This window comes from Methylomicrobium agile, assembly GCF_000733855.1.
GTDB classification, from domain to species: domain Bacteria; phylum Pseudomonadota; class Gammaproteobacteria; order Methylococcales; family Methylomonadaceae; genus Methylomicrobium; species Methylomicrobium agile.
Genome location: NZ_JPOJ01000001.1, coordinates 743,523 through 969,705, shown reverse-complemented (window position 1 = coordinate 969,705; position 226,183 = coordinate 743,523). Strand labels below are relative to the sequence as shown.

Sequence of the window (226,183 nt, the reverse complement as noted above, 5' to 3'; positions counted from 1 at the left end):
ACCACATACCAAGTATGACGTTCTCCGATTGTCCGGAGCTTGTCCGCGATTCCGTCGAACAGCGGATTCATCCGGATCCAGTGTTCCCGATCCTCCGCGATCCAAAGATCGCGGGTTTCGCCGAATAACCGCTTCAGTTCGCCGGGGCCGATTCGGGTTTCTTCCATCAGGGCTTTGCTTTTGGCTTCATAATTCGAATAAATACCGGCAACGGTCTCGCCGAGAAAGAGAAGGCGCATTGCCAGAATTGCCTCGAAACCGGTCTCGATCAACGGGCGGACCGCCCGAAAGCGGTCGACCATGACCGGCGGGACTTCCCGGGGCATGTCGTTCCAGAGGCGGCCCGCCGCTTTCCAGCCGGTCATTGCGGTTTCCACCGCGCTGTCGCAGATCACGCCGTCGAAATCGAGCGCGTAAACAAGAGAATCTTTCATGAGGTGCTTCATTTAATCAAAAGAGGAAACAGGTCTGCCATTGAGGCGGCGGTGAAAATGCGCGGCCTGGCTGCAGAGGATAAAATGGATTGGCTGCGTACAGTTTCGATCGGGCGGACCCGGTTTGGATGACGGATTCGGTCGTCAATGGGCCGGAAATGGCGCTTGTTCAGGGCGACTTATCCGGTTCTGCGCGAAGCGCGACGGTTTTTTCGGTATATTCGCACAGGTCTTGGATTACGCAAGCGGGACAGTTCGGCCGGCGCGCCGTACAGGTGTAGCGGCCGTGCAAAATCAAGAGATGGTGTGCATACCGTTTGTGTTTTTTGGGTGTCCATTTGTCGAGTTTCTGCTCGACTTCGCGTACGTTTTTTCCAGGCGCGAGGCCGGTCCGGTTGGCGACCCGGAACACATGCGTGTCGACCGCAATGAGTTCATGTCCGAAGGCGGTATTCAGAATCACATTGGCGGTTTTCCGTCCCACGCCGGGAAGCGCCTCCAGGTCTTCCCGCGAGTCCGGCACTTCGCCGTGATGCTTTTCGAGCAATTGGCCGCACAGCGCGATGATATTGGCGGCCTTGCCGTTATAGAGGTTGATCGTTTTGATGTATTCTTTCAGGCCGTCTACGCCGAGGGCCCGAATGTCCCGTGGCGTATTGGCGACCGGAAAGAGTTTGGCGGTCGCTTTATTGACGCCTTTGTCGGTCGCCTGGGCGGACAGGACGACGGCGATCAACAATTCGAACGGGGTCGTATAGCGCAGTTCCGTAGTGGGTTCGGGGATCGCTTCGGCCAGACGATCAAAAATCGCCAGTCGTTTGTTTGCATTCATTCGGTCGCGTCAGCTTAGTTCTTGCATCTTGCGGTTTTTGGTACCCTCCGATGCGTGAGCATCCCTTTTTATAGGCATACGGCAGGTCAAAAATGCGGTCATTCTACACCATATCCCGTGGTCTTTGCGGCATCGTTTTAAGGCCCTTGCCCTTGCAGGTACAAAGGGATCGATGTATGGCGAATAGCCGCCGTTTGTGGTGTAACGCGCGCCGGAGCTTTGGATAAAGGTTGAAAGAGCTGCCTTGCGGCAGCCAATTCCGATCGGGCGTTACGGGCTCCAAAAAAGCAGCAAACCGTTTTTCAGGGCGGATCGCGGTCGGCGGAATGTTGTTTGGGAGGGCAATGTTGTTCCAACGGCAAACAGAAGCTGCCCCGGCCGCGCTCACATTCGCCGGGTGAAGCCGCCCGCGGCTCCGCGCGATGTGTCCGGCAAAGGAAAATCCCTGGCTTGGCGTTGCCTGCGGGTGGAATAACCTGATGGCCTTGCCTTAGCCGTGATCCTTTAAGACGGGAGGATGTGGATGCGCAAAAAAACGCACGGCATCGGCGAAGCTGCGGATGCCGCAGGGGCTAAGGACTTTGCGACCTAAAGGGACGTAAGCAATCAAACCACAATAAAAAACCCGCGTAGAAAGAAGATCCTATGCGGGTTTGATCTGGTTTAGACCGCCGTTACATTCTCGGCTTGCGGCCCTTTTTGACCTTGAGTCACCTTCATCGTGACTTTTTGGCCTTCGCGTAACGTTTTTCTGCCGGTGCCGTTAATTGCGCTGTGATGCACAAAAACATCTTTACCACCTTCCTGGGCGATGAAGCCAAAGCCCTTCTCATCATTGAACCATTTAACGGTGCCTGTAACCAGATCTGACATAAAATACTCTTCTGAAAAAACCGCCAATCGTCTTGGCGCAACACATCCGGGCGGGTAATCCGTCCGGCTCACTCTCTTGCGGAACGGTCATAGTAGCACTAAATCCGGGAATTGGGCAGAACTATTTCGTTAACGGTATCTGCCAGGCCGCTTGTCCGCAGGCCGGCGGCAGCTGTCGCGGATTTCGGCCGCCGCATAGCGTGCCTTGACGGAGCTGCGGGTTGCCCGGTTGCCCGTAAATTCGTGAAGAAACAGGGCCGCCAATATCGCCAGCGCGCCGGCCAGTACATCGGCCGTTATCGGTTCCCGATTGGCTGCATGACCGAGCAGCAGCGCCAGCACCGGCGAAATCAGGGTGATCAGGGCGACCCGTGCCGCCGGAAGCTGAATCAGCAAGTAATAATACAGGACGAAGCCCGCTGTCGTCGCGATCATTCCCAAGTAAACGATCGACGCGATACTCGCCGGCGTGAAGCGATCCGGCCATTCGCCGTCGAGGATGCCCCAGGTCAGTAAATAAGCGGGCAGGGCGATCAGCAGACCGCCGGCGACCTGGGTCAATGCCGGGAGGTTGGCCCCGATGCGTTTGATCGACAGGGCGCTGAACGAATGCAGAAAGGCGCCTAAAATCACCGCCGCGATACCCAGGGCGGCGTTGCGTCCCATTGTCAGCGCCGACCCGAACATCAGGCTCAGTCCGCCGATGCCAAGCAGATAGCTGAGCAATTTGCTAAAGTTCAGTTCGCGCTGCCCCAGCCAGAACCTTGTCAGCAGCGCCGTAATCAGCGGCGTCAGGCCGAACAGCACCGAAATCCAGCCGGACGGAATGAACTGGGCGGCCCAGTATACCGCGATCATCGAACAGTAGATCTGCAGCGCGACCGCGAGATAAGTCAGCCGGGCCTTGCTGTGCCAGGGCAAAGGCTGCTTCGTGATCAACAGAACGGGGCCGATACAGACGACGCCGATCGCCATGCGTCCGGTCACCCCGAACAGGAAGCCGGGGCCTTCGCCGCTCCACTTGATGGCCAAAGGTGTGGTGGCCCACAGCAAGACCACGCAGAGATAGGCGATCGCAATACGCATGAATGAAGATGACGGCGGTTGAGTGTTATGATGAATTCGAAACTTTGTACCGGCATTTTACGCCTAATTCAATGTCGAGGGCACTTTGCCTAAAGCGGCGTGCCGTGACATTACCCGAAAGACTCAATTACTGACGCAGGAGTTCACCATGAGCGAGTCACCGCAATCACATGATGCTGAAAAAATGGCTTCCCTGAAAACGCTGACCGGGATTGTCTATTTATGTCAGGTATTGGCATTCGGCTTCGGCGGACTGACCTTGCTGATAGGGGTCGCGATCAATTTCATGAAGCGGAATGAGGTTCAGGGTACCTGGCTCGAATCGCACTTCAATTGGCAGATCAATACGGTCTGGATCACGCTGGCCGGGTTTGCGATAGCCGCACTTTTGATGTTTACGGGGATCGGCTACTTTATCCTGTTGCCGGTGGTTCTGTTGCTGGTTTACCGGATCGTGATCGGCTGGGTCGCCTGGACAGCCGAAAAGCCGGTCAAGCAAATCATTCAATAACGGGATCGGGCGCGTCTCCGGCCGGCCTTTTCAGCAATTCCGGCCATCCAGCAATTGCCGCAATTTTTCCCAATCGAATACCGCGCCGGGATCGGTCTTGCGTCCCGGCGCAATTTCGCTGTGCCCTGCGATACGTTGTTTGGACAGCCTCGGATAGGTTCTCAACAAGGTCTCGATGACTACCGCCAGTTGCCGGTATTGCGCTTCCGTATAAGGGATATCGTCGGTGCCTTCCAGTTCGATTCCGATCGAAAACTCATTGCAGCGCTCGCGTCCCAGGTACGACGAAACCCCGGCGTGCCAGGCGCGCTTGTCGAACGGTACATATTGGGTGATCTCGCCGCCGCGCTTGATCAACAGATGCGCCGAAACCTTCAGTCGGTGAATCGCTTCGAAATACGGGTGTGCCGCCGGGTCCAGCCGGTTACAGAATAACCGGTCGATATAAGAATGGCCGAACTCGCCCGGCGGCAGGCTGATGCAGTGGATCACGATCAGCGAAATGTCCTCGGCGTCAGGCCGGTCGTCAAAATTGGGGGAGGGGATTCGGTCGGCTCCGGTCAGCCAGTGTCGATCAATCAGCATGAGAAATAATAGAGAGCCGTTAGGCGCAGTTATTGCCAGCAATTTTTTATTATTTCCCGAAAGCGCCGTTAAATCCAGCGAAGTCTTTAAATGTTAAGGCTTTAGTGGGATAATCTTTCGAAACATAAGCTCATCCGTTCCGGTCGGACTTTCGCTGAGAAGCGAGCGGATCGTTCCGTCCTTTCATCCCGATATCCGACTTGATTCCCAGACCGGCGGCGCGCAGCTCGGGCGCAATCCGAAGTATTGGCACCCGCGCGCTCCCGCAGTGCCGGTGCGTAATGGAATTCCGTGATAGAGAGACGGGCGCGGATTTATGCCCGAGCCGTATCGTTTTGGCCGAACCGGCAATCGATGAACGGACCGGCCGCGGATGAGTCTAAGTTAGCGCAAAACAGAAGCGGCTTGAAAAAAATCGGTGATCGAGCCATTCAATCGTCCGCCGAAAAATTACAAGAATTGAGGATCATCGTGCCCCCCCGAATTTTAATACATCTCCCGATGGCGGCTTTGGCCGCGTTTATCGCCGGTTGCGCGACCGATGCGCCCGAACTGCATGACAACTATGCCTATCAAAACCCTCCGCAAGCGCAACCGAAGCCCGCGGCGATACAGCCTCCTGCCGCCCCCTATCCGCCGGCTTCCGTTCGGCCGGAGTTATCCGCGGGCTCTGCGGCCGGCGTTCTGGCCGGCGCTTATTCGGATTATCCCTCCGTGCGGCGCTTCATCGGCGACATGGTGAGCAAGCACGGATTCTCGGAGAGCTACCTGAACGGGCTTTTTTCTCGAGCCCATCGCCTGGAGTCCGTGATTCGCCTGGAAAATCCGCCACCTTCGCCGGGAACTTCCAAGCCCAGCGTCGGCAGTTGGACCCGCTACCGGAACAAGTTTCTGACCGAGCAGCATATTCAGAACGGCACCAACTTCTGGCTCGATAATGCGGAGGTGATTCGCAAAGCGAGCGTAACCTATGGGGTCGATCCCGAATATATCGTCGCGATCATCGGCGTCGAGACCTATTTCGGGCGCAACTTCGGCAAAACGAGTATCTTCGATTCGCTGACGACGCTGTCTTTCGACACCTACCGGCGCTCGAAATTCTTCATGTCCGAACTCGAAAGCTTCTTGCTGATGGCGCGCGAAGAAGATTTCGATCCGTTGGAACCGAAAGGCTCCTGGGCCGGCGCAATGGGCTACGGCCAGTTCATGCCGAGCAGCTTCCGCCGGCTGGCGATCGACTTCAACAGCGACGGCCGGCGCGACCTCTGGCATCCGCACGACGCGATCGGCAGTGTCGCGCACTATTTTTCCAAGAACGGCTGGCACTATAACAACCCGGTCGCCAGACCGAGCAACGGCTCCCGGGCGGAAGGTCCGGTGATCGAGCTGAGCACTTACGACGGCCCGGAGCACTGGCGCACCTATCCCAATTTCAAGGTGATCAAACGCTATAACAACAGCGATAAATATGCGATGGCTGTGCATCAGCTGGCGCAGGCGATCCGGCAGCGCATGGAAACTTCGGGCGCCGTGATTCGGTCGTCCAGTGCAAAATAGCGTATTTCCACCCATTCGGCAGGCTTCATGACATCTCCGACAACGCCCGATATACGGCCTTTCCTTGAAGAAGACATCGGTTCCGGCGACCTCACCGCCGCGATCGTGCCGAGTACCGTCACCGCCGAAGCGGAGGTTGTGACGCGCGAGCCGATGGTCGTGTGCGGGCAGGCCTGGTTCGGCGCGGTCTTCAAGGAACTGGACCCTGCCGTCCGTATCGACTGGCTGTGCGCGGAAGGCGAGGCGGTCAAAGCCGGCGCCGTGTTGTGCCGGTTGGCCGGTCCGGCCCGTGCCCTGCTGACCGGCGAGCGTACCGCGCTCAACCTGCTGCAGACGTTGTCCGCGACCGCGACCGCCGCCAGCCAATACGCCGAGGCCGTTGCCGGAACCGGCTGCAAGGTGCTCGACACCCGCAAAACCATTCCGGGGCTCAGGCAGGCGCAGAAATATGCGGTTACCGTCGGCGGCTGTCACAATCACCGCCTCGGCCTGTACGACGGCGTTCTGATCAAGGAAAACCACATCGCGGCGGCCGGCTCGATCACCGGGGCGGTGCGGTTGGCGCGCGAGCTGACTACGGCGCCGGTCGAAGTCGAGGTCGAAACGCTGGAACAATTGCGCGAAGCGCTCGCCGCCGCGCCCGACCGGATCATGTTGGACAATTTCAGTCTCGACGACCTCCGCGCTGCGGTCCGGATAACCGGCGGCCGCGTCGAACTCGAAGCGTCCGGCAATATCGGGCTGGGCAATATCCGGACGATCGCGGAAACCGGAGTGGATTATATTTCGATCGGCGCTCTGACGAAGCATGTCAAAGCGGCCGATTTGTCGATGCGCATCAAGCTGGCGCAGGGATGATCGAGAATCCGTCCGGGCTTTCAAGCCTGATCACGCACGGCGTCTATGTGATCGGCGTTCGCGACGGCGAACGCCGCAATGCCTTCACCGCCGCCTGGGTCATGCAGGTTTCGTTCGATCCTCTGTTGCTGGCGATCAGCATCAATCCCGAGCATTACTCTTACCAATTGCTCAAAGCGGGCGGCGTTTGCTCGGTCAATGTGCTCGGCCGGGATCAACAGGCGGTTGCAGCGCATTTCGGCCGTTCCGGCTCGGACAAAATGGCCGGTTTCGACTGGCACGAAGCGCCCACCGGCGCGCCCATCCTACGTTGCAGCCTGGCTTATTTCGACTGCCGGGTCAGCCATTATGCCGATGCCGGCGATCATCAAATTGCGGTTTGCGAAGTCGTGGCCGGCGCAACGCTCCATCCCGGCCCGCCTTTGCTTTATTGCCAGACCGGCGACATGGACGGCAGCAGTCAGCTCTATCAAAGCCCAAACTCTTCGTGGCCACTGGAGTAGGCCGGCATTGCCGGCTATCGGCCACGAGTTTCGCAGAACTTTGCGCCAGCCCGTTTTGTCGCAAGAGACGAGCTTTTCTCAAGGGTAAGGGGCCACATGTTTATCCAGGACCATGACGCATTCCGTGCCGGCGGCGAGGTTGGCGGGCACGGCACATGAAAACCGAACGCATTACCGCGGGCGACGCCCTGCTCGTCGTCGACGTGCAAAACGATTTTTTACCCGGCGGCAGTCTGGCCGTCTCCGGGAGTGAGCGTATTCTTCCGGTTATCAATCGTTATATCGAAAAGTTCCGTGCTCTTGGCTGTCCCGTTTACCTGACGCGCGACTGGCATCCTTTCGATCATGCCTCGTTCAGGAATCAAGGCGGGCCCTGGCCGGTGCATTGCGTGGCGGATACGCCGGGCGCCGGGTTTTCGGCGGCTCTGGCATTGCCGGAGACGGCGCAAGTCATTTCCAAAGGCGTGTGGCGCGAAAGCGAAGGCTATTCGGGATTCGACAGTACCGACTTGCAGGCAAGGCTGGAGTGCGCCGGCATCCGGCGGCTGTTCGTGGCCGGTCTGGCGACCGATTATTGCGTGCTGAACACCGTGCTCGACGCCTTGAAGCGGGGCTATGCGGTGTTTTTACTGCAAGACGCGGTGCGGGCGGTCGATGTCGCTCCCGGTGACGGCGACAAGGCTTTGCAGACGATGCGGAGGCTCGGCGCCTTCCTGATCGATGAGGGCCATCTGGCATGACCGGGAACGAGGCCTTGTCGGCCGATCTTTACCAGTTGACGATGCTGCAGGGCTATCACCAACAGCGCATGAACGATATCGCCGTGTTCGAGCTGTTCGTCCGCAAGCTGCCGGCATGCCGCGGGTTTCTGGTCGCCGCGGGGCTCGAACAGGCCGTCGATTATCTCCGGAATTTGCGGTTTACGCCCGCCGACCTGGACTGGCTGAGCGGCACCGGCTTTTTCAAGGCGGAGTTTTTGCAGCGGCTCCGGCATTTCCGTTTTACCGGCGACGTGCATGCGATGCCGGAGGGCACCGTGTTTTTTCCGGGCGAGCCGATCCTGCGGGTGACCGCGCCGATGCCCGAAGCGCAGTTTGTCGAAAGCCGGCTGATCAATATCGTGCACTTTCAGACGCTGATCGCATCGAAAGCGGCCCGTTCGGTTTTGACGGCGCCGGGCAAGACGCTGGTCGAATTCGGCTTCCGCCGCGCGCACGGCGGCGAGGCCGGGATTTTTGCGGCCAGGGCGGCGTATCTGGCCGGTTTCAGCGGCACCGCCACCCTCGGCGCCGGCCGCCGGTTCGGCATTCCGGTATTCGGCACGATGGCGCATTCCTTTGTGCAGGCGCATCCGAGCGAGAGCGAGGCTTTCGAGCATTTCGCCAGGGCCAATCCGGGCAATGTGGTGTTGCTGATCGATACCTACGATACCGAAGGCGGCGCGCAAAAGGCCGTCGAGTTGGCTTCCCGGCTCAAATCCTCGAATATCCCGATCAAAGGCGTGCGGCTCGACAGCGGCGATTTGGCGGACCACGCTCATAAGGTGCGGCGGATACTCGATGCGGGCGGCCTGACCGGTACGACCCTCTTTGCCAGCGGCAATATCGATGAATATACGCTCGCCCGCCTGCAGTTGGCCGAGGCGCCGATCGACGGGTACGGCATCGGCACCCGGCTGGATACTTCCGAAGATGCGCCTTATCTGGATTGCGCTTACAAGCTGCAGGCGTACGCCGGTATTCCACGCCGGAAGCGTTCCGAAGGCAAGGCGACCTGGCCCGGCGCAAAACAGGTGTACCGCCGGTTCGATGCCGACGGGTTGCTGGCCGGCGATACGGTCACTCTCGTGGACGCGCCCTGCGCAGGCCGGGCATTGCTCCAGCCGGTGATGCGGGACGGCGAACTGGTCGAACCGCTGCCGTCGCTCGACCGGATACGCGCGCATGCGAAAAATCAGCTGGAGCAATTGCCGGACTATCTGCGGGTATTGAAAGACGCGCGCGGCTATCCGGTGGTTATATCCTCCGAGCTTCACGCCCTGGCCGAAACGATAGACAGGGAACAGGGGCTGATTCCCGGACCGAAGAGCGCCCCGGCTCGGCCGCTGTCTTGAATCGGTTGCTGTTTCTCGGCGAAAGATGCGCTTGCAGGCCGATTTGTATCGGTAAAAGTGTCGGCGGCACAATCCCGAAAAAAACCAAAAGCGGTTAAAATGATCAATTTCTTCTCGGCGAATGGAGGTCGAATATGAGTTTCAAGGCCGGTCTGCTCAAGATAGCGATCAAGCTGACACCGGATATTGTTGTGAGATGGGTCGCCAACTTTATTCTGAAAGGCATTGCCGAACTGTCCGAGTTTCATTTCGATCTCGACGCCCGCACGGCCTACCTCCAGGGTACCCTTTGCGGCGAAGCGGAGCCGATCGAGGTCTGGCTGGAGGATTTCGCGATCGAAAGCGACAAGGAGTCCCATCGATTGATCATTCACCAAGCCCGGTCGAACCGGCCGTGGCTGAACAACCTGTTCTCCCGAATCGCTGGAAAATCCTGGAATATTCCCGCGATTCCCCAATTTCACGACCAGATCGAACTTGCCGCCGAGGTATTCAAAACTGAAAATCCGGTAGAGGAAGAAATCGGTGAGGCTGACTGAATCAACCTTTTGTTCAGACTGAGACGGTAACGGGCGGCCGCGATAAGCGGAATCAAATCGAGGATAAACAAAGCCCGTAAATCCTCACTTCGTTGTACTTCATTGAAGTGAACTGCTCCTTCCCGGAGGCCCCATCCTTTGAAAGAATGGCGCTATGAAAGAGAGAAGCACAAAATCCGTAAGGCGGAACGCGCCAGCGGTTCCGCCATAGGCTGGCGGATCGCCTGACGGCCTCCGTCCTAAGGTAATCGATAAAGACGAAGCCTTGGCCAACATACAAGAAGCTATGCAGCTTTGGCTCGATACGGCTCGGGAATTTGGAGGTTCGATACCAACGCCGAGAGAGCCTCGGCTTTTCTATGCGTCAAGTAGCTCCGATTAGCGATAGCGTAATCGGATGAATATTGGCATCTCACATGCGTGCGATTACGCTGCGCTAATCGCATCTACAGCCCTGCAAAGACAATCAGCGAGAGAGCTGTAGGGTGTTTTCGCGATAGGGCCGTAGGATGCGGTGACGATAGGAACCGCATCAATCGTGAACGATGCGGTTCGTTCCTCACCACATCCTACGGCCCTTGGCTTTCGCTTTATTCCTGCTTCTGCTGCTGTTGCAAGCGTTTCTGCATTGCCAGTAATTCTTGCAAGTATTCGTTTTCTTTTTCTTTCTGAGCTAGTAATGTTTGCAGATGTTCAATAATCAGTTGCTGCTTTTGTAACTCGAACGATGTTTCTGTTTCCGACTTAATAATATGGGTGCTGTCCTGATGATTTTGATTATTATCGCCAATTAAACACGCGACATTCTTCTCGCCAAACGTCAATAATTCCATCATATCGATTTCCAAAGCCTCGGCAATCTGTTCCAATTTAGGAATAGTAGCTTTGGTTTCGCCGCGTTCGATTTTGGCATAGCCATAGGTGGACATGCCCAGTTTCTCCGCCAACTCCTCTTGGGAACAATTTTTCAGCTCGCGCATAAAACGGATTTTTTCTTGGATTTTCATGTTATGTCAACAAATCAGGCAGAATTAGCAACAGTCTGTTGATTGTAGCAAACGCGAACCGAAACATATAATTTCTCCTCGTGTTAATTTTAATTTCAGGAAACAGGAGATATTGAATATGAGTGCCGCAACAGTTCAAATTTCACCGATGCAATGGGCGCACCTCCCTGATATCGCAGACGTACCGAGACTTGCCGACGCTGATTACGAATGCCTTGATGCTATTCGCGAGGTGCTAGTACGGTACAACGCCGTTGGCCGTTTCGGTGTCCATCTCGTTCATAAACATTTCAACGTCGCGCCAGATGAAGTGCTGGTTGAATACACTGACGTCGAAGCGCGTACGCTTCACTGCCAAGTCGAAAAACGAATGACGGAAGGCGCTGATAGCGTTAACCGAATCGAGACAATGTGGTCCTTCGTCGGAGAAGGGGCTACGCGCGTTTGCGATCAACAGTGCGTCTATAACAACGGGCATGCCAACAGACACTATCGGCGCTCGGGCATTAAGGCATAACATAGCGAGTAGGGCTGTAGGATGCGGTGACGATAGGAACCGCTCAATCGCTAACGAAGCTTCGTTTCTCAGCACATCCTACGGCCCTAGCATACACGACGCGTGACAAGTTATTGCGACGCCTCAAGGTTTAACTGCGCGCCGTGATGCTCAATTTAAAACGTTAGACATATCGAGAAGCTCGTAGTTCGTAGGCTGGGTTGGAGCTATGCGGAAACCCAGCGTAGCCTGTGTCCGAACTTGCTGGGTTTCGTTCCTCAACCCAGCCTACCCGCTTTCATTCTTCTCTCTATGGCGTATCAACCCATTCATAAAGCTCGATCGACGCCGGATCGCACTTACAGCAGCTGCCGCCGCAGGTGGTGCCGGAGGGCAGTTTGCGGAGGTTGCCCTTGCTGATCCATTTGCCGAGCATGCCGCGCAGGGCGTCGGGATCGACATTGAAATGGTTGGCCAAGTCGATCAGCGCGACGCGGCGCTGGGCCTTGAGGTAATTGCGCAGGTCAGACAGAATCAAAGGCGGCTCCTTTGTCGAGGGATGGGCCGGGCTGTCTGCCGTATCGCCATAATCCCCCAATCACGCCGGCGAAGACGGCCATCAGGCCCAGGATCCAGGCCAGCGAGTTGGCCGGATGATGGCCGAAGGTCATCGCCTGATAAAAAACCGTCGCGGTCATGTAGGCGAGGCCGGTGGTCCAGAGCACAACAAAAACAGTCCAGCCCCGGTTCGTTTCGCGGTAGATCGCGGCGGTGGCGGCGACGCAGGGCGCGTAGAGCAGGATGAACAGCAGGTAGGCGAAGGCGCCGGTTTGGCCGTCGAAGCTTTGCCGCATCGCCGCATAGGCGGCGGTTTTGACTTCCAATTCGCTGTTTGCGGTTTCGATGTTCAGGCCCAGGGGGTCGAGCACGTTTTTGGCGACGCCGGCCAGGTTTTCGGGAATGGTTTGCAGCGCGGCAACCAGGGCGTCTTTCAGGTCGAATGCCTCGGCTTCGGCCGCTGCAGAGCCTGCATTCATCTGGCTGTACAAGGCATTCAGAGTGCCGACGACCGCTTCTTTGGCCAGTACGCCGGTAAAGATGCCGACTGTCGCCGGCCAGTTGTCGTTCCTGATGCCCATCGGCGAAAAGGCGGGCGTCAGGCCGCGGCCGATTTCGCTCAGGACCGACTTGTCGCTGTTTTCGCGGCCGAAGCTGCCGTCGGTGCCCAGTGCGTTCAAAAAGTTCAGCACCAGCACCATCGGCACGATGACCTTGCCCGCGTTGAACAGGAACGACTTGAGCCGGTCCCAGGTGCGGATCAAAACGCCGTGCAGGGTAGGGAGGTGGTAGACCGGCAGTTCCATGATGAACGGCGAGGATTCGCCCTTGAAGAGGGTATGACGCATGATCAGGCCGGTCAGTACGGCGACGCCGATGCCGAACAGGTACAGGCCGAAGACCAGGTTCTGGCCGTTGACCGGGAAAAACGCGGCTGCGAACAGCGCATAGACCGGCAATCTAGCACCGCAGGACATGAACGGGTTCATCAGGTTGGTCAGAATCCGGTCGCGCGGGTTTTCGAGCGTCCGTGTCGCCATGATCGCCGGTACGTTGCAGCCGAAGCCGACGATCATCGGCACGAACGATTTGCCGGGCAGGCCGATCATGCGCATGAAACGGTCCATCACGAACGCGGCGCGCGCCATGTAGCCCGAATCTTCCAGCGCGGACAAAAACAGGAACAGGAAGCCGACGATCGGGATGAAGGTCGCGACGACCTGCATGCCGCCGCCGATGCCTTGGGTAACCAGCACGGTCAGCCATTCGGGCAGGCCCCAATCGGACAAGACCCGTCCCAGGCCGTCGACGAGCAGCGCCGCGGCGGCCTGATCGAAAAAGTCGACGAACGCGCTGCCGATGTTGATCGTGAACATGAACATCGCGTACATCACCAGCAGAAAGATCGGAATCCCCAGGAAGCGGTTCAACACGATGGTGTCGATTTTTTCGGAGGTATGGCGGCTGACTTCGTGCTGTTTGCAGACCGCGGCCTGCGTGAGGTCGTTCACGAAGCCGTAGCGCGCGTCGGCGGCCAGGATGTCGATTTCGTCGTCGGTTTCCCATTCGATGCGGCGCTGCAAGGTTTTGACCGTTTCAACAATCGAAGGCCCGGCGATTTTCCGCGCCAGCGTGTCGTCTTCGAGCAGGCGCATGCTCAGCCAGCGCAAATCGCAATGCTGCCGCGCCGCGGCATCGGCAAGCTGCGGCGCGAGTTCGGCGATAGCCTGTTCCAGCGCGGGCGCGTAATCGATATTCAAATGGGGGGTCGGCTTGGCGAGAGCGGCCTGATTGATCGCTTTCTTGAGCGCGCCGATGCCTTGTTTGGTCGAGGCCACGATCGGCACGACCGGACAGCCAAGTTGTTCTGCAAGGTAAGGAATGTCGACCTTGATGCCCCGCTGCTTGACCGCATCCATCATGTTCAACACCAGGATCATCGGCGTGCGCATTTCGATCAGCTGCGAAGTCAGATACAGCTGGCGCTCGATGCTGGAGGCATCGACGATGTTTACGATCAGGTCGGCTTCGCGGGCCGCAACGAAATCGCGCGCAACCTTTTCGTCGAGGGAAACCTGGTCGTCGGAGGCTTCGAGGGAATAAGTGCCGGGCAGATCGACCAGCTCGATCGTTTTGCCTTCAAAAGAATACTCGCCGGTCTTTTTTTCGACCGTGACGCCGGGCCAGTTGCCGACGTGCTGTTTCGCGCCGGTCAGCGCATTGAAGAGGGTGGTCTTGCCGCAATTGGGATTGCCGACCACGCCGACCGTGAAATCGGCGGCCATCAGAGCTTCTCGATTTGCAGCACCGCGGCTTCGTCTTTACGCAAGGTGAGAGAAAAACCGCGCAGGCGGATCTCGACGGGATCGCCCATCGGCGCGAAGCGGGTCACGCTGAATTCGGTGCCGGGCGTCAGTCCCATCGCCAAGAGGCGCTTGCGGTAGGCTTTGCCCGCTTTGTCGAAGCCGACGATTTTCGCCAGATCGCCGACGGCCAGTTTTTTTAAGTCAATCAACATAAAATAGCCTTTGAATTGAATCGTTTACTGAATTGACTCAGTTATCAATAATCATTCTCATTTATGGTAAATATAACATAAAATCCGCGTTTGCGAAACCGGCGCGACAATTTGCCGGCCAGCCGCCGCAGCTCGGGAATTCGGGCACATCGATGCGGACCAAACAGGTATAATTGGCAGGTAAGAAACGAACTACAACGGAGATCCGACAATTCATGGCCAACAAAGTCACGATGACCCAATTCCTGATCGAACAGCAGCGCGAGTATCCCGGTACCTCGGGAACGTTCACGATGTTGCTGAACGACATCGTTACCGCCTGTAAACAGATTTCGCACAAGGTCAATCGCGGCAACCTGATCGGTGTGCTCGGCAGTGCCGAATCCGAAAACGTGCAGGGCGAGGTGCAGAAGAAACTCGATATCATTACCCACGAGATCATGGTCGAGGCGCTGGATTGGACGGGGCATCTGGCCGGCATGCTGTCCGAAGAAGTCGACGAGCCGATCAAGATTCCCCCGCAATATCCGAAAGGCAAATATGTGGTCTTGTTCGACCCGTTGGACGGCTCGTCGAATATCGACATCAACCTGACCGTCGGCACGATCTTTTCGATTCTGCGCTGCCGCGAAGGCGTGGATGCCGAGCCCGAGGATTTCCTTCGCAAAGGCGCGGAACAGGTCTGCGCCGGCTTCGTCCTGTACGGGCCTTCGACGATGATGGTGCTGACCACGGGCCACGGCGTGAACGGTTTTACGCTGGATCAGGACATTGGCGAATTCATCCTGACCCACCGCAACATGACGATTCCGGAAGATACTCGCGAATTTGCGATCAATATGTCCAATCAGCGTTTTTGGGAAGAACCGGTTCGCCGCTATATCGACGAATGCGTGCAAGGCACGGACGGTCCGCGCGGCAAGAATTTTAATATGCGCTGGATCGCTTCGCTGGTTGCCGAGGTGTACCGGATTCTGACCCGCGGCGGCGTTTTTCTGTATCCCTACGACAGCCGCGATCCGAAAAAACCGTATAAGCTTCGCTTGCTGTACGAAGCCAACCCGGTCGCTTTCATCGTCGAACAAGCCGGCGGCGCCTGCTCGACCGGTCGCGAACGGATGCTCGACGTGAAGCCGCAGAGCCTGCATCAGCGCGTGCCGGTGATCCTGGGCTCCAAAGACGAAGTCGAGCGGATCGTGAAATACCATTTGGAAGGCTGAAGTTGGATTTCATTTCCCGTTTCGCTGGATGCAAATGTTACTGTCTTAAATCTCAGGCAGAGTAATAAACGCGTCTTCAACCTTATTTTAGGATTTGGGCGGAAATAATTTCCCGGTTTTAACCGATTCGCATTGCATCGCTTTTTAGCGACGTACGCGTTCAGTCCTCCTCTTTGAAAAAGACGACTGCATGGATGCAGGAGGTAGGGTAATGCAGGAGCGATTGCCGAGGGGTTTAGGGGAGATTTTTTAATCAATCCCCCTTGATCCCCTTTTTCAAAGGAGGAAACTCCGTAGGTTGGGTTAGGCGCTAGCCGTAACCCAACACTCGAAGCCGAATTCTGTTGGGTTACGCTTCGCTAACCCAACCTACGGGACTCTTTGAAAAAGACGACTGCATGGATGCAGGAGGTAGGGTAATGCAGGAGCGATTGCCGAGGGGTTTAGGGGAGATTTTTTAATCAATCCCCCTTGATCCCCTTTTTCAAAGGAGGAAACTCCGTAGGTTGGGTTAGGCGCTAGCCGTAACCCAACACTCGAAGCCGAATTCTGTTGGGTTACGCTTCGCTAACCCAACCTACGGGACTCTTTGAAAAAGACGACTGCATGGATGCAGGAGGTAGGGTAATGCAGGAGCGATTGCCGAGGGGTTTAGGGGAGATTTTTTAATCAATCCCCCTTGATCCCCTTTTTCAAAGGAGGAAACTCCGTAGGTTGGGTTAGGCGCTAGCCGTAACCCAACACTCGAAGCCGAATTCTGTTGGGTTACGCTTCGCTAACCCAACCTACGGCACTCTTTGAAAAAGACGACTGCATGGATGCAGGAGGTAGGGCAATGCAGGAGCGATTGCCGAGGATTTAGGGGAGATTTTTCAAATAAATCCCCCTCGATCCCCCTTTTTCAAAGGGGGAAGCGAACGTTTATTTCAGCTTATCCGTAGCCTGAAAGCATATCAGATTGATTCCTTGCTTTAGGCGCATTTTCCCGATACTTTACTGTTTCTTGAACAGGCGGTTTTTTCAGTTTCCATTGTCTTTAAATCTCAGGATCATAGTGTGAAGCCCAACGATTGGCATACGACCTATGCGGCCATTTGGCGGCAGAATAAAGAATATTTACGGCCTGTCGCCCGTCTGGATACGATCCGGCTAAAGGATCTGGTCGGCATCGACGAACAGAAACGGCAATTGCTCGACAATACCGAACGTTTCCTGGCCGGCATGCCGGCCAACAATGCCTTGCTCTGGGGGGCAAGGGGTACCGGCAAGTCATCGCTGATCAAGGCGCTTTTGAACGAATTCCGGGAGCAGGGGCTCAGGATCATTGAAGTGGATAAACAGGATCTGGTTTACTTGCCCGAGATTGTCGACGAAATCCGCGAACTGCCGCAGCGCTTCATCGTTTACTGCGACGATCTCTCGTTTGAAGCGCGCGACCGCCGTTACAAGTCGCTGAAAAGCGTGCTCGAAGGCTCGATCGAGTTGCCGCCCGAGAACGTACTGGTGTATGCGACGTCGAATCGCCGGCATTTGCTTCCGGAACGGATGAGCGATAACCTCGACACTCGTCTGGTGGATGGCGAGGTGCATTATTCCGATGCGGTCGAAGAACAGATTTCGCTGTCGGACCGTTTCGGTTTATGGCTGGCGTTCTATCCGCATTCGGCCCAGACTTACCTGAACATCGTCGACAGTTATTTTCCCGCCTATAGCGGCGATCGGGATCGATTGCACCGGGAGGCGCTGGAGTTTGCGCATAGGCGGGCTGCAAAAAGCGGCAGGACGGCGAAACAATTTTTCAACCTGTTTTCCGAGCGGCATCGGCAAGAAAATCAGTAAGGCGCATTTTTTTGATCACACAGCTTAATTGATCTATAATCAAATAGCGATTCGAAACTATTATCCATGGCAAAAAATAAACAAGGGGAGACTCATGTTGAGATTTAATCGTATGTTGTTGGCTACCGCTTTGATGGTCAGTGTGTATGCTCCGCCCAGCCAGGCGGAAGGCTATGTTTCCGATGTGTCCGCGAAATTTACGCGAGGGTTTGCAAACCTATTTACCGGCATTGGCGAAGTGCCGAAAAATATCGCTTATGTTAGCGATAAAACCAATCCGATTGCCGGCGGACCGGGCGGCTTGGTTCTGGGCACGCTCCATACGCTCGGCAGAACCGCGACAGGGATATTCGACGTGATCACCAGTCCGCTTCCGACCGACAGCCTAGTGCAATCGGAGTATGTTTGGGAGGACTTCGACCAGCCCACGACCTATTTCAATTTCGATCAATAACATCAGATCGACTTTTCTCTCCGTTTCAAGGCGGGGAGAAAAGCCGCTCTCCGAAAGTCCTGTTTTTCGCGGCGGCTCGCCCGGTTTTTTCGGAGCACGGGCTTCGCTTATCCGGCTGGCTTGGCTTCCGACGATTTTGCCCGGATTCGCCGTCCAAACGAGGCGTCTGCCGACAACCTCATTTCAATGGGCGCTTGTTGAGGTCGCGGGTCTCTCTCATTTTTTTCCATACAATTCGCGCAGCGCCCGTTTGGCTTGTTCAAGGATTTGCTTCTGTTCGGGATCCAGATTCTTGCCGGCGCGGTTGACATAAAATACCAGCATCGACATTGCCGAGCGGAACGGCTCGGCCTTGCGGCGCGTGCTTGCTTCGGCCGAATCCCTCAGCGATTCGGCAATCCGCTGCGGATCTTTCCAGGTAAAGACCCCCTGTTCCAGGCTAAGGGCATTGCTTTCGCGCGTGACTTTGGCCGACCATTTGTATGGAGCGGCCCCGCGTGAATCGTTTGTTTGCTGGTTTCGAGTCATCGAGATATTCGAGAGACGATTGTTCGAGCGGATTCACCCGTTTTTTCCGCCAGTCAGGAAGTCTGCCCACCCCCGGAGGCAGCTGGCCTCTCCTGTTAAATTCTGATATTGAACAACATTTGGCTGCCATTGCGGGCAAATCCACCTCGCTGATGCCCGCATTGGATCAATAAAATCTGCCTTATGGTGAAAATTACTTGCCCATCAGGGCGACGACTTCTTCCCGGTTCACGACTTCTTTTTCCTGCAGCAGATTAGCCAGTTTATCGAGCAGCGTGCGTTTTGTGGTCAGAATTTCGCGCGCCCGGCTTTCGCCTTCCTCGATCAGCATCTTGATTTCGGCATCGATCAGGCTGGCCGTGATGTCGCTGTAATTGCGGTATTCGGAGACTTCGGTTTCCAGAAACTGCAAATGCTGGCGCCTGCCGTAGACCGGCGGCCCGAGCTTCTTGCTCATGCCGAGGCTGCAAACCATACTGCGCGCGATTTCGGTCGCTTTTTCGAGGTCGTTTTGCGCGCCGGTCGAAACAGTGCCGAAAACGGTTTCCTCGGCCATCCGTCCACCCATCAGAATCGCGATCTGGTCTTTCAGCTCGTCTTCGGTCGCCAGGAATTTTTCTTCGACCGGCAGCTGCAAGGTATGCCCCAGCCCCGCCACACCACGAGGAATGATCGAGATCTTATGCACGGGCTGGCCGGTCGGCACGGTTTCCGCGACCAGCGCGTGTCCCGCCTCGTGAAAAGCGACCCGGCGTTTTTCTTCAGGATTCAACACCCGGCTCTTCTTTTCCGGACCGGCCAGAATGCGGTCGATCGCGGCTTCGAAATCCTGCATTTCCACCTGCGTATGGCCGTTGCGAATCGCCAGAATCGCGGCTTCATTCGCAATATTCGCAAGATCGGCCCCGACCAGGCCGGGCGTGCGCCGGGCGATCACTGCAAGGTCGATGTTCTTGGCCAGGATCATTCTCTGCGTATGCAGTTTCAGGATTTCGATGCGGTCCTGCAGGTCGGGCTTGTCGACGATGATCTGGCGGTCGAAGCGGCCGGCGCGGAGCAGCGCCTTGTCGAGCACCTCGGGCCGGTTACTGGCCGCCATCACGACGACCCCGACGGAGGTGTCGAAGCCGTCCATTTCGGTCAGCAGCTGATTCAGGGTTTGCTCGCGTTCGTCATGGCCGCCCATGACTATCGGGCCGCCGCGCGAGCGGCCGATCGCATCGAGTTCGTCGATGAAGATGATGCAGGGCGCCTTGTTGCGCGCCTGTTCGAATAAGTCGCGGACGCGCGCGGCGCCTACGCCCACGAACAATTCGATGAATTCCGAACCGCTGATGTTGAAAAACGGCACTTGCGCTTCGCCCGAAACCGCGCGGGCGAGCAAGGTCTTGCCGGTGCCGGGCGGGCCGACCAGCAGTACGCCTTTGGGCATGCGGCCGCCGAGTTTCTGGATTTTTTCCGGATTTTTCAGAAAATCGATGGACTCGCCGAGTTCCTGTTTGGCGCTGTCGGCGCCGGCGACATCCTTGAAGGTGATTTTCGGCTGCGTATCCTGGTGAATCCGGGCCTTGTTGCCGATATTCAGAAATGCCTGCGGGCCGGCGGCGGCGCTGCGGCGAAGCAGCCAGGACCAGATGAACACGAAAATGAAGATCGGAATGATCCAGTTGAAAATCAGATTGGACAGCCAGTTGTCGCCGCTTCTGACCACGAAATCCACTTTGTTCTTGGCGAGCATTTCGGCCAGCTCGGAGTGCCAGAGCGGCACCGTCGTGAAAGGTCTGCCTATGCTTTCGCCCGCCTCGGGTTTAATGACGCCGCTGAGGTAATGTTCCGAGACGACCACTTTGTCGATTTTCCCTTCCTGCATCAATGTCATGAACTGGCTGAACGGGATTTCGCTCTGGCGGATCTCCTGCAGGTTATTGAAGGCGAGCAGCAGCAGGATGAAGCCAAGCGTAAAAATGATGATCCTTTTTTGCTTCGGATCCATGTCCGGCGCTTTATTCAGATCGACCGGCCGTTCCTTGCCGCTCAAAAGATTCATCGCGCGTCCCGGCAGGTTTTTCAAAAAGTCAATAAACTGGCTTAAAGATGCGATCACTAATTTCACAATATCGTTTTCACGCTTTTCCATGAGGTTTTCCCGGAGGTTGGTTTTTTATCCCGATGGGAGAGTCTGCGAGGCGTTTTTTATCGATCCGAATTAAAGATCGATACCCATGCTGCGGCGATGAAATCGCCTGCGTTCGACGCATTAAAAAAGCCTGTGCAGGAGGTTTTACTCTCCCAAGATTGTCGCGACTTCTTCGGAGCAAATCGTATCCTTATCGGCCGCAAGTATAAATTCCGCAAGCTTGGAGATGGCGCGCCAGTTATGATAATCATTTATGAAATTGAATGCTACCTGGTGTAATTGGTTCAATTTCTGATCCCGTGTCTGTTGATCGGGCGAGTAGCGCTGCAAGTAGTCCTCGATTAGCGCCAGATCGAAGGAACCGCCGTAATTTTCCAGTGCAGGCGGGTCGACCAGCCGGTAGGTAAAGATTTCGTCATCCATTTCCGCGACAAATTTGGCTTCCGCCAGGGAGCCTGCGAGCAGGTTGATCATGTCCGCGTCGAAGGCGTTCAATAAATTTTCCCGGGTGCGAATCCAATCCTGCCCGTTTTCTACCGATATATACCGGAAATCGTCCAGCGTATCGGGTAAAGTGTGCAGCAGGCGTCCGCCTTCAATGCAGGCGATATAGTTTTCGTAAGCGGTCTGAAAATCGGTAACGGTATCGGAGTGAATGACGCTGAATCTCAGATTGAATAAGAGCGGAGGAATGTTGCGTATCCGGTTGAGCAGATAGATGGCGGCGGCATGACCGGCTTCATGATAGGCGACGCAGCGTCTGCTTATTTCCGGCGTATACGCGACGGCATTATTGACACGGATATTGCGTCTCATGGTATACCTCGTTTTTTTCAGATAGGGTTCAAAAAATGCCCTGAGGTTAGGAGGGGTCGTTATCCAAATACCAATAGCGACACTGGTTGCTGATTTCCTGTTCGGCCTCCAGCCAGTCGTCCAGCTCATGTCCGTTTGCAAATCCTCGCCTTTCGGCTTTAAAGTAAGCCCGTTCCTCAACCATCAGTCGGAATTTGTCGGGGTCCGTATTTCCATATGCATCAGTATTCAGGGATTTATCGGGTATATTCATTGGATCTCCTGAAATAATCGATAGCTTAATGACTTTGGAATGCTAGCAACAACAATCGACATTCGGCAATTCGTACAAATACCTATGCGAAATTGAGCTTTTTGATGAAGACCGAAGTCTCAGTATTCACCGAGCGCAAGCGTTTACCGAGGCTTTTATCATGAAATTGTCAAGATAATATAATTTCCGCGGGTTCTCGATGCTGTAGAATCTCCGCTCGAGTTAAAGATCGCGGCGTTCCCCTTTATTTCTAACGGATATACAATAGCGGCGCCTGGCCATTGCCGGTGTATCGATTTATGACTTCTGAATCCAATTCATCAGCCGTCCCCGGATTTTGCGATAAGGCGCCGGCGGAAGTCGCCGAATTGCGAAAATGCCTGTCTATCGCCCAACAAAGCCTGCTGGCGTCTGAAGAAAGGATCGGAACGCTGGAGCGAAGACTGGCTGAGCAGACGCGCGAGCTGACCGAGAGTAATCAGGCGTTGAGAAGGAATATTGCGGCGCTTGAGGAGTCGAAGCAGCGCCTGCGGGAGCGGGAAGCCAAGCTCAACTCGATTTTCAATGCGGCGGTCGAAGGCATCATCACGATAGACCGGAACGGCTGTGTAGTCACCGCGAATGCCGCAGTCAAGGCGATACTCGGCTATGCCGAGGAGGAACTGGTGGGCAGGAGCATCAATCTGCTGATGCCGCCCGAGCAAGCCGTACAGCATGGCCGATATATAAAGGACTATATCGATCACGGCCATTCCAAAATCATCGGCAGCATACGGGAGGTCGAAGCCCGGCACAAAGGCGGGTGGAGCGTGCCGCTGGATTTGTCGTTGGCCGAATTTTGCATCGACGGCGAGATTTATTTTACCGGCATCCTGCGCGATACCACCCAGCGCAAGCTGCAGGAGCAGGAAAACCGGGAGCACCTGGAAGAGTTGGCGCATGTCACCCGCCTCGGCTTGATGGGCGAGATGGCCTCGGGCATCGCGCATGAAGTGAATCAGCCGCTGACCGCCATCGTCGCCTATACGGAAGTCAGCTTGAACCTGCTTAAAATGCCTCAGTTAGATACCGAAAAACTGGCCGGGATTCTCGCCAAAACGCATCAGCAGGCGCTGCGCGCCGGCCAGATCATTCACCGCATGCGCGATTTTATCCGTTCGAAAACCGCTACACGGACACTGGTCTGCATCAATCAACTGATCAGGGATTGCATTGGGCTGTGTGCGGACGATATCAAGCTGCAAGATATCAAGCTCGGCCTGGATCTGGCGGATGATTTGCCGCCGGTCTATGTCAATGAGGTCCAAATCGAGCAGGTGTTGCTGAATTTGCTCAGAAACGCGATCGAAGCGATGAAAGATCTTGCTCACGATCATCCGCGCCGGCTTGCGATACATACCCGTCTGGATGGCCGCCGGTTCATCGAAATCGGAGTCGAAGACAACGGGCCCGGCATTGCCACCGCCGAACTTGCGAAAATCATGACCCCTTTTTATACGACCAAAAAAAACGGCATGGGCATGGGGCTGTCGATCAGCCGCTCGCTAATCGAGGCGCATCACGGCACGTTGCGTTTCACGAGCCTGCCCGGCAGCGGTTGTACTTTTTATATCACTTTACCTTCAAAGGAGCAGGCGAATGGTTTTTGAACGGAACGACGCGATGGTTTATCTGGTAGACGATGAGTTTGCGGTCCGCGATTCGTTGACCTTGCTGATCGAAACGGCCGGGTTCGATGTACAAAGCTTTGCTTCCGCTCTGGAATTTCTGGACTGTTACGACCCCGAACGGCCGGGCTGCCTGTTGCTGGACGTCAGAATGCCGGAAATGAGCGGCCTCGAATTGCAGAAGGCATTGAATGAACGGAGCCTCGATATTCCGATCATTTTCATCAGCGGCCATGCCGAAGTGGCCGATTCCGCGAAAGCGTTTCGTGCGGGCGCCATCGATTTCCTGGAAAAGCCTTTCGAAAACAGCGTGCTGCTGGAGCGCATCGCCGAGGGCATCCATAAGGATATCTATGCCCGATTCCAGCAGTCCCTGAAGCGCGAGATTCTGCAGCGGTTGGCGCAACTGACGCCGCGCGAAATGGAGGTCCTGCGCTTGGTCATCAGCAGCCATTCCAACAAGGAGTCGGCCAAAATCCTGAAGGTCAGCAATCGTACCGTCGATGCGCACAGGGCGCGCATCATGGAAAAATTGCAGGCGGACAGTCTCGCGGAGCTGATGAAGATAGCGATGCAGTGCGATTTGCTATAATGTCCGCTAATGGCAGCGTTTCAGGCCCGTAAGGCAAGCGTACGCATCATTTTTTACCCGCCCGGAATACGCCGGTCACGGCTGTTTGATTTAACGATTTCAGCGCTGCCCGGCCTTGTTTTCTTGCGTCCTTTTTTCTTCAATATCTTCCGTGTTTTCTCCCAAAGATTTCATCGAAACGGCCGAAGGTCTCTTGTTCGCAGTTGTCGATCCGCATCTCGAACAAGGCAAGGCTCTGTGCTTTTTACGCTACATAAACGCCGAAGGCCATTGGCATAAGCAGGCGACCGACGAGGCGAACGCCTTCCTGTACCGAAATCATCCTCATTATCTGCATTATTCGCCGATTCTGGATGCGCGCCTGCATGCGGTGGAGGTCGAACGGATCGTCAGGCACCATCGGCCGAAGGACCGTTTTCGGCATATCATGCGGCAGTTTCGCCACGATCCGGTCGAGCGCGACGTTTTTGAACTCGGCGAATTGCTGAGGCAGCAAGGGGTGGACTTGAACCGGATCGGCATCACGGGGTCGGTGCTGGTCGGCGTGCAAAAAGAAAGTTCCGATATCGATTTGGTTTGCTACGGGAGCGAGGTTTTTCATCGCTGCCGCGCCGGCGTGGGCGCGTTGATCGAACAGGATCGCCTGCAGGATCTGAGCGACAGCGATTGGCAAGCATCGTACCGCCGCCGTAATTGTTCGTTGAGTTTCGAGGAGTACGTCTGGCATGAAAAACGGAAATTCAACAAGGCCTTGGTGAACGGGCGCAAATTCGATTTGAGCTGGGTCGAGCCGAACGAATCGGACAGGCCACAGCATTATCAAAAGCTCGAGCCTGTTACATTGACCTGTCGGATTACGGATGACGAGCAGGCGTTCGGCTATCCGTCCGTTTACCGGATCGAGCACGATTCGATCGCGGCGATCGTCTGTTTTACCGCGACTTATGCCGGGCAGGCGCGCAAGGGCGAAACGGTGGAGGTGGCCGGCATGCTCGAACGGAACGCCGAAGGCGTCCGGCATATCGTGGTCGGTTCCAGCCGCGAGGCGCACGGCGAACATATCCGGGTCATCCATGATTAAGCGGGCCGATATTTCGGCGGTCATCTTCGACATGGACGGGCTGGTGCTCGATACCGAAAAGACCTACCGCGCGGCCTGGCGCGAAGCGGGACGGGCCATGCTTTACGATTTTCCGGACGTTTTTCTCGAAGGACTGGCGGGTCTGGCGGGCGATGCGGTGCTCCGACGGATCGTAAGCTTTTGCGGCCCCGGATTCGATCACGGCGAATTCAACCGGCTGACGGCAGACTGCTGGCGGGAGCATGTGGCGGTGCACGGGATCGAGGTCAAGACCGGTTTTCACTCGCTTCGGGATTATCTGAACCGGGAAGCGATTCCGTTTTGCCTGGCAACGAACAGCGCTTTGGTTAATGCGGAGGCCTGTTTGGCGCTGGCGGGGCTTTCCGGTGTTTTCCCGGTCGTCGTTGCACGCGATCACGTCCGGCGTCCCAAGCCGTCGCCCGATATTTTTCTGCGGGCGGCATCCGCGCTGAAGGTTGAGGCCGGCCGCTGCCTGGTTTTGGAAGACTCGCCCGCCGGCATCGAAGCCGCTTTCGAAGCGAAGGCGTTGCCGGTGATGGTGCCGTCCATGTTTCCGGTAGATGCGGCCACGTTGGCCCGTTGCCGGTTCGTGCTGAACGATCTGGCGGAACTGCCGGGGAAGCTGGGCTAGTTCGCCGCCGCCGGCCGGTTTGTGTATAATATCCTGTTTTTCAATGCAACTTTCGATCTGATCCTTTGCAATTTCGACATCAGAAAGTATCGGTGACCGCGCCGGCCCGGCTGCATATGGGGTTTATCGATTTGAGCGGCGCCCTGGGAAGGCATTTCGGCAGCATCGGCGTGGCGCTGAATGAGCAGGCGACGCGCCTGACGGTAACCGGCTCGGACCGGCGCAGTGTTGCGGGGCCTTCGGCTGCGCGCGCGGAGAAATGCCTGACGCGGCTGTGCGAAGCATTGGGTGTTTCGGATGCGCTCGAAATCCGGATCGAAAGCGCGATACCGGAGCATGTTGGTTTGGGATCGGGCACCCAGATGTCGCTTGCGATCGGGGCGGCGTTGAGCGCTTTTTACGGTTTGGGACTGAATGTTCGCGACATCGCCCAGGTGACGGTTCGGGGGCAGCGCTCCGGCATCGGCATCGGCGTGTTCGAGCAAGGCGGGCTGGTCGTCGACGGGGGACGCGGCGAGCACACGGCTACGCCGCCGCTGCTGGTCCGGATGGCGATTCCGGAGGCCTGGCGGTTTATCCTGGTCTTCGACAGGCGCGGACAGGGCCTGCACGGTTTGCAGGAAATTCAGGCATTCCATGCACTGCCCTTGTTCCCTCGGCGCGAGGCCGAGCAGTTGTGCTACCTGTTATTGATGCAGGCGCTGCCTGCGATCGCCGAGAACGATATCGCCAGGTTCGGCGAGGTGATCACGCGTCTGCAGCGGTCGGTCGGGGAGCATTTTGCGGCGGTCCAGGGCGGCATTTACACCAGTCCCGAAGTGGCCTCGGCTATGCAGTGGCTGGCCGAGCAGGGCGCGGTCGCGGTTGGGCAGACCTCCTGGGGGCCGACCGGTTTTTGCATGGTGAACGGCGCCGATCGCGCGGCTGCCCTGATCGAAATGGCGGAACGGAAATTCGCGGCCGGCGGTACCTTGGCTTTCTCCAGCGCGAGCGCCCGCAACAGCGGCGGTCTGGTTGTCGTGGAGTAGGCCCCAAACGGATCGTTTTTTGACGCGAGCTTGGGTCCTGCGCAGCATTTGAATTCCTCCGATTTTTTGCTGATCATTGCCGGTTCCGGCCGTATGCTGGCAGAGGCGGCTTTCAAGGCCGGCCTGAAAGCGCTGGTGATCGATCTTTATGCCGATCTGGACACCCGTGAATACGCGCTCGAGGTCTGCCGTCTGCCGTCGTTGGCGGTCGAAGAGGTTGCCCCGGTTCTGGATGGCCTTGTCAGGCGTTACGGGGTTGGTCGAGCCGTTTACGGCAGCGGCGTGGAGCCTTATCCGGAAACCCTGGATTATCTGGATCGGCGAATGACGCTGCTGGGGAATGCGCCCGCCGTCTTCCGCCGCCTCCAGGACAAGGCCGTTTTTTTTGCACGGCTGGCCGATCTGCGGATTCCCTTCCCGGCGGTGTCGTTTGTCGCGCCCGACGCCAATGGCGGTTGGCTGGTCAAGCCGATGCAGGGGCAGGGCAGCCTGGGTATTCGCCGTTATTCTTCCGGTTTAGCCGATCGCGGCGTTTACTGGCAAAAATTCCAGGCCGGAACGCCGGGCTCCGTTTTGTTTTTGGCCGATACGCACAAGGCATGCGTAGTCGGCTTCCATACCCAATTTCATGCCGATTTAGGCGCCGGCCTTGAATTTGCGTTTTCCGGCCTCATTAATCATGCAATTTTATCCGCGGGTCAGAAAGTCCAGTTGGTCGGCTGGCTGTCTCAGTGTGTCCGGGCCTTTGGGTTGAAAGGTCTGAACACGCTCGATTTCATTCAGGACGGCGAGCGGATCTATGGGCTGGAGATCAATCCGCGCCCGTCCGCGAGCATGCAGTGTTATGGCGAATTGCTGACTTGCCATATCGCAGCCTGCCAGGGCGCCCTTCCGGAGGCGTTGCCGGCGCAGAAGGGATTTGCCGGTTTCCGGATTGTTTATGCCGATAGAGACCTCAGGATTCCCGAAGGGCTCGTCTGGCCCGAATGGGTGATGGACAGGCCCGAGGCCGGCGCCTTGTGTCATGCCGGGCAACCCGTGTGCAGCGTGATTTCCCGCCGAAGCGATCCGGAGCGGGTGGAGGCGGAGTTGGCGGCCAGGCAGCAACAAATTTTCAATCGATTAATCAAGGTTTAATTATGGAATATCAAGCGAGTGTGAATAAATTGACCCAACCCCTGGTGCAGCATTTGATTGCCAATGCGGACAAGCTGCGGGTGGCGGTCGAAACTCTCGACAACGGCTGCACGGTCATCGACGCGGGTATCAAGGTGCCGGGCGGCCTCGAAGCGGGACGGATCATCGCCGAAATCTGCCTCGGCGGGATGGGAACGGTCACGCTGAGCCACAGTCCTTATACCGCCCACTGGCCGTTGACGGTCAATGTGCATACCGGCAATCCGGTATTGGGATGCCTTGGCAGCCAATATGCGGGCTGGAGTTTGTCGCACGAAAAATATTATGCGTTGGGTTCGGGGCCGGCCCGGGCGATGGCGACCAAGGTCAAGGAAGGCAACGAAGAACCGGTCGAGGAGCTTTACAAGGAACTCGGTTACCGCGACAGTTTCGATTCGACCGTGCTGGTGATCGAGAACGATGCGGTTCCGCCGCCGGCAATCGTCGAAAAAGTCGCCGCCGCCTGCAAGGTCGACCCCGGCAAGCTGACCGTGATCGTGACGCCGACCAGTTCGCTGGCCGGCGGCCTGCAGGTCGTCGCGCGCGTGCTCGAAGTCGCGATGCACAAGGCCCATGCCTTGCATTTCCCGCTCGAAAACATCGTCGACGGCTTCGGCAGCGCGCCGGCTTGCCCGCCGCATCCGAATTTCGTGAAGGCGATGGGACGCACGAACGATGCGATCCTGTTTGCAGGCCAAGTCCATCTGTTCGTGAAAGGCAGCGACGAAGCGGCCGAAAAACTTGCTAATGAATTGCCGAGCTCGACTTCGAAGGACTACGGCAAGCCGTTTGCGGAGATTTTCAAGCATTACCAATACGATTTCTTCAAGATCGATCCGATGCTGTTCAGTCCGGCCAGCGTAATCGTGACCGCGGTCGAGTCGGGCAAGAGCTTCCGCGCCGGCAAGCTCGACAATGCATTGCTTGACCAGTCTTTCGGCGCCTAAAGGACATTCGTGCGCCGCATTGCGATTTTTACCGATGATCCGGGCTGGCACGGCAGGCGGTTGACGCAAGCGTTTGCCGAATATGGCTATCGCGCGGAATACGTCTCGCTGGCCGAATGCCGATTGACGCCGGCGCCCGGGCAATTGCCGCTCTGGATTCCCGGGTTCGAGCACGCGCTTCCGGAGGCGGCCTTCGTGCGCGGGGTGCCGGGCGGTTCGCTCGAAGAAGTGGTGCTGTATCTGGATGTTTTGCATGCGTTGAAGCTCCTCGGCGTTCCGGTCTATAACGACGGCCGGGCGATCGAGCGCAGCGTCGACAAGGGCATGACCAGTTTTCTGCTGCAGCGCGCCGGCCTGCCGACGCCGCCGACCTGGGTATTGCGCGATCCGGAGGAAGCGCGGCGGATCGCCGAGAACGAACTGCGAAACGGTCATTTATTGATCAGCAAGCCGCTGTTCGGTTCGCAGGGCGAAGGCATCCGCCGGATCGAAAAAATGACCGACCTGTTCTGGCTGACGCCGAGCCGCGGCGTCTACTACCTGCAGCGGTTCGTGCATGCCGCCGGCGAGGGGTATCACGATCATCGCGTGTTTGTGATTAACGGCCGGGCGGTCGCGGCAATGCGGCGGCGCGGCAAGTCGTGGCTGAATAATGTCGCGCAGGGCGCGGAGTGCGAATGGATCGAGGCAAGCGCCGAGCTGGCCGAGCTGGCGGTCCGGGCGACTCTGGCGCTCGACATGGATTATGCGGGGGTCGACATCATGCTCGACCGGGGCGGCCGCTATACCGTGATCGAAGTGAACAGCGTGCCGGCCTGGAAAGGGCTGGAAAGCGTCTGTGATGTCAATGTCGCGGCCTTGCTGGTCGAAGACTTGCTAGGCCGCTACTTGGGGTTGAGTTGCGTTCGGCCGGCGATTGAAATCCGGTGATCGCTCCCGACCGGCTCGAAGCCCTGTACCGCGAAGCCTGCGAAATCGAGCTGCAGGCGTTCAAGCCGGGCAACGTCAGCGTTTATGCGGACGGTCACGACATGACGGTGGCCGATTTCAGGCGCAGCGCCGAGGCGAGTTCCGGGCCGTTGTGCAATCCCGCCTATTCGCTCGGCGAAAAAATCTATTATGCGGTAAAAGCCACGCGGGAGGCGGTCGGCTGCAACACCAATCTGGGCATCGTGCTGCTGTGCGCGCCGCTGGTACGGGCGGCGGCCGATAAACCCGATCACGTCACTTTAAGGCAGGCTTTGGAGCAGGTGTTGGCTTCCACGACGATCGAAGACGCCGACTGGGTTTTCAGGGCGATCACGCTGGCTGCGCCGGGCGGTCTCGGCAGTGCCGGCGAGCAGGATGTGCACCAAAAAGCGACGGTGGATCTGCTCGAAGCGATGAAATTGGCGGCTTCGAGGGATCGTATAGCTTTTCAATATAGTTCAGGGTATCAAGATATATTCGATTTCTCCACAAAAGTATACTACAATGTTATACGTGGAAGGATTGGTCGTAATTGGGCTGCTCTGGCTGTTTATGTTGGATTGCTGCGCCGGTTTCCCGATAGTCACATTGAAAGGAAATATGGTAATCAATACACCGGGATGGTTGTCGCCAGGATGGCTGCGCTCGAGGACGCTCTGCAGCAAGCGGAAAATCCCGAGCAAACATTACCGTTGCTCTATCAGATAGATCAGGAATTCAAGTCGCAGGGCATCAATCCCGGCACGACGGCTGATCTGACCGTAGCAACTTTATTTACCGTATGGTTGGAAGATATATCAAGCGCTTGATTCCGCTAGGCCTAGCCGTGTCAATCGCAAACGTCGGCCGACCGCGGTGATTATATTTGTCTAATTTTTATTTTTCTTCACAGGGGAAAACAAGCATGGCTAAAATCAATAAATTGTTAGTGGGTGAATCTTTAGTGGGCGAAGGCAACGAAGTTGCGCACATCGACCTGATCATTGGTCCAAGAGGCTCAGCTGCTGAAAGCGCATTTGCAATCGCCTTGACAAACAACAAGGACGGTTTCTCCACTTTGCTGGCCGTTGTGGCTCCCAACCTGATGGTTAAACCGGCAACAATTTTGTTCAACAAGGTTACGATCAAAGGCGCAAAACAAGCCGTGCAAATGTTTGGCCCAGCGCAACGCGGCGTAGCAATGGCGGTTGCCGACAGCGTTGAAGACGGCACCATTCCTGCCGATGAAGCTGACGATCTGTTCATCAGCGTCGGTGTTTTCATTCACTGGGCGGCTGAAGACGACGCGAAAATCCAGGAATACAACTATAAAGCCACCAAGGAAGCGATCGCGCGTGCGGTTGCAGGCTCTCCGACTGCGGCTGAAGTGGTTGCCGGCAAAGCGACTGCGAAGCACCCGTTCGCTGCCGGTTGATCGGCATTCAAGCTTAGATAAGCCTGATAAAAATACCCCACTCGTTGGGGTATTTTTTTGCCTATAAGGCGGCAAGGTCGGCGCGTCCGATGGCGCCTGAATGCAGTGCACTCGCCACTAGGGCTTGTTGTATGCCGATTTTTTGCAGGGCTGCCAAATCTTCCCGGTTTCTGATGCCGCCTGCGGCGATGAAATTTTTACCGGGATAAGCCTTGCGGAAGGCGGCCAGTTTCTCGATGTCGGGGCCGGAGTCGCTGCCGACCCGCTCCAGCGTCATGATAATGATATCGTTCGGCCAATACTCGGGGTTTGTAAACAGGCTCTCCGCACCCAGCCGCATGCCTCTGAAATCCAGCGATAAAACGAAATCTTTTGCGTAGGTGTCCAGCAGGCTTAGTGTCTCGGTCCGAAACGATTCGCTTCCCAGCACCGTTTTGAGATTTGACGGCCGCCGCGAAGCCGGGGCTGAAAGGGGCAAGCCGCGATCGAGCCAGAAATTTCGGTTCGGGAAGCGTTCGGCTGCGGCATGGATCAATGCCTCATGGCTGCCTTTTCCCTCCAGTGCATCCAGGTCGGCAATATAAAAAGTCCGGAAATCGTATAACTCCAGATAAGCTTCGGCCACGTCGAAAATGTCCGCCGAAGGGCACAGTGCGGTATGGATCGGCAGGTAGGCGTCGCGCCTGCCTTGTTTGGCGTGAACGGCGACTCCGCCTTTCAGGTCGATGACCGGAATGACTTGCATGAATTCAAAGGCTCCATCCGAATAAGGTATATGGCGGCAATGATACAATATTCCGTTTTGGACATCGGGATCTCCTTCGATGCTGCGGGCTGATACAAGGATGTCGGTGGAGGTAAGGACATGAAGATTCTGGTATTCGAATACATCAGCGGCGGCGGTTGTAATCGGGAAGAACTGCCCGATTCGCTGGCGCGCGAAGGCCTGTTGATGCTGAAGGCTTTGCTCGAAGGTCTGGGCGAAATTCCGGATTTGGAGATTACCGTCATGCTGGATGCGCGCCTGTCGGGCGGCAGGGTACCGCCAAATGTCCGGACGGTCTTGATTGGCCGCCAAGACGACTGTTTTATCCGCTTCGAGCAGTTGGTTGAGCGGCAGGATGCGGTCTGGCCGATTGCGCCGGAGTTCGAAGGGATCTTGTTCTCGCTGTCTGGCACGGTTGAAAGACTCGGCAGGACCCTCCTGGGGTCCGGCTCCGAGGCCGTGCGGCTGGCGGGGGATAAATACGAGACTTATCGGTGTTTGCGGTACCGGCAAATTCAGACCGTCCACACCCGCCGGTTGGAAGAGGTTTCCGCTTTTCAGGGAGAATCGATTATCAAGCCGGTCGACGGAGCGGGCGGCGGCAGTTGCCTGATCCGCGATGCCGGGACGTTCGCGCGGACCGTCGAGCGCTTGCGAGGAACAGGAAGCTACATTATTCAGCCTCATCTGTACGGCGAGAAGACCAGCCTGTCCTGCTTGTTCAAGAGCGGGCGGGCCTGGCTGCTGTCGGTCAATCGGCAGGAGTTCGATATGGTGGACGATCAGTACCGGTTGGCCGCCATTCAGGTCAATTACAGAGAAGATCCGGGCCCCTATCGGGAGCTGGTCGGCCGCCTGGCCAAAGCGATGCCCGGACTGTGGGGTTATGCCGGCATCGACCTGATCGAAACGGCCGAACAAGTGCGGGTCCTGGAAGTCAATCCGCGGCTGACCTCTTCTTTCGCGGGCTTGAACGAGGCTTTGGGTGTCAACGTTGCCGCACTGGTGTTGCAGTTATTGCAGGGCGATCCTGTGATCCGGCGCAGAGCGGATAAAACGGTAACCGTTCAAATTAACCAGAAAACAGATGACGAATGAAATGATCGGCTGGGATATCGGCGGGGCGCATGTCAAGGCTGCCGCAATGAACGGTCGCGGCGAATTGACCGCGGTTTTTCAAAAGCCGTGCCCGTTATGGCAGGGAATGGACAAACTCCGTTCCGCGGTCGAGGCGATTCTAAGTGAATTGCCCACGGTTTCTTATCGCCACGCAATCACGATGACCGGCGAATTGGTTGATTTGTTTGCAGGCCGCGACGACGGGGTCAAAACGATCCTCGCTACCATGGTCGAGCTATTGCCAGAGGGCGAGCTTCTGGTTTATGCCGGCAGGCTGGGTTTTCTGGATGCTTCAAAGGTCAATCATAACCATTATGCAGCGATAGCCTCCGCCAACTGGCTGGCCAGCGCAAGCTATGCGGCGCGAAAAGTCGGCAGCGGCCTGTTGGTCGACATCGGCAGCACTACTACCGATATTCTGCTGCTCGATCGCGGGCGGGTAGCTGCGGAAGGCTATAGCGATTATGAGCGTTTGGCGACGCAAGAACTGGTCTATACCGGCATTGTCAGAACCGCGGTGATGGCGTTCGCCGAAAGCGTAGAGGACCAGGGCAGAGAGGTGGGTCTGATGGCCGAATATTTTGCGACGGCGGCCGATGTGTACCGGCTGACCGGCGAGCTGGACGAAGTGCACGATCAGTCGGATACGGCGGACGGTGCGGAGAAGTCGGTACTCGCCAGCGCCAGGCGTTTGTCGCGGATGATCGGCTGCGATTTCGATCTTGCCGAATTGCCTCGGTGGCAAAGGCTGGCCCACCATCTGCGCGAGAAACAATTATCAAGAATCCGGCAGGGCTGCGAAAGGCAGTTAGCGCGAAGCGCTCTTTCCGGTTCCGGCCCTTTCGTCGGTGCGGGCATCGGGCGTTTTCTGGTGAGGCAGTTGGCCGAGTCGATGGGAAAGCCTTATCTCGATTTCTCGGCTTTATTCCCGGCATCATCAAACGAAAACGGGATGTCCGCGGCCGATTGTGCGCCGGCAGCCGCGGTTGCGTGTCTGTCCGGAAAGAATTAGCGGTTTTACCGGGCTTCGGCAGAATGCGGAACAGTCGTTACTGCGTCCTAAGTCGCTGTAAAATAAAATTAAAAATATAAAGGCTCTATCCGAGGCGATGCGGTTTTTTTGCTAAACTCGATGCAGCCAAAAATACTTCTGGTTAGGATCATTCGTGGGGAGCATTTCGTGGGAAGCATTATGTTAAAAAACACGCCAGCAACCAATCAGGAAGCCCTGAACGCATTCCTGCATTTATGCCATAGAAAAAAATATCCGGCCAAAGCGACCGTGATCAGGCCTGGCGATGTCGGCGACCGGCTCTATTTCATCATCGAAGGTTCGGTCAGTATTTTTGCCGAAGACGAGGAGGGAAATCAGGAGATTATTCTAGCCTATCTAAATAAGAATGAATTCATCGGCGAGGTCGGGGTGTTCAAAGGAATGGAAGTACGCAAGGTGAGCGTAAAAACGCGCAGTCCCTGCGAATTGGCCGAGATCGGTTACGACCGTTTCAGGCAGGCATTGAAAAAGGAATTGCTGGCCTATGCGTCCGATTTGCTCTATATGCTCGGCGATCAATTGGCGTCGCGGTTGTTGATGACCAGCCGCAGGTTCTGTGATTTAGCTTTCATGGATGTGGAAGGCCGCATCGCCAGAACGCTGCTCGATTTGAGCAAGCAACCCGATGCGCTCACCCATCCGGACGGGATGCAGTTGCATATCACCCGCCAGGAGATCGGTCGGCTGGTCGGCTGTTCCCGGGAAATGGCCGGACGCGTTCTGAAGGAGCTGGAGGAAAAAAATTGATCACTGCCCACGGAAAGACGATCGTGGTGTTCGGAACCCGGTAATCCGGCCGAATCAGCCGCCGAAGATCTGGTAGTCGATCAGGTCGCACAAGCAGTGCGTAATCATCAGGTGCGTTTCCAGGACGTGGGCGGCCGAATTTGACGGTACGCGGAGTTCCAGATCGTTTTCATGCAATAACGGGGCGATGCTGCCGCCTTCCTGTCCGGTCAACGCGATTACCGAAATGTTTTTGTCGTGGGCGCTGTTGACCGCTTTCAATATGTTTGCGGAATGCCCGCCGATCGTATACACAACCAGAATGTCTCCGCTCTGTCCGAGCGCCCGGAGCGGTTTCGCGAAAATATCGTCGTATTGCATGTCGTTCGCGATCGCGGTTAGCATGGTCATGCCGGTGCCCAGCGCAATCGCGGGCAGCGAGGGGCGGTCGCGCTCATAGCGATTGATCAGCGACGCGACCAGCAACTGCGCGTTGTTTGCCGAGCCGCCGTTGCCGCAGGCGATGATTTTCTTGTCGTTGAGCAGGGCATGAACGAGGCGCTGTGAAGCGAAGCCGATCAGTTCGGACAGATTGACCACGGCTTCCTGTTGGGTCTGGATGCTGTTCGTGAAATGATCGATGACGCGTTCTTGTAAACTCATGTCCGTTAGTTTTACGCTGAAAAAGCATGGGGTATCCAGTCGATGCCGCCGTTTCCCGTGATCGCCACCACATCGAAGCGGACCGGGCAATCAAGTTTTTGCCGGATTAAATAAACCCGGGTTGCGGCTATTATACGCGATTGCTTGGTGCGGGTAATGCTTTCCGCGGCGCTTCCGTAACGGCCGGATTTGCGGAATCTGACTTCTACGATCACCAAAATTTTCCCGTCCCGCATGATCAGGTCGAGTTCGCCCTGCTTGCAGCGAAAATTCCGGGATACCGGCGTCAGCCCTTTGCCGATCAGAAATTGCCGGGCTTTTTCTTCCGCCGCATCGCCGCGCAAAAGGTGAGGCGCCTTTGCTGGGAGTTTGGCTAGCAGGTTTAGCAGGTTGAATGGATCGCTCTTCATAGAGAAAAAAGATTGCTGACGGTTGGCCGGGTTATAATCGCCCGCTTTGGCGGTTAACAAGTGCTTGCTCGATGGCCGGAGGATTTTGGCATAGTTTTTCGTAACTGTCTTGCGAACGCTTTTTGAGGCGGACGGATAATGAGCGAATGCGGCAAATTGTATGTGGTGGCGACCCCGATAGGGAACCTCGGCGATATCAGTTACCGGGCGGTGGAAACGCTCAAGCAGGTCGATCTGATTGCCGCCGAGGATACGCGGCATATCAAAGCCTTGCTGCAGCATTACGGCATCAACCGGAAAGTCGTCTCGCTGCATCAGCATAATGAAGAGCGCGCCGCGGCCGATCTGCTCGAAAAACTTCGGGCGGGTCTGTCGATTGCGCTGGTTTCCGATGCCGGGACGCCGCTGGTCAGCGATCCCGGTATGCCGTTGGTGCAGGCGACCCGGGACGCCGGGATCGAGGTGTCGCCGCTGCCGGGCGCCTGTGCGTTGATTGCGGCTTTGTCCGCGGCCGGATTGCCCACCTCCCGGTTTTCTTTCGAAGGTTTCGCGCCGAGGACGTCATCGGAAAGAAAGTCTTTTTTCAAGGCAAAAGCCGATTCACCGGACACCTGGATTTTTTACGAGTCCTGCCATCGGGTGCTGGCATCCTTGCAGGATATGAAAGAGGTATTGCCGCCGGAGCGCCGGCTCGTCATCGCCCGGGAGCTGACCAAATTGCACGAAACGATCGTCAAAACGACGCTGTCCGAAGCGGCGGCGCTGGTCGAATCCGATCGGAACATGCAGAAAGGGGAGTTCGTGATCCTCGTCGAAGGTGCGCCGAAATCGGATCAACCGGTGGAACTGACGTCCGAGCAGGAAAGAGTGCTTGGGAGTTTACTGAAAGAATGCCCGATCAAAACCGCTGTCGCACTGGCAGTCGAGATTACCGGGGCTCGCAAGAAAACACTCTATCAGGCGGCGCTGAGGCTTCGGCATGGGGAAGGGCATGATGAGTAAGCGGGCAATTTCCGTTCGGCGCTCGGCGAAATTATGATAGACTATGCGGATTGAAAGAGTCGGCCGAACAGTCGCTGTTTTATCGTAACGATAAAATGGAGGAAAGTCCGGGCTCCACAGGGCAGGGCGCCAGGTAACGCCTGGGAGGCGCGAGTCTACGGAAAGTGCCACAGAAAATATACCGCCCAGCCCCTAAATTTTTGTTAATTCCGCAAGTGGAGTTTTCAAGGAATTTAGAGGCTGGGTAAGGGTGAAAAGGTGCGGTAAGAGCGCACCGCGTCTCTGGTAACAGAGGCGGCAGGGAAAACCCCGCCCGGAGCAAGATCAAATAGAGAAACAAACGCGCGGCCCGCGCGGTTTCTGGGTAGATTGCTTGAGTTGCAGGGTAACTTGCAACCTAGATGAATGGCTGTTCAAGACAGAACCCGGCTTACAGGCCGGCTCTTTCAATCTTCTTTTATTTACCGTTTGTGATCCGTCGATCCAAACGTCAAAAATTTATCTTTCCGCTTTATCGTTTTTACCTCGGCGTTTCTTTTTTCCTCCTCGGATTCTTCTCCTGGCAAGGCGCGAGCTTTGTGTATTTTTAAAGTAGTTTCTCATTATTGCCAGATAAATGCCTGATACAATAAATTTTTTGTAAAGAGGTGCTTGGGGCTTTTACCCGACGAATTCGGCAAGCGTAAGTCATTGTCAAAAAAGAAAGAAATTTGTTATGAAGGCTCTTGACTCTGGTTCGCTAGAATCTTATAGTGGAGCCTTAGTGGGAAAAAGTGGAAAATTTTGGTTTTTTCTAGTTTCGGAGGGAGTTTTTGTTTCGGGGCATCAGTTCGCTCAATCTTGACGACAAAGGCCGTCTGGCGATTCCGACTCGCTACCGGGATGAACTGCAGGATTGTTGCGAGCGTCAGTTGGTCGTCACCGTTGCGGTCAACGAGTTATGCGTCGGCGAAGCCGGTTGCCTTTGGCTTTATCCGCTGCCCGAATGGGGAAAACTCGAACAAACCATCAGTAAATTACCGACCCTGAACAAAATGGCCGGCAAATTGCGCCGCTTTCTGATCGGTAACGCTTCGGAATGTGAAATGGATGCACAGGGCCGGTTGTTGTTGCCGGAAAAACTCAGACGTTTCGCCAATATGGAAAAAAAAATCGTTCTCGTCGGACAGTTGAACAAATTCGAGATCTGGAACGAAGACGCCTGGACGGCGAAAGAAGCGGAGTGGCTGGCCGGCGAAGATAACGACGGACTGGAAGAGCTCGGTACGTTGTCGTTTTAATAGAGAATAGCGGTGTCGCACTTACCGGTCATGCTGGAAGAGGCGCTTGAGCAATTGGCAATCAAGCGTCAGGGGATATATCTGGATTGTACGTTCGGGCGCGGCGGGCACAGCCGGGCGATATTGCAGCGCCTGGATACGGATGGACGTTTGCTGGCGATCGACCGGGACCCGGACGCGATAAAGTCCGAAGCCGCGCAGCACCTGCTGCGGGATAATCGTTTCCAGTTGTTTCACGGTTGTTTTTCGGAGCTGGCCGAGATCGTCGGGCGCGAAGGCTTGAACGGACGGATCGACGGCATCTTGCTCGATCTTGGCGTTTCTTCCCCCCAACTGGACGATCCGGAGCGAGGCTTCAGCTTTATGAAGAATGGTCCGCTGGACATGCGGATGAACAGTGCAGCGGGGCTTTCGGCAGCGGATTGGCTGGCGTCGGTTTCCGAAAAAGAATTGGTCCGGGTGTTATTTGAATACGGCGAAGAGCGTTATGCGCGCCGTATTGCGAAAGCCATCGTGACCCGCCGGACTGTCGGGCCGATCGGAACGACCCGGCATCTGGCCGAATTGATCGCCGAGGCGGCACCGGCTACGGAGAAGCACAAGCACCCTGCAACACGCACGTTCCAGGCGATACGGATCGAAATCAATCACGAACTGGACGAATTACAAAAGGCTCTGCAACAGGCTGTAGAGGTTTTGAAACCGGGTGGCCGTCTGGCCGTAATTTCGTTTCATTCGCTGGAAGACCGGATTGTAAAGCGGTTTATTCGCAGCGAGTCGGGAAGCAAGCACGATCCCGGCAAATTGCCGATCAGGGAGAGCGAGATCGAAAAAGGCCTATTGAAAAAAATCGGCTCTTCGATCAAGGCCGGCAAGCAAGAGATTGAGCGGAATCCGCGCGCGCGCAGCGCGGTTTTACGAACGGCAGAGAGAATTTAGCACGTGGCGGCATTCAAAAATTTGGCAATGGGCGCGTTGTTCGCGCTGCTGCTCGCGTCCGCATTGGCCGCGATCTACAGCAAATACCATTCGCGTCAGGTTTTTATCGAAATCCAGAAGCAGGAAAAAATTCTGGACCAATACGACGTCGAGTGGGGACAGTTGCAACTGGAATTGACGACGCAGGCCGACCAGAGCAAGATCGAACTGAGCGCGCGCGAACAGCTGAAATTGATCATGCCCGAGCGTGACAAGATTATTTATCTGAAACCATGAGAGATTTTCGCGGCAGGGCCAAATCGGGGGAAGCACCGGTCGATTGCGGACGAAGGCGGAATTTGCTCGTGCTGGCGGTGATGCTGTGCATGGCCGCGTTGGTCGTGCGTGCGATCGATCTGCAAGTATTCGACAGGCATTTTCTCCAGCAGCAAGGCAGTAAAACCTATGTGACCGATGTCGTCGTGCCGGCCTACCGAGGGATGATCCGGGACAGAAACGGCGAACCTTTGGCGGTCAGCACGCCGATGCAGTCGGTCTGGGTCAATGCGAAGGACCATCATCAGGCCGAGCAGGATTTCGAGGACGATCTGAAGAAACGCAAAAAAAGTCCGGAAGAAATCGCGATTCTGCTTGAAGACTACCGCCACAAAACCCGCGAGGCGATCCGCGAGATGGAACGCCTGCTCGATTTGCCGGCCGGCAGAGTCGCCGGCTTGCTGAACGACAATCCCAAGCGGCAATTTGCTTATGTGACTCGCCGGATCGAGCCGCCGTTGGCCGAACGGGTGAAGAATTTAAAGATTGTCGGCGTCAATTTCGAGCGCGAGTTCAAACGGTTTTACCCGACCGGCGCGGTTTCCGCCCATGTCGTCGGTTTTACCGATCTGAACGATGCGGGCCAGGAGGGCATCGAAAAAGGCTACGAAGACATCCTGAAAGGTGTGCCGGGACGTAAGCGGGTGATTCGCGACGGCAAGCAGCATATCATCGAGGATGTCGAAAACATCAGCGATCCGGCGCCGGGCCGCGATCTTGAGCTGAGCATCGACCAGCGCATTCAATACATCGCATATAAAGAGTTGCAGCGCGCGGTGGCTGAAAATAACGCCAAGTCGGCCTCGCTTGTGGTGCTCGATGCAAAAAACGGCGAGATTTTGGCGGCGGTCAGTCTGCCGCCTTTCAATCCGAATGCGCGTGAAGACTTGAAGGAAAGCCTTTACCGAAACCGGGCGATGACCGAGATTTTCGAGCCCGGTTCGACCGTAAAGCCGTTCGTGGTGGCTGCCGCCCTGGACGGCGGCTATGTGCGGCCGAACGAGTTGTTCGTGACTCATGGCACCTTGCAGGTGGGCAGGCATACGGTCAGGGACGTGCATAACTACGGTACGATGGATCTGACCCATGTGATCAAGAAATCCAGCAATGTCGCGGTTTCGCAGATGGCGTTGAAAATGCCGCCAAAATATTTGTGGGGCATTTACAGCCAGCTCGGTTTCGGATCTTCGGCGAAGGCCGGTTTTCCGGGCGAGGCGTCCGGACGGCTCCTGCATTATTCGAAGATGAAGGATTTCGACAGGGCGACGCTGTCGTTCGGCTATGGCCTCAGCGCTTCGGTCGTGCAGCTGGCGAGAGCCTATACCGCGCTGGCCGACGACGGCGTTTTGCATACGGTGAGCCTGTTGAAACGGGATGAAGACCCGAGTTCGGTACGCGTGTTTTCGGCCAAAACCGTCAAAAGCGTGCGTAAGATGATGGAAAGCGTGATCATGAAAGACGGCACGGCTTACGAGGCGAGGGTCGACGGCTACACGGTCGCGGGCAAGACCGGGACGGTCAAAAAATCCGACGGCCGGCACGGTTATGCCGGAGGTAAATATTTCGCGGTGTTCGCGGGGATTGCCCCCGCCAGCGATCCGAAACTGATCATCACGGTCATGATCGACGAACCTTCGGCCGGCAAATATTACGGCGGACTGGTCTCGGCGCCGGTGTTTTCCCGGGTCATGAGCGGCGCGTTGCGCGTGCTCGATGTCGCGCCCGACATGGAAGACACGATGCCAATCGTATTATCCCGAAAAGACGCCCCGGCAGACGGCCATGAGACTGACTGAGTTATTCGCCGGTCCGATCGGAGCTGTGCCGGACAGCGATATCGCCGGCTTATCCCTGGATAGCCGGACGCTTGCGCCGGGCGAAGCGTTTATCGCTTTATCGGGCGCGAATCGGCACGGGCTGAAATATGCGCCACAGGCGCTCGAACGCGGCGCGGCGGTCGTTCTGTACGATCCGGCGGGCGGAGGTTCCGAGCTGGCGGCAGAGCTGAAGGGGACGCCGCTGATGGCGGTCGAGAATTTGGGCCGGAAGCTGGGTGAGTTGGCCGCGCGCTTTTATGGCGACCCGTCCCGGAAAATGGAGGTGATCGGCATTACCGGCACCAACGGCAAGACTTCCTGCTCCCAGTTTTTGAGCCAACTGTTGCCCGACTGCGGCGTGATAGGGACCTTGGGCTGGGGCGAATGGGGAAATCTGAACGCTACGCTGAACACCACGCCCGATGCGCTTGCGGTGCAGCGAATGCTGGCGGAACTGCTTAAACGAGGCAAAAAATCCGTGGCGATGGAAGTTTCCTCGCACGGCCTCGAACAGGGACGGGTCAATGGTGTGCGCTTCCTGGGCGCGGTATTCACCAATATCAGCCGCGACCACCTGGATTATCACGGCACGATGGAAGCGTATGCCGAGGCGAAATTGTCCCTGCTCAAACAGCCGGGCCTGACGTTTGCGGTGGTGAATCTCGATGATGGCTACAGCGGACAAATGCTGGCGGCAGTGCCGGCCGGCGTCGAGGTGTGGGGACATAGCCGCCGGGGAAAGTCGACCGCAAAAGGCGAAAGCCTGCAGGCCGTCAATGTGCGTCATGAGCCGGACGGCATCGCGTTCGATGTGTGCTGGCGGACGCAGCGGGTGGCCGTGCGTACCTCGCTGATCGGGGATTTCAATATCGACAATTGTCTGAGCGTCATGGCGGCAATGTTGGCGGCCGGCGAGCCGGTCGGGCAGGCAGCCAGGAATCTGCAAAGGCTGGTTCCGGTTCAGGGACGCATGGAGCGGTTCGGCGGTCATCGTCAGCCGCGGGTGTTCGTCGATTACGCGCATACCTCCGACGCACTCGACAAGGTGTTGTCCAGCGCCCGGGAGCATTGCCGGGATAATTTGTGGGTCGTGTTCGGCTGTGGCGGCAACCGGGACAAGGGCAAGCGTGCCGAGATGGGCGCTATCGCTTCGCGCTGGGCCGATCATGTGATCGTGACCGACGACAATCCGCGCGACGAAGACGGCCGTGACATCGTGAACGACATTCTGGCCGGCTGCCGAAAGGAACGGGTACGGGTGGTCAGAGACAGAAAACAGGCGATTGAAAACGCCATTTGCGAGGCGGACGCAAACGATTGGGTGATCATTGCCGGCAAAGGGCATGAAGATTATCAGGAAATAGCCGGCAGGCGCTATCCGTTCAGCGATGCCGAAACGGTGCAAAGAGCATTGGAAATGAGAGTAAACGGTGAACATGCGGTTGAGTGAATGCGCACAGCGGCTGAATGGCGAATTGACGGGTGACGATCGGGCCTTCGGCTCGGCCAGCATCGATACCCGCACTCTGCAGCCGGGCGATCTGTATATCGCGATCGCGGGCGAACGCTTCGACGGCAACGAATTCGTCGCTCGGGCGGCGCAGAGCGGAGCGGTAGCCGCTATCGTGCGCCAAGGCGTCAAGGCGGATATTCCGACGATCGAGGTCGCGGATACCCGTTTGGCCCTGGCCGAGCTGGGAGGCGTCTGGCGCAGTCGGGCCAACGCCAAGGTCGTCGGCGTAACCGGCAGCAACGGCAAGACCACCGTAAAAGAAATGGTCGCGGCGGTGCTCGGTACCGGCGGCGAGGTGCTCCATACGAAGGGCAATTTGAACAATGACATCGGCGTACCGTTGACGCTCCTGCGTCTTGCCGAACGGCATCGTTACGCAGTGGTCGAGATGGGGGCCAACCATCCGGGCGAGATCGCCTATACCGCGGCCTATGCCAGACCTGACGTGGCGATCATCACGAATGCGGGACCTGCGCATATCGAAGGCTTCGGCAGCGTCGAAGGCGTGGCCCGGGCGAAAGGCGAGCTGCTCGCGGCGCTGAAGCCGGACGGGGTGGCGATCATCAACCGGGACGATGCGTTTTTCGGTTATTGGCAATCCGTGGCAAGCTCCCGCCGAATCCTGTCTTTCGGTTTGAGCGACGGCAGCGAGGTGACCGCTTCGGACATTGAAACCGAAATTATCGGCGATCGATTCGCGACCGGTTTTACATTATCCTCGCCGGCCGGCCGAATCCGCTGCCGCTTGCAATTGGCCGGCAAGCACAATGTGCTGAATGCGCTGGCTGCCGCGGCAGCTGGACTGGCGCTCGGGCTGAATCCGGAACAGATCGCGCAGGGCCTGCAGTCGGTCAAGCCGGTTACCGGCAGGCTTCAGCCTTGGGTCGGCCGCAAAGGCAATATCGTGATCGACGATACCTATAACGCGAATACCGGCTCGCTGAAGGCCGGGCTTGATGTGCTGGCCGGTATTGGGAAAAAGTCCTGGCTGGTGCTGGGCGCGTTTGCCGAGCTGGGGCCCGAAAGCCTGAACATGCACCGGGACATGGGCGCGCTGATCAAGTCGAGCGGCGTGGTGCGCCTGTTGGCCACGGGCTCCGATGCCAGGGCAGCGGTCGAAGCCTTCGGCAAAGGAGCCTCTTTTTATGAGACTCAGGAGTCGCTGATTGCGGCGCTGGAGAGCGAATTGACGGGAGACGAAACGGTCCTGATCAAGGGATCGAGAACGCGCCGGATGGAAAATGTCGCGGCGGCGCTGGTCGAAAATTTTAGAGCGTAAAAAACCAAGAATGCTACTGTATTTTGCAGATTTTTTAATGTCGTTTGATAGTGCCTTTCGGGTCTTTCATTACCTGACTTTCCGGGCGATTTTGGGAGTCTTGACCTCTCTGGCCATTTCTTTGCTGTTCGGGCCGGCGATGATCCGGAAGCTGACCCACAAGAATATCGGCCAAAGCATTCGCGAACTGGGTCCCCAGTCGCATTACGAAAAAAAAGGCACGCCGACGATGGGCGGCACGATGATTCTGGTGGCGGTCGCGGTTAGCACGCTGTTGTGGGCCGATCTCAAAAACCATTATGTCTGGACGATCCTATTGGTCACGCTCGGTTACGGGATTATCGGATTTATCGATGATTACCGGAAAGTGATTAGGCGGAACAGCGACGGCCTGTCCGCCAAAGCCAAATATTTCTGGCAATCGGTGATCGGTCTCGTTGCCGCCGTGTTTTTATACAAAACCGCGGCTTTACCTGCCGAAACCCAGTTTTTCGTGCCGTTTTTCAAGGATGTCGTGTTTAACATGGGCTGGCTGTATGTCGTGCTGGCCTATTTCGTGATCGTCGGCAGCAGCAATGCGGTGAATCTGACCGACGGGCTGGACGGCCTGGCGATCATGCCGACCGTGATGGTGGCCGGGGGACTGGGCATTTTCGCCTACCTCTCCGGGCATAACGAATTTGCCAATTATCTGGCGATTCCGTTTTTGCCTCATTCCGGCGAACTGATCGTATTCTGTTCGGCGCTGATCGGGGCCGGGCTCGGCTTTCTCTGGTTCAATACTTACCCTGCGATGGTGTTCATGGGCGATGTCGGCGCGCTCGCGCTCGGCGCGGCGCTCGGCCTTCTGGCGGTACTGGTGCGCCAGGAAGTCGTTCTGGTGATCATGGGCGGCGTTTTCGTGATGGAAACCCTGTCGGTGATCATTCAGGTGGCCTCGTTCAAGATGACCGGCAAGCGAGTGTTCAGAATGGCGCCGATTCATCATCACTTCGAATTGAAAGGCTGGCCCGAACCGCGCGTGATCGTGCGTTTCTGGATCATTACGGTGGTTCTGGTGCTGATCGGTCTTGCGACCCTGAAGCTGCGTTGAAGCATGTAAATAGCGAGGTGAAACATGGAAAACGCTGCCATGATAAAAAAGCTGATTTCCCGTTTCGCGCTGGATCCCCGGCGCGCCAAGGTGCTGGTTGTCGGTCTGGGCGTGACCGGCTTGGCGGTCGCGAAATATTTGTCGAAGCTGGGTTTCAATTTTGCCGCGGTCGATAGCCGGGACAATCCGCCGTCATTGAAAGAATTTACCGGGCAGCTGCCGGATGTGCCGGTCTTTACCGGCAAATTCAGCGAAGAAGCTTTCCAGGTTGCGACGCATCTGGTGGTCAGCCCCGGCGTGGCGCTGACCGAACCGGCAATCGCCCAGGCGATCGCGAACGGGTCGGTGCTCGTGAGCGACATCGATCTGTTCGCCTGCTCGACCAACGCGCCGATTGTCGCGATCACCGGTTCGAACGGCAAGAGCACGGTTACCACGATGCTCGGCGAGATGGCCAAGACTTCGGGCAAACTGGTCGGCGTCGGCGGCAATTTGGGCACGGCGGCGCTGGAGCTGCTCGACACGCCGGCGGATTTGTTCGTGCTGGAACTGTCCAGCTTCCAGCTGGAAAGAACGACCGTTCTGAATGCGGCCGTTGCGACCGTGCTGAATATTTCGGCCGATCACCTGGACCGGCACCGTGATGTGGAAGAGTATGCGGCGGTGAAACAGCGTATATTCGACGGTAACGGGGTCATGGTGATCAACGCCGATGATCCGCGGGTCAATGCGATGCGGCGCAAAGGTCGGCGGACTTATGCGTATTCGATTAAGGAAGCCGCCGATTTCGCCCTCGCAAAAATCAAAGGCGTCGAATGCCTGGTCTACGGCGGCAAGAAACTGATGGCGCTGTCCGAATTGCCGCTGGAAGGCCGCCATAATGCCGCCAATGCCCTGGCCGCACTCGCGTTGGGGACTGCCGTCGGGCTGAACCCCGAAGCGATGTGCGATGCGCTCAGACGTTTCAGAGGGCTGCCGCACCGGATGCAGAAAGTCGCGAAAATCGACGAAGTGACCTGGATCAACGATTCGAAGGCGACCAATATCGGTGCCTGTGTCGCGGCGCTGCAGGGCTATGAGCGCAAGGTGATCCTGCTGGCAGGCGGCGATGCGAAAGGCGCCGACATGCGCGAGTTGCTTCCGGCCGTGCAGGAAAAAGTCAAAAGCATCGTGCTGATGGGCAAGGATGCGGATCTGATCGAACAGGCGCTGGACGGCTGTGTGCCGGTCCTGCGCGCAGAGCACATGCGCGAAGCGGTGCGGCTTGCCGCCGGCCAGGCCCGGCGGGGCGATACCGTACTGTTGTCGCCGGCCTGTGCGAGTCTCGATCAATACAAAAATTACCAGGAACGCGGAGAGGTATTCGCCAAAGCCGTCCTGGAGCTGAAGGCTTGAACATGGAGAGCCGATCTACCCGGGTCAAGCGCTGGCATTTCGATTCGGTGCTGTTGATCGCATCGGCCAGCCTGCTGCTGATCGGCTTTGTGATGGTGGCGTCGTCTTCTTTGCACCTGGGCGTCAAACAGGGCGAAACTTCGCTGCATTACCCGCTCCGCCAGTTGGTGCACATTCTGCTGGGATTCGGGGTGGGCTGGGTGATTATGAAAGTGCCGGTCGCCAGTTGGGAAAAAATCGGCCCGGCCCTTTTGGGTGTCGGGATGATCCTGTTGACGATCGTGCTGATTCCGGGGCTGGGCGTGAAAGTCAAGGGCAGTACCCGCTGGTTGACGATTGCCGGACTTAGAATCCAGGTCTCAGAAGCGGTCAAGTTTTTCTCGGTCATCTACATGGCCGGCTACGTGAACCGCCGCCAGGCAAAACTTCGATCGTCGGCGATGGGGCTAGTCGCTCCGCTTGGCTTGTTCGCCGTCGTTGCGTTATTGCTTCTGATGGAGCCCGATCTCGGTTCGGCGGTGGTCATTCTGCTGATCGTGATCGGCATGTTGTTTCTGGCCGGCGCTCGCCTGTCGATTCTGTTTCCGTTGGGTCTCGTCGGCGTGGTGGCGTTCGCGTTGCTGGTCTATTTCGAACCTTACCGAATGAAGCGGATCACCGGTTTTCTCGACCCGTGGGCCGATCCGCTCGGCACTGGTTTCCAGCTGGTGCAGGCGCTGATTTCGTTCGGGCGCGGCGAGTGGCTCGGCGTCGGCCTGGGCAGCGGCATCCAGAAACTTTTTTATCTGCCCGAGGCGCATACCGATTTCCTGTTTTCGGTGATCGCGGAAGAACTCGGTCTGGTCGGCGTGGTGACTGTGATCGCACTGTTCGCGCTGTTCTTTTGGCGTACATTCGAAATTGCGGCCGCGGCCGAAAAAGAGGGGCAGTTGTTTGCGGCGTTTATCGCCTATGGGCTGGGATTATGGTTCGGCTTCCAGGCCTTCGTGAACATGGGGGTGAACATGGGCATCCTGCCGACGAAAGGTTTAACGTTACCGCTGATGAGTTACGGCGGCGGCAGTATGATCGTGATGTGTGCGGCGGTCGCGTTATTGTTTCGAGTCCATACCGAGATCGCGGAACTTCACGCCAGCACGCCAAAAGGAAAATCGAAATGGCAAAACGCATAGTCATCATGGCCGGCGGCACCGGCGGTCATGTGTTCCCGGCCCTCGCGGTTGCGGAATCGTTATTGGAAAAAGGCTGGGAAGTCAGCTGGCTCGGAACGCGGAACGGCCTGGAAGCGCGGGTGGTGCCCGAACACGGCATCGCGATCGACTGGCTGTCGGTCGCCGGCGTTCGGGGCAAGGGCATGCTGTCGAAAGTGACTGCGGTGTTCAAACTGTTGAAGGCCTGCCTGCAGGCGGCCTCCCTACTCAGAAAGCGAAAACCGGATGTCGTGCTGGGGATGGGCGGTTTTGTGGCCGGCCCCGGCGGGCTGATGGCCAGAATGTTGGGAATACCGCTGATCGTTCACGAGCAGAACCGGGTGCCCGGCACCACCAACCGCTGGCTGGCGCGACTGGCGAGCCGGGTGCTGGAGGCGTTCCCGGACAGTTTCGACAAAAAACGGCAGGCGGTATATACCGGCAATCCGCTGCGAAAAAAATTTTTGCTGGCCTCTGCAGCGCCGCAGGCCCGCGCTGAACAGAATTTGAAAATCTTGATCGTCGGTGGCAGCCAGGGGGCGCAACGGCTGAACGAGATTGTGCCGGAGGCGATGGCGCGCTTGAGCGGCATTCATGTGATTCACCAAACCGGTTCGGCGATGCAGGAGCAGGTGGCGGCGCGCTACCGGGAGTTCGGCGTCAACGCGGAGGCAAAGGCATTTATCCGGGACATGGCCGAGGCATATGAATGGGCGGATCTGGCGATTTGCCGGGCCGGCGCAATGACGGTCAGCGAACTGGCCGCAACCGGGTGTCCCGCAATCTTAGTGCCGCTGCCCTGGGCGATCGACGACCACCAGGTCGCGAATGCGCACTATCTGGCCGATGCCGGTGCGGGTGTCATTTTATTGCAGCAAGATCTGACGCCGGAATCCTTGGCGGAAGCTATGGCAGATGTACGCGATCGCCTGCCGGCGATGGCGGCGGCGGCAAAACGGTGCGCCAGGCTCGATGCGACCGAAGTCGTCGCCGATTACTGTATGGCCGAGGCAGACCGATGAACCTACCGAATATCAATGGGCCGGCGGCGGTACTCTGCAATATCAAGCGGATTCACTTCGTCGGGATCGGCGGCACCGGCATGAGCGGCATCGCCGAAGTTCTGTTGAACCTGGGCTACGAGGTCTCCGGCTCGGACATCAAGGAAAGTTCGGTCACCCAGCGGCTTATCGCCCTGGGAGTGGAGGTGGCCCTCGGGCACCGCCGGGAGAATGTTGCCGAAGCCGATGTCGTGGTCGTTTCGAGTGCGGTCGACCGGACGAACGAGGAAGTCGATCAGGCGTATCTGGAGCGGATTCCGGTGATTCCGCGCGCGGAGATGCTGGCCGAGCTGATGCGCTTCCGCTTCGGGATCGCGGTGGCCGGCACGCACGGCAAGACGACCACGACCAGTCTGGTCGCGAGCATGCTGGCCGAGGGCGGACTCGATCCGACTTTCGTGATCGGCGGCCGCTTGAACAGCGCCGGCACGAATGCGAAATTGGGACTGGGCAATTACCTGGTCGCCGAGGCCGACGAAAGCGATGCCTCTTTCCTGTACTTGCAGCCGATGATGGCGATCGTGACCAATATCGATCAGGACCATATGGCAACCTATCAGGGCAGCTATCAGCGGCTGAAGGATACTTTCATCGAATTCCTGCACCACCTGCCGTTTTACGGGATGGCGGTGTTGTGCATGGATGACGAAGGCGTGTGTGAAATTCTGCCGTCGATTTCGAAGCCGGTCACGACTTACGGCGTGCATGAAGAAGCGGACGTGCGCGCGGTGAACATCATGCAGCAGGGTATGCATACGGCCTTTACCGTACTTCGGCGCGGGGATTTTCCGCCGCTCGAAGTCACTTTGAATCTGCCCGGCTGGCATAACATGCTCAATTCGCTGGCCGCCATCGGCATCGCAACCCGCCTGGGCGTGGACGATCAGGCGATCGTCTCCAGCTTGCGCGCGTTCAAGGGCGTCGGCCGGCGCTTCCAGATGATGGGCGATATCGAATTGCCGGAGGGCAGGCTGACCCTGGTCGACGATTACGGACACCATCCGCGCGAAATCGCCGCGACGCTCGAAGCGCTGCGTCAGGCTTGGCCGGAACGCCGTTCGGTGCTGGTCTTCCAGCCGCACCGCTATACCCGGACGCGGGATCTGTTCGAAGATTTCGTGCATGTGCTGTCGACGGTCGACGTGCTGGTCCTGCTGGACGTGTATGCGGCCGGCGAAGCCCCCATTCGCGGCGCGGACGGCCGGGCGCTGAGCCGGGCGATACGGAACCGGGGCAAGGTCGATCCGATATTTGTCGAGAACTGGGAAGAATTGCCGGAGGTGCTTTCGAGTGTCGTGAAGCCGGACGATGTGATCATGACGATGGGCGCAGGCAATGTCGGCCAGATCGCGACGCAGCTGCCGGCCATGTTGCAGGATGCCTTGGCCGCATGCTGAATCCGGACATCGAGAGCATGAAAGGCCGTCTGCTCGAAAACGAGCCGCTCGCGAAACATACGAGCTGGCGCGTGGGCGGTCCCGCCGAACGGATGTACGTCCCTTTCGACCGGCAGGACCTGATCGACTTCATCCGGCATTTGCCGCCCGAAGAGCCGGTGTTCTGGATCGGTCTCGGCAGTAACCTGCTGGTCCGGGACGGCGGTATCCGGGGCACCGTGATCAATACCAAGGGCCGCTTGAAGGCAATGGAGCGCCTGGCCGACGGAAGGGTGTATGTCGAAGCCGGCGTGCCGTGCGCGCACGTGGCGCGCTTTTGCGGGGAGCGGGGGCTGTGCGGCGCCGAGTTTTTGGCCGGCATTCCGGGAACGATGGGCGGCGCGTTGAGAATGAATGCGGGGGCCTTCGGCGGCGAAACCTGGGAGATCGTGCAAAGCGTCGAGATGCTGTCCGCGGACGGGGAAATTTCCGTGCGGGGAAAAGAGGAATTCCGGATCGGTTACCGGTCGGTGAAGGGATTCGATGCCGGGAAGGAATGGTTTATCTCGGCACTTTTGCGATTACCCGAGGGCGATACCGAAGCCAGCCAGCAAAAGATCAGGGAACTGCTGGACCGGCGCGGCAAGACGCAGCCGACCAGCCAGCCGAGTTGCGGTTCGGTGTTCAAAAATCCGCCGGGCGACCATGCGGCGAGACTGATCGAGCGGTCCGGTTTGAAAGGCCATGCGATCGGCGGCGCCTGTGTTTCCGAAAAACATGCGAATTTTATCGTGAACCGGGGCCATGCGAGGGCGGCCGATATCGAGGCGCTGATCGCCCATGTCCGGCAAACCGTCAAGAACAATTATGGTATCGACCTGCAGACCGAGGTCTGCACGGTCGGCGAAACGAGTGAGGCATTGAGTGCATAACAATCCGGAACAATTTGGGCGGGTCGCCGTGTTGATGGGCGGAACCGCCGCGGAACGGCCGGTTTCACTGAGAAGCGGCGCGGCAGTTTATGAAGCATTGAAACGCCGGGGCGTCGACGCGGTCGCGATCGATGTGACCGGGAGTCCGATCGAAGCTTTGCAGGGCGTCGCGGTCGACCGGGTCTTCAACATCATTCACGGCCGCGGCGGCGAGGACGGCGTGCTGCAGGGCATTCTCGAAGCGATGCGGATCCCTTATACGGGCAGCGGCGTGCTGGCGTCGGCGCTGAGCATGGACAAGCTGCGCACGAAGCTGTGCTGGCGCGGCTACGGTTTACCCACGCCGCCCTGGACCTTGCTGAAGGACGAAAGCGATATCGATTGCTGCATCGAACAACTGGGTTTCCCGGTGATCGTAAAGCCGGCGCAGGAGGGCTCCAGCATCGGCATGAGCAAGGCGCGCAACCGTGAAGAGTTGATTGCGGCTTACCGGCTGGCCGCTTCGTATCAATGCGATGTCTATGCGGAAGCTTGGGTAACAGGACAGGAATACACGGTCGGTATTCTGAACGGCGAAGCGCTGCCGGTGATTCGCCTGGAAACGCCGCACACGTTCTACGATTACGATGCCAAATACCACGCGAACACGACCCAATACCATTGTCCTTGCGGCCTCAACGAAGCCGAGGAAAACGCGTTGCAGGCGCTCGCGGTCAGCGCCGGCCAAGTGCTGGGCGTAAAAGGATGGGCGCGGGCCGATGTGTTTATCGACCATGCCGGGCAGGCGCAACTGATCGAGATCAATACGGTGCCGGGCATGACCGATCACAGCCTGGTGCCGATGGCCGCGCGACAGGCCGGCATGGATTTTGACGAACTGGTGTGGCGAATTTTGGCGACCAGTTACGGTAACGAATGAGTGCAAGCTGGAAAATCCTCGCCGCGCTGGGAGTGATCGGCGTCCTGTTCTGGCGATTGGGTTACGGCATCAAGGCCTACGGCTCGCAGATGACGCCGGTCAAATACGTTAGAACCGGCGGCGTTTTCCAGTACCTGACCAAGGACGAAATCAAAAATACCCTGTTGCCGTTGGTGCAAGGGGGGGTTTTGGCGGCCGACATGCAGGCGGTGCATGATGCGGTCGCGAAACTGCCCTGGGTGGACAACGTGGAAGTCAATCGGGTCTGGCCGGATGCGATCGACATCCGGATCGGCGAGAAAACCGCTTTTGCGCGCTGGGGCGAAAACAGTCTGATTACCGGGCAAGGGGGGATTTTTTCGCCGCGCAATGTCGACCAGTTTCTGATGTTGCCGAAAGTATCGGGACCGCAGCGCCAGGAACAAAAAGTGCTGGAAATCATGAAAGGCGTTACGACCGCGCTGGAAGACCAGGCGCTGATATTGACCGAATTTGCGATCAATGACCGGGGGGCATGGCGGATCAAGCTGGCGACCGGGATGGAAATTCTGCTGGGGCGGGAAGATCAGTTGAAGAAATTGCAGCGCTTTCTAAGAACGTTGCCGATTCTGGGGCCGGAACAAGCGGATGCCATCGCGATCGCGGATCTGCGCTATCCGAACGGTTATGCGGTGACGTGGCGACCCGATGCGCCCGAGATCGACTGGAGCAAACTGGCTGATCCGAAGCCGGCCGGCGATAGGGCTACGGGTGGTAAAACTACGAATAAAGCGACACAGAACAGGAAAAATGGCAAAAAAAACAGAGCGTAATTTAATCGTGGGTCTGGACATCGGCACTACCAAAGTCGCTGCCATTGTCGGAGAGATCACCAGCGAAGGCAATATCGAGGTGATCGGCGTCGGCCAGACCGCCTCGCGGGGGTTGAAAAAAGGCGTCGTGGTAAACCTGGAGTCGACCGTCAATTCGATTCAGCGCGCGATCGAAGAAGCGGAACTGATGGCCGGCTGCCAGATCAAGTCGGTGTTTGCGGGAATCGCCGGCAGTCATATCAAAAGCCTGAATTCGCATGGGATCGTCGCGATCCGGGACAAGGAGGTCACCCAGTACGACATCGACCGGGTCATCGATTCGGCGCGCGCGGTCGCGATTCCTGCCGACCAGAAAATCCTGCACATTTTGCCGCAGGAGTTCCTGATCGACCAGCAGGAAGGCATCAAGGAAGCGATCGGGATGTCCGGGATCCGCCTGGAAGCGAAAGTGCACATGGTCACCAGTAGCGTCAGCGCGCAGCAGAACATCATCAAATGTATTCGCCGTTGCGGGCTCGAGGTCGACGATATCGTGCTCGAACAGCTGGCTTCGTGCAATGCGGTGCTGACCGAGGACGAAAAGGAGCTGGGCGTCTGCCTGATCGATATCGGCGGCGGAACCACCGACATTGCGGTATTCGTCGACGGCGCGATCAAGCATACCGCGGTGATACCGATTGCCGGGGACCAGGTGACGAACGACATCGCCGTCGCGCTCAGGACGCCCACCGTAAACGCGGAAGAGATCAAGCGCAAATACGCCTGCGCCTTGACCCAGCTCGCCAATGTGGAAGGCACGATCGACGTGCCCAGCATCGGTGACCGCGCGCCGCGCAAGATTTCGATGCAAAACCTCGCGGAAATCATCGAGCCGCGTTACGAAGAATTGCTGATGCTGGTGCAGTCGGAACTCCGGCGCAGCGGATACGAAGAATTGATTGCGGCCGGCATCGTGTTGACCGGCGGCAGTTCGAAGGTTACTGGCTTGATCGAACTGGCGGAGGAGATCTTTCACATGCCGGTGAGGATGGGCATTCCGCAAAACGTCATGGGCTTGCCGGAAGTGGTTAGAAATCCGATTTATTCGACCGGCATTGGGTTGTTGATTTACGGGAAGGAACACCAGAGTTACGGAAGGCACATCGAAAATGAGGGAACGAGCTGGTGGGCGAAAATAAAGAATTGGTTTCAAGGTAATTTTTAACTTAATGAAGACGAATTGTAGGGGTGGTTTATGAAGTACGAGTTAATCGATACATGCACCGAGTCGGCAGTGATCAAGGTCATCGGAGTGGGGGGCGGCGGCGGCAATGCGGTCAGCCAAATGGTGAGCAGCCATATCGAGGGTGTCGAATTTATTTGCGCGAATACCGACGCGCAGGCGCTCAGAAAGTTGAATATGGGCACGATCATCCAATTGGGCGTTGAACTGACCAAAGGACTGGGCGCCGGCACAAATCCCGAAGTCGGCCGCCTGGCCGCCGAAGAAAACCGCGACCGCATCAAGGAAGTGCTGGAAGGGGCCGATATGGTGTTTTTGACCGCCGGGATGGGCGGCGGCACCGGCACCGGCGCGATTCCGGTCATTGCTTCCCTGGCGCGCGAGATGGGCATTCTGACCGTCGCGGTGGTCACCAAGCCTTTCCTGTTCGAAGGCAAAAAGAAACAGGCGATTGCGGAGCAAGGGATCGCGGAGCTTGAAAAATATGTCGATTCCCTGATCACGATCCCGAATCAGAAATTGCTGCCGGTACTGGGCCATAACGTTTCTCTGATCGATGCGTTCAAGGCGGCGAACCAGGTATTGCTCGATGCGGTGCAAGGCATCACCGAACTGATCGTCCATCCGGGCATGATCAATGTCGACTTTGCCGACGTACGCACCGTGATGAAGGGGATGGGGGCGGCCATCATGGGCACCGGCTCCGCGACCGGTGACCAGCGCGCCCGCGAAGCGGCCGAAAAAGCGATTGCCTGCCCGTTGCTCGAAGATATCAATCTCCAGGGCGCGAAAGGGATTCTGGTCAATATTACCGCAGCCGACATGGGCATTGCCGAATTTAACGAAGTCGGGCAAATTGTGCATGAATTCGCTTCCGAAGAGGCGATTATCAAGATCGGCACCGCGATCGATCCGAGTCTTGGGGACGAGCTGAAGGTGACGGTCGTCGCAACCGGCATGGGATCGCGGCAGCCGGCCAAGGCGCCGGTCAAACTGATGCAGCGGGCGGCCGTCGGCGAAGCCAATTACAACGAATTCGACAAACCGACCGTGATGCGCAACAAACCGGAGGGCCGCGAGTCTCGTTTCAGCAAGGAAACCAATCTGGAGCATCTGGATATTCCGGCATTCCTGCGGCGCCAGGCCGACTGATCGGCTACAATCGCGTAGGCCGGGCGAGTCGAACGGCCCGGCGCTACGGCGTTTTATCGGGTTATGCTTAGCGCTAGCCCAGGGCGGGGCTCTGCGGTTTCTGATTTTGCGGACCGAACATGATAAAATGGACCGTTCCCTGCTTTAAATTCTACAGATCATTTATGATTAAACAGCGCACTTTGAAAAATTCGATCAGAGCCACCGGCGTCGGTCTTCATACCGGAGCGAAGGTCTATTTGACCCTGCATCCGGCCGAGCCGGACACCGGCATCCGCTTTCGCCGGGTGGATCTGGATCAGCCGGTCACGATTCAGGCTTCACCGAGCAATGTCGGAGAAACCGTGCTGTCGACTACGCTGGTGGCCGGCACCGTTAAAATATCGACGATCGAACACCTGTTGTCGGCTTTCGCGGGGCTCGGCATCGATAACGCGCTGATCGATGTCAGCGCGTCCGAAGTGCCGATCATGGACGGCAGCGCCGGGCCGTTCGTGTTTCTGCTGCAGTCGGCGGGCATTCAGGAACAGGACGTGCCGAAGCAATATATCCGGATCAAAAAGAGCGTCCGGGTCGAAGACGGCGATAAATGGGCCGCTTTCGATCCGTTCGACGGCTTCAAGGTGACTTTTACAATCGATTTCGAACATCCGGCCTTTGCGGAACATCTCCGGACCGCGACGATGGACTTTTCTTCGACTACCTTCGTCAAGGAAGTCAGCCGCGCCAGAACCTTCGGTTTCATGAAAGACATCGACATGCTGCGGCGCAACAATCTGGCGCTGGGCGGCAGTCTGGACAATGCGATCGTCGTCGACGATGCGAAAATTTTGAATGAAGACGGTCTCCGCTATGCGGACGAATTCGTCAAGCACAAGATCCTTGATGCCATCGGGGACTTGTATCTGCTCGGACACAGCCTGATCGGAACGTTCACCGGCTATAAATCCGGCCACGGCCTGAACAACCAGCTCCTCCGGACTTTGCTGGAAGACAGGGATGGCTGGGAAATGGTCACGTTCGAAAACGAAAGCGAGGCACCGATTTCCTTCATGCGCTCCGCCGAAGCGCCTCGTCCGGCAGCCTGATTTTTCCCTGTTTATTCGTCTGCCAGTTTCGCAAGCGTTGCGCCGAGCCGCTGCAGCGCTTGCCTTAATTGGCTGTCTCCCATGGTTTTCGCCTGATCACTGATTATTGCGATTTTCTCGGAGGAAGGCAGATTCGCTTTTCTGCGGGGTTGCGGATGTTCGCTGATTTGATCGGCTAAAATGCGAATTTGCAGCTTATCGATCGCCCCCTCGTGCGCATTGCGGGCGGATTGTAAAATTTCCTGCTTCAGAAAGCGCAGTTGCGAAGCCCAAGCGGCCGAATCGGTATAAAGCAGCAGCTTTTTCTCATTAACCACGCAATGCAGAACATGATCGGCCAAGGGGCTCGGAAGTCCGCTGCGGATTGCCTGCAGCAGAGACTGCTGCCTGGCCAGCCGGATCCGGAATACGTCCAGCGCGCGGTTTTGGAAAGAGTATGCTAATTTAAAAGCCATCGGTCGGGAGTGTGGGGGAGGCGAGGGCCAATTTTTGTTGGCGAGTGCGGACCGTCCATGATAAAAGAACGGCTGGGTTCGGGTCAATCGCGGGGAAGTTCGAGCACGGCCGTTGAGGAACCCGGTCCCGCTGTATTTATCTAATTACACAGTTTATCCCGACATGGAAACCGATAGTCCTAATGGGGGGAGACATTTCAATGAATAGAATCAGATCGATCTCTTTGCCGGTGCTATCAGTGCTGGCGTTAGCCGGTTGCGCGACTTTGCCGACGGGACCCAGCGTGCTGGTGCTGCCGGGCGTAAACAAGACATTCGAACAGTTTCGCGCCGACGACATGCAATGCCGGCAATATGCTTATGCGCAAACCGGCGGCGTAACGCCGGGGCAGACCGCAACGCGCAGCGGCGTCGGAACCGCGGTGGCCGGTTCGGCGGTCGGTGCCGCGGCAGGCGCGGCGCTGGGCGGGGGCGAAGGCGCGGCGATCGGCGCAGGAACGGGTTTGCTGGCCGGTTCGATCGCGGGTTCAGGAACAGCTGGCGCGGCCGGCTATGAGGCTCAGCAACGGTACGACATGAGCTATATCCAGTGCATGTATGCTTACGGCAACCGGGTGCCGGTCAGCGGCAGCTTTATCGATGAATACCCCGATGACCGGCCGGCGGAGAGCGGTGCGCTTTATCCGCCGCCACCGCCCGGAACCCAGGCGCCGGCCTCGCCGCCCCGATGAAATCCGGCCGCACGGGCCCATCCCAGGCAGGCGACGAGTCGTCCATCGGATTAGATTGAGGAAAAGTTGAAATGAAACGATATCTCAGATTGATCGGGCTGTCAGGGATGCTCCTGTTGCAAGGCTGCTATTATTACGGGCCGGCCGGTGCTTACTACGATTCTTACTATCCTTCCTTCGGCGTGAGCTATTACGGCAGCTACGGTTATTGGCCTTATTCCTATTACAGCTATCGGCCTTACTATTATTCCTATCCTTACCAGCCGTACCGCCACTACTATGACTGGCGAACCCGCCGATATTGGAATTGGGACGGAGGCAGGCGCTGGGATGGCGCTAACCGTTGGAGTACGCCTGGACGCTGGGACGGCGGCGGCCGTCGGTGGGGAGGAGCCGGAGGCATGGGCGGCGGAGGGATTCTGTCAAGACCGCAGAGTCCGTTCAGAGGCGGCGGGGGACGAAGCCGACGCTGATCTCCAAGCCGGTATGAGCGAATCAGGAGAGGCCGATGAAATTAAGCAGGTTCTTTACAACAAGCGTATTCATCCTTTTATCGGTAAATAGCAGCGAAATGTTCGCCTACGGACGCGTTTATCGGGGTGTCTGGGGGCGGCCGCCGGGCTTCAGTCTCTATTTCGGTTTTCCGTATGGATATCCGCCGTATTACCGGCCTTATTTTTATCCGCCTTATTATTCTCCCCCGGTCTATCAGGTTCCGCCGCCGCCTCCCGTCTATATCCAACCGCCCGCAAGAAATCCGGCTGACGGTGCCCGGTATTGGTCCTACTGTTCCAGTTCCGGGAGTTATTATCCGCAAGCGACCGTTTGCCCGGAGGGTTGGCAGACTGTCAGGCCTTATCCTGATGGGCAGATGCCGGGCTACTGGTATTATTGTGACGAGCCGGCAGGCTATTATCCTTATGTCGGCCAATGCAGCCGGCCGTGGCGGCAGATAATCCCTTGAAATTCGTACATTTGAGTTTTTTTGATTTAAATCGAATGATTCCCGCCCAATTCAAACCGAATAAAAACGATAAATCGGGAAACATGAATCCGTATCGCCACCTCTCTCAAGCCGTCATGGCCGCGCGGCTGCAAAAGCCATCGGATAGCCGCGAGTTAAAAACTATACTGTCAGCAAAATTAGGCTAAACTTAAACGGAGATTGCGCCGGTGCCGGTCATATATTGGTCCGATTCTGTCCGTGGAGTGCGAAATCCCTGCCGTTGATGCTGTGCCGGCACGTCTCCCGCTCCCGCTTCGCCATAGCCATTCGCTGAGGAGAATGGAGGCAATAATGCTTCTGCGGAGCCCCTGAAACTGGCCGTGTATCAATGCCCGAATCCGGGGGGAAATTATTTTCAGGGAATTAATAAGGGCGTCATCATCGAGAGATACTTTTGCGCGCTTATTTCCGAAACGGAATTGTAATTTGATTCGGGACCAGAAAAAAATGTCCTTTTTTCTGGCCCTGTTGCCTTCGATTACGAAATTTTGAGTTCCGCATTATTGAAATGAGAATTCCTTCCTTGCGCATACCCCTATGGCTTCACGGCAAGATGGGGTAGGTCGAATATCGATACTGGATTAACTCGGGTGGCGTAAAAAATATGGACAATGCCGTACTGTCAATTTTATCCAAGGTTGACCTCAATAATTTGCCGGTCGTTCCTAAAGTATTGCTTGACCTGATCAAGGCTACCCAAAACAGTAAGGTAAATATTGGCGAACTGGCGGGCATTATAGGCCAGGATGCCAGCCTGAGTTCAAAGGTGCTTGCCGCCGCCAATTCCTCCTTTTACCGCCGTTGGGGGGAAATTACGGATTTGAATAGAGTCGTTGTCGTGTTAGGCATCTCTACGGTAAAAACGATTGCGATTACGTGCTCGGTTCAGCAGTATTTTTCCGAAATCTCACATATAAATCAAGACTTTCTTGAGCTTATCTGGTATCGTTCCTTAACCTGCGCGCATGTGGGGCACAGATTGGCGCAATTGACTTCTTACCCTTTCCCGGACGAATCTTATTTAACGGGGCTGCTGCACAGAATTGGCCAGTTGATTCTCCTGGAATGCTTTTCGAAGGACTATTCGAATTTTCTGAAGCAGCATTTGGACGGTCAGGAAGGCGAACTGGAAAAACAATTGTTCGGCGCCAGCCACAATGAAGTGGGAGGGGCTTTGATTGAAAGCTGGAATCTTCAGTCTTTTATATCCGATGCGGTATGGCATCAATATCAGCCGTTCGAAGCCATTGCCGATAGCGGCCAATTGGTGAAAATCGTCAATCTTGCCGGGCGTATCGCCAGCATGGACTCCGCCAATAGGCTCGAAGTCCTGGATTTGGCCGAAAAGCTTTTCGGAATCCATCGACCGCTGATCGACGACATGGTCGAAGAGGTCGGCGGCTTGGTCCGGCAGTCGGCAGACGATATCGGGATAAAGGTGGACGCTCCCGAAGGCAAGGGGATAGAATGCCGGACTTCCGTACATCAAAGGGAATCCGCCCGAAAAAGTCTGGGCGAGCGGATCAAATCGCTGATGCTGTCATCCTTTGTCCGGCAGCAGTTGGAGGCAAACTCCGAACTGACCCAGCTTGTCGGCATCGTGCACAAGGATTTGTGCGCATTGTTCGGTTTTCGGGTTGCCGCTTTTTTTCTGTTCCGTGCCGAAACGAACGATTTGATCGGCGTAACCGGCTTTCCGGAAGAGGATTTTCTATGGCCATCGGTCACGATCAACCTTTCTCCGGATCACAGCCTGCTGGCCAAATGCCTGCTGCAAAGACGCATCCTGCATTCGTTCGATGCGTGTTCCCGGAATCTTAAATCCCTCGTCGATCGCCAGATATGCCGGTTGCTGGGGGCCGACGGCCTGATGCTGATTCCGCTGTTTGCTGGAGAGCGGCATGTCGGTGTCATTGCGGCAGGGATCGGCAAATCCGCTACGCAGGCGCTCGCATCAAAAGCCGATTTCATTACGCTCTTTTCGAGGGAGGCGGCGTACGCGCTGCTGAATGTCGTCGCGAACGAAAGGGTCGACCGGCAAAAAGCCGAAGAAATCCGGAAAAATTACCAACTGCATGCCAGAAAGCTGGTGCATGAAGTCAGCAACCCGCTCAGCATCATTCAAAATTATCTGTATTTGCTCTCGGAACGGTTAAGCGGCGAAAACGCGCATGAAATCAGGATCATCCAGGACGAGATAGACAGAGTCGGTAAATTGCTTCTGCATTTACCCCAAAGTCTCGAAAACGCCCCGGAGGACGATCCCGGTATGACCGATATCAACTTGCTGGTGACGGATTTGGAAGGTCTTTTTCAAGCCGGCATGTTTTCAGTCCGTGAAATAAAGGTTGAAGTTAAATTGGATCACGCCATTCCTCCGTTATCGATCAACAAAAACAAACTGAAACAAATATTGATCAATTTATTGAAAAACGCGACAGAAGCCTCTTCTTCGGACGGTAAAATAACGGTATCCACCAAAGACAGCATTTATTTCGGGTCCGGGGAGTTTGTCGAGATCAAGATCGAGGATAAAGGTCCGGGTTTGCCCGAAGATATTTTGCAATGTTTATACTCGCCGGTGACGAGCACAAAAGGAAAAGACCATTCCGGTCTCGGCCTGACAATCTGCAAAAGTCTGGTCGATGAATTGAAAGGAATGATACGCTGCGACGCTTCGGCAGCGACGGGCACGGCTTTTTACGTTTATATTCCTCGAATCATTCTGAAACAAGCCCGATAATTGTAACGGTGAACGCCATGCTTTTTGATTCAACGCTAATATCTCATACGGCCGATTCGGAGAGCGCAAAGGGAGAATGGATCGAATTATTGATCGTTGATGACGAAAAGCTCGTTCGGGACAGTTTGCGCAAGATTTTCGAGTTTGAGGGCTGCAAAGTCATCGTGGCGCAAAGCGGCCGGGAGGCCATCGACATATTGGGCAAATACCGGGTGGAGCTGATCTTGCTGGACCTGCACATGCCCGATTGCCACGGCTACGATGTGTTGAAGCATGTCGACGGTATGAAGTTGAGCGCCCAGGTGATCGTGATCAGCGGCGAAGCGGGCTTTATGGAAGCGAGACGAACCCTGCTCTACAGTTTCGTTCACGACTTCATTAAAAAACCCTATGAAGTCAAGGCTTTGAAAAATACCGTCGCGAAAGCGCAAAAAATCATCCGTCTGCAAAATCAAAATCAGCAGATTCTGAAGCGGTTGCACCATTCGGAGCAAATGCACCGGTTCTTTGTAGAAAATTCTCCGGACATCATTTTTCTGATGAACGAGGCCGGAAGTTTTTCTTATCTGAATAAAGCCGTGGAAACGATTCTGGGATGGCCTCTGGCCGAAATGACGGGACAGCATTATTCGAAGTTCGTCTGCAAGGAAGACTCGAAAAAAGCTGACGCCCTTTTCAAGGGCGTCGGCCTCGACCGAAGCCCGATGACGGTCCAGTTACGCTTGCGGTGCCGGAATGCATCCGAATTCAGGCATGTAGAAATTACCGCGATGGGCATCGATCCCTATTCGATCGACTTATTCCACACGTCCGGGAGCCACGTCCGAGAACTGCCGAGAATTTTCGGCGTAATCAGAAATATTCATGAAAGGAAACTGGTCGAGAACGATCTTTGCAAGCTGTACCATGCGATGGACAACAGTCCGAATTTTATCTTCATTACCGACCGGAACGGCGTTATCGAATACACGAACCGCAAAATTACCGAAACGACAGGCTATTCCACTTCGGAAGTGGTCGGCAAGACGTCGAAAATATTCAGTTCGGGATTGTCGGCAGACAGTCAAAAAGCCTTATGGGATACCGTTTCTGCCGGGCAAGTCTGGCGCGGCGTATTGCGAAACCAGAAAAAATCCGGAGAGCTTTACTGGGCGCGGGAATCCATTGCGCCGGTCATCAATTCGGAAGACGAAATTACGCACTTTGTCGCGATTCAGGAAGACGTCACCGAAGCGCTGCAATTGACCGAGAAACTGGCCCATCAGGCGAGCCACGATGCCCTGACGCAATTGATCAACCGGCAGGAATTCGATCGCCGGCTCGAACGCGTGATGGCATTGACGCGCAATTCCAATGCCGAATATGCGCTGTGCTATATCGATCTCGATCAATTCAAGATTGTGAACGATACCTGCAGCCACGCCGCCGGAGACGAACTGCTCCGGCAGATCAGCGGCCTGTTCTCGCAGGTGATCCGCCGCAACGATACATTGGCCCGGCTGGGCGGCGACGAATTCGCGATACTGATGGAAAGTTGCCCGCTGGAATCGGCGGTTGCGGTGACCGACAACATTCATCGAGCGGTCGAGCAATTCCAGTTCTTCTGGCAGGACAAAAGTTTCCGGATCGGCGTCAGCATCGGGCTGGTGATGGTCGATATTCGCAACGGCGGCTCCGATATTCACATGAAACAGGCGGACATGGCCTGTTTCGCGGCGAAGGAGGCCGGCAGAAACCGTACGCATATTTATCGGGCGGACGACAAGGCGTTGGTGCAGCATCACGGCGAAATGAACTGGGCGGTTCGGATCAATAATGCGCTCGAACAGGATCTTTTTTGCCTTTATGCGCAGGATATCGTGCCGCTCGGGATGGGAGAGGGCGAACATTGCGAAATTCTGCTGCGGATGAAAGATAGAAACTGCAACTTGGTTTCGGCCAACGCGTTTTTACCGGCCGCGGAGCGTTACCAATTAGCCACCAAGATCGACCGGTGGGTGATCCGCAACGTATTCGACTATTTTACGGAAAACCACAAACGGCTGGAAGATTTGTCGCTGTGCTCGATCAACCTTTCGGGATCGAGCCTGAGCGATCCTCATCTGCTCGGATTTATCGAAAGCGAGTTCGTCAGAACCGCGATGCCGCCGGCCAAGGTCTGCTTTGAAATTACCGAAACCGCGGCAATCGCGAATCTGACGCTGGCGACCGACTTCATGCGACGCCTGAAGGAATACGGCTGTAAGTTTTCGCTCGACGATTTCGGCAGCGGCCTGTCATCGTTTGCTTATCTCAAGCACCTGCCGGTCGATTTTTTGAAGATCGACGGTTTTTTCGTGAAAGATATCGAACACGACTCGGTCGATCTGGCGATGGTGAAATCGATCAACGATATCGGCCATATGCTCGGCAAGAAAACGATCGCCGAATTTGTCGAAAACCAGGTGATTCTGCAAACCCTGAACGGTCTGCAGGTCGATTATGCGCAAGGTTATTTCACCGGCAAGCCCAAGCCGCTTTACGAAAATGACACCTTGTGCCAAGTTCCGCCGGAGTTAATGCTTTCGGATGTTCCGGCTTTGTAGACAACCATGTCATTTCTGGCAACAGCCTGTGTCCGCTCCCTGCACTTCAATGATTTGGGGTTTTCTCGCTTTACTGCATTTCTCAAATCAAGTAGCATAAATGATTCATTGCATTCTTTTTATCGGCGCTTTCTTACACGGCGCAACCGAAGCTAAAATCCTAAATCCAATCGTTCATGTCCATTAATGAAAATCCGTCGCCGGCGAACTTTATTCGCCATATCATCAACCACGATTTAAAGACCAACAAGCACAACGGCAAAGTCGCCACCCGCTTTCCGCCCGAGCCGAACGGTTATCTGCATATCGGCCACGCCAAATCGATCTGCCTCAATTTCGGGCTGGCGCTCGAATATCACGGCACCTGCAATCTCCGTTTCGACGATACCAATCCCGAAAAGGAAAGCGAGGAATATGTCGAATCGATCAAGCGCGACGTGCGCTGGCTGGGCTTCGAGTGGTCCGAGTTGCGCCATGCGTCCGATTATTTCGGGCAGCTTTACGATTATGCGGTGCAGCTGATCAAGGACGGCAATGCCTATGTCGACAGTTCGACGCCCGAACAAATCCGGACCAACCGCGGCACCTTGACCGAGCCGGGCAAAAACAGCCCGGACCGAGACCGTTCGATCGAGGAAAATCTGGCCCTGTTCCAGGGCATGCGCGACGGCCTGTATGCGGACGGGCAATATGTGCTGCGCGCGAAGATCGACATGGCCTCGCCGAACATCAACATGCGCGACCCGACGATTTACCGGATTCGCCGCGTGCATCACCAGCGCACCGGCCACGACTGGTGCCTGTATCCGATGTACGATTACACGCACTGCATTTCGGACGCGATCGAAGGGATTACGCATTCCTTGTGTACGCTCGAATTCGAAGACCATCGTCCCTTGTACGACTGGGTGCTTGAGCAGTTGAATACGCCGTGGCGGCCGCAGCAAATCGAGTTCGCCCGTTTGCAGCTCGAATATACGATCGTCAGCAAACGCAAGCTGAATCAGCTGGTCACCGAAAAGCATGTCTCGGGTTGGGACGATCCGCGCATGCCGACAATCGCGGGGCTGCGCCGGGCCGGGGTCACGCCGGCCGCAATCCGCGATTTTTGCGAGCGGATCGGCCTGACCAAAAAAGATTCCTGGATCGAGATGAGCGTGCTCGAACACTGCATCCGCGAGGATCTGAACCAAAACTCGCTGCGGGTGATGGCGGTGGCCGAACCGCTTCGCGTCGTGATCGCCAATTATCCGGAAGGACAGGTTGAAAATCTGACGCTGAGCAATCATCCGCAGCGGCCGGAGCTCGGCTCGCGAACCGTCCCGTTTGCGAGAACGGTGCTGATCGAACGCGACGATTTTTCCGAGAATCCGCCGCCGAAATACAAGCGCTTGGTGTCGGGCGGCGAGGTGCGCCTGCGCGGCTCCTACGTGATCCGCTGCGACGAGGTGGTCAAGGACGCGGAGGGCAACCTCGTCGAACTGCGCTGCAGCTACGACCCCGATACGCTCGGCAAGAACCCGGAAGGCCGCAAGGTTAAGGGCGTGATCCACTGGGTCTCCGAAGCCCATTCGCTGCCGGCCGAAATACGCCTGTACGACCGCCTGTTCACCGTGCCGCAGCCGGACAACGAAGAAAACTTCCTGAATGTGCTGAATCCGGATTCGTTGCAAGTCGTGACCGGCTGCCGGGTCGAGGCGAGCCTGGCATCGGCGGTGCCCGAAAGCCGCTTCCAGTTCGAGCGGATCGGCTATTTCTGCATGGACAAGGACAGCAAGGACGGCAACCTGGTGTTCAACCGGACCGTCACCTTGCGGGAAGGCTGGGTAAAGGATTGAGCAAGGAGCTCGTCAAAAATAGCTTCCCCCTTTGAAAAAAGGGGATCGAGGGGGATTTATTTCAAAAAATCTCCCCCGACTCCTCGGTAATCGCTCCTGCATTGCCCTCGATCGCCCGTTCCCGCCGCGATCTACCTCGCCCTTCCTTGGGCTCGTACCTCCTGCATCCGTGCAGTCGTACCCCTCCACGCTCCTGGTCAATTTCGGCTGCCATCCGAAGGCTATCATTCGCTACGGCAACGAGATGCTGGATGGGGCGCCGCATTTTCGGAGGGTCTGGATGCGCAAAGGCGGGAACTGGCGGCTATCCGTTGAGCGCGTAAAAAGCGGCGCGGACGAATCGGAAACCGGTGCCGATCGCTGGTGAGCGGCACGAACCTTCCGGCCGGAAGCGAGTCAGAGTATGAACTGTTTTCGAAGCCCGTCCGGTGCGGGCGGGGCTGCCGCATCGGCTTGTCCGGAAACAGAGTCACCCTTTGAAATTTAACGATTAAATTTAACGCTTACCGGCGAGTTCTTCCCCATGATGATTGGCCCGCGCTTGCTTTATTTGATCGGCATGCTGTTTTCTACGGCGCTCCCTGCCCATGCCGTCGCTCAGTCCTCCCATATCCATGTGATCGTGTCCCTGGTCGACAATGTCTTGCAGGGGATCGTACCGGTGCCCGCGAAAATCGGCAACGGCAACGACACCCGCCACAATCTCTATTGGGGCGCGGCATACGGCGTGAAGACCTTTTTGAGCAGGGCGCCGGGCTGGCGGCAATTGGGATGTGAAAACGCGGTCAGCGATACGATTCTGGAGCGCTGCCGGTTCGCTTGGGAAGACAGGCTGACCGTGACCGCCGACGCTTACCGGGGCAGCCGGATCGACCGGGCGATGCTGGACTTCATGCGGGAGGCCGCGACGCCGCCGAGTTCCGCGCAGAGGGAAATGATCGTATTCATCGGCCATGACGGCCTGATGGACGAAGCAAGCCGGCCCGTCGCCGAACATTTTCCGAAACATTCGAAGCACGACAAACAGGCCGTGGTGCTGGCCTGCCTGAGCGACGAGTATTTTTCGGCGCATGTGCAGGCCGCAGGTTCGCAGCCTGTCGTCACCACATTCAGCTTCATGGCGCCGGAAGCCTATGTGCTCGAAGCGGTCGCGCGCGGTTTTGCGGGCCGGGCGAGCGAAGCGGAACTGCGCAGCGCCGCCGCGCGCGCTTACGCCAAATACCAGCATATTTCGGCCAGGGCCGGAAACTCGGTTTTCGGAGCGAAGACCTCATCCCGCGCCATTAAGCTGAGCCTGCGCTAGGAAACTTGTAGAGTCATGCTGGTGTTGTAGGGTACGCCGTGCGTACCACGAGGGAAACGGTACGCACGGCGTACCCTACAACTGCTACTCCGTTGTCGACACTAGGACGCACGCAACGCGGGGGAACGATCGGGCAGCCTTTTGGGAAGGATTTTTTGCTGCCATCTTAAGCCGTAACCCAACGGAGTTATAGGACCGAACCGCTGCGTCCGGCATCGACGAAGCGTTCGCTCGCATCGTCGAGCTGCCGGCTGCGGCGCCCCAGCGGCTGGTGAATGTAAATCGATTTGGCGTCGACGCGCTGCCGGGACGGCGGGGGCGGCGCCATCCGATATTGGACCGGCAGGCGGTGATCGGCCAGCTGCAGCTGGGGATTGAAGACGCTGTCGAACTTGAACATGCTGCGCACGAAATTGGTCTGTCCGCGCACCAGCTGGCCGGCGACGGTCGACAAGGCATCGCGCACCGCGGTCCAGCCCATGTGTTTGGTGAACAGCACTTTCTGCGTTTTCACCAGTTCCGCGTAAAATTCTTCCAGCGGCATTTGGGTCGGCAATACCGCATGCTGAATGTCGAACAAGCGGTAGTCGCGGGTATTCAGCCGGCGCGATTCGGTCAGCCAGCTTTCGGTGCCGGGGTAGGGCGTATTGATGCTGATGTTGACGATTTCGGGAATTTCCATGCACCATTCGCGGATCGTTTGAAAGCGGCGGTGATCCCAGTCCGGATCGGCGATGATGTTGATCGCGACCATGATGTCCAGCGAGCGGGCGAATTCGAGCGCTTCGAAATTCTTGCTTAGCGAGATGCGCTTCCGGTATTTTTCCAGCCCCTCTTCGTCGATCGCCTCGACGCCGAGAAACATGTATTTCATCCCCAACTGCTTCCAGAACCTGAACACGTCCTTGTTGCGGAGCAGCACGTCGCCGCGGGTTTCCAGGTAATACTCTTTCTTGATGCCTTTGCGCGCGATCGCTTCGCCGATTTCCAGGCCGAGTTTTTCCTGAATGAACGCCACGTCGTCGACGATGAACACGCCGGGCTCCCGGACTTTCTGCAGTTCTTCGACGACCTTGTCCGGATGCATCACCCGGTAGCTGCGGCCGTAAAAGGTCCAGGCGCTGCAGAAAGAACAATCCCAGGGGCAGCCGCGGGAAAACTCGATCGAGGCGCAGGGGTCGAGCATGCCGAGAAAATATTTCCGGCGTTGGCGAAGCAGGTCGCGCGCCGGGCTCAGGTCGTTCAGGCCGGGGACGAAGGAAGGCTGCGGACCCGTCCCGTCGAGCGTCGTGACGCCCGGCACCGTATGGAGGTTTTGCCGGTCTTCCGCGAGCGCCTGCAATAACAAAGGTACGCCGGACTCGCCTTCGCCCCGGAGCACCGCATCGATTTTACCTTCGCCGTGTTCCAGGAGTTCGTCGGCGGTAAACGAAGCGCTGTGGCCGCCGATAAAAACGAAGCTTTCCGGCAAGCGGTCTTTCGCGGCTTTCGCCAGATCGATCACTTCCGGGACGTTCGCCAAATAATTCAGCGAGAACGCGACAACGTCGGGTCGCCAGGTGTCCAATACCCGCACAAAATCGCGATGCGTCTCGACCTGCAGATCGATCAGATAAACCTCGTGGCCCAGGCGCCTGACCGTATCGGCGACCAGTTCCAGCCCCAACGGTTCGAGGCGCAAAAATACCCGCGTGTACATCAGGGGACTGGGATGAACGGCAAGGAACTTCATGGTTTATCTCCTCACTTTGATCGTTACGGTGCATAAAGTATACTCGAATCTTCGTTGCGCATTCCTTGTACAGGCCTGCGATCATTCCCGGTTTCGTTCCTTGATCAGATAGGTCGTCAACATCCCCGCCGCAATGTGATCGTCCACGTGGCAGTGATACAGCCATTCGCCCGGATTATCGGCTTCCATGTCGGCGGTCACCATGCCGCCGGGAAGCAATTGCACGAGGTCGGTGCGCTGTTCGGCACCGCCTCGCCCGGTTTTGAGCGTTTTGCCGTGCCAGTGCGGCGTATGAAGATCGACCTCATTGCCCATCCCCAGCACATGCCAGCGTACCTTTTGCCCATTCTCCATCACCAGTCCTTTGAGGTTTCCGAAGATATAGCCGTTGATGCTGTGCATCAGTCCCGGTTCCTCGCCGCCGAGCTTGTCGAATACGAAGAAAGCGGTCACGAATTCACGATCCACGTCTATCGGGCTGCCGTCGCGGCGGGCCATTCCCTTGCGGGTGACGATGATCGGGCCCAACAGCCCTTTATTCGTCTCGGCGGATTCATGGATGTGCGAGTGATACCACCATACCTTGGAACTTGGTTCACCCTCCGCCGGGCCGCTGTCCTGGTCGGCAACCCAATTGTAATCGAAACATTGGCCGGGCATGACCTCCGACCCGGCGCCGGGCAAACTTCCGGAGTTGGCTCCGAAAAAATGCGCCCCTTCATTCTCCTTGGTATAGCGAAGACCATGAGGATGCATGCCGTAGATGCCCTCCGCCTTATTGCAGAAATGGACTATGACGGTGTCGCCGACTTCGGCCCGAATGACCGGGCCCAGGATGCCCAGCCATTCGGGCTGAGGCATCGGGGTTGCGAAGGTGCCGTCGGTGTACCGGATGTAGCGCGTTGCCGGAAATCGATGACTGTCGGCCCAAGGTTCAGGGATCGCGCAAGGCGCGGCCTCGTGGCAATGCACCAGATTCTGGCCGGAAGGCGCGAAATCCCAGACACTGTCCTCGGCGGCAATATAATAATGCCGTATTTGAGACTTTACGGGCAAGTCTCCCATACTGGCCACGGCGAGAGAAAGCAGTGGAATTTTCCATATTTTATTGATTTTCATTTTTTTCCTCCATTGAAAGTCGAGCTCCAGCATGAAATTTTTTTGCCGGCGCGGGCACCGCGATAAAGCGCAATTCATGGCGTAGCAGGGAACAGCGGAGTGTCGCTGCCTGTTTTGCCTTTGGGTATCCGGTGACTTGCGTGGCGCTAGAGCATTTTCGTTTTGGGTGTACGGTCATAAGCAATGCCACAAAGTGAGGGGAAACGCGTCATTCCGGCAGGGATTGCCGGACGACTGCATGGATGCAGGAGATAGAGCAACGCAGGGAGCGGTTGCCGAATCCAGAAGCCAGGGATGGCAAGCTTTAATGCATCCCTGCAGTCTGGATCTCGGCAATCCCTGCCGAGATGACGGTTTGACTTAATCTCCCTATAGGCGATATGAAAATGCTCTAGCCGCAGGCGGTGTAATAAAACAGCCGGTCGCCGGGAGCGATGCCGTCATTCCGCAGCGCTTGGGCGGCCTCGATCTTTGAGAAATCCCAGAACAAATCCCGAAAGGCTTCGGGGTGGTCGATGGACCCTCGGTAAAGCGAAGAATAATCGTCCGCTTCGGCGCGATATCCGTTCCGCACCGCTTCGATGAAACGGGCGATATTCGCGTTCTTCCGCCTTTCCGCCGAAGGCTGCCGAAGCACGGGATTCAGGTCATTCTCCGAGGGCCGATTCCATAATTCTCAGAGTGAGGCTGGAGCAGGGAAGTTCAGGTTGGGAAAGCCGCTGTCGGGAGGGCTTTTGAGCGCCGGCGGCGCGGCGGGCATTTTTTACGGGGCATTCAGGAGGGTGTGCAGGGCGGAAAGGCGCTCGAGTACGGCCGCCCGGATTCGGCCGGCGGCTTCGGCCGGGGCGGCGGTAAAGGGCGGGCGGACATAGGGTGGAAAATCGGCGATCTGCGCGCCCATCGCGGCCTTGACCAGGGGGATTTCCGCCAGCGCGCTTGCCGAACGGAATGCGTTCCAGGCATCGAGTGCGGCCTGCAGGGCCCGTGATTTATCGCTCCGGCTGATCCAGGCCGCCTGAATCGCGAGCAAATAGTCGGGCAGCGGATTCGCTGCCCCGGTGACCGAACCGTGCAGGCCGTTTTGCAGGGCCGCCAGACATCCCGTTTGCTCCGGGGCTTGAAGCCGGTCTAGATATCCACCGTCTTGTTCAAATCGAACCCATCCGCCGCTTTGTAACCCGTATAACCGCGCGGATTGCAAAGGATTCGGGTTCCCGCAATTCGATAATCGACCTGGCTATGGGTATGGCCGTGAAACCAGGCGGCGATCTCGTATTGGTGCATCAGCGCTTTCAGGTCGTTGCAATAGGCCAACTTTTTGACCGCGTTCGGCGCTTCGTTCCAGCTCCATTCCGACGGCGCGTGATGCGTGACCACGACCGTCTTGCCCGCGAACGGCTGCGCCAGTTCGTTTTCGAGCCATGCTCTCGATTGTTGATGGAGCCGGGTAAACGTTTCCGCATCCAGCCTTTTTCCGCCGAAGCGGATTTTCTTGAAATCGTTCAGCGATTCCCTGAGGCTTTCGGTTTTTTCCTCGCCTTCGGCATATAAATCGGCCCATAGCGTGCATCCCAAAAAACGTACCTGCCGGAAAATAAAGCTTCGGTTTTCGAGAAATTGCACATTCGATCCCTGGCATTGCTCGCGAATCAGCAACAGCGCCTCGCGATATTCATGCGTATAAAATTCATGGTTGCCCGCCACATAAATGACCGGTTTGCCCAAATTCTTCAGCCAAGCCACGCCCTGCTCGCAAATGCCGATATCGCCGGCGGCGATGATCAGGTCGGCGTCGTTGTCCGGGCCTGCCAGCTCGCCGAATTCCAGATGGATGTCAGAAAAATAATTGATCCTCACGATTTCACTCTGCCCTTGACACGCTCTAGGCGTATAATATAGATCACTATTTTGAATTAGCCATCCCTTATAACGAAAGTTTAATTTATGTCCATCAGTCTCAGAAAAATCACCCATCAGGTGTCGGTCGGCAATGTCAAAGTGGGCGGCGGCGCGCCGATCGTCGTGCAGTCGATGACCAATACCGATACGGCCGACGTGACCGCGACAGTCAACCAAATCATCGAGCTGGCGCAGGCGGGTTCCGAAATGGTCAGGGTGACCGTCAACACCGAAGAAGCGGCGAAGGCGGTTCCGGAGATTCGCGACCGGCTGGACAGAAAAGGGCATACGGTGCCGATCGTCGGGGATTTCCATTTCAACGGCCATCGCCTGCTCGAAAAATATCCGGATTGTGCGGCCGCGCTCGACAAATACCGGATCAATCCAGGCAACGTGGGGCGGGGCAAGGCCCGCGATCCGCAGTTTCAGCAGATGATCGAATTTGCCTGCCAGTACAACAAACCGGTCCGTATCGGTGTGAACGGCGGCAGCCTGGACCCGGCGGTGCTGGCCCGCCTGCTCGACGAGAACCGGGCATTGCCCAATCCCGAGCCGCTGGCCGCGGTCACCCGCAAGGCGATCGTGATGTCCGCGCTCGAAAGCGCCGCGAAGGCCGAGGAAATCGGCCTGGGCAAGGACAAGATCATCCTGTCGTGCAAGATCAGCAACGTACAGGACCTGATCAGCATTTACCAGGATCTGTCGAGCCGCTGCGATTACGCCTTGCACCTGGGCCTGACCGAAGCGGGCATGGGCTCGAAAGGGATCGTCTCGTCATCGGCCGCGCTGTCGGTGCTGATGCAGCAGGGCATCGGCGATACGATCCGGATTTCCTTGACGCCGGAACCCGGTTCGTCGAGAACGCAGGAAGTGATCGTCGCGCAGGAGATCCTGCAGACGATGGGTTTCCGCTCGTTCACCCCGATGGTGATTTCCTGTCCGGGGTGCGGCCGCACCACCAGCGATTATTTCCAGAAGCTGGCGCAGCAGATTCAGACTTACCTGCGCGACCAGATGCCGGTCTGGCGCACCCAATATCCGGGCGTCGAGGAAATGGAAGTCGCGGTGATGGGCTGCGTGGTGAACGGCCCCGGCGAGAGCAAAAACGCGAACATCGGCATCAGCCTGCCCGGCACCGGCGAGTCTCCGGTCGCGCCGGTCTATGAAGACGGCGAGAAAACGGTCACGCTGAAAGGCGACCGGATTGCCGAGGAGTTCCAGGCGATCGTCGAACGTTATATCGAATCGCACTACGGCGAAAAGGCCGAGGCTTAAAATGTGCTTCCGTCGTTTCCCTCTATGCGGGAAACGGCAATAAACTGCCGGAATCGCCCGATTTCGGCCGCTTTCTTCTCCGATGCCGCTCTGGCTCAGAGCGGCATATCTCGTATGTCCAAACTGTCAGACCTGTTTTCCAAATGGAAGTCCCGCAATAAACGGAATCCCGAATCGAACGAACCGTTTGCCGAGCGCCGGGATTACACGGCAAAAATCCTGAATCCCGGCGTTGACGCGGCGGTCGAGCAGGCGATCAAAGCGATCCATGCCAGCCTGCCGACGCCGGTATTCTGGCTGCTGGGCAAAACCCAGAGCGGCAAAAGCGCGATCGTCCGGACGCTGACCCATTCGACCGCCGCGGAGATCGGCAGCGGTTTCAAGCCCTGCACGAAGACCGCGATGTTCTTCGACTATCCGGACAGCGAATCGGCGCTGCTGCGTTTTCTGGATACGCGCGGCCTGTCCGAAGCCGGCTACGATCCCAGTGAAGACATGGCCTGGTGCGAGCGCCAAGCGCATCTGCTGATCGTGGTCGTGAAGGCGATGGATCATCAGCTGGAAACTTTGGTTTCCGCGCTCAGGAAGATTCGCAAGGCGCATCCGGACTGGCCGCTGATCGTCGCGCAAACATCCCTGCACGAAGGTTATCCGGGCCGGGCAGCGAATCATCCGCAGCCTTATCCTTTCGCAAGCGAAGCGGTCGGCCCCGCCGTGCCAGCCGGCCTGCGCATTTCGCTGCTCAAGCAGCGGCAGGTTTTGGCCGGCCTGAACGCCCGCTTCGTGCCGATCGATTTTACGTTCCCCGAGGACGGCTATGAACCGGCCGATTACGGAATCGACGCATTCTGGACCGCGATCGAGGCGGCGTTGCCGATTGGCCTCCGCGCCATGTTGGACATCGGCCGGATCAACGATGTGTATTCGAAAGCGGCGCATCCGCATATCGTCAGCTATGCGATTCTGACCGGCTGCGCGGCGGCGATTCCGCTGCCGGCGGCCGGCTTGAGCGCCGTCGTCATTCTGCAGGGCAAGATGTTCCACAGCATCGCCAGCATTTACGGCCTGCCCTTGACCCGGCAGAGCGTCAGCGAAATTATCGGTGCGATCGGCCTCGGCGTGTTGTCGGGCATGGGCGGACGCGAGCTGTTGAAACTGGTGCCCTATTACGGTCAGACGGTCGTTGCCGGCATGGCGGGGCTGTATACCGCGGCGGTCAGCTATGCGTTGGGTAAAACTTTGTGCTTTTACTTCAGTCACACGAAGCAAGGCGAAGCGCTGAGTCCCGAAGCGTTGAATGCGATGTTCAAACGGGAGTTCATGCGCGGAGGCGAATTGCTGCGTGATGCGGTCAAGCGCCGGCAGGCGCCCGAATGAAAATGATGAAAACGCCGATACTCTTGCTCATTCTGTTCCTGATGATGGTTTTGCCCTGGCTGGCGCTGGCGGTTCTCGGCGTGGTCTGGCTATGGCAACAGCATTATCTGCTGCAGGCGGCGCCGGTGCTGGTGTCGCTCTACGGCATCGCCTGGCTGCTGAGCCGGAAATTGCAGCAGGACGAGCCTATGCCGCCGGCGTTGCCCGGCGTCGATCCGGACGACCGCTGGTCGCCAGCCGCGAAAGAAATCTGGGACAAAATCGACGCTTTGGCCAAGGAATTGAATCCTGCCGACTATCCCTTGACCGATACGGCCCGGCTTGCCGGTCTGGCGAGGCGGGTCATCACCGAAACGGCGGCACATTTCCGTCCCGAAGCCGGGCATGCCGAGCTCGACGTGCCGCTACGCAATATTCTGTACATCGTCGAGCAGGTCTGCCGGGATATGCGGGAGCTTCTGGACGAAAAGGTGCCGTTCAGCCACCTGATCACGGTTCGCGAAGGATTACAGCTTTGGAAATGGCGGCAAAGATTTCGGCAGATCGACTTTCTGCGCCGCACGCTGGCGATGGGCGCTTCGCCTTTTACCGCGATCCCTGCCGAGTTGAGCCGTTTTTTTACCGGCAAGATTGCGGATTACCCGAAAGGCCTGCTGGAGCGCTGGCTGTTGCAGACGATCGTCAAAAAGATCGGCTATTATGCGATCGGGCTTTACAGCGGCCATCTGCTGCCGCCTTCGCCGACGGCGCCCGGCCCGGAACCGGAAGAAAGCGCCTTGCCTCAACGCCCCTTGCGGGTATTGGTTGCCGGCCAGGTCAATGCCGGCAAATCCAGCCTGATCAACACGTTGCTCGGCGAATTCAGGACTACCGTCGACGTGCTGCCGGTCGCCGACGAATTGCGGGTTTACAAACTCCGGCATCCGGACATTGACGAGGTATTGCTTTACGACAGTCCGGGCTACGGCGAAGAAAGTTTCCGGCTTCGCAAGAGCGGCTGGCAGCTCGGCGATTTCGATCTGGTGCTTGTGGTCTGTTCGGCCGTGCAGGCCGGACGCGAGGCCGACGGCCGTTTCTTGAGCGAATTGCGCAGCTGGTACGGCGCTCATCTGGAACGGCGGATGCCGCCGGTACTGGCCGTCGTCACGCATGTCGATCAATTGCGGCCTTTTCGGGAATGGCAGCCGCCGTATGACGTCGACAATCCGGACAACGTCAAGGCCCGAAGCATTCGGGAGGCGGTGGATTCGGTGGCGCAATCGCTGCAGGTGGAACCCGAGGATTGCCTGCCGGTTTCTCTGGCGGCCTCGACGGAGGCTTACAACATCGAAGCGGTGCTGGCCGGCATGGTGAAAAAACTGCCGGAGAGCCTGCGTACGCAATACCTGCGCACCTTGTCCGAAGGACAGCGTAAGGAAAAAATCATGCGGCTGCTGGGGCAGTTGGGCATACGGTAAGGGAAGGCGTCCGTCTTTTTTTCACATACATTCGATCATTTCCATGACCCGATCATTTTATCTCCATCCGATCAGAAAACTGGCTTGCGCGCTTTGCGTTGCCGTCGCGCTGAACGCCAAAGCGCAGGAAGCCGACTCTGGCCAAGACTTGTACGGCCAACTCGAATCGCTGCAAAATCAAATGCATATTCAGATCGTCGGCCTGGACAACATCGGCGACGAACCGAAGGCGCGGGCGCGCGGCAGCCTCGAACAGCGGCTCGAAAAGGCCCTGTCCTCCTACAATCACGCGATCACGAGGGATACCCAAGGAAAGATCGAAAAAGTCGTGATCATCAATAAAAAACAGAAAACCGACAGCGGCCGGATCGTGCTGCCGGCTCGCTTCGAAGGCGGGCACTTTATCGTTTCGCTTGCCGTTTCGGGCCGCGGCGACTATTGGGAGCCTCTCGAGATGATCGTCGATACCGGCGCGGACCTGATGGTGCTGCCGGCTTCGATGATCGCGAAGCTGGGCATGGATGAAACTGCGTTGGCGCCCAGAATCATGCAGACCGCTAACGGCAACGTGGACGCAAAGGTCGGCAAATTGCGGGGCGTCAGGATAGAAGGGGAGCATCTCGAAAACGTGGAAGCCGCTTTCGTGGACGACGAACTGCTGAACCATCAAAGTCTGTTGGGGATGAGCGCGCTCGGACGCTATAAATTGATGATCGACAACGAATCCCGGCTGGTGACGCTGATCAGGAAATAATCGTCCGTGCTCCGTTAAGTCATGAGGCCGGCTTCGGGTAGGAAGGCGGCAGGCGGCGTGATACGATAACGCCCTCGAAACTGAAAATCGCCGCGGATTGCATGTCTTACCGTTTACCGTTCGTGCCGTTGAATACGGAGGTTTTTCCCGAAAGCTATGCCGCGGCCAGAGCGCGCTGGCTGGCGCTGCTGTCCGGATTGCCGGATGCCGGGCATCGGGCTTTTCCATGTGCCGGCGCCGGTCCCGAGGGCGAGCCCTTGTTTACCGACAGCGTCTGGATCGGGCCGCCGCAAGCCGACAGAGTCATCGTGCTGCTCGGCGGCACGCACGGTATCGAAGGTTATGCGGGCAGTGCGATTCAGATCGACCATTTGCAGATGCTGGCCGCAGGCGATATCGCGCTGCCGGCGCGCACCGCGTTATTGGCCGTGCATGCGCTGACTCCGTGGGGCTATGCCTGGCGGCGGCGCTGCGATGCGGACGGGATCGATCTGAACCGCAACTTCGTCGATTTTTCGGAGCCTTTGCCCGTAAACGACGGCTACAGAGAATTGCGCGAGGCGCTGTTTCTGGACGATCCCGAACAAAGGCGAAAATGGCTGGCCGATTTTGAAAGGCGCCACGGCCGAATCGCGCTCGAAAAGGCCGTTAGCGCCGGCCAGTATCACGATCCGAAAGGCCCTTTTTACGGTGGCGGCAGACTCAGCCACGGGCGGCAGGTGATCGAGCGATTGTTCGACATCCATGCGCTTCCGGAGCGGGATCTGAGCGTGATCGATCTGCATACCGGCCTCGGCGCGTACGGCTACGGCGAGATCATCTGCGACCACGAACCGGGCAGCGCCGGCACCGCGGAGGCGGTGCGCCTGTACGGCGATTCGGTCACCCTGCCTTTGCTCGGCACGTCCAGTTCGGTGCCGAAATCCGGTCTGCTCGATTATGCCTGGCACAAGATCATGAATGCGCAGAGCTGCTATGTTACGCTCGAGTTCGGCAGTTACAGCACCGACCGGCTGTTCGAGGTGCTCCTGCGCGATCATCAATTATGGGGCGAGCCGGCGCCGATCGATGTGCGCGGGCGGCACAGCGCCGCGATGCTGCGGCATTTTTGTCCCGCCGACCGGGCCTGGCGCGAAATGGTGCTGTTTCGTGCCCGTCAGGTAATCGCACAGGCTTTGGCGGGATGGCAGGCGGATGAATAGCGAAGCGATCCTGATCCGGCCGGCCAATCTCGACGACCTCGACGGCCTCGTCAAGCTCGAAAACGACAGTTTCGAAACCGACCGCTTGAGCCGGCGCAGTTTCCGGCACTGGATACTGGCCGAGCATCGGGCGCTTTTGATTGCCGAGGTCGAGCGCCGGGTTGCGGGCTATATCCTGGTCATCTACCATCCCGGCACTTGGCTGGCGCGGGTCTATTCGCTGGCGGTCAACCGCCGGCTTCGAGGTACCGGGATCGCCAAAATGCTGATGGCGGCCGGCGAGCAGGCCGCGCTCGACAGCGGCAGGCTGTACCTCAGGCTCGAAGTCAGCGTCGACAATACGCCCGCGATCCGCCTCTACGAAAGGCTGGGCTTCCAGCAGTTCGGCCTGTACCGGGACTATTACGAAGATCACAGGGACGCGCTCCGCTTCCAGAAAACGATCCGCCATTATCACGATACCCTCCAGCATAAGCCCGTGCCCTGGCTCCGGCAAACGACCCCGTTTACCTGCGGCCCCGCCTCCCTGATGATGGCGATGCACGGGCTGAACGACGCGTATCAGCCTTCGCGCGAGGAAGAAATCAATCTGTGGCGCGAGGCGACGACGATCTTCATGACCTCCGGCCACGGCGGCTGTCATCCTATCGGCCTGGCGCTGGCGGCGAAGCGGCGCGGCTTCCGGGTCGAAGTCTGGATCAGCCGGCGGCTGGAGACGCTGTTCATCGACGGCGTGCGCAGCGAAGAGAAGAAACAGATACTGGAGCTGGTCGACAATTCGTTCAAGCGCGATGCCGAAGTGCAGGGCATTCCGATCCATTATGCGAACGTCACTCAGAACGATTTAATCGCGGCGTTCAATAGCGGCGCGATTCCGGTGATCCTGATCAGCACCTATCAGCTGGACCGGAAAAAAGCGCCGCACTGGGTAGTGATGAGCGGCTATGACGAGACCTGCCTGTACATGCACGATCCCGATCCCGATGAGGATCACCGGAGCGAGCTGGACTGCCAGTTCGTGCCGGTCGCGCGCAACGATTTCGACCGGATGTCCTGCTTCGGCAAGAACCGGCTGCGGACTGCGGTGATTCTCTGGCCGGAGTGAGTAAACGCTGTTTTGGCGAGTAAAAAGATGAAGACGCTATTGATTACAGGCAGCACGTCGGCCATCGGGCTGGCTGTCTGCCAAGCGCTGGCCGAGCGCGGAGCGCAGCTGGTGCTGCATTATCACGCTAACCGGCAAAAGGCCGACGTGCTGGCCGCCTGGCTGGATGCCCGGGGCGGCGAGTACAGTTTCTGTCAAACCGACCTGACCCGGCCCGGTAACGCGAAGGCGCTGATCGCTCATGCGCTGGAGCGCTTCGGCCGGCTCGACGGACTGGTCAACGGGGTCGGGCCCTACGTTTACAAAAACATTCTGGAAGTTACTCCCGAGGACTGGCTGGCCGACATCGACCTGAATCTGAACTCGTGTTTCCATACCTGCCATTACGCGCTGGACGCCTTGCGGCTTAGCCGGGGGCAGATCGTCAATTTCGCGTTTTCCGGCGTGGACAACATCAAGCCCTGGCCGATGTCGGCCGGTTACTCGTCCGCCAAAACCGGCGTCGCGGCCTTGACCAAAAGCCTGGCGGCGGCGCTGGCGCCGGACAAGGTGCGGGTCAACGCGATCTGCCCCGGCCTGACCGAAGACCAGGACATCGGCGCCGAGGAACGGCAGGCGATGGCCGCGCAGATTCCTTACGGCCGGCCGGTGATGCCCGAGGAAATCGGCAAAACGGTCGCCTGGCTGATTTACGACAGCCCCGAAATCATCACCGGCTCGCTGCTTTCGGTGTCGGGTGGGTGGGAGTATTGATTTTCATCTCGTCCCCACACCCCGCGTAGTACGGTAGGATGGGCTGACGCAGGAAGTCCATCGGTCGCGATGTCCCACAAGGCGGACTGCTGGTGCGAATCCGCTCTACAGGCTAAGGAGTTGCAAGGCTGGCTTTGCGAATCTAAGGATTGGATGGCGTATCCGCCGGCAAAAAAATGCTTTTCAACTCTTCCGGCACCAGCGCGTAATTCCGCCAGATCCGCTCCACATCTTCCTGATTGTGAGGCCCGAAGCGGTCCGGAAACTTTTTCAGCATCGCGATGCCGTCGGCGACCTGCGCGCGGTGCAGCGAGGCGACCGCTTGAATGACCAATAACAGGTTATCTTCGGCGATCGGCGCTTCCCGTTCGAGATAAGTGTTGATCATATTGGCAAATTCGAGGGACGGCATCTGAACCGGAAGAAAAAGGATCCATTTTTCTATTTCGTGATCCGTGGTGGCGCGCATGATTTCCCCGAGAAGCTTATAGATCGGCTTCTCGCAACGCGAATAAGCCCAGATGTAGTTCAGCACCCATCCCCGATTGTCGTCCGTCAGATCGCCCGCATGCAGGATCGGTTCGGCCTGCCGTCGAAGTTCCTCGGCAATTTCGGAAAGCTGATATTTGCCGATGAAATCGCTGGCAAGATACTTCAAGTTCTTGTGGCTTTTCGGTTCTATCCAGGTGCCGAGTATCTTCACAGTTTCCTTCGGGCGCATTTTGACGAGCGTATCGAAAAACTCGAGGCTCTCGGTAAACGTATATTCATTTCCCTCCGGGCGGGCCGGATAAAAAAGCGTGGGTGTTTGATTAATCTGGCTGGCGATTTCCTTTAACAAATGAAAAACTTCATCCGGAGTCAGTACGCTGTAGGCCTTCAATGCCTGGTAAACCTGTTCCTGGCTCTCGTGCAGAAGATTTTTCAGAATCTCTTCCCGGAACAGATGCGAAGTATATTCATACGTCAATCCTATGATCACCGCAACGATCAGCGCGATCGACATATGCTCCGCCCATTTCTGCAAAACTTCCGGCAAGCGGGGTTCGAAGTATTTCAAAAAGAGCGCAGTGATCAGAATAATGCCGAAAATAACGAAAGGGATGGCCGAGTATGAATTTTTGTTTAGGGATGGCATTGATTCTCTCCAAAAAACCCCATCCTTGTTTGAAAAACGGCCGCAGGAAAGGTTCAGCTCTTTAGGATGGGGTCAATCATAACGTTCCCCATAGTTCCCACGTCCCGCGTCCACGAACCGCGGAGTGGGGCAACTGTAGATAAAAGGTACGCACAGCGTACCCTACGGAGCTGCTTTTGCCGTTTCATGCCGGGGGCTGTGCAGAAATTAATCGCGTATGTGCGGAACCGCACCGATTTCCTGTAACGCTAACGCTACTTTATCCCTCAAGGATTCAGGAATGCGTTGCAAAAATGATTCTTTTTTGTTCCGTTTGTTTATACAGGCGCGCGGAACTTCAATATAAAGGAATGCTATGAATCGATATAGAAATATCCCCGGGCGCGTGCATGGCGGCTACCAACTGGTCTGGGTCCCGAAAAGAAGAATGAAAGTAGTATTCATCGGGGGGAATTTGAGAAGATATTTGGGGCATTTTTTAAATGAGTCTGCTAAGCAAAAAAGTATTTTTATTGTAGAAGGCAACGTGTTTAACGACCCTAATAAAAGGTATTGTAGCGGATCTGAAAAACACGCCCATCCTAGAATGGTGGGCTATCTGAAAGGCCACGGCACGTTGGAGATAAGTCAGAATTTTAAAAGAACCCAAAAGCCTGGCCATGAAAAAAGTTATTCAATAGATCGATATTCCGTTATCGGTTCGGCCAATCGTCTTTCCGATAAAGAATATTTCGATGATTATGAAGCGGAAGAATTTTATTTCGCAAAATCGGGTTGGATGTGATTATGTGCGTTAGCGTACCGATTACATTGAAATAAATAATTAGTCTATAAAAAAGAGAATAAGATACTTAATCTATCGCATTGCAGTAAAAGCTTGCTGTAGGAAAACTCCCGTCATTCGATTTACCGTCATACTTGCATAGGCACAGGGCACAAGGGGAATTTTTAGGAATCTGTAGGGATGCGGAAGTTAGGGCAATTGAGGGGTGGATCCGGATCCAGTTCATAGGGATATGATCGGACTTGCCAGCGAGGCGGCTGGTTTCGGCATTTCTTTTGTGTCCTGTGCCTATGCCGGAATGGCGGTATTTTTTAACGAATCGCGGGTACGGCGGAAACCGGCAATCGTCCGGAAAATCACAGGTACCGACAGGTAACCTGTTGTCGAATCAGCTTATTCGTTTATGCAAATCATGTAATATTCAGCACAGGTTTCCGGGATACGGGCCGGCAATGCCGTTAAACATAAGATGAGAAATTCGCAGGGTGCCAGGTAAGAGGGACCGATAGGCAAAAGTAGATGCCGGCAGGCGACCTGCCGGTGAGTCGTCGTTCTCCGGCGGAACCGCTGGCGCGTTCCGCCTTACTACGCGGCTTCCAAAGTAGGGCGGATGCCGATAGGCGATCCGCCTATGCACCAGAAAGGAGGGTACGGATGTGTGGAATTGTAGGCGGTGTAGTTAAAAGTAATTTAGTCCCCATTTTAATGGACGGACTAAAAAAGCTGGAATACCGGGGTTATGATTCGGCCGGTTTGGCCGTTATCGGCGAGCAGGGGATATGCTGTAAGCGCATGCAGGGTAAAGTCAAGAATCTTCAGGATCTCCTGGATGAAGATCCGATTTCCGGTTGTACCGGCATCGCGCATACCCGCTGGGCCACCCACGGCAAACCGAGTTCCGAGAATGCGCATCCGCATATTTGCCGGAACAAGATCGCCGTCGTGCATAACGGCATTATCGAAAATTACCGGCAACTGCAGGAGCAGCAGCTGAAAAACGGCTATGTGTTCGCTTCGGAAACCGATACTGAAGTGATCGTGAACGAGATTTTCGACGCCTTGCGCCATACGGACGGGCTCTTGAATGCCGTCAAGCGGTCCATCCCCAAATTCGAGGGAACTTATGCCCTGGGCATCATGAGCAACGACGAGCCGGGTCTTCTGGTCGCCTGTCGGCAAGGCAGCCCCCTGGTTATCGGGGTCGGGGCCGGCGAATATTTCATCGCCTCCGATGTGGCCGCTTTGCTCCCGGTCACGCAACGCTTCATCTTTCTGGAAAACGGCGATATTGCGGCGATTCGTCAGAGCGGCGTAACGGTTTTCGACAGGAATGGCCGGAAAGCGGTACGTCCGGTAAAGGAAAGCCTGTTAACGGCCGACTCGATCGAAAAAGGCGAATACCGCCATTTCATGCTGAAGGAGATTTTCGAGCAGTCTTTTGCCGTCGCGCGTACGCTGCAAGGTCGATTCGTGGATAACCGGCTGCAGGAAAGCGCTTTCGGACGCCGTGCCGCCGAAATCTTCGATGCCGTCAGGGCCGTGCAGATCGTGGCCTGCGGCACCAGTTACCATGCCGGCCTGATTGCCCGCTACTGGCTTGAAAGACTGGCCCGGATCCCCTGCAGCGTCGAAATCGCCAGCGAGTTTCGTTACCGGGAGCCGATACTGGGCCCGGACACCCTGGCCGTCGCCATTTCGCAATCCGGCGAAACTGCGGACACGCTGGCAGCGCTCCAGGAAGCCAAAAAACGGGGGGCGAAATATTCGCTGGCGATCTGCAATGTGCCCGAAAGCTCGCTGGTCAGAGAGGCCGACGCGGTATTGATGACCCGGGCGGGTCCCGAAATCGGGGTAGCCTCGACCAAAGCCTTTACTTCGCAGCTGACCGTATCGATGTTGCTGGTCATCGCGCTTGGAAGGCGGTTCGGACTGTCCGAGGCGCTCGAACGCCAAATTACCGCCGAATTGTTCAATCTGCCGGCCGAAATCGAAAAAGTTCTGCAGCTGAATGACGAAATCAAAAATTTGGCGAGACAGTTCACCGAGAAACATCATGCGTTGTTTTTAGGCCGGGGAAGCCATTACCCGATCGCGCTGGAGGGAGCGCTGAAGCTGAAGGAAATCTCCTATATCCATGCCGAGGCCTATCCGGCGGGCGAGCTGAAACATGGCCCCCTGGCGCTGATCGATGCGGGGATGCCGGTCGTTACGGTCGCGCCGAACGACCACATGCTCGAAAAACTGAAAGCCAATATGGAGGAGGTGAGCGCCCGGGACGGGCAACTGATCGTGTTCATCGATGAACGGCTCGCATCGGCGGTTGAGGCCGGCAACTTCAAGATTATCAAGGTGCCGCAGGTCGAAAACCATCTCTCGCCCGCCGTTTACAATATCCCTTTGCAGCTGTTGTCTTATCATGTCGCGGCTTTGAAAGGCACCGATATCGATCAGCCGAGAAATCTTGCGAAATCGGTCACCGTGGAATAGCCCATTCAAAGGAGCAGGCCGTTGCGGTCATTTATTTATGAATATAACGGGCCGGCATGACTTTATGGAGGGTGCGGGGAGGCGAGATAAAATCGGAGGAAACTTGCGGGTAATAGTGAGTCAATAAGCGCTTGAATTCCTGTTTCACTATTTTGTAGCATTCGCAGGCCTGGTTCTCCAGCCCTGGCCTGTCGATGATGGTGATATGGCCGCGGCTGTAGTTGATCAGGCCTTTTTTCTGAAGTTTGCCGGCGGCTTCGGTAATCCCTTCGCGCCTGACGCCGAGCATGTTCGCGATCAGTTCCTGGGTCATCGCCAGTTCTTTCGACGGGAGCCGGTCGAGAGTCGAGAGCAGATAGCGGCACAGTTGCTGTTCTATCGAATGATGCCGGTTGCAGACCGCAGTCTGCGCGGTCTGGGTAAACAGAGCCTGGGTATAGTGCAGCAATAATTTTTGCAGCATGCCGTCGCGGCGGCCGCCCGAACGGTTGAGCTCCTGCCGGAGGATGCTGCCTTTCAGGCGATAGGCATGGCCGGCGCTTTGCACGACCGCCAGGTTATGCATCGATTCGCCGCTCATGAACAGGGATACGCCCAGCATGCCTTCGTTGCCGACGCCGGCAATTTCGGCGGAAGTGCCGTTCTCCAGCAGATTCAGCAGGGAAATAACGGAAGTGGTGGGAAAATACACATAAAAGAGCGGATGGTTCAACTCGTAAAGCACCTGGCCCTGTTTGATCTGGATCAGTTCCAGCATCGGCGACAGCCGCTCCTGGGTATGCCGGGGCAGCGCATTGAGCAGGGAATTCTGTTGTGGATTGGAGTCATATGCAAGCATAATAAAATAGCCTCTCTGCCAGCCAGCGGCGGCGAAGTGGAATATGGATTTAAGGCGCTTAATCGACAGTTCGTCATTAAGATGACCGAGTTTGTTGTATTCGAAAAATCTTTAATACCGTTAAGCTAACGCAGCCTTTCTTATTTCCGTACTGCCGGAAAGACGAGATTTATATTAATTTAACGGTATTGTTTCATTCGAGAGGTAATTCGAATGCAATGAATGGCGCTTGAGTCTTTTTAATAAAATAGTAAATCGTGATGAAAGATAAGGATGTCATATTTCTATTCATTCTGATGTCACTAATTTTGGTGATAAAATAATCATTGTTCGCAGATTAATTATTTTACTTGAAGGCGAGTTTTTTATTTTATTCCGATATTGATCGGCTATCCTTGCGGAATATTAATTTCCCGTTCTGCAGAGTACCAGTCTTCCAATTCATGCCCCGGCTCGAATCCTCTTTGTTCCGCTTTGTAATAAGCCAGCTGGGCAATTCTGGCTTCGCGGTCGAAGTTCATTTCCGGATCTTCTTGATAGACGGACAGGACCCGCTCTTGCTCAAACCCTTCTTGACCCGGAGTTGGTTCTAGCTCTACCGAAGCGTCGTCCTTGGTGACTTTGGGATTTCTGGAAGCCATTTTTTCTACCTCGCATAGGGTTGAAATTATTGAATATAAGTACGTTTAAAACAGCAGAGAATGAGTCTGCATCATTTTTTCTTGAATAAAGCGGTTTAAAAACGATATGAAAATCTTTGTTTTAATTTGAGAAATTTAGTTAATATATTCGTTAATTATCAGTGTATCTTACTTTACAGTAAAAAAAATAATTGTAAACGCGTAAAAAAGAAGGATTAATGATAAGGAATGGATAGAATAACTATCCGTATGGGAAGGAAAAAATCGTTCCGTATGGGAAGGCGGAATCGTTAAAGTCGTGCTGCCGAGTAAGCTTTATTCGATAAAGTTTTTTATTCGGTATTCGAGCGAGTAATCGAATGACAGGGATCAGTTTCAGTATTTATTGTTTCGGTATCGCGCGCGAAGCGGCGCGTGAACGGGATGTCTTCTCCCTTGACGAAAGCGGCTTTAGTTCCCGCTCCTGTTGGGCTTTATGCTGGGCAGGCCAGGACGAAACTTTGCGTCTCCCGGCCGATGTGCCCGGTCGAACGAACGTCATCGGCTTCCTAAACCGGGATAATGAAATACGAGCGGTTACCTTGGGTTGCCTACCCCTTCGAGAAACACAATGGGATAATACAACGGTTGGAAGCTTAACTGGCGGGAATGAAGCGGAAGCCATATTTAACATGGCTTCCGGAACCGAAACGGCCGTTTAGATTTGTTTTTTGATGAGGGTCTTGCCGTCGATGACCAGTTCGGAAATGCCGCCCAGCGAACCGTGCAGAGTGCAGGAGGCTTCCTTGAATTTCTTTTCGCCCTTCCATTTCAGGGTGATATAGGTTTCCTTGTCGGTTTGAGGATCTTCGGCGGGAAAGAACACTTCTTCGCCGGTTTCTTTCAGAATCGCGGCCGGACATTTCTGGTTGGCCATTTGCTGGATCGCGACATAGTTTCTGAGCATCGACTGCGCTTCGACTTGCTGCGGCGATTCCTGCTTGCTGACCGCAACGACGACAAAACCGATGACAAAGACGCCGATCACGGCCCACATCAGCTTGGTAGCGTCGCTCATTTTTTCTTCGGTCTCTTCACTCATTTGGCACCTCTGATTTGTTATTGATGAATTATCCCTGTTAGGCTTGGCCCGGTCGCCCGGTTAACTTCCCTACGAATTCTAAGCGAATTGCGCTTTTCCGGCAATGCAAAGTGCCGGATCCCGAAAAACAAGGCCTAGAATTCTATTCCTTGTTCCGCCTTGATCCCTTTTTCAAAGGCGTGTTTGACCTGGGTCATTTCGGTGACCGTGTCCGCGATCGCAATCACTTCGGGCGGCGCGTTGCGGCCGGTCAAAATCAGGTGCATCCAGCGCGGCCGGTGCCGTTCGATGAATTCGGCGATTTCCCGGCCGCTGATCCAGCCATAGCCGCAGCAGTAATTGATCTCGTCCAGAACGACCACATCGAACGCTTCGGACAGGATTTTCCGTTTGCCCAACTCCCAGATTTCGCGGCTGGTCTTGATGTCCTGTTCGGGATTTTTGGTGTCCCAGGTAAAGCCGTCGCCGAGTGCATGCCATTCGATATTGTCGAAACGCCGGGCGGCTTTTTGCTCGCCGGTTTGCCACTGGCCTTTGATGAACTGGATCACGCAGACTTTCATGCCCCAGCCGGCGGCGCGGAACGCCATTCCAAACGCGCTGGACGATTTGCCTTTGCCCTCGCCGGTATTGACGACGATCAGGCCCTGACGTCTGTCTCTTGTTTTCATGATGTAGTGGGTTTTCTGATGATGAAGAGAATTGAATGGTAAAAACGGTTAGGTGTCGTAGGGTACGCTACGCGTACCTGAATTCAAAGCAACAACCAATATTCTTGCTTCAAAAAAGGTACGCACAGCGTACCCTACGCCGGGTCAGTGTGTTGAGCGAGCAGGCGGCTATGCTCGGCCCGTGTCGGCAGGCCGGGGCGGGCGCCCATCTTCGTACAGCACAGCGCGCCGGCCGCGCTGGCGTAACGCAGCACATCTTCCCAATCCATCCGTTGCGCGACGGCCGCCGCGAAGGCGCCGTGAAACGCATCGCCGGCCCCTGTCGAATCGACATCGGCGACTTTGAAGGCGGGCATGAAGCCCTGCGCGGCGCCGCGGCGCCAGGAGAGGCCTTTTTCGCCGAGCGTGATTACGACGTTCGGAGCGATATCAGCCAATCGGCCCAGCGCAAGTTCGACCGATCCTACGGCCTGTAGGGCGAATTTTTCCGAACAGACCAGGTAATCGACCAGGGTCATCAGTGCCTGCGTGCCTTCGTGCAGAGAGCCTGCATCGAGTACGGTCGGAATTTGCAGGCCGCGCAGTTCCCGGCAATAGGGGACGGAAACGCGGGGCTCGTGGCCGTCGAACAGTACCACTTGCGGCCGGATGCCGCTGAAATCCAGCGCATCGGCGGGTAGGGGATGGGTACCGATTTTATAGTTGATCAGCGCGCGCTTGCCGTCCGGTTTGACGAGCACCGTCGAGATCGGCGTGGGGACGGCGCCGCGCACGACCAGGCGGGTATCGACGCCGTGGTCGTGCAGTTCCTGCAGGTGCTTGTCGCCGTAGACATCCGCGCCGAGGTAGCCGGCGAAAGCGGCTTTCAAGCCCAGGTTTGCGACCATCACCGCCGCGTTCGCGGCCGGCCCTCCGCCGCAGTCGATAAAGCCGTCCGCAAAGGTTTTTTCGTCCGCGGCCGGGTGGTGGTCGACCGAGAATACCAGGTCGTAGGAGGCATGGCCGATACAGAGGACATCGACGTCAATCAGCGGTTTTTTCATCGGTGCTTGGAGTGGACAGCGCAACAAAATGAGCGTTATTCTAATCGAAAACCGTAGCCGTCCCCCTGCCGATTTCGAGCCGTTGCGCAACCGAAGTCGTTTTGCAAGCGCAGCATAGGGACGGTAGCACGAGAAAATCTTGTTTCATGGAGGTTAGAATGAATGTCAGTCCCGAAATTTTGCCCCGTCTGATCCAGGCGGTCGCCGATACGATCGAAAAAAATGCCGAGGAAGTGACCCAACTCGACCAAGCGATCGGCGACGGCGATCATGTGGTCAATTTGCAGCGCGGCATCCATGCGCTGCAGGCGCAGAGCGCGGAAATCGCGCAGACGGATTGGGTAGGGGCATTGCAGAAAATCGGGATGACCCTGATGTCGACGGTTGGCGGGGCTTCCGGTTCGCTGTACGGGACCTTGTTCGTGGCGATGAGCAAATCGCTGCGGGACAAACCGGTCGACCGGCAGCGCTTTGCAGACGCATTCGCGCAGGGCGTCGAGTCGGTCAAGCTGCGGGGCAGGGCGGATGCGGGCGAAAAAACGATGCTCGATGTACTGATTCCGGCCGCGCAAAGCCTGCAAAAATCGGCCGCTGCCTCCGAAGGATTGAAGGAGTCGCTGGCCGAGATCGTCAGGACCGCCGAAGCTGGCGTCGAGGCGACCCGCAACATGCTCGCGACCAAAGGCCGGGCTTCTTTTCTCGGCGAGCGTACGCTCGGCCATCTCGACGCGGGCGCGAAAACCGCGCAGTTGATGATTTCGGCGATTGCGGAAGCGCTTGCGTCTTCAGCAGCCCCAACGTAACGCGGCGGTATTGACCGGCGCGTCCCAGAGTCGGATCAGTTCCTCGTCCAGCATTGTCAACGTCAGCGAAGCGCCGGCCATGTCCAGCGAGGTGGTAAAATTGCCGACCAGGGAGCGGGCGATCTTCAGGCCGCGTTTCTCCCAGTGCTGGGCGGCCAGTTGATAAAGCAGATGCAGTTCGATCAGGGGCGTGCCGCCGAAGCCGTTCACATGCAGCAGCACGGACTGGCCGGGTTGCGGATTCAGTTCCTCGTCGATCGCGTGCGCCAACTGTTCGACGATTTCGCTGGCGCTTTGTAACGGAACCGTCTCGCGTCCGCGCTCGCCGTGGATGCCTACGCCCATTTCCATTTCGTTCTCGCCAAGCTCGAAAGTCGGCTTGCCGAGCGCGGGCACCGTGCAGCTGGTCAGTGCGACGCCGATCGAGGCGGTGGCCTCATTGACCCGGTCGCCCAGCGCTTTGCAGGCGGCCAGATCGGCGCCCGCTTCGGCGGCGGCGCCGACCATTTTTTCGACGATCAGCGTGCCAGCCACTCCGCGCCGTCCGATGCTGTGCGTCTTGGGCAGGGACACGTCGTCGTTGACCAATACGGTGGCGTTCGGCGCTTCGAACATTTCGGCCGCGATTTCGAAATTCATCACGTCGCCGGCATAATTCTTCACGATGAAGAGCACGCCGGCGCCTTGGTCGACCGCCTGCGCTGCGGCCAGCATCTGATCCGGCGTCGGCGAGGTGAAGATTTGTCCGGGGCAGACCGCATCGAGCATGCCGAGGCCGACAAAGCCGCTATGCAGCGGTTCGTGGCCGGAGCCGCCGCCGGAAATCAGTACGACTTTACCGGGCTTGGCCGGCTGCAGGCGTTTGATGAAGTGCGGCTGGAGGTTCAGTTCGACGATATCCGCATGGGCTTTCGCAAAGCCTTTCAGGCTGTCTTCGAGCAGGCTGTCGGGGACGTTGATGAATTTTTTCATGAGTGTGGCTCCGGCTGTAGAGTGGCTTGGCGGCGCAAGGCTTCGGTGGCGGCGATGATGTCGGGCATCAGCCAAGTCGGCCGATAATCGGAAGCGCGAAGGTCTTCTTCGCTCGAAATGCCGCTCAGCACCATCAGGCTGCGGATGCCGGTGCGCACCGCACCGAGGATGTCGGTTTCCAGGCGGTCGCCGATCGCAATCGTTTCGGCCGGATCGGAACCCAAAAGTTTCATCGCCTGGCGGTACATGATCGGTTCGGGTTTGCCGATGATCGTCGGCGAGACGCCGGTCGCGGCGGTCAGTGCGGCCAGAATCGCGCCGTTGCCGTGCGTGGTTCCGTACTCGGTCGGCAGCGTCGTGTCGCCGTTGGTGCCGACGAATTTGGCGCCGGCCCGTATGTTTAGCGTCGCAGTCGCCAGCTTGGCCCAGGTCAGGGTCGAGTCCTTGCCGCAGACGACGATGTCCGCGCCTTGCGCATCAGGGGTCTTGGGCGTGGGCAGCTCGTAAAGGCCGGTCAGGGTAAATCCCTGCTCGCGCAACGGCTCCAGGGCGCCGTCTTCGCCGACCACGAACACGCGGGTCGAAGCCGGGTCATGGAGTTCGGCGAGGTGCAGGGCGGTCGCCATGCCGGAGGTGAGTACTTGATTCTTCGAAACGGCGACGCCCATGCCGGCAAGTTTCGTGACATATTGATCCTGCGTCTGGCTGGCGTTGTTGGTCGCCAGGATGAAGCGGATGTCGAGATCGCGCAGAGTTTCGAAAAACGCGCACAATCCGGGCTGGGGAACGGAGCCGTGCCAGAGCACGCCGTCCATGTCGATGATCATCGCGCGGATGTTATTAAAAGGTTCCATTGTTATTTCTCTTCATGAATAACTCGCAGGTGTTCGCGGTGTTGACGATCTGCTGCGCTGCTCCCCTTATGCTGGGGTGTGCCGGAGTAATGGTTAGAATCAAGGATCGTCCGCTCGCCCTATTTTATAATTTTAAGGTGGAGATAGGGTATTCAAGCCGAGCGCAACAGCTTGGCATAAACTTCAGGCGCTTGTCCAGTCCGTTTGCTGGAAGCAAGCCAAGCAGAATGCGGCCATCGTCAACCGGGCCTGGGCAAAACGTTACGAGGCGTTGAAAGATGCTTGCCCGAGGAAAAAAGAAACAAAAGAACTGGTTAGAGATCGTGCAACAGAGCAATCGCACTATGCCGGTTTGGTGCGTGAAATCCCTCTTTCTCCGGGAGAGGGTGGAGTGAGAAGGGAGGGGATTAAAAGGACTTTTTCCTTCTAAAAAATCCTGTTTTTCCTATTTTGTTAGAGGGAAAAGGATGGCGGAATGTAGATAAGCCATTTGAATCCCCTCACTCTAACCCTCTCTCGAAGGGAAAAGAGGGCGAAAAGCCGCTGTTTTTGACATAGCGCGATCGCCCTGGATCGTGCCGGGATTGAGAAGACAACTACAGCAAAGTCGAGTAAAATTGCCAAATTTTAAGGACAAATGATCCACGTACAGGCTGGTTTTCAAACCAGCCCAAAAGGCCGCGGCTGTATTCGGCAAGGATCATTGACATGACTCCCCTTTCTAATTTACAGTAGCGTTCGCATTAACAGGTAACCCACCTATTACAATAACAAACCATTGGAGCAATAACATGGCAAAACCATTAATTCAAATCGCTTTGGACTCTCTGGACTACAACGCAACCATCCAGTTGGCGGAAACCGTCGCGCCTCATGTCGACATTTTCGAAATCGGCACGCCTTGCATCAAACACAACGGTGTCAATCTGGTTAAGGACCTGCGCGCCAGATTCCCGGATAAACTGTTGCTGGTCGACCTGAAAACGATGGACGCCGGCGAATACGAAGCGACCCCTTTCTATGCGGCCGGCGCCGACATCTGCACCGTGCTGGGCGTATCCGGTCTGGCTACCTGCAAAGGCGTTATCAAAGCGGCCAACGCACACGGCGCCGAAGCACAAATCGACCTGATCAACGTTGAAGACAAAGTGGCTTGCGCACGCGCTTGCGCGGAAGCCGGCGCTCACATCATGGGTGTACACACCGGTCTGGACGCACAAGCGGCCGGCCACACTCCGTTCGGCGACCTGAACGACATCGCCAGATTGGGTTTGAACGTTAGAATTTCCGTCGCAGGCGGCATCAAGGCTTCGACCGTTCAAGACGTTGTCAGAGCCGGTGCGAACATCATCGTTGTTGGCGCTGCCATCTACGGCGCTCCATCCCCAGCTGACGCAGCGCGCGAAATCCGCGAATTGGTTGAAGCTGTATAACGATGCATCAGCAACTCATCATAGACAAAATTTCGGGCATTCTGTCGGCGACCGATTCTTCCCACGATCAGCGCCTGACCCGGATGCTTGATAATGCCAAGCGTATATTTGTTTCAGGCGCCGGTCGTTCCAAGCTCGTCGGCAATTTTTTTGCGATGCGGCTGGTGCACGCCGGTTACGATGTCAGTGTTGTGGGCGAGATTGTCACGCCCAGCATCAAAAGCGGCGACCTGTTGATTATCATTTCAGGCTCGGGCGAAACCGAGCAGTTGATAGCCTTCACGAAAAGCGCGAAAAAAGTCGGCGCGGACATTGTGTTGATTTCGGCAAAGAGCAGCTCGACGATAGGCGACATGGCCGATGCGGTTTTCCAAATCGGCCAGGCTGAACAATACGGCAAAGTGGTCGGCATGCCGATGGGTACCGTTTTCGAACTGTCCACCCTGTTTTTTCTGGAAGCCACCATTTCTCATATCATCCATGAGAAGGGTATCCCGGAAGAAGTCATGAGAGAAAGGCACGCTAACCTGGAATAGCGAAAACCAAGAACGGGCGGCCCAGGCTGCCCGTTCTTTTCTCATGCGTTTGGCGACCCAATCAAGTGACGCTGAATAGGCTGATTAACTCAACATCATTATACCAACGAAGGAGAAGACTATGGCTTCGCGCCGTGTTTTAGCTAACGCCATTCGCGCTTTGAGCATGGATGCGGTTCAAAAAGCAAATTCGGGTCATCCCGGCGCCCCGATGGGTATGGCGGATATTGCCGAGGTTTTGTGGAACGATCATATGCGCCACAACCCGGCCAATCCGAAATGGCCAAACCGCGACCGTTTCGTGTTGTCGAACGGCCACGGCTCCATGCTGATTTATTCCCTGCTGCACCTGACCGGTTACGATTTGTCGATCGAAGATCTGAAACAGTTCCGTCAATTGCACTCGAGAACACCAGGCCACCCGGAATACGGCTATGCGCCTGGCGTTGAAACGACGACCGGTCCTTTGGGACAAGGCATCACCAATGCGGTGGGCATGGCGATTGCCGAAAAAGCTCTGGCCGCGCATTTCAATAAGGACGATCATAAAATCGTCGACCACAAGACTTATGTGTTTCTGGGCGACGGCTGCTTGATGGAAGGCATCTCGCATGAAGCTTGCTCGCTGGCGGGCACGCTGGGCCTTGGCAACCTGATCGCGTTCTGGGATGACAACGGCATCTCGATCGACGGCCACGTCGAAGGCTGGTTCACCGACAACACTCCGAAACGTTTCGAAGCCTACGGCTGGCATGTCATTCCGGATGTCGACGGCCATGACGCGGAATCGATCAATAAAGCGATCGAGTTTGCGAAAGCGATGACCGACAAGCCGACGCTGATCTGCTGCAAGACCACGATTGGTTTCGGAGCGCCGAACAAGGCCGGCACTCATGCCTGCCACGGCGCGCCATTGGGTCAGGAAGAAATCAATCTGACCAAAGCGGCTCTGGGCTGGGATCACGACGCGTTCGAAGTGCCTGCGGATGTTTATGCAGGCTGGGATGCAAAGGCGAAAGGCGGTGCTGCGGAGATAGCCTGGCATGAGGCGTTTGCGGCTTACAAAGCGGCGCATCCTGAACTGGCGGTCGATTTCGAACGCCGGATGAACGGCGATCTGCCTGCCAATTGGCAAGCGGATGCGGACAGCTTTGTCGCTGCCGTCAACGCCGAAGCGAAAACTACCGCGACCCGTCTGTCGTCTCTGGCATCGATCGAAGGCTATGCCAAATTGCTGCCGGAAATTTTCGGCGGTTCGGCCGACCTCGGTTGCTCGAACATGACCGAATGGAAGGGTCATAAACCGATGCGCGCGAGCAAGCCGGATGCGAACTATGTGAACTACGGTGTACGCGAATTCGGGATGGCCGCGATCATGAACGGCATTACCCTGCACGGCGGTCTGATCCCGTTTGGCGCAACCTTCCTGATGTTCTCCGAATATGCGCGTAATGCATTGCGGATGGCGGCGTTGATGAAGATCCGTTCGATCTTCGTTTTCACTCATGACTCTATCGGTCTGGGCGAAGACGGTCCGACGCACCAACCGATCGAGCAAACCGCAACTTTGCGGATGATTCCGAGAATGCACGTTTGGCGGCCTTGCGACGCAGTCGAAACAGCCGTTTGCTGGCGTGCAGCGATCGAGCGTAAAGAAGGCCCCTCGACGCTGGTGTTCTCGCGGCAGAACCTGCCGCATATTCCGCGCAGCGAAGAGCAGATCAAATTGATTGCCCGCGGCGGTTATGTGTTGAAAGACTGCGAAGGGCTGCCGGACGCGATCATCATCGCGACGGGTTCCGAGATCGAATTGGCAGTGAAAGCGGCGGAAGAACTCGGCGCGAAAGATAAGAAGATCCGTGTCGTTTCGATGCCGTCCACCAACGTTTTCGATGCGCAGGATGCGGAATACCGTGAATCGGTATTGCCGTCGGCCGTTACCAAGCGGGTTGCCGTCGAAGCCGGCGTAACCGAGTTCTGGTGGAAATATGTCGGCTGCAACGGCAAGATCGTCGGTATCGATCACTTCGGTGAATCGGCGCCGGCCGGACAACTTTTCAAGGAGTTTGGCTTCACTGTTGAAAACGTAGTCAAAAACGTGGAAGCTGTACTTTGATTGAAAAAAGACGGGATGGCCCTGTCATCCCGTCGGTTGACGAGATCTTGGGCGCGGGCGGAGGCATAATCCCTGCGTTCAGGATCCCGATCCACATACTACGACTTATTAGGGTGAACAACGTGAAAATTATAAATATAACGAACGGTGCTTTTGCGGCTTTACTGTTGGCCAGCTCTGTTGCCGGAGCGGATTCTCAATATCCTGCTTCCGATTTTCAGCCGAAGGTGATTTATCAGGATCCCGAATACAAGCATCAGGCGGCATCCGCTCCGGCGGTGTCCAAAGCGGCGGACTCACAATATCCGGCATCTGACTTCCAGCCGAAGGTCGTCTATTCGGACTCTGACTACAAACCTGCTGCAGCCGATGCCGCGCCTGCCGGCAGACCGAGGAATGTAGCTGTCGAAGAAAGCGCGCCTGCTGCGGTAAGCCAGCCGGCAGCTCCGGCAATCGCTGCGGCGGAAGAAGCCAAACCTGCGGTCGAAGCGAAGCCTGCGGCCGAAGCCAAAAAAGAAGAGTCCAACTTCATTTATTTGATCGGTTTGGCAGTACTGGCGTTCGTCGGAGTGGTCTTTTTCAAGAAGCAAGCGCAGCCTGAAGGCCATGCGCCGAATGGTTCGGCGCGTCCGGCTGCAGGCGGTGCGACCGGCGTAGCGAAATATCTGAACCGCAAAGCCGGAACCGGCGTCTCCAGATACCTGGAAAAACAAGTCAAATCCGCTGCCGCAGCCGCTCCATCGACGGGGGTTGAAAGTCAGAAGGCTTCCGAAAGTACGCCATCAAAGCCGGTTTCCCGTGTCGAAAAATATCTGCGCGACCGGGGGTAATGGATGGATCAGGCTTACTTGATCAGCTTGGTCGAGGGATTGTATCCCTTCGGTAAGCGATCCAAAACAGAAACAAGAAAACAGCAATCATTGGCTCACTCCGGTGATGTTTACGAACAATCTTCCGGAGCGGCCGAGAACATGCCGGTCGTTGCGGCCAGTACCGGTGTCGCTCGCTATCTGAGCGCCCGGCCTCCGGAGTCCGGTGTAGCGCGGTATGTGAAAAAAAATAAATCACAGCCGGCTACCGGTGTCGGCAAATACTTGGTGGTGCAGGCGATCAAAGGGCGGGAAGAGGTGCGCGTCACCGGCGTCAGCAAATATCTGGCGCGTTTCGACAGCCATATGCCCGCCAGCGGTGTTGCGAAATATGTCGCGAAACAAATCATCCAGACCCAATATCTGCCGAAGCGTACTACGGTCGGCCGGTACATCACCCGTCAGGAAATTGCCGAAGCGAAACTTGCCGCATTGACCGGCGTTGCGAAATACCAAGCCGAACAGGATTTGCTGCAAAGAAGGCTCGATGCGCAGAAGCTGATCGAGCGCTATCGGGAAGAGGAAGCGCGTATTGCGGCCGAAAAAGCCGCGGCAACGGCGGCTCAACCGGAAGCCGTTGTGGAAGACCCGCAACCTGTAGAGGCTCCGGAAGTACCTACGGAAACCGGCGTCGGACGGTATTTTCAGCAACAGGCCGAAATTGAGAGCCAAAAACCGCCGGTCAGCAAAGTTGCCAAGTACATCGCTCAGCAAGTCGTTCGGGATAGCCTGAAGCCACGCCAGAGCGGCGTCGCCAAATATCTGGCAAAAAGCCGGGTCTATTATAAGCCGAAGCCGGCTGTCAGCGGCGTTGCCAAATATCTGGAAGCGCAGGCGCAGCTTGCAAAAACCAAACCTGTGTTTTCAGGCGTTGCCAAATATCTGATCAGGCAGAGAATATCGATTCCAAGCGCATCGGCTAAAACCAGCGGTGTGACAAGATACCTTTCCAGACAGGCGCCGATCGTCAATGGCAATACCGTCGTATCGCAGCAATCCGTTCCTCAAGAATTTGTGTTGACGGGAGTCGCTAAATACCTGAGCCGTCAGAACACGGCGGACCATGAGGGTCCTGATCCTGTCTTCGTACCGGCCGAGAGATGCTTGGAAGGCGAGTTCATTCCTGCGGCGGAAGCGGTCGAAGATGATGCCGTCACAACTAAAAAAGCGAAGGCTACCCGGGTTTCGAAATATATCAGCGAGCATCAGGCTCCGGCGAAAAAAGCAGGTAAAAAGCCCACGGGCGTTGAAAAGTACCTTCAGCAAACCGCCTGATTCGGCAAGCGGATATTTGAGCTTGTGTTCGTTTGGACCACAGGCTCATGCTTCCGGTCCGCTGGTCACCATGGTCGAAGTTTGGTTCGGGCAAGTGGGAAGCTAGAACTAACTTTTTCAGAGTTTGTCTTTAAAACATATCATCGGGCTTTTACGGCGCGATAAGTCGATAGGGCTATTGCGGTGCATGTCGCTTGGGCTATTCATTATTCCGCCTTCCCGTCAATCGATCTCTGCCATGGAGTCGACTGGTAAAGCGCCGCAACCCCCCTAGATCCTTTCAATATATTGCGTTTGTCTATCTTGTAGATGAATTGGCGCCAAAAACCGCCTTCAGAATTGAATCATTCAGTAGTTTCGTACAAATACGAGTTGTGATAATATTGGGAAGGCATTTGTTTTTTAATTATAATTATTCATTTAAGGTGCACATTATGGCTAAGAACTTATTGGAACAACTCAGGGAAATGACCGTAGTCGTCGCCGACACCGGGGACATTCAGGCGATCGAAACCTTCAAGCCGCGCGATGCGACGACCAATCCTTCGCTGATCACCGCGGCGGCCCAAATGCCTCAATATCAAAGTATCGTCGACGATACTTTGAAAGGTGCGCGCAATACGCTGGGGCGCGGCGCGACCCCGGCTGAAGTGGCTAACTTGGCGTTTGACCGCCTGGCGGTTTCATTCGGATTGAAAATTCTCGAAATCATTCCGGGCCGGGTTTCAACCGAAGTCGATGCGCGTCTGTCCTACGACACTGAAGCGACTATCGCAAAAGGCCGAGAAATCATTGCTCAGTATGAGGCGGCCGGCGTTTCCAAAGAACGCGTACTGATCAAGATCGCTTCAACCTGGGAAGGCATTCAGGCGGCGGCAGTCCTGGAAAAAGAAGGCATTCACTGCAACTTGACGTTGCTGTTCGGCCTGCATCAGGCGATTGCCTGTGCCGAAAACGGCATCACGCTGATTTCTCCGTTCGTCGGACGCATCCTCGACTGGTATAAGAAAGATACCGGCCGCGATTCTTATGCGCCGGCAGAAGACCCGGGTGTCGTTTCCGTGACCTCGGTCTATAATTATTACAAGAAATTCGGCTACAAGACCGAAGTTATGGGCGCGAGCTTCCGTAACATTGGTGAGATTACCGAACTGGCGGGTTGTGATCTGTTGACCATCGCGCCGTCTTTATTGGCCGAGCTGCAATCGACCGAAGGCGAGCTGCCGCGCAAGCTGGATCCTGCGAAATCCGTCGGCATGGCGATCGAAAAAATTACGATGGACCGCGCGACATTCGACCGCATGCATGAAGAAAACCGCATGGCGACAGACAAGCTGTCCGAAGGCATCATCGGTTTTGAAAAAGCTCTGGAATCTCTGGAAGAGCTGTTGGCCAAGCGTCTGGCCGAGTTGGAAAATCAACCGGAAGCCGTCGAAGCGTAAGTCGCTGAAGTTCCCGGCATCGGCAAGTCCGGTGCCGGTTTCTTTTGTCCGATAAAAATGTGGCAGGATGCTTTTGCACCTCAGCTTAACCATTGTTAACAATTCATTATGTCGAAAAAAATTTTAGATGTAGTTAAACCCGGCGTTGTGACCGGAGAAGATGTGCAGAGAGTGTTTGCGATCTGCAAAGAAAATAACATGGCGCTGCCGGCAGTCAATGTGATCAATACCGATTCGATCAATGCCGTGCTGGAAGGCGCGGCGAAAGCCAAATCAGTGGTAATCATCCAGTTCTCGAACGGCGGCGCATCTTTCGTGGCCGGCAAAGGTCTGAAGCTGGAAGGCCAGAAAACCGCGATTCTGGGCGCCATTTCCGGTGCCCAGCACGTGCATCTGATGGCCGAATATTACGGTGTGCCGGTTATTCTGCACACCGACCATGCGGCAAAAAAACTGCTGCCGTGGATTGACGGACTGCTGGATGCCGGCGAGAAACGTTTCGCGGAAACCGGAAAGCCTCTGTTCAGCTCGCACATGCTGGACCTTTCCGAAGAAAGCCTGAAAGAAAACATCGAGATTTGCGGCGAATACCTGAAGCGCATGTCCAAAATGGATATGACGCTGGAAATCGAGCTGGGCGTAACCGGCGGCGAGGAAGATGGCGTGGATAATTCCGACGTGGATCATTCCCAGCTTTATACGCAGCCCGAAGACGTGGCTTATGCCTATGAGCATCTGAGCAAGATCAGTCCCCGCTTCACTATCGCGGCTTCGTTCGGCAACGTACACGGCGTTTACAAGCCGGGTAACGTCAAACTGACTCCGAAAATTTTGGACAATTCGCAAAAATATGTGTCGGAGAAATTCGGCTTGCCGGCCAAAACCCTGAATTTCGTTTTCCACGGCGGTTCGGGCTCTACTCCGGAAGAAATTGCGGAATCGATCAGCTACGGCGTCGTGAAGATGAACATCGATACCGACACCCAATGGGCAACATGGGAGGCCATCATGAATTTCTACAAGAAAAATGAAGGTTACCTGCAAGGCCAGATCGGCAACCCCGAAGGCGACGACAAGCCAAACAAGAAATACTACGATCCGCGTGTGTGGCAGCGGGAAGGCGAGCTCGGCATGGTCAGTCGCCTGCAGCAGGCCTTCATGGATCTGAATTCGGTTAACTCGCTGTAACGGGTTCCGGAAGTTACAGGCTTGCGGCGCGCCGCAAGCCTGTAGCGTATCCTTCCAAAAAGCGCGGCTCGCGCCGATCAGTCGTATTTAATGTATTTGAAGCGGGGATCGTCCGGTGTTCCTTCCAAAGCGCCGCCTTCCTTGCCCGGCTGCCACATCACCACTTCTTCTATCTTGTGTGCCAGCTCAAAGTCTTTATTCGTAATGCCTTTGGCGGCATGATTCATCAACTTGACGATCACGAAAGCATAGGAAACGGTCAAATCAGGGTGATGAAAAGCGGCTTCCGCCAGATGGCCGACCGTGTTGACTACCATCAGCGTGCCTTTCCAGCCGCTGGTTTTGTATTTGCGGCGTATCCAGCCATTTTCGAGATACCAATGCGGCAATTCTTCCTTCAGCCGCTCTTCCACTTCGTTATCTGAATAAGTTTCTTCGTGTTTGCGTTCGCGCCAGCCCATGATCAACCTCCTGCCTACTGGATGACAGGAGGATTGTAAACCATTTGCCATCTCTACCGGAGAATTATATTGGACGCTGGTGGTCGGGAATGTCGGGGGAGTTCGGCAAAGATGCGTTATCGGTAGGCAAACGATTGATTCATATGAAATATGAATTGCCGACGGTGAAAAAGAAGAATTACGTGAAACTTTTCACAAAAATCATTGTTTAGTAAATACAAGAGACTTAGAGCTTGTCGCCACAGAAATTTACAGCGTACAACGCAAAACATTATGTTGAAATTATCCGATAGAAGGACATGGTCATGTTCAAGAAATCAATGGTAGTCATCAATTTGTTAGGCAGCCTCAGCGTATTTACCGTAATGTGTATATCGAAAGGCTTGCACAAATCGAAAAAAATGCAGAGGGAGCCGTCCGTCGGGAATCGCTCGGTGAGACAGTAGCGGATTAATGACCCGTGTCGCGTTAACGTTCCGCAGTAAATGGCCGAAAAAGTCGACGGATTGGTTTTTCGGCAGTGTTCACTGAGTGAAACGGCTCATATCGCAGCCTTTCTGATAAAAAGTGAGCGAAGGAGGAAAGGGCGTAACCTCGATCGTTAACGTCGTCTCGCGAATAAAAGCCGAGAGGGGACCGGCTGCAGCTTTATGGAAGTTTTTTGTTAATTGTTCGGTCAGTTTTTCCTGCATCACGTCATCGTCCAGGGAAAACGGGTCGTCCGTCAAATTGGTCTGATCGATCGCCTGTTGCAAAATGTCGGTAGAGAGATTTTGTATTTTGGTTTCAAAATCTTGGAAAATTTCTTTCGGCTTTTCCTGCTTAATGCGGTCGATGTCGTGCGGGTCCGCATAAACCAAGAATGAACCACTGGCTCCCTGCAGCTCGTTTTTGCAGATCCCGCCGTCCATGATTCTGACTAAATTCAGCGATTTACCGTCTTTGATAATCGTCAATGGAGGGTCGATGTAAGGATTATAATCGGGCGGCAGTTCCTCTTGCCGAACCTGCGGTTTAGGTTCGGTTGCTTTGGCGGCGGTATCCGGCTGCGGGGTAGGTTGGGTCGCGCATGCGCTCAACAGCGAAACAACGATAGCGGTAAAGAGTTTTGCCGGGGTATTCATATTGGCTGAAAAAGTAAAATGGATGGCGAAACTTTGACAAAGCCGCCGCGAAGATTTGCGTATTATAATATGAATCTGTTACGGATAAAGTTCGGTTGAGGCGTATTGAAACCGTCTCGAATGCCGAAACACCCTATACAAATCGAATGAGATCGGATTCGGACGTTCGGCCGGGCTTGTTTTTCGGTTTTTCCCGAAACAAGACCGGTAAAGAATCATTCTGTAAACGAGCGGTTAAAGGATATGCTTCGTCAAGCTCGGTCTATGAGGCGAATACGCGAAGGCCATTTTCGGTGCACGATAGATAATGTCAGTCCTCCGGCCTCCCAGCAAAAAACGAACGAATTGATGGCGCATAGCTAACCTGTTGGGTAATGAGACGGGCATTGTGTGCGCTGGTACCTGAATTGTTACGGATATGACGAGAACCGTGAAAAACGGCTGGCCGGAGGGGCGCAAGGAAGATGCGAGAGCGGGCATCCAGCCCGCCGATACTTGGCAGGAGCCGGTTCGAAGAGATGTAACGCGGCGGAATCAATCAGTAAGCGTTCGATCAGAGATTGGACGGAGAGCCAGAATTCGGGCATGAAGCTCCTATCTGCTCGGAAGAAGCCTTCCGCCTGCGGCTCCTTCGGGGTTGGATAAGGGGTTGCGATGGTAGCCGACCGGAAGTTTGGGCGGCGAAATTGATCCGGCGCAACCCGCTGGGAGATCGGCTTTAGGCTACAACGCGCAGCGATTCTTCCTCGTAGAGTCGTTTTTTCTTCCAGCCCGCAAATTTGCTTTCGTCGAATTCCAGATCGTTATCAATCGCGTATTCGTAGCAGCTTCTGAATAGGCGGGCGGTACGGAAAGCGTGCAGTTCGTCGTCCGCGGTAATTTTCGCAATATTGCCGACCTGGAAGGTCTTATTTTTCGATTTGCCGTTGTGAACCCAGAATACGGTATAGCACAGGTAGCTTTTATCCTTACGATGATCGTATTTGATCGTCTTCGAGACGCCGGTGACACCGGTTGTGGTTTTATTCTTCGGCGGCTTTAAAAAACGGGTCTTGCTGCCTTTCAGCACGACCAACATCTGATCGCGCCAGAGAATGGCGGCCTGCAAGGACTTGGCTTTGTTTCCCCATAATTTATGGGAAAAATACCGGCTGCTTTCTTTGCCGCGGCGGACAATACGTACTTGATAACCGAATACGTCCGGTTCGGTAATGTGTTTATTTTTTGCCATGGAAGTGACCCCTCACAAAAACGACATCAGTCTAATAGCGGTAAAGCTAGGTTGCCTATAAACGTAGCGGCTTCAGTTTTAATAATTGAAAGAGTACAGCCGCTATATTTGTAATCCAATGATTACAAATTATGCCTAAAGTTCTGACAAATGCAAGAAAAAAATGACAAATTTATGAAGGCCTTAAGATTCGAAAAAATAATTAATTCCGACCGTTTTGGTGTAGAATGCAGGGATTCCACGCTAGCGTGGCTGAACTTGATATGGTAACTCTTTGCTTTTCATAACTATTTGGAGAAAAAACGATGAGCGTTCTAGTTGGTAAACAAGCACCGGATTTCACCGTTCCCGCCGTGTTAGGCGATGGTCAAATCGTTGATTCCTTCAACTTTTCCGAAGCTACTCGCGGCAAGTATGCCGTTATCGTCTTCTATCCCCTGGATTTTACGTTCGTTTGCCCCAGCGAATTGATCGCGCTAGATCACCGCATCGACGAATTCAAAAGCCGTAATGTGGAAGTGATTGCCGTTTCCATCGACTCGCATTTTACTCATAATGCCTGGCGCAATACGCCGGTCGGCAAAGGCGGCATCGGTCCGGTCCGTTACACGATGGCGGCCGATATCGCTCACAATATCTGCAAAGATTATGATGTCGAAGCGGAAGGAGTTGGTGTGGCTTACCGCGGTTCCTTCCTGATCGACAAAAACGGCGTCGTGCGTCATCAAGTGGTCAACGATTTGCCGCTGGGCCGCAACATGGACGAATTGATCCGTATGGTCGATGCGCTGCAATTCCACGAAGAGCATGGCGAAGTTTGCCCGGCCGGCTGGAACAAAGGCGATACCGGTATGAATGCAAGCCCTGCAGGGGTTGCGGAATATCTGGAAAAAAATTCCGAAAAGTTATAATAACTTTTGAAGGGCTGTCATAAAGGCAGTTGTTTTCGGGCGCATTGCATCGCTGTAATGCGCCCTTGGCGGACGGGCCGCAGGATCAGTTATCGTTGCCCTGCGCCGATTCTTTCGAGGCATTCGCGATCAGCTTCTTGCGAACGAAAATGCTTACGATGATGCCGGCGATGGCCGGAATCTGAGTTACCAGAAAAAGTGAGGTCGGGCTTTTGGTCAGCATGTCGCCGAGCGGGTGCAGCACCGACAGTTTGACCAGCCACCAAGTCAGCCAGTAGCCGACCAATCCTATTACAGCCCATTGCACCGTCGGCTGCCCTCTTTCTTTCGCGGTTAAATAAAACCAGACCAGAATTGCCACGCCGGCGAATTTTGCGAGGTATAACATCGTCTCACCTTTTTGAGTTGTTATTTTGCTAGGCTGCGGCCGGTCGGTCCGGAACGCAGCGATCAGGCGCTAATCATATTCCATATTCGGCCTTTACGGCATCATTTTATCGCAAGGTGAGAATTATGAGGGAAACGCAGAAAGTGTTTGCCGTGATTTTGGGCATATTGGCGTTATTGCTCGCGATCGCGGTCCTGCCGTTTATTGTCGATTCGAATCAGTTCAAGCCTCTGATAGCCGAGGCGGTGAGGGAAAAAACCGGACGCGAAGTCGAATTTGGCGGCGATTTACAGTTGTCGGTTTTTCCTTCGCCGGGGTTGTCGATCGAGGGAGTCCGGATCAAAAACGGTCAGGCGTTTCCGGAAACGGATTTTCTGAGCATCGAGCGGGGAGAAGCTCGGGTCAAATTGTTGCCGCTGCTATTGCAAAAGCGGGTTGAAATCGACCGTGTCGGCCTGCAAGGTTTACGGCTGCATCTGATCCGTACCGAGGCGGGCCTCAATAATTGGAGTCTTGAAGAGCCCAAAAACGGCGCGAATGCAGCCGTTCCTTCTCCCGGCATGGCTCCTCCGGCGGCGACAGCGCCGTCTCAAAAGGACGCGGGGCTGCGGCTCTTTACGATCGGCGGCGCCTCGATGAAAGATTCGAAAATTGTCTGGGACGATCGGCAGGCCGGCAGACGGATGGAGATCGACGGGATCAATCTGGATGTCGGGGCTTTCAACTGGGATCAATTTACCGAGGTGGCGCTGAATTTCTCGATCTTGGAACCGGAATCCGGCTATCGGAACCGGATCGCTTTGCACAGCCGCGCGATGCTCAGGCAGAATCCGGCTGCCGTGAATCTCGCCGGCGCCGAGTTGATCTTGACTCGGGAGGCGAAGGCTCGGCCGGGTAAAACGCTGGCGGCCAGGTTGACCGCGCCGGAAATTATTTTCGAAAAAGACGCGCAAAAACTCCAGGCTCCCAAACTGCATGTCGAGTCGAATGGCGTGTCCGTCGAATCCAGCCTGAGCGGCGCCAATCTATGGAGCGATCCCGACATCCAGGCCGGCATAGAAGTGGCGGAGTTCAACCCGCGCGAAGTGTTGCGGCGCTTCGACATCGCGGTGCCGAAATTTCAGGATGCGCGTGCGTTTACGCGCTTGCAGGCCGGCTTCAACCTGCGCGCAGCGAAAGATACGCTGGCTATCGATGCGTTTCGCGGCCGCCTGGACGATACGCTGCTGCAAGGCGAGGCGCATCTCGAAGGCTGGAAGGCGCCGTCGATCCGTTTTAATTTGACCGGCGATACGCTCGATGTCGGGCGCTATCTGCCGCCGGATGCGAAAAAAACAAGCTGGTCAGCCCGTCCGCGGCGATTGCAGCGGCGCTTGCGAAGCTGCCGGCGGAGCGGCTGAGGAAACTCAATGCGCAAGGCGAGCTGCATTTGCAGCACCTGAAAGTGAACGATATTGTCGCCGACGACCTGCATTTGCAGTTGAATGCGCGGGAAGGGAGCGTCCAAACCCGGCAAGGCATCGGCCGATTTTATGGGGGCCGCTATTCGGGCGGCGTCGATCTCGATGCAAAAGGCGGCGATACGGCGGTGGCCTTGACTGAAAAGATCGATCAAGCCGATATTGAAGCCATTCTTAAGCTTATCGGGAGTAAAATCGGCATGAGCGGTGTGCTGACCGGTTCGGCGGCTTTGCAGGGGCGAGGAAAGGATTTGAAACAGATCAGACAGGGACTGAAAGGGAAGCTGGCCTTCGGGCTCAAGGATGGCGCGATCAGCGATGTGAAATTCCTGAAAATCATCAATCAGGGCATCGGTTTGCTCAATCAGGCGCCGCTGCCGGCAGGCTACGGCGGTGGATTGAAGTTTTCCGAGATATCGGGCTCGGACTCGCTGGCCGGCAGCATCCTGCGGAGCGACGATCTGCTGGTCAAGGCGCCCTTGTTCCGGATGACCGGCAGCGGTTTTACGAATGTCGATACCGGGCTGGCGGATTACCGTTTCGTCACGCACCTCGTCAAGGCGCAGGCGACGACGGCGACGGAACCGGAAAAATTCCACAGCACGCCGATCGTGGTGAATATGTCCGGAACGCTGGAAGACCCCCGCTATCGGCTGGATATGAAAGCCTTGCTCACCGAGAAGAACAAGGCCAAAATCGAGAAATTCCTCGACAAAAACACGGATAAGATAGACAAATTGAAAGATAAACTGGATAAGAAGCTAGGCCCCGGTGTCGGTGATTTACTGGACCGATTGTTCTAGTTGCAGATGATCCGCGTGAACGATTCGACGTTTAACGAGCGCGTGCTTGCCTGGTTCGATCGGCATGGCCGCAAAGATCTGCCCTGGCAGCAGGACAAATCGCCCTATCGGGTGTGGATTTCCGAGACGATGCTCCAGCAGACTCAGGTGGCTACCGTCATTCCCTATTTCAATGCGTTCGTGGACCGATTCCCGAGCGTCGAAGCGCTGGCGAATGCGAGCATTGACGAGGTATTACGCCATTGGTCCGGCTTGGGCTACTATGCGCGGGCCCGCAATCTGCATAAGGCGGCGCTGATTATCGCCGGGCAGGGGAGCTTTCCCGATACGCTGGAAGAACTTCAGCAATTGCCCGGAATCGGCCTGTCGACCGCCGGCGCGATCATGAGCATCGCCTACGGCCGCAGCCATCCGATTCTGGACGGCAATGTCCGGCGGGTGCTGGCCCGTTACCGGGCCGTACCGGGCTGGCCCGGCGAAGCGAAAGTGAACCGGCGCTTATGGGAGCTCAGCCGGGCATTGACTCCCGAACAGCGGGCGGCGGATTATACGCAAGCGATCATGGATCTGGGTGCGACGGTCTGTACGCGCAGCCGCCCTTCCTGCGGCGCGTGTCCTGTCAATGCAGACTGTCTGGCGTTCGGGACAGGACGGGTGAACGATTTTCCAGCGCCCAAACCGGCCAAGGCTTTGCCGGTCAAACAGCGGACTTTTTTGTTGCTCACCGATAGGCACCGGCAGGTTTTTCTCGAAAAACGCCCGCCGGCCGGAATTTGGGGCGGGTTGTGGTGTCTACCCGAGTTCGAGAATCCCGATCAGGCCCTAGGCTGGTGCCTGGATCGCCATATACCGGTCGTCGGGCGGTATGCGATGGACAGGCGGCGTCATACCTTTTCGCATTTTCACCTGGATTTTACGCCGCTGGTGATTCTGACCGACGGCATCACCGGCGGTGTCGGCGAAACCGGATCGCCGATCTGGCATCCGCTTGAAGCGATTGCCAGGCTGGGTCTGCCCACACCGATCAACCTATTGTTGAAACAATATCAAAACCACGAGGACAAACATGGCAAGACTGATTAAATGCGCAAAATTGGGAATGGAACTGGAGGGCTTCGACGAGCCGCCGTTTCCGGGTCCCAAAGGGCAGGAGATCTATGAAAATATATCGAAACAGGCGTGGCAGCAATGGATCGCCAAGCAGACGATGCTGATCAACGAATACCGTCTGGCGAGCTACGACCCGAAAGCCAAGGCTTTTTTGGCGCAGGAGCGGGACAAGTTTTTGTTCGAAGGCAACAACGAGATGCCGGAAGGTTATGTGCCGCCGCAGCCGTAAGCCGGCGGGTTGGCGAGCCAGCAATTAAGATGGCGCGCTTTATATACAATGAGATAGAGAAATTGCATGAGACTTTTGTTAGTTGAGGATGACGAGATCCTCGGAGAAGGACTGGCGACCGGCCTGAAAATGGAAGGCTATGCGGTCGACTGGTTCACTACCGGCAAGCTTGCCGAAGAAGCGCTGAAAAATAACCTTTACGAGTTGATCGTGCTGGATTTGGGGTTGCCGGACATGGACGGCATGGACCTGCTGCGCGATCTGCGCAGCCGCAAGGACGAGACGCCGGTGATGGTATTGACCGCCCGCGACACGATTCCCGATAGAGTGTCGGGACTCGACAGCGGCGCGGACGACTTCGTGATCAAACCGTTCGACCTGACCGAAGTCTGCGCCCGTTTGCGTGCCCTGGCCAGACGGCACGAAGGGCGCAGTACGCCGACCATCGAGCATAAAGGGCTGGTGCTGGATCCGGCCGGCCACATCGTGACTTATAACAATGAAAGAGTCGACCTTTCGCAAAAAAAATTCGAAATCCTGAGTTTTCTGATGGGCAACATCGGCCGCGTCGTTTCCCGGGCGCGCCTCGAAGAAAGTTTGTATTCATGGGATTCCGACATCGAAAGCAATACGGTCGAAGTGCATATTCATTATCTCCGGAAGAAACTCGATCCCTCCTTGATTCGGACGGTCAGGGGGGTTGGCTACATTATCGACGCCGAAGAAGGCTGATGAACTATTCCCTACGGCAACTCCTGCTGGTATCGTTGCTGTCGGCGACGATGGTAGTCTGGGGCGTTACCGCCTACTCGAGCTATAAAGCGACCCGCGACGAGGTTGCCAAACTGTTCGATGCGGAGCTGGTCCAGTCGGGTAAAGTCCTGCTGGCTTTTGTGGACAGCCTGCTGCTGGACGGTTCATTGCCCGATTACTGGAAGCAGGGACGGCTGGAGCGGGGAGGGGAAAAGAGCCCTTTTACCGAAACGTATAAAAGAAAACTGGCCTATCAGCTCTGGTCCGAAGAAAAGGGCGTGCTGTTGGGCTCCGGTAAAAAGCCGGACTTGCTGGAAGACGGCCTGAAAGAAGCCGAACAGGATGAAATGGTATGGCATGTTTTCAACGATTCTCTGAAAGACGGTGCGCTTCGCCTGAAATACGAAAGAAAAGTCGCCTTTCAGTTGTGGTCCAAAGATAAGGGGCTCCTGCTGCGCTCCGAGAGCGCGCCCCAGATTCCGCTTACCGTCGCCAAACAGGGGTTCAGCGAAGTGCAAAGCGAGGGTAGCCTGTGGCATGTCTTCAGCGTGTCGAACAAGACGGGCGATTATGTGATCCATGTCGGCCAGCAGGAGGCGATCCGCCAGCAATTGACCGACGAAATCTCCGAACAGTTGGTTATCCAGTTTCTGGTCGGAATGCCCGTGCTGGCGCTGGTGGTATGGTTTATCATCGGCAATGCGCTGGCGCCGATGAACCAATTGCAAAAAGCGCTGGCGCAGCGCGAAATCAGCTACCTCAAGCCCTTGTCGGTCGACAACCTGCCGAACGAACTGGTGCCGATGGTGAATGCGCTGAATAGTCTCTTCGCTCAGCTTGAGCGAGCCTTCGAGCATGAGCGCCGCTTTACCGCCGACGCTTCGCACGAACTGAGAACGCCGCTGGCGGGGCTCCTGACGCAGGTGCAGGTGGCGCTGAAAACGCAGGACGAGCAGATCCAGCGCCAGGCTTTGAAAAGGATAGAGCAGGCGGTCAACCGGATGAGCTATATGGTCAAGCAGTTGCTGACCTTCTCGCGGATCGATTCCGGTCCCGAATTCCTCGAAAAAACCGGCGTGAAACTGGCTTCGGAGGTTATCCAGGTGATCACGGACCTGGAACACGACGCCTACAGAAAATCGATCGACGTCGAGTTCATCGAGAAATCTTCCGCCGAAATCATCGGCAATCCGCCCTTGATCAATATCCTGATCCGCAATATCGTCGACAATGCGATCAAATATACGCCCGAATACGGCAGCATCCGGATCTATCTGACCGATAAGGAAAAGCATGTGGAATTGCGCGTCGAGGATTCGGGGCCGGGTATCAAGCCGGACGCCTACGAAAAGTCGCTCAAGCGTTTCCACCGCTTGGCCGAGACCGCCAGCGTCGCGCAGGGTACCGGGCTCGGCTTCTCGATCGCGCAGCGGATTGTCGCGATTCACGGCGCCGAATTCAGCCTCGGCGTGTCGGAACTGGACGGTTTGAAGGTGACGGTACTGTTCCCTTATCCGCGAAGAAAAGCCGATAAATCGGCAGCCCACAAACCGGGCGGCTCGGCGCCGGCGGGCGCGCCGTCCAACAAGAAAAGAAACTTCACGGCTCCATCACGACCGGGTTGACCAGCGTCCCGATCCCTTCGATTTCGATTCTGACCGTTTGCCCCGGCTTCAAATAACCGCGCGGGTACATTTTGACGCCGACGCCGGCCGGCGTGCCGGTACTGATCACATCGCCCGGCTCCAGCGTCATCGCCTCGGACAGATAGGCGACCATCTCATAACAGTTGAACAGCATCTCGCCGGTATTCGCGTTTTGCCGCAACTCTTCGTCGACCCGGGTTTTCAGCTCCAGGTTGTGGGGGTCGGGGATTTCGTCCGCAGTGACGATCCACGGACCCAAAGGCCCCGCCGTATCGAACGACTTGCCGATCATCATCGTCGGCGAGCGCGCCTGCCAATCGCGCACCGACACGTCGTTCGCGATCGTGAATCCCGCAATCACTTCGCGGGCTTTTTCGACCGGCACATGGTGGCAGCGCCGGCCGATCACGAACGCCAGCTCGCCTTCGTAATCGAGCTTGTCCGATACTCGCGGGCGCTGAATCGCCGCTCCGGTTCCAATCACGCAGGTGCTTTGCTTGGTGAAGAAGCTCGGATATTCGGGCCGGTCCTTGCCGGTTTCGGCGATATGGTCCGCATAATTCAGGCTGATCGCGAGATATTTGCCGGGCCTTGGCACCGGCGCTTCGAGCTTGACATCCCGGAGCGGGATACGGTGGCTGCCGCTGTCGATCAGCGCCTGCATTGCCGCGAGTGCTTCGCTGCCCGAGGCCAGAAAATCGATCATCCGCGGCGGAATGGCGGGACTGCCGAGGCTGTCGACGACGGTATCGTCAACGACGGCGCCGACGCGGGTGGATTGAGCGTGCGTAAAGGTAACCAGTTTCATCGTGGAAATTTTTCATCACATTGCAAACGGTCATTGTATATCGAAGCCTAGCCGTAAAAAAAAAGTTATAATGGATCGTTTTAACGAGATTAACCGCGAGGAGACGATAATGAACGAAAACTGGATCGCGCCTTCCATTCTGTCCGCCAATTTCGCCAAATTGGGCGAGGAAGTGGATAACGTTCTGGCCGCCGGGGCCGACATTGTGCATTTTGACGTGATGGACAACCATTTCGTCCCGAACCTGACCATCGGTCCTCTGGTTTGCGAGGCGCTCAGAAAACACGGCGTGACCGCCCCGATCGACGTGCACCTGATGATCGAGCCGGTCGACCGGATCATTCCCGATTTCGCGAAAGCCGGCGCCAGCATCATCACCTTCCATCCGGAAGCTTCCGTACACATCGACCGCACCCTGCAACTGATCAAGGACAGCGGCTGCAAGGCGGGTCTGGTATTCAATCCGGGTACGCCGCTGCATTATCTGGACTACGTAATGGACAAGTTGGACATGATCCTGTTGATGTCGGTCAATCCGGGTTTCGGCGGCCAGTCGTTCATTCCGTCCGCGCTGCCCAAGCTGCGCGAAGTGCGCAAGAAGATCGACGACAGCGGCTTGAACATCCGCCTCGAAATCGATGGCGGCGTCAACGGCGCCAACATCCGCGCCATCAAGGAAGCGGGCGCCGACACTTTTGTCGCGGGTTCCGCGATTTTCGGCAAGCCGGATTACAAGAAGATCATCGACGACATGCGTGCCGAGCTCGCGAAAGCCGGTAAATAATTGTTAGTTTCCGTAGGTTGGGTTAGCGAAGCGTAACCCAACATGATGTGTTGCCAATGTCGGGTTACGCTTCGCTAACCCGACCTACGGGTTTACTCATTGCGCAAGGCGCAGTTTGAAGAAACAGAATGACCCCGGAACAATTCAATCAATACGCCCGCCAGGGCTATAACCGCATCCCGGTCGGCCGGGAAGTGCTGGCCGATCTGGATACGCCACTCAGCGCGTACCTGAAGTTGGCCGACGGCGCTTATTCCTATCTATTCGAATCGGTGCATGGCGGCGAACAGTGGGGACGCTATTCGATCATCGGGCTGCCCTGCAAAACGATCGTGAAGGTGATCGGCAACCGGATCAACCTGGAAAAAAACGGCGAGATCGTCGAAACGGCCGTGCTCGACAATCCGCTGCTCTGGATCGAACAATTCAAGGCGCGCTTCAAGGTGCCCGACATCGACGAGCTGCCGCGTTTCAACGGCGGCCTGGTCGGCTATTTCGGCTACGAGACGATTTCGTATATCGAACCGCGGCTCGCCGGCCACGGCAAGCCCGATCCACTCGGCAATCCGGACATCGTGCTGATGGTGTCTGAGGAAATGCTGGTGTTCGATAACCTGTCCGGCAAACTGCTGCTGTTGACGCATGCGGACCCGGCCGAAGACCGGGCTTACGAGCGGGCGCAGCAGCGCCTGCATGAATGGTCGATCAAGCTGCGCGAAGTGCAGGCCAAGCCGGCACGGCATACGGCACCTCGCAAGGTCAACGAATCCGATTTCGTCTCCGGTTTCACCCAGCACGGTTTCGAGGAGGCGGTCTGCAAGGCGAAGGAATACATCACCGATGGCGACATCATGCAGGTGGTGCTGTCGCAGCGGCTGTCGATCCCGTATGCCGCCGCGCCGTTGAACCTGTACCGGGCCTTGCGCTGCCTGAACCCGTCGCCGTACATGTTCTTCCTGAACCTCGGCGACTTCCATATCGTCGGCTCGTCGCCGGAAATCCTGGTCCGCCTCGAAGACAACATCGTGACGGTCCGTCCGATCGCGGGTACTCGCCGCCGCGGCGCTACCCAGGAACTGGATCTGGCGCTCGAAAAGGAACTGCTGGCCGATCCGAAAGAAATCGCCGAACATCTGATGCTGATCGACCTCGGCCGCAACGATACCGGCCGCGTCGCCGAAATAGGCAGCGTGCAGTTGACCGACAAGATGATCGTCGAACGTTATTCGCACGTGATGCATATCGTCTCGAACGTGATCGGCCGGCTGAAACCGGGCAAGAATGCGTTCGACGTACTTGCCGCGACCTTTCCGGCCGGTACCGTCAGCGGCGCGCCGAAAATCCGCGCGATGGAAATCATCGACGAACTGGAACCGGTCAAGCGCGGGGTTTACTCGGGCGCGGTCGGCTATATCGCCTGGTCCGGCAACCTCGACACCGCGATCGCAATCCGCACGGCGGTGATCAAGGACAACACGCTGCACATCCAGGTCGGTGCCGGGATCGTCTACGACTCGATCCCGCGCAACGAATGGGACGAAACGATGAACAAGGGCCGTGCGATCTTCCGTGCGGTCGGCATGGCCGAAGCCGGACTCGAAGGAGAAGGAGCATGAGCGCAATCAAATTGGTGATGATCGACAATTACGATTCGTTCACCTACAACCTGGTGCAATATTTCGGCGAGCTGGGCGCGGACGTAACGGTCGTGCGCAACGACCAGGTCACGGTCGATGACATCGAGCGCCTGTCGCCCGATAAGATCGTCATTTCACCGGGCCCCTGCACCCCGCGGGAAGCCGGCGTTTCGGTCGAAGCGATCATGAAATTCGCCGGCCGCTATCCGATCCTCGGCGTTTGCCTCGGCCATCAAAGCATTGGCTACGCGTTCGGCGGCAACATCATCCACGCCAAAGCGATCATGCACGGCAAGACCTCCGAGGTCTACCACCACAACGTCGGCGTGTTCAAAGGGCTGAAAAACCCCTTCACCGCGACCCGTTACCATTCGCTGGTGATCGAACAAGCAACCTTGCCCGATTGCCTCGAAGTCACCGCCTGGACCCGGGGCGAAGCCGGCAAACTCGACGAAATCATGGGCGTCCGCCACAAAACGCTCGATATCGAAGGCGTGCAGTTCCATCCCGAGTCGATCCTGACCGAGCACGGGCATGACCTGTTGCGGAATTTCCTGGAACGATAAAATGTAGGGTACGCTGCGCGTACCATTCCGAATGCCTTGACGGTACGCCGGATAACATCGAAAACGGTATGCACAGCATACCCTACAAGCCTGGCTCATTAAGCAAACCCGCTGATGCAAATCCAACAAGCCCTGCAAAAACTGCTCGATAAACAGAATCTGACGCACGACGAGATGCGCCGGGTGATGCTCCGGATCATGGGCGGCCAGGCGACCGACGCGCAGATCGGCGGCTTTTTGATCGCGCTGCGCTGCAAAGGCGAGACGATCGACGAAATCGCCGCGGCGGCCGAAGTGATGCGCGAACTGGCGAGCCAGGTGCCGGTTACCGGCGAGCACCTGATCGATACCTGCGGCACCGGCGGCGACGGCGCGAACACGTTCAATATCTCGACCACCTGTGCGTTCGTGGTCGCGGCGGCGGGCGCGAAAGTCGCCAAGCACGGCAACCGTTCGGTGTCGAGCCGTTCCGGCAGTGCGGACGTGCTGGAGGCCGCCGGCGTGAATCTGGATCTGAGCCCCGAGCAGGTTGCCGATTGCGTCGATCAGCTCGGCGTCGGCTTTTTATTCGCGCAAAAACTGCACGGCGCGATGAAGCATACCCGCAACGCTCGCCGCGAAATGGGCGTCAGGACTTTGTTCAATCTGCTCGGTCCGTTGTCCAACCCGGCCGGCGCGCCGCACCAATTGATCGGCGTGTTTGCGAAGGAATGGGTCGAGCCCTTGGCGAAAGTATCGAGAAAACTCGGCAGCCGACACGTACTGGTCGTGAACGCGGACGACGGACTCGATGAAATCAGCATCGCCGCACCCACGAACGTGGCCGAACTGAAAGACGGCGCTATCGCGACCTATACGGTCACGCCCGAGCAATTCGGCCTGCAGCGCGCAAGTTTGGCGGAACTGGCGATCGACGACGCCGAATCGAGCCTTGCAATGATGAAAGCCGTGCTCGATAACCGGCCCGGCCCCGCGCGCGACATCGTGGTGCTGAACGCCGGCGCCGCGATCTATGCGGCGAATCTTACCTCTTCGCTCGAAGCCGGCATTGCCAGAGCCGATGCGCTGATCGCCAGCGGCGCCGCGCGCGCGAAGCTGGATGCCCTGATTGCTTATTCAAACTCTATGAACACTCCATTGACGCTATGACCGATACGCCCGACATCCTGAAAAAAATCCTCGATACCAAAGCCGAAGAAGTCAGCCGCCGCAAGGTGCGCACGCCGATCGTCGACCTTGAAAGTTTCGCCGAGAGCGTCGAAAAACCGCGCGGATTCTATCAGGCGCTGCTGGGCCGGGTCCTGATGAAAAAACCGGCGATCATCGCCGAAATCAAGAAGGCTTCGCCGAGCAAGGGCGTGATCCGGGAAGACTTCCAGCCGGTCATGATCGGTCAGGATTACGCGATGAACGGCGCGACCTGCCTGTCCGTGCTGACCGACAAGGAGTATTTCCAGGGCTCCGAGGTGTACCTGCAACTGGTCCGCGAGCGTTGCCCGTTGCCGGTCTTGCGCAAGGACTTCATGATCGACCCGTACCAGGTCTATGAAGCGCGCGCTTTAGGCGCGGACTGCATCCTGCTGATCGCCGCCGCGCTCGAAGACGGCCAAATGCGCGAGCTGGCCGAACTGGCCGCCAGGCTGGGCATGGACGTGCTGGTCGAAGTGCATAACGAGGAGGAACTGCACCGCGCGCTGCAGCTCGACACCAAACTGATCGGGATCAACAACCGGAACCTGCGCACCTTCGAAACGACGCTGCAGACGACGCTGGATTTGAAGGCGCAAATTCCCGAAGACCGCCTAGTGATTACCGAAAGCGGCATCCATATGCCCGACGACGTGAAGCTGATGCTCGATAACGGCATTTATGCGTTTCTGGTCGGCGAAGCGTTCATGCGCGCGGACAGCCCGGGCCAGAAAATGCGCGAATTGTTCGGTTTATAGGATCTTGGCGGTTTTGCGTTCGAATGCCGATCCGGTCGGCGTCTTCGATTCCGGCGTCGGCGGGCTGTCGGTGCTGAGCGAGATCCGGCGTCAATTACTCGCCGAAAACCTGATTTATGTCGCCGATTCCGGCCATGCGCCGTACGGCGACAAGCCCCAGGCGTTCATCGAAAAGCGGTCGTTCGCGATCAGCCGGTTTTTGCTCGACCGCGGCGCGAAAGCGATCGTGGTCGCCTGCAATACCGCGACCGGGGCGGCGGTGGCCTCGCTGAGGACTCGTTTCACGCTGCCGATCGTGGCGATGGAACCGGCGATCAAGCCGGCCGCCGCGCAAACCCGAACCGGCGTGGTCGGCGTGCTCGCCACCAGCCGGACGCTGGCCAGCCACAATTTCGTCAAGCTGTTCGAGCGTTACGGTGCCGAAGCCGAAATCCTGCCGCAAGCCTGCCCGGGTCTCGTCGAGCAGGTCGAGGCGGGCGATCTGGCCGGTGAAAAGACGCGTAGCCTGCTCGAACGCTATCTGGCGCCGCTATTGGCCAGAGGCGCCGATACGCTGGTGCTCGGCTGCACCCATTATCCTTTCCTCCGCGCCTTGATTCAGGAAATTGCCGGACCGGATGTCGCAGTGATCGATTCGTCCGAAGCGGTCGCCCGCCAGCTTTGCCGGCGTCTCGAAGCGCATGGTTTGCTGAATGAGGCGAATGAGCCCGGCTCCGACCGGTTTTGGACCAGCGCCGATCCGGCGATGAGCGGGCCGGTGATTACGCAGTTATGGTGCCGGGATGTGAGCGTTGATCGTTTGCCTGAAGCCAAGGTTCATAAGGCTCCCGAGCATTGACCACTTGCCGCGCCGTCAGTCCGGCCAAGACGCTCGGATAATCGCGCCGGGGTGAAGCGCCGGTGTCGTAGGTCAGGCTGTCGCCGAAAGCGAGAATGATCCCCTGATTCGGCAACTTGCTCAGCGAGGCGGAGGACTTGCCGCAGGCGGTCAGCGCAATCAGCAACGGAAGAAAAAGTGGAAGGATTTTCATGGCGGAGTAGGATCGATGCAAAAAAACGTACTGATAACCGGCGCGGCCAAACGGATCGGCGCCGCCTGCGCGCGGCGGCTACACCGGGAAGGCTGTCATGTGATCGTGCATTATAAGTCGTCGGAACGGGAAGCGCTTGAACTGTGCGGCGAATTGAACCGGCTGCGGCCGGCTTCGGCCAGCGCGCTGCAGGCCGATCTGCTGGACAAGGATCAGCGGGAACGGCTTGCCGGAACTGCGCTGGAAATCGGCGGAGGCATCGACGTTCTGATCAATAATGCCTCGGCATTTTATGCGACGCCTTTCGGCGAGGTTTCCGAAGCGCAATGGGACGACCTTCTCGGCAGCAACCTGAAAGCGCCGTTTTTTTTAGCTCAGGCTTTGCGGGATACCCTGAAGGCCAGGCAGGGATGCGTCGTGAATATCGTCGACATTCATGCCGAACGCGGCTTGCCCGATTTCTCGGTGTACAGCCTCGCAAAGGCGGGGCTCGCGGCGATGACCCGTGTTCTGGCCAAGGAAATGGGGCCGGAGGTCCGCGTCAACGGCGTGGCGCCCGGCGCCATCATCTGGCCTGAGCACGATCTGTCAGACCCGCACAAGCAGGAGATTCTGCAGCGCGTGGCCCTGAAACGAAGCGGCGAGCCGGACGATATCGCGAAAGCGGTTTCGTTTCTGGTCCGGGATGCCGATTACATGACCGGCCAGATACTGACCATCGATGGCGGGCGCACCTTATTCTATTGACGACCAGCCCCGTTTGACCCGTTTTTGCGCGAAACCGTCCTTGTCGAAGCGCTCCCATAGATCGCGGTAACGGATGCCGCTGACCGGATGCCGCAAATCGCCGGCGATTTCGGCAAGCGGTTCCAGAACGAACGCATAGCGTTCGATTTCGTCGCGCGGAATCTGCAGGCCGTCGTCGTTGAGGATCAGGTCGCCGAACAGGATCAGATCCAAATCGAGGGTTCGCGATGAAAATTTTTTGCATCCGCGCGTGCGGCCGTGATCCAGCTCTATCTGCCGGAGCTGTTTCGCGATCGTTTTGACGTTCAGGTCGGAGTCGAAGCCGACGACCAGGTTGTGGAAGGTAGCTCCGTCGAAGCCGACGGGTTCGGTTTCGTATGTGCTCGAAACCACCAATCCGCCAAAAAGCAGGGACAGCTCGCGCAATGCGCTGTGGATATTTCTTTCCTTTTCGATGTTGCTGCCGATGCTGATATAGCCTCTGGTCACTGCCTGCGATCCCCTCGTTCGATTATGATGCCGACATCGCTGGCGCCGCTGATCGCGCCTTTCTTGTTCAACGTCAGTTTGACCCAAGGTACCTGAAATTCGTTCTGGATGATTTTGACGATTTCCACCGCGAGCTTCTCGACCAGAAAAAACTGGCTCTCCTCGACGAAGCCGATGATCCGCTTGGAGACTTTTTTGTAGTCGAGCGCGTACTGGATGTCGTCGGTTTCGGCGGCTTTTCCGATGTCGAAGCCCATTTCGATATCGAGCACCACGCTTTGTTTCGTTTCCCGTTCCCAGTCGTAAATGCCGATGATCGTTTTGATCTCCAGCCCGCCTAAAAAAATGATGTCCATGGTAATTTTCCGGTTATGATGAGCGCTTTTTTAAAAGCGCTAAGTATCGGGGAATTGCCCCCGGCTTACAAGTTTTGATTGACGAAAGGTGTATATGATTGAGTGGTTGTTTGTTCCTGCGGCCTATCTGATAGGCTCGGTCTCCAGTGCGATTATCATTTGCCGGCTGATGGGCCTGCCCGATCCGCGCGAGCAGGGCTCCGGCAATCCGGGAGCGACCAACGTGATGCGGATCGGCGGCAAAAAGGCGGCGGCCGCTACCTTGTCGGGCGATTTGCTGAAAGGATTGATTCCGGTTTACGCCGCCCATCTGCTCGGCGTGCCGGCCGGACTGCTCGCCGCAACCGGCCTTGCGGCTTTCATAGGACATCTTTACCCGATCTTTTTCGGGTTTAAAGGCGGCAAGGGCGTTGCGACCACGATCGGCGTGCTGTTCGGCTTTTCCTGGGTGTTGGGCCTCGCTTTCGTCGCGACGTGGCTGCTGATGTACAAGGTCGGCAAAATTTCGTCCCTGTCCGCGCTGACCGCGGCGGTACTGGCGCCGGCCTATGCCTGGTTCATCGTCGGCAATCCGATGCTGGTCGTAGCGGTGGCGCTGATGACAGTAGTGCTGCTGTGGCGGCATAAAAGCAATATTCAGCGGCTGTTGGCCGGCGAGGAAAAGACGATCAAGTCTTGAAGGTCTATCGATGCGATAGTTCCCGCAACTGTAGCCAGACCTGCGCATCGAAGGGAATTCGGCCGGCGAGCCGTGTCGGTGCGGAGCCGGGCAGGTCGGAAGCGTGGCCGACCAGCACTTTTTCGACCGAGACGCCGGTGATGCGGTAGCCGTGTTTGGCGAGTCCGGTCTCAATCGGCTTCAGCAGGTCCCGGTTATCGAGCAGGCGGGCCGTATAAGCGTTGATTTCCGCCTTGACCGGCCGGCCTGTTTTCCGGTTCCAGCGCGGGTCCCGGTAGGCGGTTTCGGCCAGATACTGCGACAGCCAGGGATAATCGATCAACCGGCCGAGAGACAAGGACGCGTATCCGCCTTGCAGCGCGGGCGGTTCGGTTTTGGCGAATGCTGCGTCGAGAAGTGCGAGGACCGTTTGCCGGTCGACAGTGCAGGGCCGATAACGCGGATGGTGCGTGCGCAGACGCAGGGTGCGCCATTCCTCGTCCGCTTCGAGGCTGAGCGTGCATTCTCCCGCCGGTATGGACACGACCGTCGCCTCTCTGCATGATCCTCCGGCAGGAAGCCACGCCAACAACCAGCAGGCGATCGCAGGGAGGCATTTATGCATGGTTCCGCAACTCCTTTTCCCAAAAATGGATTGTATGTCCTTTTCCGATGCGGAGAAAGATGAAAACGCCATGCCGATTAAATCTGTAAGGCGGAACCGGCTTGCCGGGTTCCGCCTGATGTTAAATTTGCTATGTCTTCCGATTTTTGGGGGGACGCCTGTCGGCATCCGCTCTACAGGTCACGGCGGTTTTATGCTTTAAATCAAGTCAATCGAATAACGATAGCAAGTGACAGATAGATGGGAGCGAAGCTTGTCTATCCAGGGGAAATTTTATTCGGACTCATTTTTTGCAGTTATCGATCAAGTCCTAATTTTTGCAGATTATGGCGTTTGACACCCGGCAAGCATACCGCGGCACAGACCTCGGCCTCAGTGACGCGTTCATGCCGGAAGTGCACCACGGCGAAGCGTCCATCGAAATACGGCAGCGAAGGCTCGGTTCTGACTCGATGCTCTCATGCAGGCGATCACGCGCGAGCGGTCCGCGATTCGCATTCCGGTTATCCTCGGCCGATGGGCAATTCATCGCATCACGCCGGGTAAGCGATCGTAGTCATTAGGGCCAGCGCCGGCTGCCGGGAATCGAGGCGCGTATGCTGGACGATGACCGGCGCGCCCGCTTCGATGACGCTGGCGTAATCGGTATTGTGCGGTACGGGCTCGGGATCGGCGAAGTCGTTGAAGCGCAGATGCCGGGTACGCTCCGCCTCGACCGTAAAGCGGTACGGGCCGGCGGGCTTGCGGTCCGAAAAGTAAAGCTTGATCTCGATTCGCGCGTCCCGGTGGCCGCAGTTCAGAATGCACAGCGCATCGTGGCTGACCAACTCCCGTCCTCTGCCGGTGCTGCCCGCCGGAATGTAACCGTCGGCGACGATCCAGCGCTTGTGGCCGATATTCATGGCGATGACCTCCTTTGATTGTGGATGGATTTTAGTGCCGGTACGGACGAGCCTCGATACACAACTTCTCGCCTTGCCAAACATGGAAGTAGGATGGGTAGAGCGAAGCGAAACCCATCAACCGGTGTACGGTATGGTTATTGCGATGGGCTTCGATCGATGGGTTTCGGCTGGCGCCTCTACCCCTCCTACGCTCCCGGTAATCGCTCTTGCATTGCTCTGTGCCAAGTACGTTCAACGGGTACTTATGCCCAAAGGGGAGGGAGATAATTGGATTTATTCAAAGTTCCCTCAAGGCGGATTTATCGCGCCTGTCCCGCCACCGCCAGCAAGCCTGCGGCAAGCGGGCCGCGGTAAAGGCTTGCCCACAGTTGCAGGGTGCCGTCTTCGGCTCGCCCGCTGAAGCGGCCGCGGGCCGCAAAGTTGCCTGCCACGGGCTGCCACAGGTTGTCGGGATCCGTGGCTTCGGCCGGCTGTCGGCTTTGCTGGGCGGCATAGCCGGTACGCACCAGATAGCGGTCGGCCAGACCGGGAACGAACTTGTTCGTCCAGATGGCTTTGATGGTCGGTAAACCGACATAGACTTCGCGTCGGTAGTGGCGGCTGGCCCAGCAGATGGCCCTGGCCGCCATTTCCGGCTGGAAAATGGGCGGCACCGGCTGCGGCCGCATCGGCAGACGGTTTTTACCCCAGTCGAATTGCGGCGTATTGAGCGCGGGCAAATGCACCATCGTCACTCTGACCCGGCTGCGGTCGTGCCGCAGTTCGCAGCGCAGGGCGTCGGTAAAGCCGCGGATCGCGAATTTGGCGCCGCAGTAAGGCGCCTGCAGCGGAATCGCCCGGTAAGCCAGCGCCGAACCGACCTGCAGGATCAATCCTTCGTTCCGGGGCCGCATGCGCCGAAGCGCCGCCATCGTGCCGTAGACGGCGCCCAGATAGGTCACCTCGGTGGCCCGCTTGTAATCCTCCGGGGAAATCTCGTGGAACGGCGAATAGATCGTGGCCATTGCATTGTTGATCCAGACGTCGATACGCCCGAATGCCGCTTCCACGCCGGCCGCCGCCGCTTCGACCAGCGCCGCGTCGGCGACGTCGGCCGGACACACCGCCGCCGTTCCGCCCAGGCGCCGCACTTCTTCGGCTGCCTGTTCGAGACGGTCCGGATCGCGTCCGATCAGCCCGATGCAGGCGCCTTCCTCGGCAAAAGCGTGTCCGGTTCGGCCTGGCGCACCGCCGGCAACAGCACCAGCTCGCCGATTTGCGCCGCCACGCCGGCTTTGTCCCGTTCGAAGCCGAACGAGCCGGCCATGCCGCAGCATCCCGAGTCGAGCACCCGCACGTCCAGCCCGAGCTTGTCGAGCAGGGCCTTTTCGGCGGCGATGTCCGCAAGTGCTTTCTGATGGCAATGCCCGTGCAAAAGGGCTTTTTTCTCCAGCTTCGGAAAAGTGAATTCCGGCGCCTTCTGCATCTAGAATTCGCTGAAGAAATAGGTTTGCCGGCTCAACCGTCGCGCCAGCTCATCGTCGGGAAAGAAATTCACCAGTTCGTCGCGGAAAACCGCTACGCAGGCGGGTTCCAGACCGACCAGCGGAATACCGTCTTCGATGGCGGGACGCAGCTCGGCAAGAATCTGCCGCAGCCGGTGCCTGGCCTGGTCCAGCATCCCGAAATCGTACAAAGGCCGTCCGCAGCAAAGACGCCGCCCGGGGATGCGCACCCGAAAACCCGCCGCTTCCAGCGCCGCGACAGCGGCCTTGGCGGTTTCGGGATGAAAATGATTGTTGAACGTATCCGGCCAGAGCATCACGTCCGGCTGGCCGGGATGGCCGGACGCGCGCGCGTTGAACCAGTGCCGGAAAGTTTCCGGCGCAAAACGCGGCAGGCGGCGCTGCGGCGATATCCCGGCCGCGACGAAACCACCGGCGCGTTGTAACGGCGGCAGGCAGCGACGGTGGCGACGATGTCGTCGACCGATGTAGGTATGACGACTCCGATCGGCACTTGGCAGTAATTCGAGGTGTCGGTGGCGTAAAGCGCGCGGCTGCCGTCGTTGAAGCGCACTTCGCCCTGGAGTGTTCGGCGCAGCTTCGTGGCAAGGGCCTGTGCATCCGGCTTGGCGATCGTCATGGCTTAAATCGCATAAGGCATGGCATCGGCATGCTTGAACCCCAGTCCCGAACCCGGCCGGGACAGGTCGGGCCTCAACTCCCCGTTCACCGGTTCGAGCGCGCCGTCGAACAGCATTTTTTCGATGCGCACATGGTCGTAAAAAAATTCCAGATGCCGTACCGGCGCCTCCGCGCAGCAGGCATGGGCATGCATCGACGGCGCACAATGGCTGGAAAGCGGAAGATTGAAAGCGCGGCACAGAACAGCCGCCTGCCGGAAACCGGTCATGCCCGCGCAGCGGGTCGCGTCGGCCTGCAGCACATCGACGGCGCCGGCTTCCAGCATGCGGCGGAAATACGCGCAGTCGTAGCCGTATTCCCCGGCGCTGATGTCCATGTCCGGCGGCGCCCGGTCGCGGAGCATCCGCAACCCTTCCAGATCGTCGCTCGGAACGGGTTCTTCGAACCAGGACACGCCCGCTTCGGCAAAGGCCTGCGCCATCGCCAGAGCCTGTTTGCGCGAATAGGCGCCGTTGGCGTCGACGAAAAGCTCCGCGTCCGGCCCGATCGCCTCGCGTGCGGCGGCGACGCGGTACACGTCCTCTTTCGGTTCGCGGCCGATTTTCATTTTGACGCGCCGGATGCCTTGTTCGACCCAGCCGGATAACTGGGCCTGCAGTGCCTCGATCGAATAGGAGGTAAAGCCGCCGCTGCCGTACACGGGGATGCCCGTTCTCACCTGTCCCCATCGAAACCAAGGGCAAATCGAGAAGCCGCGCCTTCAAGTCCCACAGTGCGTTATCGGGCGGCAATCGCCATCGCACAGATGCCCGGCCGGCCCAGATTGCGGATGGCTGCCGTCATGGCGTTCCGGCAATACTCGACCGCCAGCGCATCGCAGCCGACCACCCGGCCGGCCAGCGTGTCGTTGATCAGTTTGGCCGTCGACGTATCGGCATAACTGAAACCGATGCCGGTCTTGCCGGCTGCACGGGCTTCGACCAGCACCAGCGTGGTCGCTTCCCAGGCGAACGTGCCGTCGGATTCCGGCGAAGCGGTCGGAATCAGGAAGGCCGACCCCCGCAGGCCGGCGATGGGTGGGCCATTGAAGTTGGGGCGGCTTGCCGCGTGCATTATCTTCGCTCAAAAGATCTGCTTCATCGAAGCCTTGATCACATCGACGGAATCCGGGTCGCCCTGCAGGATCGCCGAAGCGTAGGCTTTCGCCTGCTTGAAGGTGATGTGCGGCGGCAAAGGCGGCACGTCGGGATCGACAGTGGCCTCCAGCACGACCGGCCGTTCGGCGCCGAGCGCGCGCTCCCAGGCGTCGGCCAGCTGGTCCGGCCGGTCGACGCGAATTCCCTGCAGGCCGGCCAGTTCGGCAAAGCGCGCATAAGGGAAATCGGGCACATCTTGCGAGGCTTCGAATTTCGGATCGCCGGCCATGGCGCGCTGCTCCCAGGTCACCTGGTTCAGGTCGCGGTTGTTGAGAACCAGTACGATTAAACGGGGATCGCTCCAGCGCTGCCAGTATTTGCCGATCGTGATCAGTTCGTTCATGCCCAGCATCTGCATCGCGCCGTCGCCGACCAGCGCGATGACGGCGCGGTCGGGATGGGCGAACTTGGCCGCGATCGCATACGGCACGCCGCAGCCCATCGTCGCCAGGCCGCCTGACAGCGACGCCATCATGCCGGTGCGGATTTTTAGGTCGCGCGCATACCAATTGGCCGCCGAACCCGAATCGCAAGTCAGTATGCAGTGATCGGGGAGGCGCGGCGACAGCTCCCAGAACACCCGCTGCGGATTGATCGGATCGGCCGATTCCATGGCGCGGTCCGCCAGGGTTTCCCACCAGTTTGCGACGTTCTTTTCGATCCTTTCGCGCCAGCTGCGGTCATCTTTGCGTTTGAGGAGCGGAATCAGCAAGCGCAGGGTTTCCGCGCTGTCGCCGATCAGGTTCACCTCCATCGGGTAGCGCAGGCTGGTCATCCGGCCGTTGATATCGATCTGCACGCCGCGCGCCTGGTCTTCTTCGGGCAGGAATTCGGAATAGGGGAAGCTCGAACCGACCATCAGCAGCGTGTCGCAATCGGTCATCATCTCGTAGCTGGGCCGGGTGCCCAACAGCCCGATGGAGCCGGTTACGAAGGGAAGATCGTCGGGTACGGCGGCCTTGCCTAGGAGTGCCTTGGCAATGCCCGCGCCCAGCAGGTCGGCCGCTTCCAAAACCTCAGGCGCTGCCCGCAGCGCGCCGGCCCCGATCAGCATCGCGACTTTTTCGCCGGCATTCAAAATGTCGGCCGCACGCTGGAGTTCTTCGGCTTGCGGCACGGTGCGCGGCAGTTGGTAACCGACGCCGGAAAACACGCTGCCGTGTTCGCGCGGCGGCTTTTCGGCATCCATTTCCTGAACGTCGTTGGGAATAATGATGCAGCAGACGTTGCGTTCGACTTGCGCGATGCGCATGGCGCGATCGACGATATGGCGCATTTGCGACGGCGTGGTGACCATGTGAACATATTCATGGGCGACATCTTTGAACAGCGAAATCAGATCGACTTCCTGCTGGTAGTTGCCGCCCAGCGATTCGCGTTTCTGTTGCCCCACGATCGCGACTACGGGCTGATGATCGAGTTTGGCGTCGTACAAGCCGTTCAACAAATGGATCGCGCCGGGCCCCGAGGTGGCGATGCAGACGCCGACTTCGCCGGTGAATTTGGCGTGCGCGCAGGCCATGAAGGCGGCCATTTCCTCGTGCCGCACCTGGATATAATCGATCAGGCCGGAGGCCCGGTTCAGCGCACCGAATACGCCGTTGATGCCGTCGCCCGGATAACCGTAAATGCGTTTGACGCCCCATTCGGACAAGCGCCGCACGAGAAAATCGCTGACGTTGCCTTTCATCGCTCCTGCTCCGTGTAAGCTTCGCATTCGAGATGGCCGCAGTCGCAGCTATCCATGGTAGCCATGCCGGCGCACTGCTCGCTGCAGTATTTCCGGTCGGGAGAGACGTTGCAACTGCAGGCAGGGTTGGCGCATTTCGAGGGAGTATCATGGGTTTTCCGGGTCTCTTCTGATATGGCCATACAGTACCTCCTGAATATTATTCTCGTTCCTTATTCTATTAGTAATCATTTCCCCGTATGTACGTCAGCGAGCTTAGGTCGATCTTTTTAACGGCCTGCCCTTTATTAACGCCAGTTTATATATTGGCGTCAGGTGTAATTCTTAATAAGAAAGGTTTTGAATATAGAGTAAGTGTCCCCCTCTTCCTTTGAAAAAGGAGGGTTTCGCCAAAAACACCTCCCCCTTTGAAAAAGGGGGATCGAGGGGGATTTATCTAAAAAATCTCCCCTAACCCCTCTTTTTCAAAGAGGGGATTGAACACTTGCGTATATGATGGGCTGGGCAAAAATGTGGAATTACGCCGAAGTAGCTTTGCCTGGGCCTGTTTTATTTCCGCCGTAAAAAAAACAGCACCTTAGACCGAAGCTGAGCTCGATCTAAAATGCTGTATATCAATGAGTACCAATGGCTCAAAAAGTTATTGAATTTGACCGATAGCCCGGCTCACGTCGGCAGCGGTCCTGTAATCTTGTTCCGGCAACCGTTGGAGTGCCTGCATCACATCCTCATTCGCGCCCTGATCTTTGGCATGGTTGATAATCTCTTCTTTATCGGCAGGGTAATCCATGCCGGATAAGCACTCTTGCACTTGAATAGGATTTGCTCTTGCCATAACGCCTCCCTTATTTACTGTATAAATTCACATAGCGCTCTTCTTATAAATCTATAAGAATCGTTTTATTAGGGACCCGGCTGCAATATGAAGTTCCTTAGGATTTGGCTCCAAATAACTTATCGGCCCAAGACCTGCCAGGTTTTAAAAACCTGGCAGGTCTGTCCCTCATACTAGGAAGTTAATATCGGCCAAATTCTTAGATAATGGCTCACCCTAATCCGCGAACAGTCATTGCCGTATATAATCCTATGATCCAAGTCGTTTCCATTTTTTGTGCAATCATTCATTCCGGGCCGAATCTTCAGGAGTTCAGTCGTGCCTTACCCTCATGCCCTTCATCCCGCCCGGTTTGCGGTCGGGCCGTCCCGCCGGTTGCAGTATGCCTTATCGGCCGGGCATGGCCTGGCGATGATCGCCTGCCTGATCAGCGCCTTGCCCTGGCCCGGAAAACTCTTGCTGAGCCTCGTGCTTCCCGTGCATTTTTACTTTGCGGCGAGAGAGGCAGGAAGCCGTCAAGTCGCGATCGGCTATCTGGAGGGTTCGGGTTGGGCCATCGATGACGAACCGGTGGCGATACTTCCGTCATCCGTCCTGACGCCGTTTGCGATCTGGCTGCACTACGAGCCGCGCTCGACCCGCAAGAAAGCGCTGCTGATCGTAAAGGATGCGATGCCCGATGCCGAATTCCGCCGCTTGACCGTGAAGCTGAAAATCTCGGCCGCCTGAATAACCGTTTGCTGTATAATTGCCGCCCTTAAATACCCTCTCCGATTCGAAAAATAGCAACCTATGGCATTGTATTGTGGAATCGTCGGGCTGCCGAACGTCGGCAAATCGACTCTGTTTAACGCGTTGACCCGGGCCAAGATCGCGGCCGAAAACTACCCTTTCTGTACGATCGACCCGAACGTCGGCGTCGTGCCGGTGCCGGACGGACGGATGGACAAACTGGCGGAGATCGTGAAGCCCGAACGCGTGCTGCCGACCACGATCGAATTCGTCGATATCGCGGGCCTGGTCGCCGGCGCCTCGAAAGGGGAGGGGCTCGGCAACCAGTTTCTCGGCAATATCCGCGAAACCGATGCGATCGCGCATGTCGTGCGCTGCTTCCACGATGAGAACGTCGTGCACGTTGCAGGCAAGGTCGATCCGGTTTCCGACATCGAAGTGATCAATACCGAACTGGCGCTGGCCGACATGGCGACCGTCGAGAAAGCGCTGACGCGGGCTGCCAAAGCCTCCAAGTCAGGCAACAAGGACGAACTGGCCAAGAAAGAGGTGCTCGAAAAAATCTATCAGCATCTGGATGCAGGACAGCCTGCGCGCGCGATGGGGTTGTCAGACGACGAAAAAGCCTGGGTCAAGGAACTGTGCCTGTTGACGATCAAGCCGACCATGTACATCGCGAACGTGCAGGACGATGGCTTCGAGAACAATCCGCTGCTCGATGCGGTGCAGGCGTTTGCCGCGAAGGAAGGCGCGACGGTCGTGCCGATCTGCGCGGCGATCGAAGCCGAAATCGCCCAGCTCGAAGACGAAGAAAAGCAGGAGTTTCTGGACGATCTGGGGCTCGAAGAGCCGGGCCTGAACCGGGTGGTCCGCGCCGGCTACAAATTATTGAACCTAGCGACCTATTTTACCGCCGGCGTGAAGGAAGTCCGCGCCTGGACCATCCCGATCGGTGCGACCGCCCCGCAAGCGGCCGGCGTGATTCACACCGATTTCGAGCGCGGCTTCATCCGCGCCGAAGTGATCGCCTACGAAGATTTTATTGCCTACAAGGGCGAGCAGGGGGCGAAAGACGCCGGCAAATGGCGACTCGAAGGTAAGGACTACATCGTCAAGGATGGCGACGTGATGCATTTTCGATTCAACGTTTGACAAAGGACTATACCCTATTTATAATTCCGCTTCTATTGAAGCTAGCAAGAAGGCGATGTAGCTCAGCCGGTTAGAGCGTGGGATTCATAACCCCAAGGCCGGTGGTTCGATCCCACCCATCGCCACCACGAATTCAAGGGCTCAGGTGAAAACCTGAGCCCTTTTTTATTGCCTTTCGGACGAAGCATCGTTCGAGGGAAGAATATTGCATGCTTCGATGCATCGAAAATGCGTCGGCAGCGGATCTCCTGGCCCCAAAACAGCAATATCCTCCGGTATCGTCTATAGTGTCTGATAAGTTCGGCGACAATACCGTACGCCGCAGCAGACAGATTCGATCGGGGGCGTTGTGCGCAAACCAATTATCCAGTTTTTCGTCGGTGTGTTTTTGACGGCATTGGCCATGCAGCCATCCTTTGCCGCGCAGATTTATAAATGCAAAAACCCGGAAGGCCGTCTGCTGTATCAAAAAACGCCTTGCGCAGCGAAGACCGAAGCCCTCTCTTCCTTTCAGACCGGCAAAATCCCTCCTTCAAAAGCGCCTGAAACGCCTGCCCCGTTGCTATTGACGCAGCACGGCAGCGGGCATTATTTTGTCGACGGCGCGATCAACGGTAAACCGCTGGTTTTTGTGATCGATACCGGCGCTTCGGTCGTGTCGCTGCCCCGCGACGAGGCCTCGGCGGCCGGCATCGTCTGCAAAGCAAAGGCTGTGATGGACACGGCGAACGGCAGGGCCGAGGTTTGCACGGCGGTGATCCCGGAACTCCGGTTCGGACATTTTCTGGTCAAGGATGCGGAAGGCATGATCGTTCCGAACCTGAGCCAGCCGCTGCTCGGGATGAACATTCTCCGGAATTTCAAAATCGCCCAGGATCAGGGCGAAATGCGTATTTCCGAGCCTTAGCCGGAAGGCGGCCCAGCGGGCCGCCGGTTTTGTCTTATTAGTGCAGTTTCGTCAGCCAGGCCGGATCGATTCTGCAGCCGCCGACTTCGGGGCGGTCGGCAATGTCCTGTTCAAAGTCGCGGAAGGTCGGTAGCTGAAAAGCGATCCGGCTGATTTTGCCGTCCGCGAATTCGAATTCCAGCGCGCCGCCTTTGGCTCTCGGACTGCCTTCGCGGGTCGTGAAGAGCAGAATGCCGATGCCTTTGCCTTGTAGCCCCGGCGCCGGACGCGCACAGCTCAATTCGCCGATTTTCAGGCTTTGAAATACTTGGGTCAGTTGTGCCGCGCTGACCTGAATCCCCTCGCCGGGAATCGGCGAAACGGGAAGTGCGGCCTGGGGTGCGGGAGGCGCCGGCGGAAGGGAGGTATCGATCGGCGCAGGCGCGGCGGGAACGGCCGTCGCCGGCGGATTCAACAGTCTTTCCAGTCCGAAATCGCCCAGATGGTTTTGCAGCAAGACCTTGCCGTTCACCTTGTCGCCGGTCATCAATAGCGGATACAGTTGCCGTTCCATTTCGGCGGCCGACGTATTCCGCAGCACCGCCAGCAATTGCCGCTCGATCGATTGTAGGGGCGAGAACAGCCGTTCCTGCTGGAGGCTCGTGGCATCGAGCTGATCCCAGTCGGCCCGCGTATTGACCGCCAGGCCCATCGTTTTCATGACCGCATAATCGTCTTCAGCCAGACAGACGCCGAAATTCTTTGTGCGGTACTCGGCGATCGCTCTCGGGCGGAGCTCGCTGTCCGTCGCCCGGCGCCGGTCGGTGTTGTAGTTTTTCCAGTCGCCGCTGTTGGCGAGGAAATAATACAGCAGCGCGTTGCGGTCGAACTTGTTGAAGCCCAGCGCCTTCATGGTCAGTTTCAGCTTTCGGCAGTTGTTTTCCGCCTCCGTGTAATTTTTCCAGTCCGGCTTCAGGTTGGGTTTGTCGAGCGGCTGCGACTGGTCGAGCAATTGTGCCAAGCTGATGTCGCCCGATGCGGATTTGATCGTCGACCGGCTCAGTTCTTCGAAGGACATGTCGCGGGCATCGGGCACGCCACCGGACCCGGCGCGCAGGAGCAGCGTCGGCGCGATTTCGGGATAAACCTTCAGTTTGCCCAGCGTTCTGGTTTCGACTTTGAACGGGTTAAGCCCGCCTTCGTCGATCTCGAAAATGTCGAATACGGCCTGATTCAGTTTGCCGGTTTTACCGGCGTAGGCGGTCAGTGCCGGCAGCGAGTGCGATTCCGAACTCTGCTTCGCGGAAGATTGATCCTGTACGGGGGCAGCCTGTTGATTGGCTTGTACCCATTGCCCGGCCATCTGTCCCATGATCGCGACGCCGAGCCCCGCGCCGGTCAAGGCCAGAATGCCGCTTGCCGCATTCACGTCGCCGACCAGGCTCGACACGTCCAGGTCGCTGTTCGCATTGGTATAGAAGTCGTAATCCAGTTGTGTCTGGTTGCCGGTATCCAGGCGCAGCCAGGGCGTCAGATAAAGTTTTTTGGCGTCGAACCTGAAGTTGCACTTGCCGGTCGTGGCCTGGTACAGAAAGCCGGAGGCTTCACCCTGAAATTTGATCGTATCGTTCCGGACACGGTAAACCAGGGCGGCCGACAGATCGCCTTTTTGGTAGGGCGCGAGGTCGGAACAGCCGCCTTTCAGAAAATTGTCGCCCTGACCGGAGAATTCGGAAACCAGCCGAACGTAGTAATCGTCGCCGTCGATCGCTTGAAATCCGGCCAGCGGCTCCAAAGGCTGAGTGGTCATTTCGGGCCCGCCTACCGCAATCTGGCGGGTTTCCGCGCAGGCAGTCAGTAACAGGGCGGCCAGTGTCGATAAATGTCGTGATGAACGGTGTGGAAAAGACATGATGTAATGTTGGATGCGCCGCGGTTGCGCGGCAATCGATAGGGGAACGATAGGAATTCGGGATTTTATCATCTTTCGCTTTGACGGTTAAAGCCGATATGTACGCAGTTCCGAAATGCCGGGCAAGCCTCTGCCGATTGGTAAATCCCTGCCGGGGCTATTAAAATAGCCCTTTTTATTTGCTCGGTCTGACTACCTTCATGCAGTTTTTTAAAATCCGGGAAAACGCTCCGGGCGAGAGCCCCAGCGAATCGGCGCGTCTATCCCCGGATGGCGGTTCGGTAAACGGCGATTCTCTGCATCGGCAATTGATCTTTATATTTCTGGGGGTGCTGCTGGCGCATGGGGTGTTGATCGCTTACCTGCAGTGCGCGCCGGTGCCGGAAACGCCGGCCGAGCCGTTGGTGATGGCGGTGGAACTGCTGACCGCCCCGGCGCCGCAAGCGGCACGGCCCGCACCGCCGGTCGTCCAGCCTAAACCCGAGCCCGAACCGGTCAAGCCGAAGAAAGCGCCCGCACCGCCGAAGAAGCCGCCCACAGTACGCAAACCGGCCGTTCCCGCACCGGCGCCCAGACCGGTGCCGGCCGCGCCGCCCGAACCCACGTCGGCCGCGAAAGCGGAAACCGCGGCCTCCGCCCCGGCCTCGACGGAGGCGCGGCCTCAGCTCCCGGTTCCGGCCGCGTCTCCGGCACAGCCGAAGGCGGAACCCTTTACCGAAGCGAACTATCGGGCCAATTACAAATCCAATCCGAAGCCCGAGTATCCGCGCCTGGCCAAAAGCCGCGGCTGGCAGGGCAAAGTGCTGCTGCGCGTCCAGGTCACCGCCGACGGCCACAGCGCCGCCGTTGCGGTGCAGCAGAGCAGCGGCCACGAATTGCTCGATGAGGCGGCGGTCGAGGCGGTCCGGCAGTGGACCTTCATTCCGGCCAAACGCGGCGATGCGCCGATTGCCAGCGCGGTGACCGTGCCGATCCAATTCAAATTGAACGACTAACTCTGGAGAAGTTGATGCCCCCGCAAATTGCCCCGTCGCTGATCGTTGACGGCACACTCTACACTTTACTGCTGTTCTCGGTGATCACCTGGACGATCATCGTATTCAAGGCTTGGCAGTTCAGCCGGAACAGCCGCGATAACCGGCGCTACCTGGACGCCTTCTGGGAAGCGTCGAATCTGGAGGCGGCCGAAAACCTGCCGGCCCCACTCATCCGCGGCCCCAAGGCGAACATCGCACAACGGGGCTTCGTCTGGCTGACCGACTTGAAAGAGACCGGCGGAGCGGCATTGAAATACCGCGGCGAGCCGGAAGCCTTGCTTGAACAGGCCCTGCGCATCCAGACCCAGCATGAACTGCGGACGATGGAAAGCGGCCTCACCATGCTCGCCAGCATCGGCAGCACCGCGCCGTTCGTGGGTCTGTTCGGGACCGTGCTCGGGATCATGAATGCGTTGCAGGACATCAGCAAGAGCGGTTCGGCGAGTCTCGACGTGGTGGCCGGCCCGATCGGCGACGCGCTGATTGCGACCGCGATCGGGATTGCGGTCGCGGTGCCGGCGGTGCTGGCCTATAACTATTTCGTGAAGCGCGCGAAGCAACACCGGGTCGGCCTGGAAAACTTCGCCGACGGCTTTCTGCACATTGCGTTCAATTCGGACGCGCACGCGAGGCAATGACATGGCTTTTAAAGCGCAATCGGACGATCAGGACGCGGTTAGCGAGATCAACGTAACGCCGCTGGTGGATGTGATGCTGGTGCTGGTGATTATCTTGTTGGTCACCGCTCCGCTGTTGACTCAGTCGGTCAAGGTGAACCTGCCGAAAACCGCGCAGACCACCGCGGATGTGAAGGATCAGCCGCTGCAGCTCGGCATCGACGCGCACGGGGTGCTGACGCTGAATAAAAAACCGCTCGCCGATACGGCAGCGCTCGAAGCGGCGTTGAAAGAAGAACTGGCCCGCGATCCGGAAATCGCCGTCCACCTCTATGCGGACCAGGCCGTCAATTACGGCAAAGTTGCCGAAGCGATGGCCGCGGTGCAGCATGCAGGCATCGCGAAAATGGGCTTCGTGACGGTCGAACAGTAATTCTGTTCGATTCGCCATTCCAGCTTGGCTAGAGGCCCCGTTCCGGAAGGAATAGAATATCAACCCGACAAATTATAATGTTATGTTCATGAACAAACTGAATCACATCTTTTTGGGTGCGCTGTTGTCGATTTCCAGTGCCGGCAGCGCGGGCGATCAAGTTCCGATCCGTATCGGCGTCCAAGCTGCCGGTACGTCAGGCTGGGAGTTGTCGGTGCTGGAACATGACCCGCAAAAAGCCGCGCGCGGTTTTACGGTAGCGACGCAGCCGCTCGCGAACGCCGAGGCCGGCAAAATCGCCCTGCAGTCCGGCGCGGTCGACATGATCGTTTCGGACTGGATTTGGGTGTCCAGAATGCGCGCCTCGGGCGCCGATTTGACGTTCTATCCGTATTCGACCACCTCCGGCGCGCTGATCGTTCCCGGCGACAGCCCGATCAAGTCGATCGCCGACCTGAAAGGCAAACGCCTCGGCATCGCGGGCGGCGAGTTGGATAAAAACTGGCTGCTGCTGAAGGCGCTGGCGAAAAAAGAAGGGGTCGACCTGGAGGCGAGCGTCGAAAAAATCTTCGGCGCGCCGCCTTTGATCAACGAGCAACTGAAACTCGGGCGTATCGACGCGGCGCTGAATTATTGGCATTTTGCGGCGCGGCTGGAAGCCCGGGGTTACCGGCAAATCATCGACGGCAAGGGGATCCTGCAAGGGCTCGGTATTACGGAGCCGGTGGCCAACATCGGCTATGTGTTCAAACAGGGATGGGCTAACGCTCATAAGCAGGCCGTGAACGATTTTCTGCACGCGGCGGAAAACGCTAAAAAACAGTTATGCACGGAGGACGAAGCCTGGCGGAACGTGATCCCCATGCTGAAAGCGAATGACCAGGCCACCCAGGACAAGCTCAGGCAGCGCTATTGCAGCGGCATCGTGCAGGCGGGCGGAAAAGCCGGACAACAGACGGCGGAACGGATCTATTTGCTGTTGCGCGAGCTGAGCGGCAACCGGTTGACCGGCGAGGCCGCCGCGTTGCAGCCCGGCACGTTTTGGACCCTCGACTGATCCGGCGCATCTTGAACAGATTGCAGAAATTTTTTCCGGTCCTGTCACTGGCGGCTTTCCTCGCGATATGGCAGGGCCTCGCATTCTCGCTGGACAGTACGCTGTTGCCTTCGCCGCTGATGGTGCTGGGTGTGTTCTGGCTGGAATTGATTTCCGGACAACTGACTTATCATTTGGGCGCTACGCTGGTCCGACTGATCGTCAGCTTTACGATCGCCATGCTGCTGGGTTCCGCGATCGGGCTCGCGCTCGGGCGCCTCAAAAAACTGGACGCCTTCTTCGACAACTGGCTGGTGATCTTCCTGAACATTCCTGCGCTGGTCACGATCATTCTGTGCTACGTCTGGTTCGGGCTGAACGAAGCCTCGGCGATATTGGCGGTCGTGATCAACAAGCTGCCGAATGTAGTCGTGACGGTCCGCGAAGGCGCCCGTGCGCTCGATCAGGACTTGCTGGACATGGCGCGCTGCTACCGTATGAGCCGGCTGAACACGCTGCAGCATGTGATCTGGCCGCAGTTGCATCCGTTCCTGATGAGCGCGACCCGCTCCGGCCTGGCCCTGATTTGGAAAATCATATTGATCGTCGAGCTGCTGGGCCGCAACAACGGCGTCGGCTTTCAACTGCATCTGTATTTTCAGTTGTTCGATGTGGCGAGCATCCTGGCTTACTCGATCGCATTCGTGATCGTGATTCAGGGGATCGAATATACGATTCTGAAGCCGCTGGATAAAAAATCGCAAAGGTGGCGGCGGTGACCGATATTCGGATCGACATCCGGGAGAAAGTTTTTCCTGCGGTAGGGCAGGCGGCGGCGCATGCGGCGATCCAAGATTTCCATCTGACGCTACATTCGGGCGAATTCGTTTGTCTGGTCGGACCGTCCGGCTGCGGCAAGACAACCCTGCTGAACATCGTCGCCGGCCTTGATCGGGATTACCGGGGCGAGATCCGGATCGGCCGCCAGCAGGCGCTGCCGAAGATCGGTTATATCTTTCAGAATCCGCGCCTGTTGCCCTGGCGCACGGTCAGGCAGAATATCGAGCTGGTCCTGCAGGAATCATCCGCCGGCAATACGGTCGATTTTCTGCTCGAAGCGATGCGGTTGACCCGCTTCCAGCACGTCTATCCGGAACGCCTGTCGCTGGGGATGAGCCGGCGGGTCGCGATCATCCGCGCATTCGCGATCGATCCCGAGCTGCTCTTGATGGACGAACCGTTCGTGTCGCTCGATCCGCCGACTGCGCGGCAGGTCCGGGAATTGCTGCTGGATCTTTGGCGGAAGCGTCCGCATACGGTGCTGTTCGTTACCCATGATTTGCGCGAGGCGATTGCGCTGGCCGACCGGCTGATTTTTCTGTCGCCTTCGCCGATGTCGGTGATAGGGGATATTCGGGTGCCGATCGAGCGGCATTTGAGGCAGGATGAAAACGAAATCGAAGCGTTCCGGCGCCGGCTTCTGGACGGCGCGCCCCATATAAAACAACTTCTGTAGCGATTCGGCGCCGGCTTCCGGTTGCGCCAAATCGGGGTTGCCAATTGCTGCGATTTGCCCGATACTAGAAGCTATCGGGCTTTGAAACCAACAGAGCTATCCCTCATTTATCATCGGAGACACATCATCATGAAAAAAACAGTCATTCTGGGACTTTTGGCCGCGGGGTTTGCGTTCGGCTCATTTAGCGCGTCAGCCGCCAGCGACGACCCATACCCGGCCGCCAACTTCCAGCCGAAAGTCGTCTTTATCGATAAGGACGCGGCCGCCGCCGCATCGAGCGGCAGTGCTTCCGAATCGGTCAAATGCCCCGGACAGGCGCAAGCCGCTGCCAAGCAAACCGAGTTCGACCCGAAATATCCGGCGGCCAGCTTCGAGCCGAAAGTGGTTTACCCTAACTAATGATTCTTACCGGCCGGGTGTGCCCACATAGAGTAACTCAGCGCCACTCCGGCTTCCAAATGTCGGGTTACGGCTAGCGCCTAACCCGACCTACCTATACGTCTCTTGCAGAGCGGCAGCTTTCTGCCTACCCCGATCTGCATTCCGATCCGGTTTCGTCCGGCACGCAATCAATCCGAATCAGACCTGACTCGCCTTCAGTTCGTGCAACTGCATGTTGATGATCTTCAGCGTCGCCATCACGCCGGCGAATACTTGGTTCGCATGCACGCCGCGCGTTTTGCGCAGCTCGTTGCCGCAATTCCAGGTGATGACGCATTCGGTCAGCGCATCGGTATGGCCTCCTTTCGGTATCCGGACTTCGTAATCGGCCAAGGCGGGCAGGGTGTAGTCGTGCAGTTTCAATACTTTGTCTAGCGCGTCGATGAACGCATCGAAGCCGCCGTTTCCTGAACCGGAAGTCTGATGTTTCTCGCCGTTGACTTCGACCCGGAGGCTTGCGGTCGATTCGAGATGGAGGCCGCTCGTAATCGAACAGTTGAGCAGGCGGATATGCTCGTAGCTCTTGCTTTCGAGCACGTCGGCGATGATGAACGGTAGGTCTTCGGTCGTGATCGTTTGCTTCGAATCGCCGAGCTGCACGATACGGGCCAGTACCTTTTTCTGATTTTCCTCGGACAGGTCGACTTCCAGAAGCTCCAGGTTTTTCTTCAGCGACGCTTTGCCGCTCATCTTGCCTAGCGCATAACTGCGCGTGCGCGAGAAACGTTCGGGACTCAGGCGCGTCTTGTACAGCCCGCCCTTGTGGTCGCCGTCGGCATGGATGCCGGCGGTCTGCGTGAACACGTCGGAGCCGATGACCGGTGCATTCGCGGCAATGCGCTTGCCGGAAAAGTTTTCGACCATCTGGCTGATCCGGACGATATGGGTTTCGTCGATCGACAGTTCCATTGCCATCTTGTCGCGCAGCACGACCGCGACTTCCGCGAGCGAGGCGTTGCCGGCCCGTTCGCCGAGACAGTTGACCGTGCAATGTACCGAGCTGACGCCGGCGCGCACCGCGGCCATCACATTGGCGGTGGCAAGGCCGTAATCGTTGTGCGGGTGAAAATCGAATCGCAGCATCGGATAGCGGCGGCACATGTCACCGATGCTCGCGACCACTTCGTCCGGCGCCATCACGCCGAGCGTATCCGGCAGCATGAAATGGCTGATGCCGGCATCCTTCAGGTTATCCATCAGGCCGAATACGTAATCCGGGCTGTTCTGGTAACCGTTCGACCAGTCTTCCAGATACACGTTGACCTTCAGGCCCTTCTGCAGCGCATAGTCGATCGTTTGCCGAATGTCCTGGGTATGTTGTTCGAGCGTTTTGCCGAGCTGCTCGCGGCAGTGCTTTTCGCTGCCTTTGGTCAGCAGGTTGATCACGCTGCCGCCGGTTTCCAGAATCCAGTTCACGCTGCGCGTATGATCGACGAAGCCCAAGACCTCGACGCGGCCGGCAAAGCCTTCCTGGCGGGCCCATGCGTTGATGCTGGCCACCGCCTCTTTCTCACCCTGCGAAACCCGGGCCGAAGCCACTTCGATCCGGTCCACGCGCAGCCATTGCAGGAGCGCCTTCGCAATATTGATTTTTTCCGCCGGCGTGAACGAAACGCCCTGCGTCTGTTCGCCGTCGCGCAAGGTCGTGTCCATGAGCTGGATATAACGGGATTCTGTAGCCATAGTCGAAGTTTTAACGTTCGGGCGCAGTCGTAGGAAACCGCGCAGATCGAGTTTGTAGAAAACTTTTTATTGTACACCTATATTGGCTGACTTTGACATGCGGATTGCCGGCCGGCGGGAAAAATCGCCAGATTCCGGGGCGGCGGTCAATTCAGAACCCATCCGGCCAGGATCGAAGCGGCCAGCGGGCCGGCTACCCTGAAACCCAGCGCCCGCCCGCCGATCAGCAGTCCCTTGAAACCCGAGTTGACCGCTACTGTAATAAAAACCGCCTGTGCGGCGACCGCGATTTCCAGGCCCTGTTTGTGCATCTGCGCCATTGACAGGGTGATCGGGTCGACATCGACCACTCCTGACATGCCGGCCAGAGCGTACGCGCCCGCATTGCCGAACTGGATTTGCAGAAACTTCGACAGCAGCATGATGACGGAGAGGAAAGCGCCGAACTTCAGCGCCATGCCGAGTTGGAAAGGATTTTCAAGCGGTATGTCGCCCGAGCCGTCCCGCTTCGGTTGGGTATTCAACCAAAGCGGCAGCGCCGCCAGATTAGGTGAAGGCGCTCATCGCCGACAGGGAAACCAGAAGCTGGCGGAACAACGCCGAATTCATGATGAACGCCAGGAGCAGGGTGCGGGCGAACATGGTCGCGCAGGCGGTTAAAGTTCCCGTCGCCAGCGTGTTGCGCAGGGTGTCGTCGTGTTTCGCGATGCGCGCCGGATTGATCGCGACCGCGGTTGACGAAACCAGGCCGCCGAAGGCGCCGGTCACGACCGGCCCGAGCCGGTGGCCCGTTATCTTGATCGCAAAATAGCCCAGATACGAAATGCCCGCAATCAATACCACCAGCCACCAGACAGGGTAGGGATTGAACATTTGCCAGGGGCCGTAACCTTGATCGGGCAGAACCGACAGCATCACGACCGAGATCAGCAGCAGTTTCAGTGTGGCTTCGAGTTCTCTTTGGTCAAGTTTACTGACCCAGCCGTGCAGCAGCGGCCTGAAGCCGAGCAGCAGCGTCGCCACGACCGCCGATGATGCCGCCCGCAAGACATGCCCGCGCCCCCAGGATGAAGGTAAGCATCGAGGCGGTCTCGCTGGTAATCCCGATATCTTCGAATTTGTTTTGATTTTTGCTGTAGGTGGCCAGTAGGATCAGCGTCAGCGCTATGAAGACGACACCGATCGGCAGGGGGCCGGCTTGTCTGGCCAGCAGTGCGCTTAATCCGCCCAAAAGACTGATCAGGCCGTAGGCGCGAAGCCCTGTGATGCGCATACCTTCGTCGAGTTCGCGCCAGCCGCGTTCGAGTCCGATCAGCAGACCAAGTACCAGCGCGATGCCCGGCAGCTTGGAATGTTCCAGATCGGTCATGCGTTTCCTGGCGGATGAAATAAAGGCTAAAGGCAACGGGACTCTGTGCAGCGCACATAATATCTTGAAAGACCAATCCACAGAACCTGTGGATAAAGTTGTTCATTGCGCGTTTATAATTCACGCAACCGCTTGCTCTGCTTGAGGCCGCGTTAGAATGATTAAATATCGATCAGGCGGCAGAGGTTAATGTTTGGGTCTGCGGTGAAGGCGGGTCTTCAGGATCTGATGCCAACTTGTCCGCTGCAAAAGGAGTGATGGTGAGAATCGTCCTAAAGGGTGCGCCCGCTTGTGGCAATGCTGGCGATCAGCCTGATTGTGCCTCCGCCGCTGTGCGGTTTGTTGCTCGCCTGCGGTTGCGCTTGGCCGTGGTCCGGTTTCAATGCCGGTAAGTGCCGATCAGCTCGGCCTGCCCGATTACATGTCCGGACATTGCTTCTTCAAGCTGGCTTTTGTCAGGGCCGTCAAGATCGGGCAGTACGGTATCCAGCGCATAGAGCTTGAAGAAATAACGATGCCGGCCGATCGGCGGACAGGGACCGCCGTAGTCGGCCCGTTTCCAGTCATTCAACCCTTGCAGGGCGCCGGGCGGCAGCTTTTCCGCCCCGGCGGCCAGACCTGTGGAGGAGGCCGGGATATTGTAAAGCACCCAATGCACCCAGATGAGTTTGGGGGCGGCCGGGTCGGGCGCATCGGGGTCGTCGACGATCAGAGCCAAGCTCTGAGCGCCGGCCGGTAGATTCGACCAGTTCAATGGCGGCGCACTATCGTCGCCGTCGCAAGTGTAGCGTTTCGGAATTTCGCCCATGTGCGCGAAGTCCGGAGATTCAAGTTTCAGATTCATGGTTTTATTTCCTTCGGCAACGGCCGCCTCAGTGAAAACGCAAAAAATCAACGGCATTGCGTACACGCAAAACAATCGGCACCCTCTCATAGCTTCTTCTCCAAAACGTCAAATCCCGTTCACTGTTGTGCTGGCAGAAACCTTTATTATGACTTGCAAGCGTATGCGGATGCTACTATTTGATGATTGCCTGCTCAATAAATTCCTGTTGCGGCAACCGTCTTCACTCGCTACTGGAAGAGGATTACAAATCAGAATATAATACTGCAGGCAGATGAATGTATCTTGCATCGCTGCGGACCGTTAAGATAATTTGATCAAAACAAAAAAATATTTGACGGCGACTCGATATATCGTTACCATAGTCAACTCTTCAAGGGTGGCTGAGAAAGTCACAAGCCAGATAAGGAAGACACACGGGGTATAGCGCAGCCTGGTAGCGCGCCTGCTTTGGGAGCAGGATGTCGGGGGTTCAAATCCCTCTACCCCGACCATTAGCGCTTGTAGCTCAGCCGGATAGAGCATCGGCCTTCTAAGCCGAGGGTCGCAGGTTCGAGTCCTGCCAAGCGCGCCATTTCTTGATGTCGGTTTTTCCCTATAATGGTGAGCGTAGCTCAGTTGGTAGAGCACTGGATTGTGATTCCGGTTGTCGTGGGTTCGAGCCCCATCGTTCACCCCACCTTGACTCGGTCGGGACTCATTTTCTAAGAGAGTCTGGTCTGTCGAGTATCTTAAGCCGATTCCTCAAAGTTTGTTCCATGAGCTATTGACAAGCTCGCATGATACGCCTTCTATCTTCAGCCATACACTGGATTTTTGAATTGGACCGTTGATTTCGTCAGCCGTATCCGTCATATACTCCTCTTCCTCTTCCTCTTCCTCTTCCTCTTCCTCTTCCTCTTCCTCTTCCTCTTCCTCTTCCTCTTGCTATTCGTTCTTCGATAGAGCATTCCATAGAGAAAATCGACGAATCGGTGATCGATTCGAGGCAAAATTCGGGTAGAAAAAGGTGCAGGATAAAAGTCCTGACGGCTGATACGAAGCCTATTCGGAATTGCGGCAGCACGGAAGGGAAGATCGCTTCGTTTTCGAAAATAGCCTATCTCAGCGGGCAAAGCTGCACCCTTTTATGAAGGGCGCCGTGCTGGCAGGAGGCGTTCTCCGGGCCGTTTCGCGCGCCAAAAAACGTAATGTTTCCGCCCGGGCTAAGCTTGAAAAAGGAATAACGGCCGCGCTGAAATAAATTCCAAGGGGAGATAACGAATAAAGCGGGTTCGTATCCCCTGGGAATCCCTCGCACGGTTGCAGAGTACCCAGAGGATACAAGTACGCTCTGTTCACTCCGGTGTAGGGAGTGGGTTGAAATAATTTCCGGGAAGGAAGTTAGGATTTCGGAAAAACGGCATAGATACATTTCAGGTTTGAACAGGCTGAAGCAGCCTACCCATTCGCCGGTGATGATGCCGCAAGCAAATAGCAGAAAAATCAGCCCTGCATTCGAAATAAGGTCATTTCCGGATGCACGGGCTGAATGTTATTCTTTACATTTTGAAGGTTTCGACCCGCCGTTCCACTTCGCGTTCGGCTTCATCCTTGGCCATGCCGTAGCGCTCTTGAATCTTTCCCACCAGTTTCTCGCGCTCGCCGTTGATTTCTTCCAGTTCGTCATCGGTGAGCCGGCCCCATGCGGATTTGAAGCTCCCTTTGACTTGTTTCCAGTTGCCTTGTACTTGATCCCAGTTCATGATGGACCTCCTCTTAGTGCGAGTAAAAAAGTCAATGATCGATGAATATACGCTATCGGTTATGAAGCACCGTTGTTAGACTTTGAGTCGAGAAAAACGGCCTCTTCGATTAACTCCCCTCAAAATGCAACAATTTTTTGCATATTCGTATTTTTTTGACTGGTTTGCCTTTGAAAGTTCAGCTCTTACTCTTTCTTTTTCCAGTTTCCGGTTCGATCGTCTTTTTGGTAGTCCTTCTTGACCTCGGCCCAGGCGACTTTATGGGCGGTTTCCTCGCGCGAAGCGTTACTCCGTCTCTCCTCGGGTTTATCGTACTGCTCCCAGGCGCTATTGAAGGCTTTCATGTAAATCTCGCAGGCATGCTTCGGCAAGTGTTCCCGCACGTTTTCGGGCAATTCGGACAGTGTTCGATAAAACATGATTTGATTCCTCCAGCTTTCCGCACTCGATTGTGCGATAGGGTGGTCCGTTAAAAGTTCAGTCGCTTAAGGTGTCTTGTTTTCGGCGTCATACCCCGGTCTGATTGGAAGCGCCGCCATTCGACCGAATCAGGTTTCTACCGTTACCCGCGAGCTGTGTGCATTTTTTCTTCGCCGAAACCGGCGCATAGAGAAAATCGGGGTAGGACGTGTGGTTTTTCTCGGCCTGGCGGAGTTTGGCGCACTCCATGCGCCAGCGCCGCTTGAAATAATCTTCGAACAGGTCGGGCATGTTCCAGTTGGCCGATTCGAAAGAATACTCCGACTTTGCCTTCAATTCGGTCTGCCAATGCAGGTAAGGCATTCTTCCGACCGGCTCCGCAAGATAAAAGCTGTTGTAGACTTCCATCATTTTCGAGGCGCTGCGGAGAATGATGAACAATGGGATGCTCGGCAGCGTGTCGTACACGAAAACGCCGAGCGAACCTTCGGTACGGCTGTCGATGCGTCCGGCGATGTCTTCGAGCGAGGATAAAAACAGGCGGTTGTATTGGCGGAACTCTTCGACGCCGTAGTCGATGATCTCGCCCGCGCACAATTCCGAAATGGGGCAATCCTTCAAAATCATCATCCTGAAATGCACGCCCTTGCGGATCGCGTGTTCGAGTTCGCGGCAGTGATGCTTGTAGCGCGGATCGAAGGTGATCAGCCAGTACACATAATCGCCGTGGTAGAGCCCATGCATGATCTCCGAAAAATCGAGCTCCTTGTTGGTGATCCCGACAAAGCCGCGCTTGGTGGCGTTGATCACGGTGCCGTCGATATAGCGGGTCAGTACTTTCTGAAACATCTGCTCGGTTTCCCGGCGCTGTTCGGTGGCGATGATCCAGTGATGGAAAAAACCGACCGAGATGACGACCGAGGTGAACAGGCCGAACTCCGAGATCAGTTTCAATAGCCAGACATATTCCTTGTCGGAGAGGTCGCTGGCCAACACGCCGAAGATCTTATGGAGGACGAATCCTCCAAAAATCAGAACCAAGGCCAGAAGCCATTTCAAAATGGTGATATTTGAAGACATCGCTTTACCCCGCGATGATTGAAGCGATGAATGACCGAATGATATGACTGCCGAGTTTTATTCAGCGTACTACTGGCCGATAGACCTCGTTGCTCCTGATTAAATTCACTCTTATAAATCTTCGGCAGTCAGAATCTTATAGGCCCGATAAGCCGGTTCCTCGTAGGGGTGGACGGCCAGCAAAGTTCGGATGGCTGCTTTGATCAAATCATCCTGACAGATCATTTCGACCTTATACTCGACCACTTCTTCCGTGGTATCCGGCTTTCCCATGTACGGCCGGCTGCCGGCCAGAGGCCGGAACTGGCCTTCGCCCCGTACCTGCCAGCAGCATCGATCGTAATCGCTATGCCGGCCCGCGCCTTGGGCAAACAGGGCTTCTTTGACGGCTTCGAGATGCGATTCGGGGACGTAAAAGCTGAGTTGGTACATAGAAGTAAGTAGGGTACGCTGCGCGTATCGTTTTCAAAAAATTCGCTTGAATCGAACCTTTCAAAAGGTACGCGCAACGTACCCCCCCGCTTTGAATAGCTCAGCTTTCGCCGGCCCTGACGTCGAACTCGATTTTCCATCGGCCGCTGTCCTTCTGCGAAACGGCGTGCAGTTCGAGCGTGCCGACCTCGGTGACCGCCGAGGCGAGATGCACCGGCACGACTTCGCCGGGGCGGCGGTTTTCCGGCGGCAGCGTGACTTCGATCTCGTCGAGTTCGGTCAGCTCCTCGTCGGCCCAATAGGTCAGGCGGTCGCCGACCTGGTCGTCGCGGCGCGAGTTCGAGGCGAAGAAGCGGAAGCGTACCGGTTCGCCGACGACCAGCCCGAACTCGTCCTCGGGCAGCTCTTCCTGCGTGCCTTCTTCCATTCCGAACGGAGCGATGCACAAGGCCTGCAGTTCCGGCGGCAGGCCGGGCACGGCGGGCATCGCGCTTTCGACGCCGACATAATACGAGGCTGCGGTGCCGCCCTTGATCCGGACGCCTTTACCTTTGCGAACCACGCCGTAGTACGAGGCGCCGCGCGCGACGGCCAGATCCAGATCGGCGCCGGGCAACAGCTGTGCTTCGGGCGCGCCTTCCGCCTGCAGCCACGCATTCAGTACCTCGACCAGGCGCTCGGCCAACGGCTCGGCTTTCAGCACGCCGCCGTTGAACAGCACCGCGGTCGGATGCAGAAAAGTCGCATGCTCGGGTAGATTGACGTCTTTCAGATCGCTCGTCGCGCCCTGCTGTTTGGCGAGGAAAGCGGCCAGATGGCGGGTGATCGCCGCATCCTGCGCATACGGCAGGCCGACGGTCCGAAGACCGGTGCGCGGCCGCGCGATCGGCCGGTCGGAAGCATTGACTTTCGGCATGAAGCCTTCGACCAGCACCTGGTTGACTTCGGTGCGCGTCAGCTCGGTGCGTAAGGTGCCGCCGATCAAGGACGAACCGCGGTTCGCGACCACGATCGGCAGTTCCTCCAATGACGGATCGTTGAAGATTTTTTCCTTCGCCTCGCGGCAGCTGTGCGTCAGCGACTGGATCTGCCAGGGTTCGAGCCGGCGCCCGTCTTTTTCGAGTTTGGCCTTGACCGTGTACGCGAGCGCCAGGTCCATGTTGTCGCCGCCGAGCAGGATATGATCGCCGACCGCGACGCGGGTCAGTTCGAGGTTGCCTTCGTTGTCGGTCACCGCGATCAGCGACAGGTCGGTGGTGCCGCCGCCGATGTCGACGACCAGAATGATGTCGCCCGCCTTTGCATGATTGCGCCAGTCGCCGCGGCTTTGTTCGATCCAACTGTACAGTGCCGCTTGCGGTTCTTCGAGCAGGATCGCCTGGCCGAGGCCAACCGCGCGGGCCGCTTCGACGGTCAATTCGCGCGCGGCCGGATCGAACGAGGCCGGCACCGTGATCACCAGATCCTGCCGTTCGAGCGGAGCATCGGGATGCAGGTTGCGCCAGGCGTCATACATATGCCGCAGGTAGGCGGTAGTCGCATCGAACGGCGATACGCGCTCGACTTCCTCGGGCGCGTCGCTCGGCAGAATCGGCGATTTGCAGTCGACGCCCGCGTGGCAGAGCCAGCTCTTCGCGCTGGCGACCAGCCGGATCGGGGTCTTGCTGCCGAGCGTCCGGGCGATCTCGCCGACCAGATAGTCCGGTTTCGCCGACCAGGGCAGGGCGGTCGAGCCTTCCGCCAGTTCCGCTTCATGCGCCTGGTACAGAAACGAAGGGAGCTGCGGCTTGTCTTCGACCGCGCCGGGCGAAACCAGTTGGGGAATGTCGAGGACCTCCGGCGAAAAGTCGTCTTCTTCGGCTCTGTTCAAATCGGCATAGGACAGCACGCAATGGGTCGTGCCGAGGTCGATGCCGACGGAGAAACGGGAGCCTGCTTCAACGGACGGATTGGCTTCGCTCATAATTCCACCTCCGCCGGGGCGACGATTGCGGCATTATAGCCTTGCGTCAGTTTCGGCAGCCGGACCTGGGTGACCTGCCAGCCTTTGTGCACCAGCGTGCCGGTGAACGGCGCCTCGCCGGTCACCTTGCCGGTCAGCCGCACGCTGGCCGCGTCGAAGCCTTTCGGCAGGGTGATCTTGCCGCCTTCCTGTTCGCTGCGCACCGGCGCCAGGGAGAAGTGCTCGTTGATTACCTTGTTGCAGCCTTCGTGTACGACGCGGGCCGCGACGCCGATGTCCGCGTCGTTGAAGCCGGACAGGTCTTCCTTGATGAAGTCGATGAAGCGCGCCTGCTGCTGCAAAAGGCCCAGCAGCTGCAGCGCCGCGTCGGGCGTCGCTTCCTTCAGGATGACCGGTTCCGGCGCGGGGCCGGGCACGATTTTTTCGACTTCGACGATTTTCTCGACGACCTTCACGACCGGTTCGGGCGCAGGTGCAGGCGCGGCCGGCGCCACGGCTGCTGCGGCCCGCTTTTTCCGGCAACGGGCCATGCCGATCACCATCGACAGCAGCACGATGATCAGAATCAGCGCCAACACGAGCACCGCGCTGGCCAGACAGACGTGCCAGAAGTCGAACGTGGTCGGCCTAAGCGATAAATCGATCGCATATTGCATATTCATGAAGACTCCTTATTTCGTTTGGCCGGCTTCGCGGGCGGCTGCCGCAAACATCAGGTTTTGAATGACTGTTCGAGTGGTTTGCAGCCGCAGTTGTTTCATGTGGCGGTCGATGATGGTGTCGGGCACTTTCTCTTCCGCGTAGACGGTGCGCATCTTGCCCAGTACCGGTTCGCACTGCTTGACGATCTGTTCGGCGCCGGTGCGCACGTCGGCGGACCGGTACTCGGGCTTCTGCATTTCGCTGTCCACGCATTTTTTGTATTCGAAGCGGGACTCCTGGATTTTCTTGATCGTGGCGTCCGACAAGGTGGTATTGTGCCATTCGTTTTTCGGGTCGTTGGCAAGGACGGCAAATGAGGATGACAATAAAACGAGAAGAAGGAGCGGTTTCATGATCGACTCTCGGGTAGTTAAAAGAAAAAATAATCGCTTGTTGACGCGCCGCAGGGCCGGCTCGTTCCAGGCCGATATTAGGGCAGTACGCGTATTTTCAAGCGGGGGCGCGGCGGTAATTTTGCCGGCGAGAACAATAAATTCAACAGGTTAAAAAGCATCTTAAGGTATAATGCGCCCCACTTATGTTGGAAACTTGCAGCAAAGACATTTACAAAGTCAAAGGCCGGCTGATTTATCAAAGCCACGATGACGACGGCGTCATCGAAGTGGTCGAACACAACGGCGTCAGGTCGCTGCACTTCGGTTCCTCCGCAACACAAAGCAGCCTGCGCATCGACGATCCGGAAAAACTGGAACTCGCCTATCTGCGCGCGATGAATAGCTGGATGCTGTTTAAAGATGCGCCGGAGCAGGGTTTACTTTTGGGCCTGGGGGGCGGCTCGCTGGCCCGGCATTTATTATATCATTTTCCCGATTGCCGGTTAGTCGCGGTCGAATACCGGAAAGACGTAGTCAGAGTCGCGCGCAGCCATTTCGGGTTGCCGCTCGATGCGCGGCTGAAGGTGATTCTCGGTGACGGCGGCGATTATGTGCGCCGCCGAGCCGAAACTTCAAGCGGCTATTTCGATCTTTTATTCGTCGATATTTTCGATCACGACGGCATGTCGCCGTCGCTGTCGAGCATCGCGTTTTTCGACGCCTGCCGGACCTTGCTGAAGGATGATGGCCTGTTGGTCGTGAACCTGTGGAACACCGACAAGGATCTGTTCGAGGCGTATTGCGACTGGCTGAACGAAGCGTTCGAGGAACGCGTGCTGTTTCTGCCGGTCAACGAACACGACAATATTATCGCGCTGGCCTTCAACAAAGGGTCGCCTGCGTATTCGCTGAAGGCGCTGCGCAGCCGGGCCGAAGCGCTCGAACCGCTTTACCGTATCGAATTTTCGAGTTTCCTGAGAACGCTCGTCAAATCCAATCCCCGCGTCATCAACCGAGTCATCAAATGATCCATTCCGTGTTACCCGCCGCGCCTTATCTGTTCGGCTACCGCAAATTCTGGGCGCACCGCTTCGGCCCGGCGCCGGCGCTGCCGATGAGCCGCCAGGAAATGGAGGCGCTCGGCTGGGACAGCTGCGACATCATCCTGGTGACCGGCGACGCCTATATCGATCACCCGAGTTTCGGGATGGCGCTGATCGGGCGGGTGCTCGAAGCGCAGGGCTTCCGAGTCGGAATCATTTCGCAGCCCGACTGGACTTCGGCCGACGACTTTCGGAAGCTCGGCCGTCCGAATCTGTTTTTCGGGGTGACCGGCGGCAACATGGATTCGATGGTGAACCGTTACACCTCCGACAAAAAAATCCGTTCGAACGACGCCTACACGCCGGACGGCGCGGCGGGCAAGCGGCCCGACCGCGCGGTCAGCGTCTACTCTCACCGCTGCCGCGAGGCATTTAAGGAGGTGCCGATCATCATCGGCGGGATTGAAGCGAGCCTGCGCCGGATTGCCCATTACGATTACTGGTCCGATACGGTCAAGAAATCGATCCTGCTCGACTCGAAGGCCGATTTGCTTGTTTACGGCAATGCCGAACGCCAGATCGTCGAAATCGCGCACCGGCTGGCGCGCGGCGAAGCGCTCTCCGAGATTACCGGCATTCGCGGCACCGCGTATTTCGTGAAAGAGATTCCGGAAGGCTTCGCGGTGAAAGACTCGACCGAAGTCGACAAGCCGGGCGTCGTAATGTCGCCGCAGAATCCGTACCAGGAGCAGCCGGCCTGCGATGCGAAGCCGGCTGAAACCGTTCCCGGCGAGAACGTGGTTCAATTCGACAAAACGCTGCTCAGAAACCGGCGCGCGAACACCGTGATCCGGCTGCCCGCCTATGAAGATGTGAAGGACGATCCGGTGCTGTACGCGCATGCCTCACGGGTCATGCACGGCGAAACGAATCCGGGCAATGCGCGTCCATTGATCCAGCAGCACGGTCAGCGCCAGGTCTGGATCAATCCGCCGCCGATCCCGTTGACCACGAAGGAAATGGACGGCGTCTTCGGCCTGCCGTATTCGCGCCTGCCGCATAGGACTTACGGCAACGCGAACATTCCGGCGTTCGAAATGATCCAGCATTCGGTCAACATCATGCGCGGCTGCTTCGGCGGCTGCTCGTTCTGTTCGATTACCGAACACGAAGGCCGGATCATCCAGAGCCGCTCCGAGGATTCGATCATCCGCGAAATCGAAGCGATCCGCGATACTTCGCCCGCTTTCACCGGCCACATCTCCGACCTGGGCGGCCCGACCGCGAATATGTACCGGCTCGCCTGTAAAGACCCGAAAATCGAAGCGGCCTGCCGGAAACCGTCCTGCGTGTTTCCCGGCATCTGCCCGAACCTGAACACCGACCACACGCCGCTGATCAAGCTGTACCGAAGGGCGCGCGCCTTGCCCGGCATCAAGAAGATCTTCATTGCTTCGGGCCTGCGCTACGACTTGGCGGTGACTTCCCCTGAATACGTGAAGGAGCTGGTCACCCACCATGTCGGCGGCTATCTGAAAATCGCGCCCGAACATACCGAGCAAGGACCGTTGTCCAAAATGATGAAACCCGGCATCGGCACTTACGACCGCTTCAAGGAGATGTTCGACAAATATTCGAAAGAAGCCGGCAAGGAGCAATACCTGATCCCGTATTTCATCGCTGCGCACCCCGGTACGACCGACCGGGACATGCTGAATCTGGCGTTGTGGCTGAAAAAACACGGCTTTCGGGCCGACCAGGTGCAGGCTTTTCTGCCGTCGCCGATGGCGATCGCGACCGCGATGTACCATTCCGGCCTCGACACGCTGCACAAGATCGGCCGCAACGCCGACAAGATTTACATCCCGAAAAGCGTCAAGCAGCGCCGTCTGCACAAAGCCTTCCTGCGCTACCACGACCCGAACAACTGGCCGCTGCTTCGCGAAGCGCTGAAGGAAATGGGCCGCAGCGACCTGATCGGCAACGGCAAGCACCACCTTGTCCCCTCCTTCCAGCCCAAAGGCACCGGCATCGCGCCGGAAAAGGTACAGCGCTTTAGGACCAAACATACTGGCATTGAAGCCGGTTTGACCGGAAAAACCAGAAAATCTGTGGCCTTCAACAAACGCGTAGTGAAAAGCGTAAAATGAAAATATCGGCCGTGAGCTTCGGATCAACGTACGGCCGGAGATGGTCCGTTTTTCCAGGCTCTATTTGAGTCGTTCAAAAATGTTGGTCAAAATAAGATTATTCTGTATAATGCGCAATTCTTCGCTGGCGTAGCTCAGTTGGTAGAGCAGCTGATTTGTAATCAGCCGGTCGCGGGTTCGAGTCCCATCGCCAGCTCCAGATAAATCAAGGGTTTAGATGAAAGTCTAAGCCCTTTTTTATTTCCGGTGCTACGCTGGTGCTACGGTCTTGGTTAAGCTCGGGCACAAAAATGCCGCCTTCACACACACGCAACACTTGCGGATTCGTCGCCGCTCCCGATCCACCAGGACGGAACCCTTGCCAAAACCTTGCCGTTGTTCCGCCAGGCCGCTACGTCATCCGGGGCTGCGAGGTAGGCGAGGGCTGCGTCTATGCCCAAATGCGTCGAGCTCGACGTATTTGCCTCAAGTAATTCCGGCATTTCATTTGCCAGCTTCATATACCGACGCGCCTGTCTCTCCTTTACCCGACAATTCCCCTCCAGCCACTTCCCGAACTCGCCGTGTGGTAGGGCAAAACCCTCACCATAACCTCACCTTGCCGGTGCGGTGATTCGGCAATTGTTTCCCATTTGGCGCACAATCAATTCACTAGCATGATTTCGTGCCAACTCTCTGAAAGCAGCGACAACCGTGCATTACAGACGGGCATGATTATTGCTTTGTGTGTTGTTTCCTGAAAGTAGCACATGACCGTAAGCGCGGATCCTGCACAACGCCAGTGCTGGCGCGGTGTGCGGGCTGTTACAGCAGCACCGGGGTGGCGGTCACGAAAACGCCAGACACAAAAAAGCCGGGTTGCCCCGGCTCTGGTGGTCAGTGCAGAGAACGCGGTGGTGGGTCGACGATCACTATCTGTATCCAGTTAAATTCTCTCGGCGGGGCCTTGTCAGGATTGGCCTGCTTCCATTGCTCGACGGCTTCGCCCTTCAATCGCTCGATCACGTCGGCAGTGTCGCCCGCCTCGGTGATGATTTTCAGCCAGACATCGGGCAGCGTCTTGGCCGTGGTTTCCAATTTGTTCAGTCTCGTTTTAATGCTCATGCGGCTTCGCTCCTCTCATATCCAAACGGAACCAAAAAGATAATGTTCTCCGGCTCGGTCTTGTCTGGGTTATTCGCTTTCCATCGTTTGATGGCTTGCGCCTCTGTCTCGCCGTTCAAAACGCCGATCAGCTCCCACTTCTTAGGAGTGCTGGCCGGTTGTTGCTGCTCCAGTTTTTCCAGTCTTGTCTTGAGGCTCATTGCTTGGCCTCCAGGGCTTCTACGCGCTTTTCTAAATCGCTGCCCTCGATCACTTTGCCGACCGCTTGCAAACACCAAACGAGCTTGCTGGCGGTCGCCGGGTTAATCACTTCAGACCTCGCCTCACGATAGACTTTAGCCATTTCGCGGCGCACATCTTGCAGTGTGTCCAGCTTGCAGCGGTAACGCTGGCCGCGCTGCGGGGGTATGGGCTCGACTTCGCCGGTGGTGCCGTCAATCTCTACAGGATACTCGTTTGCCATTTTCTAACCTCCTAAACCGGGTTCAGTGTGCGTTTTTCGACATTCTAAACCAGGGATTTATAATTAAACGCTGTTCATTTCTCAAAAGTCTATTGGATCGCTTTATGAACAGAGACGAGATAAATGAAAGGGAAAAAGCGAGATAAATGGAAATGAAACGAAATGAAGAGGGATAAAACGAAACGAAAAATAAAAATAATTTTCGCAGAGTGAAAATAAAAAATTAGTCTGCAGACGGAGGTTGACCTGCGACGTCTTTATCGAAAAACGCCTGGTCTTCAGGGGTCGGGCAAAGGCCCGAGGTGATGATGCCGTAGTCGATATCAGGCGGAGGCAAATCGACGACGGTATTCGGCTCTGATGATTTTTGCAACTTCACTTGCGAATCTTCTTGGTTTTTCATTATTCTGGGCCTCGGCCCAACATTCAGCGATAAACTCTTTAGCTTTAAGCCGAATACCCTCTGTAATCCGGTGGGGCTTGCGGTGGTCGGCTGCTCTCGGTGCCGTCGGCACTGCCGCGCCGCTTCTTCACGTCATAAGCCGACAATGCAGCCGATACCGTAACGTTAAGGCCGTGCTTCGTTTCGCCGGTGGTCTTGTCGGTCCACTGGGACGGCTTCAGGCTTCCGGCCACGCTCAGCGCGTCACCTTTCCCAAGCCTGCCAATCCGCTCGGCTACGTCGGCAAAAGCGATACCGGATACAACAACCGGCTCGCCGTCGCCGGTCGGAACCGACAGAAGAAAATTGCAGTAAGGTTTTCCGGACGGCCCGGTCTTCAATGCCGGATCACGGATCAGCTTGCCGGTAATCAATGCGTCAATCATGGGCGGTCCTCGTTCAAGTCGAGCCGTTGAATGCTCTTTGGCGGATTGGCCGCGCATTTGGCGCAAACGTAGCGGCCGGGTGCATTGGCGACAAGTGCGGCCTTAGCGCGGCCTTGGCGTTTGCTGAATCCTTTGCCGCATCCGTAGCAGACTTTCAAAATCTGCCGGCTTTCAAAGTCGCGGCTCAATTTGTTTTGGTATTCGGGAATGAATTGTCGGTTAAATTTCGTCATCGGTGTAATCCTCGTTCAATATGGGTTCAATATGCGTGGCGGTCGGATACTGTGCCCGGACTTCGCTTAAGGTCTGGCGTGGCATGGCGCACAAATAACACTGCCTGCCGTCCGGCCAGGTCGCCAGGAATTTGAAATAGCGGCCTTGGGCGTTGTGGGCGGCTTCGCTGATCGTTTGGCCTCTTGGTGCAGGATCGGGCTTCGGTGCCGGACTCTCGGGTTTCGGGTTCATCTTGCGTAACCACTCGGCATGTCCGGCATTGTCGGCTCGGATCGTCATCGGTGTGCCGCTGGGCGTCCAGACTTCGACCAGTAGCGGGTCGGTGGACGGTGCCTGCACCAGCTTGGTATCGCTGGCGCTCGATAGGTATTTGCCGCACTGGTGGACGGTATCGGCCCAATGACAAGCGCCGTACGGCATAACCTCAGCATTGCATATGCCAGCACCGCCGCCGTGGGCGTGGTAGCTCGCGAAGTGAAGACACTCGCGGCAGTGGTGGCGGCCGTCGGTCGCCGGCGCAGGCGCACCGATGGCCGATAGCTCTTTGACGATCTCGGCTTTGTGCGCCTTCAAAAACTCCCGTTGTTCAGGGGTCAGCCTCGATGCCGGACTGACCGTAAAGGTATCGCCGGATAACGAAACCTCGAACCCGGCACGTTTGATGCGTTGTAAGGCGGTCATTAAAACGCCTCCGTATCATCAGGCAAGGTTTTATCGACATCTTCGACACTATCAGCATTTTCAAGGGTTTTAGGGGTAGTGGTATCGACATTGCTTCGACATTCATCGGCACTCAATAGAGTTTTTGTGATCGGTGTTGCGATTGCGCCATCACCAAGGGTTCTGATCTTAAAGCCGGATATTCGCCGTCCATTGGCATCGCGCGTGAGGGGCTTGACCGGCAACTTGCAATGTTCGGCAATGTCGAGCAGGTTGTTCGTGAAACGTTGAACCGCAATGGCTTGAAATCCGTTTTCAACACACCAACGACAATAATTCGGGTAGAGTTTTTCGCCGTATTCACGCTCGATAGCGTATTGATCTTTCAGGGCATTGGGACTGCCCCCGACATAGTGGATGTGGCCCTCTTTCAGAACCAGGTTATCGTCAATCCAAGCCGCCAGCTTATTGGTTTCTACCAGGTGCTCCCGCTGCGCTTTGCTCAGGCCGCCGTTGATCGTGCTGAGGCGGTCGGCCACTTCAGCATCAGGCATTGACAGCACCCAATTCAAAAGCCCCGGCAATTCGGCCTGCATCGCCTTTTCGATGCCGCCGTAAGGCCGCCACTTGGCTTTGTCCTCGTCCGTGATTTTGCGCACAAAAGAGATAGGCAACCGACGTCGAGCAAGGCCGCTGCTGTAGTCGGTCGATTGGATAGCCTCATTTGAAGCAATCACCACAGTGCCCCCGTAAACGAATGATCCGCTCTGCTGTTGGTTCTTGCGCTCGTGCCGTACCGGATCGCCGCCGGTGATGGCCTTCAATACGCTGACTTCGCCTCCGTACCGGCTCGAATCGCTGATAACAGCCAGGTGTTTACAGTACAGCGTTGCCGGCTCGAATCGGTTCTGCTCCAGGTTTTTAAGATCGGTGGCCGAATGATTTGCCTCGCCAATCAACAGAATCAGCAGCCGGATCAATGTGCTTTTGCCAGTGCCGCCCGGCCCAATGATTTCAAGGAATTTCTGCACCTCGCCGCCAACCAGAGTGATTTTGAAGAATGCGCGGATTGTGTTGATGATTTCAGCGTCGCCGCTGGTTGCATCATTAAGCCATTGACGGATAACCTTGATTTTTGCCTCTGGATCGTAAGCATACGGCAACTGCCAGTTGAATCGGTGGGCTGCCGAATAAGGCGTAAGCGCCATGGTTTTTGTGTCTAAAACGCCGTTCTGCATCGGCAACAGCGCCTTGTCGGATTCCCACGCATCTACCGCGAGATAGAGCTTTAGGAAGCCTTCGACGGCGTTCAGCTTGCTCATGCTGAAACCCTCGATCAGAAACTTATGCAGGGTGCTGTTAATCGTTTTGGTCGCCCTGATTTTCGCGATTGGCTTCCAAATGCCCTTGATGCATCGAAACCAGTCGCCGGTTATTTCGTCCAAGGCAAGCTCGGTCCGCAATTTTGCAGCCACTTGTTTCGAGAGAAGACTGTCTTTTAGCCCCTCGCCATCAGCATTTTTTTCGTCGAATGTCGATTCCAGTGTCGAAGCAGTGTCGCTGGAAACCGCGCCAGTGCTGATAGTGTCGATAGTGTCGGACTTTTTCCGCCGTGCAATGCGCCGTGCAATTTTGGCGTTATGCGCGTTGACGCGATTCATGCCGTAATCATCTGGAAGGGGCCCGTCTGGCGTTTGGCCCAAGTATTCTTCAGCACTCGAAACGTATTCAGTGCTCATAACCGAACCCCCATCAGTTGCGCTGCATCACGCAGCCGTTCATGAGCCAGCCGTACGCGTTCAGCGTCGGCCGTGGTCAGCGGGTGGCCGGTTGAAATTTGAGCCGCCGCCAGGGTCACGATTCCAGCTTCACGGGCCAGACACTTCAAAACGTCATATGGATTGAACTGGGCGGTTCTGCGGCCTTTGCTGTAGGTCGGCTTCCCAGGGTAAAGGTCAGCAAACGTCAGCCCGACAGCGGCCAATACGTCGGCCGGTTCACAGCCGGCGAAGCAATGCAGCAACACGCGGCCTTCTTTCTCTGTCGCGACCAGGGATGGCGATTTATCAGGGTGCGCCGGGCATTTCGCGGTATAACGGCCTTGGCCGGTGCATTTGACTCCATCGAGTCGTGAAGTGAGTTTTTCAATCATTGGCAAAATCCTGTTTCGCCGGGTCGCGTCATCGCCGCCAGTGTGATAAAATCACACTCGTTCATTCTTGGCGGCATGGATGCGCAAAACCCCGGCCTATGGTGGTAGGTTCGGGGTTCATTACGCGGCGGAATCCGCGCCGACAGTCCGCGACTCCAAAAAAGCATCAAGATCTGACTGGCGATATTTCACCAATCTGCCGACCTTCACATAGGGGATGTTATAGCGCTTGGTCGAACGCCACACCTCAAGTGTTGAAACTTTGACACCGAGATAATCGGCGGCTTGTTTCGGGGGGAATAATTGTTGGGTAGCCATAGAATCTCATATTGATAGAGCCGCTCCGATATGGCGCGGTATAGCTACGGTATTATGGGAATATTTTTCGGTGAGTCATGGAAGATGTGACTTCACATTTTCCAGATTACGGCTTAGGCGTTTTCACTATATGCTGGAACCTTTGGTATGCTTTAACTGCCGTCCCCTCCGGGTCTTTGCCTTCAAGACCAAATCTTTCTGCAACAATGGCCGCCGCGCCGTCTTTGTCCCAGCTTGATGTTAGGTTATAGCCTTCATAGAACATCAAGTCATCAATCGCCAGGGCTATTTCAAAATCGCGGCGTTCGGTTGATGGTTTCTTTCTGGGGCGTGTTTTCTTGCCTGCAATCACATCGGCTATAAAGTCCCTCATTCCTTGTGACTTCACGCTGTAAGGCGACTTCGGCGGCTCTCGGATAATGCGCTCCAATTCGCTGGCGTCGCGTCGTTCCATATAGCCAACTATCGCAATCAGTTCATGAGGGTACAACCCCTCATAGCCATCGTGGGAAAATCTGGTGTAAGTCATTTCACTCCATCACAGTGAATCATCACGAAGGGTTAACCGGAAAGCGGGTGATGAATCCGCCTTGTCGCATGGCCGTGCTATCCGGTTAAATGGGGTCAGTCGATCCTGAGCAATGAAACGTCGTCAGCTTCGCAAAGCTCGGCAATAACGCTTGCCTTGTTTCTCAGGATCAACTGCAATTGTCGATTGGTGCAGTTACCGCGGCGTATCCATATCACTTTGGGCGGATGCCCGCGCAACATGCTTTGTTCGTAAAAGTCGGCGTCTTTGCTGATAATCACGAAATCGTTTTCCTTGGCGTAGCGCCATACTTCATCATCGGAACCGCCGCCCAAGCCGATCCGGTCCACATGGGCGGAACTGGGAAAAACATCGCTTAATCCGCCCACCATTTTGGGGGACAGGTTTTCGTCAAAAAGCAGCCTCATCCCTTGATTACCCGCGTATGGCGTTCGCGGTCGGCCGCATACGCGAAACAAGCCCGGATGTCGTCGCGGGTCAAATAGTCGTAATCGTCCAGCACTTCCTCTTCGGTCATGCCGGCCGCAAAACAGTCCAGAATGTCGTCCACGGTAATCCGTAAGCCCCGGATGCAAGGCTTGCCGCTGCGCTTTCCTGGTTCGATGGTGATGATGTCGTGATAGTCGATGCTCATTTTGCTTGTTTCCTCTTGTTAATGGGAATAATCTCGCCCGCTTCTTTCAAGCCGCCGGCCGCCAGCATTGCGCCGGTAGCTCGTTCGACCGACTCCCGGACCGGATCAAGGTCCAGCCGCGCATAAATGGCCGTGGTCGATGGCGACTTGTGGTTAAGACTCTTGCCGACAATCGCCAGGGATGCGCCGGTTTTAGCTTGCCAACTCCCCAGCGTGCGCCGCAAGTCGTGGATCCGTAGATTATCAATGCCCGCCCGATCCAGCACGCGCCGCCATGCCTTCTTGGGTTCGACGATATGCCCGGTTGCGCCGGTGCCGGGGAACACCCAAACTGCATGACAGCCTTGCCGATTACGCAGGATTTCCACGGCTTCCGGGGATAGGGTGACGGTCTGAGGCTCGCCGTTCTTAGTGGTCGGGATGCGCCATTCGGCCCGCGCCAGATTGATCTGGCTCCACTCCATTTCCTGCACATTGGAGCGCCGCGCTCCGGTCAGCAGAGACAACAGAAAATAATCGCGTAGGGTGTCGTTCGGTTCCTCGGCCAGCGCCTTGAAAAATGCGGGTAATTCATCGTGCTGTAAAAAACGATCTCGCTTGGTTTCGGGAAACTTCTTGATCCCGTGCGCCGGGTTCGCACCTTTGAACAGCTTGCGCTCGACGGCATAGCCGAACAGACTCGACGCCATTGCAATCACGCGGTTCGCTGTTGTGGGATGCTCCTTGCCGATCGCCGCATGTAATTTGCCGAAGTCGGTATCCTTGAACTGCGACAGTTGGCGCTTACCCCATTTCTCCAGGTACAGACCGAAGTCGTAACGGTAGCTGCGCTTGGTTTTCTCGGACAGGAACGCGCCGCGCTTATTGCGTCGGTGTTTGAGAAATTCGTCGAACAACTCTTGCAGGGTGGTTTCGGTCTTTAAGGCTCTGGCGTCGGTGTTGGGGTTAATCTTCTGCGCGATTAACGCGCTCAGCCGCGCCGCTTCCTTTCTGGCATTCTCGATGGACATATCGGGGAACTTGCCGATAGTGACGCGCTCCGGCTTGCCGTCTACGCGTTTTTGAATGAAGAACGTCTTTGTATTGCCCGAGTGCCTAAGCTGTAACCCGGCTGCGTTCTTGTGGGTATCGTGGTAAACGATTCGTCCGCCGGGTTTTGGCTCTCTCAGTGCTTCAAGTTTTGGCTTGGTGAAGTCGAAATGTGTTGTCATGCCTGCCTTTGCGTCAATTTCTGGTGCTACGCTGGTGCTACGCTCTCGGTCAAATTTCGGTAAATTTGGTGTAGCACCGTTAAGGCTATGATAGGCTGAACGTATTGGTTTGTAAAGGTTTGTTAAGGTTAAGCAATCAGCAGAAAATAGCAGGCCTTCAAATTTGTAATCAGCCGGTCGCGGGTTCGAGTCCCATCGCCAGCTCCATAAATTAATAAGGGAATCAATGAACTACAACTTCATTGATTCCCTTTTTTATTGCCCTGCGATTTCGTTGCGTGAATTTTGCGTGACACGCCGACGCAGACCTTTTTCACCGCAGCAATCAGATTTTCCAATTCGGCTGACGAATAATGATCCGTGATTCGGCTCGATTTGTGGCCTAATAAATCCTGTCGGTCTTCAAACGCAACATTCACCGCCCATAAGCACCGGTCGAACGTGATGTGTCAACACTTTTCCGGACAGACGGTCAAGCAGCTTTTTGCTGTAATTCATAGTTCACAGGCGACAGATAACCGTTGGCGGAATGAAGTCGCTCGCGGTTGTAAAACCCTCGATATATTCAAACACCATCTGTTTAGCCTCCGATTGGGTTTGACCTATCTTGTATCAGCTCGGTTTTTAGGCTGTGAAAGAAGCTTTCCGAAACTGCATAATCCCAGCAATTGCCCTTACGGTTCATGCTCTGCCGGATGTCATGCAGCGTTAACAGCGCTCGATGACTTTCCGACGCATATTAGCTGCCGCGATCGGTATGTTACATCAGCCCCTTCTCTGGCTTTCGCTTCCAAAGGGCCATCAATAGGTGTCATTCACCCGCTGAGTCCGCCTATGCTCTGCCATGGACCAGCCCATCACCTGCCGGGAAAAGAAATCAATCACTACGGCCAAATACAGTCAGCCTTCCTCCGTTGCATGCTGTTCTGTTGGATAGTGCCGGGAAGTGCAAAAGAGGCTAAAATTAATCACCAGCTCGCGTTACTTGTAGACGACCAATGAAGTTCCACGTTTGTTGAGTTCGCCGCCTGTTGCTTTGTAGAAAGAAAGATGGTCTAGCAGCTACTTTAAGACCGGAAATTTCAACATTCAACCTTAGTTCTGCCATTTGGAACTGGCTGCATAAACTGCCAAAAGGGTAAATACATGAGGGCACTGTAATCTAATGACTCGTTTTCCGATTACAACGGAAGTCAGCATCAATAAATTTTAGGGATTCTTTGTTGATAGCACTACAAAAAATGCTCACGCCTTACCAAACTCAGTATTACGCCTGGTTGCTAACCCGTCGCGCGGCAGGCGATACGGTCGAATCGTTAGCTTCCACGTTGGTCGATGCGCAAGTAGACCTTAACCCGCATCAGGTCGAGGCTGCTTTGTTTGCCTGTAGAAACCCACTCTCTCGTGGCGTGATCCTGGCCGATGAAGTCGGCCTTGGTAAAACAATCGAAGCGGGTTTGGTGATTTCTCAGCATTGGGCCGAGCGCCGCCGTCGCATTCTGATTACCGTTCCCGCCAATCTGCGCAAGCAATGGCATCAAGAGTTGCAAGACAAATTCGGCCTGCAAGGTCTGATTTTAGAAGCGAAGAACTACAACGCCATCCGTAAACAAGAGCGCCGCAATCCGTTTCAATACGACGATGGACCGGTCATCTGTTCATACCAATTCGCCAAAGCCAAAGCGAATGATGTTCAAGCGATTCATTGGGACTTGGTCGTTCTGGACGAGGCACACCGGCTACGCAATGTCTACAAGCCCAGTAACGTAATCGCCAGAACGCTTAAGGAAGCCTTGGAGCGCGTTCATTCCAAAGTGCTATTAACTGCAACGCCATTGCAGAACTCCTTACTGGAACTGTACGGCTTGGTTAGCATCATCGATGATCGGGTATTCGGAGATCTCGACAGTTTCAGGGCGCAATTCAGCAGCCAAAGCCGAGATACCGCATTCGCCGGTCTTCGAGCGCGCCTTGCCCCCGTCTGCAAGCGTACCTTACGACGGCAGGTACAACCCTATGTCTCGTACACCGCAAGACGCGCCATTGTCCAGGAATTTACGCCGTCCACCGAAGAAAAAGAACTGTCGGCACGGGTGGCCGATTATCTGCGTCGCCCCAATCTCAAGGCTTTGCCGGACGGTCAACGTCAGTTGATCTCTTTGGTGTTATGGAAATTATTGGCTTCGTCTACCCATGCGATTGCCGGTGCCCTGGAAACGATGGCGAATCGCTTGCAAGGCCTGATAGAGCCGATTCAAGAAGTGCCTAACCTCGCCGAAGCCTTGGACGAAGATTACGAGTCTTTGGACGAAACCGCCGATGAATGGGATGAGTCTGCCGTCACGGACGATAAGCAAAATGCCGACGAGCAAGCCGCGATTGCCGAAGAGATAGCGGAACTGCGTCAATTCAAAAAGTTGGCCACCAGCATTCGCGACAACGCCAAAGGCAAGGCACTCTTAACCGCGCTCGAACGCGCTTTTGCGGAATTGGAACGGCTGGGCGCGCCGAAGAAAGCCATTATCTTTACCGAGTCCAAACGCACTCAGGAATACCTGCTTTCACTATTGGCCGAAACCGAATACGGTGCAGGCATCGTGCTTTTTAACGGCGCCAACAGCGATGCTCGGGCGCAAGCTATTTACAAAGAATGGTTGCAACGGCACCAGGGTACGGATCGGGTGACCGGTTCCAAAACCGCCGATACCCGTGCCGCATTGGTCGAGCAGTTCAAAGAAAACGGCACCATCATGATCGCCACCGAAGCCGGAGCCGAAGGGATTAACCTGCAATTCTGTTCCTTGGTGATCAATTACGATTTGCCTTGGAATCCGCAGCGCATCGAGCAGCGCATTGGCCGCTGTCATCGCTACGGCCAAAAATTCGATGTCGTGGTCGTCAACTTCGTGGATCGCAGCAACGAAGCGGATGCTCGCGTTTACGAACTCTTGGCGCAGAAATTTCAACTCTTTGAAGGCGTGTTCGGCGCCAGCGACGAAGTACTCGGGGCGATTGGTTCCGGGGTGGATTTCGAGCGTCGCATCGCCGAGATTTACCAGAACTGCCGCGACCCGGAAACCATCCAGACCAGCTTCCAGCAATTGCAAAACGATCTATCCAACGAGATCAACGAAGCGATGGTCAAAACTCGCCAACTGTTACTGGAAAACTTCGACGAAGAGGTGCAGGAAAAACTACGCGTCCGCGCCGAAGACAGCGTCGCTACCCGTAGCCGCTACGAGAAAATGCTGATCGACATCAGCCGCGCTGAACTGGGTGGCTGCGCCGAATTCGACGATAGCGGCTTTAGATTGCTTCGTCTGCCTGATCAGCAATTGCAAAACGTTGAATTAGGGCGTTACGAATTGCCCCGACGCAGCGGCGATGCTCATTTATATAGAATCGGCTACCCCTTGGCCGAATGGGTTACGCATCAAGCCAAAAGCCGCGTATTACCCAACGCCCGCCTGATTTTCGATTACGACGCTTATGGCACTCAGGTCAGTACGCTCAAGGCCTATCGCGGTCAAGTGGGGTGGCTGGCGGTTAAGCTCGTCACTGTCGAAGCCTTGGGCAGCCAGGAACAGCATCTAATCGTTGCCGCCAGCACAGCCGATAGTCGCATATTGATCGAAGACGATCCGGAAAAATTGTTACGTTTTCCTGCGACCTCTACTTCCTTTACTGGGGAGAGCGGAGGTGAAGTGCAATTACCTATCGTTCTAGTCGAAGACCTTGAAACGCGCAAACAAAACCTGCTCCGCGAGATCAATCAACGCAATCTGGGCTATTTTCAGCAAGAAGTCGAAAAACTGGATGCCTGGGCAGACGACCTGAAGCTCGGCCTGGAGCAGGAAATTAAGGAAATTGATAGAGAAGTGAAAGAGATTCGCCGCACTGCCGCGACTGCGCCGACACTGGATGAAAAGCTGCATTGGCAAAAACGTCAGCGGGAACTGGAAACTAAGCGTAACAAGCTCCGCCGCGAATTGTTCGACCGCCAGGATGAGATCGAGTCGCAGCGTAACGATTTGATCGGACAGTTGGAACAACAACTTCAGCAACAGGTTAGTGAACAAATCTTGTTCACTATTGAGTGGGAATTAATCTGATGGCAACCTTTCTCGCTCGACCACTCGAACTTGATCTGCTTCGTCAAAAGCTTGACGCAGACTATTCGACCCTAATCACTGGAACGGGAAACACTCCAGAGTCTCGACGCAGCAACTTCCTGTCTAAAGCAATCGCGGCATTCGTTCTACATGAAGGCGCTAGAGCTACTTTGGACGAAGCGGTGGCAGCCAGCATCGACGGCGGTCAGGATCATGGTATTGATTCGGTACTTGTTGCGCCGGATCAAACGATCTGGCTCGTCCAATCCAAGTACAAAGACTCAGGCAGCGGCGAGCCGGAACTCGGTGACGTATCGAAATTCCGCGATGGTATAACCGACTTCTTGCAAGGGCGCTGGGATCGTTTCAATAACGCGCTGCAAAACCGACAGGCAGTAATCACCAACGCTTTGAACAGTGGTGTCTGCAGAATCAAAGTCGTTCTTGCCTATTCCGGCACGGCCGTGTCCGATGACCGGCGCGACATATTTGCCGACTTAGAGCGTGCGTTCAATGGTACGAATCCGGGTTTTCTTCGGTGCCATGCCTATGGGCTCACGACGCTCCACGACCTGCATTTGGACGGGATTTCGGCCCAGCCCATAGAAGCCGAAGTCGAGTTGAGAGACTTCGGCTACACGCAGGAACCCTACCGGTCGTTCTATGGCCGCATGGATGCCAAGCGACTCGCTGAACTTTGGGCGGCGCATAAAGAGCATCTGGTTGATCGGAACATTCGCCGTTTCAAGGGCACGACCACCGTCAACACTGGACTGAGCGAGACCCTGCGACAAGAAGCGCAACACTTCTTCTACTTCAATAACGGGGTCACCTTCCTCTGCGATTCTATACAGGAGCAGCATCCGCGTGATCCAAATCGGCAGGCTGGCAGGTTTCGCGTTCGAGGCCTGTCCATCATCAACGGAGCGCAGACGGTTGGTGCGATAGCCCGCGAGCCGTTGGCTCACTACGAAGCGCATCCCGCAGTCGTCATGGCGACATTCGTTTGCCTTGAAAATGCGCCTGACGGCTTTGGTGATCGTGTTACCCAATCGCGTAACCGCCAGAATGCGGTAGAATTGGAAGACTTTGCCGCGCTCGATGAGCGGCAGGCCATCTGGCAGCAAACCTTGCAGATGGCCGGCATTACCTATCTGGTCAAACAGGGAGCGGACGATCCGCCGTTATCGCCGACCTGCTTCAGCGCACGTGAACTCGCCCCGCTTCTGGCTTGCACCGTAACCACGAACGACTGGCAGGACTACGTGGTCGCAGCCAAGACCGATAGAAAGAAGCTGTTTGGTCGGGAGGGATTGGTACCAGCTACCGATCCCTTGCGTCAGGCCTACGAGCGGCTTTTTGCCGATTCACTCACCGCAAGACAAATGTGGCGAACAGTTCAAATTGGCCGAATAATCTTGGAGAAAGTACGGGTACGCGCCAGGGTTGAGAGTGACCCTACCGGCTTACCAACAGGGACACTCCCTGCACGAGAGATTCTCAATCACGGCGTCTGGCTGATTCTGCACGTCATTTTCATCCGGCTACAATTACAAAACGGGCCGACGTTAGCTCTAATTCAGAATAAGCTGACAGCCATTTCATACGAAGTTGATCTTGTTTGTGGGCGTCTTGTGAATACTGTACAAAGCATACTGTGGAACAAGCAGGCGCGTAGCGTATTCGAAAATAAGACTGATTGTCGAACGGTGAAAGGACGCCTGATGGCTGCCTTAGCACAGCAGAGTTAGGAATAATGTAATGAGTAAGCAAAAACTCGAATTCACCTGGATTGGCAAAGACAAGCGTCCGCAACTTCAGTCGCTCATCCCGCTGCCCGAGTTTTGCAAATGACACAACCGCTATCACTGGAGGCCGTTATGCAAGCCATCGAATTAGAAACAACGATTATTAAAGGCGAGATTCACGTCAAATTGCCGACGGAAATTACCGCCGAAAAAGCCAGGTTGCTGGTGTTGTATGAAGAGGCGCCTAAGGCGGTTAGCGAAGCTTCATCCGGGTTGTTGCAATTGCTCGACAATCTAACCGCTCAACGCAATTGGCCCGAAAAAACCAAAACTGAAATCGACAACATGCTTAATGAGGAAAGAGAGTCCTGGGATTGACGCCGATGAACCGTATATATTGGGACAGTTGCATTTTTATCTATTATCTGGAAGGCAGCGAGGACGTGCGGCTTAAGCTGCGCGCTCAACTGCTCGCCACGCCGAATGCCGTCTTATGCCACACGGCATTGACAGAGCTGGAGTGCCGCGTTGAACCGATGCGCAACAACAAATACGATTTGTTGAACCAATATGACCGCTTGTTTACCAGTCCGATGACTCGCCGGCTGGTTTTAGACGACGCCGTCTATCGGCGCGCTACCGAATTGCGTGCGGCACAGCGCCTAAAAACGCCGGATGCTTTGCATCTGGCAGCGGCTATCGGGCAAGGTTGCGACTCGTTCTGGACGCGCGACAACCGCTTGGCGCAAGCGGCAGCGGGGCATATCCAGTTGATTGTTCCTGTATGAATACGCATAGGCCATGAGCAAACAAAAACTCGAACTCACTTGGATCGGCAAGGCCAAGCGGCCTCGACTGGAGCCGTGGATTTTGCTGGAAGACGCGGAAAAGTCGTATCACGCCAAGTATCGAAGGTTCCGGGTAGGTCCGAATTTACTTGCGCCCTCATGGGTATTCGCACAGATAGAAAACAACCATGCCGTATGATGACTTGCGTAAAGGCCGATTTAACGAATCATCACGCGCGTATTTCGTGACCACGGTTTTGGCGGAACGGGAAGCAGCCTATTTCCGCGATTTTCATTGCGCTCGATTGGCGATTGCTCAAATGCGCAATCTGCATGACGCTGGCGCGGTTGACTCCCTGGCTTGGGTGGTCATGTCGGATCATGTGCATTGGTTATTTCGGTTGGGAGAAACTCATACGCTTTCGGAAATTATGAAAGCCTATAAAGCGCGCGCCGCGCATCTTGTAAATGGTTATTTAAATCGACAAGGCGCGGTATGGCAAAAAGCCTTTTACGATCATGCGTTACGTGAAGAAGAGGATGTTCGGGCAATCGCGCGTTACATTGTAGCCAACCCGCTGCGGGCGGGCTTGGTTGAAAATATCGGCGATTATCCGCATTGGGATGCGATATGGTTATAGAAATTTGTGCGAATAAATTCGCACCTACATTGTAAAGCGCACTAATCAAGAAAAAATGGTAGGTGCGAATTTATTCGCACGGAAAATGACGATGACTAAACAAAAACTCGAACTCACCTGGATCGACAAGGACAAGCGGCCTCGGCTGGAGCCGCGCATTTTGTTGGAAGACCCGGAGAAGTCGTATCACGCCAGGCACCGGCTGACGGATAACGATATTTTCGACAACCGGCTGATTTTCGGCGACAACCTGCTGGCGTTGAAGGCGCTGGAGCAGGAATTTAGCGGCAAGGTGAAGTGCGTGTTTATCGATCCGCCGTACAACACCGGTAGCGCGTTTACCCATTACGATGACGGGCTGGAGCATTCGATCTGGTTGGGCTTGATGCGCGACCGGCTGGAAGTCATCCGGCGGCTGTTGGCGGACGATGGTTCGTTGTGGATTACTATCGACGACAATGAATGCCATTATTTGAAGGTGGTGTGTGATGAGGTGTTTGGACGGGGGAATTTTGTTGCTAATGTGGTTTGGCAGAAAAAATTCTCACCACAAGCAAATAGTGTCTGGCTATCAGATAGCCATGATCATGTTTTGGTATATGCAAAGAATAAAGAAACATGGCGTCCGAATCTTTTGCCAAGAACAGAAGACGCTGATTCAAGATATTCCAATTCAGACAATGATCCTCGTGGTCCTTGGACTTCGGGAGATTTTACGATTAGTTTGACCGGTGGGCAGCGTGGAGCACAGTTTGCAAAGACAGGTTTTAGTGAAAACATTTTTGAAATTACTACTCCCTCAGGGCGAAAGTTAATGCCAACAAAAGGACGTTGTTGGGCAGCATCACCTAAGCGTTTTGAAGAGTTAAGAGCTGATAACCGAATTTGGTTTGGTGAGACAGGGAATAATGTTCCACGGATCAAAAGATTTTTATCTGAGGTACAAGAGGGAATTGTTAGCATGACAGTTTGGCTTCGCACGGAAGTTGGAGATAACCAAGATGCGAAGCGCGAAGTGGCTAAATTTAATTCAGAAGCAATATTTTCTACACCGAAGCCAGAAAGGTTGATTCAACGTATTTTGGAGCTTTCAACTAGGCAAGGCGATCTCGTCCTCGACTCTTTCGCCGGCTCCGGCACGACCGGCGCGGTCGCCCACAAAATGGGCCGTCGCTGGATCTTGGTCGAGCTGGGCGAGCACTGCCATACCCACATCATCCCACGCCTGCAAAAAGTGATTGATGGAGAGGATCAAGGTGGTATCAGCAAAGCCGTCAACTGGCAGGGCGGCGGAGGTTTCCGTTATTACAAACTGGCGCCCAGCCTGATCGTCAACGACCGCTGGGGCAATCCGGTGGTCAATCCCGACTACAACGCGGCGATGCTGGCCGAAGCGTTGTGCAAGCTGGAAGGCTTTACTTATGCGCCGTCGGAAAGCCGCTGGTGGCAGCACGGCCATTCCAGCGAGCGCGATTTCATCTACGTCACCACGCAAAACCTGTCCGCCGAGCAGTTTCAGGCACTAGCCGACGAGGTGGGCGGCGAATACAGCTTGCTGGTGTGCTGTTCGGCCTTTCGGGACGTCACTGCTGCGCAAGCCAATGAGCGTTGGCCGAATCTGACCCTGAAAAAAATCCCCAAGATGGTGTTGGCGCGTTGCGAATGGGGTCATGACGATTACAGCCTGAATGTGGCGAATTTGCCGATGGCGGTTTCGCAGCCCATGCCGGAAAGCGCAAAGCCGGATAAGACAAAAGATAAAACGCCACGCTCGGGACAAATCAGTCTTTTTGCCGAGGATGATGACTTATGATGCCGCAAGATTTGCATACAGCCAAAGACGCCGATTTACGAGCTTCACTTCAGGCGCTAAAACGTGCCACCATGCTTGCGCGCGAAATTGCCTTGGAGACGAACACGGGAATCGTCGTTGTTCGGAATAATCAAATTATCCGCCTATCTGCCCAGCAATTGCGCCGTGAACGGCAAAAGGACAACATAGCCCTGGACTTGTTCGACGGGGACGCATGAATTACGAATTGACGGTGCATGCGCAGGAAAGCTTGAATAAACGCCGCAATATTCGGCTCGAATGGTTGGAGCGCGTGCTTGAACGGCCGCAATTGATTGAAGCCGATGCCTTGGACGCCGAATTGGAGCACCGGCTCGGTAAAATCGACGAATTTGAAGGGTGGGTTCTACGTGTCATTGTCAATCCGCACGTTGAACCGGTCCGCGTGATAACCGTATTTTTTGACCGCGCCATGAGGGGTAAATTATGAAACTCAGTATCGATGAAGCAGCAGATGCCTTGCATTTGCAATTGGTGGACAGCGACGTTATCGAATCGGAAGAAGTAGCGCCCGGCGTGATTATGGATTACGACAACAACGGCGAGGTGGTCGGCATAGAAATACTGCATCTGAGCAAACGGCCGCATCCGGTCGACGTGTCGGATTTTCAGTTTCAAACACATCGTAAACCCAAAGACGAAAAACCTGACGTCCCCGTTGTCGCATGAACCGCAATCAAGCACTGTTTCTCTTGACGCAAAGCAAGCCGGCCTTGGCCGAGCGCTTCGGCGTGACCCGTTTGGCGCTTTTCGGCTCCACGGTACGGAACGCGGCGCGGAGCGGATAGCGATGTCGATATACTGGTCGAGTTTGACGGGCCGGCCACCTCCGCTCGCTATTTCGGCGTGCAGTTTTATTTGGAGGATGTCTTGGGCAGTCCGGTTGATCTGGTTACCGAAAAGGCATTACGGGCGGAATTGCGCCCGTATATTGAAAAGGAAGCGTTGTATGTCTGAGTGGAGCATTATTCAAGACGATGTACCTGATTTATTGCGGCAACTGATTTTGTTGAAGGATCGATACCAATGAATGCACGCGTTTTAAATGCCGTCACCGGCCGCTTGTCGCTGCGTCCACCGCAAGCCGAATCCTTGTCGCGCTTGGCGCGTTCGCTGGAAATGGCGCCGGAGTTGTTGCAGCACGAAAAAGACTTGCCAGCGGTGTTGTCCAGTTTGAAGTCATTGTTTCCTACGTTGGAGGATTTTGAGCGCGACTTTCCTTCGCTGTGTTTTGCGTTGGCGACCGGCGTGGGTAAAACCCGCTTGATGGGGGCGTTTATCGCCTATCTGCATCTGGCGCACGGCATCAATCACTTCTTCGTGCTGGCGCCTAACCTGACGATCTACAACAAGCTGATTGCCGATTTCACCCCGAATACGCCGAAGTACGTGTTCAAGGGCATTGGCGATTTCGCCATCAACGCGCCCCGCGTTATTACTGGCGACAATTACGACCAAGCGGGTTTCGATGCTACCCGCGATATTTTTGCCGAAATCCGCGTCAATATTTTCAACATTTCCAAAATCAATTCCGAGGTGCGCGGCGGCAAGGATCCGCGCATCAAGCGCATGAAGGAAGTGTTGGGCGGCAGTTATTTCAACTATCTGGCGAATCTGCCCGATTTGGTGTTGCTGATGGACGAGTCGCACCGCTACCGCGCCAGCGCGGGCGTGCGTTCGATCAACGAATTGAAGCCTTTATTCGGATTGGAATTGACCGCGACGCCGTTTGTGGAATCGACGCGCGGGCCGGCGCCGTTCAAAAACGTGGTGATGGATTACCCGCTGGCGCAGGCGATGGAAGACGGTTTTGTGAAAGAACCGGCGGTGGTCACGCAACGTAATTTCGATGCCAAGGCGCATACGCCGGAGGAATTGGAGAAGATCAAGTTGGAAGATGGCGTGCGTTTGCACGAAACGACTAAAGTGGAGTTGTTGACCTATGCCCGCGAAAACGGGGTAAAAGCCGTTAAGCCGTTCATGTTGGCGATTGCACGGGATACCGCCCATGCCGCGCAGCTTTTGGCGCTGCTGGAGTCCGATGCGTTTTACGAAGGCCGTTATCGCGGTAAGGTGATTCAGGTCGATTCCAGCCGCTCGGGTGCCGAAGAGGAAGCGATGATTACCCGGTTGTTGGCGGTGGAAAGCGTCGATGAGCCGACCGAAATCGTGATTCACGTGAACATGCTCAAGGAAGGCTGGGACGTGACCAATCTGTACACCATCGTGCCGCTCAGGGCAGCCAATGCGCGGACGCTGATCGAGCAATCGATCGGGCGAGGTCTGCGTCTGCCGTACGGCAAGCGTACCGGCGTGGCGGCGGTGGACCGTCTGAACATCGTCGCGCATGACAAGTTTCAGGAGATTATCGACGAGGCCAATCGCGGCGATTCGCCGATTCGACTGAAACAGTTGATTCTGGAGGCTCCGAGCGGCGACGATAAAAAAGTCAGCGTGCAAGTCGTTTCTGGCGCAATGTCTCGACTAGGGTTGGGCGCGACACTGACGGTCGCCGCTCAGGCAAGTTCCGACGATAACCCCATGGGCGCGGGCATCCGTTATGCCAGTCCAGTGCCGCTTTTTACCCGTGAGCCCGAATTGCAAGCCGTGCGTGAGGTGGTGGGTGTCATAGGTAAGTGCGAGGATTTGCTGCCGAACAGCGCGGCGTTGCTCAAGCCGGAAGTGCAACAAAAAATCTTGCTGGAAGTGGCCGAGCGGCTGAAGCCGGTGCAGTCCAGTTGGCTTGCCGAGGAAGGTTTCAATTTGGCGGACGTGGTGGCGAAAACGATCGAGGTAGTCGTCCAGCAGACCATCGATATTCCGCGCATTACCGTGGTGCCGAACGGAGAGGTCGCGACCGGTTTCCATCCGTTCAAACTCGATGTCGCGCAATTGCATCTGCAACCCGGCGAACGAGAAATAGTCGGGCAAATGCTGCGCACCAACGAACAATTCACGCTGGCGGCGGAAATCGGTTTGGTTGAACGGCGTTTGGAGGATTACATCGTTCACGCCCTGGTGGATTTTGACGACATCGATTACTTCACCCACGCCGATTTATTGTATGACCTTGCCGGTCAGATGGTGCAACACTTATCCGGTTATCTTTCCGAAGCAGAGGTGCAGAGTGTGCTGGATCGCGATCGGCGCTTGATTGCCCGTGAAATCCACGCCCAGATGATGGCGCACTTCTGGGAGGAAGCCACCGAATACGAAGTGAAAGTCAGTCGCGGCTTTACCGAGTTGAAAGCGTGTAATTACACGGCTGCCGCTGGCCGCGCCGCAATCGCTCCCGGCGATTACGCGGCGTTCATCCCATCCCTGGGGATTACCGCGCATTATTATCGCGAAACGGTAACGGAAACCGGCCGCATCAAACAAATGCTGTTCGGTGGATTCGAGCGCTGTTTATATCCGTTGCAAAAGTTCGACTCGGACACTGAGCGGCGCTTTGCCATCCTATTGGAAAGAGACGCGCTAAAGTGGTTTAAACCCGCCAAAGGCCAGTTTCAAATCTACTACAAGCTGGGAGGCGAACAGTCTGAGTACATTCCCGACTTTGTCGCGGAAACCGAAACGCAAATCTTGATGGTGGAAACCAAAGCGCGAGGCGACATCGATTCCCAAGAAGTCCAGGCTAAAGCGGCGGCAGCGGCTCGTTGGTGTCAACATGCTTCGGATCACGCCGCAGAAATGGGCGCTAAACCCTGGGCTTACCTGCTATTGCCGCATGATGAGATTGTGGAGTCTAAAAGGCTGGTGGATTTTCAGCGGTTTAAATTGGCTCAGGGTTAAGCTCGAAAACTAACTTCTGGAGTTAGCCATATCCGTTTATCATGCAAATAATCAATGGATTGTGTTTCGCAAAGCATTTTCATTTCCCGATATACAAGAAAAAAGGAGAAAGGTATCTTGAAATTATTAGTAACCGGAGCTGCCGGATTTATCGGATCCGCGCTGAGTATGAAATTGCTGGAACGGGGCGATGAAATTGTCGGCATAGATAATCTGAACGATTATTATGATGTCAATCTGAAGCTGGCGCGTTTAGAGCGATTGAAAAACTACGATCGTTTTAAGTTCATCAAGCTTGACATTGCCGACAGAAGCGAGGTTGAGAGACTTTTTGCCGAAGAGAAATTCCAAAGGGTCGTGCATTTGGCGGCTCAAGCAGGCGTCCGATATTCATTGACTAACCCGCATGCTTATATCGATTCCAATATAGCGGGATTCCTCAATATCCTGGAAGGCTGCAGACATAATGCGGTAGGGCATTTGGCTTACGCTTCGTCCAGTTCGGTGTATGGTGCCAATCTCCGTATGCCTTTCTCCGTTCATGACAATGTCGATCATCCGGTTTCGCTTTATGCGGCCAGTAAAAAAGCCAACGAATTAATGGCCCATACATACAGCCATCTTTACGATCTTCCCACCACCGGGTTGCGATTTTTTACGGTTTACGGCCCCTGGGGACGACCGGATATGTCGTTGTTTACGTTTACCCGCAATATCCTTGAGGAAAAACCGATTAACGTATTCAATCACGGCAATCACCTGCGCGATTTTACCTATATAGACGATATCATCGAAGGCGTCGTCCGGGTCATCGATAAGCCAGCGCAACCCAATCCTGGTTGGAGCGGAGAAAACCCTGATCCGGGATCGAGTCTCGCGCCTTACCGGATATATAACATCGGCAATCATCATCCTGTACATCTGTTAACTTTTATTGAAACTCTGGAAAAATGTTTGGGTAAGAAAGCCGACAAGATCATGTTGCCTTTACAGCCGGGGGATGTGCCTGCAACTTATGCGGATGTTTCCGATCTGGTTCAGGATTTGGGGTATAGACCCAATACGTTGCTGGAAGACGGCATTAGAAATTTTGTTGAATGGTATAAAGAGTTTTACAAGGTAAGTGCTTCGCAGTAAGTCGATTTGCGTTAAGCCAAATGCCGCTCCGGGCGGATCGAAAACAAGGCTTGCTTGTCTTCACCTTTGCCCCCGGTTCTCCCGTTCGCTGGCGCATTCTCAAGGGTTGCGCATTTGTCCGGACGCAGGAAGAGTCGGCGGTTACGCTTCGGAATTGAGGAAAGGTGCGGGAACGGTGCGATGACAGATACGGAATCCGTACGGCGGGATACCGTCGCGCCGTACGGGCTGGGTATCCGCTATACCGGGCTTCGTCCCTGAATGATGCGCAGTATGATCACTACCACCGCGATGACCAACAGCACGTGAATGAATCCGCCCAGCGTGTAGGAAGATACCAGGCCGAGCAGCCAGAGTATGATCAAGAGGATCGCTATCGTTTCAAGCATTGCCGTTTCTCCTGTAAATGCTCCCGAACGGAAGCCGCCGCCAACAGCGGGTTGAGCTGAAAATTGCTGTTCCGTAGGGTCGTAGGATGCGGTGACGATAGGAACCGCATCAATCACGAACGATGCCAATCGCGAACGATGCGGTTCGTTCCTCACCACATCCTACGGCCCTGTTCCGTAGCCATCGGGTTGTTGGCGAATTTTAGGTTCGACGGCAGTCAATGTCGGTACGGAGCCGAACATAAACGCATGCCGGTCAGATAAGGCCGTTATCGATGACCGGCATCACCCAATAGCGGATACCGGCCCCGGCAAACTCTTCCCTGAGCCGCGCCAGCAACGCGGCCAAAACGGCTTCCTCGACATACATCTGAAACCGTATCCGCTTTTGCCGCCCGAAAACCTGTTCGGCGAGCGACAGCCCTTCGTTGCGGTGGTCGTGGGCATACACAGGAAAGCTGCTGAAGCCGTGCTCGGATTCGAAGGTCAACAGGCAATCGACGATCGCTTCTTCGAGGCCGATCGGCACGTTCAAAGTCACCAGAAATTCTTTGTCGCTCATGCATTCTCCGGGGCGCGGCCGAACCGTTTGAACAGGATCGGCAACAGGAACAGGGTCAAGAAGGTCGACGACACCAGCCCGCCGATCACCACGATCGCCAGGGGGCGCTGGATTTCGGAACCGGGCCCGGTCGCGAACAGCAACGGGATCAGGCCGAACGCCGCGATGCTGGCGGTCATCAGCACCGGCCGCAGGCGCCGGGCGGAGCCGATCACCACGACCTCGGCAAGTCCCATCCCGGTCGCCAGGAGTTGATTGAAATAGCTGACCATCACCACGCCGTTCAGCACTGCAATGCCGAGCAGCGCGATGAAGCCGACCGAGGCGGGCACCGACAGGTATTCGCCGGAAATCCACAGGCCGAATACCCCGCCGATCATCGCCAGCGGGATGTTCGACAGCACCAGCGCGGCCTGGCGCACCGAGCCGAAGGTCGAAAACAGCAGCAGGAAGATCAGGCCCAGCGAGACCGGCACCACGACCGACAACGTCGCGGCCGCGCGCTGCTGGTTTTCGAACTGGCCGCCGAATTCGACCGTATAGCCGGTCGGCAGTTTGACCTGTTCGCCGACTTTTTGCCGGGCCTCGTCGACGAAGCTGACCAGGTCGCGGCCCTGCACGTTGCTGCGCACGACCGTAAAGCGTTGCCCTTTTTCCCGGCCGATCGCGACCACTCCTTCGACTTTTTCGAGTTCGGCGATGCCGTCGATCGGCACATGGCCGCCGCCCGGCAGCGCGATCTGCAGATTGTCGAAATTGGCGGTATTGCTGTCGCCGCGCAGGAGCAGCGGGGTGCGCTTGATGCCTTCCTGGACGATGCCGAGCTTCAGCCCTTCGATTTGCGAGCGCAGCAGCTTTTCCACCGTGTCGCTGTCCAGGCCGAGCCGGCCCGCGCGCGCTTTGTCGATCCTGACCTGCAGGAACTGCATTCCGCTGTTCTGCTTGACGAACACGTCGGAAGACCCTTCGATGCCGCGCAAAATCCCGCCGATCTGTTCGGCCTTTTCGGCAAGGACGTTCAGGTCGCTGCCGAACAGTTTGACCGCCACGTCGCCGCGCGTGCCGGTCAGCATCTCGGAAACGCGCATTTCGATCGGCTGGGTAAAGCCGAACGCAATGCCAGGCGTTTCGGCCATGACCTGGCGGATTTTCTCGATCAGTTCGTCCTTGCTTTGCATCCGCCATTCGGCTTTCGGTTTCAGCACGAGGAACGTGTCGGTTTCGTTCAAACCCATCGGGTCCAGGCCGAGCTCGTCCGAGCCGACCCGGGAGACGATCGTGTCGATTTCGGGGATTTTCTTCAGCAGGTTTTTCTGCACCTGTCCGTCCAGCGCGACCGACTGCTCCAGCGAGATCGACGGCAGTTTTTCGAGCTGCACGATGATGTCGCCCTCGTCCATCGTCGGCATGAAGGTGCTGCCGATCCGGGTAAAGACGATCACGGTCAGCGCCAATAAAATCCCCGCCGCCCCGAACAGTTTCTTGGGGTTGTTCAGGCACCAGTCCAGCCTCGGCCGGTACAGTTTCAACAGCTGCCTCGGCAGCCACGGTTCTTCATGGGAGACCCGCTTGAGCAGAAACGAAGAGACGACCGGAATCGCGCTGAGCGACAATACCAGCGAGCCGCTCAGCGCGAAGACGATGGTCAGCGCGACCGGGGTGAACAATTTGCCTTCGAGGCCTTGCAGCGTCAACAGCGGCAGGAACACGATGATGATGATCAGAATGCCCGACGTGACCGGCGCGGCGACTTCGCGCGCGGCGCGGTAGATCACATGCAGCCGCGGCAGGCGGCGGGCTTTCTCGGTGTGCGCGAGATGGGTGATGATGTTTTCGACAACCACGACGGCCGCATCGACCAGCATCCCGATCGCGATCGCCAGGCCGCCGAGGCTCATCAGATTCGCCGACATGCCCATCGCATTCATTAATATAAAAGTGAACAGTGCCGCCATCGGCAACGCCAGCGCCACGGTGACCGCCGCTCTGAGGTTGCCCAGAAATGCGATCAACAGCACCACGACCAGCGCGATCGCTTCGAACAGCGCATGCAGCACCGTATCGACCGCCTTGTCGACCAGATTGCCGCGGTTGTAGAACACCTTCACGTCGACGCCGGGCGGAAAGCCGGGACGGATCTCGGCCAATTTGTCCTCGATTCCTGCGATCGTCTGCCGGGCGTTCGCGCCGCGCAGGCTCAAGACCAGGCCGGTGACCGATTCGCCCTGACCGTTCTTGCTGACCGCGCCGTAGCGGGTCAAGGCGCCGATCCTGACCTCGGCGACGTCGCCGACGGTAATCGGGATGCCGTTAAGGGTATCGATCACGATGCCGCCGAGGTCGGCGAGCGTTTTGATCCGGCCTTCGGCGCGCACGATCAAGGCTTCCTCGCCGTCGACCATTCTTCCCGCCCCGTCGTTGCGGTTATTGGCTTCGATCGCGTGCGTCAATTGGTCGATCGTGATGCCGCGCGCGGCCAGCCGGATATTGTCGGGGACCACTTCGAAGCTTCTGACCAGGCCGCCGAGCGAATTCACGTCCGCGACGCCGGGCACGGCCCGAAGCGCGGGCCGGATCACCCAGTCGAGCAGGTCGCGCCGTTCCATCAGGCTCAAATCGCCGCCTTCGATCGAAAACATATACATTTCGCCGAGCGGCGTGGTCATCGGCGCGATCCCGCCTTCGATGCCCGGCGGCAGGTCGCTCCACAGCGTGTTCAGGCGTTCGGCGATCTGTTGGCGCGCCCAGTAAATGTCGGTGCCTTCGCTGAAATCGACGGTGATGTCGGTCAGCGCGTATTTGGCGATCGAGCGCAGCATCACCTGATGCGGGATGCCGAGCAGTTCGATTTCGATCGGCGCGGTGATGCGCGCCTCGACCTCCTCGGGGGTCATGCCGGGTGCCTTCACGATTACCTTGACCTGGGTCGGCGAGACTTCCGGAAACGCGTCGATCGGGATATGGGTGAACGCGTGGTAGCCGGCGCCCGCCAGCAGCAGCATCGACAGCAGGATCAGGATGCGTTGGCTTAGTGCGAATTGAATCAGCCGCGCCATTATTCGCCGCTCCCGAGTCCGAGCCAGTTCGCTTTCAGCGCCACCGCGCCTTTGACCGCGATCTCTTCGGTGCCGGCCAGATTGCCCGCGACGATCGAAGACTCGCCCTGCCTGCCGATCACGTCGACCGGCGCGACGTCAAAGCCGCTGGCGCTCCGGATGAACAGGTACGCGCGGCCTTCGTGCTGGGCGATCGCGGTGCTCGGCACCCGGTAAGCCGGCCTTTCCGCCGTCTGGATGATCCGGATATTGATGCGCTGGCCCGGACGAATCGCGGGCTGTTTGCCCTCGATCACGGCTCTGGCCAGCACCGTTTGATTCTCCGGATTCACGTTTTGGCTGAGCAGACCGATTTTCGCCGTGGCGGCGCCGTTCTGCGGTTCGGCATTTTCAAGCTCCACGCTATCGCCGATTTTGACTTCGGCCGCGCGTTCCTGAGGAATGCTGATTTCGAGCCAGAGCTCGCTCAGATCGGCGATCCGGTACAGCGGGGCGAGCACATCGACGCGCGAGCCGGCAACGGCCATGCGTTCCATCACGGTGCCGGCGATCGGCGACCGTACCTGCAGTTGGCCGCTCAGGCGATGGGTGTTTTTCAGCCGCTCGATTTCGGCATCGGTCATCCCGGCGATTTCGAGCAGTTGCCGGTGCTCGCTGGCTTCGGACGCAAAGGCGCGATACTGGCTGGTGGTTTCCTGCCAGCGGCGTTCGGGAATCACCCCTTCCTCGAACAGCTTTTTATCGCGCCGGAAGACCAATGAGCCGAGTTGTAGCGCGCTTTCCGCTTTCAGATATTCGCGCTGCAGCGTCAATAGGTCCGGGCTGTTCAATTCCGCGAGCACCTGGCCTTTGTTGACCGTTTCGCCGATCGAGGCATGCAGCCGGGTAATCAATCCGGACTGGGATGCGCTGACCAGATAGTCCTCGGAAGGCGGCACCACGACTTTGGCCGGGGCGGTCAGCAGCGGGATTTGTGTGACCGGTTCCGGTTTGCCGAGCACGACGCCCAGATTTTTTAGATGGTCGGCGGCAATCGCGATGCTGTTTTCGGCTGCCAGCGCCGAAGCGGAAAAAAACAGCGTGGACGGTGCAAGCCACAAGGCGAAAACCAGCCCGCGTAGGGTACGCTGCGCGTATCTTTTTTCCGGCCAAGCAAAGCCCCTGCGGAAACGGTACGCACAGCGTACCCTACAGATCGGAAGATATGGATAAAGCCGATGGTTCGGAGCGCTTTTTGATGAAGAGGCGCGGAAAAAATATTCAGGTTCCAGTTCGCTTGCGCATGCGAAACCCTTGTATCTTGTATCGTGCGCCTTGTACTCGATTCGCTTTTTCATGGCATCATTCCTACCGTCTGATTGTAAAGCGCAATATCGCGCTGCAGGATCACCGAGCGTTCCTTCGCATTCAGAATCGCCTGCTGGGTTCTGGCCTTGACTCGCAGCAAATCCATCAAATCGATTTCACCGGCCGAAAAGCTGATTTCCATCATCCGCATGTGGGCTTCGGCGACCTGTCGCATTTCTTCGGCGATTTTCAGCTCCGCCTTGTTCACTTCGAGGTTGTGTTCGGCTTCGTGATGCGCCAACTCCAGGTCCCGATAAAGCTGTTGATAATCGGCCAGCAGACGGGATTCCTCGACCTGCAGCGCGGCAATCTGCGGCTGCAGGTGCGCACTGCCGCCGAAGGGCACCGAAACGGCGATGTTGAAGCTTTCGGTATTGTTACTGCGCGGATCGTGATCGCTCGGACGGTCGCTGTTGATGCCTACGGTCAGATCCGGCTGGCCGGAGCCGGTCAATCTCAACGCTTCGATCTGGGCTTTCTTGCGTTCGATCCGGCCGTTCAAGGCCGCCAGGGCCGGATGGATTTTTTGAATCTCGCCCAGCTCCGCCAGATTTTCGTTGAATTCGGCCGGAATGCGGGAAGTCTGGGTGATCGTCGCGTAGCGTTTGCGCGCGTGCATGAATTCCGCTTCGGCCAGGGTCAGGGCCGAACGTTTTTGCAGGAGTTCGGTTTCCGCCAGCAGCAGGTCGGCTTCAGGCAGATCGCCCAGCTCGACCCGGCGCCGGATTTTGTCGAATAACTGCCCGTAAGTGTCGACTTCGGCCAGCGCCTGCTGATGGCGGACTTTTTGCAGTTCCATGTCCCAAAGCGCGGTGCGGATCAGGCCGGCGACGCGCAGGCGGACTGCCTTCGATTGCGATTCGGCGTCTGCTTGCGCGCGGTCGGCCAGGCTGCGTTCCGCATCGCGCTGGCCGGGGTTCCACAAAGGCACCTGTACGATCGCGTCGATATAGTGCAGCGTGCCGCTGGTCGCTTCCTGATACGCCAGTCCCGCCCGCGCGGCTCCGGATGTCCAGCTTTTGCTGCGCTCCAGAATCGCCGCCGCTTCCGCTTCCTGCGCGGCGAGCCAGGCGGAGTCGGGATATTTTTCCAGCGTCAGGTCGATCACTTGGGTCAGATTCAAGGTGGGATCGACTTCGATCGGATCGAAATGGTCGATAGTCGGTTGAATGTTCCGATGGAATTCCGGCGGCCGGGCGATATCTTCCGCCTGCGCAGCGAAAGACAATAGAGCCGCGCCCAGAGCTGCGGCAGCGCGGCCGGACGGATAAAGATTCAATGCATTCATAGGTTCAATGCTCAATGCGGCGGCAGCGCCGCTCCGGATGAGGCAGGCAGTGACGCGCGACCGCGCGCGAATGCGCGGCGAGCGTCTAAACCTGGCGACTTAAACTTCCGATTAAGGAATGGAACAGGCCGTTATGCGGCCAGCGGAGGTGCGCGCGGAGCGGCGGGGGAAGGCGAACGATGCCGCGAAGCGGGCAGCGGGGGCTGAGGAAATTCCGTCCGGGATACGGCGGGAGAGGCATCGGGGCAGAAAAGCCGGGGCAGAAGCGCCGGACCGGTGCCGTCGGGAAAAGGCTTGCCGGAGAGGCCGGGTTGTTTTTCACGGAAACCGTCATCGACCGCAACGATGCAGTCCGCGGCGTCCGCATAGCTTGACTCGGGCTGAGCGGCGATCACGCCGCCGGCGGGTGCGCCGTAAGCTTCAAGCCCCGGAACGTGCAGGCCGAACTGCGGGTCTGGCTGGCTGGTATGCGCGTGCAGCAGCGGGGCAAAAAATTGCAGAATGACCAGCAAAAGCGGTAAAAATGAATGACTCGATAACAACATGGGGGTGACGATGGAATCGGTTCCCGCATTATACGCTTTAAACCGAATTCAAATCCGAAATTTAAGTGGCTGCCGGCCGGTTTTGGGAAGCAGAACCGGCGTCATCGAAGCGTAGGATCACCGATCCGAATCCGGTAAGGCAGCGTTTCTCGATTATTTGCCCGCGCTTGGACAACGGCTTTTCCTCCCTTGTCGCGGCTCTCGCCGTAAAAGGATGCGTCGGCCCCTGACGCAAGGACATCCGTCAAAGGATGGGGCCGATTCGCGTTCCGCTAGAGCATTTTCATATCGTTTTTTAGGGAAGTCCTTACCGTCTGAAGGGTGCCCTGCCGTTAAGTCCAACCTCGTAGGGTACGCTGTGCGTACCCTCAATGTCGAAAGGTACGCACAGCGTACCCTACGAGTGCAGTCGTCTCAATCCCTGACCGGGGCAGGCTCTGCCGGAATGACGTGCTTTCCTTACGAAGGCCATAGACCCAAAGCGAAAATGCTCTAGTAACGGGGATAATAGCCGTAGTATCCGCCCCAGAAATAAGGATACCCGTAATAGCCCGGATAGGGATAGAAGCCGCCGGGGCCGAAGCCGCCGTTGTAATAATAAGGCATGCGTTCGTATTGGGGCCATAGATGCAGCGTAGTGGCCTGGAGCGCCGGCAGCCTGAGGTTTTTTTTCCCAACCATCAACGCTTCGTCGCCCTTCAGCACTCCGGCCGCAGTGACCTCTTTATCTTTCTCATAGATCGCTGGATCGAGAAACGTATTGCTGTAGATGTAAAAACGTCCTTGCGGCGGTTTGTCCCGGACCGGGCGCCCGTAGCTGTTCAGCGGATAGGCAATGACCTGGAGCCGGCTGAACGATTGCTCGTTCAGCACGTCAATGATCACCCCTCCCCAGCGCACCGGATATTTCCGGTAGTGGGCAATATCGCCGGTTGCTTGGGAATACGAAATATCGACCGCGGGCGGGTTTTCAATGGCCGGCGGCAAGGTGGAGCAGGCGGTTAACGACAAGCAGAGAATGAGCAATGGCAAATACTTCATCGGAGGGTCTCCATAGCCGGTTTGAAGAGGATATTTCGCGGTTTAAAAAATTTTCGATCGGATATTAGCGGAGTTATATGGTAAATTGTCAAAAAAAGAACACAAATTAAGACTTTGAATGAGGGGAATAATTTTCTTGAACGGTTGTTATTTTTCAAGGCGTCCCCATAATTTTTACTCCTAAAGAATAGTGCCGAAGGTTCCTGAAATGGACACGCAAAAAGATTTAGACATACAACAACCCCGATTGCTGCTGCCGGTATTGCCGCTCCGCGATGTGGTGGTTTATCCGCACATGGTGATTCCGTTATTCGTCGGCCGGGAGCGTTCAATCGATGCGCTGGACGCGGCGATGAAGGAAAACAAGCAGATTCTGCTGGTCGCCCAGCGCGAAGCGGAAGTCGACGAGCCCGATTTCGATGACCTTTACCGGGTCGGTACGCTGGCCAATATTTTGCAGTTGCTGAAACTGCCCGACGGCACGGTCAAGGTGCTGGTCGAAGGCAGCGAGCGCAGCCAGGTTTTAAAGTATAAGGAAACCGGCAGTTATTTTTCGGCCTCCGTTGCCACCATCGAAGAACAACTCGTCCTGTCCGAACAGGAGCAGGAAGTCCTGCAGCGTACCGCGATCAGTTCGTTCGACCAGTACGTCAAGCTGAACAACAAGATACCGCCCGAAGTGCTGAATGCGCTGGCCGGCATCGACGACCTGAGCCGCCTGGCCGATACGATCGCCGCGCACATGGCGTTGAAGGTCAACGAGAAGCAGGCGATCCTCGAAACGGTGGAGATCGGCAAGCGCCTGGAAAGTTTGATGACTTACATGGAAAGCGAAGTCGATCTGCTCGAAATGGAAAAACGCATCCGTGTGCGCGTGAAGCAGCAGATGGAAAAGAACCAGCGCGAATATTACCTGAACGAGCAGATGAAGGCGATTCAGAAGGAGCTGGGCGAAATCGAAAATGCGCCGAACGAAGTCGAGGACCTCGAACGCAAGATCGAAGAAGCCGGCATGCCCAAGGAAGCCAAGGCCAAGGCGCTGGCGGAGTTGAACAAGCTGAAGCTGATGTCGCCGATGTCGGCCGAAGCGACCGTGGTCAGGAACTACATCGACTGGATGGTCAGCGTGCCGTGGAAGCAAAAGACCAAAGTCCGCAACGATCTGAAAATCGCAGAGCAGGTGTTGGAAGAGGATCATTTCGGGCTCGAAAAGGTCAAGGAACGGATTCTCGAATACCTGGCCGTGCAGCAGCGCGTCAAACAGCTGAAAGGGCCGATCCTGTGCCTGGTGGGGCCTCCGGGCGTCGGCAAGACCTCGCTCGGCGAGTCGATTGCGCGCGCGACCAACCGCAAGTATGTGCGCATGGCCTTGGGCGGGGTGCGCGACGAAGCCGAAATTCGCGGGCACCGGCGCACCTATATCGGCTCGATGCCGGGCAAGATCCTGCAGAATCTTGCCAAGGTGAAGGTACGCAACCCGATGTTTCTGCTCGACGAAATCGACAAGATGGCGGCCGATTTTCGCGGCGACCCGGCCTCGGCCTTGCTGGAGGTGCTGGACCCCGAGCAAAATCATACGTTTTCGGACCACTATCTGGAGGTCGATTTCGACCTGTCCGACGTGATGTTCGTCGCGACCGCGAATACGATGAACATTCCGCCGGCGCTGTTGGACCGGATGGAAGTGATTCGTCTGGCGGGCTATACGGAGGACGAAAAAATTAATATCGCGATGCGTTACCTGATTCCGAAACAGATCCGGAACAACGGCCTGAAAGTGCACGAGATCGAGATCAGCGAGGCCGCCGTGCGCGACATGATCCGCTATTACACCCGCGAAGCGGGCGTTCGGGGTCTGGAGCGCGATATTTCGAAGGTTTGCCGGAAAGTGGTCAAGTCGCTGCTGCTGGAGCCGGCCGGACGCAAGATGGAGGTCACGTCGGAAAATCTGGACAGCTTCCTGGGGGTTCGGCGTTTCGATTTCGGCTTGGCCGAAGAGCAGGATCAGATCGGACAGGTGACCGGCCTGGCCTGGACCGAAGTCGGCGGCGAACTTTTGACGATCGAAACCGCGGTGATTCCAGGTAAGGGCAAGCATTCTTCGACCGGTAAGCTCGGCGAAGTGATGAAGGAGTCGATCGAAGCGGCGATGACCGTGGTCAGAAGCCGTGCGAAGGCTTTCGGCATCGGCAACGACGTGTTCCAGAAAAACGACATCCATATTCACGTCCCGGAAGGGGCGACTCCGAAAGACGGCCCGAGCGCGGGCATCGGGATGTGCACGGCGATCATTTCCGCGCTGACCAAAATCCCGGTCCACGCAAACGTGGCGATGACCGGCGAAATTACGCTGCGCGGCGAAGTGCTGCCGATCGGCGGCCTGAAGGAAAAACTGCTGGCCGCCCACCGGGGGGGGATCACTACCGTGCTGATTCCGGCCGATAATGCGAAAGATTTGGCGGACATTCCGGAAAATATCAAACAAAATCTGGATATTAAGCCGGTGCACTGGATCGACGAAGTGCTGGCGGTTGCCTTGCAGTATCTGCCGACACCCGCGGCGAGCGACGAGGCCGAGGAAAAAAGTAAGGCCGACCTGGATTCCGTGAAAGTAAAAAACCAGGGAGTAACCGCGCATTAAGCTTTGCCGCTTTTTGCGGCGAAAGCGCGGAAATGCAGTTATTTCAAGCGTTCCAGGCTTGACAGTAAGGAATCGCGCTTGATATAACTGTAGCTTCCTGTGTGGTTTTCGCGCCCATAAGGATTGAACCGGGTTTTACTGAACGAACATAGAATAGAACTTCCTAAGGGGGAACAATAATGAATAAATCGGAATTAATCGACGCAATCGCACAGTCTTCCGGCTTGACCAAGGCTGACGCCGGTCGCGCTCTGGACGGCTTCACCAAAGCCGTGGAAGAAGCCCTGAAAGCCGGCGATTCGGTCACGCTGGTCGGTTTCGGCACGTTTTCCGTGAAGGAAAGACCCGAGCGCAAGGGCCGTAATCCGCAGACCGGAGAAGAAATTACGATCAAGGCTGCAAAAATTCCTTCATTTAAGGTTGGCAAATCTTTAAAAGATGCTGTATAATGGCAATCTTTAAGTCGGGTGCTTAGCTCAGCTGGGAGAGCATCGCCCTTACAAGGCGAGGGTCGGGGGTTCGAACCCCTCAGCACCCACCAGACTTTGGAGCGGTAGTTCAGTTGGTCAGAATACCGGCCTGTCACGCCGGGGGTCGCGGGTTCGAGCCCCGTCCGCTCCGCCAAAACAAGAAAGCCCCGTACCTTTCGGTCCGGGGCTTTTTTTTTAATCGGGTTTTGCCGCACTGCGATAAAGTCAAGGTCCTCCGCGAGGGAAGGGCAAAGAGGAAATGAATACAGGGACGCTTTATTGATCCTTCTCTTTCCGGAGGAGGAAAATTTCAGTCATTGGCTTGACGGCAATGGGGTTTTGCCTTCAATCGAGGGTTTCTTTAAGGTAAAAAGCATATGCTGACGACAATCAGAGAAAAGACGCAAGGCGCGTTCGCATGGGTCATCTTGCTGGCGATCGGTATCCCGTTTGCGTTATGGGGCATCCAGAATTATGTTGATGCCGGGAAAGTTGCCCCGGTAGCTTCGGTAGGCGATAAAGATTTTTATCAGAACGACGTAAACCGGGCCTATGAGCAGTATGCGCAGCAGTTCCGCGGCCTGGGCATCGACGAACGGACGTTGAAAGCGCAGGCGCTCGACAAGCTGATCAAGGACGAGGTCCTGTTGCAATATGCGCATGCGAAAGGTTTGGTCGCGACCGATCAGGAAGCGCGCGATTTCATCAAAAATCTCGATTACTTCAAGGTCGACGGCAAATTTAACGAGCAGCGCTACAAATCGCTCTTGAGTGCGCAAAGGATGAATTCGAACGAATTCGTGGCGAGAATCAAGAATGCGCTGATCATGGAGCAACTGCAAGAAAGCGTTTCCGATACCGGTTTTGCGACGCCTTACGATGTCGAGAGTTTTTTCAAGATTCAGAATCAGCAGCGCGATTTCGACTATGTCACCGTGGCGTTGCCGAAGCTGACCGAACAGCCTTCCAACGAAGAAATCAACGCTTATTACCAGCAGCATCAGGATCGGTTTAAAACGCCCGAGCAGATCTCGGTCGCCTACGTGGAGTTGTCGCTGGATGCGATTTCGCAGAAGGTCGAAGTCAACGAGGATAAGCTGAAAGCGTACTACGCCGAGCAAAAGGATCAGTACAGTACGCCGGAACGCCGCAAGATCAGCCATATCCTGTTCGCGGTCAATAAGGATACCGACGAAAAAGCCGTGCTTGCCAAGGCGCAGAAAGCGAAAGCCGAACTGGCGAACAAAGACTTCGCGAAACTGGCCGCCGAAGTATCCGACGATAAGCTGACCGCGAAGAACGGCGGCGATTTGGGCCTGTTCAATGCCGGCTCGATGGAAAAGGCGTTCGAAGAGGCCGTCGGCAAGCTTAAACTGGGCGAAGTCTCCGAGCCGGTCAAATCGTCGTTCGGCTATCATCTGATCAAGGTGACCGAACTGGTGCCGGGAGAAACGAAACCGTTCGACAGAGTGAAGGCCGAAGTCGAGAAGGCTTACCGGAAAGCGCAGGCCGAATCGGTATTTTACGATTCGGGCGAAAAACTGGCCGAGATGAGTTACGAAAATCCGGATAATCTGGATGCGGTCGCCAAGGCGCTGGGGTTGACGGTGAATAAAACCGACTTCTTTACCAAGGCGACCGGCGTCGGCATTGCCGCGAATCCGAAAATCCGCGAAGCGGCGTTTTCCGATGAAGTGCTGCAAGGCAACAATAGCGCGCCGGTCGAAGTCAGCCCCGAGCATGTGGTCGTGCTTCGCAAGCTCGATCATAAACCGGCCGCGATCCAGGCGCTGGACAGCGTAAAAGCCGGCATCGTCGCGCAACTGCAGACGGAGAAGGCCAAAAAGCAGGCCCTCGAAAAAGCGCAAAAACTGAAGGAAGCATTGCGCTCCGGCGAGACGCTGGCGAATCTGGCCGCGAACGAGAAGCTCGAAGTGAAAACGCTGACCGGCTATACGCGCAGCAAGACCGAGATACCCGACGCGCTCAGCGAGGCGGTATTCAAAGCGGCGAAGCCTCAGGCAGGCAAGCCGACGATTCTGGTTGCCGAACTGCCGGACGGCTCGCAGGCCGTGGCCAGCCTGACCCAGGTGGCGCCGGGCGTGATGAGCGAGGACGACAAGAAGAAAATGGATCTGGCGACCAAGAATATCGCCAGGGCTTTCGGACAGGCCGACTTCAATGCGATGCTGGCGACGCTCGAAGCCGATGCGGATATCGAGATCAATCAGTCCGCCGGCGAGGCCAAAACGCAATAAAAAATAAAAAGGGAGCTTCGGCTCCCTTTTTTTGTATGTCCTGATGATGGGACATGGCCACCCCTACCTGCCTTATTGTCGAAAGGCCGGCCGGGCATTGAAAACTTGGCAGGCTAGGCCGGAAAGCCATTTTCGGTTGAACTCACCCATTGAAAATCAATCCCTGAAGTTGATGTACTGCAGAGGCATCTCCAGCTTCTCCTGCTTCAGCATTTGAATCACCTCCTGCAGATCGTCGCGCTGTTTGCCGGTCACGCGGACCTGATCCCCCTGGATCGCGGCCTGCACTTTCAATTTTTTGTCCTTGATCATTTTGACGATTTTTTTGGCCAGCGCCGGATCGATGCCCTGTTTAAGCGTGATTTCCTGGCGCACGACCTTGCCGCTCGCTTTAGGTTCCGCAATGTCCAGGCAGCCGATATCGACGCCGCGTTTGGTCAGCTTGGTCTGTACGATATCGAGCATTTGCTGCAGTTGAAATTCCGAGCCGGAGGTCATCAGGAGCTTATTGTCGTTCAGTTCGTAGCTGGAGTGGGTGCCTTTGAAGTCGAAGCGGGTCGAGACTTCCTTGTTGGCCTGATCCACCGCGTTACGGGCTTCCTGTTTATCGAATTCGGAAACAATGTCAAAAGAGGGCATTTCGAAAGAGCGGCTGGTTAGAAAAGAAGATTTTACTATAATTCATAAGGAATAGGCCGCGAGTCTATCGGAATCAGTTTGTGCCCCAGCTATACCGAAATCCATGCATACTTTTCTAAGCCTTTGCCTGTGTCGATGTTGCCTGCTGATGCATCGGGCGCAGTGCTTTTTGTTTCCCTCTACAATCAATTCCGGATGAAGTCGAGGCAATCGAATGACCCGGACGACTTTCCGTTCTTACCGCCTCAAAATATGGTTGCCGCTGAGCAGTTTTTTGCCGTTTATTGGTTTGCTGTCCGGTGTCGTAGGGCTCGATTACCACAATACGCGGGCGGTTGATGCGCCAGCGTACCGAAGCGGCCGTCCTGGATTTTTTAAAACGGCTGCAGTCAAAAAAATCTCGGAAAACGATCCTTCGGTTAAAAATCCGTTGTCCGGCGAGGGTGAATTGACGCGGCTTGGACGCATTCTGGAACAGAACCATCAGGTTCTACAGCATACCCTAAAAGTGCTCAAGCAGCGCGAACAGTTGTTGGCGGTGACTTTGCAGGCGATTGGCAACGGCTTGATCACGACCGGCAGACAGGGTTCCATCACCGGAATGAATCCGATTGCCGAACAGTTGACCGGCTGAAGAGGCCGTTGGCCAGCCGATCGAGACGCTCTTCAACATCATGGACTCGGATACCGGAGAAACCATTCTCTCGCCTTGCTCAAGGTTTTTCCTTTATCTCCCGGCCCGCAAGATGTTGCCGGGTAAAATCGCCGATCGCCGCAATGCGCGCCAGGCGGACCGCTTCGCCGATCTCCGGTCCCTTCAGGCCGCCGTTCAGTATGGAGGCGGTATCCGCCTCGGCGCCGGCCCGCGCCGCGCCGCGCATGAATTCGGCTTGCGGGTAGGGCCGCCCTTCAAAGCCCTTGCGGCCTCTGGCATCCGCTTCGCACGCCGCTAAAAAATCGTCGAGCGAATGGCGAGGTTTGAATGCTCCTAGCGCGGCCAGCGTATCGGTCAGGGTGCCCGGCCGCAGTTCGAACGCCTTATGGCAATGGGTATGGTATTTGGCGACTTGCAGTGCGAGCGCCTTGAACGCGTTCGGCACGCGCAGGCGCGCGCACATTGTCTCCAGCACGCCGAGCCCGCGCTGCTCGTGCCCGTAGTGATGCGGCCAGTTGTCCTTCGGCGTGACCCCTTTGCCGAGGTCATGCGTCAGCGCGGCGAACCGGACGACGGGTTTAGCGGACAGCCGTGCGGCCTGTTCCAGACACATCAGCGTATGCACGCCGGTGTCGATTTCGGGATGATGCTTCTCGGGCTGCGGCACGCCGAACAGGCGGTCGATTTCCGGAAACACGGCCGCGAGCGCACCGCAGTCCCTGAGGGTCCGGAAAAAGGCGGCCGGGCCGGGCTCTTTCAGGGCTTTCGCCAGTTCGGCCCAGACCCGTTCGGGGACCAGGAAGTCGGCTTCGCCTGCCGCGACCATCCTGCGCATCAGCGCGAGCGTTTCCGGCGCGACCGTGAAGCCGAGGCGCTGATAGCGCGCCGCGAAGCGGGCAATCCGCAGAATGCGCACCGGATCTTCCGCGAAAGCCGGAGATACATGACGCAAAATACGCTTTTCAAGATCGGCGCGGCCGCCGTACGGGTCGACCAGTCGGCCGTCCGCGGTCATCGCCATCGCATTGATCGTCAGATCGCGGCGCAGCAAATCCTGCTCCAGGGTGACATCCGGCGCCGCGTTCACCGCAAACCCCCTGTAGCCGGGCGCGGTTTTGCGCTCGGTTCGGGCCAGCGCGTATTCTTCGTGGCTGTCCGGATGCAGGAACACCGGAAAATCCTTGCCTACCGGCCGAAATCCCCGGCGGATCATCGACTCGTTCGTTTCGCCGATGACGACCCAATCGCGTTCTTCGACCGGAAGCTTCAGCAAACTGTCGCGCACTGCGCCGCCGACCAGATAAATTTCCATATGTGATGACTTTATTGATGAAGCTTCTTAGCATACCATAGACGGCGAAACGGCGGCAGCCGATAGCCGTCAACGGGTTCGGGAGAAAAAGTGAGCGTTTTATTTTCAGCCGCCATGCTGCTGGGTGCCGTGGCCGGCTTGTTTGCGGGACTTTTCGGCATCGGCGGCGGCCTGATCATGGTGCCGGTGCTGGCGATGTTGTTCGCGGCGCAAGGGTTCGCCCCGGGGCAGGTGATGATCATGTCGGTCGCGACTTCATTGGCGACGATCATCCTGACCTCGATCGCATCGGTGATCGCGCACCATCGGCTCGGCGCGGTGATCTGGGACAAGGTTTGGCGTCTGGTGCCCGGCATCATGGCGGGGGCGGTACTCGGTACGGTGATTGCCGACCGGATTTCGGGCGAGGTATTGCGGATCGTGTTCGTTATCTATCTGTTGTATGTCTCGTTGCAGTTGGCGCTGCAAAGAAAGCCGAACGTCGGCGGGAAACCTTCTTCGCGGCTTCAGGATCATGCGATGGCCTTGTTGACCGGCAGTCTATCGGCCATTATCGGGATTGGGGGCGGCTCGCTGACTGTGCCGTATCTGGTGCATTTCCGGATTCCCATCCGGAATGCGGTCGCGGTGTCCAGCGCCTGCGGGCTGCCGATCGCGATTGCCGGAACCGCCGGTTATATCCTGCTGGGCTTCAAGGCGCCGCTGTTGCCCGAATGGAGTTTGGGGTATATTTATCTGCCTGCGTTCGCCGGAATCGTATTGACCAGCGTGCTCACCGCGCCGATCGGCGCGAAGCTGGCCGGGATCGTTCCGGCGCAAAAACTGAAACGCTACTTCGCGTTGTTGTTGCTGATCATGGCGGCCAAAATGATCTGGCTCTAGCCGGATTCGCTTTACATGCATGACGATTTGGGTATTGAATGAACAAAAATTGGCTGGAACGGATAAGGTTGACTCCCCGCATAGGGTTCTTTCTGGGATTCTTCGGCTGCGTTTTTCTGTTGTCGATGGGCGCTTATTTTCAGTTCGTCGGCGGACTGGAGCCGTGCCCGTTGTGTATTTCCCAGCGTATCGGGATCTTGCTGACCGGGATCGTGTTTCTGATTGCCGGACTGCATAATCCGGGCAGCGCCGGCGTCAAAGTTTATGCGATTCTGGGAACGCTGACCGCACTGGGCGGCGGCTCGGTGTCGGTCCGGCACGTCTGGCTGCAGCATCTGCCGCCCGAAGAGGTGCCCGAATGCGGCCCGGGACTCGAATACGTCTTCAACAATTTTCCGCTGACCGAAACGCTGAAGCTGATGCTGAGCGGTACGGGCGATTGCGCAAAAGTCGACTGGACTTTCTGGGGGCTGAGCATGCCGGCCTGGACCTTGGTCGCCTTTTTGATGCTGGCCGCGCTGAGCCTGCTGCAGTTCTGGAACGCCAGGCCGCGTGGATCGGAATCTTCGAGGGACTGATTCCGATCGCCTCATTCTAAGTGCGGCAGCGGCGTAGCCCATCCAGGCTCCGGCAAAACGGAGCATTCGCCGCATTCGACAGGGGGAAGCCGGTTTTTCGTTGGCCGTTTTTATCTAAAACGGCGCATTTTCTTCCCGGGCTTGACAAGTTATGCACCGGTTTGAACTTGTGCTTCGGCGCCTGCTTTTATTGGCCTAATATTTTTTTAAATCAAGGCTTTCGCTTTTTTATATCTTTCTAAGTTATTGATATAAGATAAAAATATTGCGAGGCCAATTTTTGGCCAAATTAACAAAACCACAATAAAAACCGCAATTAAGCGTCATTGGAAAGTATTTTTCCACAGACTTATCCACAGCTTTTGTGGGTAACTCCGAGTTGTTCTCAAGATAGAGCCACTTAGCGGTCATTTTTAATTCCCGTTTCAATTTGTATGGCAAAGTTGCAGGAAAAGGCAGCGCCGATTCTCCGCGTGGCGGTCGATGTGCCGCTGTACCGTTTATTCGATTACGAAATCCCGGAAACAATCGCCACGGAACGGCTGAAGCCCGGCCTTCGCCTGTCGGTGCCGTTCGGCAGGGTTCAAAAGACCGGTTATCTGGTCAGCCTGGAGGAGCGCAGTGAAGTGAGCGGAGTCCGGCTGAAACCCATAGCCGGCGTGCTCGATCGGGAACCTTTGCTGTCGCCGGGCGATTTGCGTCTCCTGCATTGGGCGGCGCGCTACTATCATCATCCGCTCGGCGAAGTTTTTGCTTCGGCGTTTCCCTCGGGGCTTCGGCAGGGCAGGGCTGCCGTGCTCGGGCGGCCGGCACGGTATGTGCTGACCGCCCAAGGCCGGGAGTTCGAACCGGGATTATTGCAGAGAGCACCGAGGCAGAAGCTGTTGCTGGAAGCATTCCGGCAGTGCCCGGACGGTCTATCCGAGGCCGAACTGGCGGCGTCGGTCGATAATTGGCGGCCCGCCCTGAAGCAACTGGCGGCAAAAGCGCTGTTGCAGCTTGATGATGCCGAGATAGCGTTCGCCGTTGCCGAATCGCCGCCGGTCAAAGGCAATCCGGTCGTATGCAACCCCGAGCAGACGGCCGCCGTCGCCGAGGTTTGCGCGGGGCTTGACCGTTTCGGCGTATTCCTGCTCGAAGGCGTGACCGGCAGCGGCAAAACCGAAGTGTACATGCAGATCATTGGGAAGGTGCTCGAACGCGGCCTGCAGGTGCTGGTGCTGCTGCCCGAAATCACCCTGACGCCGCAGCTCGAGAACCGCTTTAGGCAGCGTTTTGCGGTCGAGATCGAAGTCTCGCACTCGAAACTGACCGACGCCCAGCGCCAGCATGCCTGGCTATCGATGCAGCAGGGCTCCGGCGCGATTCTGCTCGGCACGCGCTCGGCGCTGTTTACGCCGCTGCCGAGGCTCGGCCTGATCATTCTGGACGAGGAGCATGACGCCTCCTTCAAGCAGCAGGAAAGCTTTCGTTTTTCGGCCCGCGATGTCGCGATCGTCCGCGCCAAACTGGCCAATGTGCCGGCGTTGCTCGGCTCGGCGACGCCCTCGCTGGAAAGCCTGTATAACGCGCAAGCGGGGCGCTACCGCCTGCTGCGGCTGCCTAACCGCGCCGGCAACGCGGCGGCGCCTGCGGTCCGCTTGCTCGACATCCGCAACAAGCCCCTGCAAGAAGGCATTTCCGAACCGTTACTTGCGGAGATCCGGCAGACGTTGGAGAAGGGCGAACAGGTGCTGTTGTTTCTGAACCGGCGCGGCTTCGCGCCGAGGCTGATCTGCCACGACTGCGGCTGGGTTGCTCGTTGCACTCATTGCGATGCGAATCTGGTGATCCATTTCCGCGAACAAAAGCTGCGCTGCCACCATTGCGATGCCGAACAGCCGCTGGTCAAAAGCTGCCTTTCGTGCACCGGCAGCACCTTGAGGCCGCTCGGACTCGGCACCGAACGGGTCGAACAAATCCTGCCCGGGCTGTTTCCGGATAAAGCGGTCGTCCGGCTCGACCGCGACACCACGCAGCGCAAAGGCTCGCTCGAAAACTACCTGAAGCAGATCAACGAAGGCCGGGCGGACATCATCCTGGGCACGCAGATGCTCGCGAAAGGCCATCATTTTCCGAATGTGACCCTGGTCGCGATCCTCGACACCGACAGCGGTCTGTACAGCATCGATTTTCATGCCGCCGAAAGACTCGCGCAGATGATCGTCCAGGTGATCGGGCGCGCCGGCAGGGCGGACAAGCCCGGTTCCGTCATCCTGCAGACCCGGCATCCCGGGCATCCGTTGTTGACCACGCTGATTCGCGAGGGTTACAACGGTTTCGCGAGGCAGGCATTGGCCGAGCGCAAGGCGGCCGCGCTGCCGCCGTTCAGTCATCAGGCGCTGTTTCGGGTTCAGGCGGGCGATCCCTTCAAACCCAAGGCGTTTCTGGAAGCAGTGAAGAATCTGGCCGCCGCCGGGCAGACCGGCGGAACGCTGGTGCTGGGGCCAGTGGCCGCGCCGATGGCGAAGCGGGCCGGTTCGTACCGTTACCAGCTGCTGCTGCAGGATGCGAACCGCCAGGCGTTGCAGCGATTGCTGGATCGCCTGCTGCCTGAAATCGACAAAATCAAAAAGGAAAAAAATCTGCGCTGGTCGCTCGATGTCGATCCGGTGGATTTGTATTGATGGGAATAGGGCTTGCTGCTCAAAGAGCTGCCCCTCCTCCGGGAAATCCGCGAGGAGGGACAGGCAGGGCCGTTGCACCGTATTGCGCGGTTTGACCGGCAGCCTGGGCGCGGGGGCTGTGCCTGCCTCGGCGGCAGAGAACCTCCGAGCGTCAGGGAAAGTCGGCCCTTGCTGCTGCCGAATCGCTTTGCCTCGATGGGGGCCGTTGTCGATGGCGATTGAATGTTCGCCATCTTTCGGGGCCGTTGACACGAAAGCGGTAGCCGTCTGTGAATCGACAGGCGTCGATAATGTTCAAGCATATCCCGTGCCATAGGGTGTTTTCTAGAAGAAATGAGGCAAGCGCCGGGCGTTTTCCCGGTTTTTTTCAAACCTTTTTTTGGAAGCGATGCGACAGGCTGCACTAAAACAGGGAAAACGGGTACGAAACTGCACTATCTTGACCACGGGCTGAGCCCCGGAACCCTTCCAAAGCGGCGACGGGTCGCCGGCCCGCCCGCATTCGCCGCCGAATCCAGAGCGCGTGACTCCGCAAGCCTGATCATGACCGAATGGATAATCGGGTAATTTTGATAGATAATGCGTAGATATTTTCCGATTCTTTTACCCGTTTTTACCCGTAATGAAAAAAAAATTAGAGGTACTGTTACGCCAGGCCGTCGATACGTTGAAAAACGACGGCACATTGCCGCAGGATGCCGATCCGGCTATTAACATCGAGCACAGCCGGGACCCGGCGCACGGCGATTTTGCATCGAACCTGGCGCTGGTGCTGGCTAAAGCCGCCAAGTCGAATTCCCGCCAGTTGGCCGAGAAGATCGCCGCCGCGCTGCCGGAAGACGATGCGGTCACCCAGGTGGAAATTGCCGGCCCCGGCTTCATCAATTTTTTTATCGATCCGCACGGACAGTACGACACCATCAGGACGATTCATGACCGGGGCAGTGAATTCGGATTAAGCAAGACGGGAGTAGGCAAACGGGTTCAGGTCGAATTCGTCTCGGCCAATCCGACCGGTCCCTTGCATGTGGGGCACGGGCGCGGCGCGGCCTACGGTTCGGTTGTCGCGGACCTGCTCGAAGCGGCCGGTTTCGACGTGCACCGCGAATATTACGTCAACGACGCGGGCCGGCAGATGGATATTCTGGCGACCAGCCTCTGGCTCCGCTATCTCGAAGACTGTGGCGAGGTGCTACATTTTCCCAGCAACGGCTACCGCGGCGAATACGTGCGCGACATTTCCTCGGCCATTCACCGTGCTTCGGGCGATGCGTTCCGTTTTCCGGCTCAGGCGGTGTTCGAGGATATTCCGCCCGACGAAGCGCAGGGCGGCGACAAGGAAATCCATATCGACGCGCTGATCGCCAGGGCCAAGAAGCTGCTCGGCGGCGCACATTACGAGCATTTTTTCCAGGCCGGCCTGAACGACATTCTGGACGACATCCGGGACGATCTCCGGGAATTCGGCGTCGAATACCAGGAATGGTTCTCCGAGCGCCGCCTGATGGCCGACGATTCGGTCGCGAAGGCGCTCGACCGGCTGCGCGCCGGCGGCCATCTTTATGAAAAGGACGGCGCGGTCTGGTTCGCATCGAGCCGGCTGGGCGACGAAAAGGACCGCGTGGTGCAGCGCGAAAACGGCCAATACACCTATTTCGCGTCCGACATCGCCTACCACATGAACAAGCTGGACCGCGGCTTCGAAGAACTCATCAATATCTGGGGCGCGGACCATCACGGCTACATTCCGCGGGTCAAGGCCGCGATGACCGCGCTGGGCGCCGACGCGGACAAGCTGAAGGTGCTGCTGGTGCAGTTCGCGACCCTGTACCGCGGCGAAGAAAAGGTGCAGATGTCGACCCGCTCCGGCGAGTTCGTGACGCTCAGGCAACTGCGCAACGAAGTCGGCAGGGACGCGGCGCGCTTCTTCTACGTGCTGCGCCGTTCCGAGCAGCATATGGATTTCGATCTGAAACTGGCGACCTCCCGAACCAACGAGAACCCGGTGTTCTACGTGCAGTACGCCCATGCGCGGGTGTGCAGCGTGTTTCGGCAGCTCGACGAAAAAGGGCTGGACAGGGACCTTGGGCTCGGGATGGACAGCCTGGGTTTGTTGAAGGAAGAGCACGAGCTGAATCTGGTGGGCCGGCTGTCGCGTTATCCGGAGATACTCGAACGCGCCGCGCTGCAGCACGAGCCGCACCAGTTGATCCTGTACCTGCGCGAACTGGCGAACGATTTCCATGCTTACTATAACGCGCACCCGTTTCTGGTCGAGGATGCGCCGCTGCGCAACGCCCGCCTGAACCTGATCGCCGCGGTCAGGCAGGTGCTCGCCAACGGCTTGGGGCTCTTGAAGATCACTTCGCCCGAAACGATGTAACATGCCCAGAGATTACAAATACCGAGCTCAAGACCCCCGCGAATCCGCCCGCAGCCGAAGGCCCAGGCAGAAAGACGGCCTGGCGTTGTGGCGCTGGATGCTGATCACCGCGTTGATTATCGGCTTCGTGGTCTTTTTGTTCTATCTGGCCAGCAAGGGAGCTCGAAACGGGACTCCTTTACAGGCCGGCAATGTGCCGGTTACCGAAAACGCGGCATCCGGCCCGACGGCTAAGCCGGAAGATAAAAGCACGCTGAAGGTCGAGGCGGTGCCCGAGCCGAAAGGCCCTCAGTTCGACTTCTACACCTATCTGCCGAAAAAAGAGATCGTCGTGCCCGATCATGAGATCAACACGCGCATGCGCGAGGAGCGGGTCGGCAAAGCCAAGGCGGCGCGCTATATTCTGCAGGTGGGGTCGTATAAAGACGCGGCGGAAGCCGACCGCCTGCGCGCCAAACTGGCTCTGATGGGGATCGAATCGCGGATCGAGAAGGCCAAGGTCGGAAACGTGACCTGGCACAGGGTGACGCTGGGTCCTTATACGCGCATGGCCAGCGTCGGCGTGATCCGTTCGCGCTTGCGCCAGAACGGTATCGATACGATCGTGGCCGAATACGGGCAATGAACGCTCGTCCGCGTAAACGGATTTTTCAGTCAGTGGCGTCTTTGCCTTGGCGGCAAAGGTGCTCCGTTTGCTGCTGGTAGGTTTTCTTGATGCCGGACTTCCTTGATCCCGTCAAAGGTCCGACTGTTTGACCGGGGACCGTGCCAGCCGGTGCCGACAAGTCCGAGCTGCTCGCCGCCGGTTTACTTGCGGTGCGGCGATCGAATCGGATTGACCGCGTGGCGGCGCCGGTCCGGAATGAAGACTGTTTCTTTAGGCGCTAAATGCAATGCCTGAGCTGGAAAGCGCATAGCGGCCGTCTCGATAATCCATTCATAGCTTGTCACGGCATTATTTTTGCCAATACCGTCACAAAATCGCCAAGAATTCGGAGCGGTTTGCAAAACAAGCGAGGCCGTACCGGTGTTCTCTTTGTTGTTATATTAAGCTTTTGAAAAATAATCATTATTTCGACTAATAAAAAGCAAGGATCGGCGGCCGTTAGACAAAGGCGCGGGAGAGCCGGTGTCAGGCAGAAATACAGACGCTATCTGTTGAATCATAGCGGCAGAGGCCGATTTCCAGGACTTACAGCATTGTTTTCGGCAGCGATTTCCCGGCGTTGACATAAATTTGATGTCTGCTAAGTTTGGGTTAAGGAAAAAATCGAGCAAAAGGCTGGGTTTTTCCGAGAAAAATCCTTTTGCTGACCCAGCTTGGCGGCGGTCATCGAAGGCGCTCGAAACCATCGGCGCGCATTCGGCCGAATTCGGGACTATCGGATACGTGAGCGTCGGAACGGTTTTTTACTGTGCGGCGGGTCATCGGAAGGTCGAGGTAGTACGGATCGGGCGAAGGCGAACCGAAGTCCATTCGCTTGAAATTCCGGCCTGATAAGAACAATAAGCCGAGACAAGGCAAAAATTAGAGGAGATCATCGATGCAAGATCTATTTCGACGTTTGGTCGGGAGAATGCTGGAGCAATATGCGACAGTGCTTTTCGTGCTGGCCGGCGTAGCCACCATTACCTATTTCGTTCTCATTACCGACCTTCGCAGCCAGGAAGGCAATGCGCTTCTCGTGAAAATGAGCACCGAACAAGGCAAGGTCGTTCAGGACATCAACGTGATGCTGAGCCAGAAAGTCTTTGCCGGACTGAACGGCATGGACCGCAAGCCGGACGGAAAAATACTCGTCAGTTTGAACGAACTGGAACAGATGCACATGTCGCTGCGGGACGGCGACCGCTACATCAGGGAAGGAGACCGGCTGATGCGCGTATCCGGGAATCTGCCGGCCGATCTCAAATTCATCTATTTCAACAAAAGCAAGCCGCTCGATCATCTGGTCAGGGACTATCTCGCCCTGGCCCGTAAAATACAGAGAATTCCAGCGAAAGAGCTTCTCCCTTCCAATCCGGATCTGCAGAAATTATTGTTTACGCTATCGCCGTTGCTGTTGGAGGATATGAATAAAGTCAGCTCGATTTATCAGCGCCAGACCGAATTCATGTTGGGCAGTACCGCCAACAAACAGCATCTGATGTTTGCGATTCTGCTCGCGTCCCTGGCACTGGTCGGCGTGCTGCTGCTGCAGCCGATGGTGCAGCGCCTGAAGGAAAGCGCGCTGAAAATGCGGCAGGAAAAGGCATTCGCCGATAACGTGATCCATACGACCCAGGCATTGATCATCGGCCTCGATGCGGACGGTAAAATCGTTTTATTCAATCATCATGCCGAGGAAAATACCGGCTGGCCGGAAACCGAACTGAAGGGCAAGGATTTTTTCGACCAATTTATCCCCACAGAGGAACAAGCTGAACTGCGCGCGCTGTTTTCCGGCATGATGGCAGGGACCGTCGAATTTGCCGAAGCAACCGAAACGCGCATGCGGATCAGTACCGGCGATTATCTGCATGTCGTCTGGAATCCCACCGTGATCAAGAATTCCGCCAGCGGAATGCCGATGATGTTTCTGAATACCGGCATCGACATCACCGAGCGCAAGGAAGCCGAGAAAAAAGTGCAAAAGGCTCATGCCGAACTGGCGCAATTGAGCGCCCGGCTGCAAGGCGAGGTCAATCTGGCCGCTACCCTGCAGCGTTCGATACTGCCGCAGCCCACTATCGAATTGCCCGGTCTGCAGGGCGTCGCGAACATGCTGACTTCGAGCGAAGTCGGCGGCGATTACTACGACTACTATAAAGTGAGCGGGCACCACAGCATTTTGATGGTCGGCGACGTCAGCGGCCACGGCGTTGCGGCCGGCACCATGGTGGGCGCCGCGAAGGCGGGCATATATCCCTTGATCCACGAAGGCGTGACCAGTCCGAGCGAGATACTCAACTCGCTGAACGATACGATGCGCGCGACGGCGCAGCAATCGTTGCTGATGACGATGGCTTGTTTGAGTCTGGATGCGCACACCGGCAAGCTGGCATTTGCGAATGCCGGCCATGTTTTGCCGTATTTATTGAAGCGCGGCGCCCAAAGTTGGCAAATGCTGGAAGCATCCGGTCTGCCGTTGGGGAAGAGCGCCGATTCGGACTATCAGGAGTCCGTGCTCGAATTGACGCTGGAAGTTGGAGACCGCTTGTTTCTCTATACCGACGGACTGGTCGAGGAAGAGTCCCCCAGCGGGGAGCCTTTCGGTTATGACCGCCTCGAAGCGATTCTGAACGCCAATACCGATGTCGAAGACGCGGAGCAGTTGCGCAATCGGATCCTGGACGCGTTGAGGCGGCACTGCCGGAGCATGCTGTATTCCGACGACGTGACGATGATGATCGTGACGCACAGCGACCGCGTGGCGCAGACCGCCGCCAGCAATGAAGTCAGCGATATCATCCGCATTTCGGAAAACTTTTATCGCCAGGGCGACCACCCGATCCCGCGGATTGCGAAGGAATATGTGGTATTCCTTGCCGAACAGGATTATTCCGACCTGTTGCCGCGCTTCAGCCAGGACGGCATTTGCCGGATCCTGCCCAGGCACGACGATTTTTGCAAAAAGTTGGGCTGGAACCACTTGCTGAACCAGCACAACGAATCGCCCGACGACGATTTGTATGCGTTGATGCCCGGCAGGGCGCAATATCGCCATTTTCAATTGACCCATACGGACGACAAATCATTTATCGTGGAAGAGATTCATGCCTGGCTGAAAGATCAGGGACATATTCCCAAAGACCAATTGGACGCCTTGATGATGGTGCTGGACGAGATGACCGAAAACAGCCTCTATGCCGCGCCGCGGGACGGCAAAGGGGTTGCTTATTACGTCAAGGGCGAATCCCGTGAATTGTCGTCGCATGAAGAGGTCCGTATCGACATTGCGGTAAGCGAAGACATCCTCGGTTTGATGATCACCGACAACTGGGGCACCCTGACGCCCGGCGTGTTTTTGAAAAACCTGGCGCACGCGATGTCCGAAGGCGTCGAAGCCGGCGTCGGCGGCGTCGGTCTGTACATGATGTGGCGGATGTCGGATTATTTGCAGATCCGGGTGCATCCGCAGAAACGCACCCAGGTGACGACCCTTTGGGATTTGCACGGCAGCGTCGATATGGGCGTGGAGTCCGGCCTTCAGTTTCTCTATCACAGCGAGTATGAATCGGCTTATCAAATGAGGGCATCGATATGAGCGGCATGATCAGCAGTTTTTCCATCCAGCCCGTTTCCGAGCAGGACAACCGCTATTGTTACAATTTCATCGGTTCGATCGATGCGCATGCCAATCCGGTGCTGGAGCCGTTGACCGCCATACCGTCGAAGGCGCATGTGTTGCTGGACTTCAGCCAGGTCGATCGGGTCAATTCGATGGGCCTGTCGCTGTTGCTGAAATTGTTCGAAGAATGGGAGCGGAAAAAAATCCGCGTGGAGGTGCAAAGCCTGGACCGGATGATCAGCATGTTGTTCAAAATTACCGGCCTTGGACGCTTCGTCAAGTCAGACGGTCATTCCGCCGCCGCGGACGCTTTGCCCGCGGCCGCCGTTCCCGCGCCGCGGGACGCCGAGGCCAGACAGAAAAGTCCGGATGCCGCGCACGACAAGTTGAATTTCGTGGCCAGCCTGCAGTCGGGGCACCAATTGACCGGTTGGTATCTGCTCAATACGTATCTGCAGCGCCGCATGAAAAAAGCGATCCATTTCGAACAGTCGGCGGAGCATCTGGACGGCGACTACACCGACCTGTTGTTCGCAAAACCGTTTGAAGCTTGCGCAATGATCAAACGTTACGGTTTCGTGCCGGCGATGCGTCCGATGGCGGAGGTCGACGAAGTGGTTCTGCTGACCCGGGTGGATGATCGGCGGACCTTGCCCGAGTATCATGGGGTGTGCGTAGGCACGGCGACGAAGGACAGCTTTGTGTATTTGCTGGGCCGGTTTTTATGCGACGAAAGCGGTATCGACTCGACGAAATTTACCTACGATTTTGCCGGCAATGAAATCAAGGTACTTCAATCACTGATTCGAAAAAAATGCGATCTGGTTTTCATGCTGAAAAAATCGTACGAAGGGCTTTCTTCGTTCAGCCGCAACAATGTCCGCAAGCTTGACGAAAGCGAAACTCACTTCGCCTGCCATCTTTTTTGCGTGGCCCCTCATCTGCAAGATGAAGGCAGGCTGCTGGCCGATATTTTGAAGGATATGGAAAACGACGAGCAAGGCAGAACGATTCTGCGCGACATCCAGATCAGCGGCTGGTGCAAACCTGAACCGGGCGAAGTTCAGATGCTGCAAATGGTATATGACCGCTACGCCGGTTAGGAAGCTTTAAACCGTTGAGTCGGTGCCGGGTTTACCCTTCCGCCGCGGCTTGAGCTTGAGCCGCGGCGGAAATGCGCCCAGCCGCCGGTTTGCCGATTCCGGCGATCATCCGATGCGGCCCAGTCAGGCGCCTTCGGATTTCTCCTCATCCTCGTTCGCCATGTCCGAGATTTCCTTCAAGCGGGAAATGGCCTTGGCGTTGATGCTGTTTTCCGGGTAATTGCCGTTGTGATCGACCGTGCCCGCAGGTTCCCCGGTCAATAATTCGAGCGTCTCGTCGACGCTGGTGACCGCATAAATCGAAAATTGCCCCTTCGCGACCGCATCGATCACTTCCTGTTTCAGGACCAGATTGCGTTTGTTCGCGGCCGGAATGATCACCGCATGATGGCCGACCAGTCCGCGCGCCTTGCACAGCCGGAAATAACCTTCGATCTTTTCGTTCACGCCGCCGACCGCCTGCACTTCGCCGTATTGATTGATCGAGCCGGTCACCGTGAACGATTGCTTGATCGGGATGCGGGTCAGCGCCGAAATCAGGCAGCACAGTTCGGCCAGCGAGGCGCTGTCGCCGTCGACTTCGCCGTAGGACTGCTCGATCGCGATGCTGGCCGAGACCGCGAGCGGAAACTGCTGTGCGTAGGTATGGCCGAGGTAGCCGGTCAGAATCAGTACCCCTTTCGAATGGATTTCCTTGCCGAGTTCCGCTTCGCGCTCGATGTCGACGATGCCGCGCGAGCCGGGAGAGACCGTCGTGGTGATCCGGGCCGGCGCGCCGAAGCTGCTGCCGCCGATTTCGAGCACGGTCAGGCCGTTGATCTTGCCGACCGCGCTGCCTTCGGTATCGATCAGAATCGTGCCGTCGAGCACTTCTTCGAGCATCATTTCAGCGAGACGGCCGTTGCGGAATTCGCGGGCGGCCAGCGCCTCTTCGATCTGCTCCCGACCGATCCGGTCGCCGCCTGTCTGCAGACAGAACAGGTTCGCTTCGCCGATGATGTCGAGTGATTCGGTGATCCGCGCGGAAAAACGATGCTGGTCTTCGGCCAGCCGGCAACTGTGTTCGATCAGCGCCTCGATCGCGCTTCGGGCCAAGGGTTTCGCGCCCGAATCTTGCGCATGCCGGTTCATCAACTGCGCAAACCGCTGCATCGATACCGCATCGCGCGGAATGTAATGGTCGAAGTCGGCGAGGATCTTGAACATCGCGTTGAATTCGCTGTCGAGTTCTTCGAGCAGGTAATAAAGGTCCCGGGAACCGACCAGGATCACCTTCACGTTCAGCGGAATCACTTCCGGTTTCAGCGTGATCGTGTTGATCCCGAGGTCCGAATAGGGCGATTCGATTTCGATTCTGCCGGCTTGCAGCGCACGTTTCAACCCTTCCCAGACGAACGGGTGGGTCAGCAGTTTTTCCGCGTCGAGGATCAGGTAGCCGCCGTTCGCCCGATGTAGGGAGCCCGCGCAGATGCGCCGGTAATTGGTGACCAGGGTGCCCTGTTCGCTGGAGTATTCGATTCGCCCGAACACGTTCTGATAAGTTGGGTGCGGCTCGTGGATCACCGGCGCGCCGTGTTCGAGCTTGTTGTCGACCAGAATGTTCGGCGCATAGAGTTCGAGCAGCACCTGCCGCCGGTTCGCGAATTCGCGGGGATCGGCGGTCCGTCCCGGCATCAGGAAGTCCGCAATCGTGGTGCGCAGGTTCTTGTCGATCTCGGCGAGGTAGGTGATCACGTCGTCGATATTCTGGTACTTGTCGTTCAGTTCGGCGAACAAGGGTTCGATGGCCTGGCTGATCGTGTCGTTGTCGAGCTGTTTGATCTTGTCGGCCAGCGAGCGACGCCACTGCGGCAGTTCGAGCAGCACGTCGCTCAAATATTCTTCAAGCTCCTCGATCTGTTTGTGAAAGAGGTCGCGCTCGGCCTGCGGCAACTGCGTAAACTGGGCATCGTCGAGCGCCTTGCCGTCGCGAATCGGCGAGAACGAAATCTGTTCGCTTTCCCGGAACAGCGCAATGCTCATCTCCAGCGCTTTTTGATCGACTTTCTCGATTGCGTTATTGTAATACTGATTGAACTGGCGCTCGATCGCGGTCTTTTTCTGCTGATAGGTCGGACTTTCGAACGCCGCCGGGAAGGTCGCCAGAAGATTGTCGATCAATTGTTCGATATCGGCACTGAAGACGCTGCCATATTCGGACGGCAATTCGATTGCGACCGGCTCGCGCGGATTCTGGAAGTTATCCGCATAGGCATACGACGACGGCGCGGACTGTTTTTCGGCAATCGCGTGCAGATGCTGAGTGATCATCGACAGCCGGCCGAGCCCCAATTCGCCCATCACGTAAATGTTGTAGCCGGGACGCGCCATCGCCACGCCGAATTCGAGCGCCGACTGCGCACGTTCCTGCCCGAGGATCGGCGCATCGGGCAATGACGTTCCTTCAAGATCGACGCCGCTCAGGTCGATGTGCAGCTTCAGGGATTCGACAGGCAGTTTGGAGACGGTGGTCATGCGGCGTTCGGATGAAGTAAAAAAAGAAGCCCGCAATTCTATCATCATTGACGGCGGGTTCGAAAAGGCGAAGGCGCCCCGGATTGCGGGCAGCGCAGCCGGATCGTTTTAGGAGTACAATCCCTACAAGTCATAACCTTTTTAACGAGGTGAGATCATGCAACAGAGCAAAATCACGATCGACGGCAACGAAGCCGCCGCCACGGTCGCTTACATGACCAGCGAAGTGATTGCGATTTATCCGATCACGCCGGCGTCGCCGATGGGCGAATTGGCCGATAAGTGGGCGTCGGACAGGCGTAGGAACCTTTGGGGCACGGTGCCGAGCATCATCGAGATGCAGAGCGAGGCAGGGGCGGCCGGCGCGATCCACGGCGCGCTGCAGACCGGTGCGCTGGCGACCACGTTCACCGCCTCGCAGGGCCTGCTGTTGATGATTCCGAACATGTACAAGATCGCAGGGGAACTGACCCCGGCGGTATTCCATGTGGCGGCCCGGTCGCTGGCCGGCCAGGCGCTGTCGATCTTCGGCGACCACAGCGATGTGATGGCCGCAAGAGCGACCGGCTTTGGGTTCCTGGCCTCCAATTCGGTGCAGGAGGCGCAGGATTTTGCGCTGATCGCGCAAGCCGCGACCTTGGCTGCGCGGATTCCGGTCGTGCATTTTTTCGACGGTTTCCGGACTTCGCACGAAATCGCCAGCATCGAGCCGCTCGACCTGACGCATATCCGCGCGCTGCTCGATGACCGGCTGGTGGAAGCGCACCGGCAGCGGGCATTGTCCCCCGAACATCCGGTGCTGCGCGGTTCGACGCAGAATCCGGACATTTATTTCCAGGCGCGCGAGACGGTCAATCCTTATTACCGGGCGATGCCTGGCATCGTGCAGGACACGATGGACCGGTTCGCCGAACTGACCGGCCGCAGCTACCGGTTGTTCGATTATGCGGGGGCGCCTGATGCCGAAAAGGCGATCGTTTTGATCGGCTCGGGTGCGGAGACGGCCGAAGAAACGGTCGAACATTTGAATGGCCGGGGCGACAAGGTCGGCGTGCTGAAGGTCCGCCTGTTCCGGCCGTTCAGCGCCGAGGCGCTGCTGGACGCGCTGCCGAAGACGCTGCGCCGGATCGCGGTGCTCGACCGCACGAAAGAAGCCGGCGCGGACGGCGAACCCTTGTATAAAGACGTGGTGACCGCGCTCGCGCAGGATGCGATGAGCGCCGCGCCGTACTTTGCCGCGCTGCCGAAAGTGATCGGCGGACGGTACGGGCTGTCGTCGAAAGAATTTACGCCGGGCATGGTCAAGGCCGTATTCGACGAACTGGACAATCCGGCGCCGAAAAGCCCGTTTACGATCGGGATTTATGACGACGTCGACCATACCAGCCTGGCCTGGGACGCGGGCTTTCGGACCGACGCCTCGAAGCGGGCGGTCAATGCGCTGTTCTACGGCCTGGGCAGCGACGGCACGGTCAGCGCCAACAAAAATTCGATCAAGATCATCGGCGATAGGACGCAAGGTTACGCGCAGGGCTATTTCGTTTACGACTCGCGCAAATCCGGTGCGGTGACCGTTTCGCATCTGCGTTTCGGCCCGGAGAAAATCCGCTCGACCTATCTGATCGGCGACGGCGAGGCCGGGTTCGTCGCCTGCCATCAGCCGGTGTTTCTGGCACGTTACCGGATGCTCGACAAGGCTGCGCCGGGGGCGGTGTTCCTGCTGAATTCGCCGCTGCCGCCCGAGCGGGTGTGGTCGTCGCTGCCGCGCTCGATGCAGGCCGCGATGATCGAGAAAAAGATCCGCTTTTACGCGATCGACGCGTATGCGATCGCGGAAGTCGCGGGTCTCGAGAGGCTGATCAATACGGTGATGCAGGCCTGCTTTTTCGCTTTGGTCGAAATTCTGCCGAAGGAAGAGGCGATCGCCGCGATCAAGGCGGCCGTACACAAGACCTACCAGAAGGCCGGCCAACGGATTCTCGACGCGAACCTTAAAGCGATCGACGAGGCATTGGCGAATCTGCACCGTGTCGAGGTGCCAAGCGCAGTCGACAGCAAGACCGAAATCCCGCCGCCGGTACCGGACGATGCGCCCGCGTTCATCCGCAATGTGACCGCCGAGATCATCGCGGGCCGGGGCGATGCGGTGCCGGTCAGCTTTCTGTCCTCCGACGGTACCTTTCCGACCGCCACCTCGATTTGGGACAAACGCAACCTGGCGCTCGAAATGCCGGTCTGGGAAAGCGATCTGTGCACCCAGTGCGGCAAATGCGTGTTCGTCTGTCCGCACAGCGTGATCCGCAGCAAGGTGTTTGCGCCGGAACGGGTCAAGGCTGCGCCGCCGACGTTCAAGTATGTGCCGGTCAAGAGCAAGGCGTTCGAGAATCTCTTGGTCAGCTACCAAGTCTCACCGGAAGATTGCACCGGCTGCAGCCTGTGCGTCGACGTTTGCCCGATACGCGACCCCAAGCTGCCGGAACGCAAGGCGGTGAATATGCGGCCGCAACCGCCGCTGCGCGAACAGGAAACCATCAACTGGCGCTTTTTCGAAAGCCTGCCGGATTTTGAGCGCGGCGCGCTGCATCACAACAAGATTCCGGAGGCGATGCATTTGCGTCCTCTGTTCGAGTTTTCGAGCGCCTGCGCCGGCTGTGGCGAAACGCCTTATCTGCGTCTGGCGACGCAACTGTTCGGCGACCGGATGGTGGTCGCGAATGCGACCGGCTGTTCGTCGATTTACGGCGGCAATCTGCCGACCACGCCGTGGAGCCGGAACGCGGAGGGCCGGGGGCCGGCCTGGGCGAACTCGCTGTTCGAGGACAACGCCGAATTCGGCCTCGGGATGCGGATAGCGATCGACAAGCAGAAGGAATATGCGGAGGAACTGCTGGAAGGCCTGCGCGGCGAAATCGGTGCGGAACTCGCCGATGCGATCCTGAACGCCGACCAAAGCGATGAAGCTGGCATCTACGCGCAGCGCGAGCGCGTTGCCGTCTTGAAAAAACGCCTGGAAACGCTGAACGGTGAAGCGGCCGTGCGCCTGTTCGGCGTCGTCGATACCTTGGTCAAACGCAGCGTCTGGATCATCGGCGGCGACGGCTGGGGCTACGACATCGGCTACGGCGGCCTCGACCATGTGCTGGCCTCGGGCCGCGATGTGAACATTCTGCTGCTCGATACCGAAGTCTATTCGAATACCGGCGGCCAGACCTCGAAGGCGACGCCGCGCGGCGCGGTCGCGAAATTCGCGGCGGCCGGCAAGCCGACTCCGAAGAAGGATCTGGCCCGTCTCGCGATCGATTACGAGCAGGTCTATGTGGCGCAGGTCGCCTATGGCGCCAAGGATACGCAAACGTTGCGCGCTTTCCTGGAAGCCGAATCCTATCCCGGCACTGCGCTGATCATCGCCTACAGCCCCTGCATCGCGCACGGCGTCGATCTGTCGAACAATCTCCGCCAGCAGGACATGGCGGTGCGCAGCGGGCATTGGCCATTGCTCCGTTATGATCCGCGCCGGGCGCAGGAAGGAAGCAATCCGTTGCAGCTCGATAGCCAGAAACCGTCGATGGCGTTCCGGGATTACGCGCTGACCGAAGCGCGCTTCAGCCTGCTCAGCCGAACGCACCCGGACGCGTCGGAACGCTTCTTGCAGCAATCGCAGCAGGACGTCAATGCGCGCTACCGGCATTACCGCGAACTGGCGGACAGGGTTTTCGCGAAAAGCGAAGCAGGGCGGGACGGCGAGCCCTCCAAAGCGGGAGAAAAAAACTGAGCGGAGCCGATTATGTAGGGTGGGTTCGGCGCGCTTTGTTTTTGTCTTCCGAATTCGACAAAACTTTCCGCGCGCCGAACCCACCATTTGTGGCACCTTCGGTGGGTTACGACGTGCGGCAAAGACCGATGGGCATTCAAAGGCCGTGCCAATGCGCGTCTAACCCACCCTACGATTTTTGTCTTTATAATCGGCAGGTATGATATTCCAGGAAACACCGAGAGAAAAAATCATGAACGGCATCGATTTGAGCACCGAATATCTAGGCTTGAAGCTGACCAGCCCCTTGGTCGCCTCGGCTTCACCTTTGACCCGCAGCCTGGATTCGGCATTGAGGCTCGAAGACGCCGGCGCCGGTGCGATCGTGATGTATTCCTTGTTCGAGGAAGAACTGCGGCAGCAGGAAGAAACCGCGGCCCGATTCTTGATCCATCAAAGCATCGGGCATCCCGAAGCGGACAGCTTCTTGCCGGACGACAGCGGCTACCGGCACGGCCTCGACCAATATCTGGAGCAGTTGGCCAAGCTTAAACGGTCGCTGCGCATTCCGGTGATTGCGAGTCTGAACGGGGTATCGCTGGACGGATGGATCGTGCATGGCAAAGCGCTGCAGCAGGCCGGCGCCGATGCGCTCGAACTGAATGTGTATTACCTGAGCGCCGATATCGACGAATCCGGCCTCGAGATCGAGGCGCGTTATCTGGAACTGCTGACCGAACTGCGCCGGCAGGTGTCGGTGCCGATCGCGATGAAGCTGTCGCCGTACTTCACCGGCCTTGCGCATTTCGTGAAACGGCTCGAATTGTCCGGTGCGGACGGCGTCGTGCTGTTCAACCGTTTCTACCAGCCCGATATCGACCTGGACAATTTGCAGGTGACTTCCGAGCTGCAATGGTCGCGCTCCGCGGACAGCCGATTGCCGCTGCGCTGGGTTGCGCTCTTGTACGGCCAGGTAGGGCTGTCGCTGGCGACGACCAGCGGCGTGCGTACGGCCGAAGATGCCCTGAAGCTGATCCTGGCCGGCGCCGATGCGACCCAGATTTGCACGGTGCTGCTGGAGCGCGGCCCGGCTTATCTCGGCACGATCGGGCAAGGCATGCGGGACTGGCTTGCCCGCCATGAGTTTGCGGCGCTGAGTGAATCGAAAGGGCTGTTGAGCAAGCAGCGCTGCATGAATCCCGGTATTTTCGAGCGTTCGAATTATTTGAATCTGCTGGACGGTTACAGCCGGCCGCCGGGTATCCGGGTTTGAGGCCCGGCAGAGATGCGGAACCTAAGCCGAAAGGATTCTTCCTAATGATCATCGATTTTCCATTTTGCGATTTGCGGAGAGAAACGCCATGAACGATACGATGCAGCAAGTTGAAAGAGAAGTCCGCGAAACGGTCGAATCCGGTGTCGATATTTACGAGCGGGTGCGGGCGATCACGCTGAAGGCCCTGACCGAGCGTACCCTGGATATCGACAACATCAAAAATGTGATGGAAGCGGTATTGAAAGGCATGAGCGACGGGATGAGCCCGCATTACGATCCGGCCAAACGGGCTTTCAAGCAAACCACCGAAGCGCTGGACGACACGCTCAGCAAGACTGCCGAAGCGTCGAAGCTGGCGATCGAAGAGGCGGCAGGGAATCTCGACGAATTTTCGAGCCTTGATTTCAGGCAAGCCGTCGACGATTTGAAAAATCTCGAAGCGACATTTCTCGATACGCTGGAGACGGTCGGGCGCCATGGCAACGAAACGGCCGCGAAAATCGCCCGGGATTTTCTCGAACATGCCCGGCGAAACGGAACGGCGGTCGGCAGGCAGAGCCGGGTTGTCCTGGAAAATCTGGACAACCTGAGAGTTAGCGGCCAGCATGCGGTGATGGCCGGCGCTTCGGCCACGACCTCGGCGCTGGCCAAGATTGCCGGCGGCTTTCTCGCCGGCATTGCGGAAAGACTGGACCCCGAAAAAACACGAAAATAGCGAGCAAGAACACGACATCATGATATGGGAATTGATCAATGCGGCGAAGGATTTAAGCCGGGCCCAGGATGTTGCGACCGTCCTGATCCGGTACGGCTTCGGCGGGATCGTGCGTTCGCTCGGAGTCGGGAGTGCCCTGGAGCGTCTCGGCAAAACCCTGCATTGGCAGAGCGTCGAAGAATATGCGACGCTCGACACGCCGCAGCGGGTGCGGCGCGTGCTGGAGGATCTCGGCCCGACGTTCATCAAGATGGGACAGATTCTCGCGACGCGAATGGATTTGTTTCCGCCTGCCTATATCGCGGAATTCGAAAAGCTGCTGGACAAGGTGCCTTCGCTGCCGTTCGAGGACCTGGTGCCGCAGTTGCAGGAAGACGTCGGCGGCAATATCGAGGACATTTTCCTGAGCATCGAGCGCGAGCCGTTGGCGGCCGCCTCGCTGGCGCAGGTGCATCGGGCGGTGCTGCAGGACGGCACGCAGGTGATCCTGAAAATCCGCCGCCCCGGTATCCGCCGGATCATCGAGGCGGACTTGCGGCTGTTGAATCGGGTCGTCGAAGTGATCGAGTCCGACGTGCCGGAGCTGCGCCGCTACCATCCGCGCGAGATATTCCGGCAGTTCTCGCAGTCGCTCAGGGCCGAGCTCGATTTTGCGGCGGAAGCGCGCAATGTCGAACGGGTTGCCGACAATCTGGCGGGGAATGAGCACATCAAGATTGCCTCGATCTATTGGGAGCTGACCGGCGAGCGGCTGAACGTGCAGGAGTATATTCAGGGGATTCCGGGACGCGAGCTGGGCGCACTGGATCAGGCCGGCCTGGATCGGAAGCTCCTGGCCGAACGCGGCGCCAGGGCCGTGCTCAAAATGATCATGGAAGACGGCTTTTTTCATGCCGACCCTCATCCCGGCAATGTGTTTTATCTGTCGGACAACCGGCTTGCCTTCATCGATTTCGGAATGGTGGGACGGCTGACCGAAGAACGCCGGGAACAGGTCATCGTATTTTTATACGGAATGGTCAATCGGATGCCGCTAAAAGTCGTCGAAATCCTGGAGGATTGGTCCGGGGTGATCAAGACCGACGAGCAGGCGCTGGCGATCGAGATCGATGCGTTCGTCGATCAATACAGTAACCGGTCGCTGAAGGATTTGAGCCTGCAGATGATGATCGGCGACCTCCTGGCGATCCTTCGGGACCATAACTTGTCGCTGCCGCCCGATCTGGCGCTGCTGGTCAAGGCCTATGTCACGCTCGACGGTTTCGGCCGGCATCTCGATCCGGATTTCAATACGTTGGTGTTCGCGGCGCCTTATCTGCAGCAACTGATGGCGGACCGCTACCGGCCGGAGGTGATCGCAAAACGCGGCTGGCGCAATCTGGTCGGCATCGTCGACCTGCTGGCCGCGTTTCCGAAGGAGTTGCACCAGTTGCTCAGGGCTTCCCGGAAGGGCGCGATCCAGGTCGATTTCAATGTCAAGGGCATCGGCCCTTATGTGGATAAGATCGATGTGGCGATTAGCCGGCTGACGATGGGGATCGTTACCTCCGCGCTGATCATCGGTACTTCGATCATCTTCACCGTCAAGGGCGAAAGTTCGTTCTTGAGCCTGCCGGTCCTGGGGTTCTTCGGTTACCTCTTCGCCTTTCTCGGCGGGATCTGGCTGCTGATTTCGATCTGGCGCAGCACTAGGCGTAGCTAGGATGAGGCATTTTCATATCGCGAGTAGGGGCGAATACATTCGCCTTTGGTGCGTGTTAACCGGAAGAATGAATTCGCCCCTGCCCAAGACCTGCCAGGTTTTAAAAACCTGGCAGGTCTATCCCCCATTTCAGGAAGTTAATATCGGCCAAATCCTTAAAGGCTTTTAAAGGGCTTCAGCGTTTTGTGGCGCCAAGCATAATGCAGCTTTTTAAACCAGATGCTGATGTACATGCGTTTCCACAGCTTGAATCGGTCGCGCAACGGTACCGGAGGGGAATCGATCTCTTGAGGGATATACCAGCAGTTTCGGTTCAGGCGGCGTACCAGTTTGTAACCGTTTTGTTTCAATAGTCGATGTTTTTGCAGATACAGATGCTTGTCTTCCAGCAAGATCAAGCGGGGATGGTACTGCATGAAATCGAAGCCTAGGAGTACGTCCAGCTCTGCGCCTTCGACGTCGATCGATAAGAAATCCAGCGCGGTAATGTCGTGATCGTGCAGAATGTCGGCGAGCGTGTCGGCCCTTACATCGACCGTTTTGTGAGCGTGATAAAAATGCTCGTCGGCGTTTTTTTCCAGGCCTGCATGGCCGGTAATTTCCCGCCCCTCGGCGTCCAGCGGAATATTGAGCTGCATCATGCCGACGTGTTCGGGCGAGGTACAGGCCGCCTCGCAGACGAGACTGTCTGGCCGGAGCGCGCGGGCTTTTTGCGCCAATAAGGGGTTAGGCTCTATCAAAATGCAGCGCCAATTCAATTGCCTTTCCAGATGCAGCGATTGCGAACAGACGGAAAGCGGTTCGTTGGCGCCGACTTCAACGCATGTTCCGCCGGTTCGATTCGAAAAGAAATTGCGGATTTGCCGCTTTTCATATTTCTCGTTGAGGTCATGCTGCGATAGGTTTTCGGCCGCTTGAGTTTTCATTTTTCCTTCAGTTTTCACTCATCGTCAAGATGATTTCGGTCGCTTTTCGAGCGGCGATCCTAAACCCGCGCATTTCCAGGATACCTTGGATATTCAACGAGATAATCAGATACAGGGCTTCGGGATAGGCGGCCTGTGCCAGATCGGTTCCGGAGGGAAAGGCGGGGGCGGCCGGATGCGAATGGTAGATCGCGAACAGTTCTTCACCCTGGTCGCGCATCGCCGCCATCGCGGCGATTTGCTGTTTGGGGTCGAGCAGAAAACGTCGCTCAGGATGTTCCGCCACATTCATGATCGGATAGCAGGTTAGAGGGTTGCCGTCTTTGCCGCCGACCAGTCCGCAAATTTCGGCATCGGGCGAGATTTGCGCGAGATGGAGCAGTTGCTGGGCGAGTTTTCGGGGAATAGGGATTTCTTGTGGTTCGTGCATGGGATTGAGGTGAAAGGCTCAAGGCGAAATAATCATGGCTGCAGATTCGGCTTTGGGGCTTGGGGCCTTTAGCTTGCTCCATTTCTTCCATGGGAGGCCCGGGGTTGGCCGGACAGGTCTTTATAGGTTTGCACCCGATCATAACCCGCGTCCCGGAAAATCGCTTGCACGGCCGCTTCCTGGTCGTAGCCGTGCTCGATCAACAGATGGCCGCCGGGACGGAGATAGCGTCGGGCGTCGCGCGCAATCGTTCGAATGTCGGCCAAGCCCTGGCTGGGCGCAGTCAGGGCGCTTCTGGGTTCGAAGCGCACATCGCCCCGGCCGAGGTGGACATCGTTTTCGGCAATATAAGGCGGATTGCTGATGACCAGATCGAATGCTGTCTGCGGCACCGAAGCGAACCAGTTGCCGTGCAGGAAACGGATCTGAGCCGCATCGTGTTGTTCGGCATTGTACTTCGCGATTTCCAGCGCCGCTTGACTGAAATCGGTTGCAGTCACTGCGGCTTGGGGCAATTCTTTGGCCAGCGTGATCGCGATGATTCCGGAACCGGTGCCGAGATCGATGATTTTGGCGGGCCGGCCTTGCGGGAGCAGGTTCAAGCTGATTTCGATCAGCCGCTCGGTTTCGGGGCGCGGAATCAGCACGTCGGGCGTGACCCGGAATTCGCGCGACCAGAATTCGCGGCGGCCGGTCAGGTAAGCGATCGGCGTGCCCTGTAGGCGCTGCCGCAGCAGCGCCTGAAACTGCCGGATCTGCTGCGGCTCGGGCTTCCGGTCGGGCCAGGCGCGCAGATAAGAGCGCGGTTTCTCCAACGTAAGGCAGAGCAGGATTTCCGCGTCGAGCGCGGCCGAATCGGAACTAGCCGACAACTCGGACACGGCATTCCTCAGCAATGTCGTTATCGTGCTCATCCGGGTTATTCTTCGCCGAGTTGGATCAAAAGCTCGGCCTGATGCTCGTTGATCAACGGCTGTATCACCTGTTCGAGGCCGCCTTCCATGATGTCGTCGAGTTTGTACAGCGTCAGGTTGATCCGGTGGTCGGTCAGGCGGCCTTGTGGGTAATTGTAGGTCCGGATGCGTTCCGAGCGGTCGCCCGAGCCGACCTGCAGCTTGCGCGACCTGGCCTGTTCGGAGTTCTGTTTTTCCTGTTCCGCGGCCAAGAGGCGCGCCGACAGCAGCGACATCGCGCGGGCGCGGTTTTTGTGCTGCGAACGCTCGTCCTGGCATTCGACCACAATGCCGGAAGGAATGTGGGTAATCCGGATCGCGGACTCGGTTCGGTTTACGTGCTGGCCGCCGGCGCCCGAGGCGCGGTAGGTGTCGACCCGCAGGTCGGCCGGGTTGATGTCGATCGCGTCGACTTCATCGACTTCGGGCATGATCGCGACCGTGCAGGCCGAAGTATGGATGCGGCCCTGCGATTCGGTCTCGGGAACGCGCTGCACCCGGTGCGTGCCGGATTCGAATTTCAATTGCGAATAAACGTCGCGGCCGGAGACGCGCAGGATGATTTCCTTGTAGCCGCCGTGGTCGCCGGGGTTTTCGCTGATCACTTCAGTCTGCCACCCTTTCCGTTCGGCATAACGCTGGTACATCCGGGAAAGGTCGCCGGAAAAAATCGCCGCTTCGTCGCCGCCGGTGCCGGCGCGGATTTCGAGAAAGATATTGCGGTTGTCGTTCGGATCTTTCGGCAGCAGCAGGATCTGCAGTTCGTGTTCGAGGGATTCGACCAGCGCTTCCGCCTCACGGAACTCCTCCTTGGCCAGTTCGCGCATGTCGGGGTCGCTGTCGCCGGCCATTTCCTGGGCGGACAGGCGCCGGTCCTGCGCCTCGACATAGCGCCGGTAACAGTCGACCAGCGGGCCGATCTGGGCGTATTCCTGGCTCAGCGAGCGCTGTTGCTTTTGGTTGTTTTGGACTTCGGACTGGGAGAGGAGGGCGGCGATTTCTTCGTGGCGTTCGCTGAGATTTTCCAGTTTGAGCTTGATGGAGTCTTTCATTGAGTATGTTGTAATTTCAGAATTTCGCGGGCCGCGGCGACCAGGTCGTGTCTTTCGTTTTCGGCGGCGGCCCGGATTTGCGCGCTCGGCGTGTGAATCAGCTTGTTGGTCAAGCTATGGGCCAGACGGTTCAATGCTTCTTCGGGGGGGGTGCCATTTTTTAACATGGCGAACGCTTTTTGCAAAGTTTCGTTTCTGATTTGCTCGGCCTGCCGCCGATAATCCTGGATCGTCGTTTGAGCCCCTTGGGCGCGCAGCCAGGCCAGAAAATGACCGACCTGGGTGTCGATGATTTCCTCCGCCTGTTCGGCGGCACGGCGGCGCGAGTTCATGTTCTGGTCGATCACGTTTTTCAGATCGTCGACCGTATAAAGATAGACGTCGTTCAGTTGTTCGACTTCCGCTTCGATGTCGCGCGGAACCGCCAGGTCGACCATGAAGATCGGCTTGTGTTTGCGTTTCTTCAGCGCGCTTTCGACGCGGCCCTTGCCGAGAATCGGCAACTGGCTGGCGGTCGAGGAAATCACGATGTCGGCTGCGTCCAGATGCTCGGGCAATTCCGACAAGGCGATCGCAAAGCCGTTGAATTGCATTGCCAGGGTATGCGCCTTATCATACGTCCGGTTTGCGATGATCAGGCGTCCGATGCCCTGCTGGGCCAGATGCCGGGCGGTCAGTTCGATCGTTTCGCCGGCGCCGATCAGCAGCGCGGTTTGATCGCTGAGCTTGTCGAAGATCTGCTGTGCCATCTGCACGGCGGCAAAGGCGACCGAAACCGGGCTGGAGCCGATCGCGGTATCGGTGCGGACTTTTTTGGCGGCCGCAAAAGTCGACTGAAACAGTTTGCCGAGCTGTTTGCCGATCGTGCCCGCTTCCAGCGCGGCCTGATAGGCGGATTTCATTTGCCCGAGAATCTGCGGCTCGCCGAGGATCATCGAATCTAAACCGCTGGCGACGCGGAACATGTGCCGGATCAGTTGGGTATCGGTATGGCAATAGAGATACGGCGCAAAATCGTCGGGACGGATATTTCGGCTATGGGCGACCCAATCGATTAGTATCTGCTGATTCGGTTCCTCGGTTTTGCAATAAAACTCGGTGCGGTTGCAGGTCGACAGAATCGCCGCTTCGCTGATTTCCTTGATCCGTCCCAATTCCTGTAAGGCCGAATCCAGCATGTCGGCAGGAAAGGCCAGGCGCTCGCGGATTGCAAGCGGCGCAGTATTGTAATTGAGTCCTACGGCAATAAGGGTCATGGTTTTACTGATAATTTCAAACGGCGGCTGCCGGATTGATCTTTGCGTTCGTCCGTGTGTCTATGTGGATGGGGCCGATGCATCCCGCTCGCGCTTGACGGAACAAATTTAGATGCGTGAGTCATCCGATTTTCCTTATAATCATAGGTCAACGAATTATAGGATGTTTTTGTGTTAATTTTTAGATTGTTTGCGGTGTTAACTCCTATTTTACTCAATGGTTGCGCCGGCTCGCCAGAAAAACAGCAAGCGCCGGCGGTCCCGACAGCCGAGCCGTCCATCCAGAAAGAACTCCCCAAACAAAAAGAAGCGAAAACGGAAATCGACCAGGATGTGCTATTCATGCTGATGTCGGCGGAGCTCGCCGGTCAGCGCGGCCAGTATGATCTGGCCTATGAGGGTTATATGGAAGCCGCCAAGCGGGTCAAGGATCCGAAACCTGCCGAGCGGGCCGCGATGATCGCAATGTACTTGAAAGATCCGAAAAAATTGAACAAGTCGTTGGCGTTATGGCTTAAGAAGGATCCGCAGAATCTTACCGCGAGAAAGCTGGCGGTATTGTCCAGCCTTGAGGTGGGCAACCAGCAAAAAACGCTGGAGCATCTGACCGTGATTCTGGACAACGATGCGGCGGGCTTCGAAAGTTCAGTACTGGAACTGGCGTCCGCGCTGCAAAGCGAAGGCAAGCTGCGGGTCATTTATGACGCTTTGGAAGCATTGTCGGCCAAACGCCCCGGTCAGGCGACCGTGCCCTATCTCCAGTCGATCATCGCGATGCAGATGAAAAATCAGCAGGCTGCCGAAGAAAAGATCGAGCAGGCGTTGAAGCTTCAGCCCGATTGGGACAAGGCTTTGGCCTTTCGGGCGCAGATTGCGGTCATGTCGGGCGATTTGCCGAAAGCGCTGGATTTTTTGCGCGGCGTGCATCGAAAATATCCGGACAACCAGAAAATCAGCAAGATGCTGACGCAGTTTCTGATCAAGACCGGCGAATACGACGAGGCGGGAAGGGTCTATCAAAAACTGGTCGAAAAGGATCCGAAGGATTTCGAGAGTTGGCTGGCGCTGGCGCTGGTGGATATCCAGATGGATCGCGAGAGTGAGGCCGAAGAGATCCTGAAGAAATTGCTGGGCGAAGACGAGTGGAGGGACCGGGCCCGGTTCTATCTCGGCAAACTGGAAGAAAAGCGCGAGAATACCAAGAAAGCGCTGAACTGGTACGACCAGGTTCGCGAAGAGCCTTTCAGTTTCGAAGCGGGAGTCGCGGCGATCAATCTGCTGGTCCATGACAAACAGTACGAAGAGGCGATTTCGCGGCTGCAGACGATGCAGGACAGTTATCCGAAAGAAAGAATCCGCATTACGCTGATGAAGGCTGAGTTGCTGAATCAGCAGAAACGCTATCAGGATGCCTATGACGAATTGAGCGCCGCGCTCGCCGAGCAGCCGGACAGCAAAGAGTTGCTTTACACTCGTGCGTTGGTCGCCGAGCGCATCGGCAAGCTGGATGTATTGGAGGCCGATCTGAAGAAAATTCTGGCGCAATACCCCGATAATGCGGAAGCACTGAATGCGTTGGGCTATACCTTGCTGAGTTTTCCTTCGCGCCTGTCCGAAGCCGAGGGCTATTTGTTGCGGGCATTGAAATTGCAGCCTGATGAGCCGGTCATTCTGGACAGCTACGGCTGGCTGCTGTTCAAGCAGGGAAAGACGGAGCAGGCGCTCAGGTATCTGGAACAGGCTTATGCCAAACAGAAGGAAAACGAAATCGCGGCTCACCTTGCCGAGGTGCTCTGGGTGCTGGGCAGAAAGGAGGATGCGAAAAAGTTGTTCGACAGGGCCTTCAAGGAAACTCCGGACGATGAGTATCTGCTCGATTTCAGGCGAAGGGTGTTGAATCGCTCGGAATAAAGCGCCCGACGAAATATAAACGATGCAGATCGAATTCAATCTTGATGGCCGGAGCGGGCCGAAGGGACCGGCCCCGGTGCGGAAAAACGCTCAATGGCTGCTGTGTCTGGCTTTAGTCTCGCCGTTAACGGGCTGCTCGCTCTTCACCGCCGCACCGCCCGAAGTTTCCTATTCCAAGACGGTAAATCAGGCGCTTTATCATCTAGAGCTCTGGGCGCTGGATGGGCGGGTTGCGCTGACGGGGGCGCAGGATTCCTGGACTGCCGACCTGGCTTGGTCGCACCGGCGCGACGATGAGCGAATCAGTTTGTCGGGGCCATTGGGGCAGGGCGCGGTGAAAATTCATCTCTCCGGCGAAACGGTGACGGTGGCCGAAGGCGACGGCAAGGTAGAGTCTTCCGACGATCCCGAAGGTTTCATTAATCAACGACTGGGCATGTTCGTGCCGGTGACTTCGTTGCGTTATTGGGTTTTGGGGGTGCCGGAGCCCGAGCTGGACTTCGAAGAGACCGGCAAGGGTTTCAGGCAGGCGGGTTGGACGATTGCATTTCAGGCGATGCAGCGGGTCGGGGATTGGCTTTTGCCGCGCAAGATGTCGGTTGCGAATGAGCGGGTCAAGTTAAAACTGATTATCAATGAATGGACACTCCATGATGGAAAAATGCGTTAATCTGCCTGCCTGGACCGAGAAGTGGCCGGCGCCGGCCAAGCTGAACCTGATGTTGCGCATCACCGGCCGCCGTCCCGATGGCTACCATTTGCTGCAAACGGTTTTTCAGTTCATCGATTTGTGCGACTGGATCCGGTTTCATCCGGTCGACGAAGACCGGGTCAGCCTTTATCAAACGCTGCCAGGCGTTGCGGAAGCGGATGATCTGACCGTCAGGGCCGCGCGGGTGCTGAAAGCTGAGACCGGGTATGCCGGGGGGTCGGGATCGAGGTCGAAAAAAACCTGCCGATGGGCGGGGGCTTGGCGGTGGCAGTTCCGATGCCGCTACCACGCTGGTCGCACTGAATTATTTGTGGGGATTGGGGTTGTCGGTCGAGCGGTTAATGCGGCTCGGATTAAGCCTGGGCGCCGATGTGCCGGTCTTTGTGTTCGGGCAGGCGGCCTGGGGCGAGGGCGTCGGCGAAAAGCTGGAGCCGATTCGGGTGCCGGAATGCTGGACGGTCGTGATTCGTCCGGATTGCCATGTGAATACCGGAGAAATTTTTTCTGATAAAAACTTGACAAGAGATAGTAAGTCGATCAGAATAGCGGACTTTATCGCCGGCCAACATCAAAATGATTGTCTTGATGTGGTGGTGCGGCGTTACCAGGCAGTAAAAGATGCTCTGGTTGTTTTATCCGAATTTGCCGAAGGCAGGCTGACAGGGACGGGGGCTTGTGTTTTTGCGCAGTTTGATTCGGAGCAGTCCGCAAAGAGTGCCTATCGGTCGCTCGCCGCTAAATGGCGGTGTTATTTGGTCAAGGGGGTTAATGAATCCCCTTTGTATGCGAAGCTTAGGGCTGTCGAGAATATTTCATGAATTATTGGGCCGTCGCCAAGCGGTAAGGCACGGGGTTTTGATCCCCGCATACCAAGGTTCGAATCCTTGCGGCCCAGCCATTTTTATCCGCATCAAGTCGAGTTCATTTTAGGAGTAAAAAATGAATGAAGCCGCAATGATGGTGTTTTCCGGAAATGCCAATCTGGCTTTATCAGAAGGCATTGTAAGGAAGCTCAATATGCGGCTCGGTTTGGCGAGTGTGGGTCGGTTTAGCGATGGCGAGGTGGCTGTCGAAATTGGGGAAAACGTTCGGGGCAAGGACGTTTTCGTGATCCAGCCGACCTGTTCGCCGAACAACGACAACTTGATGGAATTGTTGGTGATGATCGATGCGCTGAAGCGGGCGTCGGCATCGCGGATTACGGCGGTGATCCCTTATTATGGTTATGCCCGGCAAGACCGGCGCACCCGTTCGGCGAGAGTGCCGATTACGGCCAAGCTTGTGGCGAAGATGATCGAGCAGGCCGGGGCGCATCGGTTGTTGACCGTCGATCTGCACGCGGATCAGATTCAAGGTTTTTTTGATATTCCTGTCGATAATGTGTATGCGTCTCCGATTCTGTTGGGTGATGTGTGGCGGCAGAAATATCACAGGCTGATGGTGGTGTCGCCCGATGTCGGGGGAGTGGTAAGGGCTCGTGCGTTAGCCAAAAGATTGGATGATGCCGATCTTGCGATTATCGATAAGCGTCGTCCGAAGGCGAATGTGTCGGAAGTGATGCATATCATCGGCGACGTCGAAGGTCGTAGCTGCGTTCTGATTGATGATCTTGTCGATACGGCGGGTACCTTATGTCATGCGGCAAAGGCGCTAAAAGATCACGGGGCGCTCAAGGTGGTGGCTTACTGTACGCATGCCGTTTTATCGGGAGCGGCCATCTCGAATATAGAGCGCTCGGTGCTGGATGAGTTGGTGGTGACTGATACAATTCCGCTGCGCCCGGAGGCTGAGGCGCTGGGAAGGATTAGGCAGCTCAGTGTGGCTGAGATGCTTGCTGAAACCATCCGGCGTATTGCCGTCGGCGAATCGGTCAGTTCTTTATATGTCGATTGATACAAATAAAGTTTTGCGCTTTGAGGCGCGGGGTTAAGAGATAAAATGTCTAACGTATTCGAATTTGTTGCTCAGGCTCGTGGGCGGTCAGGAAAAAACGCGGCAAGAGGTACGCGCCGCCAAGGTAATGTTCCGGCTGTGATATACGGTGGTCATCAAGAGCCGCAAATGCTGGTTTTGAATCATAACGAAGTGATTAAACATCTTGAGCACGAAGCGGTTTATTCTCATATTCTCGACGTCACGATTGATGGCAAAACCGAAAAAGCGGTTTTGAAGGGCGTTCAGCGCAATCCGGCAAAGTTTCAAATCATGCATCTCGACTTCATGCGGGTTAGTATGTCGGAAGCCATTAAAGTGCATGTGCCATTGCATTTCGTCAATGAAAGTACTTCGGTTGGCGGTAAGAAGGGCGGCGTTGCGGCCCATTCTCTGGTTGATGTAGAGGTGTCCTGTTTGCCGGGTGCATTGCCCGAATTTATCGAGGTCGATCTGGCGAATCTGGATATTGGTGCTTCGATTCATTTATCGGATCTGGTGTTGCCTGCCGGTATTGAAATCGTCGCGTTGGTGCAAGGTCCGGAACACGATTTGCCGGTGGTATCGATGATGCCGGGTAAAACGGGTCAGGACGAGTCGGCTGCTTAAGTAAGGGTGATAAAGCTTATTGTTGGTTTGGGAAACCCCGGTCGGCAATATGAAAAGACCCGGCACAACGCCGGGTTTTTATTTGTAGATTGTCTTGCACGCGATTTAGGTTCCGCATTTGCGCAGGCCCCGCGATTTTTGGGTGAGTTTGCCGAGTGTAGGATAGGAGGTGAAAAACTCCTGTTATTGAAACCCGCGACTTTTATGAATCGCAGTGGGCAGTCAGTCGCGGCGCTGGTGAAGTACTATAAGCTTCCGCCGGAGCAAATGCTGGTTGTGCATGATGAGCTCGATTTCAATCCGGGCGTCGTCAGGTTGAAAAAAGATGGCGGGCATGCCGGGCACAACGGCCTGCGCGACATTATTGCTCATTTAGATACAAAGGATTTTTACCGTTTAAGGTTGGGGATAGGTCGTCCGCCAGTCGGAAAAGCGGTGGCGGATTTTGTTTTGTCTGTGCCTTCCAGGCAGGAAGCGGATTTGCTGGATGGTGTAATCAAAACCGGATTGAGTTTCGTTCCTCAGATGGTGGTAGGCGAAATCGATGCGGTAATGAACAAAATCAATGCCTAGGAACTGGAATTTTAAAATCATTTGCTAAATCTTTTGTTGACAAAAGATTTTTAATAAAAGATAATAAACGACTAACTCGTTATCGGAGAGGTTCCCGAGCGGCCAAAGGGATCAGACTGTAAATCTGCCGGCTCTGCCTTCGGAGGTTCGAATCCTCCCCTCTCCACCAACTTTTTTGAAGTATGCGGGTGTAGTTCAATGGTAGAACTCCAGCCTTCCAAGCTGATCACGTGGGTTCGATTCCCATCACCCGCTCCAAAAAAATTCTGAGACACCGCCCATATAGCTCAGTAGGTAGAGCACTTCCTTGGTAAGGAAGAGGTCACCGGTTCAAATCCGGTTATGGGCTCCAGAAATTTGAATGTTTTTACAAGGTTTATTCACATGGCCAAAGAGAAATTTTCCCGTAGCAAGCCACACGTAAACGTCGGCACGATCGGACACGTCGACCACGGCAAGACGACCTTGACCGCGGCATTGACCAAAGTCATGGCGGAACTGCAAGGCGGCGAAGTCAAAGCGTTCGACCAGATCGACAATGCGCCGGAAGAGCGGGCGCGGGGGATCACGATCGCCACCTCGCACGTGGAGTACCAATCGGCAGCCCGGCACTATGCGCATGTGGACTGCCCGGGCCATGCGGACTACGTGAAGAACATGATTACCGGTGCGGCGCAGATGGACGGCGCGATCCTGGTGGTCTCGGCGGCCGACGGCCCAATGCCGCAAACCCGCGAGCACATCCTGTTGTCCCGCCAGGTCGGCGTGCCCTACATCGTGGTGTTCCTGAACAAGGCGGACATGGTGGACGATGCCGAGCTGATCGACTTGGTTGAAATGGAAATCCGCGAGCTGCTGGACCTGTACGAATTCCCGGGCGACGACACCCCGATCATCGTCGGATCGGCCTTGAAGGCCCTGGAAGGCGACCAAAGCGAAGTAGGCGTGCCCGCCATCATCAAACTGGTCGACGCCCTGGATAGCTATATCCCGCTACCGGAGCGCGCCGTGGACGGTGCCTTCCTGATGCCGATCGAAGACGTGTTCTCGATCTCGGGTCGCGGTACGGTCGTCACCGGCCGGGTCGAGCGCGGTATCATCAAGGTCGGTCAGGAAGTGGAAATCGTCGGCATCCGTCCGACCCAAACCACCACCTGCACCGGCGTGGAAATGTTCCGCAAGCTGTTGGATCAAGGCCAGGCGGGCGACAACGTCGGCATCCTGCTGCGCGGCACCAAGCGCGATGACGTGGAGCGCGGCCAGGTGCTGGCGCAAAAAGGCACGATCAAGCCGCACAAACAGTTCAAGGCGGAAATCTACGTGTTATCGAAGGAAGAAGGCGGTCGTCATACCCCCTTCTTCGATGGCTACCGGCCACAGTTCTATTTCCGGACCACCGACGTGACCGGTGCGGTCAAGCTGCCGGAAGGCACCGAAATGGTGATGCCGGGCGACAACATCGCCGTCGAAATCACCCTGATCTCGCCGATCGCGATGGACGAAGGGTTGCGGTTTGCGATTCGCGAAGGCGGCCGTACCGTCGGTGCGGGCGTTGTGGCCAGCATTATTGAATAATAATTACGATTAAGTTAAAATTCGCAGTTCTGTAGGTTTTCGTAATAGGTCAGTAGCTCAATTGGTAGAGCAGCGGTCTCCAAAACCGCAGGTTGGGGGTTCGAGACCCTCCTGGCCTGCCATTACGAATAGCCTGAAAGCATTTTGCTGACTTTAAGAATATGAATACACAAGCCGAAGCTCAGACATCGATACTGGATATTGTTAAGCAAGTTTTTTCCGTGGTATTGGTGGTCGGCGGTGTCGCTGCATTCTATTATTTTTCGGAACAGGTGCAGCTGATTTACCGGGTGCTTGGCTTGATCGTGGTCATCGGCACGGTTCTGGGTTTGATGTTTACGACCGGATTGGGAAGGTCGGTGTGGTCTTTTATACAGGAATCGAAAATCGAAGTCAGAAAAGTCGTTTGGCCAACGAAAGATGAAACGACCCGTACTACCCTGCTGGTGTTTGCGATGGTGACGGTCGTGGCATTGATTCTTTGGTTGCTGGATATGTTTCTTTTTTGGGGTGTGCGTCTTTTAACGGGTCAAGGCGGGTAATCGAATGGCATTGCGATGGTATGTGGTGCATGCTTACTCAAATTACGAAAGTAAAGTAAAGCAAGCGCTCGAAGAAAGAATCAAAAGAGAGGGGCTTGAGCAATATTTCGGCAAGATTCTAGTGCCCACCGAAGAGATCGTCGAAATGCGCTTGGGGCAGCAGCGGAAGAGCGAAAGAAAGTTTTTTCCCGGCTATGTTCTCGTACAGATGGAGCTGACCGACGAGACTTGGCATTTAGTGCGCGATGTGCCGAGAGTATTGGGGTTCATCGGAGGCACCTCGGACAGACCGGCGCCGATCTCCGAAAAAGAAGCGATGTCGATTTTGAACCGGGTTGAGGAAGGGATTAATAAACCGAGGCCGAAAGTTTTGTTCGAAGTCGGCGAGGTGATCCGGATCATCGATGGGCCATTCAAGGATTTCAATGGGGTCGTCGAAGAAGTCAACTACGAAAAAAGCAAATTGAAATTGTCTGTTTTGATCTTTGGACGGTCAACATCAGTTGAACTGAGTTTCAATCAGGTCGAAAAAAGCTGAGAAACCGCAATTTGTCGTTATCTGAATCCCTGTCTGCATAAGACGGGGATTTTCATGTCTGGGGGGAGCAGAAATGCGTTTGCACCCAATTTGGAGTAACAATGGCTAAAAAAATTACAGCATACATCAAACTGCAAGTCAAAGCAGGTGAGGCGAATCCGAGTCCGCCGGTTGGCCCGGCATTGGGTCAGCGCGGTGTCAACATCATGGAGTTCTGCAAGGCATTCAACGCCAAGACTCAAGATGTCGAAAAAGGTCTGCCGTTACCTGTTGTCATCACTGTTTACAGCGACCGCAGTTTCACCTTCATCACTAAAACCCCTCCGGCCACGATTTTGCTGAAGAAAGCCAGCGGCATCAAGAGCGGCAGCAGCAACCCGAACACCAAGAAGGTCGGTACCGTCACCCGTGCACAGTTGGAAGAAATTGCCAAGACCAAAATGGAAGATTTGAATGCGGCGGATCTGGAAGCGGCTGTGAAAACGATTGCCGGCAGCGCGCGCAGCATGGGCTTGAATGTGGAGGGTTTGTAATGGCCAAGTTATCTAAAAAAGCGAAATTAATCAGAAGCAAGGTCGAAAGAACCAAGCAATATTCGGTTACCGATGCGGTTGCGCTGTTGAAAGAGCTGGGTACCGCGAAATTCAGCGAATCGATCGATGTCAGCGTAAATCTGGGCGTCGATCCGCGTAAATCCGACCAAAACGTCAGAGGGGCGACCGTTCTGCCTAACGGTACCGGTAAGACCGTACGTGTTGCGGTGTTTGCGCAAGGCCCGAACGCCGATGCAGCCAGAGCGGCAGGTGCCGATATCGTCGGCATGGACGATCTGGGCGATCAGGTCAAGAGAGGCGAATTGAACTTTGACGTGGTGATCGCATCCCCCGATGCAATGCGTGTCGTCGGTCAGCTCGGTCAAATCCTGGGGCCGCGCGGCTTGATGCCGAATCCGAAAGTCGGCACCGTGACGCCCGATGTGGCGACCGCGGTCAGAAATGCCAAATCCGGTCAGGTCCGTTACCGTACGGACAAAGCCGGTATCATTCATTGTACGCTCGGCAAGATCGGCTTCGATGCGGCTGCGATTCAGGGCAACCTGGAAGCGTTGCTGGCTGACCTGAAGAAAGCCAAGCCTGCAACATCCAAGGGCATTTACATCAAAAAAATTACCTTATCATCAACGATGGGTCCCGGCCTGTGGCTGGACCAAAACAGTCTTTCGATCTAGAGGCTGGATAAACTTTGGGTTGCCGGTAACAGCGGCAACCGTCAAAGACCGCAGGTGTTACAACAACTTAATTTCCTGCGCAGACGGAAGCTGGAACCTAAACATATTGGGGAAAGGGTCCGTGAGGTGCATCCCAACGGATGCGTTTTATCACGCTGGGCAACTTAATCCAGCAACTTACCGGAGGTAGGCTGTGGCACTCAATTTAGACGGCAAAAAAGCTGTTGTCGAAGAAGTCGCTGAATATGCCGTTAAAGCTCATTCTGCCATCGCTGCAGAATATCGTGGTCTGACCGTAACGGAACTGACCGAATTGCGTAAGACCGCGAGAGAGACGGGCGTATATTTGCGAGTGGTCAAGAACACCCTGGCAAGACGCGCAGTCGCCGGAACCGAATTCGAATGCATGCAATCCGGGCTTGTCGGTCCGTTATTGTTGGCATTTTCGATGGAAGATCCAGGTTCGGCAGGGCGATTGATTCACGAATTTGCCAGAACGCATGACAAGTTAATCACTAAAGTCGTGGCGATCGGCGGTCAGGCCTATGGCCCGTCCGAGCTGGCGCGTTTGGCGAGCTTGCCGAACCGCGAACAAGGCATCGCGATGCTGATGTCGGTCATGAAAGGGCCGGTCAGCAAACTGGCACGTACCTTGGCGGCGATCAGAGACCAGAAAGAAGCGGCATAAGCTTGAATTCACCCGTTTACACAAATTTTTAGAGGTATATTAAGATGGCAGTAACAAAAGAAGACATCCTGGATGCGGTTGCGAACATGACCGTGATGGAAATCGTTGATTTGATTTCAGCGATGGAAGAAAAATTCGGTGTGACCGCAGCGGTTGCAGTGGCAGCAGCTCCGGCGGCAGGCGGTGCCGCGGCAGCGGTTGAAGAGCAAACCGAATTCGATGTCATCTTGACTGGTTTCGGCGAGAATAAAGTTGGCGTCATTAAAGCGGTTCGCAGTATCACCGGTTTGGGCCTGAAGGAAGCAAAAGACGCGGTAGAAGGCGTACCGACTACTTTGAAGGAAGGCGTATCGAAAGCCGAAGCCGAAGAATTCAAGAAGCAATTGCTCGATGCAGGCGCAACCGTCGAAATCAAATAATTGCATTTGATCAAAATCCGGCGCAAGCCAAATGAGTACGGCTGGTGGTAGAATTACCACCGGCCTTTTACTGTTTCCAGTCGAAAAACAGTAAAAACAGTCTATGACGAAAAGGTTTGGAATCGATATGTCCTACTCTTTTACCGAAAAAAAGCGTATCCGTAACAATTTTGGCAAAAGTACCGAAGTACTTGACGTGCCATATCTCTTAGCCACCCAGATTAATTCATACGCCAGTTTCCTGCAATCGGGCGCTTCTCCTCAAAAACGCGCCAATATCGGCCTCCATGCCGCTTTTTCGAGCGTATTTCCGATTGAAAGCCATTCCGGCTATGCCGTGCTGGAATATGTCAGCTATCGCTTGGGCGAGCCTGTATTCGATGTCCGCGAATGCCAACAGCGCGGCGCGACCTTTGCGGCGCCTCTGAGAGTATTGGTCCGGCTGGTTATTTACGACAAAGATGCGCCTGCAACCGCTAAAGTGGTCAAGGACATTCGTGAACAGGAAGTTTACATGGGCGAACTTCCTTTAATGACCGAAAACGGGACGTTTGTGATCAACGGCACCGAGCGAGTCATCGTTTCGCAATTACACCGTTCGCCCGGCGTGTTCTTCGATCACGACAAGGGTAAAACCCACTCGTCCGGAAA

At 56.6% G+C, this 226,183-nt stretch carries 226 protein-coding genes, 12 tRNA genes, 1 other RNA gene and 5 pseudogenes (2 of these 244 only partly in view); 151 read left to right on the top strand and 93 right to left on the bottom strand.

Annotated features, from left to right (window positions below; all coding sequences use genetic code 11):
• The 4 genes from CC94_RS0104705 to CC94_RS0104690 all read right to left on the bottom strand — a co-directional run.
• Positions 1-434: the 5' portion of an HAD family hydrolase gene (locus CC94_RS0104705; RefSeq protein ID WP_031430000.1), read on the bottom strand. It extends 319 nt beyond the left edge of the window; 434 of the gene's 753 nt are visible here — the first part of the coding sequence; the start codon lies at positions 432-434; its stop codon lies off the left edge, out of view.
• A gap of 169 nt (positions 435-603) precedes the next feature.
• A complete protein-coding gene (gene nth / locus CC94_RS0104700; protein ID WP_031429998.1) occupies positions 604-1,266 on the bottom strand; it encodes an endonuclease III in 663 nt (220 codons plus the stop codon).
• 663 nt (positions 1,267-1,929) lie between these two features.
• Positions 1,930-2,139 carry a cold-shock protein gene (locus tag CC94_RS0104695; RefSeq protein ID WP_005374401.1) on the bottom strand — a complete coding sequence of 70 codons (210 nt, stop codon included), beginning with the start codon at positions 2,137-2,139 and terminating at the stop codon, positions 1,930-1,932.
• 129 nt (positions 2,140-2,268) lie between these two features.
• On the bottom strand, positions 2,269-3,225 hold the full coding sequence (locus tag CC94_RS0104690; RefSeq protein WP_036303732.1) for a DMT family transporter: 957 nt from the start codon (positions 3,223-3,225) through the stop codon (positions 2,269-2,271).
• A gap of 148 nt (positions 3,226-3,373) precedes the next feature.
• Here CC94_RS0104690 and CC94_RS0104685 point away from each other — a divergent pair, with 148 nt between their 5' ends.
• Positions 3,374-3,736, top strand: coding sequence for a DUF4870 family protein (locus CC94_RS0104685; protein ID WP_031429995.1), 363 nt, complete (start codon positions 3,374-3,376; stop codon positions 3,734-3,736).
• Between the two features lie 30 nt (positions 3,737-3,766).
• Here CC94_RS0104685 and ampD read toward each other — a convergent pair whose 3' ends face one another.
• Positions 3,767-4,321 carry a 1,6-anhydro-N-acetylmuramyl-L-alanine amidase AmpD gene (gene ampD / locus CC94_RS0104680; RefSeq protein WP_031429993.1) on the bottom strand — a complete coding sequence of 185 codons (555 nt, stop codon included), beginning with the start codon at positions 4,319-4,321 and terminating at the stop codon, positions 3,767-3,769.
• A gap of 501 nt (positions 4,322-4,822) precedes the next feature.
• Here ampD and CC94_RS0104675 point away from each other — a divergent pair.
• The 6 genes from CC94_RS0104675 (at position 4,823) to CC94_RS0104650 (ending at position 9,891) form a co-directional block, all read left to right on the top strand.
• Positions 4,823-5,878, top strand: a complete 1,056-nt coding sequence (locus CC94_RS0104675; RefSeq protein ID WP_245619701.1) for a lytic murein transglycosylase — start codon at positions 4,823-4,825, stop codon at positions 5,876-5,878.
• Between the two features lie 27 nt (positions 5,879-5,905).
• On the top strand, positions 5,906-6,736 hold the full coding sequence (gene nadC, locus CC94_RS0104670) for a carboxylating nicotinate-nucleotide diphosphorylase (protein WP_031429990.1): 831 nt from the start codon (positions 5,906-5,908) through the stop codon (positions 6,734-6,736).
• Positions 6,733-7,239: a flavin reductase family protein gene (locus CC94_RS0104665; RefSeq protein WP_031429989.1), complete on the top strand. Its 507-nt coding sequence runs from the start codon at positions 6,733-6,735 to the stop codon at positions 7,237-7,239. The genes nadC and CC94_RS0104665 overlap by 4 nt, the downstream gene beginning before the upstream one ends.
• A 155-nt stretch (positions 7,240-7,394) precedes the next feature.
• Positions 7,395-7,979 carry an isochorismatase family protein gene (locus tag CC94_RS0104660; RefSeq protein WP_031429987.1) on the top strand — a complete coding sequence of 195 codons (585 nt, stop codon included), beginning with the start codon at positions 7,395-7,397 and terminating at the stop codon, positions 7,977-7,979.
• Positions 7,976-9,352, top strand: coding sequence for a nicotinate phosphoribosyltransferase (locus tag CC94_RS0104655; protein ID WP_051911373.1), 1,377 nt, complete (start codon positions 7,976-7,978; stop codon positions 9,350-9,352). The genes CC94_RS0104660 and CC94_RS0104655 overlap by 4 nt, the downstream gene beginning before the upstream one ends.
• A gap of 134 nt (positions 9,353-9,486) precedes the next feature.
• Complete coding sequence (locus tag CC94_RS0104650) at positions 9,487-9,891, top strand: hypothetical protein (protein ID WP_031429984.1); 405 nt, start codon at positions 9,487-9,489, stop codon at positions 9,889-9,891.
• A gap of 590 nt (positions 9,892-10,481) precedes the next feature.
• On the opposite strand, the gene CC94_RS0104645 is transcribed toward CC94_RS0104650, so the two are convergent.
• On the bottom strand, positions 10,482-10,898 hold the full coding sequence (locus CC94_RS0104645; RefSeq protein ID WP_031429982.1) for a helix-turn-helix domain-containing protein: 417 nt from the start codon (positions 10,896-10,898) through the stop codon (positions 10,482-10,484).
• Positions 10,899-11,016: 118 nt separating this feature from the next.
• On the opposite strand from CC94_RS0104645, the gene CC94_RS21240 reads away from it, so the two are divergent.
• Positions 11,017-11,415, top strand: coding sequence for a hypothetical protein (locus CC94_RS21240; protein ID WP_157203372.1), 399 nt, complete (start codon positions 11,017-11,019; stop codon positions 11,413-11,415).
• 289 nt (positions 11,416-11,704) lie between these two features.
• Here the strand turns inward: CC94_RS21240 and CC94_RS0104635 are convergent, their stop codons facing one another.
• From CC94_RS0104635 to CC94_RS0104625, 3 genes are read right to left on the bottom strand one after another with little or no spacing between them, the layout of a single operon-like run.
• The gene (locus CC94_RS0104635; RefSeq protein WP_031429981.1) at positions 11,705-11,932 is read right to left on the bottom strand and encodes a FeoC-like transcriptional regulator; all 228 of its coding nucleotides are present in this window, start codon (positions 11,930-11,932) and stop codon (positions 11,705-11,707) included.
• Complete coding sequence (gene feoB, locus CC94_RS0104630; protein WP_031429980.1) at positions 11,919-14,237, bottom strand: Fe(2+) transporter permease subunit FeoB; 2,319 nt, start codon at positions 14,235-14,237, stop codon at positions 11,919-11,921. The genes CC94_RS0104635 and feoB overlap by 14 nt, the downstream gene beginning before the upstream one ends.
• Positions 14,237-14,470 (bottom strand): FeoA family protein, encoded by a 234-nt coding sequence (locus CC94_RS0104625; RefSeq protein ID WP_005374366.1) that lies wholly within the window; start codon positions 14,468-14,470, stop codon positions 14,237-14,239. The genes feoB and CC94_RS0104625 overlap by 1 nt, the downstream gene beginning before the upstream one ends.
• A 215-nt stretch (positions 14,471-14,685) precedes the next feature.
• Here CC94_RS0104625 and CC94_RS0104620 point away from each other — a divergent pair, with 215 nt between their 5' ends.
• The 3 genes from CC94_RS0104620 to CC94_RS0104610 all read left to right on the top strand — a co-directional run bounded on the left by CC94_RS0104620 (position 14,686) and on the right by CC94_RS0104610 (position 17,983).
• Positions 14,686-15,690, top strand: coding sequence for a class 1 fructose-bisphosphatase (locus CC94_RS0104620; protein ID WP_031429978.1), 1,005 nt, complete (start codon positions 14,686-14,688; stop codon positions 15,688-15,690).
• Between the two features lie 1,056 nt (positions 15,691-16,746).
• Entirely contained in the window at positions 16,747-17,529 is a 783-nt protein-coding gene (locus CC94_RS0104615; RefSeq protein ID WP_031429976.1) for an ATP-binding protein, read from the top strand.
• A 94-nt stretch (positions 17,530-17,623) separates the two neighbouring features.
• Entirely contained in the window at positions 17,624-17,983 is a 360-nt protein-coding gene (locus CC94_RS0104610; RefSeq protein WP_031429974.1) for an exosortase system-associated protein, TIGR04073 family, read from the top strand.
• 216 nt (positions 17,984-18,199) lie between these two features.
• On the opposite strand, the gene CC94_RS0104605 is transcribed toward CC94_RS0104610, so the two are convergent.
• The 4 genes from CC94_RS0104605 to CC94_RS0104590 form a co-directional block, all read right to left on the bottom strand.
• Positions 18,200-18,511 carry a DUF3175 domain-containing protein gene (locus CC94_RS0104605; RefSeq protein ID WP_031429973.1) on the bottom strand — a complete coding sequence of 104 codons (312 nt, stop codon included), beginning with the start codon at positions 18,509-18,511 and terminating at the stop codon, positions 18,200-18,202.
• A gap of 193 nt (positions 18,512-18,704) precedes the next feature.
• A complete protein-coding gene (ftsH, locus tag CC94_RS0104600) occupies positions 18,705-20,558 on the bottom strand; it encodes an ATP-dependent zinc metalloprotease FtsH (RefSeq protein WP_425411955.1) in 1,854 nt (617 codons plus the stop codon).
• Between the two features lie 234 nt (positions 20,559-20,792).
• Positions 20,793-21,464 carry a hypothetical protein gene (locus tag CC94_RS0104595; RefSeq protein WP_005374354.1) on the bottom strand — a complete coding sequence of 224 codons (672 nt, stop codon included), beginning with the start codon at positions 21,462-21,464 and terminating at the stop codon, positions 20,793-20,795.
• A gap of 46 nt (positions 21,465-21,510) precedes the next feature.
• Positions 21,511-21,717, bottom strand: a complete 207-nt coding sequence (locus CC94_RS0104590) for a DUF2934 domain-containing protein (RefSeq protein WP_005374352.1) — start codon at positions 21,715-21,717, stop codon at positions 21,511-21,513.
• Between the two features lie 299 nt (positions 21,718-22,016).
• Between CC94_RS0104590 and CC94_RS0104585 the strand changes: the two genes are divergently transcribed.
• The 10 genes from CC94_RS0104585 to fae all read left to right on the top strand — a co-directional run bounded on the left by CC94_RS0104585 (position 22,017) and on the right by fae (position 31,243).
• Positions 22,017-23,366, top strand: coding sequence for a two-component system sensor histidine kinase NtrB (locus tag CC94_RS0104585; RefSeq protein ID WP_031429970.1), 1,350 nt, complete (start codon positions 22,017-22,019; stop codon positions 23,364-23,366).
• On the top strand, positions 23,356-23,976 hold the full coding sequence (locus CC94_RS0104580) for a response regulator transcription factor (RefSeq protein WP_005374349.1): 621 nt from the start codon (positions 23,356-23,358) through the stop codon (positions 23,974-23,976). The genes CC94_RS0104585 and CC94_RS0104580 overlap by 11 nt, the downstream gene beginning before the upstream one ends.
• 151 nt (positions 23,977-24,127) lie before the next feature.
• Complete coding sequence (locus CC94_RS0104575) at positions 24,128-25,057, top strand: hypothetical protein (RefSeq protein WP_031429969.1); 930 nt, start codon at positions 24,128-24,130, stop codon at positions 25,055-25,057.
• The gene (locus CC94_RS0104570; RefSeq protein ID WP_031429967.1) at positions 25,050-25,709 is read left to right on the top strand and encodes an HAD family hydrolase; all 660 of its coding nucleotides are present in this window, start codon (positions 25,050-25,052) and stop codon (positions 25,707-25,709) included. The genes CC94_RS0104575 and CC94_RS0104570 overlap by 8 nt, the downstream gene beginning before the upstream one ends.
• A gap of 65 nt (positions 25,710-25,774) precedes the next feature.
• Positions 25,775-26,737, top strand: coding sequence for a beta-ribofuranosylaminobenzene 5'-phosphate synthase family protein (locus CC94_RS0104565; RefSeq protein WP_084675294.1), 963 nt, complete (start codon positions 25,775-25,777; stop codon positions 26,735-26,737).
• 66 nt (positions 26,738-26,803) lie between these two features.
• Positions 26,804-27,874, top strand: a complete 1,071-nt coding sequence (locus tag CC94_RS0104560; protein WP_245619700.1) for an ATP-grasp domain-containing protein — start codon at positions 26,804-26,806, stop codon at positions 27,872-27,874.
• Between the two features lie 2 nt (positions 27,875-27,876).
• A complete protein-coding gene (gene mch / locus CC94_RS0104555; RefSeq protein ID WP_031429964.1) occupies positions 27,877-28,860 on the top strand; it encodes a methenyltetrahydromethanopterin cyclohydrolase in 984 nt (327 codons plus the stop codon).
• Between the two features lie 9 nt (positions 28,861-28,869).
• Positions 28,870-29,790 carry an ATP-grasp domain-containing protein gene (locus tag CC94_RS0104550; RefSeq protein ID WP_031429963.1) on the top strand — a complete coding sequence of 307 codons (921 nt, stop codon included), beginning with the start codon at positions 28,870-28,872 and terminating at the stop codon, positions 29,788-29,790.
• Entirely contained in the window at positions 29,787-30,638 is an 852-nt protein-coding gene (locus tag CC94_RS0104545) for a triphosphoribosyl-dephospho-CoA synthase (RefSeq protein WP_031429961.1), read from the top strand. The genes CC94_RS0104550 and CC94_RS0104545 overlap by 4 nt, the downstream gene beginning before the upstream one ends.
• Before the next feature lie 95 nt (positions 30,639-30,733).
• Positions 30,734-31,243, top strand: coding sequence for a formaldehyde-activating enzyme (gene fae / locus CC94_RS0104540; protein WP_005374334.1), 510 nt, complete (start codon positions 30,734-30,736; stop codon positions 31,241-31,243).
• Positions 31,244-31,304: 61 nt separating this feature from the next.
• Here the strand turns inward: fae and CC94_RS0104535 are convergent, their stop codons facing one another.
• Positions 31,305-31,988 carry a HisA/HisF-related TIM barrel protein gene (locus CC94_RS0104535; protein WP_005374333.1) on the bottom strand — a complete coding sequence of 228 codons (684 nt, stop codon included), beginning with the start codon at positions 31,986-31,988 and terminating at the stop codon, positions 31,305-31,307.
• Positions 31,989-32,108: 120 nt separating this feature from the next.
• Between CC94_RS0104535 and CC94_RS0104530 the strand changes: the two genes are divergently transcribed.
• The 3 genes and pseudogenes from CC94_RS0104530 to crp all read left to right on the top strand — a co-directional run bounded on the left by CC94_RS0104530 (position 32,109) and on the right by crp (position 34,973).
• Complete coding sequence (locus CC94_RS0104530) at positions 32,109-33,107, top strand: ATP-grasp domain-containing protein (protein WP_031429959.1); 999 nt, start codon at positions 32,109-32,111, stop codon at positions 33,105-33,107.
• Positions 33,097-34,140, top strand: a complete 1,044-nt coding sequence (locus CC94_RS0104525) for a hydantoinase/oxoprolinase family protein (RefSeq protein WP_031429958.1) — start codon at positions 33,097-33,099, stop codon at positions 34,138-34,140. Before CC94_RS0104530 ends, CC94_RS0104525 begins: the two co-directional genes overlap by 11 nt.
• A gap of 180 nt (positions 34,141-34,320) precedes the next feature.
• A pseudogene (gene crp / locus CC94_RS21235) lies at positions 34,321-34,973 on the top strand (cAMP-activated global transcriptional regulator CRP).
• A 10-nt stretch (positions 34,974-34,983) separates the two neighbouring features.
• Here crp and CC94_RS0104515 read toward each other — a convergent pair.
• Positions 34,984-35,571, bottom strand: coding sequence for a D-sedoheptulose-7-phosphate isomerase (locus CC94_RS0104515; protein ID WP_031429957.1), 588 nt, complete (start codon positions 35,569-35,571; stop codon positions 34,984-34,986).
• Positions 35,572-35,582: 11 nt separating this feature from the next.
• Positions 35,583-35,981: a YraN family protein gene (locus CC94_RS0104510; protein ID WP_051911562.1), complete on the bottom strand. Its 399-nt coding sequence runs from the start codon at positions 35,979-35,981 to the stop codon at positions 35,583-35,585.
• A gap of 138 nt (positions 35,982-36,119) precedes the next feature.
• Here CC94_RS0104510 and rsmI point away from each other — a divergent pair, with 138 nt between their 5' ends.
• The 19 genes from rsmI (at position 36,120) to lpxC (ending at position 56,366) form a co-directional block, all read left to right on the top strand.
• Positions 36,120-36,983, top strand: a complete 864-nt coding sequence (gene rsmI / locus CC94_RS0104505) for a 16S rRNA (cytidine(1402)-2'-O)-methyltransferase (RefSeq protein ID WP_036303727.1) — start codon at positions 36,120-36,122, stop codon at positions 36,981-36,983.
• 55 nt (positions 36,984-37,038) lie between these two features.
• Positions 37,039-37,432: RNase P RNA component class A (rnpB, locus tag CC94_RS22645), an RNA gene on the top strand.
• A gap of 363 nt (positions 37,433-37,795) precedes the next feature.
• On the top strand, positions 37,796-38,263 hold the full coding sequence (gene mraZ / locus CC94_RS0104500) for a division/cell wall cluster transcriptional repressor MraZ (RefSeq protein ID WP_031429954.1): 468 nt from the start codon (positions 37,796-37,798) through the stop codon (positions 38,261-38,263).
• Positions 38,264-38,275: 12 nt separating this feature from the next.
• Positions 38,276-39,202 carry a 16S rRNA (cytosine(1402)-N(4))-methyltransferase RsmH gene (gene rsmH / locus CC94_RS0104495; protein ID WP_084675293.1) on the top strand — a complete coding sequence of 309 codons (927 nt, stop codon included), beginning with the start codon at positions 38,276-38,278 and terminating at the stop codon, positions 39,200-39,202.
• A gap of 27 nt (positions 39,203-39,229) precedes the next feature.
• The gene (gene ftsL / locus CC94_RS0104490; RefSeq protein WP_005374317.1) at positions 39,230-39,478 is read left to right on the top strand and encodes a cell division protein FtsL; all 249 of its coding nucleotides are present in this window, start codon (positions 39,230-39,232) and stop codon (positions 39,476-39,478) included.
• Positions 39,475-41,313, top strand: a complete 1,839-nt coding sequence (locus tag CC94_RS0104485) for a peptidoglycan D,D-transpeptidase FtsI family protein (protein ID WP_031429951.1) — start codon at positions 39,475-39,477, stop codon at positions 41,311-41,313. Before ftsL ends, CC94_RS0104485 begins: the two co-directional genes overlap by 4 nt.
• Positions 41,300-42,784 (top strand): UDP-N-acetylmuramoyl-L-alanyl-D-glutamate--2,6-diaminopimelate ligase, encoded by a 1,485-nt coding sequence (locus tag CC94_RS0104480; protein WP_031429949.1) that lies wholly within the window; start codon positions 41,300-41,302, stop codon positions 42,782-42,784. Before CC94_RS0104485 ends, CC94_RS0104480 begins: the two co-directional genes overlap by 14 nt.
• Positions 42,771-44,126: a UDP-N-acetylmuramoyl-tripeptide--D-alanyl-D-alanine ligase gene (locus tag CC94_RS0104475; protein WP_036303724.1), complete on the top strand. Its 1,356-nt coding sequence runs from the start codon at positions 42,771-42,773 to the stop codon at positions 44,124-44,126. Before CC94_RS0104480 ends, CC94_RS0104475 begins: the two co-directional genes overlap by 14 nt.
• Before the next feature lie 10 nt (positions 44,127-44,136).
• A complete protein-coding gene (mraY, locus tag CC94_RS0104470) occupies positions 44,137-45,219 on the top strand; it encodes a phospho-N-acetylmuramoyl-pentapeptide-transferase (protein WP_031429945.1) in 1,083 nt (360 codons plus the stop codon).
• Positions 45,220-45,243: 24 nt separating this feature from the next.
• Entirely contained in the window at positions 45,244-46,614 is a 1,371-nt protein-coding gene (gene murD, locus CC94_RS0104465) for a UDP-N-acetylmuramoyl-L-alanine--D-glutamate ligase (RefSeq protein WP_031429943.1), read from the top strand.
• The gene (gene ftsW / locus CC94_RS0104460) at positions 46,611-47,786 is read left to right on the top strand and encodes a putative lipid II flippase FtsW (RefSeq protein WP_036303722.1); all 1,176 of its coding nucleotides are present in this window, start codon (positions 46,611-46,613) and stop codon (positions 47,784-47,786) included. The genes murD and ftsW overlap by 4 nt, the downstream gene beginning before the upstream one ends.
• A complete protein-coding gene (murG, locus tag CC94_RS0104455; RefSeq protein WP_031429940.1) occupies positions 47,771-48,826 on the top strand; it encodes an undecaprenyldiphospho-muramoylpentapeptide beta-N-acetylglucosaminyltransferase in 1,056 nt (351 codons plus the stop codon). Before ftsW ends, murG begins: the two co-directional genes overlap by 16 nt.
• Positions 48,823-50,262 (top strand): UDP-N-acetylmuramate--L-alanine ligase, encoded by a 1,440-nt coding sequence (gene murC, locus CC94_RS0104450; protein WP_031429938.1) that lies wholly within the window; start codon positions 48,823-48,825, stop codon positions 50,260-50,262. Before murG ends, murC begins: the two co-directional genes overlap by 4 nt.
• Positions 50,256-51,173, top strand: a complete 918-nt coding sequence (gene murB / locus CC94_RS0104445) for a UDP-N-acetylmuramate dehydrogenase (RefSeq protein ID WP_031429937.1) — start codon at positions 50,256-50,258, stop codon at positions 51,171-51,173. Before murC ends, murB begins: the two co-directional genes overlap by 7 nt.
• Entirely contained in the window at positions 51,166-52,092 is a 927-nt protein-coding gene (locus CC94_RS0104440) for a D-alanine--D-alanine ligase (RefSeq protein WP_005374300.1), read from the top strand. Before murB ends, CC94_RS0104440 begins: the two co-directional genes overlap by 8 nt.
• On the top strand, positions 52,089-52,904 hold the full coding sequence (locus tag CC94_RS0104435) for a cell division protein FtsQ/DivIB (RefSeq protein ID WP_031429935.1): 816 nt from the start codon (positions 52,089-52,091) through the stop codon (positions 52,902-52,904). The genes CC94_RS0104440 and CC94_RS0104435 overlap by 4 nt, the downstream gene beginning before the upstream one ends.
• A complete protein-coding gene (gene ftsA, locus CC94_RS0104430) occupies positions 52,882-54,108 on the top strand; it encodes a cell division protein FtsA (protein WP_005374290.1) in 1,227 nt (408 codons plus the stop codon). Before CC94_RS0104435 ends, ftsA begins: the two co-directional genes overlap by 23 nt.
• Before the next feature lie 30 nt (positions 54,109-54,138).
• Positions 54,139-55,278 (top strand): cell division protein FtsZ, encoded by a 1,140-nt coding sequence (ftsZ, locus tag CC94_RS0104425; protein WP_005374289.1) that lies wholly within the window; start codon positions 54,139-54,141, stop codon positions 55,276-55,278.
• A 164-nt stretch (positions 55,279-55,442) separates the two neighbouring features.
• Positions 55,443-56,366 carry a UDP-3-O-acyl-N-acetylglucosamine deacetylase gene (gene lpxC / locus CC94_RS0104420; RefSeq protein WP_031429933.1) on the top strand — a complete coding sequence of 308 codons (924 nt, stop codon included), beginning with the start codon at positions 55,443-55,445 and terminating at the stop codon, positions 56,364-56,366.
• Positions 56,367-56,377: 11 nt separating this feature from the next.
• On the opposite strand, the gene CC94_RS0104415 is transcribed toward lpxC, so the two are convergent.
• The gene (locus CC94_RS0104415) at positions 56,378-56,821 is read right to left on the bottom strand and encodes a DciA family protein (protein ID WP_031429931.1); all 444 of its coding nucleotides are present in this window, start codon (positions 56,819-56,821) and stop codon (positions 56,378-56,380) included.
• A 200-nt stretch (positions 56,822-57,021) separates the two neighbouring features.
• On the opposite strand from CC94_RS0104415, the gene CC94_RS0104410 reads away from it, so the two are divergent.
• From CC94_RS0104410 to CC94_RS0104370, 8 genes are all read left to right on the top strand, one after another.
• Positions 57,022-57,552, top strand: a complete 531-nt coding sequence (locus CC94_RS0104410) for a glycine zipper family protein (RefSeq protein ID WP_031429930.1) — start codon at positions 57,022-57,024, stop codon at positions 57,550-57,552.
• A gap of 71 nt (positions 57,553-57,623) precedes the next feature.
• Positions 57,624-58,025: a hypothetical protein gene (locus CC94_RS23575; RefSeq protein WP_157203371.1), complete on the top strand. Its 402-nt coding sequence runs from the start codon at positions 57,624-57,626 to the stop codon at positions 58,023-58,025.
• Between the two features lie 469 nt (positions 58,026-58,494).
• Entirely contained in the window at positions 58,495-58,704 is a 210-nt protein-coding gene (locus CC94_RS0104400; RefSeq protein WP_169740943.1) for a hypothetical protein, read from the top strand.
• Between the two features lie 458 nt (positions 58,705-59,162).
• Positions 59,163-61,301, top strand: a complete 2,139-nt coding sequence (locus tag CC94_RS0104395; protein WP_005374279.1) for an HDOD domain-containing protein — start codon at positions 59,163-59,165, stop codon at positions 61,299-61,301.
• 17 nt (positions 61,302-61,318) lie between these two features.
• Positions 61,319-63,886: an EAL domain-containing protein gene (locus CC94_RS21230; RefSeq protein ID WP_005374277.1), complete on the top strand. Its 2,568-nt coding sequence runs from the start codon at positions 61,319-61,321 to the stop codon at positions 63,884-63,886.
• 176 nt (positions 63,887-64,062) lie between these two features.
• Positions 64,063-65,724, top strand: coding sequence for a glutamine--tRNA ligase/YqeY domain fusion protein (locus CC94_RS0104385; protein ID WP_005374272.1), 1,662 nt, complete (start codon positions 64,063-64,065; stop codon positions 65,722-65,724).
• A 169-nt stretch (positions 65,725-65,893) separates the two neighbouring features.
• A complete protein-coding gene (locus tag CC94_RS23570; RefSeq protein WP_157203370.1) occupies positions 65,894-66,091 on the top strand; it encodes a hypothetical protein in 198 nt (65 codons plus the stop codon).
• A 156-nt stretch (positions 66,092-66,247) separates the two neighbouring features.
• Complete coding sequence (locus tag CC94_RS0104370) at positions 66,248-67,027, top strand: hypothetical protein (RefSeq protein ID WP_084675292.1); 780 nt, start codon at positions 66,248-66,250, stop codon at positions 67,025-67,027.
• A 187-nt stretch (positions 67,028-67,214) separates the two neighbouring features.
• Here CC94_RS0104370 and hpnR read toward each other — a convergent pair whose 3' ends face one another.
• From hpnR to CC94_RS0104345, 5 genes are all read right to left on the bottom strand, one after another.
• Positions 67,215-68,759 carry a hopanoid C-3 methylase HpnR gene (gene hpnR, locus CC94_RS0104365; RefSeq protein WP_005374269.1) on the bottom strand — a complete coding sequence of 515 codons (1,545 nt, stop codon included), beginning with the start codon at positions 68,757-68,759 and terminating at the stop codon, positions 67,215-67,217.
• 81 nt (positions 68,760-68,840) lie between these two features.
• The gene (locus CC94_RS0104360; protein WP_036304265.1) at positions 68,841-69,878 is read right to left on the bottom strand and encodes a multicopper oxidase domain-containing protein; all 1,038 of its coding nucleotides are present in this window, start codon (positions 69,876-69,878) and stop codon (positions 68,841-68,843) included.
• Between the two features lie 391 nt (positions 69,879-70,269).
• Positions 70,270-70,515, bottom strand: coding sequence for a hypothetical protein (locus CC94_RS0104355; protein WP_005374265.1), 246 nt, complete (start codon positions 70,513-70,515; stop codon positions 70,270-70,272).
• 126 nt (positions 70,516-70,641) lie between these two features.
• Positions 70,642-70,908, bottom strand: coding sequence for a hypothetical protein (locus CC94_RS0104350; protein ID WP_031429919.1), 267 nt, complete (start codon positions 70,906-70,908; stop codon positions 70,642-70,644).
• A 98-nt stretch (positions 70,909-71,006) separates the two neighbouring features.
• Positions 71,007-71,735 carry a metallophosphoesterase gene (locus tag CC94_RS0104345; RefSeq protein ID WP_005374263.1) on the bottom strand — a complete coding sequence of 243 codons (729 nt, stop codon included), beginning with the start codon at positions 71,733-71,735 and terminating at the stop codon, positions 71,007-71,009.
• A gap of 87 nt (positions 71,736-71,822) precedes the next feature.
• On the opposite strand from CC94_RS0104345, the gene ispG reads away from it, so the two are divergent.
• The 7 genes from ispG (at position 71,823) to CC94_RS0104305 (ending at position 79,700) form a co-directional block, all read left to right on the top strand.
• Positions 71,823-73,052, top strand: a complete 1,230-nt coding sequence (ispG, locus tag CC94_RS0104340; protein WP_005374261.1) for a flavodoxin-dependent (E)-4-hydroxy-3-methylbut-2-enyl-diphosphate synthase — start codon at positions 71,823-71,825, stop codon at positions 73,050-73,052.
• 114 nt (positions 73,053-73,166) lie between these two features.
• A complete protein-coding gene (locus CC94_RS0104335; protein ID WP_031429917.1) occupies positions 73,167-74,429 on the top strand; it encodes a YcjF family protein in 1,263 nt (420 codons plus the stop codon).
• Positions 74,426-75,886, top strand: a complete 1,461-nt coding sequence (locus CC94_RS0104330; RefSeq protein WP_005374246.1) for a GTPase family protein — start codon at positions 74,426-74,428, stop codon at positions 75,884-75,886. Before CC94_RS0104335 ends, CC94_RS0104330 begins: the two co-directional genes overlap by 4 nt.
• A gap of 43 nt (positions 75,887-75,929) precedes the next feature.
• Positions 75,930-76,640: a retropepsin-like aspartic protease family protein gene (locus CC94_RS0104325; RefSeq protein ID WP_005374245.1), complete on the top strand. Its 711-nt coding sequence runs from the start codon at positions 75,930-75,932 to the stop codon at positions 76,638-76,640.
• Between the two features lie 101 nt (positions 76,641-76,741).
• Positions 76,742-77,842, top strand: coding sequence for a DUF2817 domain-containing protein (locus CC94_RS0104315; protein WP_005374243.1), 1,101 nt, complete (start codon positions 76,742-76,744; stop codon positions 77,840-77,842).
• On the top strand, positions 77,835-78,947 hold the full coding sequence (locus CC94_RS0104310; protein ID WP_005374242.1) for a GNAT family N-acetyltransferase/peptidase C39 family protein: 1,113 nt from the start codon (positions 77,835-77,837) through the stop codon (positions 78,945-78,947). Before CC94_RS0104315 ends, CC94_RS0104310 begins: the two co-directional genes overlap by 8 nt.
• A gap of 27 nt (positions 78,948-78,974) precedes the next feature.
• The gene (locus tag CC94_RS0104305) at positions 78,975-79,700 is read left to right on the top strand and encodes an SDR family NAD(P)-dependent oxidoreductase (protein WP_005374241.1); all 726 of its coding nucleotides are present in this window, start codon (positions 78,975-78,977) and stop codon (positions 79,698-79,700) included.
• A 142-nt stretch (positions 79,701-79,842) separates the two neighbouring features.
• Here the strand turns inward: CC94_RS0104305 and CC94_RS0104300 are convergent, their stop codons facing one another.
• Positions 79,843-80,838: a hypothetical protein gene (locus CC94_RS0104300; protein ID WP_005374239.1), complete on the bottom strand. Its 996-nt coding sequence runs from the start codon at positions 80,836-80,838 to the stop codon at positions 79,843-79,845.
• 355 nt (positions 80,839-81,193) lie between these two features.
• Here CC94_RS0104300 and CC94_RS22820 point away from each other — a divergent pair, with 355 nt between their 5' ends.
• Both CC94_RS22820 and glmS read left to right on the top strand, forming a co-directional pair.
• Positions 81,194-81,622, top strand: a complete 429-nt coding sequence (locus CC94_RS22820) for a transposase (RefSeq protein WP_005374237.1) — start codon at positions 81,194-81,196, stop codon at positions 81,620-81,622.
• Positions 81,623-82,276: 654 nt separating this feature from the next.
• Positions 82,277-84,109: a glutamine--fructose-6-phosphate transaminase (isomerizing) gene (gene glmS / locus CC94_RS0104285; protein WP_005374235.1), complete on the top strand. Its 1,833-nt coding sequence runs from the start codon at positions 82,277-82,279 to the stop codon at positions 84,107-84,109.
• A gap of 31 nt (positions 84,110-84,140) precedes the next feature.
• Here the strand turns inward: glmS and CC94_RS0104280 are convergent, their stop codons facing one another.
• From CC94_RS0104280 to CC94_RS0104260, 5 genes and pseudogenes are all read right to left on the bottom strand, one after another.
• Positions 84,141-84,947 carry a Crp/Fnr family transcriptional regulator gene (locus CC94_RS0104280; protein ID WP_005374232.1) on the bottom strand — a complete coding sequence of 269 codons (807 nt, stop codon included), beginning with the start codon at positions 84,945-84,947 and terminating at the stop codon, positions 84,141-84,143.
• 389 nt (positions 84,948-85,336) lie between these two features.
• Entirely contained in the window at positions 85,337-85,588 is a 252-nt protein-coding gene (locus tag CC94_RS22815) for a DUF2934 domain-containing protein (RefSeq protein WP_005374231.1), read from the bottom strand.
• Positions 85,589-86,285: 697 nt separating this feature from the next.
• Positions 86,286-86,669, bottom strand: a complete 384-nt coding sequence (locus CC94_RS0104270; protein WP_005374229.1) for a hypothetical protein — start codon at positions 86,667-86,669, stop codon at positions 86,286-86,288.
• A gap of 134 nt (positions 86,670-86,803) precedes the next feature.
• Positions 86,804-87,346, bottom strand: a pseudogene (gene cobO / locus CC94_RS0104265) (cob(I)yrinic acid a,c-diamide adenosyltransferase); the annotation flags it as partial.
• Positions 87,347-87,474: 128 nt separating this feature from the next.
• Entirely contained in the window at positions 87,475-88,383 is a 909-nt protein-coding gene (locus CC94_RS0104260; RefSeq protein ID WP_005374225.1) for a carbohydrate kinase family protein, read from the bottom strand.
• 158 nt (positions 88,384-88,541) lie between these two features.
• Here CC94_RS0104260 and dhaL point away from each other — a divergent pair, with 158 nt between their 5' ends.
• Positions 88,542-89,186 carry a dihydroxyacetone kinase subunit DhaL gene (gene dhaL / locus CC94_RS0104255; protein WP_005374223.1) on the top strand — a complete coding sequence of 215 codons (645 nt, stop codon included), beginning with the start codon at positions 88,542-88,544 and terminating at the stop codon, positions 89,184-89,186.
• Here dhaL and dhaK read toward each other — a convergent pair.
• Together dhaK and CC94_RS0104245 are read right to left on the bottom strand one after the other, a co-directional pair.
• Complete coding sequence (gene dhaK / locus CC94_RS0104250) at positions 89,169-90,158, bottom strand: dihydroxyacetone kinase subunit DhaK (RefSeq protein ID WP_005374221.1); 990 nt, start codon at positions 90,156-90,158, stop codon at positions 89,169-89,171. The genes dhaL and dhaK overlap by 18 nt on opposite strands.
• Complete coding sequence (locus tag CC94_RS0104245; RefSeq protein WP_005374220.1) at positions 90,155-91,012, bottom strand: HAD-IIA family hydrolase; 858 nt, start codon at positions 91,010-91,012, stop codon at positions 90,155-90,157. Before CC94_RS0104245 ends, dhaK begins: the two co-directional genes overlap by 4 nt.
• A gap of 791 nt (positions 91,013-91,803) precedes the next feature.
• Between CC94_RS0104245 and hxlA the strand changes: the two genes are divergently transcribed.
• From hxlA to fbaA, 7 genes are all read left to right on the top strand, one after another.
• A complete protein-coding gene (gene hxlA / locus CC94_RS0104240) occupies positions 91,804-92,445 on the top strand; it encodes a 3-hexulose-6-phosphate synthase (protein WP_005374219.1) in 642 nt (213 codons plus the stop codon).
• Positions 92,446-92,447: 2 nt separating this feature from the next.
• A complete protein-coding gene (gene hxlB, locus CC94_RS0104235; RefSeq protein ID WP_005374218.1) occupies positions 92,448-92,981 on the top strand; it encodes a 6-phospho-3-hexuloisomerase in 534 nt (177 codons plus the stop codon).
• A 121-nt stretch (positions 92,982-93,102) separates the two neighbouring features.
• Positions 93,103-95,097 (top strand): transketolase, encoded by a 1,995-nt coding sequence (gene tkt / locus CC94_RS0104230; protein ID WP_005374217.1) that lies wholly within the window; start codon positions 93,103-93,105, stop codon positions 95,095-95,097.
• Positions 95,094-95,927 carry a hypothetical protein gene (locus CC94_RS24220; RefSeq protein WP_005374216.1) on the top strand — a complete coding sequence of 278 codons (834 nt, stop codon included), beginning with the start codon at positions 95,094-95,096 and terminating at the stop codon, positions 95,925-95,927. Before tkt ends, CC94_RS24220 begins: the two co-directional genes overlap by 4 nt.
• 90 nt (positions 95,928-96,017) lie before the next feature.
• Positions 96,018-97,241 carry a hypothetical protein gene (locus CC94_RS0104220; protein WP_157203369.1) on the top strand — a complete coding sequence of 408 codons (1,224 nt, stop codon included), beginning with the start codon at positions 96,018-96,020 and terminating at the stop codon, positions 97,239-97,241.
• Positions 97,242-97,675: 434 nt separating this feature from the next.
• Positions 97,676-98,683 (top strand): transaldolase, encoded by a 1,008-nt coding sequence (locus CC94_RS0104215; protein WP_005374209.1) that lies wholly within the window; start codon positions 97,676-97,678, stop codon positions 98,681-98,683.
• Positions 98,684-98,791: 108 nt separating this feature from the next.
• Positions 98,792-99,871: a class II fructose-bisphosphate aldolase gene (gene fbaA / locus CC94_RS0104210; protein WP_005374202.1), complete on the top strand. Its 1,080-nt coding sequence runs from the start codon at positions 98,792-98,794 to the stop codon at positions 99,869-99,871.
• Between the two features lie 77 nt (positions 99,872-99,948).
• Here fbaA and CC94_RS0104205 read toward each other — a convergent pair whose 3' ends face one another.
• The 3 genes from CC94_RS0104205 to CC94_RS0104185 form a co-directional block, all read right to left on the bottom strand.
• Positions 99,949-100,332, bottom strand: coding sequence for a 4a-hydroxytetrahydrobiopterin dehydratase (locus CC94_RS0104205; protein ID WP_005374200.1), 384 nt, complete (start codon positions 100,330-100,332; stop codon positions 99,949-99,951).
• Between the two features lie 524 nt (positions 100,333-100,856).
• A complete protein-coding gene (locus tag CC94_RS24550) occupies positions 100,857-101,243 on the bottom strand; it encodes a hypothetical protein (RefSeq protein ID WP_245549404.1) in 387 nt (128 codons plus the stop codon).
• Between the two features lie 931 nt (positions 101,244-102,174).
• The gene (locus tag CC94_RS0104185; protein ID WP_005374195.1) at positions 102,175-102,687 is read right to left on the bottom strand and encodes a hypothetical protein; all 513 of its coding nucleotides are present in this window, start codon (positions 102,685-102,687) and stop codon (positions 102,175-102,177) included.
• Between the two features lie 305 nt (positions 102,688-102,992).
• Between CC94_RS0104185 and CC94_RS0104180 the strand changes: the two genes are divergently transcribed.
• Positions 102,993-103,598: a peroxiredoxin gene (locus CC94_RS0104180; protein ID WP_005374194.1), complete on the top strand. Its 606-nt coding sequence runs from the start codon at positions 102,993-102,995 to the stop codon at positions 103,596-103,598.
• Between the two features lie 85 nt (positions 103,599-103,683).
• On the opposite strand, the gene CC94_RS0104175 is transcribed toward CC94_RS0104180, so the two are convergent.
• On the bottom strand, positions 103,684-103,986 hold the full coding sequence (locus CC94_RS0104175) for a hypothetical protein (RefSeq protein ID WP_005374193.1): 303 nt from the start codon (positions 103,984-103,986) through the stop codon (positions 103,684-103,686).
• 125 nt (positions 103,987-104,111) lie between these two features.
• Here CC94_RS0104175 and CC94_RS0104170 point away from each other — a divergent pair, with 125 nt between their 5' ends.
• The 6 genes from CC94_RS0104170 (at position 104,112) to CC94_RS0104145 (ending at position 109,966) form a co-directional block, all read left to right on the top strand.
• Entirely contained in the window at positions 104,112-105,386 is a 1,275-nt protein-coding gene (locus CC94_RS0104170; RefSeq protein WP_031429909.1) for an AsmA family protein, read from the top strand.
• Complete coding sequence (locus CC94_RS0104165) at positions 105,326-106,249, top strand: AsmA family protein (RefSeq protein ID WP_084675291.1); 924 nt, start codon at positions 105,326-105,328, stop codon at positions 106,247-106,249. The genes CC94_RS0104170 and CC94_RS0104165 overlap by 61 nt, the downstream gene beginning before the upstream one ends.
• Positions 106,250-106,255: 6 nt before the next feature.
• On the top strand, positions 106,256-107,332 hold the full coding sequence (gene mutY / locus CC94_RS0104160; protein WP_031429907.1) for an A/G-specific adenine glycosylase: 1,077 nt from the start codon (positions 106,256-106,258) through the stop codon (positions 107,330-107,332).
• Entirely contained in the window at positions 107,316-107,588 is a 273-nt protein-coding gene (locus CC94_RS0104155) for an oxidative damage protection protein (RefSeq protein ID WP_005374190.1), read from the top strand. Before mutY ends, CC94_RS0104155 begins: the two co-directional genes overlap by 17 nt.
• Before the next feature lie 66 nt (positions 107,589-107,654).
• A complete protein-coding gene (locus CC94_RS0104150; protein WP_031429906.1) occupies positions 107,655-108,320 on the top strand; it encodes a response regulator in 666 nt (221 codons plus the stop codon).
• Positions 108,320-109,966: an ATP-binding protein gene (locus tag CC94_RS0104145; protein WP_036303714.1), complete on the top strand. Its 1,647-nt coding sequence runs from the start codon at positions 108,320-108,322 to the stop codon at positions 109,964-109,966. Before CC94_RS0104150 ends, CC94_RS0104145 begins: the two co-directional genes overlap by 1 nt.
• On the opposite strand, the gene CC94_RS0104140 is transcribed toward CC94_RS0104145, so the two are convergent.
• A complete protein-coding gene (locus tag CC94_RS0104140; RefSeq protein WP_031429904.1) occupies positions 109,941-110,795 on the bottom strand; it encodes a fumarylacetoacetate hydrolase family protein in 855 nt (284 codons plus the stop codon). The two genes, CC94_RS0104145 and CC94_RS0104140, sit on opposite strands and share 26 nt — an antisense overlap.
• Positions 110,796-110,904: 109 nt before the next feature.
• Between CC94_RS0104140 and rpe the strand changes: the two genes are divergently transcribed.
• The 6 genes from rpe to murI all read left to right on the top strand — a co-directional run bounded on the left by rpe (position 110,905) and on the right by murI (position 116,566).
• Positions 110,905-111,579 carry a ribulose-phosphate 3-epimerase gene (gene rpe / locus CC94_RS0104135; RefSeq protein WP_031429903.1) on the top strand — a complete coding sequence of 225 codons (675 nt, stop codon included), beginning with the start codon at positions 110,905-110,907 and terminating at the stop codon, positions 111,577-111,579.
• A gap of 128 nt (positions 111,580-111,707) precedes the next feature.
• Positions 111,708-113,195: an anthranilate synthase component I gene (gene trpE / locus CC94_RS0104130; RefSeq protein ID WP_031429902.1), complete on the top strand. Its 1,488-nt coding sequence runs from the start codon at positions 111,708-111,710 to the stop codon at positions 113,193-113,195.
• Positions 113,192-113,782, top strand: coding sequence for an anthranilate synthase component II (locus CC94_RS0104125; protein ID WP_031429901.1), 591 nt, complete (start codon positions 113,192-113,194; stop codon positions 113,780-113,782). Before trpE ends, CC94_RS0104125 begins: the two co-directional genes overlap by 4 nt.
• Before the next feature lie 114 nt (positions 113,783-113,896).
• The gene (gene trpD, locus CC94_RS0104120) at positions 113,897-114,931 is read left to right on the top strand and encodes an anthranilate phosphoribosyltransferase (protein ID WP_031429900.1); all 1,035 of its coding nucleotides are present in this window, start codon (positions 113,897-113,899) and stop codon (positions 114,929-114,931) included.
• On the top strand, positions 114,928-115,728 hold the full coding sequence (gene trpC / locus CC94_RS0104115; RefSeq protein ID WP_005374177.1) for an indole-3-glycerol phosphate synthase TrpC: 801 nt from the start codon (positions 114,928-114,930) through the stop codon (positions 115,726-115,728). The genes trpD and trpC overlap by 4 nt, the downstream gene beginning before the upstream one ends.
• Positions 115,729-115,732: 4 nt before the next feature.
• A complete protein-coding gene (gene murI / locus CC94_RS0104110) occupies positions 115,733-116,566 on the top strand; it encodes a glutamate racemase (protein ID WP_245619699.1) in 834 nt (277 codons plus the stop codon).
• On the opposite strand, the gene CC94_RS23565 is transcribed toward murI, so the two are convergent.
• Positions 116,490-116,759, bottom strand: a complete 270-nt coding sequence (locus CC94_RS23565) for a hypothetical protein (RefSeq protein WP_157203368.1) — start codon at positions 116,757-116,759, stop codon at positions 116,490-116,492. The two genes, murI and CC94_RS23565, sit on opposite strands and share 77 nt — an antisense overlap.
• A 15-nt stretch (positions 116,760-116,774) precedes the next feature.
• Here CC94_RS23565 and CC94_RS0104105 point away from each other — a divergent pair, with 15 nt between their 5' ends.
• Positions 116,775-117,506, top strand: a complete 732-nt coding sequence (locus CC94_RS0104105) for a pteridine reductase (protein ID WP_031429898.1) — start codon at positions 116,775-116,777, stop codon at positions 117,504-117,506.
• Here the strand turns inward: CC94_RS0104105 and folK are convergent.
• Both folK and folB read right to left on the bottom strand, forming a co-directional pair.
• Positions 117,495-117,995, bottom strand: coding sequence for a 2-amino-4-hydroxy-6-hydroxymethyldihydropteridine diphosphokinase (gene folK, locus CC94_RS0104100; protein WP_031429897.1), 501 nt, complete (start codon positions 117,993-117,995; stop codon positions 117,495-117,497). The genes CC94_RS0104105 and folK overlap by 12 nt on opposite strands.
• Positions 117,992-118,351, bottom strand: a complete 360-nt coding sequence (gene folB, locus CC94_RS0104095) for a dihydroneopterin aldolase (protein WP_031429896.1) — start codon at positions 118,349-118,351, stop codon at positions 117,992-117,994. Before folB ends, folK begins: the two co-directional genes overlap by 4 nt.
• A gap of 94 nt (positions 118,352-118,445) precedes the next feature.
• Between folB and plsY the strand changes: the two genes are divergently transcribed.
• Positions 118,446-119,030: a glycerol-3-phosphate 1-O-acyltransferase PlsY gene (gene plsY, locus CC94_RS0104090; protein WP_031429895.1), complete on the top strand. Its 585-nt coding sequence runs from the start codon at positions 118,446-118,448 to the stop codon at positions 119,028-119,030.
• Positions 119,031-119,034: 4 nt separating this feature from the next.
• Here the strand turns inward: plsY and CC94_RS0104085 are convergent, their stop codons facing one another.
• Positions 119,035-119,553, bottom strand: coding sequence for a hypothetical protein (locus tag CC94_RS0104085; protein WP_157203367.1), 519 nt, complete (start codon positions 119,551-119,553; stop codon positions 119,035-119,037).
• Between CC94_RS0104085 and CC94_RS0104080 the strand changes: the two genes are divergently transcribed.
• Positions 119,546-119,836, top strand: a complete 291-nt coding sequence (locus CC94_RS0104080; protein WP_157203366.1) for a hypothetical protein — start codon at positions 119,546-119,548, stop codon at positions 119,834-119,836. The genes CC94_RS0104085 and CC94_RS0104080 overlap by 8 nt on opposite strands.
• 331 nt (positions 119,837-120,167) lie before the next feature.
• On the opposite strand, the gene CC94_RS0104075 is transcribed toward CC94_RS0104080, so the two are convergent.
• From CC94_RS0104075 to CC94_RS0104045, 10 genes are all read right to left on the bottom strand, one after another.
• The gene (locus CC94_RS0104075) at positions 120,168-120,536 is read right to left on the bottom strand and encodes a sensory rhodopsin transducer (RefSeq protein ID WP_031429892.1); all 369 of its coding nucleotides are present in this window, start codon (positions 120,534-120,536) and stop codon (positions 120,168-120,170) included.
• A 302-nt stretch (positions 120,537-120,838) separates the two neighbouring features.
• Positions 120,839-121,711, bottom strand: a complete 873-nt coding sequence (locus CC94_RS0104070; protein ID WP_245619799.1) for an SDR family oxidoreductase — start codon at positions 121,709-121,711, stop codon at positions 120,839-120,841.
• Entirely contained in the window at positions 121,711-122,004 is a 294-nt protein-coding gene (locus CC94_RS24545; RefSeq protein WP_245619698.1) for a hypothetical protein, read from the bottom strand. Before CC94_RS24545 ends, CC94_RS0104070 begins: the two co-directional genes overlap by 1 nt.
• Entirely contained in the window at positions 122,005-122,340 is a 336-nt protein-coding gene (locus tag CC94_RS0104065) for a (Fe-S)-binding protein (RefSeq protein ID WP_031429889.1), read from the bottom strand.
• Positions 122,340-122,663: an FAD-binding oxidoreductase gene (locus tag CC94_RS0104060; RefSeq protein ID WP_031429888.1), complete on the bottom strand. Its 324-nt coding sequence runs from the start codon at positions 122,661-122,663 to the stop codon at positions 122,340-122,342. The genes CC94_RS0104065 and CC94_RS0104060 overlap by 1 nt, the downstream gene beginning before the upstream one ends.
• Positions 122,664-122,666: 3 nt before the next feature.
• The gene (locus CC94_RS24540) at positions 122,667-123,383 is read right to left on the bottom strand and encodes an enolase C-terminal domain-like protein (RefSeq protein WP_245619697.1); all 717 of its coding nucleotides are present in this window, start codon (positions 123,381-123,383) and stop codon (positions 122,667-122,669) included.
• A 59-nt stretch (positions 123,384-123,442) separates the two neighbouring features.
• Positions 123,443-123,778: an enolase-like domain-containing protein gene (locus tag CC94_RS24535; protein ID WP_245619696.1), complete on the bottom strand. Its 336-nt coding sequence runs from the start codon at positions 123,776-123,778 to the stop codon at positions 123,443-123,445.
• Between the two features lie 9 nt (positions 123,779-123,787).
• Positions 123,788-125,551 (bottom strand): thiamine pyrophosphate-requiring protein, encoded by a 1,764-nt coding sequence (locus tag CC94_RS0104050; protein ID WP_031429887.1) that lies wholly within the window; start codon positions 125,549-125,551, stop codon positions 123,788-123,790.
• A complete protein-coding gene (locus CC94_RS23560) occupies positions 125,548-125,733 on the bottom strand; it encodes a hypothetical protein (protein WP_005374153.1) in 186 nt (61 codons plus the stop codon). Before CC94_RS23560 ends, CC94_RS0104050 begins: the two co-directional genes overlap by 4 nt.
• Positions 125,734-126,191: 458 nt before the next feature.
• The gene (locus CC94_RS0104045) at positions 126,192-126,386 is read right to left on the bottom strand and encodes a DUF2795 domain-containing protein (RefSeq protein ID WP_005374152.1); all 195 of its coding nucleotides are present in this window, start codon (positions 126,384-126,386) and stop codon (positions 126,192-126,194) included.
• Positions 126,387-126,704: 318 nt separating this feature from the next.
• Here CC94_RS0104045 and CC94_RS0104040 point away from each other — a divergent pair, with 318 nt between their 5' ends.
• The 4 genes from CC94_RS0104040 to CC94_RS0104025 all read left to right on the top strand — a co-directional run bounded on the left by CC94_RS0104040 (position 126,705) and on the right by CC94_RS0104025 (position 129,177).
• On the top strand, positions 126,705-127,115 hold the full coding sequence (locus CC94_RS0104040; protein ID WP_005374151.1) for a protein YgfX: 411 nt from the start codon (positions 126,705-126,707) through the stop codon (positions 127,113-127,115).
• Between the two features lie 63 nt (positions 127,116-127,178).
• Complete coding sequence (gene ychF, locus CC94_RS0104035; protein WP_031429886.1) at positions 127,179-128,270, top strand: redox-regulated ATPase YchF; 1,092 nt, start codon at positions 127,179-127,181, stop codon at positions 128,268-128,270.
• A 51-nt stretch (positions 128,271-128,321) separates the two neighbouring features.
• A tRNA-Met gene (locus tag CC94_RS0104030) sits at positions 128,322-128,398 on the top strand.
• A gap of 221 nt (positions 128,399-128,619) precedes the next feature.
• Positions 128,620-129,177 carry a TIGR02281 family clan AA aspartic protease gene (locus CC94_RS0104025; RefSeq protein ID WP_245619695.1) on the top strand — a complete coding sequence of 186 codons (558 nt, stop codon included), beginning with the start codon at positions 128,620-128,622 and terminating at the stop codon, positions 129,175-129,177.
• A 37-nt stretch (positions 129,178-129,214) separates the two neighbouring features.
• On the opposite strand, the gene CC94_RS0104020 is transcribed toward CC94_RS0104025, so the two are convergent.
• Positions 129,215-131,068 carry a hypothetical protein gene (locus CC94_RS0104020; RefSeq protein WP_031429883.1) on the bottom strand — a complete coding sequence of 618 codons (1,854 nt, stop codon included), beginning with the start codon at positions 131,066-131,068 and terminating at the stop codon, positions 129,215-129,217.
• Positions 131,069-131,268: 200 nt separating this feature from the next.
• Between CC94_RS0104020 and CC94_RS0104015 the strand changes: the two genes are divergently transcribed.
• From CC94_RS0104015 to CC94_RS0103985, 7 genes are all read left to right on the top strand, one after another.
• Positions 131,269-132,063, top strand: a complete 795-nt coding sequence (locus CC94_RS0104015) for an energy transducer TonB (protein WP_051911371.1) — start codon at positions 131,269-131,271, stop codon at positions 132,061-132,063.
• Positions 132,064-132,077: 14 nt separating this feature from the next.
• Entirely contained in the window at positions 132,078-132,743 is a 666-nt protein-coding gene (locus CC94_RS0104010) for a MotA/TolQ/ExbB proton channel family protein (RefSeq protein ID WP_031429879.1), read from the top strand.
• A 1-nt stretch (position 132,744) separates the two neighbouring features.
• Complete coding sequence (locus CC94_RS0104005) at positions 132,745-133,155, top strand: ExbD/TolR family protein (RefSeq protein ID WP_031429877.1); 411 nt, start codon at positions 132,745-132,747, stop codon at positions 133,153-133,155.
• An 82-nt stretch (positions 133,156-133,237) separates the two neighbouring features.
• On the top strand, positions 133,238-134,212 hold the full coding sequence (locus CC94_RS0104000) for an ABC transporter substrate-binding protein (RefSeq protein WP_031429876.1): 975 nt from the start codon (positions 133,238-133,240) through the stop codon (positions 134,210-134,212).
• An 11-nt stretch (positions 134,213-134,223) separates the two neighbouring features.
• Positions 134,224-134,970, top strand: coding sequence for an ABC transporter permease (locus tag CC94_RS0103995; protein ID WP_031429875.1), 747 nt, complete (start codon positions 134,224-134,226; stop codon positions 134,968-134,970).
• On the top strand, positions 134,967-135,707 hold the full coding sequence (locus CC94_RS0103990; protein WP_005374137.1) for an ABC transporter ATP-binding protein: 741 nt from the start codon (positions 134,967-134,969) through the stop codon (positions 135,705-135,707). The genes CC94_RS0103995 and CC94_RS0103990 overlap by 4 nt, the downstream gene beginning before the upstream one ends.
• A gap of 129 nt (positions 135,708-135,836) precedes the next feature.
• Entirely contained in the window at positions 135,837-136,109 is a 273-nt protein-coding gene (locus tag CC94_RS0103985; RefSeq protein ID WP_031429874.1) for a hypothetical protein, read from the top strand.
• A gap of 180 nt (positions 136,110-136,289) precedes the next feature.
• Here the strand turns inward: CC94_RS0103985 and CC94_RS0103980 are convergent, their stop codons facing one another.
• The 5 genes from CC94_RS0103980 to CC94_RS0103965 all read right to left on the bottom strand — a co-directional run bounded on the left by CC94_RS0103980 (position 136,290) and on the right by CC94_RS0103965 (position 140,137).
• Positions 136,290-137,834, bottom strand: a complete 1,545-nt coding sequence (locus CC94_RS0103980; protein ID WP_031429873.1) for an alpha-isopropylmalate synthase regulatory domain-containing protein — start codon at positions 137,832-137,834, stop codon at positions 136,290-136,292.
• A 146-nt stretch (positions 137,835-137,980) separates the two neighbouring features.
• Complete coding sequence (locus tag CC94_RS25005; RefSeq protein WP_281174006.1) at positions 137,981-138,358, bottom strand: DUF4010 domain-containing protein; 378 nt, start codon at positions 138,356-138,358, stop codon at positions 137,981-137,983.
• Between the two features lie 22 nt (positions 138,359-138,380).
• Positions 138,381-138,857, bottom strand: coding sequence for a DUF4010 domain-containing protein (locus CC94_RS25000; RefSeq protein WP_281174005.1), 477 nt, complete (start codon positions 138,855-138,857; stop codon positions 138,381-138,383).
• On the bottom strand, positions 138,805-139,203 hold the full coding sequence (locus tag CC94_RS24525; RefSeq protein ID WP_245619694.1) for an MgtC/SapB family protein: 399 nt from the start codon (positions 139,201-139,203) through the stop codon (positions 138,805-138,807). Before CC94_RS24525 ends, CC94_RS25000 begins: the two co-directional genes overlap by 53 nt.
• 379 nt (positions 139,204-139,582) lie before the next feature.
• Positions 139,583-140,137 carry a YbhB/YbcL family Raf kinase inhibitor-like protein gene (locus tag CC94_RS0103965; protein WP_005374133.1) on the bottom strand — a complete coding sequence of 185 codons (555 nt, stop codon included), beginning with the start codon at positions 140,135-140,137 and terminating at the stop codon, positions 139,583-139,585.
• A 327-nt stretch (positions 140,138-140,464) separates the two neighbouring features.
• Between CC94_RS0103965 and CC94_RS0103960 the strand changes: the two genes are divergently transcribed.
• The 3 genes from CC94_RS0103960 (at position 140,465) to CC94_RS0103950 (ending at position 140,726) form a co-directional block, all read left to right on the top strand.
• Positions 140,465-140,541: transfer RNA gene (locus tag CC94_RS0103960), tRNA-Pro, on the top strand.
• Between the two features lie 3 nt (positions 140,542-140,544).
• Positions 140,545-140,621, top strand: a tRNA-Arg gene (locus CC94_RS0103955).
• A 29-nt stretch (positions 140,622-140,650) separates the two neighbouring features.
• Positions 140,651-140,726: transfer RNA gene (locus tag CC94_RS0103950), tRNA-His, on the top strand.
• 862 nt (positions 140,727-141,588) lie between these two features.
• Here the strand turns inward: CC94_RS0103950 and CC94_RS0103935 are convergent.
• The 7 genes from CC94_RS0103935 to CC94_RS0103905 form a co-directional block, all read right to left on the bottom strand.
• Positions 141,589-141,792, bottom strand: coding sequence for a CsbD family protein (locus CC94_RS0103935; RefSeq protein WP_005374131.1), 204 nt, complete (start codon positions 141,790-141,792; stop codon positions 141,589-141,591).
• Between the two features lie 185 nt (positions 141,793-141,977).
• Positions 141,978-142,211, bottom strand: coding sequence for a ChaB family protein (locus tag CC94_RS0103930; protein ID WP_005374129.1), 234 nt, complete (start codon positions 142,209-142,211; stop codon positions 141,978-141,980).
• A gap of 88 nt (positions 142,212-142,299) precedes the next feature.
• Entirely contained in the window at positions 142,300-143,292 is a 993-nt protein-coding gene (locus CC94_RS0103925) for a hypothetical protein (RefSeq protein ID WP_005374127.1), read from the bottom strand.
• A 111-nt stretch (positions 143,293-143,403) separates the two neighbouring features.
• Complete coding sequence (locus CC94_RS0103920) at positions 143,404-143,724, bottom strand: YqfO family protein (protein ID WP_005374125.1); 321 nt, start codon at positions 143,722-143,724, stop codon at positions 143,404-143,406.
• 100 nt (positions 143,725-143,824) lie between these two features.
• Positions 143,825-145,687, bottom strand: a complete 1,863-nt coding sequence (locus tag CC94_RS0103915) for an Hsp70 family protein (protein WP_005374124.1) — start codon at positions 145,685-145,687, stop codon at positions 143,825-143,827.
• Positions 145,684-146,349, bottom strand: coding sequence for a DUF2760 domain-containing protein (locus CC94_RS0103910; RefSeq protein WP_005374123.1), 666 nt, complete (start codon positions 146,347-146,349; stop codon positions 145,684-145,686). Before CC94_RS0103910 ends, CC94_RS0103915 begins: the two co-directional genes overlap by 4 nt.
• A 9-nt stretch (positions 146,350-146,358) precedes the next feature.
• Complete coding sequence (locus CC94_RS0103905; protein ID WP_005374122.1) at positions 146,359-146,742, bottom strand: hypothetical protein; 384 nt, start codon at positions 146,740-146,742, stop codon at positions 146,359-146,361.
• A gap of 185 nt (positions 146,743-146,927) precedes the next feature.
• Between CC94_RS0103905 and CC94_RS0103900 the strand changes: the two genes are divergently transcribed.
• From CC94_RS0103900 to CC94_RS0103890, 3 genes are all read left to right on the top strand, one after another.
• Positions 146,928-147,752, top strand: coding sequence for a spermine/spermidine synthase domain-containing protein (locus CC94_RS0103900; RefSeq protein ID WP_005374121.1), 825 nt, complete (start codon positions 146,928-146,930; stop codon positions 147,750-147,752).
• Positions 147,749-149,917, top strand: a complete 2,169-nt coding sequence (locus CC94_RS0103895) for a YgiQ family radical SAM protein (protein ID WP_005374120.1) — start codon at positions 147,749-147,751, stop codon at positions 149,915-149,917. Before CC94_RS0103900 ends, CC94_RS0103895 begins: the two co-directional genes overlap by 4 nt.
• 123 nt (positions 149,918-150,040) lie before the next feature.
• Positions 150,041-150,116: transfer RNA gene (locus CC94_RS0103890), tRNA-Thr, on the top strand.
• Positions 150,117-150,216: 100 nt separating this feature from the next.
• Here the strand turns inward: CC94_RS0103890 and CC94_RS25435 are convergent.
• From CC94_RS25435 to CC94_RS24520, 16 genes and pseudogenes are all read right to left on the bottom strand, one after another.
• Positions 150,217-150,477 (bottom strand): annotated as a pseudogene (locus CC94_RS25435) (hypothetical protein); the annotation flags it as partial.
• Between the two features lie 316 nt (positions 150,478-150,793).
• On the bottom strand, positions 150,794-151,021 hold the full coding sequence (locus tag CC94_RS0103880) for a hypothetical protein (RefSeq protein WP_031429865.1): 228 nt from the start codon (positions 151,019-151,021) through the stop codon (positions 150,794-150,796).
• On the bottom strand, positions 151,018-151,221 hold the full coding sequence (locus CC94_RS0103875; protein WP_031429864.1) for a hypothetical protein: 204 nt from the start codon (positions 151,219-151,221) through the stop codon (positions 151,018-151,020). Before CC94_RS0103875 ends, CC94_RS0103880 begins: the two co-directional genes overlap by 4 nt.
• Positions 151,218-151,484, bottom strand: coding sequence for a hypothetical protein (locus CC94_RS0103870; RefSeq protein ID WP_051911369.1), 267 nt, complete (start codon positions 151,482-151,484; stop codon positions 151,218-151,220). Before CC94_RS0103870 ends, CC94_RS0103875 begins: the two co-directional genes overlap by 4 nt.
• Before the next feature lie 223 nt (positions 151,485-151,707).
• Positions 151,708-151,887, bottom strand: a complete 180-nt coding sequence (locus CC94_RS0103865; RefSeq protein WP_031429861.1) for a hypothetical protein — start codon at positions 151,885-151,887, stop codon at positions 151,708-151,710.
• A gap of 44 nt (positions 151,888-151,931) precedes the next feature.
• Positions 151,932-152,312 (bottom strand): single-stranded DNA-binding protein, encoded by a 381-nt coding sequence (locus CC94_RS0103860; protein WP_031429860.1) that lies wholly within the window; start codon positions 152,310-152,312, stop codon positions 151,932-151,934.
• Entirely contained in the window at positions 152,309-152,545 is a 237-nt protein-coding gene (locus tag CC94_RS0103855) for a hypothetical protein (protein ID WP_031429859.1), read from the bottom strand. Before CC94_RS0103855 ends, CC94_RS0103860 begins: the two co-directional genes overlap by 4 nt.
• On the bottom strand, positions 152,532-153,227 hold the full coding sequence (locus CC94_RS0103850; protein WP_031429858.1) for a hypothetical protein: 696 nt from the start codon (positions 153,225-153,227) through the stop codon (positions 152,532-152,534). Before CC94_RS0103850 ends, CC94_RS0103855 begins: the two co-directional genes overlap by 14 nt.
• On the bottom strand, positions 153,227-154,945 hold the full coding sequence (locus CC94_RS21215) for a DNA primase family protein (protein ID WP_084675287.1): 1,719 nt from the start codon (positions 154,943-154,945) through the stop codon (positions 153,227-153,229). The genes CC94_RS0103850 and CC94_RS21215 overlap by 1 nt, the downstream gene beginning before the upstream one ends.
• Complete coding sequence (locus tag CC94_RS0103840) at positions 154,942-155,358, bottom strand: DNA primase (protein ID WP_031429855.1); 417 nt, start codon at positions 155,356-155,358, stop codon at positions 154,942-154,944. The genes CC94_RS21215 and CC94_RS0103840 overlap by 4 nt, the downstream gene beginning before the upstream one ends.
• A 120-nt stretch (positions 155,359-155,478) precedes the next feature.
• Positions 155,479-155,676 (bottom strand): helix-turn-helix domain-containing protein, encoded by a 198-nt coding sequence (locus tag CC94_RS0103835; protein WP_031429853.1) that lies wholly within the window; start codon positions 155,674-155,676, stop codon positions 155,479-155,481.
• Positions 155,677-155,782: 106 nt separating this feature from the next.
• Positions 155,783-156,205 (bottom strand): hypothetical protein, encoded by a 423-nt coding sequence (locus tag CC94_RS0103830; protein WP_031429852.1) that lies wholly within the window; start codon positions 156,203-156,205, stop codon positions 155,783-155,785.
• Positions 156,206-156,300: 95 nt separating this feature from the next.
• Entirely contained in the window at positions 156,301-156,633 is a 333-nt protein-coding gene (locus CC94_RS0103825; protein ID WP_031429850.1) for a DUF5615 family PIN-like protein, read from the bottom strand.
• Positions 156,630-156,860 (bottom strand): DUF433 domain-containing protein, encoded by a 231-nt coding sequence (locus CC94_RS0103820; protein ID WP_031429848.1) that lies wholly within the window; start codon positions 156,858-156,860, stop codon positions 156,630-156,632. The genes CC94_RS0103825 and CC94_RS0103820 overlap by 4 nt, the downstream gene beginning before the upstream one ends.
• Positions 156,857-158,071: a tyrosine-type recombinase/integrase gene (locus CC94_RS0103815; RefSeq protein WP_031429847.1), complete on the bottom strand. Its 1,215-nt coding sequence runs from the start codon at positions 158,069-158,071 to the stop codon at positions 156,857-156,859. Before CC94_RS0103815 ends, CC94_RS0103820 begins: the two co-directional genes overlap by 4 nt.
• Before the next feature lie 472 nt (positions 158,072-158,543).
• A pseudogene (locus CC94_RS24520) lies at positions 158,544-158,986 on the bottom strand (IS3 family transposase); the annotation flags it as partial.
• 326 nt (positions 158,987-159,312) lie between these two features.
• Between CC94_RS24520 and CC94_RS0103805 the strand changes: the two are divergent.
• The 14 genes from CC94_RS0103805 (at position 159,313) to CC94_RS0103740 (ending at position 172,144) form a co-directional block, all read left to right on the top strand.
• On the top strand, positions 159,313-162,183 hold the full coding sequence (locus CC94_RS0103805) for an SNF2-related protein (RefSeq protein ID WP_005374088.1): 2,871 nt from the start codon (positions 159,313-159,315) through the stop codon (positions 162,181-162,183).
• Entirely contained in the window at positions 162,183-163,934 is a 1,752-nt protein-coding gene (locus CC94_RS0103800) for an AIPR family protein (protein WP_005374087.1), read from the top strand. Before CC94_RS0103805 ends, CC94_RS0103800 begins: the two co-directional genes overlap by 1 nt.
• 129 nt (positions 163,935-164,063) lie before the next feature.
• Positions 164,064-164,309 (top strand): hypothetical protein, encoded by a 246-nt coding sequence (locus tag CC94_RS0103790; protein WP_005374086.1) that lies wholly within the window; start codon positions 164,064-164,066, stop codon positions 164,307-164,309.
• Positions 164,310-164,314: 5 nt separating this feature from the next.
• On the top strand, positions 164,315-164,719 hold the full coding sequence (locus tag CC94_RS21210; RefSeq protein WP_005374085.1) for a type II toxin-antitoxin system VapC family toxin: 405 nt from the start codon (positions 164,315-164,317) through the stop codon (positions 164,717-164,719).
• Between the two features lie 13 nt (positions 164,720-164,732).
• Complete coding sequence (locus tag CC94_RS0103780; RefSeq protein WP_005374084.1) at positions 164,733-164,918, top strand: hypothetical protein; 186 nt, start codon at positions 164,733-164,735, stop codon at positions 164,916-164,918.
• Positions 164,908-165,360 carry an REP-associated tyrosine transposase gene (locus CC94_RS0103775; protein WP_005374083.1) on the top strand — a complete coding sequence of 151 codons (453 nt, stop codon included), beginning with the start codon at positions 164,908-164,910 and terminating at the stop codon, positions 165,358-165,360. The genes CC94_RS0103780 and CC94_RS0103775 overlap by 11 nt, the downstream gene beginning before the upstream one ends.
• A 91-nt stretch (positions 165,361-165,451) precedes the next feature.
• A complete protein-coding gene (locus CC94_RS0103770; protein WP_005374082.1) occupies positions 165,452-167,173 on the top strand; it encodes a site-specific DNA-methyltransferase in 1,722 nt (573 codons plus the stop codon).
• Positions 167,170-167,391: a hypothetical protein gene (locus CC94_RS0103765; RefSeq protein ID WP_005374081.1), complete on the top strand. Its 222-nt coding sequence runs from the start codon at positions 167,170-167,172 to the stop codon at positions 167,389-167,391. Before CC94_RS0103770 ends, CC94_RS0103765 begins: the two co-directional genes overlap by 4 nt.
• Entirely contained in the window at positions 167,388-167,642 is a 255-nt protein-coding gene (locus CC94_RS0103760) for a DUF4258 domain-containing protein (protein ID WP_005374079.1), read from the top strand. Before CC94_RS0103765 ends, CC94_RS0103760 begins: the two co-directional genes overlap by 4 nt.
• Positions 167,639-167,881, top strand: a complete 243-nt coding sequence (locus CC94_RS0103755; RefSeq protein WP_005374078.1) for a DUF2283 domain-containing protein — start codon at positions 167,639-167,641, stop codon at positions 167,879-167,881. Before CC94_RS0103760 ends, CC94_RS0103755 begins: the two co-directional genes overlap by 4 nt.
• On the top strand, positions 167,878-168,000 hold the full coding sequence (locus CC94_RS24995; protein WP_281023968.1) for a hypothetical protein: 123 nt from the start codon (positions 167,878-167,880) through the stop codon (positions 167,998-168,000). Before CC94_RS0103755 ends, CC94_RS24995 begins: the two co-directional genes overlap by 4 nt.
• A gap of 10 nt (positions 168,001-168,010) precedes the next feature.
• Positions 168,011-168,169 carry a nucleotidyltransferase family protein gene (locus tag CC94_RS24515; protein WP_342633144.1) on the top strand — a complete coding sequence of 53 codons (159 nt, stop codon included), beginning with the start codon at positions 168,011-168,013 and terminating at the stop codon, positions 168,167-168,169.
• Between the two features lie 69 nt (positions 168,170-168,238).
• The gene (locus CC94_RS0103745) at positions 168,239-171,007 is read left to right on the top strand and encodes a DEAD/DEAH box helicase (RefSeq protein ID WP_005374074.1); all 2,769 of its coding nucleotides are present in this window, start codon (positions 168,239-168,241) and stop codon (positions 171,005-171,007) included.
• Between the two features lie 117 nt (positions 171,008-171,124).
• Entirely contained in the window at positions 171,125-172,144 is a 1,020-nt protein-coding gene (locus CC94_RS0103740) for an NAD-dependent epimerase (RefSeq protein WP_031429840.1), read from the top strand.
• A 239-nt stretch (positions 172,145-172,383) separates the two neighbouring features.
• On the opposite strand, the gene CC94_RS23555 is transcribed toward CC94_RS0103740, so the two are convergent.
• The 7 genes from CC94_RS23555 to CC94_RS0103705 all read right to left on the bottom strand — a co-directional run bounded on the left by CC94_RS23555 (position 172,384) and on the right by CC94_RS0103705 (position 180,372).
• Positions 172,384-172,533 (bottom strand): lmo0937 family membrane protein, encoded by a 150-nt coding sequence (locus CC94_RS23555; protein WP_005374070.1) that lies wholly within the window; start codon positions 172,531-172,533, stop codon positions 172,384-172,386.
• A 256-nt stretch (positions 172,534-172,789) separates the two neighbouring features.
• Positions 172,790-173,095 (bottom strand): DUF3240 family protein, encoded by a 306-nt coding sequence (locus tag CC94_RS0103730; protein ID WP_031429838.1) that lies wholly within the window; start codon positions 173,093-173,095, stop codon positions 172,790-172,792.
• Positions 173,092-176,151 (bottom strand): efflux RND transporter permease subunit, encoded by a 3,060-nt coding sequence (locus CC94_RS0103725; protein WP_031429837.1) that lies wholly within the window; start codon positions 176,149-176,151, stop codon positions 173,092-173,094. Before CC94_RS0103725 ends, CC94_RS0103730 begins: the two co-directional genes overlap by 4 nt.
• Complete coding sequence (locus CC94_RS0103720) at positions 176,151-177,251, bottom strand: efflux RND transporter periplasmic adaptor subunit (RefSeq protein ID WP_036304255.1); 1,101 nt, start codon at positions 177,249-177,251, stop codon at positions 176,151-176,153. The genes CC94_RS0103725 and CC94_RS0103720 overlap by 1 nt, the downstream gene beginning before the upstream one ends.
• Positions 177,252-177,484: 233 nt before the next feature.
• Positions 177,485-178,786, bottom strand: a complete 1,302-nt coding sequence (locus CC94_RS0103715; protein WP_036303706.1) for a TolC family protein — start codon at positions 178,784-178,786, stop codon at positions 177,485-177,487.
• A gap of 131 nt (positions 178,787-178,917) precedes the next feature.
• Positions 178,918-179,331: a hypothetical protein gene (locus tag CC94_RS21195; protein WP_036303704.1), complete on the bottom strand. Its 414-nt coding sequence runs from the start codon at positions 179,329-179,331 to the stop codon at positions 178,918-178,920.
• A 492-nt stretch (positions 179,332-179,823) separates the two neighbouring features.
• Positions 179,824-180,372 carry a Slp family lipoprotein gene (locus tag CC94_RS0103705; protein WP_005374062.1) on the bottom strand — a complete coding sequence of 183 codons (549 nt, stop codon included), beginning with the start codon at positions 180,370-180,372 and terminating at the stop codon, positions 179,824-179,826.
• A 208-nt stretch (positions 180,373-180,580) separates the two neighbouring features.
• Here CC94_RS0103705 and lon point away from each other — a divergent pair, with 208 nt between their 5' ends.
• The 5 genes from lon to CC94_RS0103680 all read left to right on the top strand — a co-directional run bounded on the left by lon (position 180,581) and on the right by CC94_RS0103680 (position 185,741).
• Entirely contained in the window at positions 180,581-183,013 is a 2,433-nt protein-coding gene (gene lon, locus CC94_RS0103700; protein WP_031429829.1) for an endopeptidase La, read from the top strand.
• A 179-nt stretch (positions 183,014-183,192) separates the two neighbouring features.
• Positions 183,193-183,462, top strand: coding sequence for an HU family DNA-binding protein (locus CC94_RS0103695; RefSeq protein ID WP_005374059.1), 270 nt, complete (start codon positions 183,193-183,195; stop codon positions 183,460-183,462).
• A gap of 16 nt (positions 183,463-183,478) precedes the next feature.
• Positions 183,479-183,554, top strand: a tRNA-Val gene (locus tag CC94_RS0103690).
• A 6-nt stretch (positions 183,555-183,560) separates the two neighbouring features.
• Positions 183,561-183,637, top strand: a tRNA-Asp gene (locus tag CC94_RS0103685).
• Between the two features lie 223 nt (positions 183,638-183,860).
• Complete coding sequence (locus tag CC94_RS0103680) at positions 183,861-185,741, top strand: SurA N-terminal domain-containing protein (protein WP_031429828.1); 1,881 nt, start codon at positions 183,861-183,863, stop codon at positions 185,739-185,741.
• Positions 185,742-185,897: 156 nt separating this feature from the next.
• On the opposite strand, the gene CC94_RS0103675 is transcribed toward CC94_RS0103680, so the two are convergent.
• Positions 185,898-186,380, bottom strand: a complete 483-nt coding sequence (locus tag CC94_RS0103675) for a YajQ family cyclic di-GMP-binding protein (protein ID WP_005374057.1) — start codon at positions 186,378-186,380, stop codon at positions 185,898-185,900.
• A gap of 214 nt (positions 186,381-186,594) precedes the next feature.
• On the opposite strand from CC94_RS0103675, the gene CC94_RS0103670 reads away from it, so the two are divergent.
• Positions 186,595-187,014, top strand: a complete 420-nt coding sequence (locus tag CC94_RS0103670) for a hypothetical protein (protein WP_031429826.1) — start codon at positions 186,595-186,597, stop codon at positions 187,012-187,014.
• Positions 187,015-187,093: 79 nt separating this feature from the next.
• Here CC94_RS0103670 and CC94_RS0103665 read toward each other — a convergent pair whose 3' ends face one another.
• A complete protein-coding gene (locus CC94_RS0103665; RefSeq protein WP_031429824.1) occupies positions 187,094-188,347 on the bottom strand; it encodes a multifunctional CCA addition/repair protein in 1,254 nt (417 codons plus the stop codon).
• Between the two features lie 114 nt (positions 188,348-188,461).
• Here CC94_RS0103665 and CC94_RS0103660 point away from each other — a divergent pair, with 114 nt between their 5' ends.
• The 7 genes from CC94_RS0103660 (at position 188,462) to CC94_RS0103630 (ending at position 200,230) form a co-directional block, all read left to right on the top strand.
• Positions 188,462-189,229, top strand: a complete 768-nt coding sequence (locus tag CC94_RS0103660) for a sulfite exporter TauE/SafE family protein (protein ID WP_031429822.1) — start codon at positions 188,462-188,464, stop codon at positions 189,227-189,229.
• 38 nt (positions 189,230-189,267) lie between these two features.
• Entirely contained in the window at positions 189,268-189,807 is a 540-nt protein-coding gene (locus CC94_RS0103655) for a disulfide bond formation protein B (RefSeq protein ID WP_031429820.1), read from the top strand.
• A gap of 434 nt (positions 189,808-190,241) precedes the next feature.
• Complete coding sequence (locus CC94_RS0103650; protein ID WP_031429819.1) at positions 190,242-192,473, top strand: primosomal protein N'; 2,232 nt, start codon at positions 190,242-190,244, stop codon at positions 192,471-192,473.
• Positions 192,474-193,095: 622 nt separating this feature from the next.
• Positions 193,096-194,856: an arginine--tRNA ligase gene (gene argS, locus CC94_RS0103645; protein WP_005374051.1), complete on the top strand. Its 1,761-nt coding sequence runs from the start codon at positions 193,096-193,098 to the stop codon at positions 194,854-194,856.
• 1 nt (position 194,857) lies between these two features.
• Complete coding sequence (locus CC94_RS0103640; protein WP_005374049.1) at positions 194,858-195,481, top strand: SPOR domain-containing protein; 624 nt, start codon at positions 194,858-194,860, stop codon at positions 195,479-195,481.
• Between the two features lie 919 nt (positions 195,482-196,400).
• Entirely contained in the window at positions 196,401-199,103 is a 2,703-nt protein-coding gene (locus CC94_RS0103635; RefSeq protein WP_005374047.1) for a PP2C family protein-serine/threonine phosphatase, read from the top strand.
• Positions 199,100-200,230, top strand: coding sequence for a PhnD/SsuA/transferrin family substrate-binding protein (locus CC94_RS0103630; RefSeq protein WP_005374045.1), 1,131 nt, complete (start codon positions 199,100-199,102; stop codon positions 200,228-200,230). The genes CC94_RS0103635 and CC94_RS0103630 overlap by 4 nt, the downstream gene beginning before the upstream one ends.
• 123 nt (positions 200,231-200,353) lie before the next feature.
• Here CC94_RS0103630 and CC94_RS0103625 read toward each other — a convergent pair whose 3' ends face one another.
• Entirely contained in the window at positions 200,354-202,744 is a 2,391-nt protein-coding gene (locus tag CC94_RS0103625) for a Lon protease family protein (RefSeq protein ID WP_005374043.1), read from the bottom strand.
• A gap of 157 nt (positions 202,745-202,901) precedes the next feature.
• Here CC94_RS0103625 and nifJ point away from each other — a divergent pair, with 157 nt between their 5' ends.
• From nifJ to CC94_RS0103600, 4 genes are all read left to right on the top strand, one after another.
• A complete protein-coding gene (gene nifJ / locus CC94_RS0103615; protein WP_031429818.1) occupies positions 202,902-206,516 on the top strand; it encodes a pyruvate:ferredoxin (flavodoxin) oxidoreductase in 3,615 nt (1,204 codons plus the stop codon).
• Between the two features lie 232 nt (positions 206,517-206,748).
• Positions 206,749-207,768: a dihydroorotate dehydrogenase-like protein gene (locus CC94_RS0103610; protein ID WP_005374038.1), complete on the top strand. Its 1,020-nt coding sequence runs from the start codon at positions 206,749-206,751 to the stop codon at positions 207,766-207,768.
• A gap of 88 nt (positions 207,769-207,856) precedes the next feature.
• A complete protein-coding gene (locus CC94_RS0103605; RefSeq protein WP_005374036.1) occupies positions 207,857-208,486 on the top strand; it encodes a DUF6781 family protein in 630 nt (209 codons plus the stop codon).
• A 19-nt stretch (positions 208,487-208,505) separates the two neighbouring features.
• Positions 208,506-210,188 (top strand): ABC1 kinase family protein, encoded by a 1,683-nt coding sequence (locus CC94_RS0103600; RefSeq protein ID WP_005374034.1) that lies wholly within the window; start codon positions 208,506-208,508, stop codon positions 210,186-210,188.
• A 155-nt stretch (positions 210,189-210,343) separates the two neighbouring features.
• Here CC94_RS0103600 and CC94_RS0103595 read toward each other — a convergent pair whose 3' ends face one another.
• The 5 genes from CC94_RS0103595 to hemA all read right to left on the bottom strand — a co-directional run bounded on the left by CC94_RS0103595 (position 210,344) and on the right by hemA (position 214,805).
• Entirely contained in the window at positions 210,344-211,114 is a 771-nt protein-coding gene (locus tag CC94_RS0103595) for an FkbM family methyltransferase (protein WP_005374029.1), read from the bottom strand.
• 7 nt (positions 211,115-211,121) lie between these two features.
• Positions 211,122-211,544, bottom strand: coding sequence for a M67 family metallopeptidase (locus CC94_RS0103590; protein ID WP_005374026.1), 423 nt, complete (start codon positions 211,542-211,544; stop codon positions 211,122-211,124).
• 68 nt (positions 211,545-211,612) lie between these two features.
• Positions 211,613-212,458 carry a peptide chain release factor N(5)-glutamine methyltransferase gene (gene prmC / locus CC94_RS0103585; protein WP_031429816.1) on the bottom strand — a complete coding sequence of 282 codons (846 nt, stop codon included), beginning with the start codon at positions 212,456-212,458 and terminating at the stop codon, positions 211,613-211,615.
• A gap of 5 nt (positions 212,459-212,463) precedes the next feature.
• Positions 212,464-213,549, bottom strand: coding sequence for a peptide chain release factor 1 (gene prfA / locus CC94_RS0103580; RefSeq protein ID WP_005374022.1), 1,086 nt, complete (start codon positions 213,547-213,549; stop codon positions 212,464-212,466).
• Positions 213,546-214,805: a glutamyl-tRNA reductase gene (gene hemA / locus CC94_RS0103575; RefSeq protein ID WP_005374020.1), complete on the bottom strand. Its 1,260-nt coding sequence runs from the start codon at positions 214,803-214,805 to the stop codon at positions 213,546-213,548. The genes prfA and hemA overlap by 4 nt, the downstream gene beginning before the upstream one ends.
• 171 nt (positions 214,806-214,976) lie before the next feature.
• Here hemA and CC94_RS0103570 point away from each other — a divergent pair, with 171 nt between their 5' ends.
• The 19 genes and pseudogenes from CC94_RS0103570 to rpoB all read left to right on the top strand — a co-directional run.
• Positions 214,977-216,716, top strand: a complete 1,740-nt coding sequence (locus tag CC94_RS0103570; protein ID WP_031429813.1) for a tetratricopeptide repeat protein — start codon at positions 214,977-214,979, stop codon at positions 216,714-216,716.
• 22 nt (positions 216,717-216,738) lie between these two features.
• A complete protein-coding gene (lolB, locus tag CC94_RS0103565; protein ID WP_031429812.1) occupies positions 216,739-217,386 on the top strand; it encodes a lipoprotein insertase outer membrane protein LolB in 648 nt (215 codons plus the stop codon).
• Positions 217,367-218,246 (top strand): annotated as a pseudogene (gene ispE / locus CC94_RS21190) (4-(cytidine 5'-diphospho)-2-C-methyl-D-erythritol kinase). The gene lolB and the pseudogene ispE overlap by 20 nt, the downstream one beginning before the upstream one ends.
• Before the next feature lie 5 nt (positions 218,247-218,251).
• A tRNA-Gln gene (locus tag CC94_RS0103555) sits at positions 218,252-218,326 on the top strand.
• A gap of 41 nt (positions 218,327-218,367) precedes the next feature.
• Positions 218,368-219,321: a ribose-phosphate diphosphokinase gene (locus tag CC94_RS0103550; protein WP_005374006.1), complete on the top strand. Its 954-nt coding sequence runs from the start codon at positions 218,368-218,370 to the stop codon at positions 219,319-219,321.
• Positions 219,322-219,366: 45 nt separating this feature from the next.
• A complete protein-coding gene (locus tag CC94_RS0103545; RefSeq protein WP_005374003.1) occupies positions 219,367-219,969 on the top strand; it encodes a 50S ribosomal protein L25/general stress protein Ctc in 603 nt (200 codons plus the stop codon).
• 6 nt (positions 219,970-219,975) lie between these two features.
• Entirely contained in the window at positions 219,976-220,542 is a 567-nt protein-coding gene (pth, locus tag CC94_RS0103540; protein WP_005374001.1) for an aminoacyl-tRNA hydrolase, read from the top strand.
• 84 nt (positions 220,543-220,626) lie between these two features.
• A tRNA-Tyr gene (locus tag CC94_RS0103535) sits at positions 220,627-220,711 on the top strand.
• A 15-nt stretch (positions 220,712-220,726) separates the two neighbouring features.
• Positions 220,727-220,800 (top strand) — tRNA-Gly (locus tag CC94_RS0103530).
• A gap of 18 nt (positions 220,801-220,818) precedes the next feature.
• Positions 220,819-220,894 (top strand) — tRNA-Thr (locus CC94_RS0103525).
• 32 nt (positions 220,895-220,926) lie between these two features.
• Positions 220,927-222,117: an elongation factor Tu gene (tuf, locus tag CC94_RS0103520; RefSeq protein ID WP_005373968.1), complete on the top strand. Its 1,191-nt coding sequence runs from the start codon at positions 220,927-220,929 to the stop codon at positions 222,115-222,117.
• A 46-nt stretch (positions 222,118-222,163) separates the two neighbouring features.
• Positions 222,164-222,239 (top strand) — tRNA-Trp (locus tag CC94_RS0103515).
• A 39-nt stretch (positions 222,240-222,278) separates the two neighbouring features.
• Entirely contained in the window at positions 222,279-222,659 is a 381-nt protein-coding gene (gene secE / locus CC94_RS0103510; protein WP_005373999.1) for a preprotein translocase subunit SecE, read from the top strand.
• A gap of 4 nt (positions 222,660-222,663) precedes the next feature.
• Complete coding sequence (gene nusG / locus CC94_RS0103505; protein ID WP_005373997.1) at positions 222,664-223,197, top strand: transcription termination/antitermination protein NusG; 534 nt, start codon at positions 222,664-222,666, stop codon at positions 223,195-223,197.
• Between the two features lie 101 nt (positions 223,198-223,298).
• Positions 223,299-223,730, top strand: a complete 432-nt coding sequence (gene rplK / locus CC94_RS0103500) for a 50S ribosomal protein L11 (protein WP_005373988.1) — start codon at positions 223,299-223,301, stop codon at positions 223,728-223,730.
• The gene (gene rplA, locus CC94_RS0103495; RefSeq protein ID WP_005373987.1) at positions 223,730-224,425 is read left to right on the top strand and encodes a 50S ribosomal protein L1; all 696 of its coding nucleotides are present in this window, start codon (positions 223,730-223,732) and stop codon (positions 224,423-224,425) included. Before rplK ends, rplA begins: the two co-directional genes overlap by 1 nt.
• A 193-nt stretch (positions 224,426-224,618) precedes the next feature.
• Positions 224,619-225,113, top strand: a complete 495-nt coding sequence (rplJ, locus tag CC94_RS0103490; protein ID WP_005373986.1) for a 50S ribosomal protein L10 — start codon at positions 224,619-224,621, stop codon at positions 225,111-225,113.
• A 44-nt stretch (positions 225,114-225,157) separates the two neighbouring features.
• The gene (gene rplL, locus CC94_RS0103485) at positions 225,158-225,532 is read left to right on the top strand and encodes a 50S ribosomal protein L7/L12 (protein ID WP_005373982.1); all 375 of its coding nucleotides are present in this window, start codon (positions 225,158-225,160) and stop codon (positions 225,530-225,532) included.
• 127 nt (positions 225,533-225,659) lie between these two features.
• Positions 225,660-226,183, top strand: partial view of a DNA-directed RNA polymerase subunit beta gene (rpoB, locus tag CC94_RS0103480; protein WP_005373980.1) — the start only. The gene runs 3,553 nt beyond the window's last position; 524 of the gene's 4,077 nt are visible here — the first part of the coding sequence; its start codon is at positions 225,660-225,662; its stop codon lies beyond the right edge, outside the window.

Bases quoted from the DNA above. Each gene is read 5' to 3' on its own strand.
- mraY (WP_031429945.1), top strand. From the start codon at position 44,137: ATGCTACTGTATTTTGCAGATTTTTTAATGTCGTTTGATAGTGCCTTT.
- CC94_RS0103745 (WP_005374074.1), top strand. From the start codon at position 168,239: ATGAATGCACGCGTTTTAAATGCCGTCACCGGCCGCTTGTCGCTGCGT.
- CC94_RS0103840 (WP_031429855.1), bottom strand. From the start codon at position 155,358: ATGATTGAAAAACTCACTTCACGACTCGATGGAGTCAAATGCACCGGC.
- CC94_RS0104435 (WP_031429935.1), top strand. From the start codon at position 52,089: ATGAGTGCAAGCTGGAAAATCCTCGCCGCGCTGGGAGTGATCGGCGTC.
- fbaA (WP_005374202.1), top strand. From the start codon at position 98,792: ATGTCGAAAAAAATTTTAGATGTAGTTAAACCCGGCGTTGTGACCGGA.
- CC94_RS0104050 (WP_031429887.1), bottom strand. From the start codon at position 125,551: ATGAAAGGCAACGTCAGCGATTTTCTCGTGCGGCGCTTGTCCGAATGG.
- CC94_RS0104625 (WP_005374366.1), bottom strand. From the start codon at position 14,470: ATGTTGATTGACTTAAAAAAACTGGCCGTCGGCGATCTGGCGAAAATC.
- CC94_RS0104605 (WP_031429973.1), bottom strand. From the start codon at position 18,511: ATGACTCGAAACCAGCAAACAAACGATTCACGCGGGGCCGCTCCATAC.
- folB (WP_031429896.1), bottom strand. From the start codon at position 118,351: ATGGACATCATTTTTTTAGGCGGGCTGGAGATCAAAACGATCATCGGC.
- CC94_RS0104075 (WP_031429892.1), bottom strand. From the start codon at position 120,536: ATGAATATCGGCCACAAGCGCTGGATCGTCGCCGACGGTTACATTCCG.
- CC94_RS0103925 (WP_005374127.1), bottom strand. From the start codon at position 143,292: ATGTCTTCAAATATCACCATTTTGAAATGGCTTCTGGCCTTGGTTCTG.
- CC94_RS0103870 (WP_051911369.1), bottom strand. From the start codon at position 151,484: ATGGCAAACGAGTATCCTGTAGAGATTGACGGCACCACCGGCGAAGTC.
- CC94_RS0104325 (WP_005374245.1), top strand. From the start codon at position 75,930: ATGACCCGATCATTTTATCTCCATCCGATCAGAAAACTGGCTTGCGCG.
- CC94_RS0103905 (WP_005374122.1), bottom strand. From the start codon at position 146,742: ATGAAACCGCTCCTTCTTCTCGTTTTATTGTCATCCTCATTTGCCGTC.
- ftsL (WP_005374317.1), top strand. From the start codon at position 39,230: ATGGGCGCGTTGTTCGCGCTGCTGCTCGCGTCCGCATTGGCCGCGATC.
- CC94_RS21230 (WP_005374277.1), top strand. From the start codon at position 61,319: ATGCTTTTTGATTCAACGCTAATATCTCATACGGCCGATTCGGAGAGC.
- CC94_RS0103930 (WP_005374129.1), bottom strand. From the start codon at position 142,211: ATGTTTTATCGAACACTGTCCGAATTGCCCGAAAACGTGCGGGAACAC.
- CC94_RS0104480 (WP_031429949.1), top strand. From the start codon at position 41,300: ATGAGACTGACTGAGTTATTCGCCGGTCCGATCGGAGCTGTGCCGGAC.
- nifJ (WP_031429818.1), top strand. From the start codon at position 202,902: ATGCAACAGAGCAAAATCACGATCGACGGCAACGAAGCCGCCGCCACG.
- mch (WP_031429964.1), top strand. From the start codon at position 27,877: ATGGAATATCAAGCGAGTGTGAATAAATTGACCCAACCCCTGGTGCAG.
- CC94_RS0103935 (WP_005374131.1), bottom strand. From the start codon at position 141,792: ATGAACTGGGATCAAGTACAAGGCAACTGGAAACAAGTCAAAGGGAGC.
- CC94_RS0104535 (WP_005374333.1), bottom strand. From the start codon at position 31,988: ATGCAAGTCATTCCGGTCATCGACCTGAAAGGCGGAGTCGCCGTTCAC.
- CC94_RS0104045 (WP_005374152.1), bottom strand. From the start codon at position 126,386: ATGGCAAGAGCAAATCCTATTCAAGTGCAAGAGTGCTTATCCGGCATG.
- CC94_RS23575 (WP_157203371.1), top strand. From the start codon at position 57,624: ATGAAACGATATCTCAGATTGATCGGGCTGTCAGGGATGCTCCTGTTG.
- hpnR (WP_005374269.1), bottom strand. From the start codon at position 68,759: ATGAAGTTCCTTGCCGTTCATCCCAGTCCCCTGATGTACACGCGGGTA.
- nth (WP_031429998.1), bottom strand. From the start codon at position 1,266: ATGAATGCAAACAAACGACTGGCGATTTTTGATCGTCTGGCCGAAGCG.
- CC94_RS0103680 (WP_031429828.1), top strand. From the start codon at position 183,861: ATGCTGACGACAATCAGAGAAAAGACGCAAGGCGCGTTCGCATGGGTC.
- CC94_RS24545 (WP_245619698.1), bottom strand. From the start codon at position 122,004: ATGCAGAAGGCGCCGGAATTCACTTTTCCGAAGCTGGAGAAAAAAGCC.
- CC94_RS0103650 (WP_031429819.1), top strand. From the start codon at position 190,242: ATGGCAAAGTTGCAGGAAAAGGCAGCGCCGATTCTCCGCGTGGCGGTC.
- CC94_RS0103910 (WP_005374123.1), bottom strand. From the start codon at position 146,349: ATGAATATGCAATATGCGATCGATTTATCGCTTAGGCCGACCACGTTC.
- CC94_RS0103790 (WP_005374086.1), top strand. From the start codon at position 164,064: ATGCAAGCCATCGAATTAGAAACAACGATTATTAAAGGCGAGATTCAC.
- dhaK (WP_005374221.1), bottom strand. From the start codon at position 90,158: ATGAAAAAATTCATCAACGTCCCCGACAGCCTGCTCGAAGACAGCCTG.
- CC94_RS0104660 (WP_031429987.1), top strand. From the start codon at position 7,395: ATGAAAACCGAACGCATTACCGCGGGCGACGCCCTGCTCGTCGTCGAC.
- CC94_RS0104125 (WP_031429901.1), top strand. From the start codon at position 113,192: ATGAGCGCAATCAAATTGGTGATGATCGACAATTACGATTCGTTCACC.
- ampD (WP_031429993.1), bottom strand. From the start codon at position 4,321: ATGCTGATTGATCGACACTGGCTGACCGGAGCCGACCGAATCCCCTCC.
- CC94_RS21215 (WP_084675287.1), bottom strand. From the start codon at position 154,945: ATGAGCACTGAATACGTTTCGAGTGCTGAAGAATACTTGGGCCAAACG.
- ispG (WP_005374261.1), top strand. From the start codon at position 71,823: ATGTCCATCAGTCTCAGAAAAATCACCCATCAGGTGTCGGTCGGCAAT.
- CC94_RS0103625 (WP_005374043.1), bottom strand. From the start codon at position 202,744: ATGACCACCGTCTCCAAACTGCCTGTCGAATCCCTGAAGCTGCACATC.
- CC94_RS0103900 (WP_005374121.1), top strand. From the start codon at position 146,928: ATGTTGGAAACTTGCAGCAAAGACATTTACAAAGTCAAAGGCCGGCTG.
- murC (WP_031429938.1), top strand. From the start codon at position 48,823: ATGAACCTACCGAATATCAATGGGCCGGCGGCGGTACTCTGCAATATC.
- CC94_RS21195 (WP_036303704.1), bottom strand. From the start codon at position 179,331: ATGTTGTTATCGAGTCATTCATTTTTACCGCTTTTGCTGGTCATTCTG.
- nusG (WP_005373997.1), top strand. From the start codon at position 222,664: ATGGCATTGCGATGGTATGTGGTGCATGCTTACTCAAATTACGAAAGT.
- CC94_RS0104595 (WP_005374354.1), bottom strand. From the start codon at position 21,464: ATGAGACGCAATATCCGTGTCAATAATGCCGTCGCGTATACGCCGGAA.
- CC94_RS0103805 (WP_005374088.1), top strand. From the start codon at position 159,313: ATGCTCACGCCTTACCAAACTCAGTATTACGCCTGGTTGCTAACCCGT.
- CC94_RS0104205 (WP_005374200.1), bottom strand. From the start codon at position 100,332: ATGGGCTGGCGCGAACGCAAACACGAAGAAACTTATTCAGATAACGAA.
- CC94_RS0104415 (WP_031429931.1), bottom strand. From the start codon at position 56,821: ATGGCTTTTAAATTAGCATACTCTTTCCAAAACCGCGCGCTGGACGTA.
- CC94_RS0103590 (WP_005374026.1), bottom strand. From the start codon at position 211,544: ATGCACGAACCACAAGAAATCCCTATTCCCCGAAAACTCGCCCAGCAA.
- CC94_RS0103695 (WP_005374059.1), top strand. From the start codon at position 183,193: ATGAATAAATCGGAATTAATCGACGCAATCGCACAGTCTTCCGGCTTG.
- CC94_RS0104620 (WP_031429978.1), top strand. From the start codon at position 14,686: ATGGCCAACAAAGTCACGATGACCCAATTCCTGATCGAACAGCAGCGC.
- CC94_RS0104280 (WP_005374232.1), bottom strand. From the start codon at position 84,947: ATGCTTGCATATGACTCCAATCCACAACAGAATTCCCTGCTCAATGCG.
- secE (WP_005373999.1), top strand. From the start codon at position 222,279: ATGAATACACAAGCCGAAGCTCAGACATCGATACTGGATATTGTTAAG.
- CC94_RS0104150 (WP_031429906.1), top strand. From the start codon at position 107,655: ATGAGACTTTTGTTAGTTGAGGATGACGAGATCCTCGGAGAAGGACTG.
- CC94_RS0103775 (WP_005374083.1), top strand. From the start codon at position 164,908: ATGCCGTATGATGACTTGCGTAAAGGCCGATTTAACGAATCATCACGC.
- CC94_RS0103800 (WP_005374087.1), top strand. From the start codon at position 162,183: ATGGCAACCTTTCTCGCTCGACCACTCGAACTTGATCTGCTTCGTCAA.
- murB (WP_031429937.1), top strand. From the start codon at position 50,256: ATGCTGAATCCGGACATCGAGAGCATGAAAGGCCGTCTGCTCGAAAAC.
- CC94_RS0104690 (WP_036303732.1), bottom strand. From the start codon at position 3,225: ATGCGTATTGCGATCGCCTATCTCTGCGTGGTCTTGCTGTGGGCCACC.
- CC94_RS0104155 (WP_005374190.1), top strand. From the start codon at position 107,316: ATGGCAAGACTGATTAAATGCGCAAAATTGGGAATGGAACTGGAGGGC.
- CC94_RS0103825 (WP_031429850.1), bottom strand. From the start codon at position 156,633: ATGAGGCTGCTTTTTGACGAAAACCTGTCCCCCAAAATGGTGGGCGGA.
- CC94_RS0103610 (WP_005374038.1), top strand. From the start codon at position 206,749: ATGAACGGCATCGATTTGAGCACCGAATATCTAGGCTTGAAGCTGACC.
- CC94_RS0103915 (WP_005374124.1), bottom strand. From the start codon at position 145,687: ATGAGCGAAGCCAATCCGTCCGTTGAAGCAGGCTCCCGTTTCTCCGTC.
- CC94_RS0104170 (WP_031429909.1), top strand. From the start codon at position 104,112: ATGAGGGAAACGCAGAAAGTGTTTGCCGTGATTTTGGGCATATTGGCG.
- CC94_RS0104140 (WP_031429904.1), bottom strand. From the start codon at position 110,795: ATGAAACTGGTTACCTTTACGCACGCTCAATCCACCCGCGTCGGCGCC.
- CC94_RS0104015 (WP_051911371.1), top strand. From the start codon at position 131,269: ATGCAGTTTTTTAAAATCCGGGAAAACGCTCCGGGCGAGAGCCCCAGC.
- CC94_RS0103605 (WP_005374036.1), top strand. From the start codon at position 207,857: ATGAACGATACGATGCAGCAAGTTGAAAGAGAAGTCCGCGAAACGGTC.
- prfA (WP_005374022.1), bottom strand. From the start codon at position 213,549: ATGAAAGACTCCATCAAGCTCAAACTGGAAAATCTCAGCGAACGCCAC.
- CC94_RS0104080 (WP_157203366.1), top strand. From the start codon at position 119,546: ATGGACACGACCGTCGCCTCTCTGCATGATCCTCCGGCAGGAAGCCAC.
- CC94_RS0103630 (WP_005374045.1), top strand. From the start codon at position 199,100: ATGAGCGGCATGATCAGCAGTTTTTCCATCCAGCCCGTTTCCGAGCAG.
- CC94_RS0104315 (WP_005374243.1), top strand. From the start codon at position 76,742: ATGTCTTACCGTTTACCGTTCGTGCCGTTGAATACGGAGGTTTTTCCC.
- rpe (WP_031429903.1), top strand. From the start codon at position 110,905: ATGAACGAAAACTGGATCGCGCCTTCCATTCTGTCCGCCAATTTCGCC.
- lpxC (WP_031429933.1), top strand. From the start codon at position 55,443: ATGATTAAACAGCGCACTTTGAAAAATTCGATCAGAGCCACCGGCGTC.
- CC94_RS0104215 (WP_005374209.1), top strand. From the start codon at position 97,676: ATGGCTAAGAACTTATTGGAACAACTCAGGGAAATGACCGTAGTCGTC.
- rplA (WP_005373987.1), top strand. From the start codon at position 223,730: ATGGCCAAGTTATCTAAAAAAGCGAAATTAATCAGAAGCAAGGTCGAA.
- CC94_RS0104360 (WP_036304265.1), bottom strand. From the start codon at position 69,878: ATGAAAATCAATAAAATATGGAAAATTCCACTGCTTTCTCTCGCCGTG.
- CC94_RS0103860 (WP_031429860.1), bottom strand. From the start codon at position 152,312: ATGATTGACGCATTGATTACCGGCAAGCTGATCCGTGATCCGGCATTG.
- CC94_RS0104300 (WP_005374239.1), bottom strand. From the start codon at position 80,838: ATGCCATCCCTAAACAAAAATTCATACTCGGCCATCCCTTTCGTTATT.
- lon (WP_031429829.1), top strand. From the start codon at position 180,581: ATGGACACGCAAAAAGATTTAGACATACAACAACCCCGATTGCTGCTG.
- CC94_RS0104065 (WP_031429889.1), bottom strand. From the start codon at position 122,340: ATGCTCTGGCCGGATACGTTCAACAATCATTTTCATCCCGAAACCGCC.
- CC94_RS0104005 (WP_031429877.1), top strand. From the start codon at position 132,745: ATGGCTTTTAAAGCGCAATCGGACGATCAGGACGCGGTTAGCGAGATC.
- CC94_RS0104695 (WP_005374401.1), bottom strand. From the start codon at position 2,139: ATGTCAGATCTGGTTACAGGCACCGTTAAATGGTTCAATGATGAGAAG.
- mutY (WP_031429907.1), top strand. From the start codon at position 106,256: ATGATCCGCGTGAACGATTCGACGTTTAACGAGCGCGTGCTTGCCTGG.
- CC94_RS0103675 (WP_005374057.1), bottom strand. From the start codon at position 186,380: ATGCCCTCTTTTGACATTGTTTCCGAATTCGATAAACAGGAAGCCCGT.
- trpC (WP_005374177.1), top strand. From the start codon at position 114,928: ATGACCGATACGCCCGACATCCTGAAAAAAATCCTCGATACCAAAGCC.
- CC94_RS0103780 (WP_005374084.1), top strand. From the start codon at position 164,733: ATGAGCAAACAAAAACTCGAACTCACTTGGATCGGCAAGGCCAAGCGG.
- CC94_RS0103595 (WP_005374029.1), bottom strand. From the start codon at position 211,114: ATGAAAACTCAAGCGGCCGAAAACCTATCGCAGCATGACCTCAACGAG.
- CC94_RS0103920 (WP_005374125.1), bottom strand. From the start codon at position 143,724: ATGTACCAACTCAGCTTTTACGTCCCCGAATCGCATCTCGAAGCCGTC.
- CC94_RS0103550 (WP_005374006.1), top strand. From the start codon at position 218,368: ATGAATGAAGCCGCAATGATGGTGTTTTCCGGAAATGCCAATCTGGCT.
- CC94_RS24995 (WP_281023968.1), top strand. From the start codon at position 167,878: ATGAACCGCAATCAAGCACTGTTTCTCTTGACGCAAAGCAAGCCGGCC.
- CC94_RS0103755 (WP_005374078.1), top strand. From the start codon at position 167,639: ATGAAACTCAGTATCGATGAAGCAGCAGATGCCTTGCATTTGCAATTG.
- CC94_RS0104370 (WP_084675292.1), top strand. From the start codon at position 66,248: ATGATGATTGGCCCGCGCTTGCTTTATTTGATCGGCATGCTGTTTTCT.
- CC94_RS0104610 (WP_031429974.1), top strand. From the start codon at position 17,624: ATGTTGAGATTTAATCGTATGTTGTTGGCTACCGCTTTGATGGTCAGT.
- CC94_RS0103670 (WP_031429826.1), top strand. From the start codon at position 186,595: ATGACCCGGACGACTTTCCGTTCTTACCGCCTCAAAATATGGTTGCCG.
- CC94_RS0104655 (WP_051911373.1), top strand. From the start codon at position 7,976: ATGACCGGGAACGAGGCCTTGTCGGCCGATCTTTACCAGTTGACGATG.
- CC94_RS0103640 (WP_005374049.1), top strand. From the start codon at position 194,858: ATGCCCAGAGATTACAAATACCGAGCTCAAGACCCCCGCGAATCCGCC.
- CC94_RS0103665 (WP_031429824.1), bottom strand. From the start codon at position 188,347: ATGGAAATTTATCTGGTCGGCGGCGCAGTGCGCGACAGTTTGCTGAAG.
- hxlB (WP_005374218.1), top strand. From the start codon at position 92,448: ATGCATCAGCAACTCATCATAGACAAAATTTCGGGCATTCTGTCGGCG.
- CC94_RS0103730 (WP_031429838.1), bottom strand. From the start codon at position 173,095: ATGAGCGACAAAGAATTTCTGGTGACTTTGAACGTGCCGATCGGCCTC.
- CC94_RS0103965 (WP_005374133.1), bottom strand. From the start codon at position 140,137: ATGAGAGGGTGCCGATTGTTTTGCGTGTACGCAATGCCGTTGATTTTT.
- CC94_RS0103545 (WP_005374003.1), top strand. From the start codon at position 219,367: ATGTCTAACGTATTCGAATTTGTTGCTCAGGCTCGTGGGCGGTCAGGA.
- CC94_RS0104525 (WP_031429958.1), top strand. From the start codon at position 33,097: ATGACGAATGAAATGATCGGCTGGGATATCGGCGGGGCGCATGTCAAG.
- murD (WP_031429943.1), top strand. From the start codon at position 45,244: ATGGAAAACGCTGCCATGATAAAAAAGCTGATTTCCCGTTTCGCGCTG.
- CC94_RS0104570 (WP_031429967.1), top strand. From the start codon at position 25,050: ATGATTAAGCGGGCCGATATTTCGGCGGTCATCTTCGACATGGACGGG.
- CC94_RS0104305 (WP_005374241.1), top strand. From the start codon at position 78,975: ATGAAGACGCTATTGATTACAGGCAGCACGTCGGCCATCGGGCTGGCT.
- CC94_RS0104105 (WP_031429898.1), top strand. From the start codon at position 116,775: ATGCAAAAAAACGTACTGATAACCGGCGCGGCCAAACGGATCGGCGCC.
- CC94_RS0104000 (WP_031429876.1), top strand. From the start codon at position 133,238: ATGTTCATGAACAAACTGAATCACATCTTTTTGGGTGCGCTGTTGTCG.
- CC94_RS21240 (WP_157203372.1), top strand. From the start codon at position 11,017: ATGAGTGCCGCAACAGTTCAAATTTCACCGATGCAATGGGCGCACCTC.
- CC94_RS0104665 (WP_031429989.1), top strand. From the start codon at position 6,733: ATGATCGAGAATCCGTCCGGGCTTTCAAGCCTGATCACGCACGGCGTC.
- CC94_RS0104185 (WP_005374195.1), bottom strand. From the start codon at position 102,687: ATGGCAAAAAATAAACACATTACCGAACCGGACGTATTCGGTTATCAA.
- CC94_RS0103835 (WP_031429853.1), bottom strand. From the start codon at position 155,676: ATGGCTACCCAACAATTATTCCCCCCGAAACAAGCCGCCGATTATCTC.
- CC94_RS0104590 (WP_005374352.1), bottom strand. From the start codon at position 21,717: ATGAATATACCCGATAAATCCCTGAATACTGATGCATATGGAAATACG.
- CC94_RS0103600 (WP_005374034.1), top strand. From the start codon at position 208,506: ATGATATGGGAATTGATCAATGCGGCGAAGGATTTAAGCCGGGCCCAG.
- glmS (WP_005374235.1), top strand. From the start codon at position 82,277: ATGTGTGGAATTGTAGGCGGTGTAGTTAAAAGTAATTTAGTCCCCATT.
- CC94_RS24535 (WP_245619696.1), bottom strand. From the start codon at position 123,778: ATGCACGCGGCAAGCCGCCCCAACTTCAATGGCCCACCCATCGCCGGC.
- CC94_RS0104175 (WP_005374193.1), bottom strand. From the start codon at position 103,986: ATGTTATACCTCGCAAAATTCGCCGGCGTGGCAATTCTGGTCTGGTTT.
- CC94_RS0103705 (WP_005374062.1), bottom strand. From the start codon at position 180,372: ATGAAGTATTTGCCATTGCTCATTCTCTGCTTGTCGTTAACCGCCTGC.
- CC94_RS0104675 (WP_245619701.1), top strand. From the start codon at position 4,823: ATGGCGGCTTTGGCCGCGTTTATCGCCGGTTGCGCGACCGATGCGCCC.
- CC94_RS0104060 (WP_031429888.1), bottom strand. From the start codon at position 122,663: ATGACGATCGCCAAGCCGGATGCACAGGCCCTTGCCACGAAGCTGCGC.
- CC94_RS22820 (WP_005374237.1), top strand. From the start codon at position 81,194: ATGAATCGATATAGAAATATCCCCGGGCGCGTGCATGGCGGCTACCAA.
- CC94_RS0104650 (WP_031429984.1), top strand. From the start codon at position 9,487: ATGAGTTTCAAGGCCGGTCTGCTCAAGATAGCGATCAAGCTGACACCG.
- murG (WP_031429940.1), top strand. From the start codon at position 47,771: ATGGCAAAACGCATAGTCATCATGGCCGGCGGCACCGGCGGTCATGTG.
- fae (WP_005374334.1), top strand. From the start codon at position 30,734: ATGGCTAAAATCAATAAATTGTTAGTGGGTGAATCTTTAGTGGGCGAA.
- CC94_RS0104410 (WP_031429930.1), top strand. From the start codon at position 57,022: ATGAATAGAATCAGATCGATCTCTTTGCCGGTGCTATCAGTGCTGGCG.
- CC94_RS0103660 (WP_031429822.1), top strand. From the start codon at position 188,462: ATGCTGCTGGGTGCCGTGGCCGGCTTGTTTGCGGGACTTTTCGGCATC.
- CC94_RS0104510 (WP_051911562.1), bottom strand. From the start codon at position 35,981: ATGAAGAGCGATCCATTCAACCTGCTAAACCTGCTAGCCAAACTCCCA.
- CC94_RS0103820 (WP_031429848.1), bottom strand. From the start codon at position 156,860: ATGAGCATCGACTATCACGACATCATCACCATCGAACCAGGAAAGCGC.
- trpD (WP_031429900.1), top strand. From the start codon at position 113,897: ATGCAAATCCAACAAGCCCTGCAAAAACTGCTCGATAAACAGAATCTG.
- CC94_RS23565 (WP_157203368.1), bottom strand. From the start codon at position 116,759: ATGAAAATCCTTCCACTTTTTCTTCCGTTGCTGATTGCGCTGACCGCC.
- CC94_RS0104260 (WP_005374225.1), bottom strand. From the start codon at position 88,383: ATGAAAAAACCGCTGATTGACGTCGATGTCCTCTGTATCGGCCATGCC.
- hxlA (WP_005374219.1), top strand. From the start codon at position 91,804: ATGGCAAAACCATTAATTCAAATCGCTTTGGACTCTCTGGACTACAAC.
- CC94_RS0103985 (WP_031429874.1), top strand. From the start codon at position 135,837: ATGAAAAAAACAGTCATTCTGGGACTTTTGGCCGCGGGGTTTGCGTTC.
- CC94_RS23555 (WP_005374070.1), bottom strand. From the start codon at position 172,533: ATGCTTGAAACGATAGCGATCCTCTTGATCATACTCTGGCTGCTCGGC.
- CC94_RS0104385 (WP_005374272.1), top strand. From the start codon at position 64,063: ATGTCCATTAATGAAAATCCGTCGCCGGCGAACTTTATTCGCCATATC.
- nadC (WP_031429990.1), top strand. From the start codon at position 5,906: ATGACATCTCCGACAACGCCCGATATACGGCCTTTCCTTGAAGAAGAC.
- CC94_RS0103830 (WP_031429852.1), bottom strand. From the start codon at position 156,205: ATGACTTACACCAGATTTTCCCACGATGGCTATGAGGGGTTGTACCCT.
- argS (WP_005374051.1), top strand. From the start codon at position 193,096: ATGAAAAAAAAATTAGAGGTACTGTTACGCCAGGCCGTCGATACGTTG.
- CC94_RS0104245 (WP_005374220.1), bottom strand. From the start codon at position 91,012: ATGGAACCTTTTAATAACATCCGCGCGATGATCATCGACATGGACGGC.
- CC94_RS0103850 (WP_031429858.1), bottom strand. From the start codon at position 153,227: ATGACCGCCTTACAACGCATCAAACGTGCCGGGTTCGAGGTTTCGTTA.
- CC94_RS0104270 (WP_005374229.1), bottom strand. From the start codon at position 86,669: ATGAGTGAAGAGACCGAAGAAAAAATGAGCGACGCTACCAAGCTGATG.
- CC94_RS0103760 (WP_005374079.1), top strand. From the start codon at position 167,388: ATGAATTACGAATTGACGGTGCATGCGCAGGAAAGCTTGAATAAACGC.
- CC94_RS0104395 (WP_005374279.1), top strand. From the start codon at position 59,163: ATGGACAATGCCGTACTGTCAATTTTATCCAAGGTTGACCTCAATAAT.
- CC94_RS0103725 (WP_031429837.1), bottom strand. From the start codon at position 176,151: ATGGCGCGGCTGATTCAATTCGCACTAAGCCAACGCATCCTGATCCTG.
- CC94_RS0104485 (WP_031429951.1), top strand. From the start codon at position 39,475: ATGAGAGATTTTCGCGGCAGGGCCAAATCGGGGGAAGCACCGGTCGAT.
- ftsA (WP_005374290.1), top strand. From the start codon at position 52,882: ATGGCAAAAAAAACAGAGCGTAATTTAATCGTGGGTCTGGACATCGGC.
- CC94_RS0103855 (WP_031429859.1), bottom strand. From the start codon at position 152,545: ATGACGAAATTTAACCGACAATTCATTCCCGAATACCAAAACAAATTG.
- CC94_RS0103715 (WP_036303706.1), bottom strand. From the start codon at position 178,786: ATGAATGCATTGAATCTTTATCCGTCCGGCCGCGCTGCCGCAGCTCTG.
- rplL (WP_005373982.1), top strand. From the start codon at position 225,158: ATGGCAGTAACAAAAGAAGACATCCTGGATGCGGTTGCGAACATGACC.
- CC94_RS23560 (WP_005374153.1), bottom strand. From the start codon at position 125,733: ATGGCCATATCAGAAGAGACCCGGAAAACCCATGATACTCCCTCGAAA.
- CC94_RS0103865 (WP_031429861.1), bottom strand. From the start codon at position 151,887: ATGAAAAACCAAGAAGATTCGCAAGTGAAGTTGCAAAAATCATCAGAG.
- CC94_RS0104585 (WP_031429970.1), top strand. From the start codon at position 22,017: ATGACTTCTGAATCCAATTCATCAGCCGTCCCCGGATTTTGCGATAAG.
- CC94_RS0104335 (WP_031429917.1), top strand. From the start codon at position 73,167: ATGTCCAAACTGTCAGACCTGTTTTCCAAATGGAAGTCCCGCAATAAA.
- CC94_RS0103635 (WP_005374047.1), top strand. From the start codon at position 196,401: ATGCAAGATCTATTTCGACGTTTGGTCGGGAGAATGCTGGAGCAATAT.
- plsY (WP_031429895.1), top strand. From the start codon at position 118,446: ATGATTGAGTGGTTGTTTGTTCCTGCGGCCTATCTGATAGGCTCGGTC.
- ftsH (WP_425411955.1), bottom strand. From the start codon at position 20,558: ATGAATCTTTTGAGCGGCAAGGAACGGCCGGTCGATCTGAATAAAGCG.
- CC94_RS0104020 (WP_031429883.1), bottom strand. From the start codon at position 131,068: ATGTCTTTTCCACACCGTTCATCACGACATTTATCGACACTGGCCGCC.
- feoB (WP_031429980.1), bottom strand. From the start codon at position 14,237: ATGGCCGCCGATTTCACGGTCGGCGTGGTCGGCAATCCCAATTGCGGC.
- CC94_RS0104330 (WP_005374246.1), top strand. From the start codon at position 74,426: ATGAAAATGATGAAAACGCCGATACTCTTGCTCATTCTGTTCCTGATG.
- CC94_RS0103880 (WP_031429865.1), bottom strand. From the start codon at position 151,021: ATGAGCATTAAAACGAGACTGAACAAATTGGAAACCACGGCCAAGACG.
- hemA (WP_005374020.1), bottom strand. From the start codon at position 214,805: ATGACCCTTATTGCCGTAGGACTCAATTACAATACTGCGCCGCTTGCA.
- CC94_RS21210 (WP_005374085.1), top strand. From the start codon at position 164,315: ATGAACCGTATATATTGGGACAGTTGCATTTTTATCTATTATCTGGAA.
- CC94_RS0103770 (WP_005374082.1), top strand. From the start codon at position 165,452: ATGACTAAACAAAAACTCGAACTCACCTGGATCGACAAGGACAAGCGG.
- dhaL (WP_005374223.1), top strand. From the start codon at position 88,542: ATGAATGTCAGTCCCGAAATTTTGCCCCGTCTGATCCAGGCGGTCGCC.
- prmC (WP_031429816.1), bottom strand. From the start codon at position 212,458: ATGAGCACGATAACGACATTGCTGAGGAATGCCGTGTCCGAGTTGTCG.
- CC94_RS0104530 (WP_031429959.1), top strand. From the start codon at position 32,109: ATGAAGATTCTGGTATTCGAATACATCAGCGGCGGCGGTTGTAATCGG.
- CC94_RS24525 (WP_245619694.1), bottom strand. From the start codon at position 139,203: ATGACCGATCTGGAACATTCCAAGCTGCCGGGCATCGCGCTGGTACTT.
- ftsZ (WP_005374289.1), top strand. From the start codon at position 54,139: ATGAAGTACGAGTTAATCGATACATGCACCGAGTCGGCAGTGATCAAG.
- CC94_RS0103655 (WP_031429820.1), top strand. From the start codon at position 189,268: ATGAACAAAAATTGGCTGGAACGGATAAGGTTGACTCCCCGCATAGGG.
- CC94_RS0103815 (WP_031429847.1), bottom strand. From the start codon at position 158,071: ATGACAACACATTTCGACTTCACCAAGCCAAAACTTGAAGCACTGAGA.
- rsmI (WP_036303727.1), top strand. From the start codon at position 36,120: ATGAGCGAATGCGGCAAATTGTATGTGGTGGCGACCCCGATAGGGAAC.
- ychF (WP_031429886.1), top strand. From the start codon at position 127,179: ATGGCATTGTATTGTGGAATCGTCGGGCTGCCGAACGTCGGCAAATCG.
- CC94_RS0103765 (WP_005374081.1), top strand. From the start codon at position 167,170: ATGATGCCGCAAGATTTGCATACAGCCAAAGACGCCGATTTACGAGCT.
- CC94_RS0104645 (WP_031429982.1), bottom strand. From the start codon at position 10,898: ATGAAAATCCAAGAAAAAATCCGTTTTATGCGCGAGCTGAAAAATTGT.
- CC94_RS0103895 (WP_005374120.1), top strand. From the start codon at position 147,749: ATGATCCATTCCGTGTTACCCGCCGCGCCTTATCTGTTCGGCTACCGC.
- CC94_RS0104580 (WP_005374349.1), top strand. From the start codon at position 23,356: ATGGTTTTTGAACGGAACGACGCGATGGTTTATCTGGTAGACGATGAG.
- tuf (WP_005373968.1), top strand. From the start codon at position 220,927: ATGGCCAAAGAGAAATTTTCCCGTAGCAAGCCACACGTAAACGTCGGC.
- CC94_RS0103980 (WP_031429873.1), bottom strand. From the start codon at position 137,834: ATGGCTACAGAATCCCGTTATATCCAGCTCATGGACACGACCTTGCGC.
- CC94_RS0103875 (WP_031429864.1), bottom strand. From the start codon at position 151,221: ATGAGCCTCAAGACAAGACTGGAAAAACTGGAGCAGCAACAACCGGCC.
- CC94_RS0104010 (WP_031429879.1), top strand. From the start codon at position 132,078: ATGCCCCCGCAAATTGCCCCGTCGCTGATCGTTGACGGCACACTCTAC.
- CC94_RS0104180 (WP_005374194.1), top strand. From the start codon at position 102,993: ATGAGCGTTCTAGTTGGTAAACAAGCACCGGATTTCACCGTTCCCGCC.
- lolB (WP_031429812.1), top strand. From the start codon at position 216,739: ATGCAGATCGAATTCAATCTTGATGGCCGGAGCGGGCCGAAGGGACCG.
- CC94_RS0104515 (WP_031429957.1), bottom strand. From the start codon at position 35,571: ATGAGTTTACAAGAACGCGTCATCGATCATTTCACGAACAGCATCCAG.
- trpE (WP_031429902.1), top strand. From the start codon at position 111,708: ATGACCCCGGAACAATTCAATCAATACGCCCGCCAGGGCTATAACCGC.
- CC94_RS24550 (WP_245549404.1), bottom strand. From the start codon at position 101,243: ATGGACGGCGGGATCTGCAAAAACGAGCTGCAGGGAGCCAGTGGTTCA.
- tkt (WP_005374217.1), top strand. From the start codon at position 93,103: ATGGCTTCGCGCCGTGTTTTAGCTAACGCCATTCGCGCTTTGAGCATG.
- rplK (WP_005373988.1), top strand. From the start codon at position 223,299: ATGGCTAAAAAAATTACAGCATACATCAAACTGCAAGTCAAAGCAGGT.
- CC94_RS0104310 (WP_005374242.1), top strand. From the start codon at position 77,835: ATGAATAGCGAAGCGATCCTGATCCGGCCGGCCAATCTCGACGACCTC.
- CC94_RS0104145 (WP_036303714.1), top strand. From the start codon at position 108,320: ATGAACTATTCCCTACGGCAACTCCTGCTGGTATCGTTGCTGTCGGCG.
- CC94_RS0104475 (WP_036303724.1), top strand. From the start codon at position 42,771: ATGCGGTTGAGTGAATGCGCACAGCGGCTGAATGGCGAATTGACGGGT.
- CC94_RS0104685 (WP_031429995.1), top strand. From the start codon at position 3,374: ATGAGCGAGTCACCGCAATCACATGATGCTGAAAAAATGGCTTCCCTG.
- CC94_RS22815 (WP_005374231.1), bottom strand. From the start codon at position 85,588: ATGGCTTCCAGAAATCCCAAAGTCACCAAGGACGACGCTTCGGTAGAG.